This is a genomic window from Streptomyces sp. BHT-5-2, from assembly GCF_019774615.1.
In the GTDB taxonomy this organism is placed as follows: domain Bacteria; phylum Actinomycetota; class Actinomycetes; order Streptomycetales; family Streptomycetaceae; genus Streptomyces.
In genome coordinates, this window is sequence record NZ_CP081497.1 from 512,305 (window position 1) to 740,451 (window position 228,147).

Here is a 228,147-nt window from a genome sequence, read left to right on the forward strand (position 1 = left end):
GTACGGGACGAAGCCGGTGCCCCCGGTCAGCGCACGGGCGGCCTGCTGCGCCGCGTCGAGCAGAGACAGGCCCGGCACATGGTCGTTCGTGGGGTTGACGACCGTGGGGTGGTCCGGAGCCACCCGCAGCAGCCATCGTCCCGGCCGTCCGGTGGGGGAGAGGAGCACGTCGCTCTCGTCGGCGCTGCCGGTCAACTCGGCCGGAACGGGGGCGGGGAGCGGGCCGGGGAGGCGGCGGGCCGTGATCCGTTCGCCGCGGATCCGGCGGTAGACGGCCGGTGCGGTCACGCTCACGTGGGAGTGCCCGGTCGCGACGATGCGGCCGCCGGTGCGGAAGGTCATGCCGAAGCGGCTGCCGGCCAGCGCACCGGCCCGCATTCGCGTCTGGCTGCACACGACATCGATGGTCACCGGTGTCGGGCCGCTCCCGGTGACGCGGTGTTCGGGGTCGGTGGTGTAGACGATGTCATTGAGGATGAAGTGATGGCCGAGAGGAACACTGAATTCCGTGTGGGATACCAGCAGCCCGGCCTGCCGGATTGTCTCGCCGGCGAGAATCGGGTGATGCCGGCCCCGGTTCGGGGTGAAGTAGGGGTGATTGTGCGGCCACTGGGCGATCACCGAGAAATGATCGTTTCCCAGCCGCCGCCAGGATGTGATCAAGATGTCTTCGCCCATGGGTCGATGGACGAATTCGTGGGGGACCGGGGCGGTCGCGTCCGACCCCCGCCGGTCGTCGGCCGGGGACTCCTGGACCTGCTGCGTCCAGCGTCGGTTCGTGGCTGGAACCGTGCGGCTGGCCTGCAACGTGTCGCTCATGACAGCCCCTATACGTCTCTATGGGAGAGCTCCGGACACGGTTAAGATACGTACCATCCGGTTTTCTTTTCAATGCCGGTGTGAAGGCGCGGGGGATTCGCCGATCTGGAGGAAACTTGAGCTCCGGCAATTTGCTGGGAAAGCTTGAGCCTTTGAGAGACGGGAGGCGATCTGTGGCACGTCAGGACCGCGCGATCAGGACGCGACGAGTGATCCTGGAAGTCGCCGCGGCGGTTTTCGACGAACAGGGTTTCGATCGCGCGACCATCGCCGAGATTCTCTCGCGGGCCGGCGTGACGAAGGGCGCCCTGTATTTCCACTTCCCCTCCAAGGAAGAGCTCGCGCTCGCCGTGTTGCACGAGCAGGTGCTCGACATCGCGGTCCGGCCCCAGCAGATCAAGCTGCAGGAGTTCGTGGACGCGGGGCAGATCCTGGCGTACCGCCTGCGGCACGACCCGATCCAGCGCGGTGCCGCCCGTCTCGCCATCGAGCAGGGCTCCAACCACCTCGACCGCAGGGAGTCGATGACGGCCTGGACCGGCTTCGTCGAAGGCATGCTGAAGGAGTCCAAGGCGCGGGGCGAGATCCTGGAGAGCGTCAACGTACGGGACGCCGCCGAGCTGTTCGTCGGCGCCTTCGCCGGCCTCCAGATGATGTCCAAGGCGTTCACCGACCAGAACGACGTCAGCCATCGGCTGACCGTCTTCTTCGAGCACACCCTGCCCACCATCGCCGTCCCGGCCGTCCTCACCAAGCTCAGGATCGACCCGGACCGGGGGGCCCGGCTCGACGCGGAACTCCGGGAGGGCGCGGTCCGGGAGGGCGGGGAGAGCGCCGCCGAGACAGGGGTGGCCTTCGAGGGCGCGGTGCCGTGACGAGGGCCCGTGGAACCCCTCGGTGCACCGGAGCGGCCGGACGGTAGATCCCTTCGTGCGTGGATACGCCGTTTCCGTCCCCGGCGCGGACGGGGTGAACGCGCTTCGGGCTTGACCCTCCCTTGATCCCTCGTCCGGCTGATTGTCAGTGGCGTGCGGTTCACTGGAAGCAGTGTCCGGAACGATGCTGCGGGAGGGGCGATGGGCGGGGCGGTGGGTCCGAAGGGATGGGCCGCGTACGAGAGTTGGCGCAGGTGGGGATCGGGTGCGGTGGGAGTGGTCGAGATCACCGCCCGAGGTTCGAGATCGGGGCGCATGGCCTGGAATAGGCCCCCGCACTGACACGTTCGTCATGCACGTATCAAGGGGTCATTCCTCCCCGCGCAGCGTGCGCCGCCGCGCACGGCGCCCCCCTCCGCTCACTCCTGCCCCCCTGGAGGCCGTACGCATGACCCGGACGATGACGGACCAACTCCCCGTGAGGACGACGGATTCCGCCGCCACGCCACCGCTGCCCCGGCCTCCCGAGGGCGGCCACCGCAGACCGCGCGCCGGCATCGTCCCCGTCCTCGCCTTCGCCGGCATCGTCGTCGCGGTGATGCAGACGCTGCTCGTGCCGGTCATCAAGGACCTGCCGACCCTCCTCGGCACCGCGCCCAGCAACGCCACCTGGGTCATGACCGCCACCCTCCTCGCCGGTGCCGTCGCCACCCCCATCATGGGCCGCCTCGGCGACCTCCACGGCAAGCGGCGGATGCTGCTGGCCAGCCTCGGCATCATGGTCGTCGGCTCGCTGATCTGCGGTTTCACCAGCCAGCTGATCGTCATGATCGTCGGTCGGGCGCTGCAGGGCTTCGCGATGGGCGCGATACCCCTCGGCATCGGTCTGATGCGCGACGCACTGCCCAGGGAGCGGCTCGGCTCGGCCATGGCCCTGATGAGCTCCTCGATAGGCGTCGGCGGCGGACTCGCGCTGCCCTTCGCCGCCCTGGTCGCCCAACACACCGACTGGCACGCGCTGTTCTTCACCTCCGCCGCGCTGGGGGTGCTGTCGATGCTGCTCACGCTGCTCGTCGTCCCGGAGAGCTCGGTGCGGGCGCCCGGCCGCTTCGACGTCGCAGGCGCCCTGGGGCTGTCCGCCGGCCTCGTCGCCCTGCTGCTGCCGATCACCAAGGGCAGCGACTGGGGCTGGGGATCGCCCCTCGTGCTCGGCCTGTTCGGGGCGGCGGCGGTGATCCTGGTGCTGTGGGGCCTGATGGAGCTGCGGATCGCCGACCCGCTGGTCGATCTGCGCACCAGCGCGCGGCGCGAGGTGCTGCTCACCAACCTCGCCTCCATCACGGTCGGGGTGGCGTTCTACGCCATCTCGCTGGTGCTGCCGCAGCTGCTCCAACTGCCCACGTCGACCGGGTACGGCCTCGGCCGGTCGATGGTGGTGGCCGGGCTCTGCGTGGCGCCGCTGGGGCTGACGATGATGTTCGTCGCGCCGGTGTACGCGCGGATCGCCGCTCGCCGCGGCCCCAAGACCTCGTTGCTGCTGGGCATGCTGGTCATCGGGATCGGCTACGGCGGCGGGCTCGGCCTGATGCAGGCCCCCTGGCAGACCGTCATCATCGCGGTGGTGGTCGGCGCCGGCATCGGCCTGGCGTACTCCTCGCTCCCGGCGCTGATCGTCGGCGCCGTCGACCCGTCCGAGACCGGCGCGGCCAACGGGCTGAACACCCTGATGCGGTCGATCGGCACCTCCGTGTCCAGCGCCGTGATCGGCATGGTGCTGGCCCATATGTCCGAGCCGCTGGGGCCGGTCGAGGTGCCTACGATGGCCGGGTTCCGGGTCTCGTTCCTGATCGCCACCGCCGCCGTCGCCCTCGGCGTGCTGGTGGCGGCCTTCCTGCCGTCCCAACGGAAGGCGCCCCCGGCGCGGGAGACAACGGCGGGACAGGAGCCGTCGGCGGCGCGGCACGCGCGAGGTGAGGGGCAGGGCGCCGCGGCCGACGGGACAACCGGTCAGGCCACCGCCACCGACGCCGCCATCCCGGCCCTGCCGGACGCCCCTGCCGCAGCGGGATTCCGCGGGCGGGTCGTGGACGCCGCCGGCGAACCGGTGCCGGGCGCCACGGTCACGCTGATCGACCGGCACGGCCGCCAGGCCGGTGTCACCACGGCCGCCGCCGACGGCGGCTACGCGCTCGCCGTCCCGGCCGCCGGCACCTACGTCCTCACCGGCGCCGCCCCCGGCCACACCCCGCGGGCCGTCTCGGCCACCTGCGCCGGTGCGGCCACGGTGGCCGAGGCGCGGCTCGTCCTGACGCCCGCCGGCAGCCGCCTGGCCGGCACCCTGCGCGGTGGCCCGGACGGGACGGCGCTGGCCGACGCGAGCGTCGTGGTCACCGACGCCCACGGCGACGTGGTGACCCGCACGACGACCGACGCCGACGGACGCTGGAAGACAGCCCGGCTGCCGGACGGCGACTTCACCCTCGTCCTCAGCGCTCCCGGGCACCAACCGGAGGCCCGTTCGGTCCAGTTGACCGGCGGGGGAGGGGCTGCGGGGCGGAGGGCCGAGGGACTGCACGAGGTGCGGTTGCGACCCACCGCCACCGTGCGCGGTACGGTCCGCGGTCCGGACGGCCGCCCGCTGGCCGAGGCCGCCGTGACCCTGCTGGAGGACGGAACGGTCACCGGCCACATGGTCACCGGACCGGACGGCGCCTATGCCTTCCCGGACTTGACGGGCCGTCAATACACCCTGTCGGTGGCCGGCTATCCGCCGCACGCGGCACCGATATCCCTGACGAGGGGCGCGGACGCACGACTGGATCTCGACCTGGCCCAGCCGGGCGGGGGCACGGGGCGCTGAGCGGCCCGCCCGACGCTCCGACACCGCGACACCCCTCATCCCCCCGACGCGCCACCCCGCTCCGTCAGCAACGGCCCGCGCGTCTCCGCCAGTTCCGACGGGAGGAGCGTGCTCGCGGTGTCGGCGTCGCCGGCGGCCACCGCGTCGACGAGGACGGCATGGCGGGCGTCGCCGTGGTGGGGATCGTCGTCGCGCAGGCCGAGCAGTGGAACGAGGACGATCAGCCCCTGGCGCAGGGCAGGGGCGAACTGGCCGAAAAGGTCGGTCAGTACGGGATTGTGAGCGGCGTCCACCAGCGCCGTGCGCAGGGCGATGTCCGCGTCGACGAAGGCCGCGTCGTCGGCGCCGTCCGCCGCCGCTCCAGGGCCGCGCGCCCCGGCACCCCTGCGCCGGCGACCTGGTCCACACCGCGTTCTCCGGCACCCACCAGGACGCCATCAGCAAGGGCCTCGCCCATCACGCCCGGCGCGCGGCCGAGTTGGGCGTCCCCGAGACCGAGGCGCCCTGGGACGTGCCGTACCTGCCCGTCGACCCGGCCGACCTCGGCCGCGGCTACGAGGCGGTCATCCGCGTCAACAGCCAGTCCGGCAAGGGCGGGATCGCCCACCTCCTGCAGACCCACCGCGGCCTGGACCTGCCCGCCGGCCTGCGGCCGGACTTCTCCCGCACCGTGCCGCGCGCGACCGACGACAGCGGGCAGGAGCTCACCCCGAAGGAGCTGTGGGAGTCGTTCCGCGCCAGCTATCTCGACCCGGGCGCGGACGGTCCGCTGACCCTCGGTGCCCGGAGCATCGGCGAGCCGTCACCGGGCGAGCACCTGGTCCGCTGCGGACTGGGCGCGGAGGAGAGCCTGCGGACGTACGAGGGGCGGGCAACGGCCCGCTGGCCGCGTTCGCCGACGCCCTGGCAGCGGCCGGCCACCGGGTGGACATCACCGCCTACGCCGAACACGCCACCGCCACCGGGCCGGACAGCGCAGCCGTCGCCTACGTCCGCTGCCGGATCGGCCGGGACACCTACTGGGGCGCGGGCCAGGACACCTCCGTGCGGACCGCGTCGGTGCGGGCCGTGCCGGCGGCGGTCAACCGGGCGGCGCGGCGGTGGCGCCCCCGGATCCGCCCGGCCGCCCGCCGCTCCGCAGCACCGGCGGGCGGCCGGGCAACCCCACCGCACAACGGCCGAAAATCGCCGCTGGCGTGCAACCACTGGGTCAACAGAAGCGTCTCCGTTACGCCCGATGGTGGGATTTCGGTCGAGTGCGGGCCCCCGATCCGACCCCGGAGCGCAACGGCTTCCCCTGCATCGACGCCCGGGGAACGGCCCTGCGCACGTACCAGGGGCATGGGCCCGGGGCCTGGGACATCCGGGGCGGAAGCAGCCTTCCGGGGCCGGTGGGCAGGACGGCTGAAACGGCCGAACCTCGTAGTGCCGCGTCCGCAACCGCGGAGATTTCTGCGAGCCTGGGCGGCACACCGGAGTTCCGGCTGGTCACACAGGCCGCCGGGGCAGCGTCGCACCGGGCGCGCGGCCTCGTTAGCGGGGTGTTAGTGCCTCGTTAGCGGACCGGCAGTGCCCGGGAGCACGCTGGAAGAGCAACGGACGGACCGTACGCACCCACCTATACGAGGGTACCCACCTACCAGACGAGGGGGACTCATGTCGCTCACCACCAAGACCCTCGGCCGCGGCCGCCGGGTCGCCGCCGGATCGCTCATCGCCGTCACGGCGCTGACGCTCTCCGCCTGCCAGAACGGCACGGACAGCGCCTCGTCGTCCCACTCCTCGTCGGCCGCCGCGCCCGCCACCTCCGGCGCCAACGGCGCGCCGTCGAACGGTGGCGGCGGCCCGCAGTCGGCGGGGAACGCCCCGCGGCCGTCCGGCGTCGCCAAGCCCTCCGCCGGCCGTTCCGGCGTGCCCAACGCCAGTCAGGCCAACCCCTCGACCATGACCGCCTCGGACCGCTGCACCGCGGACAACATGTCGCTGCGCCTGGGCCGCACCGACATCGGCGCGGGCAACATCCGGGTGCCGCTGGTCTTCACCAACAAGGGCAAGAAGGCGTGCTCGCTGCGCGGCTTCCCCGGTGTCTCGCTGATCCAGCGCGACGGCTCGGCGGTCGGCACGCCCGCCTCCCGCGAGGGCGCGGGCGGCGGCAGCGTGCGGCTGCAGCCCGGACAGAGCGCGCACGCCGTGCTGCACACCGTCAACGAGGGCGTCTCCGACATCCCGTGCTGGAAGAACTCGCAGATCGTCTTCGTCTACCCGCCCGGCTCCAAGGAGTCGATGACCACCAACAGCGGCGGGCTGCGGGTGTGCGGCGGCACCTTCACCGTCACCACCGTGGAGACCGGGGTGCCGTCCTGACGGCAGACCCTCCTCCGGCCAAGGGGCCGTTCCGGTGCTGGTGCGTCACCGGAACGGCCCCGGTCGGCTCTCCCCGCCTCCCCGGCGGTGTTACGAAGGTGGACGGACGCCCTGCCGAACGCCTCGGCTGCCCACCTCCCCGAGGAGGCCCCACCCCATGGATGCCGCACCCGCCACCGCGACCGGGGGCTCGTCGTCGCCCGCCGCGAAGGACGAAGAGCCCCCGATCCACGTCCTCTGGATCAATGCCGGTCTGAGCTGCGACGGCGACTCGGTGGCGCTGACCGCAGCGACCCAGCCGAGCATCGAGGAGATCGCGCTCAGCGTGCTCCCGGGCCTGCCCAAGGTCCAGGTCCACTGGCCGCTCATCGACTTCGAATGCGGCCCGGTGCAGGGTGCCGACACCTTCATCGAGTGGTTCTTCAAGGGCGAACGCGGCGAGATCGACCCGTTCGTGCTGGTCGTCGAGGGGTCCGTCCCCAACGAGGCGATCAAGCCCGAGGGTTACTGGTGCGGCTTCGGCGACGACCCGGCCACCGGGCAGCCGATCACCACCAGCGAGTGGATCGACCGGCTGGCGCCCAAGGCACTGGCCGTCGTCGCCATCGGCACCTGTGCCACCTACGGAGGCATCCACGCCATGGCCGGCAACCCCACCGGTGCCATGGGCGTGCCCGACTACCTGGGCTGGGACTGGAAGTCCAAGGCGGGCATCCCGATCGTGTGCGTCCCGGGCTGCCCGATCAAGCCGGACAACTTCGCCGAGACGCTGGTCTATCTGCTCTACCAGGCGGCCGGCGCGGCCCCGATGATCCCGCTGGACGAGCAGCTGCGGCCCACCTGGCTCTTCGGCGAGACCGTGCACGAGGGCTGCGACCGGGCCGGCTACTTCGAACAGGGCGAGTTCGCCACCGCTTACGACTCGCCCACGTGTCTGGTGAAGGTCGGTTGCTGGGGTCCCGTGGTCAAATGCAATGTGCCCAAGCGGGGCTGGATGGACGGCATCGGCGGCTGTCCGAACGTCGGCGGGATCTGCATCGCCTGCACCATGCCCGGCTTCCCCGACAAGTTCATGCCGTTCATGGACGAGCCGCCGGGCGCCAAGCTCTCCAGCACCGCCAGTTCCGCGTACGGCACCGTCGTCCGCCGACTGCGCGACATCACGGCCCGCACCGTCGACCACGAACCCCGGTGGCGGCACCGCGGCGAGAAGCTGACCACCGGCTACCGCCGCCCCTGGTGACCGCCCCGCTCCCTGACGCACCGTCAGATCTCCTCTCCGGCACGCGAAGAAGGGCACGGCACAGACAATGGCAGCGAAGACCAAGACGGCCGGGGGCGGCAACGGTCTGACGGAGATGTCCTGGGACCCGATCACCCGGATCGTGGGCAGTCTGGGCATCCACACCAAGATCGACTTCAAGCAGAAGCGGGTCGCCGAGTGCTACAGCACCTCGTCCGTCTTCCGCGGCTACAGCGTCTTCATGCGCGGCAAGGACCCGCGCGACGCCCACTTCATCACCAGTCGGATCTGCGGTATCTGCGGCGACAACCACGCCACCTGCTCCGTCTACACCCAGAACATGGCCTACGGGGTGAAGCCCCCGCACCTCGGCGAGTGGATCATCAACCTCGGCGAGTCCGCGGAGTACATGTTCGACCACAACATCTTCCAGGAGAACCTGGTCGGGGTCGACTACTGCGAGAAGATGGTCCGCGAGACCAACCCGGGCGTCTGGGAACTGGCGCAGCGCACCGAGGCCCCGCACGCCGGCGAGCACGGCTACCGCACCATCGCCGACATCATGACCTCCCTCAACCCCATCGAGGGCGAGTTCTACCGCGAGGCGCTCCAGGTCAGCCGCTACACCCGGGAGATGTTCTGTCTCATGGAGGGCCGCCATGTGCACCCCTCCACGCTCTACCCGGGCGGCGTCGGCACCGTCGCCAGCGTCCAGCTCTTCACCGACTACCTGAGCCGGCTGATGCGCTACGTGGAGTTCATGAAGCGCGTGGTGCCGCTCCACGACGACCTCTTCGACTTCTTCTACGAGGCGCTGCCCGGATACGAGGAGGTCGGCCGACGGCGGGTGCTGCTCGGCTGCTGGGGCGCCCTCAACGACCCCGAGCACTGCGACTTCACCTACCGCAACATGACGGACTGGGGCCGGCGGATGTTCGTCACCCCGGGCGTCATCGTCGACGGCAAGCTCGTCACCAACGACCTCACCGAGATCAACCTCGGCATCCGCATCCTGCTCGGCAGCTCCTACTACCAGGACTGGGAGGGCCAGGAGAAGTTCGTCACCCACGACCCGCTCGGCAACCCCGTCGACGCCCGCCACCCCTGGAACCAGCACACCATCCCCGCCCCGCAGAAGCGGGACTTCGACGACAAGTACAGCTGGGTGATGTCGCCGCGCTGGTTCGACGGCAAGGAGCACCTGGCCCTGGACACCGGCGGCGGGCCGATCGCCCGCCTGTGGTCCACCGCCCTCTCCGGCCTCGTGGACACCCCCTACGTCAAGGCCACCGGCAACAGCGTCGTCATCGACCTGCCGCGCAGCATGACCCGGCCCGAGGCCCGCTTCGAGTGGAAGATCCCGAAGTGGAGCAACGCCCTGGAACGCAACCGCGCCCGCACCTACTTCCAGGCGTACGCGGCGGCCATGGCGTTGCACTTCGCCGAGCAGGGACTGGAGGAGGTCCGCGCCGGACGCACCCAGACCTGGGAGAAGTTCGAGGTGCCCGACGAGTCCATCGGCTGCGGCTTCACCGAGGCGGTGCGCGGCGTCCTCTCGCACCACATGGTCATCCGCGACGGGAAGATCGCCAACTACCACCCGTACCCGCCGACCCCGTGGAACGCCAGCACCCGCGACTCCTACGGCACCCCCGGCCCCTACGAGGACGCCGTCCAGAACACCCCGATCTTCGAGGAGAACACCCCGGAGAACTTCAAGGGCATCGACATCATGCGGGCGGTGCGCAGCTTCGACCCGTGCCTGCCCTGCGGCGTCCACATGTACGGCGGCGGCCGGACCCTGAAAACCCTGCACGTCCCCACCGGGCTGAGCGGGCTGGCCGGATGACCGCCCCGGCCACCGCCCCCGACGCCGAGCTGACCGGCCGCCGGGTCGAGGAACTGCTGGCCCGGCTCACCGAGCACGGCGACGCCGCGACCGCCGCGGCCGCCGAGGAACTCGTCCGGGTCCTGATGGACTTCTACGGCGCGGGACTGACCCGCATCATGCACCTGGTCGAACGGCGCACCGGTGCCGACGGGCCGCGCCCGGCACTGCTGGGCGACCCGCTGGTCGGCAGCCTGCTGGTGCTGCACGACCTGCACCCGGAGGACGCCGCCACCCGCATCGGCCGGGCCCTGGCGAGCGTCCGGGCCCAGGACGCGGTCGAGATCGCGGAGTTCGCGCCGGAGACCGGGGCGCTGCGGCTGCGGGAGACCGGGTCCGGGGGCTGTTGCGGCGGCGGTGCCACCGACCGGCCCGCCGTCGAGGGTGCGCTGTCGTGCTTCGTACCGGAGGTGACCTCGGTCGAGTGGGAGGCGTACCGCGCCGCGCCGGCGCCGCCGCTGCTGCAGATCGCCCGCCGCCCGCCGACCGCCGCCACGGCCCCGTGAGCGCCCGGCCGACCGCCGCCCACCGCGGCCTGCGCCGCTTCCGGGCCCCCGCGCCCCCGCCGCCCGAACGCTGCGAACTGTGCGGTACCGAACTCGTCGGCCGGCACCGGCACCTGGTCGACACCAGGAACCGCGGCCTGGCCTGCGCCTGCCCGCCCTGCGCGCTGCTCTTCGAGCGGCCCGGTGCCGGCGCCGGACAGTTCCGCACCGTCCCCGACCGCTGTCTGACCGACCCCGGCCACCGCCTCGACGAAGCGATCTGGGACCGGCTGCGGATCCCCGTCGGCGTCGCCTTCCTGCTGGACAACTCCGCGCTCGGCCGGGTGGTGGCGCTCTACCCCAGCCCGGCCGGCGCCACCGAGAGCGAACTCGACCCGGCCGCCTGGCAGTCCGTCCGCGACGCCACCCGCCTGGCCGGGCTGCTCGCCCCCGACGTCGAGGCCCTGCTGCTGCACCGCGACGACGGCCGCACCGACTGCCACCTCATCCCGGTCGACCTCGCCTACGAACTCACCGGCCGGCTGCGGCTGTTGTGGCGCGGCTTCGACGGCGGCGCCGAAGCGCGCGCCGCCCTCGCGGACTTCTTCACCGAGATCGCCCGCCGCGCCCGGGAACCCCGGGAGGAGGCCCACCGTCCGTGACCGAGCTGTCCTTCGTCTGCACCGGCGTCCGCGCCGACCGCTACGCCGCCGCCCCCACCCTCCTGTTCCGCCTGCGGATCACCGCCGCGGCACAGACCCGGGTGCACGCCCTGGCCCTCCGCTGCCAACTGCGCATCGAACCGGCCCGGCGCGACTACGACCCCGAGGAGGCCGCCGCACTGGCCGACCTCTTCGGCGCCCGGTCCCGCTGGGGCAGCACCCTCAAACCCCTGCAGTTCGCCCAGGTCTCCCTCGTCGTCCCCGGCTTCACCGGCGAGACCGAGGTGGACCTGCCGGTGCCGTGCAGCTACGACCTGGAGGTGGCCGCCGGCCGCTACCTCCACGCGCTGCGCGACGGCGAGGTGCCGCTGCTGCTGCTCTTCTCCGGCACCGTCTTCGCCGGCCCGGGCGGCTTCCAGGTCTTCCCGGTGCCCTGGCACAAGGAGGCCGAGTGCCGGCTCCCGACCGCCGTGTGGCGGGAGATGACCGACACCCACTTCCCCGGCTGCGGCTGGCTGAGGCTCCCGCGGGAGACCCTGGACGCCCTGCTGGCGTTCCGCTCCCGGCACGCCCTGCCGTCCTGGGAGGCCACCGTCCGGGCGCTGCTGACCGCCGCGGACGGCGCCGGACCCGCCACCCGGGGCTTCCCCGCCGTCGCCCGCCCCACCACCGAGAGGACCGCACCGTGACGACGCCCGCGCCCACCGACACCCTGACGGAACGGTTCGCCGCCGCCCGGCAGGTCGCGGACGCCGTGCTCTTCGAGGGCTATGTCCTCTACCCCTACCGGGCCTCGGCCGCCAAGAACCGGCTGCGCTGGCAGTTCGGCGTCCTCGTCCCGCCCCGCTGGGGCGCCGACCGCGCCGAGCACTCCCACCAGCGCACCGAATGCCTCATGGAGCCCCGCTCCGGCGCCCGGCTCACCGCCGAACTGCGGTTCCTGCGCACCCAGCGCCGGACCGTCCAACGCCTCGGCCCCGACGGGGAGTTCACGAACGCAGCGGAACTGGAACTGCCCGACCGGGTGCTGGTCCCCTGGGACGAGGGCACCGAGGAGCGCTGCCCGGTCGACGTCCCCGTGGCCGAGCTCGCGGGTGACGGCGTCACCGTCCCGTTCACCCGGCCCGCCGGCGAGGAGACCGAACCGGTGCACGACGCGGACGGGCGGCCGGTGGGCCGGCTGGTGCGCCGCCGCGAGGAGATCAACGGCGTGCTCCGGCTGACCGCGCGGGAGATCGACGGCCCGTACGCGGTGCTCAAACTGACCGCGACGGTGGAGAACACCAGCACCTGGCCCCCGGACCCGGCGGCCGCCGACCGGGACGCGGCCCTGCCCCGCTCACTGGTCGCCGCCCACCTCCTCCTCGGCCTGAGCGCCGGCCGCTTCCTGTCCCCGACCGACCCGCCCGAATGGGCCCGGGGCGCGGTCGCCGACTGCGCCAACGAGCACACCTGGCCGGTGCTGGCCGGCCCGCCCGGCAGCGCCGACGTGATGCTGTCCGCCCCGATCATCCTGGAGGACCACCCCGCCGTCGCCCCGGAGAGCCCCGGCGCCCTCTACGACGCCCTGGAGATCGACGAGATCCTCGCCCTGCGCACCGCCACTCTCACCGACCGGGAGAAACGCGAGGCCCGCGGCACCGACCCGCGGGCCGCGGAGGTGATCGACCTCGCCGACGGGATGCCGCCCGAAGTCCTGGAGCGGCTGCACGGCGCCGTACGGGCCCTGCGCGAGGTCACCGGCCCGGACCCGGCACCGGCCCGCCCGGACACCCCCTGGTGGGACCCGGGCGGCGACCGCGACGTGGACCCGCTGACCGACCGGATCACCCTCGACGGCCGCTCGGTCGGCGCCGGCAGCCGGGTGGCCCTCCGCCCCGGCCGCCGCCGCACCGACGCCCAGGACCTCTTCCTGCACGGACGCACCGCCGTGGTCGAGGCCGTGCTGCACGACGTCGACGGCGGGGTGCACCTCGCCGTCACCGTCGAGGGCGACCCGGGCGCCGACATCCGGCGCGAACAGGGCCGCTTCCTCTACTTCCAACCCGACGAACTCGCGCCCCTGGAGGACGAGTGAGCAGCCAGCCGTCCGGCCGCACTGTGTCCCTCCCGCCCGGCCCCGCAGTGTCTCTCCCACCCGGCCCCGCAGTGTCTCTCCCACCCGGCCCCACCCTGATTGCCGGCGTCGGCAACGTCTTCCTCGGTGACGACGGCTTCGGCGTCGAGACCGTTCGCGTGCTCGGGGAGCACCCCCTGCCCGACGGCGTGGAACTGGTCGACGCCGGCGTCCGCGGCGTCCACCTCGCCCACCGGATGCTGGACGGCTATGCGGCGGTGCTGCTGGTGGACGCCGCGGCGCGCGGCGGCGAGCCCGGCTCGCTCTACCTCCTCGACGCCACCGACCCCGCCGACGCCGCCGCCCGCCCCGGCAGCACGCCGATCGACGCCCACCACATGACCCCGGACGCCGTCCTGGCGCTGCTGGACACGCTCAGCGCCGGCACCGGAGCCCACCGCCCGGAACGCGTCCTGGTCGTCGGCTGCGAACCCGCCGACACCACCGAGGGCATGGGCCTGAGCGCACCCGTCGCCGCCGCCGTCGACGAGGCCGTCCGGCTCGTGCTGCGGCTGGTCGGCGCGGACGAACCCGAGCCGGCCGCCGCCGGCCCGCCCCCCGCCACCAGTGAGAGGAATGCGACACCATGCTGAAGTTCGTCCTCGGCGGCGCCCTGGCCGCCGCCCTCGCCCTCGCCCTGCGCAACCTGCCCGACCTCAAGCGCTATCTGCGGATGCGTTCCATGTGACGCGCCGCCCCACGGGCGGCCAAGGGCGGCGGGCGCGCTGCACCGAACGGTGTACGCCGCCGCGCCGCCCCGGCGAGGCACCCCGGACGCCCCGGTGCCGCGCCGTCTAATGAAGCCAGCGGCAACCGGTCGTCACACCCGAGAGAGACGGACCGATGCACGAGATGTCCATCGCGCTGGCGGTCGTCGACCAGGTGGAGAGCGCGGTCCGGCCGGCCGGCGCGACCGCGGTCCGCAGCGTCCGCCTGGAGATCGGCGAACTGGCCGGCGTGGTCCCCGACGCCCTGGCCTTCTCCTTCCAACTCGCCTGCGAGGGAACGGTGCTGGCCGGTGCCGAGCTGCTCACCGAACCCATCCAGGCCCGCGCCCGCTGTGGATCCTGCGACGACACCTGGCCGACCGGCATGCCGCCGTGCCTGAGCTGCCCCGGGTGCGGCGGGGCGGGCGTCGAGCTGCTCTCCGGCCGCGAACTGCGGATCGCTGACGTCAGCTGGCACGACGACGCCCCGGTACCCACACCGACGCACGAGGAGCGCTGATCCCATGTGCCGTGTTCTTGACCTGCAGCAGGCGGTGCTCGCCAAGAACGACGCCTGCGCCCACACCCTGCGCGAGGAGCTGGCGGCCCGCGGCACCGCGGTCGTCAACCTGCTCTCCAGCCCCGGCAGCGGCAAGACCGCCCTGCTGGAACGGGAGTTGACACTGGCACGGGAGCGCGGAGTGCCGGTCGCGGCGCTCACCGCCGACCTGGCCACCGAGAACGACGCGGTGCGGCTGGGCCGCTCCGGAGTCCCCGTCAAACAGGTGCTCACCGACGGGCTGTGCCACCTGGAGGCCGAGATGCTCGGCGGGCACCTGGACGGCTGGCTCCCCACCGACACCCGGCTGCTGTTCGTCGAGAACGTCGGGAACCTCGTCTGCCCGGCCTCCTACGACCTGGGGGAGACCCTGCGGGTGGTGCTCGCCTCGGTGACCGAAGGCGAGGACAAACCGCTGAAGTACCCCACCGCGTTCGGACTGGCCCACCTGGTCCTGATCACCAAGTCCGACATCGCCGCGGCGGTGGACTTCGACGAGGCGGCGTTCCGCGGCAACGTGGAACGGGTCAACCCCGGCGCCGAGGTCGTCCGCACTTCGGTCCGCGGCCGCGAGGGCATCGGCGCGCTGCTGGACCGGGCGCTGGCGGCCCGGGAGAGCGGGCCGGCCCACATCCCGGTGATGACCCGTCAGTCGCACCACGTCCACGACGGCCCGGCGCACCGGGCCGGCGACCGCGGCACGGTGGGGTCGAGCCGCTCATGACCGGCGGGCAGCCCGGTGCCGGCGCCGCTGCGCACGCCGACGAGGCGCCGACCGCCGCCGCGGTGGGCACCGACCGCCGTGCAACGGCCCCCGGGCCGGACGGCGTCCGCCGCCGGATCACCGTCCGCGGCATCGTCCAGGGCGTGGGCTTCCGCCCGTTCGTCCACGGCCTCGCCACGGAGTCGGGCCTGTCCGGCCATGTCAGCAACACCGGCGAGGGCGTGGTCACCGAGGTCGAGGGGCCGCCCGCGGCGCTGCGCCGCTTCGAGACGCGGCTGAGTGCCGAGGCGCCGCCGCTGGCGGTCGTGGAGACGGTGGACGGCGAGGACATCCCGGTCGCCGGCGGCACCGGCTTCACCATCCTGCCCTCCCGCACCGGCGGCCCCGCCCGTACCCTGGTCGCCCCGGACGCCGCCACCTGCGACGCCTGCCTGGCCGAGCTGACCGACCCCGCGGACCGCCGCCACCGCCACCCCTTCGTCACCTGCACGCACTGCGGACCGCGCTTCACCATCGTCCGCGCACTGCCCTACGACCGCGCGCAGACCACCATGGCCGGCTTCCCGATGTGCCGGCGCTGCGCGGCCGAGTACGCCGACCCGGCCGACCGGCGGTTCCACACCCAGCCCGTCGCCTGCCACGACTGCGGGCCCCGGCTGAGCCTGCTGGCCCACCACCCGGACGCGCCCGGCGGTCCGCCGCGTCCGGTGCCCGGCGACCCGGTGGACGGCGCCCGACGGCTGCTCGCCGCGGGCGCGGTCGTCGCCGTCAAGGGGCTCGGCGGCTACCACCTGGTGTGCGACGCCGGCGACGACCGCGCGGTCGCCGAACTGCGCCGCCGCAAGGCCCGCGGCGACCGGCCTTTCGCCCTGATGGCCCGTCGACTGGACGACGTGGCGGGGCTGGTGGAGCTCGGCCCGGCGGAGCGGGCGCTGCTCACCGGGCCGGTGCGGCCGATCGTGCTGTTGCGCCGGCGGCCCGGTGGACCCGGGCCCGGGGCACCCACCGTCTCCGAGGCCGTCGCCCCCGGCTGCCCCGACCTGGGGATGATGCTGCCCTACACCCCGGTGCACCACCTGCTGCTCGGCCTGCCCGGCGACCCCGAGGGGCCCCGGCTGCTGGTGATGACCAGCGGCAACGTGTCCGGCGAACCGCTCGTCACCGACGACGCGGACGCCCTTACGCGCCTGGCGCGCCTGGCGGACGCCTGGCTCGCCCACGACCGGGCGATCGAGGTCCCCTGCGACGACTCGGTGGTCCGGGTCAGCGACGGCGAACCGCTGTACGTGCGGCGCTCGCGCGGCTGCGCCCCCTACCCGGTGCCGCTGCCGGTGCCGGTGCGGCCCGCGCTGGCCACCGGCGGCGACCTGAAGACCGTGCTGTGCCTGGGGGAGGGGCGCCGGGCCTGGCTGTCGGCGCACATCGGCGACATGGACGACCTGGCCACCCAGCTGGCGTTCGAGCGGGCCGGCGGGCATCTGGAGACCATCACCGGGGTCCGGCCGCGGCTGCTCGCCACCGACCGGCACCCCGGCTACCGCACCGGCCAGTGGGCCCGCCGGCACACCCGCGGCCGGCCGCTGGTCCGGGTCCAGCACCACCACGCGCATATCGCCGCCGCCATGGCCGAACACGGCTTGGACGGCCGGCAGCCGGTGATCGGCGTCGCCTTCGACGGCACCGGCTACGGCGACGACGGCGCCATCTGGGGCGGCGAGGTCCTCCTCGCCGACTACGCCGGCTACCGCCGCTTCGCCCACCTCGGCTACGTCCCGCTGCCCGGTGGCGACACCTCCGTCCGCCGCCCCTACCGGATGGCCCTGGCCCACCTGCACGCCGCGGGCCTTCCCTGGACCCCCGAGCTGCCTCCGGTCGCCGCCTGCCCGCCCGACGAACTCCGGCTGCTGGCACGGCAGTTGGACCGCGATCTCAACTGCGCACCGACCTCCAGCATGGGTCGGCTCTTCGACGCGGTCTCCTCGCTCGCCGGGATCTGCCACCACGCCGGCTACGAGGCCCAGGCCGCCGCCGCACTGGAGGCCGCCGCCCGCGCCGCCGGCGCCGGCCACGGGCCCGGCTACGCCTTCGGGCTGCGCACCGACGCCCCGGCCGCCGGCGGCGCGCTGGTCGCCGACCCCGCACCCGTGCTGGCCGCGGCGGTCGAGGACGTCCGCGCCGGCGCCCGCCCGGAACGGGTCGCGACCCGCTTCCACACCGCGGTCGCCGGGCTGGTGCGGCGGGTGTGCGGACTGGCCCGGGAGCGCACCGGCCTGTCCACCGTCGCGCTGACCGGCGGGGTCTTCGTCAACACCCTGCTGGCCGAGGCCGCCGCCCGGACGCTGCGCGAGGACGGCTTCACCGTGCTGCGGCACCGCCTGGTCCCGCCCAACGACGGCGGACTGGCCCTCGGTCAGCTGCTGGTCGCGGCGCGGCGGCGCGGCGCCTGACCCCCGTGCCCATCCGCATCCACATCCGTATGCATCCGTAGCCGTACGACGAGGAGGAGCCATGTGCCTGGCGGTGCCCGGCAAAGTGATGGAGATCGAGGAACGGGACGGCACCCGGATGGCCACCGTCGACTTCGGCGGGGTGGTCAAGGAGGTGTGCCTGGAATATCTGCCGGACCTCGCGGTCGGCGAGTACGCGATCGTCCACGTGGGCTTCGCGCTGCAGCGGCTCGACGAGGAGTCGGCCCGCCGGACCCTGGCCCTCTTCGAGGAACTCGGGCTGCTCCAGGAGGAGTTCGGCGACCCGTGGGAAGCGGCCGCCGACCAGGATCGACCGCAGGCACAGGAGGCCCGGCAGTGAAGTACCTCGAGGAGTTCCAGAACCCGGAGCTGGCCCGCCGGCTGCTGGACGACATCCGCGCCACGGTGACCCGGCCGTGGGCGCTGATGGAGGTCTGCGGCGGCCAGACGCACAGCATCATCCGGCACGGCATCGACCAACTCCTGCCCGAAGAGGTCGAGTTGATCCACGGTCCGGGCTGCCCGGTGTGCGTCACGCCGCTGGCGGTCATCGACCAGGCGCTGGAGATCGCCTCCCGCCCGGAGGTGATCTTCTGCTCGTTCGGCGACATGCTGCGGGTCCCCGGAACCGACCGTGACCTGTTCCGGGTGCGCGGCGAGGGCGGCGACGTCCGGGTGGTCTACTCCCCGCTGGACGCGCTGAAGATCGCCCAGCAGAACCCGGACCGCGAGGTGGTGTTCTTCGGCATCGGCTTCGAGACCACCGCCCCGCCGAACGCCATGACGGTCCATCAGGCGCGCAGGCTGGGCATCCGCAACTTCAGCATGCTGGTCTCGCACGTCCGGGTACCGCCCGCGATCGAGGCGATCATGACCTCGCCGAGCTGCCGGGTCCAGGCGTTCCTGGCCGCCGGCCACGTGTGCAGCGTGATGGGCCTCGACGAGTACCCGGCGCTGGCCGACCGCTTCGGGGTGCCGATCGTCGTCACCGGCTTCGAACCGCTGGACATCCTGGAGGGCATCCGCCGCGCCGTCCGCCAGCTGGAGCGCGGCGAGCACACCGTCGACAACGCCTACCCGCGCGCCGTCCGCGCCGCCGGCAACCCCGCCGCCCGGGCCATGCTGGCCGACGTCTTCGAGGTCGCCGACCGGGCCTGGCGGGGCATCGGCACCATCCCCGCCAGCGGCTGGCGGCTCTCCGACCGCTACCGCGACCACGACGCCGAACACCGCTTCTCGGTCGAGGGCATCGCCACCCGCGAACCCGCCGCCTGCCGCAGCGGCGAGGTCCTGCAGGGGCTGATCAAGCCCCACGAGTGCGAGGCGTTCGGCACCACCTGCACCCCGCGCACCCCGCTCGGCGCCACCATGGTCTCCACCGAGGGCGCCTGCGCCGCCTACTACCTGTACCGCCGGCTCGGCAACGCGCCGACCCCCTTGGAGGCGACCCCCGTTGTCTGACACCACCTCCCCGACCCCCACCACCGCACAGGGCCCCCGTGGCCTGCCCACCGTCGACATCTCCGGCTGGACCTGCCCCGCCCCGCTGCGCGAGACCCCCCGCGTCGTGATGGGCCACGGCGGGGGCGGGGTGCTCTCCGCCGAACTCGTCCAGCAGATCTTCGTGCCGGCCTTCGGCGGCGAACTCCTCGCCCAGCTCGGCGACTCCGCGGTCTTCTCGCTCGGCGGGCAGCGCCTGGCGTTCTCCACCGACTCCTACGTCGTCCGGCCGCTGTTCTTCCCCGGCGGCAGCATCGGCGACCTCGCCGTCAACGGCACGGTCAACGACCTCGCCATGAGCGGCGCCCGGGCCGCCTACCTCTCCTGCGGCTTCATCCTGGAGGAGGGCGTGGAGATGCCGGTGGTCGCCGGGGTCGCCGACGCGATGGGCGCCGCCGCCCGGGCCGCCGGAGTGGAGGTGGCCACCGGCGACACCAAGGTCGTCGAGGCCGGCCGCGGCGACGGCGTCTACCTCAACACCGCCGGCATCGGCGTGATCCCGCCCGGCGTCGATCTGCGGCCGCAGCGGGTGGTGCCCGGCGACGTGGTGATCGTCAGCGGCGACATCGGTGTGCACGGCGTGGCCATCATGAGCGTCCGCGAGGGCCTGGAGTTCGGCGTGGAGATCGAGAGCGACTGCGCGGCGCTGGGCGGCCTCGTCCAGACGATGCTCGCGGTCACCCCCGACCTGCACGTGCTGCGCGACCCCACCCGCGGCGGGCTGGCCGCCGCGCTCAACGAGATCGCCACCGCCTCCGCCACCGGCGTGGTCGTCGACGAGCGCGCCGTGCCCGTCCCCCCGGTCGTCGCCAACGCCTGCGCGATCCTCGGCCTCGACCCGATGTACGTCGCCAACGAGGGCAAGCTGGTGGCGTTCGTCCCCCGCGAGCACGCCGACGCCGTGCTGCACGCGATGCGCGCGCACCCGCTGGGCGCCGGGGCCGCGGTGATCGGCGAGGCGGTCGCCGCCCACCCCGGCATGGTGGTGGCCCGCACCACGCTCGGCGGTACGCGGGTGGTCGATCTGCCGATGGGCGAGCAGCTGCCCCGCATCTGCTGAGCCGGCCGCCGGGGCCCGGGCGCGCGGCCGCCGCCGACCGGTGGCGTCCGGACCCCTGACCTCTCGGCCCGGCGCCGCTACGGTGCGCACATGAGTCGCTTGACGATCGCGGTGCACCATGTGCGGGCGGCGCTGGGCGGGGCGCGGCGGCTGGGCATCGACACCGTGCCGCTGCTCCAGGGTGCGGGGATCCCGCCGCTGCTGCTCGCCGACGACCGGGCCCGGGTCACCGGGGAGCAGTTCGCCCGCCTGATCCGGGCCCTGCACCGGGCCACCGACGACGAGTTCCTGGGCCTGGGCCCGACCCCGAGCCGCCGCGGCACCTTCGCCATGATGTGCCAGACCTGCCTGGGCTGCCCGGACCTCGGCGCCGCCCTGGACCGTGCCACGCGCTTCTACCGGCTCTTCCCCGGCGGCCCCGACCTGGCCGTGACGGCCGCCCCGGACGACGGGCTCGCCGTTCTCACCGTCCGCAGCGAGCTGCACCGGCACGACGAGGCCGCCTTCGTCGCCGCCTGTCTGCTGCTCATCTGGCACCGGCTCGCCGGCTGGCTGATCGGCCGCCGGATCCCGCTGCACTGGGTGCGGTTCGCCCACCCGGCCCCCGCGCACGCCGACGAGTACCCCGCCCTGTTCGGCTGCCCGGTCCGCTTCGGCGCCCCGCACACCGCGGCCGGCTGGGACGCCCACTGGCTCACCGCGCCCGTCGTCCGGGACCAGCCCGCGCTGGCCGCGCTGTTACGACACGCCCCCGCCGACCTGCTGGCCCGCCGCGACTACGGCACCACCGTCGCCGAGCAGGTGCGCCGCGCCCTCGCCCAGGCGCTGCGGGCCCCGGCGCCGGCCCGGCTGCCGGAAGCCGCCGAGATCGCCGCCCGGCTGGCGGTCAGCCCGGCCACCCTGCGGCGCCGGCTGCGCGCCGAGGGCACCTCGTACCAGCGGCTCAAGGACGCGGTGCGCCGGGACGCGGCGCTCGCCGCACTGGTCGCCGGGCAGGAGCCGATCGCCGCGCTCGCCGCCCGGATGGGCTTCTCCGAGGACACCGCCTTCCACCGCGCCTTCCGCCGCTGGACGGGCACCACGCCCGGCGCCTACCGGCTGGCCGGCACCGCCCCGCCGCCCGTCGGGCACCCGCCGGCCGTCCCGCGCGGCCAGCAAAGCTGAGCGTTCCGGTCAGCGTCCGCGCCACCCGGCGGTCACTACGGTCGGCCCGACCACCCCTGCCCACAGGTCAGTTGGGAGAGCCGCATGCACCTTCGCGCCACCGCCCTGGGCACCGCCGCCGCGCTGGCCCTGTCGCTCGGCACCGCCGGCGCCGCCACCGCGGGCCCGCCGCCGGCCGCGGCCGGCCGCCCCGGCGACATCGTCACCGCCACCCCCACCGCCTTCCACCCGCTGCCCGGTCAGCCGACCGGCACCCGGGCCTGGCACCTCACCTACCGCTCCACCACCGCCAAGGGGACGCCCAACACCGTCTCCGGCACCGTCATCGTGCCCGACGACGGCCGCACCGGCCCCCGCCCGCTCGTCACCTACGCCGTCGGCACCGTCGGTCTCGCCGACTCCTGCGCCCCCTCGGCCGGCTTCCCCAAGGGCACCACCATGGAGGCCAACCTCATCCAGCAACTCACCGCCCGCGGCTGGGCGGTGGCGGTCACCGACTACGAGGGACTGGGCACCCCCGGCGACCACACCTACACCGTCGGACGCGCCGAGGGACAGGCCGTCCTGGACGCCGCCCGGGCCGCCGAACGACTCCCCGAAGCGGCCGCCGCGGGCGTCACCGCGGACTCCCCGGTCGGCATCATGGGCTACTCCCAGGGCGGCCAGGCCACCAGCTGGGCCGCCGAACTCCACCACAGCTACGCCCCCGAACTCAAGGTCAGGGGCACCGCCACCGGCGGCGTACCGGCCGACCTGCGCAAGGTCGCGGACGCCAACAACGGCAACGTCGGCGCCGGGCTGATCCTGATGGCCGCCATCGGGCAGAACGCCGCCTTCCCCGAACTGCGGCTGGACGAGTACCTCAACGACCGCGGCCGGTACTACGTCTCCTACCTGCGCGAGCACTGCGTCGTCGCCGACGTCGCCGCCGGGCTCTTCAAGCGGATCTCCGACGTGACCGTCCGCAACCCGCTGGACCAGCCCGACTGGCAGGCCCGGCTGCGGGAGTCCACGCTCGGCACCCGCGCCCCGGACGCGCCCGTGTACCTCTACCACGGCACCGCCGACGAGCTGATCCCGTACGCCGTCGGCCGGCGGCTGCGCGCCGACTGGTGCGCCCGGGGCGCCCGCGTCCAGTGGTCCTCGATCCCGCTCGGCGAGCACGTCCTCGGCGCGATCGTCGGCGCCACCCCGGCCGCCGAGTGGCTCGCCGCCCGCTTCGCCGGCCGGCCGGCACCCGGCAACTGCGGCTGAACGCAGGGAGGTTGACACCTCTGGCCCGCGCCTCCGCCCCGCGGCGGCGCGGGCCAGAGCATGCGCGCGCCTTGGTATGGACATGTTCGTGCGGCCGCCCGTAAGGTGACCTGGTCCAGACCACCGGCCCCCTCCGGGGCGCGGCGGCCCCACCCGCCGCCCGCGTGTCAACACGCCGCTCTCGTACGGAACTTCCCCCCCCACAGCGGCCGCCCCGCCCGTCCGGGGGGCCGGCCGCGCGAAGGAGTCACCGCCATGAGATCCCGCCTCGCCGCCCTGCTGGGCGCAAGCACCCTGGCCGCCGGCCTCGCCCTCGTCGTCCCGGCGGTGCCCGCGGCGGCCACGCCGGACTGCGCCTCCTGTGCCGCCCCGGCCCGTGCCGGCTTCCGCGCGGAGGGATTCGTCGTCAGCCAGGCGCAGTTCGAGCAGATGTTCCCGAACCGGAACCCGTTCTACACCTATGACGGCCTGGTCGCGGCGCTGAGCGCCTACCCGGAGTTCGCCAACACCGGCAGCGACACCGTCAGGCGCCAGGAGGCCGCGGCCTTCCTGGCCAACGTGGGCCACGAGACCGGCGGCCTGGTCTACGTCGTGGAACAGGACACCGGCAACTACCCGCACTACTGCGACGCCACCCGGCCCTACGGGTGCCCGGCCGGCCAGGCCGCCTACTACGGCCGCGGCCCCCTCCAGCTCAGCTGGAACTTCAACTACAAGGCCGCCGGCGACGCGTTGGGCATCGACCTGCTCGACAACCCGTACCTGGTGGAGCGGGACGCCGCCGTCGCCTGGAAGAGCGCGCTCTGGTACTGGAACACCCAGACCGGTCCCGGCACCATGACCCCGCACAACGCCATGGTCGGCGGCGCCGGCTTCGGGGAGACCATCCGCAGCATCAACGGCTCCCTGGAGTGCAACGGCGGCAACCCCGGCCAGGTGCAGGACCGGATCGACAACTACCAGCGCTTCGTCCGGATCCTCGGCACCACACCGGGGGACCACCTGAGCTGCTGAACCGCCGGCGGACGGCGTCCTAGCGGGCGGTGTCCCGCATCAGCCGGGAGCCGAACCAGTCCTCCTCGTCGCGGACGCCGGGCGGGACGAAGAAGTAGCCGCCGCCCTCGGGGGTGACGAAGCGGGAAAGCGGCTCGTGCCGCAGCCGGCGCTGCACGGTGGCGAACTGCCGCTGGACGTTCTGCTGGTAGCCGCAGAAGACCAGCCCGAGGTTCATCCGTCCCTGCCCGTCGTATCCCCGGTCGTAGTTGTAACTCCGACGCAGGAAGCGGGAGTTGTCGGAGTGCGGGGTGCGCGGGTTGGCGAGGCGGATGTGCGAGTCGAGCGGGACAATCCGACCGTCGGGGTCGTCACGGTAGTCCGGCGCCTCGTCCTCCCGATCGCCACCCAGGGGCGCGCCGCTGGCCTTGCGCCGGCCGAAGATCTTCTCCTGGCGCTCCACCGGCACGTCGTCCCAGGCGTCGCCGTGGAAGCGGATCAGCCGCAGCACCTGGTAGCTGCCGCCCTCGGCCCAGTCCGGCTCGCCGCACGGCGGGGTGACCCAGATCAGCCGGTCCATCTCGGCGCCCGAGGCGGTGTCGGGGTTGACGATGCCGTCCTTGAAGCCGAGGAAGTTCCGCGGCGACCCCGAGGGCCGGGACGGGTTCATGAACGCGTCCATCCGCCACCGCGGCCGGATCATCCCGTGCGTCGCCCGGCCCAGGTCGCGCAGGACGTGCACGATCGCGTCCGGGTGCTCCGCGCAGACCTGGACCGACAGGTCGCCGTGGCAGCGCGTCGGGTCCAGCCGGTCGTCGGGGAACGCCGGCATCGCCTTCAGATGCCGCGGCTTGTGCCCGGCCAGTCCGAACCGGTCGTCGAAGAGGGACGCCCCCAGGCCCACCGTGACGCTCAGCGAGTCCGGGGTCGGCGGCTCCGAGGCCGTCCGTTCGTCCCTCGGCTTCACCCCCGCCGACAGCATCCGGGACCGGTCGGTCAGCCGCTGCAACAGCCGGATCAGGTCCGCCCGGTCCTGCACCAGCACGTCGAACGCGGCGAAGCCGGCGAACAGCTGCTGCGGGGTGAGGATGCCGGCCTGGTGGCGGCCGTGGAACGGCACCCGGTCCGGCGGCAGGTGCCGGCCCTCCGCGGACGGGCCCGGGGAGTTCTCTGCCGCCCGGCCCGCCGGGACGGCCGCCGCGGTGCCGGCGCTCAGCCCGGTGCCGGCCGCCGCCCCCGCGACCCCCGCCGCGTACTTGAGGAACCCCCGGCGCCCGCCGCCCTGCGCCGGGCCCGTCTCGTCGCCGGTCCGCTCAGATCTCATCGCCCAGCCATCCCCACTGCGGCCTCGGCCGCCGCTGTCCGTGCCCCTCTTTTGCGCGAGATCCTTGCCGCCCGCCCGGCGCCGCCCGGGAACAACACGGCCGGACCCGTCGAAATCACGCCTGGGGAGGCCGCCCGGCCGCCGAACGGCGCAGGCCGCCGCGCCGCCGCCGCCGGCCGCTCCTAGCGTCGGCCGTGTGACCCGCCCGCCCGAGGAACCCGCTGCCGAGGAGCCGCTGCGCATCGTGCGGGGCAGTGCCGAGCCCGAGGAGCTGGCCGCGCTCACCGTCGTCCTGTGCGGCCGGCTCGCGCAGGCGCGCGCACTCGCCGACAGCAACCACGGGGGGAGCGGCGCCGACGGGCTCACCAAGCTCCAGCTGCGCAACCACAGTGCTCACGCCGCGTGCTGGGCGGGCTGCTGGACCTGCGGATGACGGCGCCCGGCGCACGGGCCGGGCGCTGCTCGATGCCGCACGCACGGGTGTGCGGCCGCGGATCGGGGGCAGGCGGTGGGCAGCAACGACCGTGAGGAGCAGCCGTATGACCTTGCCGTGGCGGGAGGACGAGAGCTGGCGCCGCCGCTATCCGCAGCCCGGCCCCGACTGGACCGGCGGGATGCCGCAGGGCACCACCGAGCCGCTGACACCGATGGGGCGGATCGAGCAGTACGGGCGGATGGGCGGCGCCCTGCGGGGCGGCTGGGTGGCGCCCTGGCAGCGGAAGGTGATCACCGCGTTCGTGGTGGGCGCGGTGGCGGTCGCGGTGGTCGCGGCCGGGCTGATCGCCTTCGGGTGAGGCGCTACGCGTCCGGGCCGGGGGTCCGGCCCGCTCGCGGGGCCCAGCGCGCCGCGAGCAGGGCCGCGGCCAGGAACCCGGCGGCCGCGAGCAGCGCGGAGGAGTGGATCCCCGGCACCAGCCCGCCGGCCGTCAGCGTGCCGAAGACCGCCACACCGAGGACGCTGCCCAGTTGGCGGGCGGCGTTGAAGACCGCGGCCGCCGCACCGCCGCGTTCGCCGGGGGCGGACTCCATCACCGCCGCGGTGGCGGCCGGCATGGTCAGCGCGGTCCCGAAGCCGGCGGCGGCCATCGGCCCGACCAGCGCGGGATAGGGCGTAGCGGGCCCCGCGCACAGCCAGCCGGCCAGGCCCGCCGCCCCGACGACCAGGCCCACCACCATCGGCGGTCGCGGTCCTGTCCGGGCCGTGACGCGTCCGGCCAGTGCGGAGCCGGCCGCGAGCAGGCTCACGGCGGGCAGCAGCGCGAAGCCGGTGCGCAGCGCACTGTAGTGGTGGACCTGCTGGAAGTAGAGCGGGGCGAGGAACAGCAGCCCGTAGAAGCCGGTGTTGAGCAGGACGCCGACGACCGTGGAGGCGGTGAAGGCCCGGCTGCGGAAGAGGCCGAGCGGCAGCATCGGCGCGGGCGCGCGGTGCTCCAGGAGCAGGAACGCGGCCAGGCCGAGCAGGGCGACGGCGAACGCGCCGAGGACCAGAGCCCGGTGCCGGCCCGGCGCCCCGGCCTCGATGCAGCCGGCCGCCAGCGCCGCCACGCTCACCGCCGCGGCCGCCTGGGCCGGGATGTCCAGCCCGTGGCGGCGCGGCCCGGCGGGGGAGCGCTGCACATGACGGAGCGTCAGCGCGAGCGCGGCCAGCCCGGTCGGCAGGTTCACCAGGAACACCGCGCGCCAGCCGAACGCGGCGACCAGCACCCCGCCGAGCACCGGCCCGGCCCCCGCGGCCAGCCCGGCGACCGAGCCCCAGACGCCGAACGCCCGGGCGCGGGCGGCCGGTTGCGGATAGGCGGCCCGCAGCAGCGACAGCGACGCGGGCACCAGCAGCGCCGCGCCGACGCCCTGCACCAGTCGGGCCAGGACCAGCACCGCGACCGACGGGGCCAGCGCGCACCCGGCCGAGGCCGCCGTGAACACCGTCAGCCCGGCCAGGAACACCGTCCGCCCGCAGAACCGGTCGGCCAGCCCGCCGCAGAACAGCAGCAGCCCGGCGAAGACCAGCGTGTAGCCGTCCATCGTCCACTGCAGGCCGGTCACGCCGGCGCCCAGCGCGCGACCCAGGTCGGGCAGGGCGACGGTGACCACGGTGACGTCGAGGATGACCAGGAAGTAGCCCAGGCACACGGCCACCAGGGGCAGCGGCGAGGCCCGTGCGGTGCGCGGCGGCGAGCCCGCCGGGGCGGCGGGGGCGGAAGGGGCGGTGGGTGCTGAGGTGTTGGGCGTCGACATGCGGTCAGTGTCGGGCCGGATCGTTGCGGCGCCCGGCGAAACGTTCTGGCCATAGGGGCCGCTCCGCGCTCGGGTGCCCGCGGGCCGCGCGGGGACGTTTCGCCGGCGGGCGAAGCGTTCCCGGCGTACGGTCGCGGTATGAACGTCCGGACGGAGTTCGAGGCCCGCACCGAGACCGATGTGGCCGAGGTGGCCGCGGCGATCGGCGACCCCTCCCGCGCGAAGGTGCTGCTCGCCCTCGCCGGGGGCGGCGCGCTGCCCGCCAGTGCCCTGGCCGCCGAGGCCGGCGTCGGCAACTCCACCATCAGCGCCCATCTGGCCAGGCTCCGTGAGGCACGGCTGCTCACCGTCGAACTCGACGGCCGGCACCGCTACTACCGGCTCGCCACCCCCGACGTCGCCCGCGCCCTGGAGCAGCTCGCGCTGATCGCCCGGCCGCTGCCGGTGCGCTCCCTGAACGCCGACACCCGCGCCCGGGCCCTGCTGCGCGCCCGCCTCTGCTACGACCACCTGGCCGGCCGCCTCGGCGTCGCCCTGATGGACGCCCTGCTCGCCGACGGGTTCCTCCGGCCCGAGCAGGACGATGCCGCCTCCGCCCGGACCTCCTACCTCCTGACCCCGCGCGGACACCGCGAACTGACCGCCCTCGGCGTGGAGTTGGAGCGACTGCCGCGCCGCCGCTCCGCGGTCCGCTACTGCGTCGACTGGGCCGAGCGCCGCCACCACCTCGCCGGCGCGCTCGGCGGCGCGGTCACCGCCCGGCTGTTCGCCCTGGACTGGCTGCGCAACGGCCGCTACCGGCGGGTCGTCCGGCTCACCGACGCCGGACGCACGGGCCTCGCCGAGACCTTCGGCCTCACCCCCGACCAGCTCGGCTAGGGCCTGGCCACACTCTTCACATTGCCGCAACATTCGGCCTCCCTCCGGCGCGAACCCGTCGAGTAGGGTCCTGACCAGCGCAGACAGCGAGTCGAGGAGGCCGTTCCGTGGCGGAGCGACAGAGGGCGGACGAGCCCGCCGGGGACGCCGCGTCCGAAGTGCGGGCGCAGGAGCGCCGGTTGCGGCGCGACCTGGGGTTCTGGGGGCTGACCGGGATCGGTTTCTCCAACATCGTCGGCTCCGGCTGGCTGTTCGCCGCGATGTACGCCGCGCAGACCGCCGGCCCGGCCTCGCTGCTGTCCTGGGTGGGCGCGGGCCTGCTCTGCGGGCTGGTCGCCCTGGTCATGATCGAGCTGGGCGCGTCCCGGCCGGAGGGCGGCGGCACCGTCCGCTGGCCGCTGCTGGCCAACGGCCGACTGGTCGGCACCCTCGTCGGCTGGTCGACCCTGCTGTCCGTGGGCGGCACCGCCGCCGAGATCAGCGCGATCATGCAGTACACCGCGCACTACGTCCCGGGGCTCTACAACGGCCACACCCTCACCCTCGCCGGGCTCGGCCTGGCCGCCGGGCTCAGCGTGCTGCTGACCGCGCTGAACTGGTTCGCGGTGCGGATGTTCGCGCGGATGAACAACCTGATCTCGATCTTCAAGATCGCGGTCCCGATCGTCACCGTCCTCGCGCTGCTGGCCTCCGGCTGGCACTCCGGCCGGCTCACCGACCACGGCGGCTTCGCCCCGTACGGCTATGTGGCCTGCCTGACCGCGCTGGCCGGCGGCGGCATCGTCTACTCCGTCAACGGCTTCCAGGCCGCGCTGGACTTCTCCGCCGAGACCCGCAAGCCCCGCCGCACCCTCCCCTGGGCCGTCCTGGCCGGTATCGGCCTGGCCCTGCTGATGTACCTGGCGCTCCAGGTCGCCTACCTCTTCACCGTCCCCGAGCACCTGCTCGGCGGCGGCTGGAAGGGCGTCTCCTTCGACTCCCCCTTCGGGCAGCTGGCGCTGATCCTCAACCTGCACTGGCTCTCCAGCCTGCTCTACGCCGACGCGGTGCTCTCGCCCGGCGGTTCGGCCTACGTCGGCGTGGCGATCGACGCCCGGCACACCTACGCGCTGGCCAAGAACGGCACCATCCCGCGCTACTTCATGAAGGTCGACGAGGGCTCCGGAATGCCGCGCCGGGCACTGGTGATCAACCTTGTGGTGATCGTGCTGTTCCTGCTGCCGTTCGGCGGCTGGCAGGACATCGTGAGCGTGATGGGCGACATGTACCTGCTGATCTACGCCGCGTCCGCGGTCGCCGTCGCGGTCTTCCGTACCGGGGCGGGCGGCGGGACCGCCGGCTGGGTCCGCGGCCTGCGCTGGATCGCCCCGCTGAGCTTCGTGGTGGCCAGCGAGTTCGTCTACTGGTCGGGCTGGCACGACCTGCGGCTGGCACTGCCGCTGGTCCTCGCCGGACTGCTGCTGTTCCTGGGGATGCGGCGACCCACCGCCCGGGCCGCGGAGAGCGACGGCGCCGGCCCGCGCCGCCCGCTCGCGGCCGAACTCCGCACCGGCGCCTGGCTGGTGGTCTATCTGCTCGCGCTGATCGCACTGTCCTGGCTGGGCACCTTCAAGGGCTCCGGGCACCTGCCCGCCCCTTACGACTCGCTCGCCGTGGCCGCCGTCGCGCTGGCGGTCTTCTTCTGGGCGGTGCGTTCCGGCGTCGGCCATCTGACCGCGGCCCGGCAGCCGGCCGGCTGAGCCGCGCCCGGCGGCCGTCAAGCGGATGCCGGACCCCCGAAATATGATGGGCCCATGCTTCGGCGTCGTCCCCCGCGGGCGGCGAGCGCCGACGATCTGCTCACCACGCTCGGGCGGCTGACCGCCCAGGCGCGGGAAGGCGCGGAGCTCCAGCGGGCCAGAGTGGAGCTGGCCGAGGTCCTGCAGCGCGAGATGCTGCCGAGCGCCCTGCCGGAGCTGCCCGGTCTGCGCACCGCCGCCACCTACGCCCCCGCCCGGCACGGCCTCGCCATCGGGGGCGACTGGTACGACGGGTTCCCGCTGCCGGACGGGTCGCTGGCCTTCTCCGTCGGCGACGTCCAGGGCCACGACGTCGAGGCGGCCGCGTTCATGGGGCAGATCCGGATCGGGCTGCGGGCCGTCGCCGCCCACGCCGCCGACCCCGGCGAGGTCCTCAGCCGCGCCAACGACCTGCTGCTGTCCATCGACTGCGAACTCTTCGCGACCTGCACCTTCGTCCGCTTCGACCCGCGGACCTGGGAGCTGACCAGCGCCCGCGCCGGACACGTCCCCGGCGTCCGGGCCACCACCGACCGGCACTGGGAGGTGGTGGAGGACCCCGGTGGCATCCCGCTCGGTGTGCTGCCCGGGCAGCGGTATCCGGTCACCCGTCGGCGGCTCACCGTGGCGGGTGCGTTCGTGCTGCTCACCGACGGGGTGATCGAGGGCCCGTCGTTCCCCATCGAGGCCGGGCTGGCGCAGGTGGCCCGGCTCGTCACCGCCAAGGCCGGGGACCCGCCGGCCGAGATCGCCGGCGCGGTGATGTGCGTGGCCGAGCTGACCGGCCACACCGACGACGCCGCGGTGATCGTGCTGAGCCACGACGCGACACGGCGCGGGGCCGGGTGAAGCGCGGGCCGGCAGCGCGTGTCGCGTCCGGCGGCCGGCCGGTGGCATTGTCTGATGGCAGATGTGGTGCGCACCGGGGAAATCCGTAGGCCGGCGGCGGCAGTCCTGGGGAACCTCGTGCTCGCCGGCGTCTACTACGGGGCCGCGAAGGTCGGTCTGCTGGAGCAGGTGGTGGTCGCGGGCGCGGTGGTCACCCCGCTGTGGCCGCCCACGGGCATCGCGCTGAGCTGCCTGCTCCTGCTGGGCCTGTGGCTGTGGCCGGGCATCGCGCTCGGCACCGTACTGGTCATCTGGACGCTCACCAGGCCGGACCTGGCGGGCTTCGGCGTGGTCGCGGGCAACACCCTCGCGCCGGTCTGCGCCTGCCTGATGCTCCGGCGGGTCGGCTTCCGCACCGAACTGGACCGGCTGCGCGACGGCGTCGCCCTGGTCGCCCTCGGCGCGTTCGCCGCGATGGTGATCAGCGCGACGCTGGGCAGCGGCACCCAGGTGCTGACCGGGGCGCTGCCCACCGGCGGCTTCTGGCGGACCTGGGCGGCCTGGTGGGTGGGCGACGCGATGGGCGTCCTGGTGGTCGCCCCGCTGCTGCTCGCCTGCCGGACGCTCCGGCCGCTGCGGGACATGCCGCTGTACCGGTGGGCCGAGGCGGCGGCGGTGCTGGCGGCCGCCGTCGTGATCTCGCTGGTGAGCACCCGCTCGTCGCTGTCGCTGCTGTTCCTGGTCTTCCCGGTGATCGTGTGGGCGGCGCTGCGGTTCCAGCTGGTGGGGGCGGCGCCCTGTGTCCTGGTGATGTCGGTGTTCGCGATCAGCGCGGCGACCGGCCGGTACGGCCCGTTCGCCGGGCAGAGCCTGCTGGAGTCGATGGTCAACCTCCAGGCCCTCAACGCCTCCGCCGCCCTCACCGCGCTGCTGCTCTCGGCGATCGTCACCGAGCAGAACACCATCCGCCGGAAGATCGAGCAGGTCTGCCGGGAGCTGGCCGAGGTGGTGGACCGACTGGCGCCGGGGGAGAGCCGGCGCCGCTGGCCGCCCGAGCACTGACGGCCCGCCCGGTCAATCGCCCAGCAGCTCGCCCAGGTCGTAGCCGACCGGCTCCTCCAACTGCGCGTAGGTGCAGCTCTCCGGTGTGCGGTCGGGCCGCCAGCGGCGGAACTGCGCGGTGTGCCGGAACCGGCTGCCCTCCATGTGGTCGTAGCCCACCTCGCACACCAGCTCCGGGCGGAGCGGCACCCACGACAGGTCCTTGCCGCCGCTCCAGCGGCTCGGCCCGCCCGGCATCCGGCGGGCCGCGTGCGCCGCCTCGTCGGCCCAGTCGCCCCAGGGATGGCCGGTGGTCTCCTCGGCGGACATCCGCAGCGGCGCCAGCTCCGCCACCAGGGCGCGCCGCCGCGCCATCGGGAACGAGGCGCACACCCCGACGTGCTGGAGCCGCCCCGCCGCGTCGTGCAGCCCGAGCAGCAGCGAGCCGACCACCGGCCCGCTCTTGTGCAGCCGGTAGCCGGCGACCACGCAGTCGGCGGTACGGGCGTGCTTGACCTTGTACATCACACGTTCGCCCGGCCGGTACGGCAGATCGAGCGGCTTGGCGACCACCCCGTCCAGCCCGGCCCCCTCGAACTGCGCGAACCACCGCTGCGCCAGCTCCCGGTCGGTGGTGGCCGGCGCCGTGTGCACCGGTGGCCGGGCCGGCCTCAGCGCCTCCACCAGGGCCTCCCGCCGGGCGGTCTGCGGCTCGCCCAACAGCGAAGCGGAGTCCAGCGCCAGCAGGTCGAAGGCGATCAGCGAGGCGGGGGTGCGGGCGGCCAGCGTCCGCACCCGGGAGTCGGCCGGGTGGATCCGCTCCAGCAGCTCCTCGAAGTGCAGCCGGCCGTCGTGCGCGATGACGATCTCGCCGTCCAGCACGCAGCGCGGCGGCAGTTGGGCCCGTGCCGCCGCCAGCACCTCGGGGAAGTAGCGGCTGAGCGACTTGGTGGTGCGGCTGGCGATCTCGACCTCGTCGCCGTCCCGGAACACGATGACGCGGAAGCCGTCCCACTTGGCCTCGTACTGCATGCCTTCGGGGATCTTCGTCACCGGCTTGGCGAGCATGGGGGAGACCGGGGGCATCACGGGCAGGTCCATGTCCCCGATCCTGCGGGCCGCCGTCCGTTCCCGCGCGCCGGGCCCGGCCGGCCCACCGCCGGCCCGCCCGGCGCGCGGGGTCCCCCGGCGGAACCTAGCGTGGAGGCATGGCCGGAGCCCGAGCTGTGGAGCTGGACGTCGCCGGGCGCACGGTGCGCGTCTCGAACCCGGACAAGACGTACTACCCCGAGCGCGGGTTCACCAAGTTGGACGTCGCCCAGTACTACCTCGCCGTCGCGGACGGGGTGTTGCGCGGCCTGCGCGACCGGCCGACGACCATGCAGCGGTTCCCCGACGGCGTCGAGGGCGAGTTCTTCTACCAGAAGCGGGCGCCCAAGGGACTGCCGGACTGGCTGCCCACCGCCCGGATCACCTTCCCCAGCGGGCGGTTCGCGGACGAGATGTGCCCCACCGAACCCGCCGCCGTGGTCTGGGCGGCCAACCTCGGCTGCCTGACCTTCCACCCCTGGCCGGTCCGCCGCTCCGACACCGAGCACCCCGACGAGCTGCGCATCGACCTCGACCCGCAGCCCGGCACCGGCTTCGCCGACGCCGTCGCGGTCGCCCACGAACTGCGCGCGCTGCTGGCCGAGCACGGGCTGCGCGGCTGGCCGAAGACCTCCGGCGGCCGCGGCGTGCACGTCTATGTGCCGATCCGCCCGCACTGGACGTTCACCGAGGTCAGACGGGCCGCGATCGCCGTGGCGCGGACGCTGGAACGGCGGCTTCCGCAGCAGGTGACGGCCGCCTGGTGGAAGGAGCAGCGCGGCGAGAAGGTGTTCGTGGACTACAACCAGATGGCCCGCGACCGCACCATCGCCTCGCCCTACTCGCTGCGCGCCCGCCCCCGGGCGACCGTCTCCACCCCGCTGCGCTGGGAGGAGCTGTCCGCCGTCGAGCCCGAGGACTTCGACCTGCGCACCGTGCCGCCGCGGTTCGCCGAACTCGGCGACCTGCATGCCGACATGGCCGACCACGCCTTCGGACTGGAGTCCCTGCTGGAGCTCGCCGACCGGTACGCCGCACAGGAGGGGCTGGGCGATCTGCCGTATCCGCCGGACCACCCGAAGATGCCCGGCGAGCCCACCCGGGTCCAGCCCAGTCGGGCCCGCAAGCACTGAGGGCGCTGCCTCTATCGGCGCAAATGCGGGGGCCGTTGGAGTGGCCGTCCGCCGTGCCCGCGAGGAACCCGTCGCCGCGCGGTACCCATCGTCTTGTCCGATATCCTGCCAAATGGGAGAAATGCATGCGTAAGTACATAGGACGTTCCCTGGCCGCCGCGGCACTCGCCGCCGCGACGGTCGTCCCGGCAGCCGGTATGGCCCAGGCCGCACCTCAGGGCCAGACGGTCGCGGCGAGTGGTGACCACGGTCGTGGTCACCACGGTCGCTATCACCACCGTCACCACTGGGACGACGACTGCGGCTTCGGCTTCGGCCGATTCGGCAATGAGGGCCGCTTCGGCCACGAGGGTCGCGAGGGCCACCACGGCCGCGGCCACTTCGGGCGGGAGGGCTGCGAGCGCCACGAAGACATCGGGCTCCTCGGACGTATTCTCCGTAGCCTGCTCGGTTGGCTGATCTGACCGCAAGCAGCCCGGCGGGCCGCCGCAGTTGTGCACTGCGGCGGCCCGCCTTCGTCGGTCCGGGGCGCCGGACCGGCCGGCCGGATCAGGCCGTGGCGCCCGGCTCCTCGGCGCGGCGCCGGAGTTCCTTCTTGTCCGGCTTGCCCGCGTCGGTCAGCGGCAGCGCCTCGGCGAAGGAGATCCGAGCCGGCTCGTACATCGAGCCGCGGACCTCGCGCACCATCGCGCACAGCTGCTCCGCGTCGACGTCGGCGCCGGGGGCCCGCACCACCGTCGCGTGCACCCGCTCCATCCGGTCCGCGTCGCGGACGCCGTAGACGGCGCTCTGGAGTACCTGCGGGTGCGAGTTCAGCAGGTCCTCCAGCTCGGTGGTGTACACATGGCCGCCGACCACGACGATCATGTCCTTGATCCGGTCGACGATGGTGAGGTAGCCCTCCTCGTCGACGAAGCCGACGTCACCGGTGTGCAGCCAACCGTCCCGCAGCACCTCGGCGGTGAGCTCCGGCTGCTTCCAGTAGCCCTGCATGATCATGCTGGAGCGGACGCAGATCTCGCCGTGCTCGCCGGGCGGCAGGTCGCGTCCGGACTCGTCGCGGACCGCCACCTCGACGTCGGGCAGCACCTTGCCGGCCGAGCGCAGCCGGTCGGGGCGCGCGGGGTCGTGGTCGTCCTGGGTGAGCAGGCTGATGCCGCCCGCCTCGTTCTGCCCGTAGAACTGGAGCAGCACGGGCCCGAACGCCCGCACCGCGTCGACCAGCCGGGCCGGCGACGCCTGGCACCCGCCATAGGTCAGCGTGCGCAGGCTGGAGGTGTCGGTGCGCGGCCGGTCGGGGTGGTCCATCAACTGGTAGAGCAGCGGGGGCAGTAGGAAGAGGGTCGTGATCCGCTCGCGTTCGATGGCGGCGAGCGCCTCCGCGGGATCGAAGTCGTCGAGCAGGACGACCGTGCCGCCCCAGCGCAGGACGGCGTCGGCCACGTGGCCCGCCGCGTGTGCGAGGGTGGTGCACACCAACTGCCGGTGCTTCACGTCGTCGTACTCCGGGAGCGCCCCGCTGAACGACCGCGCCTGCTCGAAGGTGGTGCAGATGCCCTTGGGGTGGCCGGTGGTGCCGCCGGTGTGCCGGATGGTGCAGATGTCGTCCGGGCGGGCGTCGGTCGCGAGCGGCTCGTCGCTCCGGCCGGCCGCCAGTTCCAGCAGGTCGGTACCCAACTTGGCGGGCCCCAGCACCAGGACGTCAGGGACGGGTGCCAACTCGACCAGTTCCGCGGCCCGTTCGGCCAGTCGCGGGTCGACGATCAGGGCGCGGGTCTCGACGTCGCGGACGATCGCGGCCTGGGAGTCGGCGGAGAGCTTGTTGTAGAGGTGGTTCACCCGCGCGCCGACGAGGTTGGCGGCGTAGCGGGCGGCGATGGTCTCGGGGAGGTTGCCGCTCAGCAGCGTGACGGTGGTGCCGCGCCCGACGCCCCGTTCGCGCAGTGCGCGGGCCATCCTCAGGACCAGTGCGCGGAACTCGCCGGCGGTGACCCGCCGGCCCTGGTGGACCAGGGCCTCGTGGCCCGGGTCGCGGTTAAGTGCATCGAGGTTCTCCTCCACATATGTGCGGAACGGCTGGTCGGATATCGGCATCGAGCGCTTCCTCCTGTACCCCGGCGGCGTACGGGGGTACGCCGGGGCGCGAAAATCCTCATTGGTTGCCTCTAGCAACTAATGCAGGGTAGTCCCAGGAGATCGACATCTCCAAGTCGGGTGCCCGCGCACAGGCGTTGTCCGGCCACCGCAAGTCGATCAATATCGTCAACCAGGTCGCCCGGTCGGGGGACAGCGGCCCATAATGCTCCCTCCGGCGCGGTCCCCGCCCCTGGTGGACCCTGCTCTGCCTGCGGGTCCGTCCGGTGTCGAGAGATGATGGAGGGCAGCGGCAGCACGGCACGACCTGGCCGTGCACGGAGCGCCACGGCTGTCGGTCTCGGAGACCGGCGGAAGGAGTGCCTGCATGGGTGCGACCGACGCGTTCCCGGAGAGTGCTGCCCAGTCCGGGGCCGGGCCGACCCACCCCGGCGGCCTGCTGGACGTACTGGGCGTGGCCGCCGTCATGCTCGACGCCAAGGGCCGGATCACGCTGTGGAGCCCCCAGGCCGAGGAACTCTTCGGCTGGGCCGCGGAGGAGGCGCTCGGCCGGTCCGCCGTCCGGCTGCTGGTCCCCCCGGAGCACGTCGAGCTCGTCCTGCGGCTGTTCGCCGAGGTGATGTCCGGCGGTGAGAGCTGGGCCGGGGTCTTCCCCGTCCGGCACAAGGACGGCAGCACCCGACTGGTCGAATTCCGCAACATGCGTCTCCAGGACAAGAACGGTGCCGCCTACGCCCTGGGCATCGCCACCGACCAGGCCGTGCTGCGCGAGGTGGAGCGGGACCTGGCGCTGTCGGTGCGGCTGGTGGCCCAGTCGCCGATCGGGCTGGCGGTGCTCGACGCCGATCTGCGGTTCGTGATGGTCAACCCGGCGCTGGAGCGGATCAACGACCTCCCCGCCGAGCAGCACATCGGCCGGCACGTCCGGGACGCCCTGTCCTTCCTGGAGACCGACGCGATCGAGGAGCGGATGCGCTCGGTGCTGGCCACCGGCCGGCCGCTGCTCGACGAGTTCTCCGTCGGCCCCACCGCCACCCACCCCGAAGCCGACCAGGCGTGGTCGGTCTCGTACTACCGGCTGGAGGACGCCAACGGCCGGGTGCTGGGCGTGGCGACCTCGGTCGTGGACGTCACCGAGCAGCACCGGGCCGCGACCGAGGCGGCCCGCGCCCGGCGCCGGCTGGCGGTCATCGCGGACGCCTCGGCGACCGTCGGCACCACCCTCGACGTCGGCCGCACCGCGCAGGAGTTGGCCGACGTCATCGTGCCGGAGCTCGCCGACCTGGCCGCCGTCGACGTCCTCGACGCCGTCCTGGACGGCCGCCGCCCCGGTGCCCGCGGCGGCCCGGCCCGATTCCGGGCGCTGGCGGTCGCGGCGGCCGGGGACACGCCCGCCGTCGGCGCCGCCGACCCCACCGGGCAGCTCGCCGCCTACGAGACCGAGCGGCTGATCACGGCCTGTGTCACCGAGGCCCGGCCGGTGCTGGTCGGCGAGGTGGGCCCCGAGGAGCGCCGGCACATCGCCGCCGACGCGCAGGGCGCGGAGCTGCTGCGGGAGGCCGGGCTGCACTCCTATCTGGCGGTGCCGCTGATCGCCCGCGGCGAGGTGCTGGGCGCGCTGTCGCTCTACCGCACGGACAACCCGGTGCCCTTCGACGAGGACGACGCGGTGCTCGCCGTCGAGTTGGCCGCCCGGGCGGCGGTCTGCATCGACAACGCCCGCTCCTACCAGAGCGAGCGGCGCACCGCGCTCACCCTCCAGCGGCACCTGATGAACCACCGGCCGCCGCGGCCCACCACGATGGACATCGCCTACCGCTACCAGCCCGCGCAGGCGGCCAGCGAGGTGGGCGGCGACTGGTTCGACGTCATCCCGGTCGCCGGCGACAAGACCGCGCTGGTCGTCGGCGACGTCATGGGCAGCGGCATCAACGCGGCAGCCACCATGGGCCAGTTGCGCACCACCACCCGCGCGCTGGCCGACCTCGACCTCGCGCCCGCCGAGGTGCTCGACCACCTCGACCACATCGCCGGCGGCCTCGACCCGGCCTTCGCGACCTGCCTCTACGCCGTTCACGACCCGCACCGGCAGGAGTGCCGGATCGCCGTCGCGGGCCACCTCCCGCCGGTCGTGGTGCGGCCCGGCGGGCCGCCGAAACTGCTGGACCTGCCGACCGGCGCACCGCTCGGCGTCGGCGGCGTGGCCTTCGAGCAGACCACCGTCCCGCTGCGGGCCGGCGACCAACTCGTGCTCTACACCGATGGCCTGATCGAGACCCGCGACCAGGCCATCGACACCCGCCTCGACCTCCTCCTGGGGCTGCTCGCCGAGCCCGAGCGTCCGCTGGAGGAACTCTGCGACCGCCTCCTGGGCGAGTTGCGGCACGGCAACGACCATGACGACGTGGCGCTGCTGATCGCCCGCATCCGGGAGTTCGACGGCTGATTCCCGCCCGGTGGCGGGGCGCCGTGCGAAAGTCGCCGCGCCGCCCCGCCGATGAATCCGCAGCCCGCCAAACCTCCCGCGGAATCCGCGTAGAACGCGCCTGGGCGGCATGGATAACGGCCGTCGAAGCGGCAGAGGCTACGGATTTCGTTGTCTCACGCTCTTAACGAACCCTTGACGAGAGTGTCCGACGGAGGTTGTATTCCGGTCACCGAAGCGGCCCCGCAGTGCATCTGGTGCGACCGCTCGCGGCACTCGTCCCCGTGGCGGTGCCGCCCCTCCTGCCCTCCAGCACCGATGGGACCCGGATGACCGATATGCCCACCACGCCAGTTGCCACCGCCGTCCCGGCACCGGAGACCCGGACCGCGACACCGGCGGACAGCCCCCAACTCACCCGGTCGATCGGTGTGGTCGGCGGCACCCTGCTCACCCTGTCCTGCCTGACCCCGGCGTCCTCGCTGTTCGTCATCGTGCCGGACTCGTTCGCCAGCCTGGGCACCGGCACGGCACTGACCATCGCCATCGCGGCGGTGCTGTGCGTGGGGGTGGCCTTCACCTACTCCGAGCTGGGCACCCTGATCCCCAGCTCCGGCGGCGAGTACGCCATGGTCGGCACCCTGATGGGCCGGCTCGCGGGCTGGCTGGTCTTCGTGCTCTCGCTGATCGTCGTCATGATCGTGCCGCCCATCATCGCCCTGGGCACCGCCGACTACTTGGCCCCCATCGTGCACCTGGACAAGCAGCCGACCGCCGCCGCGGTGATGCTGCTGGCGACCGCCATGGGCCTGCTCGACCTGCGCGCCAACGCCTGGATCACCGGCATCTTCCTGGTGCTGGAGGTGATCGCCGCGGCCGTCGTGGCGTTCCTCGGCTTCAGCCACACCCACCGCTCCGCGGCCACCCTGATCCACCCGGTCATGGACGCCGGACACGGCACCACTACCGCGGTCACCGGCGGGCTGATCGTCACCGGACTGGCCACCGCGCTCTTCATCCTCCAGGGCTTCTCCACCGCGGTGTACCTCGCCGAGGAGATGGAGAACCCGCGGCGCAACGTCTCCCGCACCGTGCTGTGGACGCTGGCCATCGGCGCCGCCGTGGTCCTCGTCCCCGTCGTCGCCATCACCCTCGGCGCCCCCGACCTGAAGACCCTCGGCGCGGGCGACGTCGCCGGCATGGTCCAGGGCTGGAGCAACTCCGCCGTCGGCACCTTCGTCAGCCTCTGCATCGCCCTGGCGATCGTCAACGCGGCGATCGTGATGGTGATCCAGAACTCCCGGGTGGTCTTCTCCTCGGCCCGCGACGCGGCCTGGCCCACCCCGGTCAACCGGATCTTCTCGCACGTCGGCAAGCGCTTCGGCTCACCCTGGGCGGCCACCCTCGCGGTCGGCGTCCCCGGTGCCGCGCTGTGCTTCGTCACCCTCGACACCCTCAACGAGGTCACCGGCGTGGCCGTCGCCGGCATGTACGTCTTCGTCGCGCTGGGCGCGCTGGTCTCCCGCCGCGGCGCGCACAAGCACCGGCTCGCCTGGCGGATGCCGCTGTGGCCGGTGGTCCCCGCGCTGATCGTCCTCGTCCTGGTCTGGGTGCTGTGCCAGCAGAGCGCCAGGAGCCTGCTGATCACCGGCGCGCTGGTCGCGGCGGCCGCCGTCTACTGGGCCCTCTACCTCCGCCCGCGGCAGGACAGCCACTGGGTCATCTCGGTCCCCGAGGACGAACTGGCGGCCGCCGAACCGGCCCGTTCGTAGGGCGGGCCCTCCGGGTCAGCGGCGGACCCGGACGTCGCGCCCGCTCACCGGCCGTCCGGCCGGGCCAGCGCGAGCGCGTCCAACAGCAGACACACGTGGTCGACGGCGTCCCGCCCGGCGGGGCCGTCGGCCACGTCCGTGTCGTCCAGCAGCCCGGCGGTGGCGTGCAGCAGCGCCGGCAGCCCCGTGGCCTCCGGCGCCGGACCGGACTCCGCGAGGGCGGCGCGGATCTGCTCGCCGGAGAGCGGCAGCCCGGTCTCCAGGAAGCGGAACAGCGCGACCGCGGTCCTGCGGTCCGCGTCGTCCGGCCGCCATGCCCCGCGCGCAAGGTGGTCGATGAGCACCGCCGCGCGGGCACGGATCTCCTCTGCTGGAACATGCATGCCCACGAACGTCTCATACGCGCCCGGCGGCCCCCGGAGCGGCCCCCGCCGCCCGCCGAGCGCCCCCACGCCCCACCCGACTCCCGAGTAAGCACCGCTGACCAGGCACATTGTGCGGCGCCCCGGACGCGCCCGGCAGATCGGCGGTCGGTCCGCAACCGTTCCGGGCTGTGGGAAGAGTTACATGCACACGGCCGGGGAGTGCACAGCCGTAGCCGGGAAACATACCGACAGGTTTTACTGGCGCTGCCGTGGCGCATGCTCTCCGGCACCGCTGCGCTGCGCAGTACGCGGCTCGCCCACCGTATGCGGGAGGTGTAGAAAGAGGACATGGCCGGACGCTACGGCCGCCCGCGTTCGGTTCTGAGGATGCGAACTGTCGCTGGCCAGGTCTTTCTCCTGCAAGTGGCGATCGTCGTCTTGCTCGTCGCCGCCGCCATCGCGGCGCTGGTGCTGCAGTCCGGGACCGACTCGGAACGGGAGGCCCGGAACCGCTCGGTCGCCGTGGCCCAGACCTTCGCGAACGCCCCCGGCATCGAAGCGGCCCTCAAGAGCCCCGACCCCACCGCCGTGCTCCAGCCGCGCGCGCAAGCCGCCCGCAGGACCTCCGAGGTCGACTTCGTCGTCGTCATGAACACCCACGGCATCCGCTACACCCACCCGCTCACCAACCGCATAGGCAAGAAGTTCGTCGGCACCATCGGGCCCGCGCTGGCCGGCGGAGTGGTCACCGAGAAGATCACCGGCACCATCGGCCCCCTCGTCCAGGCCGTGGTGCCCGTCTTCGGTCACGACGGAAAGGTCGTCGGCCTGGTCTCGGCCGGCGTCACCCTCAGCAAGGTCAGCGGCGTCGTCGACGACCAGTTCCCGCTGCTGTTCGGGTCCGCGGCCGGCGTACTGCTGCTCACCACCGGCGGCACCGCCCTGGTCAGCCGCCGGCTGCGGCGCCAGACCCACGGGCTGGGACCGGCGGAGATGACGCGGATGTACGAGCACCACGACGCGGTGCTGCACGCCGTCCGGGAAGGCGTGATCATCGTGCGCGGCGACGGCCGGCTGGTGCTCGCCAACGACGAGGCCCGGCGGCTGCTCGCCCTCCCCTCCGACGTCGAGGGCCGCCGGGTCGCCGAGCTGGGACTCGATCCGGACACCGCGGCGCTGCTGGAGTCCGGCCGGGTCGTCACCGACGAGGTGCACCCGGTGGGGGAGCGGCTGCTCGCGGTCAACCAGCGCTCCACGGAACGGGCTGGCGGCCCGCCCGGCAGCGTCACCACCCTCCGCGACACCACCGAGCTCCGGGCCCTGACCGGCCGCGCCGACATCGCCCGCGGCCGGCTGAAACTCCTCTACGACGCCGGCGCCGAGATCGGCACCACCCTCGACGTGGTGCGCACCTGTGAGGAGCTGGCCCGCTTCGGCGCCGAGCGGTTCAGCGACATCGTCACCGTCGACCTGGCCGTCTCCGTACTCGACGGCGAGGAACCCGAGGCCGCCGGGCCGGCCATAGAGATGCGCCGCACCGCCGTCGCCGGCCAGGTGCCCGCCGGGTCGCTCCACCCGGTCGGCCAGCCAATGCGGTTCGCGCCCGTCACCGCGCTCGGCAGCCGGCTGCCGTCCGGCGAACCGGTCCTGGAGGCCGACCTGGCCGCGTTCTCCGGCTGGCAGCGGCAGGACCCCCAGCGCGCCCGGAGGATCGTCGCCAGTGGCATCCACTCGCTGATCGCCGTCCCGCTGCGGGCCCGCGGCGTCGTCCTCGGCGTGGTCCTCTTCTGGCGCTCGCGCACCCCCGATCCGTTCGACGAGGAGGACCTCTCGCTCGCCGAGGAACTGGTCGCGCGGGCCGCGGTGAGCATCGACAACGCCCGCCGCTACACCCGCGAACACACCATGGCGGTCACCCTCCAGCGCAGCCTGCTGCCGCGCGCCCTGCCCGACCAGAACGCCGTCGAGGCCGCCTTCCGCTACCTGCCCGCGCACGCCGGACTCGGCGGGCTGGGCGGTGTCGGCGGCGACTGGTTCGACATCATCCCGCTGCCCGGCGCCCGGGTCGCGCTGGTCGTCGGCGACGTCGTCGGGCACGGCCTGCACGCCGCCGCCACCATGGGCCGGCTGCGCACCGCGATCCACAACTTCGCCAACCTCGACGTCCCGCCCGACGAGCTGCTGTGGCACCTCGACGAGCTGGTCACCCGCATCGACCAGGACGAGGGCGCGGGCGGCGGCGGTGACGGCAACAAGGCCCCGGTCACCGGCGCCACCTGCCTCTACGCCATCTACGACCCGGTCACCGGCGCCTGCACCATGGCGCGCGCCGGGCACGTCCAGCCGCTGGTGCTGCGGCCGGACGGCAGCGCGGAGTTCGCCGAGGTGCCCGGCGGGCCGCCGCTCGGCCTCGGCGGCATGCCCTTCGAAACCTGTCGGCTGGAACTCCCCGAGGGCAGCCGCCTGGTGCTCTACACCGACGGGCTCGTCGAGGACCGCGAGCGCGACATCGACACCGGGATGGCGCTGCTCCGCCACACCCTGGCCGGTCACCCCGGACGGACCCCGGAACAGACCTGCGAGGCGGCGCTCGACGCGCTGCTGCCGGACCGCCCGGCCGACGACATCGCCCTGCTGGTCGCCCGCACCCGGTGCCTGGACGCCGGGTGCGTCGCCGAGTGGGAGGTCGCCGCCGACCCGTCCGCGGTCGCGCCGGTGCGCGCCGCGGCGGTCCGCAAACTGGCCGAATGGGGGCTTGCCGAGGAGGCGTTCACCACTGAGCTGATCCTCAGCGAGCTGGTCACCAATGCCATCCGGTACGCCGTCGGCCCGATCCGCGTCCGGCTGATCCACGACCGCTCGCTGATCTGCGAGGTCGCCGACCACAGCAGCACCTCCCCGCACCTGCGGCACGCCGCCACCACCGACGAGGGCGGCCGCGGCCTCTTCCTGATCGCGCAGATGGCCGAGCGGTGGGGCACCCGCTACACCGGCGACGGCAAGGTGATCTGGACCGAACAGGCCCTGCCCGACACGCGCCGGAGGCCGGAGGAGTCCGTGCGGCACGGCTCCTGACCTCGCAACTGCCGCCTGCTACCCTCCCGTTGCATGATCCCCGCGCCTTCGCGCGGCGGTAAACGGCAGCACGCGAAGGGGGAGGGTGCCGTCATGGCCCAGGGGGCGATACCGGCCAAGCGCTGGGTCTATGTCATCCCGGTCGCCGCGATCATGTACATGCTGGCGTACCTCGACCGCAACAACGTCTCCGTCGTCCTCCCCTACATGCACGGCGACCTGGCCCTCTCCAACGCCGACAAGGGCCTGGCCGGCGGCATCTTCTTCCTCGGCTACGTCTTCCTGCAGATCCCCGCGGCGGTCCTCGCCCAGCGCTGGAGTGCCCGGAAGACCGTCCTGATCCTGATGGTCGCCTGGGGGCTGTCCGCGGTCCTCTCCGGCCTGGTGCAGACCCGGGTCCAGTTCTACGCCGCACGGTTCGTGCTGGGCTTCTTCGAGGGCGGCGTCTGGCCGGCCGTCCTCATCCTGCTGGCCTCGTGGTTCCCGCTGCGCGAGCGCGCCCGCGCCAACGCCCTGTGGATGGCCTGCCTGCCGCTGTCGTCGGTGCTGATGGCGCCGCTGTCGGGCTGGATGCTGGACCACGCGAACTGGCGCTGGGTGCTCGTCCTCCAGGGGGTGCCGCCGCTGCTGTGGGCGGTGGTCTGGTGGTTCGCCGTCGCCGACCACCCCGCGCGGGCCCGCTGGATCTCCGCCGCCGAGGCCGACCACCTGGCCCGGGCGATCGCCGCCGACGAGGCCGCCAAGTCCCCGGCGGGCGGCGGCTCCTACCTCGCCGCGGTCCGCCAGCGCTCCGTCCTGGTCCTCATCGGCGTCTACTTCTTCTGGATCACCGGCTTCTACGGTTTCAGCCTGTGGCTGCCGTCGGTCATCAAGGAGCTGACCCACGACGGCTCCGCCACCGAGGTCGGGCTGCTGACCGCGGTCCCGTTCACCGTCGCACTGGTGGTGATGATCGCCAACGCCGCCTGGTCGGACCGCACCGGCCGCCGGCGACAGGCCGTCGCCGTCCCCCTGGCCGTGGGCATCGTCGCCCTCCTGCTGGGCCAGGCGGTGCACGGCACGCTGCCGCGCATGCTGCTGCTGTGCGTCACGGCCGCCGCGGTCTACGCGCCCTACGGCCCCTTCTGGGCGATCCCCGGCCAGCTGCTCCGCTTCGAGGTGGTGGCGGTCGCGATGGGTCTGGTCAACGCGCTGGGCAACCTCGGCGGATTCGCCGGCCCGTACCTCGTCGGCTGGCTCACCGACACCACCGGGACCAGCCTGACCGGCTTCGCGGTGCTCGCCGCCTTCCTGGCGGTGGCGGTCCTCCTGGTGATGGTCGGCCTGCGACCGGGGCCGTCGTCGCCTGACGACGGCCCCGCCGGAGCCGCCCCGGGAGCCGTGACCGGCTCGGCCGACTCCGGCAACTCTGCGGCGGAAAGCCGGAGTTGACGGCGGGACGGTCGCGTCCGCCCCTTGCGTCCCGCGGCGCGGTCAGGCGGCGTTCGTGGGCCGGTGCGGGGGGATCTCCGGGAGGGCGTGCAGTGCCAGCAGGGCGCGTACGAACCCCTTCCGGTCGGCGGCCGGGAGGCGGGCGAGCAGTTCCTCCTCGCCGCGCCGGATGTCCGCCTGGACGGCGTCCCGCAGCCGCCGCCCCTCGGGGGTGAGGGAGACCAGCCGGACCCGGCGGTCCCCGGGGTCGGGGCGACGCTGGATCAGCCCGCGGGTCTCCAGGTCGTCCAGGACCGGGATGATCCGGGTCCGGTCGGCCCGGATGGCGTCGGCCAGCGCGGCCTGGGTGCGGATCGGGGTCTCGTCCAGGCGCAGTAGCACCGAGTAGCCCCACATCGCCAGCCCGTGCGCGTCGAGGACCGGCCGCTCGGCGTCCACCAGCGCGCGGCAGAGCGGGACCAGCATCGCGGCCAGGTCGGGGCGGGCTGCCGGCCGCCCTCCGGTCGGAGTGCCGTCCCTGGTCGCCGCGTTCTCTGCCATCTCTGCCATGGGCAGGAAAATACCCCTTGACAGATCATGTGCACGCGCAGATCGTAAGCAAATGCACATAGATTCGGGTACGAGTACGAGTACGGGGACAGCTGCGGGTACGGATGGAGGCGCCGACCGGAAAAGGAGCACGGCGGTGGGGGCGGCGGGGCATGCGGATCTGGACCTGCTGCGGCGGCTCGACGCCCGCGCGGTGCGCAGTAGCGTGGCGCTGGTGGAACGGCTCGACGCCGGGGACCTCGGCCGGCCCACGCCCTGCGCGGGCTGGGATCTGGCCGCCCTGCTCGGTCATCTGACGGCCCAGCACCGCGGGTTCGCGGCCGCCGCGCTCGGGCACGGGCAGGACCTGGCGCACTGGGCGGTCCGGCCGGTCGGCGGCGACGTCCCGGCCGTGGTGGCCGACCACCGCGCCGCCGCCGACGAGGTGATCGCGGCCTTCACGGCCGTGGACGCCCCCGACCGCCCCTTCGCCCTCCCGGAGTTCACGACCGAGCGGACTGTTCCCGCGATCCAGGCCATCGGCTTCCACCTGATCGACTACGTCGTCCACGCCTGGGACCTCGCCCGCACGCTGGGCCTGTCCTACGACCCGGACCCCGAACTCCTCGACGCGGCGCTGCCGATCGCCCTGGCCGTCCCCGACGGCGCGGCCCGGCGCGCCCCCGGCAGCTCCTTCCGGCCCGGCCTGCCGGTGGCCGAGGGTGCCGGGTCGCTGGACCGGATCCTGGCGATGCTGGGTCGTGCGCCGGACTGGCGGGCGCCGGCACGCTGATGCCGCGGGAGCGGCGCCGGTGTGCCGCCGGAGCCCGTGCGGCCGTGGAGGAGTGGCGCGCGCAGGCCGGCGGCCTCGCCGGCAGCTGACGGCGGGATTGTGGTCCGCTGCGCGGGGCTGTTGGGTGCGGTGACGGGCCTGCGGGGGTGGTGTGTCGGACTGCTGCGCTTTACGTCCGACACACCACCCCCTCCGGCCCGTCCCCTCCCGTGAGTGGTCATAAAGACGGTGGGTGGGGGCTGAGCCGGCTGGTCCGCCCACGGTCGCTTGTTGAGGGCTGACGGTCACCCGTTGAGGGACGGCCGCCCCTCAGTCCAGAGCCCGCAGGAGCCCAGCAACCGTTGCCCCGTCTATGGGTTTTCATGACCACCCACGGGAGGTGACGGGCCTCCGGGGCAGGGGGTGTGTCCGGACTGCTGCGCTTTACGTCCGGACACACCCCCTGCCCCGGAGGCCCGTCACCGCACCCAACAGCCCCGCGCAGCGGACCGGCCCTGCGCAGCGGACCAACAACGCCCGCGAAGCGGGCCGGAAACGCCCCGCGCAGCGGACCGGCCCCGCGCAGCGGAACGGCAACGCCCGCGAAGCGGGGGGGGGTGCCCCTATGGGTTTCGTCAACCCGTGGGGGCTGGTTGGGGTTGGTAGAAGGTGCCGTCGCGGAGCATGGCGAAGAGCACGTCGGCTCGTCGTCTGGCGAGGCAGAGGAGGGCTTGGGTGTGGTGTTTTCCCTGGGCGATCTTCTTGTCGTAGTAGGCCCTGGAGACGGGGTCGGCCAGGGCGGCGAACGCGGAGAGGAAGAAGGCGCGTTTGAGCTGTTTGTTTCCTCTGCGCGATGGCTGTTCGCCGCGGATGGAGGACCCGGAACTGCGGGTTGCCGGGGCGAGGCCGGCGTAGGCGGCGAGGTGGGCGGCGCTGGGGAAGCTGCTGGCGTCGCCGATGTCGATGAGGATGCGTGCTCCGGTCCTGACGCCGATCCCCGGCATGGACGTCAGGACCTTGGAAAGAGGGTGAGCCTCCAGCAGTTCCTCGATCCTTGTGGCGAGGAGTTTGCGCTGGTCAAGTACCGACTGGAGCGAGCTGGCGAGGCTGGGGACGATCAATGCGGCCGCGGCCGTGCCTGGCACGACCACTGTCTGCTCGTCCAGGGCGGTGAAGATGTCATCGACGAGCCGTTCCGCCATCCGTGGTGCCTTTGGGCGGATCAGGTTCACCAGCCGACGCCGTCCGGCCTTGCGGACCTGGGCCGGCGAACCGCACTGGTCGAGCAGCTTGAGCACGGCTGGGTGCTGCATTCGCGGTCCCAGTACCCGTTCCAGCGACGGGTGGATCTGTGTCAGCAGTCCCCGCAGTCTGTTGCTGATGCGGGTGGCTTCGCCGGCCAGGTCGTCGTCGAAACCCACGATCATTTCCAGCTCGGCTACTGCCTCGTCGGCAAGCTCGACGGCCCGCAGAGTGTGCGGCATCGACCGGGCCGCGTCCGCGATGATGAAGGCGTCGCGGGCGTCGGTTTTGGCTTCACCGGGGTAGAGGTCGGCGATCCGCCGCATCGTCAGGCCCGGCAGGTAAGCCACGGGGCAGTCCATGTCGCGGGCCACGGCCAGCGGCAGGGCGCCGATGGAGGCGGGCTGGTCGACGACCACGAGCACGGTGCCGTGCTTGGCTTTCAGCTTGGCGAACACGTCGCGGAGCTTGGGTTCGCTGTTGGGCAGCCGCTTGTCGAAGGCCTTCCTTCCGGCCGGAGTGACGGCGGTGGCGTGGTGTTCGCTCTTGCCGACGTCCAGGCCGAGGAAGGCGCCGATCTCACTGACGTCGATCACGTGCGTCCTCTGGTCGTTCCCGCCCGGCCGTCCCACGGCACCGATCGCCACATCCACATTACGAAGAGCCTCCCGACCTGCGGACAAGCCGGTGGTCATGCCCCTAATCAGCGGTCTGTCGATGCCTCCGGAGCCGGTGACACCACCCCCCAGGCCATACGTTCGACAGGGGGAGAAAGTCATGCCAACTCCGAAGGCCGGGCGCCCCATTGCGGGGCCACCAAGAAGGTAATGGGGAGGTCTCCCCGGAGAGCCACGGGGCGTCCGGGCGGGGTGTGTTCATCCGTGGTCCTCGTCCGGCAGCGGGCGCCGCAGGACGTAGCCGCCGACCGTCACCGCCACCGCGATGACGCACCCGGCGAAGGCCAGCCCGGCGCCCCGCAGCCCCAGCACCGTGGTGAGTGCGCCGACGCCCACCACCGGCAGCGAGATACCGAGATAGGCGACGAGGAAGAAGGCCGAGAGGGTGCCGCCGCGGTGCTCCGGCGGGGCCGCGGCGCTCACCGCGGTGAGCCCGGCGCGGAACGCCAGGCCCTGGCCGGTGCCGCCGCAGAGCGCGCCGGCGACCAGTACCGGCAGCGATCCCGCGGCCAGCGATCCGGCGACCAGCAGCAGCCCCAGCACCAGGAACAGACAGCCGGCCGGCAGGGCGGTGCGCACGCCGAACCGGCCGGTCAGGGCCTGGCCGAGCGTCGAGCCCACGAAGACGGTGCAGACGACCGCCCCGGAGACCGCGAGATCGTGCTCGTCGAGGGTCTGCGCGACGAAGGTCGGCGCGATCGAGGTGAACAGGCCGAGCAGGGCGAAGCCGGCGAACGCGGCGACGGCGGCGGGGGCGAACACCCCGCGGACGGCCGGCGGCACCCGGACGCCGCGGGGCCGCGGCGAGCGCGGCCGGTGCGGGGCCGTGACGGTCTCCGGCAGCCGCCAGGTCACCACCGTGGCCAGGGCCAGCAGAAGCAGATGGACGAGGAAGGGGAGGGCCAGCGGCCGGGGCGCGTACTGGGCGAGCAGGCCGGACAGGAGCGGGCCGCAGCCCAGGCCGCCCATGTTGGCGGCGGTGGCGGCGAAGCCGGCCCGGGACTCCCGGCCGGGGCGGGCCAGTTCGAGGACGGCGGCGGTGGCGGCGCCGCTGAACAGCCCGGCGGCGAAACCGGACAGCAGCCTCCCGAGCAGCAGCAGCGGCAGCCCGCCCGCCAGCAGGAAGCACAGGGCGCTCGCCGCGGACAGTCCCAGCGCGGTGAACAGCACCGGGCGCCGGCCGGTCACGTCGGAGACGTTGCCCGCGCCGAACAGGACCGCGATCACCCCGAGGGCGTAGGTGGCGAAGACCACCGTCACCATCAGCTCGGAGAAGCCCAGTTGGTGGCGGTAGAGCCCGTAGAGCGGGGTGGGCAGGGTCGTCCCCGCCATGCCGATCGCGAAGACGGCCGCCGCGGCGGGGCTGCCGGGGCGGCGGCGCCGGCCGGTGCGCACGGTCATGGCGTCAACGTAGGCGGCGGTACCCGGCCGGGCCGGGAGGCGGTGCCCCGCGCGTGGCGGGGCACCGCTCCGACCGGGTCAGCGCCGGGGCGCGTTGGCGGCGGTGACGTTGACCGCCGCCCAGGCGCGGTCGACGGTCCGGTACGCGGTGCTGCCCGCGCCGTAGAGGTCCTTGGCGGCCTGGAGGGTGGCGGTGCGGGCGCCGTGGAAGTCGGTCGTGGAGACCATGTACCGGGTGAGCGCCCGGTAGAAGATCGCGACGGCCTTGTCCCGGCCGATGCCGGTCACCTTGGCGCCGTCGTAGGTGGGGGAGTCGTAGGCGACCCCGCCGATGGTCTTGCGGCCGCTGCCCTCGGCCAGCAGGTAGAAGGCGTGCGAGGAGACCCCGGAGCCGGCGTGCACCTCGGTGTCGTAGGTGTCCTTCGACCAGTAGTCGACGGCCCCTTCGAGCTTGTCCAGGGACGGCTTGTCCAGGCGTCGCAGGAACTTCTGGGACAGGCCGAGCTTCTCGCCGATGAGGTAGTTCGGCGGGTTCTTCGGGTTGTTCGCGGCGAACTCCACGGCGCTGCCGAAGATGTCGGCCAGGGACTCGTTGAGCGCGCCCGGTTCGCCGTACTGGCGGCCCTCGCCATCGACGCGGGTGGGCTGGAGGTTGGCGGTGGCGTCGACCACGCCGTGGGTCAGCTCGTGGCCGGTGACGTCCAGGACGACCAGCGGCTTGCCGAACAGCTTGCCGTCCCCGTCGCCGTAGAGCATGCAGCCGCAGTCCGAGGACCAGAAGGCGTTGCCGACGTTGTTGCCGAAGTGGACCAGGGCGTGTGCGCCGGCGCCGTCGTTCCTGATGCCCTTGCGGCCGAAGGTCTTCTTGTAGAAGTCCAGGGTGCTGGTGATGCCGAACTGCGCGTCGACCGCGGCGGTGGCCCGGTCGGCGGTGCTGCCGGTGCCCCAGCGGTTGGTGCCGCTGGTCAGGGGCTTGCCGCCGGCGAACTTGTCGAGCTCCTTGCCGCCCGCGTCGCGGGTCTCGGTGTTGCCGCGGGTGCTGTCCCGGAGGACGTAGGAGTTCTTGGCGGTCTGCGTGGTGGACAGCGGCACCGTGCCGACGAAGAGGGAGGCGCCGGTGCCGGTCGCCGGGGCCGGGTAGTGGCCGGCGGCGGGCCGGTGCGGGGCGGGCGGGGTGGCGGTCGCCGCGGTGCCGGGGGTGAGGTGCTCGCCGCGCTGCCGCAGCTTGTGCACGACGGACGGCGACAGGAACGGCTCGGCGACCGGGACGTTGCTGAGGACCTGGCCGGTGGTGGCGTCGACGACGACGGTCCGGGCGCCGCCGGCCTCGTCGGTGCGGCTGCCCTCGACCTGCACTTCGTAGGCCAGGGCGCTCCGGCCGTCGCGGGCGTCGACGACGAGGCGGGGCTCGCCGGCCGTGCCCTGCGCCGCCGAGGCGGCCTTGGCGGCGGCCTGACGGCCCGACAGCTTCGGGTCCGTGGTGGGCGGCTCGACCTGGTGGCGGGCGGCCCGGGTCACGCCCTGGTACGAGGAGTCCGCGCCGAGGTGGACGACGAGGTCGCCGCCGAGCACCGGCATACCATGCTGGGTCCGGACGAACCGCACATGCCGGCTGCCGTCGGGGTCGACCAGGGTGTCGGTGGCCTTGAGGGTGTCCTGTGCGCCGACGCCGGTGGTGGCCGAGTGGGCGTAGGCGGCGGCGCGGGCCGCGTCCACGATCGAGGGGGTGGTGGCGGCCGAGGGGGTGCCGGGGGAGGAGGCGGGGGCCGCGACGGCGGAGCCGGCGGCGAGGGTGGCGGCCGTGGTCACGGCCAGGGCTATCGCCAGGTGGCGGCTGCGTATGTGGGGTCTACGCACAGTTTGCGTCCTTATGTGCTGTGAGCGGCGGACTGCGTCAACCGCCCGTACACGCGGTGGCGTTGCGCACCGCGGGGGCCGACCGGCCCCGCACCGACCCTGGTCTGCCTGGCATGGGCATGTAAAGAGAAATGATCAAATTTCCGTGCCAAGTAGCCAAAAATTGACAATTGATCAGCTTTGGGTAGTCGGAAGATGACCAATCGTGTTTCGAGGGGAAAGACTCACAAGGTGGCGGCGAGGTTGCCCCGTTGTGCATCCCGCCCGCCGGCGCGCCTCTTCGCCTACGGGCGCGCGTCCGTGCCTACCGGTGCCGCTTCCCGATCAGGTCGAAACCGTGTTCCCGCGCGGGGAACGCCAGGTCCTCGTCGAGGGACATGCTGAGGGTGCCCGGTTCGGCCCAGTACGCGTAGTTGAGCGACTTCTTCAGGGTCGCGAGGACGCTCGCCTCCTCTTTCATGACCTTGCTGCGGCAGGTGCGTCGCGTCGTGAGCGCCGCGTCGTCGAAGTAGAGGTGGGTGCCGGCGAAGGTCACCTTGGCGGTGAGGTCGTTGCAGCCCAGCTTTCCGCTCACCGAGCCGTCGTCGTGGAAGTCGAGGAACATCTCGTCGCCGGCGGTGAATTCGGGGCCGTGCTCGTCGTGGAAGGTGGTGTCGACCAGCTGCCACCTGATCCCGAAGAAGTCGTCCCCCCTGGCCTGGGCGAGCTGGATGTCATCGCCCTGCCCGTTCTTGACATGCAGTTCGAGCGGGTAGCCGTCGGTCTGCTTGGTGGCGAGCGAGAGCTCTCCGTCGAAGGCGGCCCGTACCTTCTTCTCGAAGTCCGCCAGCGCCGGTGCCCCGGCCACGTCGTCCGGACGGCACGGGCCGGGTCCGTCCGTCGGCGGGGCGGGAGAGTGGGAGGGGGCGGGGAGCGGGGCCACCTCCTCGCCCAGTGTCAGGTGCGTCGCCGTCACCTCGGCCTTCCGGCGGAACGGCGTACACCCGTAACTCCCCGACGCCGTACCGTCGTTGCCCAGGGCGATCCACCCCCGGGCCTCGGACGGCAGGTCCTCCGCACGGCCGCCGACCTCGAACTTCCGGATCGCCCAGACCCCGCCCGCCAGGAGCCCGCCGGCGCCCGCGGGCCGCGGCCCGGCCGATGACGGGGAAGCCGAGGCTCCGCCGCCCTGCGCCCCGGGTGCGGCGGGCGCGCCGTCGCATGCGGACAGCGCGAGAAGTGCCGTCACCCCGGCGGCCAGGGCGCGGAGGGGGACTCTTCGAGGTGTGGGCATGGGGAGGGAGACGCGAGATCACCGAGCGTGGTTCCGGAGCCGGGTCGAGATGCGGGCGGCCCGCGGCGTGCCGACGGCCGGGCGGCGGATGCCGTCCCGGCCGGAAGGGGCGAGGGTGTCGGCCCTAACCGGTGCGGAAGAGCTCCTCCAGGGAGGCGTGGGCCTTCTCGCCGCCGCGGACGGCCTCGACGACGGCCTGGTGGAAGGCGCGGCTGTCCGACTCGGAGTGGCAGGGCACCGGGCTGCCGACCATGGTGTACCAGTCCGAGGAGCCGGTGTACTGGACGGCGACGTGCGCCTCGTCCTCCGACCACGTGGTGTGAATGGTGAGGTCGCCCTGCATCGGGCCGATCTCCTCGGTCTGCACCGCGCCGGGGCGGGCGTGGATCCCCACCGTGGTCCAGGATGCCCAGGTCATGTCGTTCCCCTCGGTCACAAGGGCTCCGGCCGGCGGCCGGGCGCGGTGTTTCAAGTCTGGCACTCGACGTGCGGCGGCGCACCGCATCGACGGGCCGACACGTCTCCCCCGCATACTGTCACCATCCTCGCCACCCGGCGCTCACCCGCTCGTCACCCCATCGTCACGCAGAGTGCCGGCCGGTCGGTCCGTGGCAGCCGTCGACACGGGTTCCTCGGCGCGGCCGGCAGCAGTCCGGCCTCGCCGAGGAACCCGTGGAAGGTGTCCGGGTATGCGTCGAGGCGCACGGGGACGTCGGCGGCCCGCGGGCCGGCCGTTGCCGCCCGGCGAACCCGGCGAGGCGGTGGTCGGCGTCGGCGCCCCCGACGAGCGGCTGGGCGAGGTCGGGGTGGCGTTCGTCGTGCCCGCGGGCGGTAGCCCGCCCGCCCCCGGGGAACTGATCGAGTGGGCCCGCGCACGGCTGGCCAACTCAAGGTGCCCCGGCGCTACCACCTCGTAGCGGAACCGCCGCGCAACGCCGGCGGCAAGGTCCGCAAGGGCGAACTGTGCCGGACGGCCAGGGACCAAGGGAGGAACGGCGGATGAGACCGACCGACGAGCAGGAGGAACTGCGGGCGGCGGTACGGAAGTTGTTGGCCAGGCGTCCCGGACCGGACGCCTGGGGGCCGCTCACCGGGCAGATCGGTGCGGCCGGACTGGCGGTGCCGGAGGAAAACGGCGGGGCCGGCTGCGGTCCGCTCGAGGTCCATGTGGTGATGGAGGAGTTGGGCCGCGCGCTGGCCCCCGTGCCGTACCTCGGGTCCGCGGTGCTGACCACCCGGGCCCTGCTCGACTGCGGCGAGGCCGCACTGCTCCCGGCGCTCGTCGAGGGGACCGCGGTGGGCGCACTGGCCTGGGCCGAGAACGGCTCCTGGGAGCCGGCCGCGGTCCGCGCCGCGGCCTGCCGGGGCCCGGCCGGCGGCTGGCGGCTGACCGGTGTCAAGGAACACGTCCTGGACGGCGCGGACGCCGGCCTGCTGGTGGTGGCCGCCAGGACCGACGCCGGGGTCTCGCTCTTCGAGGTCCCGGTGGACGGGCCCGGCGTCCGCCGGGAGCGGATGGTGCCGGTGGACGCCACCCGCCCCCAGGCACGCGTGGTGCTGCAGGGTGCCGCGGGCCGGCTGCTGGGCGCGGACGGGGGCGGTGACCGGGTGCTGTCCCGGGTGCGGGACCTGGGGTGCCTGGCGCTCGCCGCCGAACAGGTCGGCGCGGCCGGACGCTGCCTGGAACTGACCGTCGCCCACGCCCGCGAACGGGTCCAGTTCGGCCGTCCCATCGGGTCCTTCCAGGCCGTCAAGCACCGGCTGGCGGACGCCTATGTGCAGGTGGAGGCCGCGCGGTCGATCGCGTTGGGCGCCGCGCACGCCGCCGCGACGGGCGCACCGGACCTGCCCCGCTTCGCCGCGGCCGCCAAGTCGGCCTGCTCGGAGGCGTTCTCGGCGGTGGCCGGGGAGATGATCCAGCTGCACGGCGGGATCGGTATCACCTGGGAGCACGACGCACACCGCTACTTCAAACGAGCGCACGGAAGCGCACAGCTCCTCGGGACACCGGCCGAACACCGACGGCGGCTGGCCGATGAGCTGGGATTGACGTCACGTCAAGTCGCTTGAGGTGTAAGTGTTTTAGGTCGGTCGGCCGAGCTTCGACCCCGTGCCCCGGAGGTGATCCGGAGGTGCGGGGCCGCGGCGTCCGTCTGGTGTTTCGTCTGGTGTCCGGGCGGAGTGCGGTGGCGGGCTATTCGGCCAGGACCCGGGCCCGGCACTCGGCGGGGGTGCCCCAGGCGTCCCGCAGGGGGCGGGCCTTGCGGATCCAGAGGGAGAGGTCCGGCTCGTCGGTGTAGCCGACCGCGCCGTGCAGTTGGAGGGCGGTGCGTGCGGCGGCGTAGCCCGCCTCGCCGGCCGCCGCCTTCGCCGCCGCGGCCTCCGCACCGGCCGACGGGGCGTCCGCGGCCAGCGCCAGGGCCGCCGCGTAGACCAGCGGCTGGGCGAACTCCAGCCCGATCAGGGTGTCCGCCAGCCGGTGCTTGACCGCCTGGAAGGAGCCGATCGCCCGCCCGAACTGGGTGCGCTGTCCGACGTGGTCGACGGTGCCGGCCAGCAGGGCCCGGCCCAGACCGAGCGCCTGGGCGGCGGTGAGCAGCCGGGCGAGGTCGGTGGCGTGGCGGGCGGCCGCGGTGACCGCCGGGCCGCGGGCCAGGACGGTGCCGCCCAGCGGGCGGGCGAGCCGCCGGGCCGGATCGAGGGCGGGCTGGACCGGGCCGTGGGTCCCGGTGCGGCACACCGTGTCGTCCCGGACGACCAGTACGGTGTCGGTGGCGTCGGCGTCCAGGGCGAACGGGGCGCCGTCCGGGCACAGGCCGACGAGCGCGTCCCCGGCGGCGATCCGGGGCAGCCAGGCGGTGGCCGCCTCGGCATCGCCCATCCGGTGCAGGAAGGCCGCCGCGGCGGCGGTCTCGACCAACGGGCCCGGAACCGCGTGCCGCCCCAACTCTATGAAGGCGACGGTGAGTTCGAGGGGGAGCGGGCCCAAGCCGCCGTGCTCCTCGGGGACCGCGAGGGCGAACACCCCGGCCTCCGCGAGCCGGGCCCACAGGTCGCGGCCCGGCTTGTGGTCCCCGGCGGCCCAGGACCGGACGGCGGCCGGGGTGCCGGACGCGCCCAGCAGGGCGTCCAGCGTACGGGCGAAGTCCCGTTGCTCGTCGGTCAGCAGGAAGCGCATCGACGGTTCCCTTCCCGCGGCGCGGGCCGCGCCGTGCCGCCCCGGTGCGTGCAGGTGCTCATCCCCTGGCCTCCTTCGGCAGCCCGAGCAGCCGCTCGGCGATGATGTTGCGCTGGATCTCGTTGGTGCCGGCGTAGACGGGGCCGGCGAGGGAGAAGGTCCAGCCGTCGGCCCAACCGCCGTGCGCGGGCGCCTCGTCGGCGTCGTCGGCGAGCGCGCCGTAGGGGCCGAGCAGGTCCAGCGCGGTCTCGTGGAGGGCGATGTCCAGCTCCGACCAGAAGACCTTGTTGAGGCTGGACTCGGCGCCCAGGGAGCTTCCCTCGGCGAGCCGGGAGGCGTTGGCGTAGGTGAACAACTGGTAGGCGCGGGCGCCGATCACCGCGTCGGCGACCCGGTCGCGCAGTGCGGTGTCGGCCGGGTCGGCGGTCTCCCGCCACAGTGCGGTGAGCCGCTCGGCGGCGGCGCTGAAGCGGCCGGGGCTGCGCAGGGTCAGCCCGCGTTCGTTGCCCGCGGTGCTCATCGCCACCCGCCAGCCCTGGCCGGGCTCGCCGATGACGTCCGTGTCGGGGACGAAGACGTCGTCGAGGAACAGCTCGGCGAAGGCGGGCTTGCCGTCCAGTCGGCCGATCGGACGCACCGTCACCCCGGGTGCGTCCAGCGGGAACATCAGGTACGTCAGGCCCTGGTGCGGGCGCGGGGTGTCGGGTTGGCTGCGGAACAGGCCGAACGCGCGGTCGGCGAAGGCGGCCCGGGACGACCAGGTCTTCTGGCCGCGCAAGTGCCAGCCGCCGGCGGTGCGTACCGCCGTCGCACGCAGCGACGCCAGGTCGGAGCCGGCCTCCGGCTCGGACCATGCCTGGGCCCAGACGACCTCGCCGGTCGCCATCGGGCCGAGCACGCGGGCGCACTGCTCCGGGGTGCCGTGTTCGAAGAGGGTGGGGGCGAGGAGGTTGATGCCGTTCTGGCCGACCCGGCCGGGGGCGCCCGCGGCGTAGTACTCCTCCTCGAAGATCAGCCACTGGAAGAGGGAGGCGTCCCGGCCGCCGTACTCGGCCGGCCAGGAGACCACCGACCAGCGGTCCGCGGCGAGTTCGGCCTCCCAGTCACGGTGGGCGGCGAAGCCCGCTCGGGTCTCCAGCGACGGCAGCGGCCTCGCGGGGACGTGCGCGGCGAGCCAGGCACGGGCCTCGTCCCGGAACGCGGCGTCGGCAGCGCTTGCGTCCAGGTCCATCAGGAACCGGCCTCCTTCATCTTGCCGAGGTCCATCCCGCCGAGCGGGTCCCGGGCGGTCTCGGCATTGTGCGCGTGTGCGAGGTGGTGCAGGCCGAAGACCGAGTCCAGGCCGGTGTGCAGGCCCTGGAGGTCCTCGGCCTGGTTGACGGCGCGCTTGGTCAGGGCCAGGCCCATCCGCGGCATCTCGGCGATGTGCTCCGCCAACTCCCGTGTGCGATCGGTGAGTTCGTCGCGCGGCACGATGCGGTTGACCATGCCCAGTTCGTAGGCCCGTCGCGCCGGCATGCGGTCGCCGGTGTAGAGGAACTCCTTGGCGATCCGCGGCGGCATCACCCACGGGTGGGCGAAGTACTCCACGCCGGGGATGCCCATCCGGACGACCGGGTCGGCGAAGAAGGCGTCGTCGGCGGCGACGATCAGATCGCAGATCCAGGCGAGCATCAACCCGCCCGCCACGCAGGCCCCTTGGACCGCGGCGATCACCGGTTTGGGCAGCTCCCGCCAGCGGCGGCACATCCCCAGGTAGACCTCGGACTCGCGGGCGTAGCGGCTCTCCGCGCCGGCCTTGTCCGAGTGGTCCCACCACAGTCCGGCCCTGCGGCCCGCGGGGAGATGGGCGTCCCGGCCGGGGCTGCCGATGTCGTGGCCCGCGGAGAAGTGCCGTCCCGCGCCGGCCAGCACCACGACCTTGACCTCGTCGTCGTCCGCGGCGCGGTAGAAGGCGCGGTCCAGGGCGTAGGTCATCGCGGAGTTCTGGGCGTTGCGGTACTCCGGGCGGTTCATCGTGACGGTGGCGACCGGGCCCTGCCGGGCGTAGCGCACCACGGGCGTCTCCTCGCCGGCGGTCATCGGCGACCTCCTTCCCTAACAAGTGTTTGGTAGGTTAACGTACGGCCATGAGCAGCGTCGAGGCCCCCACCACCGTCGAGAGCTTCCGCACCGAGATCCGCGGCTGGCTGCGGGCCAACCTCACCGGGGAGTTCGCGGCCCTGCGCGGCCGCGGCGGCCCCGGCCGGGAGCACGAGGCGTTCGCCGAACGCCTGGCCTGGGAGCGGCACCTGGCGGCCGCGGGCTGGACCTGCGTCGGCTGGCCCGTCGAGTACGGCGGGCGCGGCGCGTCCCTGGAACAACAGGTCGCCTTCCACGAGGAGTACGCGCTCGCCGACGCCCCCGCCCGGGTCAACCACATCGGCGAGCAGCTGCTCGGCCCCACCCTGATCGCCTTCGGCACCGAGGAACAGCGGGCCCGCTTCCTGCCGGAGATCGCCGCCGTACGGGAACTGTGGTGCCAGGGCTACAGCGAGCCGGACGCCGGCTCCGACCTGGCGAACGTACGGACCCGGGCGGCCCTGGACGCGGCGCGCGGCGACTGGGTCGTCGACGGCCAGAAGATCTGGACCTCGCTCGCCCGGGAGTCCCAGTGGTGCTTCGTCGTCGCCCGCACCGAACCGGGCTCCGCCCGCCACCGCGGCCTCTCCTGTCTCCTCGTCCCGCTCGACCAGCCCGGCGTCGACATCCGGCCGATCACCCAGCTCACCGGCACGGCCGAGTTCAACGAGGTGTTCTTCGACGGTGCCCGCGCACCGCATGTGGTCGGCGCGCCCGGCGACGGCTGGCGGGTCGCGATGGCCACCCTGGGCTTCGAACGCGGGGTCTCCACCCTCGGCCAACAGGTCGGATTCCGGCGGGAGTTGGAAGCGCTGATGGACCTGGCCCGGCGGAACGGGGCGGCGGCCGACCCGCTGATCCGCGACCGGCTCGCCCGGGCCTGGATCGGCCTTGCGACCATCCGCTGCAACGCCCTGCGGATGCTGGAGGGCGTCGCCGCCGGCGCCCCCGGCCCCGAGGCGTCCATCGGGAAGATCTACTGGGCGACCTGGCACCGCGAGCTGGGCGAACTCGCCATGGACGTCTGCGGTGCCGGCGGCATGCTCGCCGCCGGCGAACCCTACGACCTCGACGACTGGCAGCGGCTCTTCCTCTTCTCCCGCGCCGACACCCTCTACGCGGGCTCCAACGAGATCCAGCGGAACATCATCGCCGAGCGGGTGCTCGGCCTTCCCAAGGAGGCGAGGGCATGACCGACGCAGCCGAGGCGCGGGGGCGGGGACGGCAGGCCGCGCCGTCGTACGTGCCCGGTCACGATCTGCTCGCCGGGCGCACCGCGGTGATCACCGCCGCCGCCGGCGCCGGGATCGGCGGGGCCACCGCCCGGCGTTTCCTGGAGGAGGGCGCCCGGATCGTCGTCGGGGACGCGCACGCCCGGCGGCTGGCCGGGAGCACGGCTGCGCTGGCCGAGGAGTTCGGCGCCGACCGGGTCGCCGGACTGCCGTGCGACGTGACCGACGAGGCGCAGGTGACGGCGCTGTACGCGCTCGCCGAGGAGCGGCACGGCCGGCTCGACATCGTGGTCAACAACGCCGGGCTCGGCGGCACCGCCGACCTCGTCGAGATGACCGACGGCCAGTGGGCGAAGGTCATCGACGTCACCCTCAACGGCACCTTCCGCTGCACCCGGGCCGCGCTGCGCCGGATGAAGGCATCGGGCGCCGGCGGCGTGATCGTCAACAACGCCTCCGTGGTGGGCTGGCGCGCCCAGCGCGGCCAGGCCCACTACGCCGCCGCCAAGGCCGGGGTGATGGCGCTGACCCGCTGCGCCGCGATCGAGGCCGCCGCGTACGGGGTGCGGGTCAACGCGGTCTCGCCCAGCCTGGCCATGCACCCGCACCTGGTGAAGGTCACCACCCCCGAGCTGCTGGCCGAGCTGACCGAGAAGGAGGCGTTCGGCCGCTACGCCGAGCCCTGGGAGGTGGCCAACGTGATCGTCTTCCTGGCCGGCGACTACGCCTCGTACATGACCGGGGAGACCGTGTCGGTCAGCTCGCAGCATGCCTGAGGAGCGGCGCGGCGAACTCCTGGACACCGCGGCGGAGGTGTTCGCCGCGCAGGGCTACAACGCGACCACCGTCCGCCAGATCGCGGACGCGGCCGGGATGCTCGCGGGCAGCCTCTACTACCACTTCGATTCCAAGGAGGCGATGGTCGACGAGATCCTCACCGCCTTCCTGGACGAGCTGTGGGCCGGTTACGACGCGGTGCTGGCGGCCGGCCACGGGCCGCGGGAGACCATCGAGGCGCTGGTCACCGAGTCGTTCCGGGAGATCGACCGGCACCGCGCCGCGGTCGCGATCTACCAGAAGGAGGCCCGGCACCTCGCCGACCGGCATCCCCGTTTCGGCTACCTCGCCGACGCCCGGCGCCGGTTCGCGGGTGTCTGGCTCGGGGCGCTGGAGCGCGGCGTGGCCGAGGGTGTCTTCCGCGCCGATCTCGACATCCGGCTGGCCTACCGCTTCCTGCGCGACACCGTCTGGGTCGCCGCGAGCTGGTACCGCCCGGGAGCACGGCACGGCCCCGAGGAGGTCGCCCGCCAGTACCTCTCGATGGTGCTGGACGGCATCGCCTTGCGGGACTGACCGGCCCATCCGCAGAATCTGACCAAGGACCGAGGAGCTCACCATGTCCGAGGCGTACATCGTCGATGCCGTCCGCACCCCGGTGGGGAAGAAGGGCGGCGGGCTGTCCGCCGTCCACCCGGCCGACCTGGGCGCACATGTGCTGACCGCCCTGATGGCGCGCACCGGGATCGATCCGGCCGCGGTGGAGGACGTCGTCCTCGGCTGTCTGGACACCGTCGGGCCGCAGGCCGGGGACATCGCCCGGACCTGCTGGCTGGCCGCCGGGCTGCCGGAGGAGGTGCCCGGTGTCACCGTCGACCGGCAGTGCGGCTCCTCGCAGCAGGCGCTGCACTTCGCCGCCCAGGCGGTGCTCTCCGGCACCCAGGACCTGGTCGTGGCGGGCGGGGTGCAGAACATGTCGCAGATCCCGATCGCCTTCGCCAGCCGCCGGGCCGCCGAGCCCCTGGGGCTCACCCAGGGCCCCTTCGCCGGCTCCGTGGGCTGGCGGGCCCGCTACGGCGACCAGCCGGTCGACCAGTTCCATGGTGCCGAGCTGATCGCCACCAAGTGGGACATCTCCCGCCGGGACATGGAGGAGTTCGCGCTCCGCTCCCACCGCCGGGCGGTCCGGGCCGTCGACGAGGGCCGCTTCGACCGGGAGATCGTCCCGTACGGCGGGATCACCGCGGACGAGGGGCCGCGCCGGAACACCTCGCTGGAGAAGATGGCCGCGCTGGCGCCGGTGGTGGCGGGCGGCCGGCTGACCGCCGCGGTCTCCTCACAGGTCTCCGACGGGGCCGCCGCGATGCTGCTGGCCTCCGAGCGGGCGGTGGCCGAGCACGGGCTGACGCCGCGCGCCCGGATCCACCACCTCTCGGTCCGCGGCGAGGACCCGATCCGGATGTTGTCCGCCCCCATCCCCGCCACCGCCCACGCACTGAAGAAGGCCGGGATGACCCTGGACGAGATCGATCTGGTCGAGATCAACGAGGCGTTCGCGCCGGTGGTGCTGGCCTGGCTGAAGGAGACCGGCGCCGATCCGGAGCGGGTCAACGTCAACGGCGGGGCCATCGCCCTCGGCCATCCGCTGGGCGCCACCGGTGTCCGGCTGATGGCCACGCTGCTGAACGAACTGGAGCGCACCGGCGGCCGGTTCGGCCTGCAGACCATGTGCGAGGGCGGCGGCCAGGCCAACGTCACCATCATCGAGCGTCTCTGAGCAGCCGTCTGACGGAACGTCAGCGCTCATTCGCCCGGCCGCCCCCGGGCCCGGATCACTGCGGCAGCCGTGCGCGGATCCGGGCCGTCGTCCGGGCGTCCACGCCCAGTCCGGCGGAGACATGGCGCGAGATGCTGCCGTAGTCGCGGTGCAGACGGTCGAGTCCGGCCGCCAGGTAGTCGGCGCGCACCTCCTGGAGCGGGATCAGCGGATCCGGGTTCTGCATCAGCCCCGCAGCCGGTCGCCGTCGGCGATCCGGGTCGGCATCGAGCCGGACGCGGCGCGGTCGGCGCGGTTGGTGACGAATGCCGGGTGCATGTCGAGCGGTACGGCCGGCCCGGGCGCAGCCGCCTGCCGTCCTCGGTCCGGTAGCCGCCCAGATCACGGCAGTTGACCGCGCCGTGCAGCGGGGCGTGGCGGTCGGGCGGCGGGGTGCGCGGCCGGGGGTGCGGGCCGGTGCCGGCCCGCACCCGGGGAGGTTTAGCGGGGCAGGCCCGCCAGGGTCCGGTGCGCCTCGGTCATGATCCGGTCGACCAGGTCGGCGCACGACGGCAGGTCCTCGATCACCCCGGCGACCTGCCCGGAGGCCATCACGCCGAGGTCGGTGCGGCCGTCCACCATCGACGCCTTCAGCAGCATCGGGGTGTTGGCCGCCAACAGCACTTGACTCCACGTCAGATCCTTGCCGTGCTTCATCGCCAGCCCGTCGCGGACCATCCCGGCCCAGCCCAGACCGGACAGCTTCCGGAACGACGCGGCGTGCCGCACCGCCCTGACCAGCGCCGCCGCCCGACCGGACCGCTCCAGCGCCCGGACCAGCTCGCTGCGCAGCATCCGGTGCGGCAGCCCGTCCACCTTGGTGGTGACGACGACATCGGCGACCGCGGCCGCCAGATAGTGGTCCTGTACGGCCGCCGGCACGGTGCTGTCCGAGGTCAGCAGGAAGCGGGTGCCCATGGCGATCCCGGCCGCGCCGTAGGCCAGCGCGGCCACCAGCCCCCGGCCGTCGAAGAACCCGCCCGCGGCGATCACCGGGATGTCGACGGCGTCCACCACCTGCGGCAGCAGCACGGTGGTGGCGACGCTCCCGGTGTGGCCGCCGCCCTCGCCGCCCTGGACGACGACCGCGTCGGCGCCCCAGGCGGCGACCTTCTCGGCGTGCCGCCGGGCCCCGACGGACGGGATCACCACCACCCCGGCGTCCTTGAGCCGGGCGATCAGCTCCCGCGAGGGCGCCAGTGCGAACGAGGCGACCTTGACGCCCTCGTCGACGACGATCCGCACCCGCTCGGCCGCATCGCCGGCATCCGCCCGCAGATTGACTCCGAACGGCCGGTCCGTACGGGACCGCACCTCGCGGACCGCCGCCCGCAGCTGGTCGGGTGTCATGGTGGCGGAGGCCAGAATGCCCAGCGCGCCGGCCTCGGCGGCGGCGGACACCAGGCGGGGGCCGGCCACCCAGCCCATCCCGGTCTGCACGATCGGATGCCGCACTCCGGTCAGCTCGGTCAGCGGGGTGCGCAGCAGCGGGGTGCCCCCGGCGGCCGGGGTGCGGTCGTCGGTCCGGGCGGCGTCGGCGCTCACGACGGCACCTCGCGGTCGCGCAGGCCCTGCGGGTCGATCACCTCGCGGATCAACCGCAGCTCCTCGGCGGTGGGTTCGCGGGTGCACGGGACCTCGTCGGCGCGGGCCAGCGGGAAGCCGGTGGCGTCCTGCACCTCCTCGGCGGTGACGCCCGGGTGCAGCGAGACCAGCCGCATGGTGTGGTCGGGGGTGGCGAAGTCGAAGACGCCGAGGTTGCTGACCACCCGCGGGATGCGGTGGTAACGGGTGGCGGACGGACCGGCCGCGGCCGCGCGGTCGTAGCCCACCCCGCACACCATGTCGACCCGCTCGACGAAGACCCGCCGGGAGTGCCTGGGAACCCAGTAACTCGTCGGGTTGTTCAGGGTGTTGACGGGTGCGCCGCGCACGCCGAGCAGCTGCCGGGCGGGCCGCTCCCAGTCACCGATGCAGGAGATGTTCTGGTTGCCGAAGCGGTCGAGCTGACTGGCGCCCATCATCACATGCCGCCGGCCGCCGGTGACCATGGCCAGATGCCGGCGGTAGGGCAGCCAGCCCTCGGTCCGTCCGTCCAGGCCGACCAGCAGTGCCTCGCCGTCGGTGAGCAGCAGATCGGGGGAGAAGGTGCGCTTGGCGAGCCGCGCGCCGAGGGCCGGTACGGTGCCCATCGGACTGGCGAGCACCTCCCCGACGTCGCGCCAGGCATCGGCGCAGGCGAGCACGCAGTATTCGGCGCGGCTGGTCATCGCATCTCCTCGTGCCAGGTCCGGACGGCCGACTGGTAGCTCTTCTCGTCCCCGTGCAGGAACCGCGCGGCGAACTCCGGCCAGGGCGTGGTCGCATAGAGCTTCTGGAACGCCTCGTCGCGGTCGTAGTCCGGGACGCACGAGGTGAAGTGCGCGCCGCGCGGCGTCTCCACCACGCCGGTCACGGTATGCCGCTCGACCAGGAGGCTCTGCGGGACGGGGGCCGCCCCGAAGCCGTCCACCAGCTCCTCGCACGAGACGTACGCGCTCTGTGCCGCCTCGCAGAACAGGTCGTCGAAGTACGGGTCCGGGCCCAGGTACTGGCCGTTGCCGAGCCGGTCGGCGCGGTTGACGTGGACCAGCGCCGCGTCCAGCCGCAGCGCCGGCATCGCGACGAAGGTCTCCCCGTCCTCGTACGGCGAGGTGACCGTCCGCAGCCCGGGGTTGACCCGCATCACGTCCGAGCCCAGACCGGCCCGGACCGGCAGGAACGGCAGCCGGTCGGCGGCGGCCCGCAACCCCCACATGAACATCGCCTCGTCGATCTCGCCCAGTTCGAACCCGCCCGCCTCGCGGGCCGCCCGGAAGTGCGGTTCCAGCGGGATCGAGTCGAGGGTGACGAACGCGGTGACCAGTTTGCGGATCCGCCCGGCGGCGGCCAGCAGCCCCACGTCCGGGCCGCCGTAGGAGACCACGGTCAGATCGGTGACGTCGGAGCGGAGCAGCGCCCGCACCAGCGCCATCGGCTTGCGGCGGGAGCCCCAGCCGCCGATGCCCAGGGTCATCCCGCTGCGCAGCCGGGCGACGACGTCCTCGGGGGTCATGGTCTTGTCGGTCACGATCGCTCCTCCCCGCCGTCCCCGGCGTTCCGGCTCCCGAAGGTGTCGCGGACCCGGTCCGCGACCCCGCTGAGATTGGCCTCGAAGGTGAAGCCCTGCTCGAAGCGGTAGCTGCGGCGTACGTCGACCGGGTCGACACCGTTGATGGCGGCCTTGGCCAGCCGCAGCAGGGAACCGTCCTTGCGGGCGATCTCCCGCGCCAACTCCACCGCCGCGGCCGTCAGTTCACCGCGCGGTACGACCTTCCAGACCGAGCCGTGCGCATGCAGCTCCCGCGCGGTGGCGGTCCGCGAGGTGTAGTACAGCGCCCGCATCAGGTGCTGGGGGACCAGCCGGGCCAGATGGGTGGCGGCGCCGAGCGCGCCGCGGTCCAGCTCCGGCAGGCCGAAGGTGGCGTCGTCGCTCGCCACGATCGCGTCCGCGTTGCCCACCAGGCCGATCCCGCCGCCCAGGCAGAAGCCGTGTACGGCGGCGACCACCGGCACCTCGCACTCGTAGACCGCGGCGAACGCCTCGGCGCAGCCGCGGTTGGCGCCGATCAGCGCCCCGTGGCCGCCGGCCGCGGTGTCCCGCTGCATCTCCTTGATGTCGACGCCGGCGTTGAACCCGCGGCCCGCGGCGGTGAGTACCACACAGCGGGCGCCCGGGTCGCGGCCGGCGGTCCGTACCGCGTCGGCCAGGTCGTACCAGCCCTGTACGGGAAGGGCGTTGACCGGGGGGAAGTCCACGGTGACGACCGTTACGCCCCGGTCGGGTGCGGAGGTGGAGACACCCATGAGCAGATCAGCTACCTTTCCACCAAGCGTTTGTTAGGTAGCGAAGTTAGCAGCGGATCGCCCGCCGCGGGAGGTACCAGTTGTCCCTGAACCTCGATCTGACCGGACGGGTCGCCGTCGTCACCGGCGGCACCCGGGGCGTCGGCGCCGGTATCGCCCGCGCCTTCCTCCAGGCCGGCGCGGAGGTCGTCGTCTGCGCCCGCCGCCCCCCGGACACCCCGGTCACCACCGACGGTCGCACCGCCCGCTACCACCTCCTCGACCTGCGCGAACCCGACGGCGTCCGGGACTTCCTCCAAGCCGTCGCGACCGACCACGGCCGCCTGGACTGCCTGGTCAACAACGCCGGCGGCACCCCCTACCGACTGCTGAACGAGACCGCCGCGCAACGCCACGCCCGTGTCGTCGAACTCAATCTGATCGTCCCGATGACCGCCTCGCTCGCCGCCTACGAGGTGATGCGCGGCCAGCCGGACGGCGGCTCGGTGATCATGATCGGCAGCGTCAGCGGCACCCGGCCCTCGCCCGGCACCGCCGCCTACGGCGCCGCCAAGGCCGGCCTGGACAACCTCGCCCGCTCGATGGCCGTCGAATGGGCGCCGCACGTCCGCGTCAACACCGTCGTCCTCGGCATGGTGCGCACCGAACTGACCGCCCTCCACTACGGGGACGAGGACGGCGTCGCCGCGGTCGGCGCCACCGTCCCGCTCGGCCGGCTCGCCGAACCCGCCGAGATCGGCGACGCCTGCGTCTTCCTCGCCTCCGGCCGCGCCGGCTACGTCAGCGGCGCCAGCCTGCTCGTCCACGGCGGCGGGGAACGCCCCGCCTTCCTCGACGCCGCCACCGTCAACCACCCCAAGGAGTCGTGAGATGACCGGAATCTGCACCGGACGCGTCGCCGCCGTCACCGGCGCCGGCCGGGGCCTGGGCCGCGCCCACGCCCTCGCGCTGGCCGCCGAGGGAGCGGCCGTCGTCGTCAACGACCTCGGCGTGGCGGCCGACGGCGCGGGCACCTCCGCCGGGCCCGCCCGGCAGGTCGTCGAGGAGATCCGGACACACGGCGGCCGGGCCGTCGCACACACCGGCGACATCACCACCGACGACGGCGCCCGCTCCCTCGTCACCACCGCCCTGGACGCCTTCGGCCGCCTGGACGCGCTGGTCAACAACGCCGGCTTCCTGCGCGACCGGATGCTGGTCAACCTCACCGAGGACGACTGGGACGCCGTGCTGCGAGTCCACCTCAAGGGCCATTTCCTGCCCCTCAAGCACGCCGCCGCACACTGGCGGGCCGAGACCAAGGCCGGGCGGACGCCCGACGCCCGGGTCGTCAACACCAGCTCCGGCGCCGGCCTGCTGGGCAGCGTCGGCCAGGTCAACTACTCGGCTGCCAAGGCCGGCATCCTCGGCCTGACCCTCGTCGCCGCCGCCGAACTGGCCCGCTACGGCGTCCAGGTCAACGCCCTCGCCCCGGCGGCCCGCACCCGGATGACGGAACGCACCTTCGCCTCGACGATGGCCGCCCCCGGGGCGGGCGTCTTCGACGCCATGGCCCCGGAGAACGTCTCCCCGCTCGTCGTCTGGCTCACCGCCGTGGACAGCGCCGGCGTCACCGGCCGCGTCTTCGAGGCGGAGGGGGGACGCATCACGGTGATGGAAGGGTGGCGCCCCGGCCCGACCGCGGACAAGCGCGCCCGCTTGACCCCGGCCGAGGCGGGCGAGGCGGCCCGCGAGTTGCTTGCAGCGGCGGGTCCGATCCGGTCGGTGTATGGCGCCGGTTGCGCCTGACGGCGCGTTTTCCGGCCCGCTTCGCGGGCGTTGCCGTTCCGCTGCGCGGGGCGTTTCCGGCCCGCTTCGCGGGCGTTGTTGGTCCGCTGCGCGGTGCTGTTGGGTGCGGTGACGGGCCTCCGGGGCAGGGGTGTGCCGGACTGCTGCGCTTTACGTCCGGCACACCCCTGCCCCTCCGACCCGTCCCCTCCCGTGGGTGGTCATGAAAACCCGTAGGCGGGGCTCCGGTTGTCGGGTCCCTGCGGGCTCTGGACTGATGGGCGGCGTGCATCTACGACTGACCGTCAGCCGTCAACAGGTGACCGTCAGGGGACCACTGGGACTGGCCCCCACCCACCGTCTTTATGACCACTCACGGGAGGGGACGGGCCGGAGGGGGTGGTGTGTCGGACGTAAAGCGCAGCAGTCCGACACACCACCCCCGCAGGCCCGGCACCGCACCCAACAGCCCCGCGCAGCGGCAACGCAACGCCCGCGAAGCGGGCCGGAAACGCCCCGCGCAGCGGACCGGCCCCGCGCAGCGGCAAACCAATGTCCGCGAAGCGGGCCCGGAACAGCCCCGCGCAGCGGCACGGCGGGGAACCCGACAACGTACGACGAGGCCCGCGCCGCCAGGCGCCTACGGCGGGAACGCCGACAACGTGCGGGCGAACCCGCCCAGCGGCCCCGGTGGCCAGGCCATCAGGACGGGGGAGGGGCGCCCGGGGGCGACCGTTCGGCGGGCGGTGCCGCCGGTTTCGCCGGGGCCCGGCGAGACGGTGTCCGGCCCGGACGAGAGAACGACCGCACAGCCGGCCGCGGCCAATGCCGCGGCGGCCAGCGTGGTGGCGAGGAAGGGAGCGAAGCGGCGCACCGTCTCACCGTGCGGGAGGTCCGCCGGGTGGCCAAGCGACGCGCCGGGGTGTCACGCGGAAGAACGACAGCGGCGGACCCTCCTGTACGACCGTGCCGGGCGGCCCGGGCGGGCCGCGGTTAGCGTCGGGGCGGGGTCCGGCGAGGGAGAGGTGGGCGCGTGGCCATCTGGGCGGCCGTGCTGTTCGCGGTGCTCGCGGCGGCGAGCAACGCGCTGTCCACGGTTTTGCAGCGACGTGCCGCGCGCACCGTGCCGGTCTCCGGCCGGCTGCGGATCGGGTTGATCGCCGATCTGCTGCACCGCGTGGCGTGGCTCGTCGGGATGCTGATGGTGCTGCCGGCCGCCGCGTTCCAGGCGCTGGCGCTGCTGAACGGGCCGCTGTCGGTGGTCCAGCCGCTGTTTGTGCTGGAGCTGCCGCTGGCCCTGCTGATGGCGCGGGCGCTGCTGGGCGGGCGGGTCTCCCGGCGCGGCTGGGCCGGGGTGGGGCTGCTGGTCGTCGGGTTGGGAACCGCGCTGGCCGCCGCCGCGCCCACCGCCGGGCGCCACCACGCCCCGTTGAGCCGCTGGATTCCCGCGCTGATCGTGTGCTTCTCGGTGATCGCCGCGGCGGTCGGCGCCGGGCTGCGGCGCGGGGCCGGCAGTGTCCGTGCCGCCAGTTTCGGCGCGGCGACCGCGATCGGCTACGCGCTCACCGCCGCCCTGCTCAAGGACGCCACGCATGCCTGGGCGAGCGGCGGCCCGGCCGATTTCTTCACCTCCTGGCAGACCTATGGTTTCGCGCTGACCGGGGTCCTGGCGCTGTTCATGATGGAGAACGCCATGCAGTCCGGCCCGTTGACCGCGTCTCAGCCGGTGCTCACTCTTGGTGACGCGCTGATCAGCCTGTCGCTGGGGGTGACGCTGTTCGACGAGCGGGTCCGGGCCGGGTGGTGGCTGCTGCCCGAGGCACTGGGTGTCGGCATGGTCCTGTGGGGCGCGGTCCTGATGTCCCGGGTCTCGCTCGCCCGGGATCTGGCGACGGGTCAGACCGGTGAGCGGCTGGAGCGGCCCGTGGGACGGCGGAGCGGGCGCAGGTCGTAGGCCCCGGGGGCCGGGTGTCAGCCCGTGTACGCGGGGGCGACCGCCGAGGTCATCAGGTGGCGGGCGGTGCCGGAGCCGTCGGCGGGGACGGTCCACAGGTCCGAGCCGTAGTCGCCGGGCATCGCGTAGACCAGGGTGCCGTTGCCGGACCAGAGTGCCTGGTCGTCGATGTTGCGGTGCTCGGCGGTGGCGGTCTCCTCCATGGTGGCGAGGTCGAGGACGTAGAGCCGCCAGGGGGCGTCCGGGGAGGCGCCGGGGACGCGCTTCTTGTAGGCGATCCGGGTGCCGTCGGGGGAGAGCGAGGGGCATTCGACGTTGGTGTGGAGGGTGGTGAGGGTGCGGGTGGTGCGGTCGCCGCGGACGAGGTAGGTGCGGCCGCCGGTGGCGAGGGTGGCGTAGAAGCGGGTGTCGTCGGCGAAGGTGACGCCCCAGATGTTGATGTCGGAGGCGTGGTAGGGGCGGCCGTCCTTGGTGACGGCGTACTGCTCCAGGTTGTCGTCCAGCGCCCAGGTGCGGGTGTCGGCGATCGCCGTGCGGGTGGAGAAGGCGGTGCCGGCGTACGAGTCGCCGCTGACGAAGACGGTCCAGGCGACCAGGTGGCCGGAGGGGGAGACCCGGGACCGGGTCGGGATGCCGGGCGCCGGGAAGCTGTGGCGGACACGGAGGCGGGAGTCGAGCACGACCGCCCGGTAGGTGTCGGTGAGCGCGCCGCGTTCGGCCTGGAGGCAGATGCCGGTGCCGGCGGCGGCGTGGAAGCGCAGGCACTTCACGCCGGAGGCGGTGCGCGGCGCGTCGGGCTGTCCGGCCGGGACCGCGGCGATTTCGTCGCGGTGCGGGCCCCAGGCGAGGTTGCGGACCAGCAACTGCCGTGCTCCGGACGGGCGGAGGGTGACGTCGCCGGTGCGGACGGGCGGGCCGTCGGCCTGCTGCCGGTCGCGCACGGCGGACCGGTCGGCGGCCCGCAGCACCGCCGCGGTGCCGACCGTCGCCAGCAGCACCACCGCGAACAGCAGCACGGCCAGACGGGTCCTGCGGTTCATCGGGGCGCTCCCTGGGGGGTGTTGTGGGGGTCGTCGCGGTCGGTGCGGCCGGTGTCCGGGGTGTCGGTGGTCCGGAGCAGTCGTGCGGCGACGAGTGCGGCGGCGGCCAGGGCCACGGCGGCCACCGCCAGTGCGGCCCGGCCGTCCCAGAAGCTCCAGGCCGCGCCGAACGCCAGCGAGCAGACGAACCGGGCCAGCGCCTGGCCGGTCCCCACCAGGGCCTGCCCGGCGCCCAGGTGCGCGGCCGGGACCGCGCCGGCGGTGGCGGCGGCCAGCACCCCGTCGGTGGCCGCGTAGAAGGCGCCGTGCAGGGCGAGCACCGTGACGACGGTGGCCGGGCCGCGCAGCGGGGAGAGCACCAGGGCGTAGGCCGGCAGCAGCGCGGCGTGGCCGGCCAGGAAGAGCCGGCGGCGCCCGATGCGGTCGGCGAGCGCGCCCAGCGGCACGGCGAGCAGGAGAAAGGCCGCCGAGGTGCCGAGCGGCAGCAGTGGGAACAGGCCGGCGGGGACGCCCAGTCGGCGCTGGAGGAGGAGGTAGAGGAAGGCGTCGCTGACGGTGGTGAGGCCCAGGAGCGCGGCGCACAGCGTCAGCCGGCGCAGTGCGGGGCGGCGCAGCAGGGCCAGGGAGTCGCGCAGGGTGGGGCGCGGGGCGGGGGGAGTCGATGCGGTGCCCGTGCCCGTGCCTGTGGCTGTGGCCGGAGTGGCGGTGCCGGGTCTTGAGGGGACGAAGAGCACCAGGACCAGGACGCCGAGTGCGGCCACGCAGGCGCTCACGGTGAACACCGCGTCGTAGCCGTCGACCGCGACCCGCAGCACCGCGAACGCCACCAGCGGCCCGAGCAGCGCGCCCGCGGTGTCCATGGCGCGGTGCACGCCGAACGCCCGGCCGCGGTGTTCGGGCCGGGTGGCCAGCGAGATCATCGCGTCCCGGGGCGCGGTGCGCAGGCCCTTGCCGGCGCGGTCGGCGGCCAGCACGGCACTGATCGCCGGCAGTCCCCGGGCGAGCAGCAGCAGCGGTTTGCACACCGCCGACAGGCCGTAGCCGATGCCGGCCACCACCTTGTGCCGGCGTCCGCCGCCGTCGGCGAGATGGCCGCCGGCGAGCCGGACCAGCGCCCCCACGCCGTTGTTGATGCCGTCCAGCAGGCCGAAGCCGAGCGGGGACAGGCCGAGGGCGGTGACGACGTACAGCGGCAGCACCGCGGTGATCATCTCCGCGGAGACGTCGGTGATCAGGCTGACCGCGCCGAGCGCCAGCACCGTGCCGGGCACCGCGGGCCGCCGCCCCGGGCGGGTGCTGCCCGGGGCGGCGGTCGAGGACGTGGTGCTGTTGCGGGAGTCCGCGAGGTACACGGGCGTCAGTTCCAGATGCCGGTGATGTCGGAGGCCGAGGCGGCGTTGCCGGCGTGGTCGGTCAACCCGGCGAGGTCCTCCAGGGTGCGCAGGACGTTGTAGTGGTTGTAGCTGGTGTCGCTGGAGCTGCCCGGCGCCACGTGCGCGCCGTAGAACAGCGTCGGTATGCGGTTGCCGGCCAGGCGGTTGTCCTCGTCGAAGGTGACGGCGAGGATGCTGTTGTGGGTCTTGGCCCACTCCGCGTAGCCGCTGAGGTTGTCCTTCGTCCAGGTGTCGCCGGTGCCCACCGAGCAGTCGTGCATGTCGTTGCAGAGGTCCGGGATGACGAAGGACACCTTCGGCAGGGTGCTGTAGTCGGACGGGAACTGGTCCATCGTCTTGGCGGTGGACGCCGGCACGTTGGAGAAGCCGAACCACGGGTTGTGCTTCTGCGCGTAGTCCCCGCTGCTGCACGTCGTCGAACCCTGGCTCGGCAGGCCCTCGTTGTAGCTCGCCCAGGTCTTGCCGGCGGCCAGCAGCTCGGAGCCGAGGTTGGGCGCGGACATCGAGCCGACGGGTACGCAACTGTCGTCGGTGCGGCCCTGGTTGGAGCCGGAGAACACCATGTAGTAGTTCGGCTCGCTGGGGTGGGTGAGGGCGAACGACTGGGTGAGGACGGCGCCGCCGGCCTTGAGGGAGTTCAGGTACGGCGCGCTGGAGCTCCCGACCACCTGGTCGTAGGCGTGGTTCTCCAGCATCACCACGACCACGTGGTCGGGGGAGGGGAGCCCGGTGGCCTGCGCCGACGCGGTGGAGCCGGTGCCGGCCCACAGCGCGAACGAGGTGGTGGCGAGGGCCGCTGCGCCGGCCAGCGCGGTGAGGGAGCGCCGGTTGCGCTTGCGCGCCTTGACTGCGGTCATGACTGTCCTCCGGACAGGAGTGACGAGCGGATGGGGGGAGAGGGGCGCGGTAACCCTAGAAGCGACCGGATGGACTCGGCCGCGTCCACCGGATGAAGAACAGACGAACGAATGGCCCCGGGGGCCGGGCGGTTCAGGCCGGGGGGCGCGGTGCCGCCGGGGTGTCGCCGTGTACCGCGTGCAGGTACAGCAGCAGCGTGTCGAGGGTGAAGTACGCGCTGTAGGAGATGTCCGGGGTGTCGCCGCCGGTGTGGTAGCCGCCGATCACACCGATGACGGCATAGCCGCCCAAGTCCCGTACCAGGAACGGCCCTCCGGAGGTGCCGCCGATGTAGCCGGCGCAGGGGATCTCCAGGAAGTCCCCGGGGGCGGCCGGGTCCGTGCTGGTGTAGCGATGGGTGGACGAGGAGCAGTCGAGCGGCTCCGGGTAGCGGGCGTCGCTGCTGCCGGGGTAGCCGATGAGGCGGACGTCCGAGTGGTTGTACCCGGGGTAGGGCAGGAGGTCGAAGCCGCCGGTGATCTGCTGGACCTGTGCGCCGTCCTCGCGGGGGCCGACCCGGACGACCGCGTAGTCCCAGCGGGCGCCGCCGTCCGTCCCGAGGTCGTAGTAGTGCTGGTCGAGGTAGATCCGCTCGACGGGGTAGATGCCGTGCGGCTTGAGCCCGTCGTGGTACTGCGGCACGAACGAGAGGTACTTCTTCGGGTCGGGGGAGAGCAGGCAGTGGCCCGCGGTGAGGACGAGGTTCCGGTGCGGGCTGCGGATCACCGTGCCGCCGCAGAACCGGCCGGTGTTGCCGCCGTCCGTCCAGAAGAACGTCCCCACCTGGGGCAGGCCCTGGAAGGGGTGACTGGGCGGGACCGGCGCGGCCGCCGGACGGGCCTTCGTGCTCTTCGTCGCCTTGTCCCCCTTCTCCACCACGGGTTCGGCGGCCTCCATGCGCCGCGCGGTCCAGTACGCGTCGACGCCGGAGGCCGGGTCTTCGGGCGTCGCGGCGGCGTGTGCGGGCGGTGCGGGCGCCGCGAGCAGGGCCAGGACGAGCACCAACAGGGCGGCCAGCGGCGCGGCGGCCGATCTGCCGCGGGTGGCGAGGGGTCTGCCCATGGACGGGTTCCTTTCGAAAGGAGGAGAGGCCCGCTGGTCCGGCGCCGGACCAGCGGGCCGGCGCCGACATGGTCGTACGGCGGGAGGCGGCTGGCCAGAGGCGGCGTCAGCGGTTGCCGTCCGTTTGCCGTTCCGTGACGTCGAGTTCCGCCAGAATGCGCTCGCGGTCCTCGTCCAGGGCCGGGATCCGGTCCATCCGGGGCTCCCGGCCGGCGACGGTGACCGGCGGCAGCAGGGCGTCCAGCGGGCCGACGGGGGAGTCCACGGTGCGCCAGCGGTCCCGGGCGGCGAGCTGCGGATGCGCGGTGAACTCCGCGACGTCCCGCAGCCGGGCGTGGGCGATCCGCGCGCCGGACAGCCGCCGTTCGATCTCCTCGGCCGGCAGCCGCGCGAAGCGTTCCTCGATCCGCTGCCGCAGCTCCTCCCGGTGCGCGACCCGGGCGGAGTTCCGGTCGAAGCGCGGATCGGCCGCCAGCGACGGGAGTTCCAGCACCTGCGCGCAGAACGCGGCCCACTCCCGCTCGTTCTGGACGCCGAGGAAGACCCGCCCGCCGTCCGCCGCGCGGTAGGGCCCGTACGGGGCGATGGCGGCGTGTTCGGCGCCGGAGCGGGGCGGGGTGGTGCCGCCGTAGCGGGTGAAGTAGGCCGGGTAGCCCATCCATTCGCCCAGTGCCTCCAGCATCGACACCTCGAAGGCGCCGCCCCGGCCGGTGCGCTCGCGCTCGTAGAGGGCGGTGAGGATCCCGGTGTAGGCGTACATCCCGGCGGCGATGTCGGCCACCGGGATGCCGATCTTGGCCGGTTCCGGCGGGGTGCCGGTCAGCGACATCGCCCCGGCCTCGCACTGCACCAGCAGGTCGTACGCCTTGGCGTGCGCGTACGGGCCGCCGGTGCCGTAGCCGGAGATGCCGCACACCACGAGCCGGGGGTGGGCCGCCACCAGCTTCCCGGCGTCCAGGCCCAGCCGCTCGGCGGCCCCGGGCGCGAGGTTCTGCACGAAGACGTCGGCCCGGGCGAGCAGCCGGCGCAGCACCGCGGCGTCGTCGGCGCGCTTGACGTCCAGCGCGATCGACTCCTTGTTGCGGTTGAGCCAGACGAAGTGACTGGACATGCCGCGCACCGTCTCGTCGTAGCCGCGGGCGAAGTCGCCGGTCCCGGGGCGCTCGACCTTGATCACCCGGGCGCCCAGGTCGGCGAGTTGGCGGGTGGCGAAGGGCGCCGCGACCGCCTGTTCGAGCGCGACCACGGTGATGCCGTCCAGAGGGAGCATAAGCGGACCTTTCCAGAAGAGACGGGGCGGAGCCGGGCGAGAGGGGTACCTATGTGCCCGTGGATCCGTACCGATGGATCCACGGATCCGGCAGGATCCCGCGGAACCCCCACGACCCGCAGGAGTCACCATGACAGCCGACCGGCACGGGCACGCCATGACCGACACCGGCACCGAGGCCCTCGGCCACTACGAACAGGCCCTGGACGACCTGCTGTTCTTCCGTCCCCGCATCGAGGAGACCGCACGGTCGCTGCTGACCGCCGCGCCCCGCTCCCCGATGGGCCACGCCCTCGTCGCGTATCTGGGCGTGCTGGGCACCGAGGAGGCGTACGCGGCGGCCGCCCGCGACATCTTCGCCGCCTTCAGCGCCGGTCTCGACGCCGACCGCCTCACCCCGCGCGAGCGGATGCACCTGGCCGCCGGAGAGGCGTGGCTGGCCGGCGACCTCCGCACCGCCGGCCGGATCCTCGGCGAGATCACCGTCGCCCACCCGCGCGATCTGCTGGCCCTCTTCGCCGGCCACCACCACGACTTCCTCACCGGCGACGCGCTGCGGCTGCGCGACCGGATCGGCGGCGCGCTGGACGCCTGGGACGAGGACGACCCGCACTACGGCCCGCTGCTCGGCATGTACACCTTCGGCCTGGAGGAGAACGGCCACTACGAACACGCCGAACAGACCGGCCTGTCCGCCCTGGAGCGGCGTCCGCGGGACGTCTGGGCCATCCACGCCGTGGCGCACACCTACGAGATGCGCGGCCGCTTCGGCGACGGCACCCGCTTCCTGGACGCCCGCACCGACGCCTGGTCCGACGGCACCCTGCTCACCGTCCACAACTGGTGGCACTACGCCCTCTTCGCCATGGAGGCCGGCGACACCGCCCGCGTCCTGGAGGTCTACGACGCCGCGGTGCACCACGGCGACTCCCCGGACGTGGCGATGGAACTCATCGACGCGGCCGCGCTGTTGTGGCGTCTGCACCTCGCCGGGGAGGTCCAGGACGACCGCTGGGCCGCGGTCGCCGACGCCTGGGAGCGCCGTGACGACGGCCCGCACTACGCCTTCAACGACGCCCACGCGGTGATGGCGTACGTCGGCGCGGGCCGCCTGGAACGGGCCGAGCGGCTCGTCCGGGACCGCGAGCGGTGGCTGGCGCGGACCCCGGCCGGCCCGGCGCCCGCCAACCGCGCGATGACCGCCGACGTCGGCCTGCCCGTCTGCCGGGCGCTGCTCGCCTACGGCCGCAAGGACTTCGCCGGTGCCGTCGGGCTGCTGCTGCCGATCCGCCACCGCCTGAGCGACTTCGGCGGCAGCCATGCCCAGCGCGACGCGGTCCAACGCACCCTGGTCGAGGCCGCGCTGCGGGCCGGCCACCACGACCTGGCCCGCACCCTGCTCAGCGAACGCAGCCGGCTGCGGCCGGTCTGCCCCTACAACTGGTCGGCCAAGGCCCGCCTGGAGGAGCAGGCCGGGGCGCCGGAGCGGGCGGCGGCGGCCCGGGCGCGGGCCGCGGCGCAGGCGGCCGGCGCCGCGCTCGCCGGGTGAGCCGGGCCGGGCAGCTCAGCCCAGCAGCTGCTCCGCCCAGATGATCTTGCCGTCGGTGGTGTAGCGGGTGCCCCAGCGGTGGGTGAACTGGGAGATCAGGAACAGCCCCCGGCCGCCCTCGTCGGTCGTCCGCGGATGCCGCAGGTACGGGGAGGTGCTGGAGCCGTCGCGCACCTCGCAGATCAGGGTGTGCTCCAGGATCAGCCGCAGCAGGATCGGCCCCGACCCGTACCGGATCGCGTTGGTGACCAGTTCGCTGACCACCAGCTCGGTGGTGAACTCCAGGCCCGGCAGCTGCCATTCGGTGAGCTGCCGGGCGGCCATCTCGCGGGCCCGGCCCACCACGGCCGGGTCGGCGGCCAGTTCCCAGGAGGCGAAGCGGTCCTGGGCCAGGCCGCGGGTCCGGGCCAGCAGCAGGGTGACGTCGTCGTGCTGACGTGGCGGGACGAGTGCGTCGAGCACCGACCGGCCCAGCGCGTCGAGGGAGTCGCCCGGCGCGGACAGCGCACGCAGCAGCCGCTCCCCGGCCGGTGCGCCCGCGTCGGCCAGCAGCCCGTCGGTGTACAGCGCGAGCAGGCTGTCCTCCTTCACCGTCACCTCCAGGGCCTCGAACGGCAGCCCGCTGACGCCCAGTTGGGGGCCGACCGGCAGCTCGGCGAAGGCGGCGGTGCCGTCGGGGGCGACGATGACCGGCGGCGGGTGCCCGGCGCTGGCCATGGTGAAGCAGCGGCCGACCGGGTCGTAGACCGCGTACAGGCAGCTGGTGCCCACCGCGCCGGCGTCGGCCTGGCCGCCCTCCTCCGACACCCGGCCGACCAGGTCGTCGAGGTGCGCGAGGAGTTCCTCCGGGCGCAGGTCGAGCGCGGCGAGGGTCTGTACGGCGGTGCGCAGCCGGCCCATCGTGGCGATCGCGCCGATGCCGTGCCCGCGGACCTCGCCCACCACCAGCGCCAGCCGGGCACCGGACAGCGGGATCACGTCGAACCAGTCGCCGCCCACGCCGGCCAGTTCGTCGGCGGGCCGGTAGCTGGTGGCCAGGGACAGCGCGCTGTGCTCGGCGACGTCCTGGGGCAGCAGGCTGCGCTGGAGGGTGAGGGCCGCCTCGCGTTCGCGGGTGTAGCGGCGGGCGTTGTCCAGGCAGATCGCGGCCCGGGCCACGAACTCCTCGGCCAGCCGCTGGTCGTCCGGGCCGAACGCTTCGCGGCGCCGGCCGCGGAAGAAGCTGGTGACGCCCATCGTCGTGCCGCGCGCCCGGATCGGCACCACCATCGCGGTGTGCAGGCCCTGCTCCCGCAGGGCGCGCCGGCGGCCGCCGGGGACGTCCGCGGCCCACTCCACCCCGTGCGGGTCCAGCCATTCCAGCCGCCACGACTTGCCGTCGACCAGCGCCCGTATGGGCGGGGACCAGGCGTGGTACGACGCCAGGTCGCCGACGGCGACGACCGCTTCGGGGGCGCCGGGCCGGGCGGACTGCTGGCCGCCGCGGCGCAGCGCGACCCGGTCCGCGTCGCCGGGCGGGCCGGTGAGCGGGTCGCCGCCCCGGATCACCGAGTCCAGCAGGTCCACGGTGACGAAGTCGGCGAGGTCCGGCACCGCGACGTCCGCCAGCTCCTGCGCGGTGTGCAGCACGTCCAGGGACCGGCCGATGGCGGTCCCGGCCCGGTCCAGCAGGGTCAGCCGCCGGCGGTTGCGGTACCGCTCGGTGATGTCGATGACGGTGTAACACACGCCGAGGGGGCGGCCGTTGCCGTTGTCGAGCCGGACGAAGGACATCGCGTGGGCGCGTTCGTGGCCGGGTTCGGACCGCGGGCGGCCGATGTGCTCGTAGCCCAGGATCGGTTCGCCGCTCTCCAGGACGCGCCGCATCTGCGCCTCCAGCGCCTCGGCGTCCAGGCCCGGCTGGATGTCGGCCAGCCGCCGGCCGATCCGGTCCTGCGCCGGGCCGCCGCCGAACCGCTCCAGTGCGAGGTTGGACCAGACGAACCGCAGGTCGGTGTCGACCACGGCCATTCCGACCGGCGTCTGCATCAGCAGCTTCTCCAGTACCGCCCGGCTCATCTCCCAACCCGGGAACGAGGACGCCTCGGCGGCCACCACCAGCCAGTGCGCGGTGCCCTCGCCGTCGGTCACCCGGGCCAGCTGCACCATGACGTCGACGGGTGCGCCGTCCTTGCGGCGGGCGGTGAGCGTCCCGCTCCAGCCGCCGTGCGCCCGGCACTCGGCGGCGAGCCCGGACAGCCGCGCGGCGTCGCCCGGCACCAGCAGCGTGGCGGCGGCCCGCCCCACCACGTCGGCGGCGGGGTGGCCGAGGAGCCGTACGGCGCCGTCCGGCCAGCCCTCCACGCGTCCCCGGGCGTCGCACAGCACCAGGGCGGCGTCGGCGATGTCGAGCGGCGCCGCCCGCCGCCCGCCGTGGCCGTGCTCCTCGAAGTCCACCATCTCAGCCGTTCCGTCTCTGCCGGACGATCTGAACCAATGCCTTATATGTGGTATTTACCCCATCTGAGGGTACTGGCCCCGGGGCTTTCGGACCGCCCAGCCGCCCCGTTCACAGCCCGGCGCGCTCCCGGGCCCGGGTGAGCAGGGCGACCAGCATCTCCGGGGTGAGCCGGCCGGTGAAGGTGTTGCGCTGGCTCGGGTGGTAGCAGCCGAGGAGCCGCAGCTCCCCGCGTCCCGGCCCGGCCGGCAGCACCGCCTCGGCGCCGTGGCCGAACGCCGGACGGGGCCGCGGCAGCGACCAGCCCGCCGCGCCGAGCGCCGGCCACAGCGCCTGCCAGGCGAAGGCGCCCAGCGCCACCACCGCCCGCAGCCCCGGCGCCAGCAGCTCCAGCTCGGCCGCCAGCCAGGGCCGGCAGGTGTCCCGCTCGGCAGGGGTAGGCCGGTTCTGCGGTGGCGCGCAGTGCACCGGTGCGGTGACCCGCACCCCGTACAGTTCCAGCCCGTCGCCCCGGTGCGTGGCGGTCGGCTGCGAGGCCAGGCCCACCGCGTGCAGCCCCGCGAACAGGAAGTCCCCGGAGGCGTCGCCGGTGAACATCCGGCCGGTGCGGTTGCCGCCGTGCGCGGCCGGGGCCAGCCCCACCACCGCCAGCGCGGCGTCCGGCGGGCCGAACCCCGGCACCGGCCGCGCCCAGTACTCCCAGTCCCGGAACGCCGCCCGGCGCTCCCGCCCGACCCGCTCCCGCCAGGCCACCAGCCGGGGGCAGGCCCGGCACTCCGCCACCGCGGCGTCCAGCGCCGGCAGCCCGCCGCAGCGCGGCGCCGCACGCGCCGGATACCCCCGGTCCTCCGTGCCCGGCGGTCCACCGTTCGGCTCCCGGACCATGCCGGCCCCTCCTCTCCGCGCGCCGGTCCCGGGCGCGCCGCTTCCCGGTACGGCGGATCATGCCGCACCGCCCGGTCCGTCGTGCGTCGGGGCGAGCAGCAGCAGCGCCACGTCGTCCAGCCGTTCCGTGCGGGCGCCGCGCCGGGTCAGGACGGCGTCGGCCAGCGCGCCGGGGTCCGGGCTCCGCGCCGCGGCCAGATCGGCGGCCAGGGCCGCCACCCCCTCCTCCAGGTCGCCGCCGGGCCGCTCGACCAGCCCGTCGGTGTAGAGCGCCAGCACCGCCCCGGGGGGTAGCGGGAGGGGGCTGGCCGCGAAACGGGTGTCGGGCGCGACGCCCAGCAGCAGCCCGGGCGGCACCCGCAGCACCTCGGCGTGCCCGTCGGGGTGGCGCAGCACCGGCGGCGGATGGCCGGCGCTGGCCAGGCACGCCTGGTGGGTGCGCAGGTCCAGGTGGACGTAGAGACAGCTGGTGAACAGCTCCGGGTCCAGGTCGGCGAGCAGCCGGTTGGTGCGGTTCAGTACCTCGTCGGGGGCCGCGCCGGCCGCCGCGAACGCGTGCACGGCGGTACGGGCCTGGCCCATCAGGGCGGCGGCCGCCGCGTTGTGCCCCTGGACGTCGCCGATCACCGCGGCCACCCGGTGCGCGTCGAGCCGGATCAGGTCGTAGAAGTCGCCGCCGATGTCCATCCCGCGGGTGGAGGGCAGATAGCGGGCGGCGACCGACAGGCCCGGGACCGGCGGCAGCCGGTGCGGCAGCAGTCCCGCCTGCAGGTCGTGCGCCAGCTGCTGCTTGGTGTCGTAGAGGCTGGCCCGGTCCAGTGCCTGGGCCATCAGCCCGGCCAACGACGTCAGCACCTGCCGCTCCTGGGGGCTGAAGGTCCGCGGATGCCGGTAGGCCAGCACACAGCAGCCGACCGGGCGGCCGGAGACGATCAGCGGCAGCACCGCCCGGGCCGCCATCCCGGTCAGCGCCGCCAGCCCCGGGAAGCGGGCCTCGGTCTCCTCCACGGAGCCGAGGAAGCTCGGCTCGCCGGTGGCCAGGGCAGCCACGGTGGGGGAGTTCGCGCTGGTCAGCGGCAGACCCTCGAACGCCTCCACGACCTCCTGGGCGTAGCCGTGCTGGCCGATGGTCCGCAGCCGGCCCGCCTCCGCGGCGTACATCAGCATGGCCTGGGCGCCGAAGGCCGGCACGATCTGCTCGGCGAACAGGTCGGTGACGTCCTTGACGCCCACCGCCTCGGTGAGCGCCGCGGCGAGGTGCAGCACGTGGTACATCTGCGCGGCCCGCAGCGGCATGACCTCCGTGGGCCAGTGCGCCTCCGGGTCGGTCTCCCCGCCCGTGTCGCTGATCCACACGCTCACCCCGCGGCCGTCCGGGAACAGCCGGAACGTCAGCCTGTGCCCCGGCGCCCGGCAGGCGGTGAACGCTGCCGGGCGGCGGCTCATCACCGCCGCCCGGCAGCGGTCCTCGAAGACCGGGCCGGCCAGCCACGGCAGCACGTCCCAGGGGCGGGCGCCGCGCAGCGCGGCCGCGTCCACGCCCAGCAGCGCCGCCGCGCCGGTGCTGAGCATGGTGACCCGTCCCTCCATGTCGAGCCCGCAGCCGCCGCCCGGGAGCCGTTCGACGTAGTCGACGGTGGCCAGCGCCTCGGCCGGGTCGACGGCTCGGGCCGGGGGTTTGTGCACCACCAGCGGCGCGTCCGGCGGGCCCGGTGTGGGCAGCAGCGCCGCCAGCCGCCGGCAGGCGCGCTCGAACGCGGTGCGCTCGGCCTCCGACAGCTCCGCCGGGTGCCCGGCCGGCCACAGCAGCACCACCGCGCCCCGGCAGCCGGTCCCGTCGTCCAGCGGTGCCGCGCCCAGCGCGAAGTCGTAGGGCAGGGCCACCGCAGTCCGGGGGAAGTCCCGGGCCAGCTGTCGGTGGCCGGCCGCCCACACCAGGCGCTGCCGGCGGGCCGCCACCGCGACCGGGATGGGGGCCGCCAGCGCGATCCGCTGCCAGGGGTCCAGCACCGGGGTCGGGATGCCGCTCAGCGCCGTCAGCCGCAGCACCGGCGCGTCGGGCGCCAGCTCGTAGACCATGATCGAGGTGGCGCCGGTCTCCGCCATCGTCCGCAGCAGTTCCTGACCCAGCGGAGCCTCACCATTCCCACCGGTCGTCATGGCACACCTGCCCAGAGCCGCGGCACAGTGCCGACGTTACGCCGCCGGGCCGCCGGTGGCAGTTCCGGTCGCCGGCGCCACCCGGTGCGGTGGGGCGGCCGTGGGCCCAGGGGGCCGTGCGGCGGCGCAGCGTGGGGGCCAGGGCCAGCTGGCCCACCGCGGCCAGCAGGCTCAGCGCCGCACAGCTCAGCTGTCGCGGCCGTCCAGCCGGTGGCCGATCAGCGGCTGGACGGCGAGGACGACGATGCCGTTGACGGCCAGCACCGTGCCGTAGGCGCGCTGGACATGCCGGTGGCCTTCATCGCCAGCGGCAGGGTGGCGAACGCCTGCTGGAAGAGCACGGCGTAGAGCACGACGAGGCCGGCGAAGGCCGGCATCGCCCGGTCACGCAGGACGGTGCGCAAGCCGCCGGCGGTCCGCTCCTGGGCGGCCGGCTGCGCCTTCACCGACCGGGACGCCCGGGGGACGGCCGAACCGCCCGCCTGAACAAGCCCGTTCCGCAGCCGGCGCATCCTCACTCCGGCCCCGCCGCCTCGGCTTCTCCGTCACCGGGCGGGGCGAAGTCCTCCGCCACCAGCGCGGCGAGATCCTGGAACGCCTGGTAGGTCCGGGACCGCATCCGGGAGAGGCTGATCCCGTCCTTGCCGTCGTACTCCCGGTCGTCGAGGCGCGAGTCGTAGGGGACCAGGACCAGTCCGCCGGGGTGGTCGCCGAACCGTTCCAGGATCCGTTCGTCCCACAGCGGGCGGTCCGGGCCGCGGAGGTCGGTGACGGCCAGGATCGCCCGGTCCGCGAGCGCCGCGTAGCCGCGGTTCCGCAGGTCCGCCAGCAACTGCCCGGCCCGGTCCAGGTCCGTCCCGATCCGCCGCGCCACCACGATCAGCCGGCTGCTCAGGGCGAGCACGGTGTCCGGGAGCGGCTCGCTGCGCAGCGCGGCCCGGTCCGCGAGGACGACCGGGAAGTGCCGGCCGAGCAGGTCCAGCGTCCGCCGGTACTCCACTTCGTACGCGACCGCGGAGGTGGTCCCGCGGAAGGGCCGGAGCAGCGCCCGCAGTCCCGACGGCCCGTTGACGGTGAAGGGCAGCACCTCCTCGTACTCCAGGATCGTGGGCAGCGCGGACAGCAGGTCGGAGCGCGCCTCCGGGTAGCCATCGAGATGCAGTCGGCGGTCCAGCGCGCCGACCCCGTGGCCCGCGTCCAGCGCGATCACCCCGCCGCCCCGGGCATCCGCCAGCAGCGCCCCCAGAGCGACCGTGACGGTGGGCCGGCCGACAGCGCTGTCCACGCCCACGACCGTGGTCCGGTGGCAGTACGTCAGCGGTGTGCGGATCGCCGCCAGCTTCCGCTCGTCGGCGTCCCGCTCCGCCAGGCGGAACAGGAAGCGGCGGCGGACCATCGGCCGCGCCGAGCGCAGGGCTTCCGCCCACCGTGCCTGGGACTGCGGGTCCAGCGGGAGCGGCACCGTGCCGTCGGATGCGTCGGGCGCGGCGTCCTCTGCCGCGGGGGCGGGCGGAGCGGCGGTACCGGCGCCCGAGCCGCGGTCGTCCCGTAGTTCCGCCGCCATCGGCACGTACCGGGCGAAGCACTCGGCGACCTGACCGGCCGTCGGGCGCGCGGCCGGGTCCTCGGACAGGCAGTCGAGGACGATCTCCCGCAGCGGGCGCCAGGTGTCCCCCTGCCACAGCGCCATGTCCCCGCCGCCCGCGGTGAGCGGCGCGCGGTGCTTGTCGCCGAGCCGGCGCAGGATCTCCCCGAGGGACCGGACGTTGTCCGCCATGGTGGGCACCGCCTCGGCGCCCCGGGCCCGGAACTCCCCGTCCACGACGCACCGCCCCAGGCCGGTCAGCATCAGCGTGCGCCCGACGACGTGCACCGACCGCTCCGTCAACTCCGGCAGCACCAGGCCCTGCAGATGGCACAGGCGCACCGCGGCCGCCAGATGCCAGCCGTAGGCGATCGACAGCAGGGTGTCGCGCCGCAGCCGGGAGCCGTGCTCCGGCCGCAGCAGCGCGCCCAACTGCGGTGGCGGCCCGGCATCCGGATCGTCCGACGGGGCGTAGATCCGCATCGCGAGATAGGGCGGCTCGCCGTCCGGATCGGCCTCCAGCAGCCACGGTGCGTACTGCCCGCCCAGGCGGCGCAGCGCGACCGCCTCCGTGGCCAGCAGTGCCCGTGCCTCGTCGGGCGGCACATCGGGCCGGACGACGCGGAGCGCGGCCTCCTCTCCGCGTGCGTTCCGCCCCAGGTAGACGACGGAACGGGTGCCGAGCCGGCGGCCGTGCAGGGTGTACCGGCCGAGCCGGCGCGGATCGCGGGCGGAGAGTGGCCGCCAGCCGTCCGGGCCCACCGGCTCCGTGCCGTCGTCCTCCTCCGGCACCGTGGCGAACGAGGCGCCCAGTCGGGCCATCAGCCGCCGCTCCACCGAGGAGAACGCCCGGGAGCCGGCCGGCAGTCGGTCCATCCCGTCGGGGTGGGCGAGCCAGGCGGGGAAGTCGGGGGAGCGGCCGGCGAGCTGGTTCAGCCGGTGGCCGATCTCCCGCCCGGTGCGCAGGAGTTCCGGGGTCGCGACGGCGTCCAGCAGCGCGGACCTGACCGCGTCGGGGAAGTCGAAGATCCGGTGCTGGTCCCGCAGCGGACCGGCCACCGGCGCCGGCGCCGGCCGCATCAGCCCGCCGAGGAACACCTCCGCCAGATGGGCGGTGTCCGCCTCCACCGCGCGCTGCACCAGCCGCATCACCGGCACCGAGGCCGGGGAGACCGCCGCGAGGTGGGCGGCGAGGCGGTACGCCTCCGGGGAGGCCGCGGCCCGGAACCGGCGGACGCCGTCCGTGCCGTCCTCCGCCGGTGGCCCGGCCGCCCGGCCCACCGGGCCCTCCAGCAGCGGCAGTTCCATCGTCCCGCCGGCCGAGGCCAGCAGCCGCGCCCAGGCGGCGACGGGCCCCGCGGAGCTCTCCAGAACCGGCACCGGGAGTCCCGGGAACGGCGCCAACTCGGCAGGGAGCACCGGGTCGTTGATGCTCCACGACGCCCCGGCGGCGCCGCGCCGGCGGGTCGTCACCAGCCAGCGGCCGGCCCGGATGCCCGAGCCCTGCCACAGCCGCGGCGGCAGCGCGTGCAGTACCGCCACCGGGCCCTGGGCCGACCAGCGCGCCAGCAGCCGGTGCAGCCGACCGTCCCGCCAGGCCGCGCCCATCCCGTCGCTGAGCAGCAGCACCAGGGTCCGGCCCGACGGGTCGGCGAGCACCGACGGCGACAGCGTGCCGGCGTCCGGGTCGAACGGGCGGCCCCGCAGCACCGGGGCGTCCGGGCCGCGGGTGTCCAGCCCGTGCACCCGGACCGTGCGGAACGCGCCGACCCGCTGCATCATCCCCCGCCACTCGACCGCCAGCCGGCGCCACAGCAGCATCGACACCCCGTCGTCCACCAGCAGCACCAGGTCCAGCCAGCGCTCCTGGCCGGGGCGCAGCACCACGTCCGGGAGCCCGCTCTCGGCCAGGGCCGCGGCCGTCGCGGCCTCGTCGAACTCCTGGAAGCGGGTGGTGGCCCGGCGCTGCCGCAGCGGGCGCAGCGCCCGGCCGATGCGCAGCTCACCGGCGAGCGCCTTGGCCTCCGGGGCGCGCACCGGCAGCGCGGCACCGCTCGGAGCGGGCGGCGGAGCCTTGCGGACCGTCCGGCGGCGGGGCGCGGCGGGTGCCGGCGCGGCGTGCAGATCACCGCCCAGCCGGTCCAGTGGGAGGATGTCGCGCGGGGCGCCCTCCGGGGCGTCCGCGGCCCGCGGCGGCGCCAACTGGGCCGCGGGCGGCGGGGGTTCGTTCGCCGCCCCCGCGGCGGCCCGGGGCGCGGTCGGGCCCAGGGCGCGGGCGACCGGCGCGCTGTCCTGCCCGGCGGGCAAGTGGGTGGCCAGCCACAGCGCGTCGAGCAGCGCATGCCGGTCCAGCTCGACGCCGGCCGCGGCGAACACCGCCCGCGCCGCACCGATCCGCCCGGCCCGCCCGCCGTCACCGGCCCGCTCGCCGGCCTGCGCCCCGCCCCCCTCCGCCGCCATCGCTCAGACGGTCCCGCCGAGTTGGTGCAGCACCGCGTCCAACAGCCCCTCGGCATCGAGGTCGACGCCGCCGGTGCGCAGGAACACCGCGTTCAGCAGCTGGTCGGTGGCGAGCTCGTCGCGGCCGCGGCGCCGGAGGAACTCCCGCAGCACCTCGTCCACCCCCGTGAGCGACTCGTCCCCGAGGTGCGCCGCCACGATGGCCCGCAGCCGCTCCTCGTCGGGGGTGGGCAGGTCCAGCCGGACACAGCGGCGCAGGAACGCCGGTGGGAAGTCCCGCTCCCCGTTGCTGGTGATCACCACCACCGGGAACTCGGTGCACAGCACCTTCCCGCGCTCCACCCGCACCGGGTCGTTGGAGTCCGCCGGCAGCACCTCCACCACCGACTGCGCCTCCGGCAGCCGGGCCAGCTCCGGGATCTCGAAGACGCCCTCCTCGAACACCGTCAGCAGGTCGTTGGGCAGATCGACGTCGCCCTTGTCCAGCTCGTCGACGAGCAGCACCCGCGGGCGGGGGCCCGGCACCAGGGCGGTGCCCAGCGGCCCGAGGCGGACGAAGCTCCCGATGGACGGCTCGACCTCGCCCCGGTCGCGGCTGAGCGTGGTCTCCCGCAGCCGGCCGATGGCGTCGTAGCGGTACAGCGCGTCCTGCACGCCGGACCGGCTGTTCACCGGCCAGCGCAGCACCTCGCCGAGATCCAGCTCGTGCGCGACGGCCCGGGCCAGCGAGGACTTGCCGGTGCCGGCCGGCCCGGTGACCAGCAGTGGCCGCCGCAGGTGCAGCGCGGCGTTGACCACGTCGGCGTGCTCCGGGGCGATCAGATACGGCAGCGGGCCGGCGCCGCCCCGCCGGGGGCCGAACCGGCGCCAGGGCGGGGCGGGCGGCAGGACGGCCCGGTGCCGGGTGCCGTCGCCCTTGAACAGCCGCCAGTCGGCGGTGGGTTCGGGAATCACGGTGCCTCCGTCGGTTCGGACAGCTGGAGTTCGGGCAGCGCACGGTCCGGGTCGGCCCAGGCCAGGACCGGTCTGCCGGTGTGGTCGGAGGGGTGGTGCAGGGTCTTGGCACGGTAGGAGCGGACCTGCTCGGGCAGGGCCCGGGCCGGTGCGCCCGCCACCTGCCGGACGGCCGGCGAGGCGTCCTGCGCCGCGGCGCGGTCCCACAGCACCACCGGCACCCCCATCGCCAGGCACACCTGGACCACTTCCCGTCGCACCGGTGCCGGCACCTCCACCGACACCCGGGCGGCATCGCGGCGCTCCAGCAGCATGCCGTAGACCTCGCGCACCTGGGTCGCACCGGTCAGCCGCAGCGGGGCGGCGGACTCCAGACGGTCCCAGCGGTGGCGCCAGTCGGAGAGGAAACGCTCGTTGCGGCGCAGGAGTTCCGGACAGTGCACCACCAGCGCGTACTCCGCGCCGAGGACGCCGGGGACCAGCTCGCCCGGCTCGGTGAACTCCCACTCGTCCACCGGTATCTCCAGTCCGTCGCGGTCCACCAGCACCTCGACGACCGGACGGCCGGCGTCCGGATCCGTCCGGCACAGCCGGGCCAGCTCCCGCAGCACCTCCCGCGCGGCCTCCGCCGCGGTGCGGTCGCGGTCGGGCCCGGTGTCCGTGCGGTGCAGCCCGCCCCCCGTCCCGTCGTCGCACCACAGTCGCAGCCGGAAGGCGTCCGCGCCCACCGTCGCCAGATGCACCAGCAGGCGCGGTGGGGCACCACGGCGCGCCCGGCCGCGCGCCCACTCCTCGGCGTCCGCCCGGCGCTCCCGCAGCGAACCCGTGGGGATCCCGAGCCGGGCGGCCACCCCGTCCGCCCACAGCCGCAGCCGGGCCCGCTCCGGGGCCGGGCACAGCACCGCGACGAACTCCACCGCCCGCAGCAGGCCCGGCACCCGCTGTTCCGACGGGCCGGAACGGCTGTCGCCGGTCAACTGCTCCAAGTAGCCCAGGAGTTCACCGTCCGGGACCGTCCCGTGCGGCAGGCCGGCGGCCATCGGCAGCGCGGCCCGGACGGCCTCCGGCAGCTGCTCGGCGACCGGGCCGGGCACCGCGTCCAGCAGCGACCGCAGCCGCTCGTGCTCCCGCGGCGACAGCAGCCGCGGCACCGGGGACAGCCGGCCCGCCTTGAGCAGCGACTCGACCGCCGCCGGATCCCGGGAGCGCAGCGCCTCGGTCAGCGCCGCCAGCGCCCGCTCCTCGGTCACCAGCACCCGCGCGAACTCCTCCGTCGTCGGCGCCGGCGGCCGCGCCGGGTGGCTCAGCCCGCAGCGCTCGGCGACCGCCCGGGCGAACTCGCCCCGGGAGACCGGGGTGGGGAAGACGCCGGCGAGCAGATCCGCCAGCACCCCCTCCGCCGGATCCGCCGGAGCGCCGTCCGGCTCCGACCGGGCCAGCAGCGCCCCGGCGCCGGCGGCCCGCAGTTCGTCCTCGATCCGCTGCCAGGGGATGCCCCAGCTGCGCCGGGTGGGATGCCCCGCCTCGTAGGGCAGCGGACGGCCCGTCACCGGGTCCAGGGGCGGCAGGAGGGCGGCCGCGACCAGCCCCACCACCGCGTCCTCGGCGTCCGACCACAGCGGCCCGCCGCTGTAGCCGGGCCCGATGGCCATCCCGGACAGGGCCCCGTCCAGATAGCCCACCCGGCCGTCGCAGGACCGCACCCGGACCTCCGCGAACGTCCCCCCGTGCGCGCTGCCGTGCCAGGCGCGGACCGCCTGCCCGACGCACATCGCCCGGAACTCCGGCACCGGCGCCCCCGCCGGCCGCTGCCCGGGGGAGGGCTCCGCCAGGCTGAAGCGGAGCACCGCGAGGTCGCCCGCCCACTCCAACTCGCCCGGCCCGGGCGGCCCTTCGCCGCCGTCGAGCCGCCGGGGCGGCAGCCAGTGGATCACCCGCGCCTCACCGGTCACCTGCCCGGCGGGGCCGCGCAGCCGCACCTCCAGCACGGCGTCGTCCGGCCGCGCGGCCTCGAACGCCCCCTTGCCCAGGGCGTCGTTGACGACATGGGCGCAGGTCAGCAGGTGATCCCGGGTCAGCACCACACCGGCCCCGGCGGACCGGCCGTCGGCCGCGCGCAGGACGGAGACCACGCGGTGGCGGGGGTCCGCCGACCCGCCGGTGTCGGCCCCGCCGCCCGGCCCCCGCTCACGGAACCAGCCCATCACCGGGCCTGCTGCGGCCGCCAGGTAGCCGTGATCGTCAAGGACGCCTGCCCGTTGGCGCCGACGATGCCCAGCTTCAGGTCCTGGCCGACCTGCACCCCGAACTGCACCGACATCTCGTCCGGCGGCTGCTCGGAGGCGGTGATCGCGTCATGGATCTCCTGGAGCAGCGGCCCCAGCGGCCGGAGCGTGGTGCGCAGCGCCGCCACCGCGGTCGCCGCGGCCCGCTCACCGCCACGGGCCACCGGCACCGCCGGCCCCATCCCGTCCGGCAGGTCGACCGGCGCACCGCCGTTCGGCCCGGGCGCGGGGGCGCCCGCCGGCGCGGCCGTCTGCGGCGCGCCGTGCGCCGGAGCGAGCTCCAGACGGACGGAAGTCCCATCGGCGAGCGAGAGTTCAGAGTGATTCGGCACGCCCCCATTGTGCCGACCACCGGCGATCATGACAGCGGAATGCCCGGATCTCCGCCCGCATCCCGCGACCCGCGGCGCACCACTGCGCGGTCGACGCGGCACCGTCCGTGACGATTCCCGCAGGTTCCAAAGCGCCCGGCCCGCCCGCCGGGCACGCCCCCGCCACCGCCTCGACCGTCGCCCGGTCACCGCCGGTTTGGCGCAGCCGCCCGCCGCTACGTAAAGTTCCGCCGAAGCTCGAACAGGCAGTCCCGAGGGTCCCGAGAACGGAACGCCCGGCCTGGAGAGACCGAACGATCCAGGAAAGCGGCAGCGGCGATGACGGTGACCGAAGAAGGCCGGGCCGAGAGCACGGGAATCGACGCGGAGCGGATGGCGATCTGCCTGAGCGTCCTCGAAGAGCTGGACGAGCTGCCGGTGGACCACCCCGACGCGATCACCATACGACGGGCCACCGCCGGCGTCTTCCGCGAGGTCAAGCGCCGCCGCAGGCAGGAGCGCCGGGCCGCCAAGACCGCCCACGACAAGGCCGTCACCGAGGCCACCGCCACCGGTGCCGCCGACCGGATCGACGACGAGACCATGGGCCGCGCCCTGACCACCTCGGTGACCACCGAGATCGCCGGCTTCCTGGAGCGACCCCGCTCCTGCTACGTCTGCAAGGACCGGTACGTCGAGGTCGACGCCTTCTACCACCAGCTGTGCCCCTCCTGCGCCCGGGAGAACCGGGCGCGCCGGGAGGCCCGTACCGACCTCACGGGGCGGCGGGCGCTGCTCACCGGCGGCCGCGCCAAGATCGGTATGTATATCGCGCTCCGGCTGCTGCGGGACGGCGCGCACACCACGATCACGACCCGTTTCCCCAACGACGCGGTCCGGCGCTTCACGGCGATGCCGGACAGCGCGGAGTGGCTGCATCGGCTGAAGATCGTCGGGATCGACCTCCGGGACCCCTCGCAGGTCCTCTCGCTCGCCGAGACGGTCAGCGCCGAGGGCCCGCTGGACATCCTGATCAACAACGCCGCGCAGACCGTCCGCCGCTCGCCCGAGGCGTACGCCAAGCTGGTGGAGGCCGAGTCCGCGCCGCTGCCCGCCGGCGAGCTGCCCGCGTCCGTCGTCCTCGGCCACTTCGGCAGCGGCACGCCCGCGCTGCCCGCCGCGGTCCCCGGCGGACCGGCCGGACTGACCGCCGAGAACCTCACCGCCCTGGCCCTGACCAGCGGCTCCGCCTCGCCCGCCCGGATCGAGGCGGGCACCGCGATCGACGCCGGCGGCCTGGTGCCCGACCTGCACGCGACCAACAGCTGGATCCACAAGGTGGACGAGGTCGACCCGGTCGAGCTGCTGGAGGTCCAGCTCTGCAACATGACCGCGCCGTTCCTGCTGGTCAGCAAGTTGCGCCCGGCGCTGGCCGGTTCCCCGGCCCGGCGCAAGTACGTGGTCAACGTCTCCGCCATGGAGGGCCAGTTCAGCCGCGGTTACAAGGGCGCCGGTCACCCGCACACCAACATGGCCAAGGCCGCGCTCAACATGCTCACCCGCACCAGCGCCCGGGAGATGCTGGAGACCGACGGCATCCTGATGACCGCGGTCGACACCGGCTGGATCACCGACGAGCGCCCGCACCCGGAGAAGATGCGGCTGGCCGACGAGGGCTTCCACGCCCCGCTCGACCTGGTGGACGGCGCGGCCCGGGTCTACGACCCGATCGTCCGCGGTGAACAGGGCGAGGACCTGCACGGCTGCTTCCTGAAGGACTACGCCCCGTCCCCGTGGTGAGCCGCGGCGGAGGCGCGCCGGAGCCCGCCGGCTCCGGCGTCATCGGCGGCGAACGGGAGATGATCGTCCGCGCCGTACCCTGGTGACGTGACCACGACCCCTTCCGGCTCCGGCCCCGTGCCGGACTCCGACGACGTACGCCGTATCGCGCTCGCCCTCCCGCAGACCGCGGAGAAGCAGGCGTGGGGCATGCCCACCTTCCGGGTCGCCGGGAAGATGTTCATCACCGTGCCCGACGACGAGACCTCGTTCGCGGTGCGGTGCCCCGTGCACGAGCGCGGCGAACTGATCGCGGCGGAGCCGGAGAAGTTCTGGGTGCCGCCGCACGAGGCCGGTTCGAACTGGGTCCGGGTGCGCCTGGCCGCCCTGGAGGACCTCGACGAACTCCGCGACATCCTGCTCGACTCCTGGAAGCAGGCGGCCCCCGCCGACCTCGTCGCGGCCTACCTCACGACGGGCTGAAGTCCGCGTCGGGCAGCAGCACGGCCGCCCCCTGAACCTTGTCGCCCGCCAGGTCGGCGAGTGCCTCGGGCGCCCGGCCGAGCGGATACGGCGTGGTCGTGACCCGGATGCCGATCCGTGCCGCGGTCGCCAGGAACTCCCGCCCGTCGCGTCGGGTGTTCGCCGTCACGCTGCACAGGTTCCGCTCGTAGAAGAGGTGCTCCTCGTAGGTGAGCGGCGGGATGTCGGTGAGGTGGATGCCGGCGACGGCGAGCGTCCCGGACCGGTCCAGCGCCGCCAGCGCCACCGGCACCAGTTCGCCCACCGGCGCGAAGAGGATCGCGGAGTCGAGCGGTTCGGGCGGGCGGTCATAGGCGCCGCCGGCGGACACCGCGCCCAGTTCGCGGGCCAGTTCACGGGCGCGCACGGAACGGGTCAGCACATGCACCCGGGCTCCTTCGGCCACCGCGACCTGTGCCGCCAGATGTGCCGAACCCCCGAAGCCGTAGATGCCGAGCCGCCCGCCCGGTGGCAGTGCGCACCGGCGCAGCGCCCGGTAGCCGATGATCCCGGCGCAGAGCAGGGGGGCCAGCGTCACCGGGTCCGCCGCTTCCGGCAGGTGATAGGCGTAGTCCGCCGGCAGCAGCGTCAGGTCCGCGAAGCCGCCGTCCGCGTCCCACCCGGTGTACCGGGAGGCGGGGCAGAGGTTCTCGGCCCCGGCCCGGCAGTACCGGCACTCCCCGCAGGTGGCCCGCAGCCAGGCCCCGCCGACGCGGTCACCGGCCCGGAACTCCGTCACCGCCGGACCCGCGGCAGCCACCCGGCCCACGATCTCGTGTCCCGGTACGGTCGCCGGCCGGTGCGGTGGAAGATCACCCTCAGCGAGATGCAGATCCGTACGACAGACACCGCAAGCCTCCACCTTCACCAGCAGGTCCCCGGGGCCCGGCTCCGGAACGGGCCGGCGCACCGCAGCGAGCGGCCCAGAGGCGATCGGCCCCGGCCGCTCGACGGCCCACCCGGAGAGCGTCCCCGAGTGCCCGGCGCGCGTCATGTCCCCAGCGTCCCGCCCGCCCGTCACCGGGGCAAACGCTGCCCCGGACGGCCTGGCTCGTTCCCGGACCATCAACTTCTACAGTGATGTAGATTTTCGGTCCGTACGCAACGGTGGTCGTCACCGGCGCGTCCTTGGAGGGCGAGGCCCCGCGGCGGCCGCCGCGGCCGACGACACCCGTACCCGACGACCGAGGAAAGGATGTCCCGTGGGCATCATCAGCTGGATCGTGCTCGGGCTCCTGGCCGGGGCGATAGCCAAGTTCCTGCTTCCCGGGCGCGATCCGGGCGGACTGGTGGGCACCACACTCATCGGCATCGCCGGTTCGTTCATCGGCGGCTGGCTGTCGGCGAAGTTCCTGCACCGCCCGATCGCGCACAACTTCTTCGACCTCGCGACCTGGGTCGCGGCGGTCGCCGGCGCCCTGGTCCTGCTCATCGTCTACCGGCTGTTGTTCGGCAATTCCCGGGACTGAGCGGGTGCCCGGCCCGGCGGCCGGCAGCGACGTCCGTCCCGGTATGTCGGCTCCGTCCGCGAAGCGGCCCGAGGATTCGCCGGCCGAAGCCGGAACTGCGGTGCCGGCGCATCCGTTTCCAGTGGAGACCGACATATGGGGAATCAGATGAGTGTGAATTTGAGCAAGGGCCAGAAGGTCAGCCTGAGCAAGGCCGACGGCGGTGCGCTGAGCGTGGTCCGGATGGGCCTGGGCTGGCAGGCCGCGCGCCGCAAGGGCTTTCTCGCCCGGCTCACCGCCCGGGAGATCGACCTCGACGCCTCGGCGGTGCTCTTCGCCGGCCAGCAGCCCGTCGACGTCGTCTTCTTCAACCACCTGGTCAGCGACGACGGTTCGGTGCGGCACACCGGCGACAACCTCGTCGGCGGCGCCGGCCAGGGCGGTGACGACGAGTCGATCCTGGTCGACCTGTCGCGGGTGCCGGTCCACGTCGACCAGATCTTCTTCACCGTCAACTCCTTCACCGGCCAGACCTTCCAGGAGGTGGAGAACGCCTTCTGCCGCCTGCTGGACGAGACGAACGGCCAGGAACTGGCCCGCTACACCCTCTCGGGCGGCGGTACGCACACCGCCCAGGTCATGGCCAAGGTCTTCCGGTCGGACGGCGGTTGGGAGATGGCGGCCCTCGGCACGCCCGCCCAGGGCCGTACGTTCGAGGATCTGATGCCCGCCATCGCCGCGCATCTGTGAGCGGGCGCCGCCCGCGCCGCCGGGGGAGCCGTCCCCCGGCGGCGCGGGTCAGGGCGCACCGGGGGCCGTCGGCCCGGAGAAGCCCGGCCGGCCGAAGCCCGGGGAGCCGAAGCCGGGGTCGTCGTCGGCTGCCGGCCGGGACGGGCCCGTGCCGCCGGCCGCCCCGGCCTGCAGGGGCAGCGCGGGCAGCCCGCTGTCCATGCTGTTCATGGCGTCCTCCTCGCCCGCCGCGGCATCGAGCCGCCCCAGCAGGAACGGCATGACCCCTCGTTCCAGCAGGGCCAGTTGCCAGGCTTCGTGGGCCCGCACGACCTCCGGAGCGGCCTGGGCCGGGGAGTCGGCGCCGGTCGTGCGGTTGCGCGCGGCCGTCACCACCAGCCAGCCCAGCCCCGTCAGGCCCGCCAGGCAGGCGACCGCGGCGGACGTCCAGCCCGCCGTGACCAGTTCGTCGGCCAGTTGGGACGGCTCGGCCACCGCCCGCAGTCCGAAGCCGATGGCGAGGAAGACGGCCGCCGCGATGGCGGCCAGGCCCGGCACCAGCACGCCCAGCGCGGGCAGTACCCCGCCGCTCCGGGACCCCGTCCCGGCGGGCGGGGGCACCGGCAGGGTGCCGTCGGCCGCGGCGGCGCGCAGCCGGGTCAGTTCGCGGTGTTCGGCCGCCGCCGTGGCGGTGAGCGCGTCGCGCGCCCGGAGCGCCGCACTGCGCAACTGCTCGGCGGTGAACGGCCCGGCCGTCCGCGCCAGCGCCGCCCTGATCTCCGGGGAGCTCAGGGCCTGGTCCACGGTGCGCTCGAATGCGGCGGTGTCCGGATCCTGTAAGCGGTCGTTCTGGTGCACGTGTCTTCCCCGATGGGTAGAGAGCCGAGGTTGCCCGACGGTCCGGTCCGGTGCGCGGCCGCGCCGGCGGACGGCGACCGGATCTGGCCACCCTCCGGGCAACGCGGCGCGCTTCTTGATGGTTCCCTTATTGCGCAATCCCTAAAGTGTTGTTCATGGGCGGGGTGAGCGTGGAGCGGTGCGGGCGCAGGGCGCGCCGCCCGGCCGCGCGTACGGCTCAGTGAGCGGCGCCCGGGCCGGCCTCCTGTTCGGTGCGGACCGCGGACGGATGCCCGGAGTTGACGCCGCCGGGCGCCGCGTGGATCGTGCGCGGCGCCTCCGCCGGGTTCTGTGCCGGCTCCTGCGGGGCGGCGGCGTAGGCGGTGGTGGGCGGTGTCGCGTCGTCGCCCTTCATCGCCTTGGCCTCGCTCTTGAGGATGCGCAGCGACTTGCCCAGCGCGCGGGCGGTGTCCGGCAGCTTCTTGGAGCCGAACAGGAGAATCACCACGAGTGCCACGATCAGCAGATGCCAGGGTTCCAGTCCGTTGCGCAGCATCGCTGCCACCCTTCTCTCGTTGTCACCACGGTCGGAATTCACGGCCGCGGTCGCACAGACCCGGCCGTGAATATCACTTGCTACATTGCGCAACTGTATAACCCTGTGCGCGGGAGATCCCTCCGCCGTCAGGGGAGCGCACGGACGAGGGTGCACACGTGACACGCAGCGACACCGCAGGCGCCGCACACGACGGCGGGGACGGACCCGCCGGGGAAAGGGGGCGCCCGGTCGGCAGGGTCCGGGCGACGGCCGCGGCACTCGTCTCGGCCCTGGTGCTGCTGGTCGCCGGAGCCGGCTGGCTCTACCTCCGGCTCAACGGCGACATCACCACCTTCGGCGAGGACGGCCTCAGCCGCGACCGGCCCGCCGCCGGCGGCGGCACCAACGTCCTGGTGATCGGCTCCGACTCGCGTGCCGGCCGCAACCGCCGGCTGGGCGGCGGCGAGGGCGACGTGGGCCGCTCCGACACCGCGTTCCTGCTGCACGTCTACGGCGACGGCCGGCACGCCCTCGCGGTCTCCTTCCCCCGGGACGCCCTCGTGCAGATCCCGCCCTGCCGGCTGCCGGACGGCCGGTGGACCCCGCAGCGGCCCGCCGCCATGTTCAACTCCGCCTTCACCGTGGGCCGCACGGCCAACGGCAACCCCGCCTGCACCCAGAACACCGTGGAGCGGCTGACCGGACTGCGGGTGGACCACACCGTCGTCGTCGACTTCGCCGGCTTCGCCGCGCTCACCACCGCGGTCGGCGGGGTGTCCGTCTGCCTGCCCCAGGACGTCTACGAGGGCGACCTCGACCCGCACCGGGCGGTCCGCGGCCGGCTGGTCTTCCCCCGCGGCCCGCAGACCGTCTCCGGGCAGCGGGCGCTGGACTACGTCCGCCTCCGGCACGGCCTCGGGGACGGCTCGGACATCGGGCGGATCAAGCGCCAGCAGGCGTTCACCGCCGCGCTCATCAAGAAGGTCCGGGCCCGGGGCATGAACCCCTCCGCGCTGTTCCCGCTGGCCCGGGCGGCCACCGCCGCGATGACCGTCGACCCCGGACTGGGCTCGGCGGACCGCCTCCTCGCCTTCGCGCTGTCGATGAAGGACGTCGATCTGCACAACACCAAGTTCCTGACGCTGCCCTGGCGCTACCAGGGCGCCCGGGTCGCGGTCGTCCACCCGGACGCCGACCGGCTGTGGTCCGCACTGCGCGCCGACCGTCCCGTGGACGGTGCCGCCGCCCGCCCCGGAGCGAAGGACGACGGCAAGGCCGGGCTGCCCGCCCCGGCGCCGCAGGCCCCGCCGTCCACGGGCGGCGTCGGCATCGCGGTCTACAACGGCACCACCGCCCCCGGGCTCGCCGCGCACGCCGCCGCCGAACTGCGGGCGGTCGGCTTCAACGTCACCCGCACCGACACCGCCGCCACCCAGCAGCACACCGCCACCGTCATCGCCTACGGCGCAGGGCAGCAGGGTCCGGCCCGGACCGTCGCCCGCTACTTCCCCGGCGCGGTCCTCCAGCAGACCACCGCCCCCGGCGTCACGCTCATCCTCGGCCGGGACTACGCCGACGGGCCCGCGCTCGGCGCCGGCGCCCCGGCCGAACGCGCGGCCGGCGCCGCACGCTCCGCCGCCGACGACCCCTGTTCCGATCTCTCGTACGGTTGACCCGGCGCCTTTCGCGGCGGTCACCGGCATTGAAACGTTACAAATCGCCCATGTCACCTAAATCTCTACGAAGTTGAGGAGACCAGTCCCATGTCAGCCCTTCGCCGGCCCTCGCCCGGCGCACTGCCGAGAGTTCTCCCCGGCGCTCTGCCCCGACTGCTGACCGGCTTCCTGCTGGCGGCCCTGGTGCTGCTCGCCGGGGCGGCGGTCCTGCCGCAGCCCGCGCACGCCGCCGGCAGCGGCCTGGACACCGTCGCCGAGTCCCTGAAGAAGAGCCCGGTGTACGTCGACCCGCGGGTCCGCGACCAGCTCCCGGACGCCGACCGCGACGCTCTGGCGCGGAAGATACGCGACGCCGGCAAGCCGGTCTTCGTCGCCGTCCTGCCGGACGCCCCCGAGTTCCCCCGGACCACCCTGATGCGCAACCTGCGCACCAAGGTCGGCATCACCGGCGTCTACGCCGTCCACATCGGCGCCGGCGGCTTCAACGCCGGAGCCGACCGACAGGTCCTCCCGCACAACGCGGTCTACAACCTCAAGACCGCCGCCCAGGATTCCCACCGCGGCGACACCAAGGGCATGGTCACCGACTTCGCCCAGCAGGCCGCCGCGCAGGCCCGCGGCGAGGCCCCCTCCTCCTGGGCCGAGGGTGACGGCGGTGACGGCGGCTCCGCCACCGGGCTGCTCGTCGGCGGCGCCGTGGTGGTGGCCGGCGGTGTGGGCGGCTACGCCCTCCTCCGCCGGGCCAGGAAGCGTCGCGAGGAGCGCGAGCGCGCCGAGCTGGAGGCGCTGCGGGTGGTCGTCGACGAGGACATCACCGCCTTCGGCGAGGAACTGGACCGCCTCGACTTCAACCCGTCCGAGCCCGGCGCCACCGACGCCATGCGCACCGACTACACCGGCGCCCTGGACGCCTACGACCTCGCCAAGACGCGGATGGCCGAGGCCCGCCGCCCCGAGGACGTCCGCCCGGTGACCGAGGCCCTTCAGGACGGCCGGTTCGCCCTGGCCACCCTGGCCGCCCGCCGCACCGGCGCCCCGCTGCCCGAGCGCCGGCTGCCCTGCTTCTTCGACCCGCGGCACGGCCCCTCCACCACGGACGTGCAGTGGGCCCCGCCCGGCGGTGCCCCGCGCCCGGTCCCGGCGTGCGCCGCCGACGCCACCCGCGTGGCCGACGGCCTGGAGCCGATGACCCGCACCGTCCGGACCGCGGGCGGCCCGCAGCCCTACTGGGACGCCGGACCGGCCTACTCCCCGTGGGCCGGCGGCTACTTCGGCGGCGGCAGCGTGCTCACCGCCATGGTCGCCGGGACCGTGCTCGGCTCGGTGCTCAGCGCCCCGTCCGCGTTCGCCGACTCGCCGTCGTTCTTCAACGGCCCCGAGGGCGGTACGGAGTCCGGCGCCGACTTCAACCCCGCGGACTTCGGGGGCGGCTTCGGCGACGGCGGCGGCTTCGACGGCGGAGGGTTCGACGGCGGCGACTGGTGAGCCGCCCGCCCGGTCAGCGGTCCTGACCACCCACGAGGGCGTGTTCGGCGGAGCGTTCCGGCGCTCCGGCGGGCACGCCCTCGCCGCTCTCCCGGCGCGCGTACCGCGCCCGCGCGAACGCCAGCGCCGCCCCGTAGAGCGTCAGGACCACCGCGAGCAGCAGGTAGTACAGCGCCGGCGGTGCCGACATGGCCAGCAGCGGCGCCAGCGGCGACACCGGCAGCAGCAGACCGACCACCGCCAGCCCGGTCACCGCCAGCGGGACCGGCCCCAGCCCGCGCCCCTCGGCGGTCCGCCGCCCCGTGCGCAGCAGCAGCATCACCAGCCCCTGGGTGAGCAGGTTCTCGGTGAACCACCCGGCGTGGAACATCGTCGGGCTGTCCGTGCCCGGCGTGGCATGGGCGACGAACGCCAGCACCCCGAAGGTCGCCAGGTCCGCCGCGGCGTTGATCAGGCCGAAGGCGGTGATGAAGCGCAGGAAGACCCGCGGTCGCAGTACCGCCGGCCGGCGTGCCGCGCCCCGGGCCGGCCGGTCGTGGGCGAGCGAGAACTGCGCCGCGTCGAAGCAGAGGTTCTGCACCAGGACCTGCGCCGGAAGCATCGGCAGGAACGGCAGCAGCAGCCCGGCGGCCAGCATCGCGATCACGTTGCCGAGGTTGGACGACAGCGTGATCCGCAGATAGGTCGCGATGCTGCCACTGGCGTGCCGGCCGGTGGTGATCGCCCGCTCGATCGAGGTCAGGTCCTTGTCGGCCAGCACCACGTCGGCGCCCTCCCGGGCCACCGGCACCGCGCCGCGCGGGCAGATCCCGACGTCCGCCGCGTGCAGCGCCGGCAGGTCGTTGACCCCGTCGCCCAGGAACCCGGTGGTGTGCCCGGCGGCCCGCAGTGCCGTGACGATCCGGGCCTTGTCCTGCGCGGTGCAGCGCGCCACGACCGTCGCCCCACGGACCGCCTCGGCCAGCGCCGGCCCGTCCAGCCCGGCGAGCCGGCCGGCGGTGAGCACCTCGCCCGGCGCCAGCCCGAGGTCCCGGCACGCCCGCGCCGCGGTGCCCGGGTGGTCGCCGGTGAGCACCTTCACCGCCACCTCGCGCTCGGTCAGCACCCGCAGGGCGTCCGCCGCCGACGGCGCCAGCGCGTCGCCGAGCGCCACGAAGCCGAGGAAGGTCAGGCCCCGCACGTCCGCGTCGGTGTGGTCGCCGAGCCGGGGCCGGCGGTCGCCGCGGGCCACCGCCAGCAGTCGCACCCCGCCGTCCGCCTCCTCGGCGGCGTGCCGCAGCAGCCGCTCCCGCCCCGACTCGTCCAGCGCGGTCTCCCGCCCGCCGGACCGCAGCCGCCCGCACCGGGCCAGCACGTCCTCCACCGCGCCCTTGACGACGAGGGTGTGGGCGCCGTGCCGCCCCGGGCGGCGGATCACCGCCGTGGACATCCGCACCCCCGGGTCGAACGGCAGCGCGGCGACCCCCTCGTACTCCAGCGGGTCGGTGCCCTGCTCGTCCGCCGCCGCCAGCACCGCCTCGTCCAGTGCGTCCGGCACCGGCAGCTCGGCCAGCTCGATCGTCCAGAAGGCGTTGACCGCCGCCCAGTGCAGCACCTCCGGATCGGGCGCGCCGTCCGGTCCGGAGGACCGCACCACGACCGGCCGGTCCTGGGTCAGGGTCCCGGTCTTGTCCAGGCACAGCACGTCGATCGCGCCGAGGTCGTGCAGTGCGGGCAGCCGCTTGACGATCACCCCGCTGGTCCGGGCCAGCTGCGCGGCGCCCCGGGCCAGCGCGGTGGTCACGATCACCGGCAGCATCTCCGGCGTCAGCCCGACCGCCACGGCCACCGCGAACGGCAGCGTCTCCAGCCCCCGCCCGCGCAGCGCGGCATTGGCCATCAGCACCAGCGGCGGCGTCAGCAGCATGAAGCGGATCAGCGTCCAGGCGATGCCGTGCACCGACCGGTCGAAGGCGGTCTCGCCGCGCCGTCGGGCCCGTCCGCGGTACGCGGCGGAGAACCGGGTGTCCGCGCCGGTCGCCACCACCAGGCCGGTGCCGCTCCCGGTCGCCACGCTGCTGCCCTGGAAGCACATGTGCGGCGGCTCGGACGCGTCCGGGTCCGCGGGGGCGTCCAGCGCCTGCTTGGGCACCGGCGCGGACTCCCCGGTCAGCGCCGCCTGATGCACCGTCAGCCCGGTGGCGCGCAACAGCCGGACATCCGCCGGGACGAGATCCCCGGGGCCCAGCCGCACCACGTCGCCGACCACCAACTGATCGACCGGTAGCTCCCGCAGCCCCCGTCGCGCGTCCGCGCCGGCCCGGCGCTGCACCGTCGCGGTGGTCGCCACCAGCTCCCGCAGCGCCGCCATCGCCCGCCCGGCCTGGTGCTCACCGCCGGACCGCAGCGCACAGCTGACCAGCACCAGCGTCATGATCACCAAGGCCGTGCCCCACGACGCGACCGCCGCCGACACCAGTCCCAGGCACAGCAGCACCGTCGTGAACGGGTCCCGCAGGGCGCCCAGGAATCGCCGCTGCCAGGACACCGGACGCCACGACGGCACGGTGTTCTCGCCGAAGCGGGCCAGCCGCTCCTCGGCCTGCGCCTCTGTCAGCCCGCGCGGACCGCTGTCCAGCCACCGCATCAGCTGCATCGTCGGCAGGGCCGTCAGCGCCGCCGGCTCCACCGCCCCGGGCCCGTCCGCCGGCCCCGCCGCGTCCGCGCGCACCGCTCCGGCGTCCGCGGGTACCCCTCCGGGACCCGGCGCCGCGGTGATCTCAGGCACCGAGCCCACGCAGGCGGGCCGGTGCCACGCCCTCGCCGCGGGCGGCGAGATGGACGACCAGGGTCTGCATCATCGCGACGGTGTCCGGGTCGTCGACGACGTAGACGACCCGGCGGCCCTCGCGGCGGGAGCGGACCAGGCCGGCGAGCTTGAGTTTGGACAGGTGCTGGCTGACGGCGGGCAGGGCGCCGCCGACGCGTTCGGCGAGTCCGCTGACGTCGCTCTCGCCCTGGGCCAGCGCCCAGACGATGTGCAGCCGTGGGGGAGAGGCCAGCAGCCCGAACAGCGCGGCCGCCTCGCCCAGCACCGCGGCGGACGGGTCGCCCGCCGCGGCCTCCCCCTCGATGCCCCTCACCACTGCCGCACTCCGTCCCCCGGGGTAGCCCGTTGCCTCCGGAACGCCCAGTCTAGGGCGTGTCCGACGGGCCTTGACCCGATCCGCCGGCAGGCCGAAACTCCGTGCCGAACAGGCGCGCGCGAGTGCCGGGGCGGCCCGCGGCCCCCATGATGGGCGCCGGGGACCGACGCGGCCCCGCCCCCCATGGGCGCCCACCCCACCCCGCGAGGTCTGCGCATGGAAGAGAGCCGGTCCCTGCCCGACAGCCGGGCGGTCCGGACGGCACGGGCAACCGTCCCCGCCCGCCTCGGTCCGCCCGCCGGGACGCGCCCGGCAGCGCGCCCGCGGCCCGGGCCGGCCGCCACCGGCGCGGCGTTCACCCTGCTCCAGCTGCTCCTGGTCGTCCCCGGCACCGGCCTGGGATGGGACGAGACGGTCTACGTCAGCCAGGTCGCCCGCGACGTGCCGGCCGCCTTCTTCAGCGCGCCCCGGGCCCGCGGCATCACCTACCTGATCGCCCCGGTCACCGAGCTGACCTCCTCCACCACCGCCCTGCGGATCGCCCTCGCGGTCCTCTCCGGCGCCGGCCTCTGGGCCGCACTGCGGGTCTGGCGGCCGCTGCTCCCCACCCGGGTACTGGCGCTGGCCGGCGCCCTCTTCGCCACCTTGTGGATCACCCTCTACTACGGCCCCCAGGCGATGCCCAATCTCTGGGCCGCCTACGGAGTGCTCGCCGCCACCGGCTGCTTCCTGCGCGCGGTCCGGGACCGTGCGGACCGCCGGGCGCTCGTCGGGCTGCCGGCGGCCGTCGCGGTGGTGGCGCTGATGCGCCCGCCGGACGCCGGGTGGCTGATGCTGGTGCCGGCCGCGGCGGCCCTGGTGGTGCCCCGGTGGCGGCGCCCCGCCCTGGTACCGCTGATGGCCGGCGGGTTCCTGCTGGGCGCCGCGGACTGGATCGTCGAGGCGTACACCCGCTACGGAGGACTGGCCGCGCGGCTGCACCGGGCCGCCGAGATCCAGGGCGGCATCGGCTGGCACCCGGCCCTGGACGACCAGATCCGCAGCCTGGACGGGCGCGGGCTGTGCCGGCCCTGCGACGTGCCCTGGACCCATCCCTTCACCGCCGTGTGGTTCCTCGCGCTGCCGCTGCTGACCGCCGTCGGCGTCCGGGCCGCGGTCCGCGCCGGCCGCCCGGCCACCGCGCTGCTGCCGGCCGCCGTGGCGGTGGCGACCGCGGCGCCGTACCTCTTCCTCATCGACTACGCGGCGCCCCGCTTCCTGCTCCCCGCCTACGCGCTGCTGGCCCTGCCGGTGGCCGACGGCCTGTGCCGACCGGCCGTGTCCGGGCGCCGGCCGCGCCCGCGCACCACCGCCCTGCTCGCCGTGGCGCTCGCCGCCCACCTGGCCGTCCAGTTCGCGGTGCTGACCGGGGACACCGCCCGCAACCGCCATATGCGCCGGGACTTCACGGCCGCCGCCGACGCCCTGCACGCGCTCGGGGTCCGGCCGCCCTGCGCGCTCACCGGCGACCACGCCGTCCAGCTCGCCTACTACGCCGGCTGCGCCTCACGGCAGACCGCCGGCCCGGATGCCTCCGCCACCCCGGAGCAGCTTCGCGTCGAGGCCGACCGGCACCCGGTGGCGGTGCTCGTCCCGCCGTCCGCCGCCCCGCCCATCCTCGCCCGCGGCTGGCGGCACGTGGCCCTGGCCGACACCGGCACCTTCCGCGGCTACCGTGCCTACCTCCCGCCTGCACCGCACGCCGACGCCGCCCCGGCAGCGGCCGCCCGGTGACGGCGCCGCGCATGCCGGTGAACGCCCGTCCCCCCAGAATTCATCCGCTCTCCGCCCACCGGTAAGGACCGTGGGCTTCCGCAGCGTGTTTGATCGACATGCGGGGAGCCCCCACCGGTCACCGCGTCAGCTCTCCGCACCAGCAGCAGTTCCGGAAGTGGGCACATGAGCGCGATCAGCACCGGCCACGCCGAGCGTGCGCGGCGGCTGCGCGCCGCCGAGGACGCCGCCGAGCGGATCGGCACCACCCTGGACGCCCACACCACCTGCGCCGAACTCGCCCGCTTCGTCTGCGGTGTGCTGTGCGACGCGGCCGCGGTGGAACTGCTGCCGCAGGAGGCCGTCGACGCGGCGCCGGGCGGGGCCGAGGCGGACGCCGGCCCCGACGGGGCGGAGGTCTCGCCGGCCGCCCTCCACCGGGTCGCCGCCGAGGGCCGCACCCGCCTCCTGGAACCGCGTGGCGCCACCGCCTCCGCCCCGGTGTCGATCCCGCTGCTGGCGCACGGCCGGCTGCACGGCGTCCTGCGCGCCGCCCGCGCCGGCGGCGGCTTCAGCGCGCACGAGACCGCCACCCTCCACCACGCGGCTCGGCTGGCGGCCGTCCACCTCGCCCACGCCCAACGGCACGCCGCCGCCCGGCGCACCGCCCTGGACCTCCAGCGCGCCCTCCTGGCCGAGCCCGGCCGGCCGCACCCCAACCTGGAGCTGGCCACCCGCCATCTGCCGGCCGAGAGCGGCGCCCTGGTCGGCGGCGACTGGTGCGAGACGGTACGGCTGCACTTCGGGCGGACCCTGCTGGTCATGGGCGATGTGATGGGGCACGGCCTGGAGGCCGCCGTCGAGATGAACGCCTACCGCTCCGGCCTGCGCGAGGTCGCCGCCGCGGAGCTGCCGCCCCACCGGGTGCTGCGCCAGCTCGACACCGTGGTGGCCCGCGACGACCGCCGCCGCCCGGCGACCTGCCTGCTGGCCCAGCTCGACCCGGCCCGCGGGATCGCCTCGTTCGCCAGCGCCGGCCACCTCCCGCCGGTCGTCTTCGGCGCCGACGGCACCGCCCGGCTGCTCCCGGTGACCGCCGGACCCCCGCTGGGCACCGGCGCCGGCGGCTACGAACCGGTCACCCGCACCCTCACCCCCGACGACACCCTGCTGATGTTCACCGACGGCCTGGTCGAGCGGCGCGGCGAGGACATCGACGCCTCCCTGGCCAGGCTCGCCCGGATGCGGCTGCCGGCCGGCGCCGGTGTGGCCGAGGCCCTCGACGAGGTACTGCGGCACCTGGGCGGCCGGCCCGCCGAGGACGATGTGGCGGTGCTGGCGGCGCGGATCCGCCGCCGCTGAGCGGGCAGCGCCACCCTCGGCGCCGTCACCGGCAGCGCTACGGCGTCGGGGCGTCCGGGCCGGACTCCGGCGGCCGGGTGATCGCGATCATCGCGACGTCGTCGCCCAGGTTGCCGTCCGCGAACCGCAGCAGATCGTCGTGCAGCCGCCGGACCAGCGCGGCCGGGTCCGGTTCGTTCCAGTGCGTCAGCCGGTCGGTCAGCGGATAGAACGTCCCCGAGCGGTCCCGGGTCTCGATCACGCCGTCGGTGTAGAGCAGCAGCACCTCGCCCGGTGCGAAGGCGAAGGACTCGACCTTGTAGTCGCCCTCCGCCGGGGCGGTCAGCCCCAGCGGCACCGCCGGCTCGGCGACCTCCAGCGACCGGACCCGTCCCGCGCGCAGCAGCAGCGGCGGCGGGTGCCCGCAATTGATCATCTCGATGGCCGGGCCGTCCTCGTGCACGTCCATGACCAGGGCGGTGATGAAGGCCTCCGGGTCCTCCTCGGGGGCGTGCGCCTGGTTCCAGAACACCGAGTTGCCCAGGTGCGCGACGGCCGCCGGCAGCGGGAGGTTCTGGTAGGCCGAGCCCCGGAACGCCCCGACCAGCGCCGCGGCCTCCCCGATCGCGGCCAGGCCCTTGCCGCGGACGTCCCCGATCACCAGCCGGGCCCCGCCGGGCAGCGGCACCGCCCCGTAGAGGTCGCCGCCGATCTCGGCCTCCGCCTCCGCCGAGATGTACGCCGACTCGATGCGCAGCCGCCCGATCCGGTGCGGCAGCGGCCACAGCAGCACCTGCTGGGCCGCCACCGCCACCGACCGCACCCGGCTCAGCTGCCGCTGGTGCCGGTCCCGGGCGTAACGGAAGACCGTGACCAGCACCGAGAGCACGAACAGCGCGGCGATCTGCGCCTCGTGGTTCGCGGTCGTCAGCCCGCCGTGCAGATGGCCGATGAGGATCTGGGCGGCCACGGCCAGGGCGCCGACGGCCGCGGTGCTGCGGGCCCCGGCGAACGCGGCGGTCAGCGCCGGGGCGGCCACCAGGAACGGGCCCAGGTGGATGGTGGTGGGCGAGTTGAGGTCCAGTGCGGTGACCGCCGCGATCAGCACGAGCGGAAGGGCGATCAGCCCGCGGCTCAGCCGCCAGGGCCGGCCGCTGCGGGAGGAACCGCGCCGGACGCGCATACCTCCTCTTTACACCTGTGGCGGCCCGTCCGCCCACAGGCCGCCGCAGGTGCGGGATCAGAGCGTGACGGCCTTCGTCGCGTCCGCGTAGTGGGCGCCACGCGGGGTGACGACGGCCGCCTCGATCACGACGCGCTGCTTCTTGTGGAACACCGAGCCGGGCTTGGGGTGCAGGACCAGCCGGACGATGTGGTTGCGGGCGTCGCAGCTCAGCTTCTTGTTGGCGAGCGTCCCGGTGGCCACGGCCTTGTGGTGGCCCTTGGCGACCAGGCTGGTGGCGGTCGCGGCCAGGTGCACGGTCGACCCCGGGTCGCAGGAGTAGGTCAGCTCGGCGGTGACGGCCGCTGGGCGCCCGGCGCCGAGCGCGACCTTGCCGACGGCCACCGAGTTGGCCTTGGCGAAGGCCGGGGAGGCCAGGGCCCCGACGGCGCCGGCGGCGAGCAGCAGGGCCGTGGCGGTGGTGCCGGCGATCCGGCGGACGGGACGGTTGGGCTTCACTGAGGTTCACTCCACGGGTGTGGTGCGCGCCCGGTCGGGTGCGCGGACGGTTTGCCTGTCGTCCGGAGTGAGGGCGATTCCCGTCGCGAGGTTGCCGGTTGGGCCCGGGAGGTTCCGGAGGCCCGGGTTCCGGCGGCCGGCGGCCCCGGTGGGGCGGGGGAGCCCCACCGGGGCCGCCCGGCCCGGCCGCGCGTCCGCTCAGACGCGCGGCGGCAGCTGCGCCGGCCGGCCCGACCCGCGCGTCATGCGGTAGCCGCCGATGCCCGCCAGCGCCGCCAGCACACCGCCCACCGCGGTCCACACCCAGCGGTCCGACCACCGGCCCGAGGACCAGCCGCCGTCCGGCGCACCGTCCGCGGCCGGCTGCTCCGCCGAGCTGCTCGGCTGCGGCTCGGGCGAGGCGGTACCCGCGCCCGCCACCAGCGGGGCCGACAGCCGGCCGTCCACGGCCCGGGCGCCGCCCACGTCGGTCGCGGACGCCTTGACCTCCGCCTGGACCGGCTGCCCCAGATCCTCCTGGGGCAGGTCGACGACGGTCAGCCGGACGTAATAGTTGCCCGGCAGCGGGTCGTTCGACCACTGCTCCGCCCAGCCGCGCACCGTGCGCAGCGCACAGGACAGCTCGACCGACCCGGCGTCCTGCGCCGCCGTCCTGGTCGTCGCGCCGTAGCGGCACGCCTGCCGGCGCCGCAGCCCGTCGTAGACGTCCAGCTGCCAGGTTGCCGTGCCGTGCCGCGCGGACTGCGGCACCGTCACCTTGGCGTCGACGGTGACCTGCTGCCCGACGTCGGCCGGCAGTACCCAGTACAGGTAGTCGCCGGTGGAGGCACTGGCGGTGGCCCGCTGGTCCAGGGCGATCGGGGTGGAGGTACGGAACGACGTACCGGCCTCCGTCGGGCCCTTGGCGGCATCCCCGTCACCGGTACTGGCACTGGGACTCGGGCTCGGGCTGTCGGCCACGGCCGCGCCGGCCCCCGCCACACCGCCGGCGAACACCAGCGCCGCCGCGCTCGCCAGCAGCCCCGCAGCCCGCGCCGCACGGGCCGTCATGTCGCGTAGGTTCCGCATCAGTTGGTCCTCCAGACGGTGATGCGCCAACGGGAGATCCAGCCCCAGACCAGGCCGCCCACCAGACCGGCGAGCGCCAGGGCGGCCAGCAGCCACCAGCCCCGGCCGAGGCCGAAGGAGGCCACGTCGGAGGCGTCGTGCGGCCCGTCGACGACGTCGACGGCCAGCTCCACCGGCAGGCCGGGCTCGGTCTTGACCGAGGGCGCCGCGGAGAAGGAGTTGCTGACCTGGAGGCAGACCGTCTCGGGCGCCTCGTCCGAGGAACCGCCCTTGGCCTTGGCGTAGCGCAGCCCGGTCGAGATGACGTCGGTCCGCCCGTCACCGGCCTCCGCGCCGCGGACGATCTCCCGGCCGTGCACGGTCGAGGCCCGCAGCAGCACCCCGTAGTCGTTGTCGACCGCGCGGTCCGCGCCGATACTCACCGCGGCGCGCAGCTCCTGGCCCGGCTTGACGTCGACCCGGTACCAGCGGTGCTCGGCGAACTTCTCCCGGTCGCTGTAGAGACCCGGCTTGAGCGTCGGCGCCTTGTCGCACTGCGCGGCGCCCTGTGTCGTCACCGGAGTGGCCGTCTTCCGGGCCGTGCGGTTCACCAACTGGTGCACCCGGTCCCGCAGTTGGGCGGTGTGCTGCACCGAGGTGTACGTCCCGCCGGTGGCCTCGGCGATACAGCTCAGCTGACGGCGGGTCTTGGCGTCCGGCAGCAGGCCGAGGGTGTCCACGGTGAGGTGGATGCCCTGGGCGGCGATGTCCCGGGCCACCTGGCAGGGGTCCAGCGGCTGGCAGGTGTCCTCGCCGTCGGTGATCAGGACGATCCGGCGCTGGCCGTCGCCGCCCTTGAGGTCCTGGGCGGCGGCCTGTAGGGCCGGACCGATCGGCGTCCAGCCGGTGGGCACGAGCGTGGCCACCGCGGTCTTGGCCTCGGTCCGGTCCAGCGGCCCGACCGGGTAGAGCAGCTTGGTGTCCGTGCAGCCGACCGTGCGGTCGTTGCCGGGGTAGTTGGCACCGAGCGTCCGTATCCCGAGCTGGACGTCCTTCGGCACGGCGTCCAGCACCTCGTTGAACGCCTGCTTCGCCGCGGCCATCCGGCTCTGCCCGTCGATGTCCCGGGCCCGCATCGAACCGCTGACGTCGAGGGTCAGCTCCACCTTGGGGGCGGCCGGCTTCGTGGGTTCGCCGGCCGACGCCGGCGTGGGTGACAGCGCCATCGCCATCGCGGCGAGCAGCCCGCACACCCCGGCCGCCAGCCTTCTTCTGGTGATCCGTCTGGTGATCGTCGTGGTGATCATCGCCGGATCGTATGGAGTAAATCGGCCCGACTCCAAAACGACCCTGACGGAGGGTCGCAAACGCCGCGTAGCGGGAGCGGCCGCCCGGAACCCCTCCCTCCTCCTCCACCCGGCCGGACGGGGAGCATCTTGGCGCGTCCACCCATGTCGCCCGGCGCCGGAACGCGATAGGAATTCTTGGCAACCCGCGGGTAACCCCGCGGGCCCCAGGAGCCGTGAGCACTCGCGGACCAGCGACAGAACGGAGACGCAGCCGATGCCGTCCACGCCCCAGCACTTCGGCGACTTCCAGCAACAGATCTACGCCGACGGCCTGCGCGGCGAACTGCCCGAGCTGCCGGTGACCTTCGCCGACCTGGAGGCGGGCGCGGAGGCGGTCCTCCCGGCGCAGGTCTGGTCGTACGTGGCCGGCGGCGCGGGCGACGAGCACACCCAGCGGGCCAACGCCGCCGCCTTCGCACGCTGGGGGCTGATGCCGCGGATGATGGTCGACGCCGCCCGACGGGACCTGTCGGTCCAGCTGTTCGGCCGGACGCTGCCGTCGCCGCTGATGATGGCGCCGGTCGGGGTGCTCGGCCTGTGCACCCGGGACGGACACGGCGATCGGGCCGCCGCACGGGCCGCGGCCCGCACCGGCGTCCCGATGATCGCCTCGACCTTCTCCGCCGACCCGATGGAGGACGTCGCCGCCGAGTTCGGCGACACCCCCGGCTTCTTCCAGCTCTACACCCCGACCGACCGGGAACTCGCCGAGAGCCTGGTCCGCCGCGCCGAGGCGGCCGGCTTCCAGGGCATCGTCGTCACCCTGGACACCTGGACCCTCGGCTGGCGCCCGCGCGACCTCGCGCTGGCCAACTCCCCGCAGCTGCGCGGCCACTGCCTGGCCAACTACACCTCCGACCCGGTTTTCCGCTCCCGCCTCCGCAAGCCGCCGGAGGAGGACCCGGCCGCCGCCGTCGCCCTCTACGCCAGTGTCTTCGGCAACCCGTTGACCTGGGACGACCTGCCCTGGCTGCGGTCGCTGACCGAGCTGCCGCTGCTCCTCAAGGGCCTTGGCCACCCCGAGGACGTCCGCCGGGCCAGGGACGGCGGCGTGGACGGCGTCTACTGCTCCAACCACGGCGGCCGGCAGGCCAACGGCGGCCTGCCCGCGCTGGACGCGCTGCCCGGCGTGGTGTCCGCCGCCGACGGGCTGCCGGTGCTCTTCGACTCCGGGGTGCGCACCGGCACCGACGTGGTCAAGGCGCTCGCCCTCGGCGCCACCGCGGTCGGCGTCGGCCGCCCCTACACCTACGGGCTGGCGCTCGGCGGCACCGACGGCGTGGAGCACGTCCTGCGCTCGCTGCTCGCCGAGGCCGACCTGCTGATGGCCGTCGACGGCTATCCGACCCTGGACTCCCTCGTACCGGACGCCCTGGTGCGCCTCTGAAGCACCGCCGTCGCCGGCCGCTCCCGCCACCCCGGGTCGTCAAGTCCGGTGCGGGCGGCGGCGGGTGGGCGTAAAGGCCGCCGGGAGCGGGAAGTGGTTAACGGCGAACCGTGCGGGTCGCGTTCGCACACATGTCGAAGGGGGTCTCTTGGCGGCTGCTGTGCCATCGTCTCGGGAGCCGCTGTCTCTGACAGCGCTGTTTCTGGAACCGCGCCTGGACGTGCGGCCGGCGTCGCTGCTGGGCTCGGGGGAGTTCCTCCGCTCGCTCGTCGACGCCCTGGGCTCGCCGCTGAACGTACTGCTGCCCGACCAGATCGCCGAGAACGCCGCGCGGTTCCGCGCCGCGTACGGCACCCACCGGCTCGGCGGCCAGGTCTTCTTCGCCCACAAGGCGAACCGCTCCAGCGCCCTGCTGCGCCGGCTCGCGGCGACGGACACGGCCGTCGACGTCGCGTCCCTGGGCGAGCTTCAGCACGCCCTCGGCGCCGGCTTCGCCCCGGACCGGATCATGGCGACCGGGCCGAAGAACCGTGAGTTCCTGTGGCTCGCCGCCCGGGTCGGGGCCGCCGTCAACGCCGACTCCGCGGCCGAACTGGACGAACTGGCGGCCCTGATCCGCGCCCACCGACTCGCCCGCACACGCGTACTGCTGCGGCTGTCCGCCTTCGACGGGCCGGGGGTCAGGGTGCTGACCAGACCCAGCCGCTTCGGCACCCCGGCGGGGGAGCTGGACGCCCTGCTGAAGACCGTCGAGCGGCACGCCGACGTCCTGGAGCTGACCGGCGTCGGCTACCACCTCGACACCACCAGCCCCGAGGAGAAGGCCCGCGCCCTGGAGGGCTGCGTCCGGGCCATGGACGTCTGCCGGAGCCGGGGCCTTCGGCCGCGGGCGGTGGACATCGGCGGCGGCTTCGGCGTCAACTACCTCGCCCACGCGGAGGAGTGGGAGCACTACACCTCCGAACTCGCCGCCGCCGTGCTCGGCCGCCGCCCTCCGCTCACCTGGCGCGGCCACGGCTACGGGCTCCGCAACGACGCCGGCACCCTGCGCGGCGCGCTCGGCCTCTACCCCGCCCACCGTCCCGTCGCCGGCGCCCGCTACCTCGACGAACTCCTGGCGCTGCCCGCCCCTTCGTTCGGCGGCTGCACCCTGGCCACCCTCCTGCTGGAGAACCTCTACGACCTCTACACCGAGCCGGGCCGGGCGCTGGTCGACCAGTGCGGTCTGGTGCTCGCCCGGGTGCTGGAGGTGCGCCGCACGGACAGCGGGGAGCCGCTGGTGCGGCTGGCGATGAAGGCCGACGACGCGGGGCTGGAGGAGCACGGGGTGCTGATGGACCCGGTCCTGCTCGGGCGGGACGGCACCCGAGCCCTGCCGGGCGACGGCCCCGCGGCGGGCGTCTACCTCGCGGGCAGCCTGTGCCTGGAGGCGGACCTGATCACCCGCCGGATGGTGTTCCTGCCCCGGCTGCCCCGCACCGGCGAGCTGCTGGCGTTCGTCAACACCGCCGGCTACTGCATGGACTTCCAGACCAGCCGCGCGCAGCACCAGCCCGTCGCGCGCAGCGTCGCCGCCTGGCAGGAGGACGGTTCCTGGCGCTGGTGCCTCGACGAGCAGTACTGGCCGATCACACGTCCAGGGGGAGAGCCATGAGGTACGACAGCATCACCGAGGCCATCGGGAACACCCCGCTGGTGCGGATCGATCCGGCCGTGCACGGTCTGCGCCACATCGACCTGTACGCCAAGCTGGAACTGCTCAACCCCTTCGGTTCGGTGAAGGACCGGGCCGCCTGGAACATGGCCCGGCCGGGCCTGGCGGCCGCCGCGGAGCACGGCAGCCAGGTCGTGGAACTCTCCAGCGGCAACACCGCCAAGGCGCTGGCGGTCATCGCCGGCATGCACGGGCTCCCGTTCAAGAGCGTGACGAACCGGATGCGGATCCCCGAGATCAAGGACCTGCTCCTGCTGCTGGGTGCCGACATCGAGGAACTCCCCGGCCAGAGCGAGTGCCTGGACCCGACCAACACCGAGGACCCGCTCACCCTCTTCCACCGTGAGCTGTCCGAGCCGGGCAGCAGCTACCTCCACACCGACCAGTACTTCAACCCCCGCAACACCGAGGCCCACGCCGCCGGCACCGGCCCGGAGATCGTCAAGGACCTCGACGGGCGGGCCCCGGACTGGTTCGTCGCCTGCGTCGGCACCGCCGGCTCGTCCACCGGCGTGGCCCGGGTGCTGCGCGAGCACGACCCCCGGGTACGGGTGGTCGGACTGGTCGCCGCCAAGTCCGACTTCATCCCCGGCATCCGCACCCTGGACGAGGTCCACGAGGTCGGCCTCTTCGACCCGGCGACCTACGACACGGTGGAGTCGGTCGGCTCCGACGAGGCCATCGAGGGCATGCTGACCCTGGCCCGCCGCTGCGGCATCCTGGCCGGCCCGACCGGAGGCGCCGCGTACTACGGCACGGTGCGACATCTCCGTTCCATAGACGAACAGTTGACGGCAGATCAGGAAAATCAGGCAACTCGGGAGGATCGGTCCGACGGGGCCGACGGTGACACCGGGCCCCGGCGGTCGGCGGTCTTCATCGTCTGCGACCGGATCGAGAGCTACCTCAGCTACACCAAGCGCCGCCGCCCCGACCTGTTCCGTCTGCCGCCCCGCCGGAACGACCCCGCCGACCTGACGGCCGCCGAGGTCGCCGCCGCCCCCGCCGTCGACGTCCCGGACGCCCGGAAGTGGATCGAGCGGGACCGGCCGCTCGTGGTCGACCTGCGCAGCCCGTTCGCGTACGCCGCCCTGCACATCGAGGGGTCGATCAACATCGTGGACGAGCTCTTCGACGAACTGGTCCGGGGCGGGCTGCCGTTCAGCACCCGGCAGCCGGTGCTGCTGGTCTGTCCGGTCGGCGAGCAGTCCGCGCGCTACGCCGCGCTGCTGACCCGGATGGGCCATCCCGACGTCCGCAGCCTCGGCGGAGGCGTCATCGCCTGGCGGGACGCCGGCGCGCCGCTGGTCCGGGACTGACCGCGGTGGCACCGATCACCGCGGCCGGCCAGGGCGCCGCGCTCTTCACGGAGCTGGGACCGTGGCAGCGCGCGCTGCGCGCCCAGTTCCCGATCGTCACCGCGAACCCCGAGCTGGCGTACCTGGACAGCGCCGCCACCGGGCAGAAGCCACAGGCCGTACTGGACGCCGTCCAGGCCCAGTTGACGACCGCGCACGCCAACGCCGGCCGCGGTTCCTACCCCTGGGCCAACGCCTCCACCGCCCTGGTGGCCGGCGTCCGCGACCGGATCAGGGCCTTCCTCGGCGACCCGGAACCGGAGCGCTCGGCGGTCCACTTCACCAGCGGGACGACCGAGGGCCTGCGGCTGGTCGCCCGGGACTGGCTGCCGGAACTCCTCGCCGACGGGGACGAGATCGTCGTCCCGTTCGCCGACCACGAGGCCAATCTGGCCCCGTGGCTGGAGGCGCAGCGGCTGCTGGAGCGGCAGGGTGTGCGGATCCGGACGCGCGCGATGCCGTACCAGGACTCGTCCGGGGACTACGACACCGAGGCACTGGCCCGGCTCGTCGGGCCCCGCACCCGGTTCGTGGCCGCCACCCACGTCCACCACGTCTACGGCGGCAACATGAACGTCCACCTCGTCCGGCAGGCGGTCGGCCCGGACGTGCCGATCTGTCTGGACGCCGCCCAGAGCGTGGGTCATCTGCCGTTCTCGGTCGCCGAACTCGACGTGGACTTCGTGGTGTTCTCCGGCCACAAGGCGCTGGCGCTGCCCGGCTCCGGGGCGGTCTGGGCCCGCCAGGCGCGCGGCCCGGAGCTGCGGCCCGGCGGCTGGCAGGGCAGCCCCAACACCACCGGGATCGCCGGCCTTTCGGCCGCGCTGGACTGGCTGGAGGCCGCCGGCACCGAGCGGATCGGCCGCTGGACGGTCGCGCTGGCCGCCCGTTTGTCCGACGGGCTGCGCCGGCTGGACGAATACGAGGTCCTGGGCTGCCAGCGCAGCCTGGCGCTCGACGCGCCGGTCCAGCAGCGCTGCGGGATCGTCACCTTCCGGCACCGCGGCATCGGCGCCGCCGACCTCGGCTTCATCCTGTTCAGCCATGGCTTCATGGTGCGCACGGACGGCCACTGCCAGGCGGGTGCGGGGGAGCGGAGCAGTTCGGTGCGGGTCAGTCTGCACGTCTACAACACCCCCGAGGAGATCGATCGGTTGCTCGCCGTGCTCGCTTCCCTGACATGAGTGCCGTTCCGCGTCCGTTCCGTGCCGCGGAGTGCGCGTTCCCTGCCGGCCGGTGCCTCTCCGGAGTGAAAGGAGGGCCCTATGGCTAATGGAAACCGTTTCCACCTGTAGCCTCGTGGGCGACGTGCGGCGCAGGCGGAAACGGCAGGGGTGGTGCGACCAGATGGGGCTGAGTATGGCCGTCGCGGAGTGGTGGGTGGAGCGCTGGGAGCGGCAGCAACGGCGTTATGCCGTCGACCGCGAGGAGCGGTTCACGGTGATCGCCGATGTCGTCGAGTATGTGACGGCCGGTCAGCGGCGGCCGCTGGTGGTCGATCTCGGCTGCGGCCCGGGCTCGCTCGCCGCCCGGCTCGCGGACCGGCTGCCGCGCGCCGAGGTCGTGGGGGTGGACATGGACCCGCTGCTGCTCGAACTCGCCCGCACCCACCACTCGTCGGCCGCCCGCTATGTGGACGCGACGATCGGTGCGGACGGCTGGACCGAGGCGCTGGCGCTGGGCCGCCCGCTCGACGCCGCGGTCTCCACCACCGCGCTGCACTGCCTCCCCGAGCCGGTGCTGCGCCGCACCTACGCCCAACTCGCAGCCCTGCTGCGGCCCGGCGGCGTCCTCGTCAACGGCGACCACCTCCCGCAGCCGGGGGCCCTCCCCGGTGCACTCGCCGCCCATGTCGGGCGCCGGCGCGCGGAGCGGCAGCGGGACGGCGACCACGAGGACTGGGAGTCCTGGTGGGCGGCGGTGGCGGCGGAGCCGGAGTTGGCCGAGCCGCTGGCCGAGCGGGGCCGCCGGCTCGGCGGCCCCGCCGCCTGCGCGGACAACGGCCTGTCCGTCGCCGACCACACCGCACTGCTGCACACCGCCGGTTTCGCGCATGCCGTCCCGGTCTGGCAGTTCGGCGACAGTTGCGTACTGGTCGCGATCCGCTAGGCCCTGTCGTCGGCCGGAACGGCCCCGGGGGTGTCCTTGCCGGTCGACGCGAGGTAGCCGATGAGCAGGGCGATGGGCACGGTCAGGGCGAGGGTGACCGGCCCGGTGCCCCAGTCGAGGCCGCCGCGGGTGGCCGGGACGCCCATCCAGTCGGCGAACGACGCCCCGAGCGGCCGGGTCAGGATGTAGGCGCCCCAGAACGCGGCGACCGCGTTCAGCCCGAGGAACCGCCCCGCGAGCGGAGGCACCAGGATGAGCGCACCGAAGACGATGCCCGAGGTCAGATACCCCAGGCCCAGGGTGCCCGCGGTGAGGTCGCCGGCCGCGGTGCCCAGGGCGAAGGTGGTGAGCACCGTGGCCCAGTAGAAGGTCTCCCGGCGGCGGGTGCGGACGGTGTGCAGGGAGAGCGTGCCCTCGGAGGCGTACCAGGCGATCAGGACGGCGGCCAGCGACACCGCGAAGGCGAGGGTGGAGACCACGTAGGGGATCCCGATGATGACGTGGACGACGTCGGCGGCCATCGTCCCGAAGACGCTGACCATGACGATCGCCGACCAGTAGATGCCGGCCCGATAGCGGGTCGAGCGGAACTGCGCGGTCAGCAGGATCGCGAACCCCGCGAATCCCAGGGCGCCGGCGGGGATCGGCCCGAGCGTCCGGCCCAGGTAGTCCGAGGCGGTCTCACCCATGCCGGTGGTGAGGATCTTCACCACCCAGAACAGCGCTGTGACCTGGGGGACCTTGCTCCGCGCCGGGGTGGCGCAGGGTGGCTGCTCCGGGGCCCGGGGTGCCGCCACCGCCGTGCTCTCCGGCTGTCCGATCGTCATGTTCCGCCCTTCCGGCGCGCGGTGCGCCCGCTTCCGACCCATGAATGTCTACAGGACTGTAGACGGTCATGGCGGGCGGGAGGTTCACCCCTCCCGCAGGCGGATCCCCGAGGGCGACCGGGCCGGCCGCGGCCGCCGCCCGACGGGACGGTGAAGGCACGGGAAACTCTTGGTTTCCAGGTCGTCGGAAGGATGTTCGGGGGTGCCGGGTCTGCCTAGCATGTGCGGCGGGAGGGGCCGCGGGTCCTTCCCGCCTGCCACCACCGTTCCATGCGCCCCAGGAGGACCCGTGCCACGAGCCGGCCTGCAAAGGCTGCGGTCGCCGCGCGTCTGGGGTCCCGGCAGCGCCGTGATCGTGGCCGGAGCGGTCGCCGCGGTCGCACTGACCGCCGGCGCGGGACCGGACTCCGACGCCGCCGCCGACGGCCTGCCGCACACCACCATCGAGATCTCCCCGGGCGAGTGCGGCCGCGGCTGGCAGCACCCCCGCGCCGGCGTGCAGGTCTTCGACCTCCACAACAGCTCCAGCGGCGCCGCCGAGGTCTACCTCCGCGGCGCCGGCGGCGGACCGGTCCACGGCGAGGTGGAGGGCATCGGCCCCGGCACCACCCGTCAGATGCAGGTCCGCCTCGGCCCCGGTGCGTACGCCTTCACCTGCCTGCCCGACGACGCCGACGCGACCACGGGGCCCACCGTCCGCATCTCCGGCGGCGGCCGCGGCGGACCGGCCGCCGCGCCGGTAACCCAACACGACCTGATCGAGCCGGCGATCGACTACCAGAAGTGGGTCGCCGGCGGCCTCGACGACCTCGTCCGCAGGACCGACGCCCTGCGCGCGGCCGTCGCCGACGGCGACCTCCCGGCCGCCCGCGACGCCTGGCTGCCCGCCCATCTGACCTACGAGCGACTGGGCGCCGCCTACGGCGAGTTCGGCGACGCGGACCAGAAGATCAACGGGACCACCGCCGGGCTCGCGGGCGGCGTCCACGACCCCGGGTTCACCGGCTTCCACCGCGTCGAACAGGGCCTGTGGCACGGCGAGTCCGCGGCCGCGCTGCGCGCCCCGGCCGACGCGCTCGACGCGGCGGTGCGCGCCCTGCGCGACGAGTGGGCGCAGGCCCGGATGGACCCGGCGGCGCTCGGCCTGCGGGCACACGAGATCCTGGAGAACACCGCGCAGTTCGAGCTGACCGGCCGCACCGACTACGGCAGCGGCAGCAACCTCGCCACCGCCCGCGCCAACCTCGACGGCACCCGCGCGGTGCTCGCCCGCCTGCGCCCCCTGCTCGTCACCCGCTACCCCGAACTCCCGCGGCTCGACGGCGCGTTGGACCGCACCGGGAAACTCCTCGACGGCTTCCGGCGGAACGGCCGCTGGACCCCGCTCGACGCCCTGAGCCGCACCGAACGGGAGCGGACCGACGCGGCGGTGGGCGACCTGGTGGAGCGGCTGGCCTCGGTGGCCACCCTGTGCGATCCGCGGAGGACGGTGTGAACGACGCCATGCACGGTGGCAGTGGCAGTAGCAGTAGCAGTAGCAGCGGCAGTGGCCGGGGCGGCAGCGGTGGGGGCACCGAGGGCACCCGGCGGAGCGGCGTCGCCCGGCGGGGGTTCCTGCGCGGCGCGGCACTGGCCGGCGCCGGAGGACTCGTGGCCGGCGGAGCCGCGCCCGCCCGGACCTCCTACGCCGACGGCGCCGGCCTGCCGGGCGCCCCCGCGCCCGCGGCGCCCTTCCACGGCCCGCACCAGGCCGCCGTCCTCACCGCGCCCCGCCGGGTCACCGCGTTCGTCGCCTTCGACGTCACCGCCGAGGGCCGACAGGACCTCGCCGACCTGCTGCGCACCCTCACCGAACGGGCCCGCTTCCTCACCGGCGGCGGCGTCCCGGACCCGCTCGGCATCACCGGCCCGCCCGCCGACTCCGGCATCCTCGGCCCCCAACTCCCGCCCGGCGCCCTGTCGGTCACCGTCGGCGTCGGCGCGGCGCTCTTCGACGACCGGTTCGGGCTGCGCGCCCGCGCGCCCCGCCGCCTGACCGCCATGCCCGCCTTCCCCGACGACGACCTCCAGGCCGACTGGTGCCACGGTGACCTGAGCCTCCAACTCTGCGCCGACGACACCGACACGGTGCTGCACGCGCTGCGCGACCTCACCCGCCACACCCGCGGCGCCCTGCAGGTCCGTTGGCGGCTGGACGGCTTCGCCAGTCCGCCGCGCCCCACCGGCACCCCCCGCAACCTCTTCGGCTTCAAGGACGGCACCGCCAACCCCGACCCCGGCTCGGCCCGCGAGATGCGGGACCTGGTCTGGGTCGGCAGGGGTGCGGGCGAGCCGGACTGGACAGTCGGCGGCAGCTACCAGGTCGTCCGTCTGATCCGGATGCTGGTGGAGTTCTGGGACCGGGTCTCGCTGACCGAGCAGGAGCGGATGTTCGGCCGCGCCCGGGAGACCGGCGCCCCCCTCGACGGCAACGACGAGCACGACACCCCCGACTACCCCGACGACCCCAAGGGCGATGTCATCCCCCTGGACAGCCACATCCGCAAGGCCAACCCGCGTACCACGGACACCGCCGACCAGCGCCTGCTGCGCCGCGCCTACAACTACGACCGCGGCATGGACGCCAACGGCAACCTCGACATGGGCCTGCTCTTCTGCTGCTACCAGCAGGACCTGGCCCGGCAGTTCGAGACCGTCCAGCGCCGGCTCGCGGGCGAGCCGCTGACCGACTACGTCAAACCCTTCGGCGGCGGCTACTTCTTCGCGCTGCCGGGCGTACGGGACCGCTCCGACTGGTACGGCCGGGCCCTCCTGGCGCGGTAGGGCGTGCCGGCTGACAGGCTGCCCGCCGCTCACGTACAACAGAAGGAAACCGGGGCGCCGTCGGCCCCAAGAGTCAACAGGCGGTCAAGCTTTGCCCTGGGATACCTGACCCGGTGTTCACCTACGCGCCATCATGTTTCTGCCCCGACGCCGTCCGCCCGGCAGAGCATCCGGCCGTACGGAGCAACCGCAACCCGCCCGGAGGATGAGAACGAGATGGCCATCAGGGGAAAGACCCACGTGATACGGACCTTGGGGGCCGTCACCGGAGCCGTTGCGCTCGCCGCACTGGGCGGCGGCGCACCCGCCCTGGCCGCCGGCGGCCCGCACCCCGGCCACACCGGCACGGCCACCCCGATCAAGCACGTGGTCGTCATCTTCGACGAGAACATCTCGTTCGACCACTACTTCGCCACCTACCCCAAGGCCGCGAACACGGACGGGACGAAGTTCACCCCGTCCCCGAGGACCCCGCGCGACATCGACAACCTGCGCACCGCCGGGCTGCTGAAGCACAACCCGAACCAGTACCTCCCCAAGCGGCTCACCCCGCAGCAGGCCGTGACCTGCGACCAGAACCACGAGTACGGCCCCGAGCAGTACGCCTACAACGCCGGCAAGGCCGACAAGTTCGTCCAGAACACCGACTCCGGCAAGTGCTCCGGCGGCCTCTTCGGCGAGCCCGGCCTGGTGATGGACTACTACGACGGCAACACCGTCACCGGCCTGTGGAACTACGCCCAGCACTACGCCCTCAACGACCGCTCCTTCGGCTCGGTCTACGGCCCCTCCAGCCCGGGCGCGATCAACCTGGCCTCCGGCCAGACCCACGGCGTGATCTCCACCGACCCCGCCTCCAGCACCGAGAACCCCAAGCAGACCGACAAGCCGGACGCCTCCGTCGTCCAGTCGCCCGACGCCAAGGGCGTCGGCACGATGATCGACGACCCGGACCCGGCCTACGACGACTGCTCCGACAAGGACCACACCGGCAAGAGCGCGCTCGCCGCGATGCAGGGCCGCAACATCGGCGACCTGCTCAACGCCCGCAACGTCAGCTGGGGCTGGTTCCAGGGCGGCTTCCGGCCCAGCACCGCCTGGGACGGCCGGCAGGGCCACCACGCCCTGTGCCGCGGCACCACGCACGCCAACGTCGGCGGCGCGCGGGTCGTCGACTACAACCCGCACCACGCCCCGTTCCAGTACTACAGGTCCACGGCCAACCCGCACCACCTGCCGCCCAAGAGCGTCGACGAGATCGGCCACGCCGGCCAGGCCAACCACAACTACGACCTGACCGACTTCGACGCCGCACTGCGCGCCGGCAAGCTGCCCGCCGTCAGCTTCCTGAAGGCTCCCGGCTACCAGGACGGCCACGCCGGCAACTCGGACCCGATCGACGAACAGCACTTCCTCGTCGACCAGATCAACCGCATCCAGCAGGCGCCCCAGTGGAAGGACACCGCCGTGGTCGTCGCCTACGACGACTCCGACGGCTGGTACGACCACGCCTTCGCCAAGCCGCGCAACGGCTCCAAGGACACCGCCACCGGCTCCGACGGCAAGTCCACCGACGGCCCCGCCTGCCAGTCCGGCCCCGCGGCCGCGGGCGGCTACCAGGACCGCTGCGGCCCTGGCACCCGTCAGCCGCTGCTGGTCATCTCCCCGTACAGCAGGACCAACCACATCGACCACACCGCCACCGAGCAGACCTCGATCATCAAGTTCGTCGAGGACAACTGGCACCTCGGCCGGATCGGTGACGCGTCCTTCGACGCCCGGGCCGGCTCGCTGAGCGGGATGTTCGACTTCCGGCACCCCAACGGCAAGCAGGTGCTGCTGAACGCCGACGGCTCGGTCAAGTCCGTCGGCCCGATCCGCCCGGTCGCGCCGGTCCGGACCAGCATCACCCCCGGCCCCATGCAGAACACCGCCGCCGTCGACGACGGCTCGGGCTTCCCCGTCCTGCCCGTCGGCATCGCGGCGGCCGCCGTCGCGGCCGGCGCCACCGGCACCTTCTTCGCCCTCCGGCGCCGCAAGGAGCAGGGCACGGCCTGAACCGGCCGAACCCCGGGCCCGCGCCCACCGCGCCCGGCCGGACCACCGCACACCGAGGCGGCCCGGCCGGGCGCGGCCATGTCCCAACCGCCCGGGCACGCCGCCCCGCGGTCCGCCCGCACAGGGACGGCGCGCTCCGCTCCGACGGCGGGGACTTCCTCGGCGCGGAGAAGATCGTCGACCGGTTCGACCCGCACCCCGGGGACGGCAGCCGACTGACGATCGGCCCTCTCCGCCTCGACCTGGGAGGCGGCAGCGGCACCCTCGGCTACCGGCGGGAGCAGTGGATCGTCCGCCCCGGCACCCGCTGCTGCGTCCACGGCGGCGCCGGCGGCCGCCGCTCACAACCCCTGCGCGGGCCAGTCCAGCAGCCGGGCGCCGATCACGGCGGTGTGCAGCGTGTACCGGTGCACCGGATCGGCCGGATCGGCGCCGGTGAGCTGGTGCACCCGCGCCAGCCGGTAGGTCAGCGCCCGGACGCTCAGCGACAGCCGACGGGCCGCCTCCGCCGCCACACAGCCCGCGTCGAAGTACACCGCCAGCGTCTCCAGCAGCGGCCCGGCCCCGCCCCGGGCCTCCCGCAGCGGCCCCAGGGTGCTGCGCACCAGATCGGCCATGGCCTGCCGGTCCCGGGTCAGCACGGGATAGACCAGCAGGTCGGCGGCGTGCAGCACGGGCCCTTCCAGACCCATCCGCTCGGCCAGCTGCAACGCGTTGAGCGCCTCCTCGTAGGACTGGACGATGCCCCCGGCCCCGCCGTGCGTCCGGCCCACCGCCACCAGTCCACCGTCGGTCGCCGCGTGCGCCTCCCGCGCGAAGCAGGCCAGCACCGCCGCCGGATCGCCCGGGGCTATGCAGATCAGTCGGCCCTCCTTCGTGGTCAGCAGCATCTGCCGGTCCCCGAACCGCCCCACCAGCGCCTGCTGCACCCGCCGGGCCACCGGGTCGGCCTCCGCGTACGCCACCGAACCCTCGGCCACCGCGACCGCATACGCATGGGACAGCCGCAGCCCGAAACGTTCCGCCCGCTCCGCCAGCCGGCCCAGGTCACTGCCCCCGTACAGCAGGTCGTCGATGAACTCCCGGCGCGCGGCCTCCTCCTGCCGCACCGCGAGGTGCTGCGCCCGTTCGTAGCCGCCGGCCAGCGCGTCCACCGCCTGCGACAGTGCCGCCAGCACGCTGTCGGCCGGCGCCGAGGCGGACCGCGGCCAGGACTCCCGGGCCACCGCGAGATGCGCATTGACCAGGGCCCGCAGACTGTGCCCCGCCTCGGCGGCCCGTTCCCCGGCGGCGCGCCGGGCCCGGAGCTCCTCGCGATCGAGCCGCCGCCCGGTGCGCGCGACATCCGCGAGAACCCCCGCATACCCGGCCACGAATTCCTCGGGCAGCTCCCGCCCCATCACGCGTCCCTCACCCCTCGGTGTGCTCCTCTTGACTTCCTCTTGACGCTTTCTTAACACACAAGGGGCACGCCGGGCATCGCGCCAAGACGCCACGGCCACCACCGGCAACGCCAGCCCCGATCGACGCCGGGTAGCGCGCGAGTTCCTGTGCGGGGAGTCGCGGTGGGTGGCATTGATTCGGTCGGGGTGATATTTATCTGTGTAGATAAAACTCATCGTGGGGGCGAGCAGCATGGCGCAGACGGAGCGGACGTTCACCAACGCGGCGCGCAGGGCGCAGATCGTGGCGGCGGCGATCGAGACGATCGCCGAACTCGGCTATGCCAAGGCGTCGTTCGCCAGGATCACCGCGCGGGCCGGACTGAGCAGCCCGCGCATGATCTCGTACCACTTCGCCGACAAGGACGATCTGATGCACCAGATCGTGCGCGAGGTGTTCACGGCCGGGGCGGAGTTCATCGGTGTCCGCATGGCGGCCGAGGAGACGGCTGCGGGCCGGCTGCGGGCCTATGTGGAGGCCAACCTGCAGTTCCTGCGCGAGCATCCGCGGGAGATGGCGGCGCTCACCGAGATCGGACCGCATGTGCGTGACGCCGACGGTCGGCCGTACACCTCGCAGAGCGCACAGGAACCGAGTGTGCGGGGACTGGAGGAGCTGCTGTCGGCAGGCCAACGCGGCGGGGAGTTCCGGGACTTCGATGTCCGTTCCATGGCCGTGATGATCCGGGGTGCCGTCGACGCCGCCGCCCGGCGGCTGCGCGGTGAGCCCGGCCTGGACTTCGACACCTATGCCCGCGAGGTGGCCACCGCGTTCGCGCTGGCCACCCGATCCGGATGAGCCCTGAGCCGTTGGCCCCTCGTGCGCCGGCCTTTCCATCCCAGGAACCAACACTCTCAGGAGGGCTGTGTTGTGACAGGCAGTTCCAGTTCAGGTAGTGCAGGCGGTTCAGTTCGCCCGGGCGGTTCGGTCCGCTCGGGCAGTTCGGATGGTTCGGACGGCTCGGACGCGCAGCGTTCCGGGGGGAGGGGAGCCGGCTTACGACGCGTGCTGCTGGTCCATGTGGGCATTCCGCTCGGCCTCTTCTACGGGCTGCGCTGGTTGGGGGCGAACCAGTTCCTCGCACTGCTGGCCGGTGCTGTGATCCCGGTGGCCGGCGCCGTCCGCGGCCTCGTCGCCGAGCGCCGGATCGGCGGGTTGCAGCTCTTCATGCTCGGCACGATGGGGCTGACCGTCGCGATGTCGTCCGTCACCGGCAGCCCGCGGCTGCTGCTGATCCGCAACGGCTGGGGAATGGCCGCGATGGGCGGGTGGATGCTGTGCACCCTGCCGTTCCGGAGGCCGTTCCTCTACGAGGCGACCAGGATCGTCGTGGACGAGGACAAGCAACGGACCCTGGCGGCCAATTGGGAGCGCTATCCGGCGTTTCGCCGGATGCTGTGGATCTGCAGCGCGTTCTGGGGTGTTGCCTGCCTGGTCGACAGCGCGGCGCGGGTCGTGATGGCGATGTGCCTGCCGGTCGACCTGGTGCCGGTTCTCGACGAGGTGCTGTTGGGGGTGACGGTGTTGGCGATCCTGGCCTTTCAGCGGTTCTTCGGGCGCGCGTATCTGCGCCGCAACGGGCTGCGCAGCCGCGGCCTGGTGATCACGCCTCTCGCCGGCCCGGGATCATCGACATGACGGTTCGTCAGGCGGTCGGCCACGGCCAGGTTGCCCTGATCACCGGCGACGCGTCGGGGATCGGCGCCGCCACCGCCCGACGGCTGGCCGGCCACGGGCGGCGCGTGGCCGTCGCGGACATCGACACGCGCACCGTCGAGGAATCCGGCCGACTGGACGCGGTCGTGCTCAACGCCGCGATCACGGGCCGCTGCGGACTGGACGACTTCACATGGCCGGAGATCCCACTCGTATCCGCAGGCGCGGCGGCCGGCCGCGGTGGTGCCCCAGGGCCCAACAGTGCCCGGTCGCCTTTCGGTACGTGACGCGGTTCAGGCCGTCCGTTGCGACCAGTCGAGCAGTCGGGAGGAGAACTCCGGCAGGGCGGTGAGGTGTTGGGCGACGCGCTGCTCGGCCGTCTGCCGGTCGGGGGAGCCGGCGGGTGCGACGCGGAACGGACCGGGGCGCAGGTCCCCGCCTCGGTCGCGGTAGCCGTCGGGGCCGGGCGGGGCGAACCATGCCCCGCCCGGCCCCGACAGCCCGTCTGACGAAAGAGCCGGCCGGTCAGTCGGTCATGCGGCCAGTCAGCCGGTCGGTCAGTGACGTCTCAGTCAGTGACGTCGATCCGGCCGTTGCTCGCCGCCGGGGACCCCGGCTCGGGAATGGACCCCGGGCCCGTATCCGCGCCCGAAGCCGTCGTCCCGGTCACGGCGCCGCCGGTCACCCGCTTCAGGAGGCCGGCCAGATCGACCCCGGAGACCGATCCGAGGAGTTCCACCCCTTGGGCGACGTTGTTGGCGACCGTACGGGGCAGCTGCCCGGCACCGTCGGTGGAGATCACGGTCAGCTTGTCGACGGCGCCCAGCGGTTCGGACGCCTTGGCGACGACCTGGGGGAGGACCTCGACCAGCATCTGGAGCACGGCCGCGTCGCCGTAGCGGGCGAAGGCGTCGGCCTTCTTGTGCATCGCATCGGCCTCCGCGGTGCCCTTGGAGGCGAGTGCGGCGGCCTCCGACTCGCCCTCCAGCCGCACGGCTTCGGCGAGCGCGGCACGGCGCAGCTTCTCGCCCTCACCGGTCAACCGGGCGCGTTCGGCGTCCGCCTCGGCCTCCTTGACCTGGGCGATCCGACGGGCCTCGGCCTCCTGCTCGGCCTGGTACCGGGCGGCGTCCGCGGGCTTGCGGACCTTGGTGTCCAACTCCCGGTCCGTAAGGGCCGCCTGGCGTTCGGCGACCTTCTCCTGCTCGGAGAGGACTTCCTGCCGCCGTGCGGCCTCGGCGAGCGGACCCGCGGCGTTCGCCTTGGCGGACGCGGCCTCGGTCTCGACGCGGATCTCGGCCTGCCTGAGGTAGAGCGTCCGCTCCGCGACCGCGATCTCCTCGGCGGCCTTGAGCCTGGCCTGCTCCGAGACCCGCTGTGCGTTCGCCTCCGCGATGTCCGCCTCCTGGCGCGCCCGCGCGGCCTCCGGCCGGCCCAGGTCCTCCAGGTACGAGCCCTCGGTGGTGATGTCCTGGATCTGGAACGCGTCCAGGATCAGGCCCTGCCCGGACAGGCTGGCCTCCGCCTCCTCGGCGACCTGCCCGGCGAACGCGGCCCGGTCGCGGATGATGTCCTCGACCGCCATCCGGCCGACGATCGCCCGCAGCGCGCCGGACAGCACTTCCTGGGTGAACCCGACGATGCCGTCCTGCTGTTGGAGGAAGCGCTGTGCCGCGGCCCGAATCGCGTCCTCGCTGCCGCCGACCTTCACGATCGCGACGCCGTCGAGGTTGGCCTTCACCCCGCGCAGGGTCACCGCGCCGCGCACCGCCACCGGCAGATGCCGGCTGGACAGGTCCAGGGAGAAGCGCTGCTGGACGAACGGGACCACGAAGACGCCGCCACCGACGACGACCTTCTGGCCGCTGTTGTCGACGCTGACCTGGCCGGTCTCCGGATCGGTGGACTTCTTGCCGCGGCGGCCGGTGATGATGAACGCCTCGTTGGGCCCGGCGACCTTGTAGCGCGTGATCACCACGAGGGCGAGCAGCACGACGAGGACGACGGCGCCTGTGACGGCGACAATGACTGAACTCATGAAGAATCCCCCCTGCCTTCCTGGGGGTAGGCAGATCAAGGTGATGGTGTGTGTGACCGGCCCGGCGGCGGGGCGCGCCGGGTCCGGGAGAACGGGGGCGGGTGCGGGCCCGCATCGGCGGACGCGGCCGGCCGCCCCCGCTCAGCGTTCGACGGGACGGACCGCCACCGACGTGGACGAGAGCGAGGACTCGACCCAGACCTCCGCACCTTGGGCGATCGGGGCGCCGCTCCTGGCCGCCAGCTTCACGGGATGCCCGGCCTGCCGCAGCAGCACCTCGCCGTAACCGTCGGCGGGGATCGCGGTGACCACCGATCCGGCGGTGCCCACCAGGTCTTCGCGGCGCGGTGCCGGGGTGCTCCGGTCGCGCATCAGCGCCCGGCTGAAGCGCCAGGTGGCGCCCCCGGCCGCGGTGCCCGCGGCCAGCCCGGCGACGACGGCCGGCCCGGCACCGAGTGCGGTGCCGCCCCACACGATCGCGCCGGCGAACCCGAACATCGACAGGAACCCGGCGATGACCGGCAGGGACAACAGTCCGTCGAAGAGCCCGTCCAGCACCCCGCCGAACAGCCCCTCCAGTACCCCGTCGAAGATCAGCGACAGCAGGAGGACGACGATCCCGCCGATGCCGAGACCAAGAAACCAGGCCATGCACAGCCCTCCCGCACTCGCTCATTCCGCTCGAACGGGGACGATCGTCACACGCGGTCGGGCCGCCGCACATTGCCGCATCCCGGCAATCTTTACGCGCTCTTGATGTGCAGCACCGTGCCCCCGACCTGCGGCGACGGCCCTTCTCCGGGTTCTGCCGACTCCTTCCGCCGGCGACCTCTGTTCCCTCCCGGTTCTCGTCACGCCCCCGTGCCCCCTGCTCGTGCTGTCCCCTTGCCGTCCTCTTTCCGCGGTCTTTCCGTGGTCTCTCCACGCACCCCTTGACTCTGGACAAAACGGGAGGAAACTGGTGTGTAACCAGACAACCGGAGAGCCGCACCGACAGCAAAGACGTTTGTTGGCAGGAGACCCTTGACGTGGCTCTGGCCAGGCCCCCGGAAGCCCCGCGAACCGGAGCCTCGGCGACGACTGAGGTAGATGGTGGCGATGCGGACTCCCGGGGACTGTGTTGTCCGGGGGTCGCGTTGTCTCCGGGGGTGTGTTGTGGGAGGGGGCTGAGTTGCCCCGTTTTGGCCCGGGTTCTCCCGGGCCTTTTTCGTGTCCGGCCTCGGGGCGGTGTCGAGGTGGGTGTCGAGGTGGGCGGGTGCGCCGGGGTGGGGCGCTCCGGTGGGGTGGGAGTAAGGCCCGTACCAGGGGCCGTTGTCGCCCCGTGGCGACGTGACTACAGCGATGTAGACATCTTCGGACCGGCTGACTAAGGTATGCCTTCGCTAACTGAGGTAAGACATACCGGCGCGGTTGCGCGGGCCGGAGAGGACGACTATGTGGGACGACGCGTTTCCGAGCTTCCTGATCGGATTGAGAGAAGGGCTGGAAGCCGGACTCATCGTTTCGATCCTCGTCGCCACCCTCGTCCGGGCCGGGGCCAAGTCCCGTCTCCCGCAGGTGTGGACCGGTGTGCTGGCGGCGATAGCCGTGGCGATGAGCTTCGGCGCGGTCCTCACCTTCACCGCCGCCTCGCTCTCGGCCACCGCACAGGAGGCCTTCGGCGGCACGCTGAGCGTCATCGCGGTCGCGTTCGTCACCGCGATGGTGTTCTGGATGCGCCGCTCCGCGCGCAGCCTCTCCGGTGAGATCAAGGAGAAGGTCACCGGGGCGCTCGCCATGGGTGCGGGCATGCTGGTCGTCACCTCCTTCCTGGCCGTGGGGCGCGAGGGGTTGGAGACCGCGCTGTTCCTGTGGACCACGGCGCGGGCGGCGGGGGAGTCCGCCGGGCCGATGGTCGGCGCCGGGGTCGGACTGGTCATCGCGGCGGGACTCTGCTGGGGCCTGTACCGCCGGGTGCTCAAGATCAACCTCACCAAGTTCTTCACCGCGACCGGTGCCGTGCTCATCGTCATCGCCGCCGGTGTCCTGGGATACGGCCTGCGGGACCTCCAGGAGGGCGGGGTCCTGCCCGGCAAGACCGCGTTCGCCTTCGACCTCAGCCAGAGCATCGACCCGAGCGCCTGGTACACGACCCTGGTCCAGGGCGTCTTCAACCTCATGCCGGCCATGACCTGGCTGCAGCTCGTCGGGTATGCCGGCTACCTCGTCGTCGTGATGGCGCTGTTCGTCCGCGGCGTGCGGAGCGGCGCCAAGCCGGCGGCGGCGCCGCGGGCGGCGGAGGGGAAGCCGGCGGCCGAGCAGGCCGTTGCCGACAGGGTCGTTGACGAGAAGGCGGAGGCGGAGAAGGCCGTCGACGCCGAGGCTGCGTCGGCCGTGAAGAGCGAGGCGCCGGCGGACGGGGAGGCGCCCGAGGCGGGTGCGGAGGCGAAGCCCGAGTCCCCGGAACAGTCGGCAGAAGAACCCCCGTCGGAGTCGGAGCCGGCTCCGGAGCCCGTGTCGGCCGGTGGGGGCCGGAAGCGGCCCGCGTGGCTGCTGCCGGTCGCCGTGGTCGCGGTGCCCGCCGTCGTCGCGGGTGGGATCGTCGCCTTCGGCAAGGCCAAGCCGGCCGGGGCGCCCACCATCGCGGTGTCCGAGACCGAGTGCGGCAAGGGCTTCACCGCGCCCGAGCCCGGGCGGCAGACCTTCCAGATGCAGAACACCGGCGACAAGACCTCCGAGGTGTACCTCGTCGACCCCGCGACCAACGCGGTCTACGGCGAGATCGAGGGCCTGGCCCCCGGTACCACCCGCGACCTGGTCGCCACCATCGCCGGCGGCTCGTACGCCTGGCGCTGCGTCCCCACCGGCGGCAAGCCGGTCACCTCGGCCGCCGTGCGGGTCAGCGGCGGGGGCGGCACCAAGGCCGTCGTGCCGGTCGCGGAGGCGGACCTCGCCGGACCGCTGCGCGCCTACAAGCAGTACGTCGACCGGGGGCTGGCCACGCTGACCGACCAGACCCAGCAGCTGAGCGACGACCTCGCCGGCGGCGACCTGGACAGCGCGCGGACGGACTGGCTCACCGCACACCGCACCTACTCCTCGCTCGGCGCCGCCTACGGCACGTTCGAGGACTTCGACAAGAAGATCAACGGGCGGGCCGACGGACTCCCGGGCGGCGTGCACGACAAGGACTTCTCCGGTTTCCACCGGATCGAGTACGGGCTGTGGCACGGCGCCTCCGCGGACGAGCTGAGCGGCCCGGCGCGGCAGCTGCACGACGAGGTGGTGGGACTGCGCAAGGCGTTCCCCACCCAGGACTTCGACCCCGGTGACCTGCCGCTGCGCACCCACGAGATCCTGGAGAACACCCTCCAGTTCGAGCTGACCGGCGACACCGACGAGGGCAGCGGGACCAACCTGGCCACCGCCGACGCCAACCTCGCCGGCACCCGCGAGCTCCTCGACGTCCTGCACCAGCTGATCGTCAAGCGCGATCCGCAGCTGCTGACGTCCATCCAGGGCGACATCGACCGGCTGCAGCAGCAGCTCGACGCCGCGCACCACGACGGCACCTGGACGCCGGTCGAGAAGCTCGACGCGGCCGCCCGTCAGCGGCTGAACGGCGTCACCGGCCGGCTGCTGGAGCATCTCGCGCCGGTGCCGGACCTCCTGGAGATCCGCAAGTCCGCCTGACCCGCCGGGAGAAGGGACGCCCGGACGTCCGCGCGCACTCCGCCGGACGCACCGGGCGCCCGCCCGACGGCCCCGTACGACCACCAGCCCCGTCCACGTCGACAACGCCGCACCACCCCAAGCACGCTCCGAAGGGAACCACGAGATGTCCGCCGAAACGCCCGGTCCGCAGGGCCGCTGTCCCGCCGACCGGCGCTCGTTCGTGAAGACCGCGCTGGGCGCCGGCGCGGCCGGTGCGGTGCTGGCCGGCGGCGGCTTCGCGCTGAGCCAGGGCACCACCGGTACGGCCCGGGCCGCCGACACCGCCGACGCCGGGAAGGTGCCGTTCCACGGCGCCCACCAGGCGGGCATCCTCACCGCGCAGCCCACCGCCGCCGCCTTCGTCTCGCTCAACGTCATCGCGGAGAACCGCAGGGAACTCACCGACCTGCTGCGGACGATCACCGAACGCGCCCGCTTCCTGACCGCCGGCGGTGCCCCGCAGGACCTCGGCGTCGGCGCCCCGCCGTCCGACAACGGCATCCTCGGGCCGGTGGTCCCCGCCGACGCGCTGACCGTCACCGTCGGCGTGGGCGCCTCGCTCTTCGACGACCGCTATGGTCTCGCCAAGGTCAAGCCGCGCAAGCTCGGCCCGATGCGGACCTTCCCCAACGACAATCTCCAGGCCGCCGAGTGCCATGGCGACCTCTCGCTGCAGATCTGCGGCGAGCGCCAGGACACCGTGCTGCACGCGCTGCGCGACATCGCCCGGCACACCCGCGGCGGGATGCAGATCAAGTGGCGCGTCGACGGCTTCCAGAACGCGCCCCGGCCCAGCGGTGCCCAGCGCAACCTGCTCGGCTTCAAGGACGGGATAGCCAACCCCGACGTGAGGTCCGGGCGGGAGATGGACCGGCTGGTGTGGGTCGGCGACGGCCACGGCGAGCCCGCCTGGGCCACCGGCGGCAGCTATCAGGTCATCCGGATCATCCGGATGCTGGTGGAGTTCTGGGACCGGGTCTCGCTGGCCGAGCAGGAGAAGATGTTCGGCCGCCGCAAGGACACCGGAGCCCCGCTGGACGGCGCCAACGAGTCCGATGTGCCCGCGTACCACAAGGACCCGCACGGCACCGCGATACCGCTCGACTCCCACATCCGGCTCGCCAACCCGCGGACCGCCGGGACCGACGACTCCCGCATCCTGCGCCGCGGCTACAACTACGATCGGGGCGTCGACAGCGTCGGCAACCTGGACATGGGACTGGTCTTCTGCTGCTACCAGCAGGACGTCCTGCGGCAGTTCGAGGCCACCCAGGAGCGGCTGATCGACGAGCCGCTGGTGGACTACATATCGCCGACCGGCGGCGGCTACTTCTTCGCGCTGCCGGGCGTGCGGGACGCCTCGGACTGGCTCGGCCGGAGCATGCTGGCCGCCGCCTGACAGACCCGCTGCCCGACGTCCGCCGCCGACCCTCAGATCCGCAGGGTCAGCGGCGGATGCGCGCCGTTGAGGTAGTGGTCGCCGATGGCCCGGAGGCTGTGCGCGGACGAGCGGTGCGCGGTCAGGACGCGGGCGTTGCGCCAGAACCGGTCGAAGCCCGGGTCGCCGCCGGCGGCGTCGGCGGTGGCCGTCAGCTCCAGGATGCGGGTGGTGATCTGGAGCGCGGACTGGCCGGTGACGGCCTCGGCCGCGGCCACCAGCACCGCGATGTCGGCACACTCGTCGACGCCCAGCCCCTGACCCATCAGCAGGCCCCGGGCCAGCGCCTCGGTGGCCGGTTCCACGACGGCCGCGGCGGTGTGCGCGGCGGCGACCAACTCGCCGTACGCCAGCAGCAGATAGGGGTCGCCGCCCGGCAGCTCCGGATACGGGTCCGGGGCGGCCTCCGCAGGCTCCCAGGTGCGCGAGGCGGCGCGGTTGAGGTCGCGGGCCTCGGCGAGCGCGCCCTCGGCGATGCCCAGCGCCACCTGGACGAGCGCCAGCCGCAGCGTCAGTGGGTCCAACGCGGCGTACGGGGCGAGGTGCTGCTCGTCGTGGGAGACGGTGCCGAGGATCTGCTCGGGCGGCACCGGCACGGCGTCGAAGGCGACGGTGCCGGCCCCGGTCAGCCGCTGGCCCAGGCGGTCGTGGGCCGGGTCGGTGGTGACGCCGGGGTGGGCCGGGTCGACCAGCGCGATCAGCCGGTCGCCGGTGCGGGTGCAGACGCCGCCGACGATCAGGCGGTCGGCGACGGTCACCCCGGCCGCGAACGACCGCCGGCCGTGCAGGAGATGACCGGAACCGTCCGGGGCGAGGGTGAGGTCGCGGCCGGCGCCCGGGGCGGGCGGCTCGGCGTCGGCCGTCGGGTGCCCGGTGTCGCCGGCCAGCAGCCACTGCTCCTCGGCCACCCGGCGTTCCAGCGCGTCCGCCTGCTGCGGGGTGCCGAAGAAGCGGGTGCTCCAGGAGAGCGTGTAGTGGCGGGCGAGGAGTTCGCCGATGGAGCCGTCGGCCGCCGCGATCTCGCGGATGACGGCGCCGGCGGTGCGCCAGTCGCTGCCGCCGCGGAGCGGTCCCGGCGGGGTCAGCAGCGCCGGCAGACCGGCCTCGCGCAGCCGTGCCAACTCGTCGAAGGGCGGCTTGCCGGCCCGGTCGCGGCTGACCGCGTCCACGGCGAGGTCGTCGGCGAGTTCACGGGTGACGCGGTGCCAGATCTCGTGCTCCGCCGGGGGCTCGGCCTGCGGGGCGGCGGGGCGTGCTGCGGACCTCTTCGGCATGGCGCCGTTCACCGTCCTCGTCGAATCGGAACCGGGCTGGGGAGCCGGGCTGGAGAACCGGGAGCGGGGGCTGCCCGGGGCACTTCCCTAGTTTTCCCACTGGATTGGTAGGGAAAGCGAGGAGGGCATGATGATGCGTTCTTAACTCGGCTCCGGGCAAGGGGTGTTCGAGGGGTGGACGGATCGGGGTCGGATTCCGGACGCCGGGGCCTCCGTCGCAGGTCGGGTGGGTGTCCGAGGGGCGGACGGGAGCGTGCCCGCTACGGATTCGTCCAGGAGGCCGGGTCCTCGGTCAGCGCCGACACCCGGCGGGGGAGCGCGGCCGAGGCCACATCGGCCAGCGAGACACCGTCGAGGATCTGACGGACGTTGGCCCGCAGCGCCACCCACAGCGGCAGCAGGGACTCCGCCGGTCCGGTGTACGACAACTCCGGCGGCCGCACACCCCGTACGGAGACCAGCGGACCGTCCACCACCCGGATCACATCGGCGATACTGATCTCCTCGGGGGCCTTGGCCAGGCGGTAACCGCCGTTGCCGCCGCGCTGGCTGAGCACCAGACCGCCCCGCCGCATGTCGCCCAGGATGCCTTCGAGGAACTTGTGCGGAATGTCCTGGGCGTCGGCGATCGCCTCGGCCTTGAGCGGCCCCCCGTCCCGGGCGTACGCGAGTTGCAGCGCGGCGCGCACCGCGTAATCCGCTCTGGCTGAAATCCGCATACCGGCATTATCCCCGAGCAGGTGGCGCGGGCCGCGCCGCACGGGGCACACGCCATCCGCTCACCGCCGAACCGCGCCGGCGCACCACCCTTGACGCCGCCCGGCACCACCCCGACACTCGAGGGCGGGAACCCTAGCGAACAGGTGGGAATCCATGGGGCGCACGGAGCGGAACGTCGACCGCGCGGGACGCGCGGACCGGCCGCTGCCCCTCCTCACCTCCCGCCGCCACATCGACCTGCTGCGCGTCTGCAGCGCCGCATAGTCCGCCGCGGCGCACGCGGCGCGGCGCCGGTTCCCCTGACGCGGCGCCCCGTTCGCGGCCCGGACCGTCCTCCTCGCCGCACCGCGCGGACCCGCCCGGACCCGTTCACGTCCATCCGCGTCCGTCCCCATCCGTACCCATCCGCAGGCGACCGCCGACCGGCGCCCGCCCGTACGCCCACACCGGACCTCGCACCCAGGGACTTCCATGACCTCCGCACCCGTCACCCCCATCGCCACGACCTCCGCGTCCGCGGCACCCTCCGCGCCGGCCTTCCGGGGGCGCATCGGCTCCGACATGCGCAGCGGCCACTACCCCGTCCCGCACCGCTACCGCCTCTTTCTGTCCCCGTCCTGTCCGCACTGTCTGGGCCTCGCCGTCACCCACAGCCTGCTCGACCTCGGCGACACCCTCCCGGTGACCCTGCTGCCCGCCGTCCCCGACACCCCCGACGGCGGTTACGCGGCGCTGCGCCCCCGCTACGAGGCCGGCGCGCACCAGTACCGTGGCCCGGCCGCCGCCCCGGTGCTCGGCGACGAGTGGACCGGACGGATCGTCAGCAACCACGCCCCCGACATCCTGCGCGACCTGGCCGAGCGCTTCGGTGCCCGTGGCCCCGCCCTCTACCCGGCCCACGCCCGGGGCGCGATCGACGCGCTGGCCCACCGCTGCGAACAGGACCTCACCCAGGCCGCCCAGCGCGCCGGCGGACTCGGCAGCGACCACCCCGGCTACGAGGCCGCCCTGGACACCCTGCTCGGCACGCTCGCCTCGCTGGAACGGCGCCTGGCGGACCACCCCTATCTGCTCGGGGACGAACTCACCCTCGCCGATGTGCAGTTGTGGGTGAACCTGGTCCAGCTCGACACCGTCCACCGCTGGCACCTCGACGCCGCGGCCGTCCACCGCATCGCCGGCCACCGCCGCCTGTGGGCCCATGCCCGGCGCCTGGCCGCCCGGCCCGCCTTCGGCCGCCACCTCGACCTGGACGCCATCGCCCGCCGCCACCACGCCCGCTGCCGGGGCCGGGAGTCCGCCGGTGCGGCCGTGCAGATCGTCGACTGGACGACGGCCCACACCCCGGACGCCGCGGACGCTTTGGGCCTTCCGGGTCGGACCAGCACGCAGAGTTCGCGCTGACCGGACGGCCGGCGGGCGCTCGGGACCACCGCCTCACGCCGCCACCCGCAACGGCAGTGCCTTCAGCCCGTGGATGAAGTTGGACACCAGCCGCTGCGGTGGCCCGGCGACCGACACGGTGGGCAGCAGTGCGCCGAACTCCTCGTGGAGCACCCGTAGTTGGAGCCGGGCCAGGTGTGCGCCCAGGCAGACGTGCGGACCGTCGCCGAACGAGACATGGGGGTTCGGGGTGCGGGCGAGATCCAGCCGGCCGGGCTCGGCGAAGACCCGCTCGTCGTAGTTGGCCGAGCCGTGGAAGACCACGACCTTGTCGCCGGCGCGGATCCGGTGGCCGGCCAGCTCGGTGTCGACCGCGGCGGTCCGGCGGAAGCTCAGCACCGGCGGATGCCAGCGCAGCAGCTCCTCCACCGCCGGACCGACCGCGACCGCACCGGTGCGCAGCGCGGCGTAGGCGTCCGGGTGCCGGGCCAGCGCCAGCAGCCCACCGGGAGCGGCGCTGCGGACGGTGTCGTTGCCCGCGACCGTCAGCAGGAAGAAGAACATCTCCAGCTCGGGCACGGCGAGTTCGGGGTCGGCGGCGAGCGCGGTCAGCACGTCGTCGCCCGGGTGCCGCCGCTTGTGCGCGGCCAGTTCGCGGGCGTACCCGAACATGTCCTGGAGCAGCGCGGGGGAGCGGGGGTCGACCGGCCGGCCGTCCGCCCCGGTCGCCGCCGGACCGGCCTCGTCCGGGTCCTGGTAGCCGATGACCCGTCGGGTCCAGTGCAGCATCAGCCCGCGGTCGGTGGGCGGAACGCCCAGCAGATCGGCGAGGTTGAGCAGCGCGTAGTCGTCGGTGACCGCGCCGACCACGTCGCACACCCCGTCGCCGGACCGTGCGGTGCGCACCGCCGCGGTCAGCAGCGCGCGGGCCCGCTCCCGTACGGCGGTCTCGAAGCGGTCCACCCGGCGCGGGGTGAAGGCGCGGCTGACCAGTCGGCGCAACCGGCCGTGGTCCGGGAGGTCCTGATTGAGCATCATCCGCCGGATGAACGGCAGATCGGCGGGGTCGGGATCGCGGATCTGGGTGGCGCCCAGGTGGGAGGAGAAGGTCCGGGCGTCCTTCAGCACCCGTACGACGTCCCGGTGCCGGGTCACCGCCCAGAAGCCGGGACCGGCCGGCCAGCCGAGCACCTCCGGCTCGGCCTGCCAGGCCACCGGGCGGTGGTCGCGCAGCAGCCGGTAGGCGTCGTGCGGCAGTCCGTCGGCGTACCGGCGGGGGTCGAAGACGTCGGGCACGGCGGGTGCGGCGGGTCGGTCGGGGGTGGCAGGCCCGTCGGGGCCGTTGTGGGTGTCCGCGCCGTCCCTCTCGCCGCTCCGGCCGGTCACCGGGCCGCCGATCCGTCGAAAGGAAACCACACGCCCTCCGCCTCTCTTCTCTTCCGGTCTTCCGGCTGCGCGCCGGGGCGGACAGCGCCGTCCGCCCGGTGGGACGACCACGGCCCACCCTGGCCGCCCCCGCACCACCCCGCAAGAGCGCCGCGCGACGTGCCCGGGCAGCCGGCGGGCGGGTCAGAGCGCGCCGGGCCGGAGGAGCCCCGCCTCATGGGCGAGGAGGGCGGCCTGCACGCGGTTGTCCAGGCCGAGGCGGGTGAGGATGCGGTTGACGCGGCTTTTCACGGTGGGTTGGGACAGGCCGAGGTCCTCGCCGATCTGGAGGTTGGAGCGGCCCCGGGCGACGAGGACCAGCACCTCCAGTTCGCGGGCGGTGAGGGCGTCGAGCAGCCGGGCGGCGGCGTCGTGCCGAGGCGGGGCGCCGGGCAGCAGGCCCGCGGGCAGTGCCGTGAAGGCGCCGATCAGCCGGTGGGTGACGCTGGGGGCGAGCATCGCCTCTCCCTCGGCCACCACCCGCAGGGCGTGGGCGAGTTGGTCCGGCGGGCTGTTCTTGAGCAGGAATCCGCCGGCCCCGGCCCGCAGTGCGGCGTGCACGTACTCGTCCAGGTCGAAGGTGGTCAGGACCAGGACACGGGGCGGCGGGCCGGGGTGCGGCCAGTCGGCGTGCAGCCGGCGGGTGGCCTCGACGCCGTTCATGCCGGGCATCCGGACGTCCATCACCACCACGTCCGGCCGCAGCTCGGTGGCGAGCGCGACCGCCTCCGTGCCGTCGGCGGCGGCCCCGACGACCTCGAAGTCCGGGCGGCGGTCGATGACCGCCCGCAGCGCGTCCCGGACCATCTCCTGGTCGTCGGCGAGCAGCACACGGATCGTCATACCCGGGCCTCCAGGGGAAGGGTGGCGGACAGCTGCCAGCCGGCGCCGTGCGGGAGCGCGCCGGTGCGCACCGTGCCGCCGAACGCCGCGACGCGTTCCCGGATCCCGAGCAGCCCCCGGCCGGAGCCGGGCGGCGGCCGGTGCCCGGTGGCGGGCGGCCCGTTCTCCACGGCGACGGTCAGCGTCGTCCCGTCGCGGTGCAGCGCGACCCGGACGTCCGTGGGGCCGGCGTGCTTGAGGACGTTGGTGAGTGCCTCCTGGACGATGCGGTAGGCCGAGATCTGGAGCGCGGGCGGCAGCTCGCCGAGGGCCTCGTCCAGCTGCGCGGTCACCCGGCAGCCGGCCGCCTCGGCGGCGGCGACGAGTCGGTCGAGGTGGCGGAGGGAGGGTTCCGGCGCCGGCCCGGCGTCCCCGTCCCGTTCGTCGCCCGCCGTCAGCAGGCCCAGGATGCGGCGCATCTCGACCAGGGCGGTGTCGGCGGTGTCCGCGATCCGCGCCAGGCCCCGCCGGCCGCCCCGCGGGTCGTCCTGCACCACCTCCTCGGCGGCACGTGCCTGGAGGGCGATGGCGCTCACATGGTGGGCGACCACGTCATGGAGGTCGCGGGCGATCCGGGCCCGCTCGGCGACCACCGCCTGGCGGGCGTTGATCTCCCGCTCCGCACGCAGCCGCTCGTTGGCCTCCCGCAGCCGGTCCGCCTGGCGCACGATCCGCCGCCGCCCGTAGCCCACGAGCCAGGCGGCGCCGTAGAAGGCGACGAAGGTGGTGGCGGTGATCGGCTCCAACGAACCGGGCTGCGGCGGCCCGGTCCGGCCGGTCAGCAGATCGGTCGTCACCGCCGTCAGCAGCGACAGCACCGTCCAGGGCAGACCGGCCGGCAGCGGCATGTACCGGGCCACCGCGTAGACGGCGAAGACCAGCAGGAACGGGCCGGGGATCTTGCCCGGCACCGGGTCGATCACCTCGAAGGCGACGAACGCGGCGGTCATGGCGCACAGCACGGCGCGCGGCCGGCGGCGGCGCCACAGCAACGGGACCGTCTGGAGGCCCCAGAGCAGCACGCCGCCCGGCCGCGGCGCCGGCTCGTGGCCCAGCAGTGTCAGCACGTCGAACGCGGTCAGCCCGGCGCCGAGCGCCAGATCGGTGAGCCAGGGCCGCCGGTCGGCGAGCCGGCGCCGGGTGCCGCGCGGGGCGGCTGTGGGGTGGGTGTTCGTGTCCATGACTGGTGGCAAGGCTAGCCACCCTCTCCGGCCCGGGTGATCGTGCCGGAGGAGGGCATCGACCGGGCGTCGGCGCAACCCTGGTTGCGCGGGCCGGCGGCGGATCGGCATCCAGGACGACGCCGGGCCCGCCCCTGCCTTCCTAGCGTCGTGACCTGACCGGACAGCGCCGCCCGTGGCGCCTCCCGAAGGGACCGACGAACCACGTGATCACCACCAGCACCCTGAACACCGCCGGGCCGACGGCCCGCACCGATACCCGCACCCCGGCGGCCCGCGCCCGCTGGGCCTGGCTGGCGCTGGGCACCGCGGCCCACCTCCTCGCCGTCGGCGGTCGCTGGGACATCGCCGCCGCGGCCTGGCTCTTCCCCGTCCTGCTGCTGCGCTTCGCCCGCACCGGCCGTGCCTGGTCCGGCGCCCTGTGGCTGTGGGCGGCCAACACCGCCGCGGCGGTCTTCTGGCTCGTCGAGTCGGCTCTGCTCAGCCCCGTCGCCCTGGCCGGGGCGGCTGCGCTCGCCGCGCTGCTGACCCTGCCGTACCTCCTCGACCGGCTGCTGGCGAGCCGGCTGCGGCCCTGGGCGGCACTGATGGTCTTCCCCGCGGCGGTGGCCGGGACGGAGTTCCTGATCACCCTGCTCTCCCCGTTCGGCACTGCCTACGGCTCGCTGGCGGTCACCCAGGACGGCATGCTGCCGCTCCTCCAGGTCGTCTCGGTCACCGGCTCCTACGGGATCGGCTTCCTCATCGCCTGGTGTGCCGCGGTCGCCAACCTCGCCTGGGAGGCGGCCTCCTGGCGCGCCGCGCGGCGCGCCGTCCTCACCTGCGCCGCGGTGCTGCTGGCCGTCGTCCTCGCCGGCGGCGCCCGCCTGGCCTTCCTGCCGCCGGACGGGCCGACGGTGCGGATCGCCGGGGTCACCGCCGACGCGGCCGCGCTCCGTGCCCAGAAGGCGGCATACGCCCAGGTCGCCGGCGGGCGCGCGGCGATCGCCACCGCCCCGCCGGCGAGCCTCCGACCGGCGCTGCGCGGGGTGCTCGACAGCCTGCTGGCCGCCACCCGCCGCGAGGCCGCGGCCGGCGCCGAGATCGTGGTCTGGCCCGAGCAGGGGGTGCGGGTGCCGGCCGCCGACGAGCCCGCGGCCATCGCGGCGGCCCGGGAGGCGGCCCGCCGTTCCCGGATCTACCTGGAGATCGGCGTCGGTGTCCACACCGCCCAGCCACCGGCCTACGGCCGCAACGAGACGCTGCTCATCGACCCCCGCGGCACCGTGCGCTGGACCTACCAGAAGGCCCACCCCATCCCCGGCTCGGAGACCTTCACCCCCGGCGACGGCCGGGTGCCGGTCGTCGCCACCCCGTACGGCCGGCTGGCCAACGTCATCTGCTACGACGCCGACTTCCCCGACATGATGCGGGTCCCCGCCGACATCATGCTGGTGCCCTCCCACGACTGGCGGGAATACGGGGGCGCGCACACCCGCAAGTCCGCCCTCCGCGCCGTCGAGGCCGGCTACGCGCTGTTCCGCCAGGACGCCGAGGGCGTGACGACCGCCTACGACGACCAGGGCCGGGTGCTGGCCACCACGGACTACTTCGGCACCGACCGGCAGGCCACCGTGGCCTACGTCCCGGTGCACGGCACCACCACGGTCTACGACCGGATCGGCGACACCTTCGCCTGGCTGTGCCTGGCGGCCGTCGGGGCCCTGGTGGTGGTCGGCGCGGCGACCGGGCGACGGGCGGCGAAGCGCGCCACCCTGGCGCAGTGAGACGAACAACTCCCCTTGAAGTCAGGCTGGTTGATCGTCCTGCCGGCCCGGCGACCGCCCGGCCGCCGCCACCTCGGCGGGGCGCAGCAGCCGGTCGCCGACCCGGAAGCCCCGGCGGACGATCTCGGCGCACACCGTGTGTTCGCCCGCGGCGCCCCGGGCGGCCGGGCCGGCGCGCTCGGGCGGGGTGTAGGCCACCGCCTCGTGGACGTTCGGGTCGAAGGGCTCGCCCGTGGTCCCGAAGGAGGTGAGGCCCAGCGACGCCAGCTCTGCCTCCAGAAGTTCGGCGACGCGCCGGAAGCCGCCGGTCAGCTCGCCCTGCGCGGTGGCCTCGGCGATCGCGTCGAGGACCGGAAGCAGTCGTTCCAGCACATTGCCCACGGCGATCTGGCCGACCGCCAGCCGGTCGCGGTGCACCCGCCGCCGGTAGTTGTCGAACTCGGCCTTCAGCCGCTGGAGATCGGTCGTGCGCTCCCGCAGCTGTGCGGCGAGCCGTTCGGCGTCGGGCGCCCCGGCGGCCGTACGGGCGGCGCCGGCGGATGCGGTGCGGCGCCGCGCGGGGTGCGTCGGGGCGCGGGCCGGCTCCGGGGCCGGCCGCACCGGGTCCGACTCCGGCCGCGGCGGCGGGGTCGGCGCCGGCTCCGGCCCGGTTCGGCCGACGAGCGCGAGCGGCGGGCGGGAGCGCCGACCGACATCGGTCGGACGGTTCATCGTCCGCCTCCTTCCCGCTTCTCGTCGTCGACGATCTCGGCGTCGACGACGTCGTCCTCGGCCTTGGCCTGCTGGCCGCCGGCCTGCGCGCCCTCGGCGCCGGCCGCGCCCTGGGCGGCCTGGGCGTCGGCGTACATGGCCTGCCCCAGCTTCTGCGAGACGGCCGCGACCTTCTCCGAGGCACTGCGGATCGCCGCACCGTCCTCGCCCTTGAGCTTCTCCTTCAGCTCGCCGACGGCGGTCTCGACCTCGGTCCTGACCTCGGCGGGCACCTTGTCCTCGTTGTCCTTGAGGAACTTCTCGGTCTGGTAGACCAGCTGCTCGCCCTGGTTGCGGGTCTCGGCCGCCTCCCGTTTGCGGCGGTCCTCCTCGGCGTACTGCTCGGCGTCCCGCACCATCCGGTCGATGTCGTCCTTCGGCAGCGAGGAGCCGCCGGTGACGGTCATCTTCTGCTCCTTGCCGGTGCCCAGGTCCTTGGCGGTCACATGCATGATGCCGTTGGCGTCGATGTCGAAGGAGACCTCGATCTGCGGGATGCCGCGCGGGGCCGGCGGCAGGCCCGTCAGCTGGAACATCCCGAGCTTCTTGTTGTACGCCGCGATCTCCCGTTCGCCCTGGAAGACCTGGATCTGCACGGACGGCTGGTTGTCCTCGGCCGTGGTGAAGATCTCCGAGCGCTTGGTCGGGATCGTGGTGTTGCGCTCGATCAGCTTGGTCATGATGCCGCCCTTGGTCTCGATGCCCAGGGACAGCGGGGTGACGTCCAGCAGCAGGATGTCCTTGACCTCGCCCTTGAGGACACCGGCCTGGAGCGCGGCCCCGATGGCGACGACCTCGTCGGGGTTGACGCCCTTGTGCGGGTCCTTGCCGGTCAGCTGCTTGACCAGCTCGGTCACCGCGGGCATCCGCGTCGAACCGCCCACCAGGATCACGTGGTTGACGTCGGCGACCTTGATTCCGGCGTCGTCGACCGCGTTGTGGAACGGTGCCTTGCAGCGCTCCAGCAGGTCCGCGGTCAGCTGCTCGAACTGGGCGCGGGTGAGCTTCTCGTCCAGGTGCAGCGGCCCCTCGGGCGAGGCGCTCAGATACGGCAGGTTGACCGTGGTCTCGCTGGCCGCCGACAGCTCGATCTTGGCCTTCTCCGCTGCCTCGCGCAGCCGCTGGGTGGCCATCTTGTCCAGCGCCAGGTCGATGCCGTACGCGTTCTTGAACTGCTTGGTCAGATGGTCGACGATCCGCTGATCCCAGTCGTCGCCGCCCAGGTGCGTGTCGCCGTTGGTGGCCTTCACCTCGACGACGCCCTCGCCGATCTCCAGCAGCGAGACGTCGAAGGTGCCGCCGCCGAGGTCGAAGACCAGGATCGTCTGGTCGTTCTCCTTGTCCAGGCCGTAGGCCAGTGCGGCGGCGGTCGGCTCGTTGACGATCCGCAGCACCTTCAGGCCCGCGATCTCGCCGGCCTCCTTCGTGGCGGTGCGCTGTGCGTCGTTGAAGTAGGCGGGCACGGTGACGACCGCGTCGGTGACCTCCTCGCCGAGGTAGTTCTCGGCGTCCCGCTTCAGTTTCTGGAGCACCCGCGCGGAGATCTCCTGGGCGGTGTAGTGCTTGCCGTCGATGTCGCCGCTCTCGGGGAAGCGCCACCGGGCGTCGCCCATGTGCCGCTTGACCGAGCGGCAGGTGCGGTCGACGTTGGTCACGGCCTGGCGCTTGGCGATCTCGCCGACCAGGACGTCCCCGCCCTTGGCGAAGGCGACCACCGAGGGGGTGGTCCGTGCGCCCTCGGCGTTGGCGATGACCATCGGCTCACCGCCCTCCAGCACGCTGACCACCGAATTCGTCGTCCCGAGGTCGATACCGACTGCTCGTGCCATGGTCTCCTCCTGGTCTCGCGGCCCGATCCGGGGCGATGACGCGCGCCGGGTACCGCCCCGGCCGGGACGGCGCCCGGCCGCGCCTCTCGCAACGCCTCTCACCTGCTGGTATGGCGCCCGAGTCGGCTACACCATCTGCATAGAACCTGCCCCGACAGCTGTCAAGATGCACCTTTTGCCGCCAATGTTCCCCGGCCTGGCTGCGGACCGCGGCCGGACCTGCGGAAACCGGGGCGCCGGCCGGAGCGCTGCCTCGCGCTGTTCCCCTTCCGCCTTCCCGCACCCGATACGCCGCACGCCCGGCCGGGGACCCCTCCCCCATGACCCTCCACCTCGGCACCTCCGGCTGGCAGTACCGGCACTGGCGCGGCGTCCTCTACCCGCCCGACGTCCCGCAGCGGCGCTGGCTGGAGGAGTACGCCCGGCACTTCGCCACCGTCGAGAGCAACGCCGCCTTCTACCGTCTGCCCGAGGCCAGGACCTTCGCCGACTGGCGGGACCGCACGCCGGGCGACTTCGTCATGGCCGTCAAGGCCAGCCGCTACCTCACCCACATCAAACGCCTCCGCGACCCCCAGGAGCCCGTCCGCCGCCTGATGACCCGCGCCGCGCACCTCCGCCCCCGGCTCGGCCCCGTACTGCTCCAACTGCCACCCACCCTGCACGCCGACGCCGGACTCCTGGACGCCTGCCTGGACTGCTTCCCCGCCGGCACCCGGGTCGCCGTCGAACCCCGCCACGACTCCTGGTGGACCGACGCCGTCCGCGCCGTACTGGAGCGCCGCGGCGCCGCACTGTGCTGGGCCGACCGCGGGTCCCGCCCCGTCACGCCCCTGTGGCGGACGGCCGACTGGGGATACCTCCGCTTCCACGAAGGCCGCGCCGAGCCCTGGCCGCGCTACGGGCGACAGGCCCTGCACACCTGGCTGCGGCGGATCGCCGACACCTGGCCCGACCGCGCCGACGTCTACGCCTACTTCAACAACGACCCCGGCGGAGCCGCCGTCCTCGACGCCACCCGCTTCGCCCACGAGGCGACCGCGGCGGGCCGCAACGTGACCCGTACACCGCACCTGCACTAGCCGGCCACCGAACGGGCAGTGATACCCCCTGGCCCGTCCACCCGACCACCGAGAGGACCGTATGCCCCCGTCCGCGCCCCCACCCCTCCGCCTGGGCGTCTTCACCCGCCTCGTGGACGACGCCCCGCCCGCCGAGCTGTACACCCGCGCACTGGAACTCCTCACCACGGCCGAGGAACTGGGCTTCGCCACCGGATGGGTCGCCCAGCACCACGCCCGCCAGGACGGCGGCCTGCCCTCGCCCCTGGTCTTCCTCGCCGCCGCCGCGGCGCGCACCCGGCGGCTCCGGCTCGGCACCGGCATCATCACCCTGCCCCTGGAGGCCCCGCTGCGGCTCGCCGAGGACGCCGCCGTCCTCGACGTGCTCAGCGGCGGCCGCCTGGAACTCGGCTTCGGCACCGGGGGAGGCCGGACCGCCTTCGCGCTCTTCGGGCGCTCCGTCGAGGAGCGCCGCGCGGTCTATGCCGAGCATCTGCGGGCGGTCCGCGACGCCCTGTCCGGCGCGGAGCCGGTGCCCGGCGGGCCGCAGCTGTTCCCCCCGGCCCCCGGCCTGATCGACCGGCTGTGGGAGGCCACCTTCAGCGTGGAAGGCGCGGTCCGCGTGGCCGAGCACGGCAGCGGACTGCTGCTCGCCCGCACCTCCTTCAGCCCCGTCCCGGACGGCCGCCCCGCCCCACCCCTCGCCCTGCTCGGCGACGTCCAACTTCCCCTCGCGCAAGCATATTTGGAGAACTGGAAGCACCCCGACACCGCACCCCGCATCGGACTGTCCCGCTCCGTGTACGTCGCCCCGACCCGCGCCGAGGCGCACGAGGACGCCGAGGCCGGATTCGCCCGCCTCCTCGCACAGGGCCGCCCGGCAGAGGCGCGCGCCGCCCGCAACGACACCTGTGCCGGCACCCCGGACGAGGTGCTCACCGCCCTGCGCGCCGACCGTGTCCTCCCCCTCGCCACCGACCTGATCCTCCAGGTCCACCCCGTAGACCCCGCCCCCGACCGCACCCTGCGCTCCTTCCGCCTCTTCGCGGACGAGGTCGCTCCCGGACTGCGGTGACCCCGTGGGCAGATGGCCCGCGGATGCCGCCCACCCCATTACCTTCTTGGTGGCCCCGCAATGGGGCGCCCGGCCTTCGGAGTTGGCATGACTTTCTCCCCCTGTCGAACGTATGGCCTGGGGGGTGGTGTCACCGGCTCCGGAGGCATCGACAGACCGCTGATTAGGGGCATGACCACCGGCTTGTCCGCAGGTCGGGAGGCTCTTCGTAATGTGGATGTGGCGATCGGTGCCGTGGGACGGCCGGGCGGGAACGACCAGAGGACGCACGTGATCGACGTCAGTGAGATCGGCGCCTTCCTCGGCCTGGACGTCGGCAAGAGCGAACACCACGCCACCGCCGTCACTCCGGCCGGAAGGAAGGCCTTCGACAAGCGGCTGCCCAACAGCGAACCCAAGCTCCGCGACGTGTTCGCCAAGCTGAAAGCCAAGCACGGCACCGTGCTCGTGGTCGTCGACCAGCCCGCCTCCATCGGCGCCCTGCCGCTGGCCGTGGCCCGCGACATGGACTGCCCCGTGGCTTACCTGCCGGGCCTGACGATGCGGCGGATCGCCGACCTCTACCCCGGTGAAGCCAAAACCGACGCCCGCGACGCCTTCATCATCGCGGACGCGGCCCGGTCGATGCCGCACACTCTGCGGGCCGTCGAGCTTGCCGACGAGGCAGTAGCCGAGCTGGAAATGATCGTGGGTTTCGACGACGACCTGGCCGGCGAAGCCACCCGCATCAGCAACAGACTGCGGGGACTGCTGACACAGATCCACCCGTCGCTGGAACGGGTACTGGGACCGCGAATGCAGCACCCAGCCGTGCTCAAGCTGCTCGACCAGTGCGGTTCGCCGGCCCAGGTCCGCAAGGCCGGACGGCGTCGGCTGGTGAACCTGATCCGCCCAAAGGCACCACGGATGGCGGAACGGCTCGTCGATGACATCTTCACCGCCCTGGACGAGCAGACAGTGGTCGTGCCAGGCACGGCCGCGGCCGCATTGATCGTCCCCAGCCTCGCCAGCTCGCTCCAGTCGGTACTTGACCAGCGCAAACTCCTCGCCACAAGGATCGAGGAACTGCTGGAGGCTCACCCTCTTTCCAAGGTCCTGACGTCCATGCCGGGGATCGGCGTCAGGACCGGAGCACGCATCCTCATCGACATCGGCGACGCCAGCAGCTTCCCCAGCGCCGCCCACCTCGCCGCCTACGCCGGCCTCGCCCCGGCAACCCGCAGTTCCGGGTCCTCCATCCGCGGCGAACAGCCATCGCGCAGAGGAAACAAACAGCTCAAACGCGCCTTCTTCCTCTCCGCGTTCGCCGCCCTGGCCGACCCCGTCTCCAGGGCCTACTACGACAAGAAGATCGCCCAGGGAAAACACCACACCCAAGCCCTCCTCTGCCTCGCCAGACGACGAGCCGACGTGCTCTTCGCCATGCTCCGCGACGGCACCTTCTACCAACCCCAACCAGCCCCCACGGGTTGACGAAACCCATAGGGGCACCCCCCCGCTCGAAAAGCCTTTCGCCTCGCGAGCCGCGCGCTGATACGTTGCCGACGTGGCGAAACTCAACCAGATCATCGCCGTGGAGAAGGGCGTCAAGTCCAAGGCCCACCAGGACCTGACGTCCACTCACCACGGTCTCCAGAAGCCGGCGTTGCTGGCCGGCATCTCCCGCACCTACCAGCCCAAGGACGAGGAGGGCGAGCAGCTGCCGCCCGAGTCCACCCGGGTGCAGGTGCACGCCGAGGACGTGCTGCGGGAGACCGCCCGCGCGCTGACCCGGCTGTTCGACGTGACCGCCACCAAGGACTGGGCCAACTGCGCGGCGCGGGCCGACGTCACGGTGGACGGGCGGACGCTGCTCCGTGAGGTGCCGGTGTCGTATCTGCTGTTCCTGGAGAAGCAGTTGACCGACGTCAACGCCTTCGTCCGGAAGCTGCCGGTGCTGGACGCCTCCGAGTCGTGGGTGCAGGACCCCTCCACGGACGCCTGGAAGACCGAGCCGGTCCGTACGGTGCGGACGAAGAAGGTGCCCCGCAACCACGTCAAGGCGGAGGCCACCGAGAAGCACCCGGCACAGGTCGACGTCTACTACGAGGACGTGCCGGTCGGCTACTGGACGACCGTGAAGTTCTCCGGCGCGCTGCCCGCGAAGCGGGTGAACGAACTGCTGGACCGCGTCGAGAAGCTCCAGCAGGCGGTGAAGTTCGCCCGCGAGGAGGCGAACGGGACCGAGGTCACCGACCAGCGGGTGGGCGAGGTCGTCTTCGGCTACCTCTTCGGGTAGCGTCTACAACTCCCCGGACGCCGCAGTGCGACCGGGGTGCGCGAGGAGCGCAAGCTGACACTGAAGTTCGTCGTGACCAACGCGGTTCCAGTGGAGGTTCGAGTCCTCCCCGCGGCCTTGCGGGCCGCGGTGGCCCAACTCGGCAGAGGCAGACCGCGATCAATCTCAGACTCTCGCTCCAGTCTCAGCATTCGCCATCCATCGCCGGATCGACCGGGCCGGGCCCCGGTCGTCGGATGCCGGTTCAAGTCCGGCCCGTGCAGCTCGATGCGCGGTAGTTCAAAGGCAGAACACGACGACGTGATGACTGACCCGTGCCCTCAAGTGGGCCGGCGTGTGCAGTGGGGTGGCATCCAAGGGCTCGGGGGCAGGCTACGCCCCCGGGCCCGCTCCCGTTTCCCGGGCCGGGACGCGGCGGCCGACAGTGAGACGGCGGGCCGCCCCAGGGGTGGCCCGCCGTCTCGTCAGCTCGCGGGCCTGCGCGGGTGTCAGTCGATCTGGAGCTCGCCCATCGCGCTCCAGCCGTCCGCGTCCTTGATCGTGGTGCTCACGATGTCGGGGGTGCGGCGCAGCAGCGGGCGCATGGCCTCCAGGCCGGCGCGGAAGTGGTCGGAGTTGACATGGGCCTCGCCCGCGTCGTCCTTGAACGCCTCGACCAGGACGTAGGTGTTCGGGTCCGCAAGGTCGCGCGACCACTCGAACCAGAGGTTGCCCGGCTCCTCGCGGGTGGCGCGGGTGAAGGCGCCGACCTTCTCGGGCCACTCCTCGGCGCATTCGGGCTTCACGGGAAACTTCACAACGATAAAGATCATTCGTGTACCCTACACCATTCGTCTCATCTCTCGCATTTCGCCCCTCGGTCGCGGCCAAGTGAGGGCTCCGCGCGGCGTGTTACCGGTGGGTAATTTGGCTGATCATGATCTCGTCCGGGGCGGTCGCGACGTCCTACGCTCCCGATCACCGCACCGGACGGACGCCATCGTGGCGCCGCGGTCAGACCCCCTGGAGCAGCGATGGCGCGATCCCGCCGTACCTCAGGCAACCCCGTAGGCCGACGACGAAGGGCGTCGGTCTCCTTGTGCGCGGGGGTGGTTGCCGCCGCCCTGGCAGTGGCCGTGCCCGGCGGCACCGCGATGGCCGCGGCCCCGGACCGGCCCGCGTCCGCCACCCCGGCCGCCGTCCGCGCGTCCGCCGCCCCCGCGTTCCGGCTCGTCGAGATCCCGTTGAAGGACGGCACCGTCCTCAAGGCCGATGTGTTCACCCCGGCCGCCGGCACCCCGGGCGCCGACCGCAACGGCCGCTACCCGCTGGTCGTCCAGCCGGCCAGTTGGGGGCAGAACGACCTGGAGTACGTGGCCCAGGGCCGCAAGCTCGCCGCCGACGGCTATGTCGCCGTGACGTACACGGTGCGCGGCTTCTGGGGCTCGGGCGGACAGATCGACGTCGCGGGCCCCAAGGACGTGGGCGACATCTCCGCGGTCATCGACTGGTCCCTGGCCCACACCCCGGCCGACCCCGACCGCGTCGGCATGGTGGGGCTCTCCCTGGGCGGCGGCCTGACGCTGATGGGCGCGGCCTTCGACCCGCGGGTCAAGGCGGTGGCCTCGCTCAGCGGCTGGGCGGACCTGACCGACGCGCTGTACAGCGGGCAGACCCGGCACCTCCAGGCCGCCGGGCTGCTGGCCGCCGTCCAGACGCCGACCGGCCGTCGCAGCCCCGAGTTCGCCCGGACGCTGTCGGACCTCTACGCCGACCGCGACATGCCCCGCGTCATCCAGTGGGCGCACACCAGGTCCCCGGCCACCTACGTGGACCGCATCAACGCCCACGGCACCGCCGTCTTCCTCGCCAACGCCTGGGGCGACAGCATCTTCAACCCGGGCCAGATGACCTCCTTCTACCGGCGGCTGACCGTGCCCAAGCGGCTGGAACTGCGGCCCGGGGACCACGCGACCCAGGAACTGACCAGTCTGCTCGGGCTGCCGAACGCCACATGGACGAGCGCCCGGCAGTGGCTCGACCACTACCTGAAGGGCTCCGGCAGCTCCGGCGGGGCGCGCCAGGGGGTGGAGCTGGAGGTCCGGTCGGGCGGTGAGCACGAGAACTACCAGAACTGGCGGGCCGTCGGTTCCCGGACCGAGCGGCTGCGGCTGGGCCGTCCCGACTCCCACGGCGTCGGAACGCTCGGGGCGGCGGGCGAGGCGGGCTGGTCGCGGCGGGTGGCCGGCGGCATCGACTCGGGCGCCGACGGCGGCATCGCCGAACTGTCCGGGACGCTCGACCAGGTGATCGGCCTGCCGCCCATGGTCGTCGTCCCGCTGCTGCCGCGCAGCTCCGCCGCGATCTGGCAGTCGGCGCCGTACGCGCAGGGTCTCCGGCTCCGCGGTGCCGCGCGGCTGCACACGACCGTCACCGCGTCCACGCCGAAGGGCAGCGCCTTCGCCTACCTCTACGACGTGAACGCGCTGGGCGTGGGCAAGTTGATCTCGCACGCCCCGCAGAGCTGGTCCGGTCGGCAGCCGGGGCACGCGTTCCCGCTCGACGTCACGCTCTTCCCCACCGCGTACGACCTGCCGGCCGGGCACCGGCTCGCGCTGGTGCTGGACACCGCGGACCCGCTGTACGGCGGCAGCACCCCTCGGGGGAGCAGCGTGGCGTTCGGCTCGCCGGCGGACGGTCCGGCCGAGCTGGCGCTGCCGGTGCGCTGACGGCCCCGGGCCGTTCGTCCGCGGCGGCCCGGGCCGTTCGACCCCCGTGCGGTGCCCACCGGCCCACTGGCCGGGCGCCGCGCGGACGCGCAGGCTCGATAGCGCGGGGCGAGCGTCCCGCGCATCGGACGCGTTGGGGAAGAGTCATGGAGCCGGAGATCGTCACCGTCGGGCTCGACGGCTCGGCGGAGTCCCTGGCGGCGGCGCACTGGGCCGCCGACGAGGCGCACCGGCGGGGCGCCGTGCTGCGGTTGCTGCACGCCTGGATCATGTTGGCCGCCCAGGCGCCGGACACCGCGCCCGAGCGGGACCAGAACGTCTGCGCCCGCCAGGTCGTCCGCGCGGCGACGGCCGCGGTGCGGGCCCGTCATCCGCAGCTGCCGATCATCGAGGACCTGGTGGGCGACGAGCCGGAGCCGGCGCTGCTGCGGGCCTCGGCGGAGTCCCGGCTGCTCGTCCTGGGTTCGCGGGCCCTGTCGGCGTGGAAGAGCTTCGTCCTCGGTGATGTCAGCCTGAGCGTGGTGGCCCGGGCCGCGGGCCCGGTGGTCCTGGTGCGGGCCGGTGAGCCGGAGCCGGCGGAGCGCGCCGAGCGTGCCGAGCCGGCGGACTCGGCCGCGCCGGGGGCCGCCGCACCGCGGGTCGTGGCAGGGGTCGGGCTCGGCGGGCCGGCCGAGCGGCTGCTGGAGTTCGCCTTCGAGTCGGCGGCCGTCCGCGGGGTCCTGCTCCAGGTGGTGCACGGCCGCCCGTTCCCCGTCCAGGTCTACACGCCGTGGGGCGTGGACCTGGACGCGGCGGGCGAGGTGACCGCGGCGGCCGAGCACGAACTGGCCGAGGCACTGCGCCCGTGGAGCGCCCGCTTTCCCGGCGTCCTGGTGCAGCGGACCGTGCTGACGGACAGCCCGGCCCGGGCGGTCGTCGAGGCCGCCTCGGGGGCCGGCCTCCTGGTCGTCGGCCGGCGCCACCACCACCGGCTGCCGGCACCCCGGATCGGCGCTGTCGCCCATGCCGCCATCCACCATGTGACCTGCCCGGTTGCCGTGGTGCCGGATGACTAGGGACGTTCCTCGGCGGGCCGCGGCCGCACCGGATCGTTGCATTCCGCCGGCGGCGTACGCCGTTCGGGGGCGCGACGCGGGATCATGAGGACAGGACTCCGGCCGCACCCGGCCGGGGTCGGCGGAACCAGCACATCCGGAGGTAGTGGCCCGTCATGAGGCACCGCAGAGTGGCCGATCTGATGACCCCCAACGCCGTCACCGTCCAACGGGGCACCCAGTTCCGGGAGATCGCGCGGCTGCTCGACGAGTACGACATCACCGCAGTGCCGGTCGTCGACGACGACGGGCGGCCGGTGGGGGTGGTGTCCGAAGCCGATCTGCTGCGCCGGCAGCTCTCCAAGGCCGGCGCCGCCAACGCCGAGGCGATCATGACCAGTCCGGCCGTGGTGGCACGGCCGGAGTGGAGCGTGGTCGAGGCGGCCCGGACGATGGAACAGCGCCGGGTCAAGCGGCTGCCGGTGGTCGACGACGGCGGCCGGCTCATCGGGGTGATCAGCCGCAGCGACCTGGTCCAGCTCTTCCTGCGGCGGGACCGGGCGATCCAGGAGGAGATCCTGGAGGAGGTGCTGACCCGCACGCTCGGGGTCGCGCCGTCCGCGGTCACCGTCGATGTCGCCGACGGCACCGTGACGCTCACCGGCACGCTGGAGCGCCGGAGCCTGGTGCCGATCGCGGTCCGGCTCTGCGAGAGCGTGGACGGGGTGATCGAGGTGATCGACCGGCTCACCTACGAGCGGGACGACGCCGCCGGCGCATCGGGCGGTGCCGCCGTCTTCCCCGGGCAGCCCGCGCCCGAAGCGGGCTGACGGGGACGGCCGTCCGGTGCCCCGGACGGCCCACCGGACCGGGCGCCCACCGGATGCCGGAGGTGTACTTGACACACAGCGCACCGTACGGACAGCGAGGTCGGCCGCCGGTCGCCGCCGGCGGCCCGTGAACGAGGGGAGCGGGCCCGTGTCGTCATCGGATGCCACTGCCCTTCCGGCCCGGCCCGACCGGATCTTCGACCGCACCGACGAGTGGACCGACCTCGTCGGCTTCGCCCGCGATCCCCGTCCGGGCGCCACCCTCGCGCTGGTCTCCGGGCAGCGCCGCCAGGGCAAGACGTTCCTGCTGGAGGCGGTGAGCCAGGCCACCGGCGGCTTCTACTTCGACGGGCAGGCGGCCGCCGAGGCGGAGTCCCTGCGGCGGCTGGCCGAGCGGCTGGCCGCCCACACCGGAGCGGCCCGGCCGCCGCACTGGGGCAGCTGGGACGACGCGATGGAGGCGCTGCTCGCGCTGGGCGACGAGCGGCCGGCGCCGGTGATCGTCGACGACTTCCCCGAGCTGGTCGGGCACAGCCCCGCACTGCCGTCGGTGCTGCACTGCGCCTTCGTCCGGATGCACGAGCAGCGCCCGCACAACCGCACCCGGCTGATCCTCAGCGGCGCCAGCCCCGCCGTCATCCGCCGGCTCTTCGCCGGCTCGTCGTCGCTGCACCGCCTGGCCTCCCTGGAGCTGGCCGTGCGGCCCTTCGGCTTCCGGAAGGCGGCCCGCTTCTGGGGCATCCGGTCGCCCCGGCTCGCGGTGCAGGTGCACGCCGTCGTCGGCGGCACCCCCGCCTACCGCGGCGACCTGGTCCGCGACGACGCGCCGGCCGGCCCGGACGACTTCGACGCCTGGGTGTGCCGGACGGTGCTCAATCCGCGGGTGCCGCTGTTCTGGGAGGCCCGCCACCTGCTGGAGCAGGAGGGCGACTACGCCGACCGCGCCCTGTCCCACTCGGTGCTGGTCGCGATCGCCGGCGGCCGCTCCACCCCCGGCGGGATCGCCGACCGCCTGGGGGCCTCGCTGCACGACATCTCGCACGTCCTGGCCGTGATGCGGAACCACGGGCTGCTGCACGGCGAAGCCGACGCGTTCCGGCCGGGCCTGACCCGCTACCGCATCGCCGAACCGCTGCTGGCCTTCGAGCACGCCGTCGCCTGGCCCCACCGGGCCGCCCTGGAGCAGGAGGACGCGGCCGCCGTCTGGCGCCGGATCCGCCCGGACTTCGACGCCTCGGTGGCCGCGCCGCACTTCGCCCAGCTCTGCCGGGACTGGGCCACCCGGTACGCCGCCTGGGACACCTTCGGCGGGGAGGCCGCCACAGCGGTCCGCGGCACCGTCCCCGATCCGGAGGGGAACGGCCGGCTCGACGCGGAGGTGGTCGTCCGCGGCACGGCCGACGGGCGGCCGGGAGTGCTGCTGTCGGTCGGGGTGGCCTGCTGGAACGAGGTCATGGACGCCCCGCACCTGGCCCGGCTGCGCCGCATCCTCGCCCTGCTCGCCGCGTCCGGCGAGGACACCGGCCAGACCGTGCCGGCCTGCTACGGCGGCGTCGGCTTCGGCCCGGAGCTGCGGGCCGCGGAGGCCAAGGGCGAGGTCCTGCTGATCGGCATCGACCGGCTCTACCACGGCGAATGACCGGCCCCAACTGATGCCCCGTCAGTCACGGTCCGGCTCGTCCGACTCGCGCCGCCGCGCCCGGCATGGCCAGCATGGAGGGAGCGGAGGCGTTCCGCTGCCCGTACGGGGAGGTGATCCGTGATGAATCTGCCGATGCGCCACCGGCCCGGCGGCCCGTGGGAGCACGGGCCGGGCCGGCGGCCCCGGCCGATGGCCGAGGTCCAGGAGCTCTTCGACCGGATGAGCCAGCTGCTGGAGTCCGCCGCGTTTCCCGCGTTCCCCGCGTTCCCCGCGTCCCCGGCCGAGGCGGTGGCCTTCACCCCGCCCGCCGACCTGCACGAGACCGACGAGGCGTATGTGGTCGAGTGCGAACTGCCCGGAATCACCCGCCAGGACATCGACGTCGAGGTCGGCGAGCACGAGGTGAGCATCTCCGGCGAGTTCCGGGCCGCCGAGCGGGAGGGCGCACCGCGCCACCGCGGGCGCCCCACCGGGGCGTTCGAGTACCGCGCGCTGCTGCCGGTGGACGTCAAGGCCGACGAGGTGACCGCCGGGCTCTCGGACGGTGTCCTCACGGTGACGATCCCCAAGGCGCAGGCCGCCAGGCCGCGCCACGTCGAGATCCAGGGCTGAACCGCCGGGACGCACCGCGGCCTTGCGGCGGCCGGCGCCGGCTCCTCGTGCGGACCGCGGCCGCGTACGCACACTGGAAGCAGGCGGGGCGTGCGTCCCCGAAGGGCGGGCGCGCAGAGTCACGTCAGTGCAGGGAAGGGTGAGCGGCGATGCAGGCGCACAAGGGAGACGTACTGCGCATCACCGGACGCGCGGTGGGCAGCCCGGAGCACCGGGCCACGGTGGTCGAGGTGCTCGGACGCAACGGCGAACCCCCGTACCGGGTGCGCTACGAGGACGGCCACGAGTCGGAGATCTTCCCCGGACCGGGCTGTGTCACCGAATCCGTCGCCGGGGCGCGCCCGGCGCGGACCGACGCGCCCCGGCACAGGGTGTAGTCCCCATGGGACGCAAAGCGGCGGCTCGCCGGCACCGCGCGACGCCCGCCGGATCGGGACAGGCCGGCCGCACCGACCGGACGGGCCGCGGCCAGAAGCCGCGGGGCCAGGCCGACGGCCCGCCGCGGGCCGACGAACTCCCCGGCGGCCGGCTGCCGCCGCACCAGGAGCCGAAGCCGAAGCGCCCGGTCCGGACGATCCGGGTGCCCCGCCTGTTCGGCTGACCCCGCGGCCCGGCCCGCGAAGTCGCCGGGCCGCAGAGCGGCGCGCAGCATGGAACCGGGCCCGAAAGCGGGCCCCGCGGGACCAGGCACACATCAGCCGAGCGCCCCGCGAACACCGTCGAGGCGCGGAGGTGACCGCGATGAACATGCCCGTGCGACACCGGCCCGGCAGCTTCCTGGAACAGGTTCTACCGGCCTGGGGCGAGCCCATCGCGTCGGAGTTCGACGACCTCTACGAGCGGATGGGCCGCCTGCTCGAAGCCGCCGGCGGCGGCACCGCGCTCGCCGAGCGGAGCCAGTGGGCGCCGCTGGCGGACCTGCACGAGACCGCCGACGCCTACATCGTCGAGGCCGAACTGCCCGGGGTGAAACGCGACGACGTCGACGTCGAGATCGGCAACCGAGAGCTGCGCATCACCGGCGAGTACAAGGAGTGCGGGCACGAGGGCGTACTGCGCCGCACCACCCGCCGCACCGGCCGCTTCGCGTTCCGTTCGGCGCTGCCCGTCGACGTCCGGACCGACGAGGTCACGGCGAACCTGACGGACGGCGTGCTGACCGTGACCATCCCCAAGGCGGAGGCCACCACGCCCCGGCACATCGAGATCACCGACTGACCCGTGACGGCCCGCGGCGCCGGGCCGCCCGGATCGTTCTCCGGAGGCCGCGGACCCGCGGACCCCCTCGACAAGCCCCCGTCGTTGTCGCCGCCCGCCGGCGCCGTCCCGGCCGCGATTGACATGCAGCCAGGTGGCTGCCTATCGTTTTTCATGCAGCCGCACGGCTGCATGACAGGGGCGGGAAAGGAAAAGGCGGGCGTGGACGAGGTCTTCAGGGCGTTGGCCGACCCGGGGCGCCGGAGGCTGCTGGACAGCCTCAACGCCCGCAACGGGCAGACGCTGCGGGAGCTGTGCGCGGAGCTGGACATGGCGCGGCAGTCGGTCAGCAAGCACCTGGCCGTCCTGGAGGCGGCCAACCTGATCACCACGCTCCGCCGCGGGCGGGAGAAGCTGCACTACCTCAACGCCGAGCCGATCAACGCCCTCGCCGACCGCTGGATCAGCCGCTACGACCGCGAGCGGGCGCGCGCCCTCGCCGACCTCAAACACGCACTGGAGACACCCCCCATGGACAGCGACGCGTTCGTCTACACCACCTACATCCGGACCACGCCGGAACGGCTCTGGCAGGCTCTCACCGACCCCGCGTTCACCCGCCGCTACTGGGGCGCGGAGTTCGCCACCGACTGGCGGACCGGCTCGACCATGGCCTGGACCGAGCGCGGAGCCACCGTCACCGACCCCGAACAGGTCGTCCTGGAGTCCGCCCCGCACCGGCGACTGTCGTACACCTGGCACACCTTCACCCCCGAGTGGGCCGCGAGCGTCGGCGTCGCCGACGACGTCCTGGCCGCGCTCGCGGCCGAGCCGCGCTCGAAGGTGACCTTCGAGATCGAGCCGCTCGGCGAGATGGTCAAGCTCACCGTGGTGCACGACGGATTCGCGCCCGGCTCCACCGCCCGCGGCATGATCCAGCACGGCTGGCCGGCACTGCTGTCCAACCTCAAGACCCTGCTGGAGACGGGCGAACTGCTTCCGGAGCCGGAGCCGGAGCCGGAGCCCGCGTCCGGTGCGGGGCGGGCCTAGCCGCCGGCGCGCCCGCGCCCGCCGCCTCCTCCGTGTCCTCCGCCGCCTCGTCCCCGCCCGGCCACAGGACCTGCGCGCCGGCCAGCAGCTCGGCGATCACCTCGTCGAGGTCCAACCGACGCTCCACCGCGTGCAGTTGGGGCAGCGTGGCCCGGGTGCTCACCCGGGGCGGGGCGAGCAGCCGGCAGCAGTCCTCGTCGGGCAGCACGGAGACGTCCGCCGTGCCGATGGCCCGCGCCTCGTCGATGATCTCCTGCTTCTCCCAGCCGACCAGCGGCCGGACGACGGGCAGCCCGGCGGCCTCGTCCACCGCGGCGAGGTTCGCCAGCGTCTGGCTGGCCACCTGCCCCAGGCTGTCCCCGGTCACCAGCGCCTGCGCCCGGATCCGGCCGGCCAGCACCGAGGCGGCCCGGACCATCAGCCGCCGCTGGGCCACCACCTGCAGCCTGCCCGCCCCGGCCACCGCCAACTGCCGCTGTGCCCGCCCCAGGGCGATGACGTACAGCCGCCCCGGCGGCTGGTAGCGGTTGAGCTCCCGGGCGAGCGCGTACGCCTTGTACGCCGACGACGCGTTGGTGTACGGGGCGCCCGTGAAGTGCACGAAGTCGCAGGCCAGGCCGCGGCGCATGGCACGGTAGGCGGCCACCGGCGAGTCGAAGCCGCCGGACAGCAGCACCAGGGCGCGGCCGCTCGCCCCGACCGGCAACCCGCCCTGTCCCGGATGGCGGGCCCAGGACAGATAGGTCTCCCGGTGGTCGATCTCGATCGCCAGCCGGACGCCCGGGTGGGAGAGGTCGACCGGCAACCCGTCCCACGCCTCCTGGACCCGCGCCCCGACATACGCCTCCAGCTGTGTCGAGGTCATCGGGAACGACTTGTCCCGGCGCCGGACCCGGACCGCGAAACTCGCCACCGGCCGCTCCGATGCCACCGCGCCCAGCGTCCGCACCGCCGCCGCGGTGATCGCGGCCACGTCGCTGGGCACCCGGATCGCCGGCTCGACGGAGTTGAAACCGATCACCCGCCGGGCCCGCTCGACCAGGACCTCCTGCGGCACCTGCCCGCCCAGCACGGTGACGTTCTGCGCGGTCTTGATCCACGTCGAGCCGCCCACGCCGCGCAGCGCGAGCCGGAGGTTGTCGTGCAGCCGCTCGGTGAACAGCCGGCGGTTGCGCCCCTTGAGGAAGATCTCGCCGTGCTTGAGCAGGACGCAGGAGCGGTACGGGCCGGGCGTCCCGGTGGGGGGATTGCGTGGTGCGCCGGACACAACTCTCCTTCGTGCGTCGGTGTGCGGCCCGGGGCGCGGCCCACCGGCTCCCCGCCCGGCGGACCTGCCGCATCTCCAGGGTAGACACCCGGGCGCCCCGGGCCGTCGTACGGCGTCGCCGGCTCTCAGCCCACCCGCGCGGCACGGTGCCGGCCGGCGAGCGCCCGGGCGGCGAGTTCGAAGCGGAGGGCGCACTCGTGCCGTCCCGGGCCCGGCCGGGCCGCGGCGATGGCCGGCTCGAACGCCCGCTGCAGGGCGACCACCAGATCGTCGTGCTTGCCGGCGAAGTAGGCGAGATTGCGCCGCCACTCGCGGTGCCGCGCCGGGGAGACCGGCTCCCGGTGCAGGTGGTACGCGCCGGCCTCGGGCGCGTAGCGCAGCCGCAGACCGCCCCTGGTCAGTCGGTAGCCCAGCTCGGAGTCCTCCAACCCCCAGCCGACGAACGCCTCGTCGAAGCCGCCGGCGGCCACCAGATGGCGCCGCCGCACCGACGCGTTGCACGCCCACAGGTAGTGCCAGGCGGTCTCCAGGTCGGCCAGCTCGCAGCCGAACGCCTCCAGCACCGGCTCCCGTTCGTCGCCCCGCACCACCGGCGGCAGGGCCTCGAAGCTGAACTCGTACCGCAGCCGCTCCCGGTCCACCGGCCCGTCCGCCAACTGGAACCGCCGGCCGACGACCACCGCCCCGTCGTCCCCGGCATGGGCCCGGGCGTGCTCGGCGAGGAACGTCGGCGCCACCACCTGGTCCGCGTCGAGCAGCACCACGAGATCGCCGGCCGCCCGCGCCAGCCCGAGGTTGCGGGCCCGGGCCCGGCCGGACGCGGGGGAGCGCGGCGCGTACACATAGCGGAGGTCCAGGTCGGACGGGAGGCCGGCGACCATCCGGTCCGTGCCGTCGGCCGAGCCGTCGTCCACCACTATCACCTCGGACGAGTGCTGTGCTTCGAGCGTCTGACGGGCCAGGGACAGCAGGCACAGCTCCAGTACGTCCCGGGCGCGGTAGGCGGGGATGACGACACTGATCCTCATGCTCCGACGGGCCTCATCTCGGTGGGCGACAGCCTGGTGAAGAACCTGCGCGGCCGGTGCCCACCCGGAGTCACGGCGCTGCCCACGGCGTTGGACGGACCCGGGGGTGCGCTGGTGTCTCGGGGAGCGCGGCGTGCTGCGGGTGAGGGGCGGTGGGGGTGACGCGGAACGGCCCGGGAAGTCAAGCACCGCGTCAAGGCAAGGGTCAACGCCACCCTTTCGTACCGGAATTGACCACCTTGACGCGCCTCACTCGCTGCGGTAGCGGCCGCTCGCCGGCACCCGTGGGGACGTTGGGGCGCGGACGGAGTCCTGAGGCATGCGCGCGCGGCCCCGGCCGCCCGGTGCGGACGCCGGTCCGGACCGGGCACCGTGCCGTCCCGGGCTCCCGCAGCCCGAACGGCGCAGCGGAATCCGGCCCGAACACGGCCGAGATGGTGCCGCCCACGGGTGGGACGGACCGCGGCACCGATGCCGTCGCGGGAGCTACCGGCGGCGCTCCACCCGCCGCTCGTCCCACACCGCTTCCGGCGTCTCCCGGACCCTGCCGTCCTGCCCGAAGACCAGATAACGGTCGAAGGAGCGGGCGAACCAGCGGTCGTGGGTGACCACCAGCGCCGTGCCCTCGTACGCCTCCAGGCCCTTCTGCAGCGCCTCGGCCGACTCCAGGTCGAGGTTGTCCGTCGGCTCGTCCAGCAGCAGCGCGGTCGCCCCGCCGATCTCCAGCAGCAGGATCTGGAACCGCGCCTGCTGCCCGCCGGACAGCTTCTCGAAGGGCTTGTCCCCGTGCTGGTCGAGCTCGTAGCGGCGCAGCGCGCTCATCGCCGGCCCCCGGCTGCGCGCATGTTCGGCCCACAGGATCTCGACGAGCGTGCGCCGCATCAGCTCCGGCCGGGCATGGGTCTGTGCGAAGTGCCCCGGCACCACCCGGGCGCCCAGCTTCCACTGCCCGCCGTGTGCGACGTCCTCACCGGCCAGCAGCCGCAGGAAGTGCGACTTCCCCGAGCCGTTGGATCCCAGCACCGCGACCCGTTCGCCGTAGAAGACCTCCAGGTCGAACGGCTTCATCAGCCCCGTCAGCTCCAACTGCCGGCAGGTCACCGCCCGGACGCCGGTGCGGCCGCCCGTCAGCCGCATGGTGATCTTCTGCGGGCGCGGCGGCTCGGGCGGCGGGCCGATCTCCTCGAACTTCTGCAACCGGGTCTGCGCCGCGTGGTACCGCGAGGCCATCTCGTCGCTGCGCTTGGCGTACTGCCGCATGTCCGCCACCAGCCGCTTGAGCTGAGCGTGCTTCTCGTCCCAACGCCGCCGCAGCTCCTCGAACCGCTCGAACCGCTCGGCCCGCGCCTCGTGGTACGTCGCGAAACCGCCGCCGTGCACCCACACGTCGCTGCCCGCCGCACCGGGCTCCACGCTCACGATCCGCTGCGCCGCCCGCGCCAGCAGTTCCCGGTCGTGGGAGACGAACAGCACCGTCTTGCGGGTCTCCCGCAGCTGCTCCTCCAGCCACTGCTTGCCGGGCACGTCGAGGTAGTTGTCCGGCTCGTCGAGCAGCAGCACCTCGTCCGGGCCGCGCAGCAGCGCCTCCAGCACCAGCCGCTTCTGCTCGCCGCCGGAGAGCGTCCGCACCGCCCGCCACTGCGCCTTCTCGTACGGGATCCCGAGCGCGGACATCGTGCACATGTCCCACACCGTCTCGGCCTCGTACCCGCGGGCCTCCGCCCAGTCGCTCAGTGCCTGGGCGTACTGCAGCTGCGCGGCCTCGTCGTCCCGCTCCATGATGGCCGTCTCGGCGTCGTCGACGGCGTGCGCCGCGTGCCGGATTCGCTCCGGCGCCACCGCCACCAGCAGATCCCGGACCGTCCGCTCGTCCCGCACCGAGCCGACGAACTGGGGCATCACCCCCAGCCCGCCGCTGACCGTCACCGACCCTCCGTGCGGCCTCAACTCGCCCGAGATCAGCCGCAACAGCGTGGTCTTGCCCGCACCGTTGGCCCCGACGAGCGCGGCCACCGCCCCCTCGCCCACCCGGAAGGAGGCGTCGTCGAGCAGCACCCGCCCGTCCGGAAGGTAGTACTCCACGTGCGCGACTTCTACATGCCCCATAAACCGGCCCAAACTTAAGAACGCTGAAGAAAACCGAGAAAACCGAAAACATTCCACCGAAACACCGCGCGCGAACACCAGGCGAAGCGACGGCGCGCGACGGCCGGCATCCCCGCAGGCGTGATCACATTCCGCTTCGGCACTGTATCGGAACGGGAATCCGCACACCGAACGGCGAACTCCGGCCGTACTCTCCCCCGTACGACGCCCGGGGCCAAGCGGATTTCCCGCCCGTGACGGATTCCGGCCGCCGCCCTTGGGACCGACGGCCCGAGGAAGCGCCCGGCGCACCCTCACCCGCCGTCGGCCGTCGGCTTCTCCCAGACCGACACATGCCGACGGCTCTCGCCGGTGAACGCCTCGCCCGACCACCCGGCCCAGCGCTCGCGCAGCCGCAGCCCGGCCAGCCGCGCCATCAGATCGAGTTCCGCCGGCCAGACGTACCGGAACGGGATCGACCGGTAGCTGCCGCGCCCGTCGACGACGTCGACGTAGTTCGAGCTCATCGCCTGGGTGGCGACGTCATAGAGGTCGAACGCCCAACGGGTCGGACTGATCCCGAACGGCACGGCGTGCGCTCCCGGCGGGAGCTTCCGCAGCTCGGGGACCGTCACCTCGACGACGAAGCAGCCCCCCGGTGCGAGGTGTGCCGCGGCATTGCGGAAGCAGTCGACCTGCGCCTCCTGGGACGTCAGATTCATGACGGTGTTGAAGACCAGGTAGGCGAGCGAGAACGTCCCGTCCACCCGTGTGGTGGCGAAGTCGCCGATCGTCACGCCGATGCCGTCGCCGCCCGGCTTGGCCCGCAGCCGGTCGACCATCGCCCGGGACAGGTCGATGCCGTGGACCGGCACACCGCGGCGCGCCAGCGGCAGCGCGATCCGGCCCGTCCCGATGCCCAGCTCCAGCGCCCGCCCGCGCCCGGCGAGCCGGACCAGGAAATCGACCACCGGATCCACAACTCCCGCGGCGAACATCTCCGCTGACGTCTCGTCATACGTCGTCGCGACATCCTGCCCGAAGTATCCGTCCGCATCGACATCGACCATGCCCGGACCGTACCGCGCAGGACGCCCGGCCCGCCCGGCATTTTTCGCGCGGGCCCTCCTGCCTGGGCCACGGCCCGGCCCGGGGCCGAGGCGCATCGGGGTCAGTGCGGCACGGCCTCGCACAGCGCGGCGGCGACCGCGACCTCGGTGCCGGCCAGTCCGACCGAGCTGAAGACCGTGAGCTCGTCGTCGGCCGTACGGGCCGAGGCCGCGCCGGCGAGCACGGCGCCGAGGGGGACGAGCCGGTCGATCGGGAAGAGCTGCGGTTCGGGGAAGCCGGCCGACTGGGCGACGGAGTCGGTCAGGACGGTGCCGGCCCGCTCGGCCAGGGAGGCGGGCACCTCGCGCCGGGCAACGGACTTGGGGCCGAGGGTCGACAGATGGGTGCCCGGAGCCAGCCAGTCGGCATCCAGGACCGGAGTGGGGCTGCCGGTGGCCACGATCACCACGTCCCGGTCGGCGACCGCGTCCCGCACCGCGGTCACCGCCCTTGCCGCCACGCCGAGTTCGGCGGCGGCCCGGCGCGCGAAGGCCGCGGCGCGCTCCTGACGGCGGGCCACCACGACGGCCTCCGTCACCTCCCGCACCGCGCACAGGGCCCACAGCTGCGCCCATGCCTGTGGCCCCGCCCCCACCAGCCCGACGCGGACCGGTCCGGGCCGGGCCGCGGCATCCACCGCCACGGCGCCGATCGCCCCGGTCCGCCGCGGGCCCAGCTCGTCGCCGTGCACCACGGCCCGCAGCCGGCCGTCCTCCGTGCCCCAGACGGCGACCAACTGCTCGGCGCCGACGAGGGTGTCGTAGCAGCGGAAGCCGAACAGCCCGCGGGTGCGCAGCCGGCCCGCGGTGATCACCAGATCGCCGTCCCCGAGCCCGGCCCGGGCCCGGGGCGGCGCGTCCAGCGTGCCGTGATGGGCGGCCAGCAGCGCCTCGCGCACGGCGCGGACCGCCGTCGCGGCGTCCAGACGGGCGCGGACATCGTCGTCGTCGAGCAGCAGCACGGGCACCGGCACGTTCCCTTCGGTGGGCGGGACCCGGGCGGATCCCTGGTCGGGGACCACTGTGCCGGTCCGGTGCCGTGCGCCGCATCCGTCGTGCGGCCGCCGCCCGCCGGCGGCGGCCGCGGGATCAGGCGCCGGCCGCGACCACGTCGGTGGCGTCCACCGCACGGCGCAGGGCGCCAGCGAGCCGCACGGCGTCACCGACCGCCCACACATGGACGAAGAACAGGCGGGGTTCGTCCGTCAGGCCGTGGTTGTGCAGCTCGACGAGCTTGGCGTCGGCCTTCCGCAGCGCCCGCAGGACGTCCTGGACCTCGTCGGCGACCATGCAGCAGTCCGCGCTGACCGCGGCCCGACCGTCGCCCAGCGGCTGGAAGTTGAAGGCGCTGGTCGAGCCCAGACCCGGCGGCAGCACCAGCCTGCCGTCGGTGATCTTCTCCCGGCGGACGAAGATGCACTTGTAGATCCCGTCGTCCACGGACCCCTTGGCGCGCATCGCCTCGTCGATCCCGTCGGTGTCCAGATCGACGTCGTCGTCCGCGTCGGACTCCTTCGCGAGCGGGGTGCCGGTGCCGTCGAACGCCTTGCGGATACCGCGCGCCAGCGTCTCCGGGTCGTGGCCGTGCCCGTGCACATGGACCCACCAGATGTCCGGCTGCTGGGAGAGCAGGTGCTTGTGCAGCGCGGTCACGGCGAGGTGGTGCTTCTGCAACGTGTCGACGAAGCCCTGGAGTTCGTCCTCGGTCACCACCACGTCGCCCATCAGCAGGGTGCTGTCGTCGGCGTAGCGGACGAAGGAGACGTGCGAGCCCAGTGCGAGGGACGGCTTTACGTGGATGCGATGCGAGGCCACCTTGAGGTCCCGTCGGGGGAGCCCGGTGTGGTACATCACCTTGCGCTTCATGTCGCCGGTCCTGCCCATCGTCCTGGCGACCGATTTCCAGTGGGAGAGAGTGCTCTCGACCGGTTCGATCAGCTTCCGCGCGGCCGGCGCGAGCGCCTCGCCGGACTCGCCGGGCAGGGCGGCCGGACGGGCCCGCGCCGGAGTGGGCGCCGCGGCCAGCAGCGGGGCGAAGGCCGCCGCGGCCAGTACGCGCCGCCGAGGAGAACCCGCTCGCGGGTCGGGGGTCTGCTGTCGGTCTCCAGCCATGACGTGAATACCTCCACGGTGACCTCCATCAGGAGGAGTTGGATGCATCCCCGAACTGACGGCCCGTCACCCCGCGGTTGCGGGCCAGCTGGGCTAAGCGGTCATCGTGATGGGTGAGGGAGCGGGGCCGGACGGCCGGTCCCGTTGACGCCTCCGGCGCCCGAGCCCCGCCGACCGCCCGCGCGGGCCCGCCTGCCCCCCTCGCCGGGCGACCCCCGCCGCCGGACAGCAAGAGCGCGCCCCGCTCTGCTTCGGCAGGGCGGGGCGCTTGGTCGTTCAGTTGGTGGCGGGGGCGGCGGCGGGGGTGGTGTGCGTGTGTACGGAGTTCGCCCAGGCGGCGAGCAGCTGCTCGTACTCGGCTTGTTCCTCCGGCAACAGGGCCCGACCGGCGCGCGCGGCCATGAACTCGCGTATCCGCTCGTTGGCCTCGGAGTGTGGAACGCTCGTGGTCGCCATGGTCCGAATTCTACGTCCGTGCGGTGACAACCGGCTTGATCACGGCACATATGAGGTGCCGGGGATGCCCCTCGGCTCGCCGCTCTCCCGGTTCCTCCGCTTGCGGGACCGCCCTGGGTGGCGTCCGGCCGCAGATGGCCCGTAGCACCGGCGCACGTTGGAGTGACATGGCCGTTTGCCGGAGGGGGTCCGGGGAGTCGGGGGAAGGATGGCGGTGGTTCTGCCGATATGTCGCCTTGATGAATGGAGGTCCCTCATGAAGCGCCTGACTGTTCTCGCTACCGCAGTAGCGGCCTCAGCGCTGATCGTCCTCGGAGCCGGCACCGCCCATGCCGACGGACCCAATTCCGGCTCCGCCCGGATCGGAACCGCCCCGATCACCGAAGGTATCCAAAGAGTGGTGAGCGGGGCCTTCCTTATCGACGACTGAGATCCTGCGCAGGGGCGAGCCCCTTGGATGCGGTGCGACGCCTCCGTTCAGGCCCGTTCGAGGGCGAGAGCGGGGGCGCGGCTGTGTGCGGGCCCGTCCCGGCGTGGCCGAGCCGTCAGGTCGAAGGGCGGCCCGTGTCAGGCGTCGGTCGGGTGGCGGGGTTCGCGCCACATGGTCCACAGCGTCGGGCCGTTCTCCGGGAGTTGCATCTTCTCCCGGACGGTGAAGCCGAAGTGTTCGTAGACGGGCAGGTTCGACGGCTTGGAGGACTCCAGGTAGGTGGGCAGGCCCGTGGCGTCCGCCTTGGCCAGGCCCGAGCGGAGCAGGGCGGCTCCGTGGCCCTGGCCCTGGGCGGCCGGGTCGGCGCCGATCACCGCCAGGGACCAGTGGGGTTCCTGGGGTGCGTAGTCGGCGGCCGTCAGGGCCGCCTGCGCGAAGAGGGCGGCCCGGTCCCCGAGGATGCTTTCGAGTTCGTGGATGGTTTCCGCGTCGGGAACGGCCTTGTCCTGAGCCTCCGGCGGCACCCAGAACGCGGCGGCCGCGTCGGTGCGTTCGCACACGCCGTGGCGGACGTACTGGCGGGTGAAGAGCGTGGCGAAGTAGCGGCCGAGTCCTGCCTCGCGTGCGGTGCTCTCGGGGAAGCACCAGCGCATCATCGGGTCGTCGTCGAAGGCGAGCGCCAGGGCGCGGCTGACCAGGGGAGCGTCGTCGACCGTCGCCGTCTTTGGGGTGTTTGGCATCGACATACCGGTCATTGTGTACGGCGGCTGTTTCCGGTGGTGCGGTGGGGGCGGTTGAGGAGTCGGGCCAACCGGCCGGGCCAACCGGGAGAATCCGGCGTGGGGTTGTGGCCGTCGCATGGACAGCGCCTCGGCCCCGCGTGAGCAGGGGCGAGGCGCTGTGGTGGTCAGTTCGTGGGCCGGCGGCTGTGTATCGCGTCGGTCCAAGCGGCGAGCAGTTGCTCGTACTCGGTTTGCTCTTCGGGCCATAGTGGCCGACCGACACGGGCGGCCATGAATGCGCGTATACGCTCGTTGGCCTCGGCGGTGGCGTCTGGGACGCATGTGGGCGCCATGCCGAAGATGATATTCCGCTGGATGGTCTGAGGCTATTACCGCGTTTGGGTGATACTGGCAAGCTCTGCCCTTGATGTCACGGAGGCATTCGATCCGGGCGCCGGGGCAAGGGGCGGAGCCGGGGTGGTCGTTGATCAGTCGGGCGACTCGGCGAGGCGGCGGAGCAGCGGCTCGACCTCGGCCAGTTTGCGGATCTCGTCCGGACGGAGTGCGGTGAGGCGACGGGCCAGGTCCTGTGCCTCACCGCGGGCGAGGTCCGTCAGTGCCGTGGTGCCGCGTTCGGTGAGCAGGATCCGGCTGGCGCGCCGGTCCTTGGGGTCGGCCTCGCGGCGCACCAGGCCGGCCGACTCCAGGCCCAGGACCGCGGCGGTGGCGGTCGGTTGGGAGCAGGGCACCCACTGCGCGATCTCCCCGATGCGGGACGGGCCGCGCTGGTTGAGCAGCGCCAGCACGGCGACATGGGTCAGCTGGATGCTGCCCGCCGTGGCGGACCTGCGCAGGCTCCGGGTGAGCCGGTGCAGTGAGATCACCAGCTGGAGCGCCGCGTCGTCGCCGATGGTCATCGTCCACCCATCCCTCGGTACCGCACCGGGTCCGCCGTGGATCCCCTGCTCAGGGGTCGCCGTGGATCAAGCGAGCGTAATGGTGGGGGAGTACATCTCCAACCACAGGGCCAGATCCAGTGTCCGTTCGAGGCCGCGCCGTGATGCCTGGGTGATCTGCGGTGCCTCATGGTGCGCCGCACGTCGCAGCCAGTCACGGTCGACGAGGTCGAAGACCTGGTGCGAGGGGCGCGCCAGCAGGTCCTTGGCGTGCCGCTGGAGAGCGACGGCGTACTGCGGGTCCTGGGTGGACGGGTACGGGCTCTTCACCCGGTCGTACACCGACCTGGGCAGCAGATCGGCGGTGGCCTCGCGCAGCAGGCTCTTCTCCCGGCCGTCGAAGGACTTCAGGGACCACGGGGCGTTGTAGACGTACTCGACCAGGCGGTGGTCGCAGAACGGGACCCGGACCTCCAGTCCGACGGCCATGCTCGCCCGGTCCTTGCGGTCCAGCAGGATCCGGACGAATCGGGTCAGGTGGAGATAGCAGATCTTCCGCATCCGGAACTCGAAGTCGCTCTCCCCGTCGAGCCGTTCGACGTCCTTGACGGCGCGGTCGTAGCCGTCCTGGACGTAGGAGCGCAGGTCGAGGGCGCCGGTGAGGTCCGAGGTGAGGACCGTGTCGCCGTTGCCCACGTTCCCGGCGTACCGGACGAGCCAGGGGAAGGTGTCGGCCTTGCGGGCCTCCTCGTCGAAGAACTGCTTGTACCCGCCGAAGACCTCGTCCGCCGACTCGCCGGACAGCGCCACCGTCGAGTGCTCGCGGATCGCCTTGAACAGCAGGTAGAGGGAGGCGTCCATGTCGCCCAGGCCCATCGGCAGGTCGCGGGCCCGCAGCATCTTGGCGCGGACGTCGGGGTCGGCCAGGGCGGCGGAGTCCAGCACGATGTCCTGGTGCTCGGTGCCCGCGGCCCAGGCCACGTCGTGCACGAAGGGGGTGTCGGGGGTGGCGCGCAGGTCGTCGGCGACGAAGTTCTCGGTCTGGCCGACGAAGTCGACGGCGAAGCTGCGCACCGTCTCGCCCACGTCGGCCAGCTGACGGGCCGCCAGGGCGGTCATCGCGGAGGAGTCCAGTCCGCCGGAGAGCAGGGTGCAGCGCGGGACGTCGGAGACCAGCTGGCGGCGGACGATGTCGTCGAGCAGGGTCCGGACGTGGCCGATCGACGTCTCCTGGTCGTCGTGGTGCGCGCGGGTGCGCAGCGACCAGTAGACGTGCCGGCGCACCCCGTCGGCGTCGACGGTGACCACGCTGCCCGGCTCTACCTCGAACATGCCGTCCCACACGGCGTGTCCGGGCGTCTTGATGAAGGCGAACAGCTCGCGCAGGCCGTCCAGGCCCACCCGCCGTTCGGCGAGCGGGTTGGCGAGGATCGCCTTGGGCTCGGAGCCGAACAGCACGCCGTCGGCGGTGGGGTAGTAGTAGAACGGCTTGATGCCCATCCGGTCGCGGACCATCACCAGCCGCCGGCGCTGCTCGTCCCAGACGGCGAACGCGAACATGCCGTTGAGGTGTTCGGCGACCGCCTCGCCCCACTCCAGGTAGCCGTGCAGCACGACCTCGGTGTCGGAGTCGGTGGTGAAGCGGTGGCCGCGGCCCGCCAGTTCGCTGCGCAGTTCGCCGAAGTTGTAGGTCTCGCCGGAGTAGACGATGACGACCTCGGTGCCGTCCGGCCGCTCGACGGTCATGGGCTGACGTCCGCCGGGCAGGTCGATGATGGCGAGGCGACGGTGGCCCAGCGCGGCCGGGCCGCGTACCCAGGTGCCGCGGTCGTCGGGGCCGCGGCAGGACATCGTCTCGGTCATCGCGTCCACGGTCTTCTGCTCGGAACGCAGATCGCGGTCGAAGGAAATCCAGCCGGTGATGCCGCACATGCCGTGTCCTCCTGCTCCGAACCCTGGGGTCCGCGGGGGCAGGGGGCGCCGGAGGCATCGCTGCGGCCGCGGGCCGGGAGGGGCGGGCAGGGCCGGTCGGCCGGCTGCCCGGGCCGCTCCACCAGAGTCAGTTGTATCGAGCACCTATGTAATGAGGGTGTGCCCGAAGTGCCGGCCGCGTCAACCGGGGCGGATCGCGGAGGAGGAGTGCGCGGGGCCGTGCCGCGGCGGTCGGCGATCGTGCGGGCGGCCGCGCCGAGCTGCGGGTTCGCTGCCGGGGAGGGGAGCGGACGGCCCGCGCGGGGGCCGGGCCGGGCCGCGGGAACGAGGGAAAGGTTTTACCCCGAGTGGCGGGGCGGGCCGTGCGCCGCGTCCCCGCCCGGGTCAGATGTTCTTCCGCCCCGCCCGGCCGGTCACCGGCACGTCCAGGGCGCGGGCGATACCCACCACACCCTCGTCGAGCCGTTGTAGATGCCGCAGCACACGGAAGGTGACGGTGTGCGACGGGGGCACCGGGGAGTCGCCGGCGTCCAGCAGCGAGGCGATGCTGGCGCCCGCCTCCACCTCGCCGTCCGCGGGCCGGTCCTGCACCCGTGCGGAGATCAGCTCGATGTTGCTCGCGATGCGCCGGCCGACGCGGCCCAGCCGCGGATCGGCCGCCACCGACCGGCTGGCCGGCAGGAGCTCGGCGGTCGCCGCCAGCGAGCGTGCGTGGTAGGCGCAGGTCTCCAGCAGCGCCACCAGATAGCGCGCGGTCTGGCGGCGGACCCGCAGCGGGGTGATGGGGTGGACCAGCGGCTGGGTGGAGTCGCGCAGGTCGTTCAGCGCGGTGTCCAGGTCACGGGCCAGGGTCAGCAGGTCCACCGCGGGACCGCCGGACAGCTGTGCCACGGCTGCCGAGACCGCCTCGCGCAGCCGGTCCAGCACCGCGCCCAGGTGCTCGTCGGTGCGCCGGTCGGTGTGTACCGGCAGGACCACCGCCGCGGCGATGATCCCGCAGGCCGCGCCCAGCGCCGTCTCCTCGATCCGCAGCACCAGCGTCGCGACGCTGTAGGTGTTGAGGAGGGTGTAGAGCAGGCCCAGCATCGCGGTGACGAAGAAGGACATCAGCGCGTACGACAGCGGCGCGGTGAAGAAACCCCCGAAGACGCAGAGCAGCACCAGGACGAACGCCGTCCAGGTGTGGTTGCCCACCAGCCCGGCCAGCGCCACACCCGCGATCACGCCGAGCACCGTGCCCACCAGCCGGCGGTAGCCCTTGACCAGCACCTCGCCGGTGGACGCGGTGTTGAGGAACACCACCCAGCAGGTCAGCACCGCCCAGTACCAGCGCTGGGTGGACAGGAACTCGCCGCCGACGATGGCCAGCGCGGAACCGACCGCGACCTGGAACGCCGCCCGGGTGGTGGGCCGTTGCAGGCCGGTGTGCTCGTCCTCCTCGGCCTCCTCCGCGCCGACGATCGCCAGGTCCTCGGCGTCGAACTCCTCCCGCGAGCGGGTGGTGGCGGAGGTGTCGTCGGACTCGTCCTGCGGCCCGTCCAGCGCCAGCCGCAGACCGAGTACCGCGCGGGCGGCCTCGCCGAGCGCACGGAAGGCGTCCTGGACGGCGCCCGAGCCGCGCGGCAGGTTGTCCTCGTCGCGGTAGCCCAGCAGGCGGTTGCGGACGTGTGCCACCGCGGTGCCGCGGTCGCCGGGCGCCCGGGCCACCAGCAGGGCCAGCGCGTCCAGGTCCCGGCGGAGGGTCGCCACCGCGCCGCCCTCGGACTGCATGCGGTTGGCGGTGGCCGGGACCGGGGCGTGCGGCAGGTGCAGGGTGAGGGTGTCGGTGCGCTCCGCGCTGCGCGCGTTGAGCAGCGTCATGCCCAGGCGTTCGGCGGCGATCTCGGCGTCCGCGACGCGGCGTTGGAGCAGTGCCGCGGTGGCCGCGTCGCGGGTGCCCTCCTCCAGCCGGCCCTGGATCATCAGCGCCGTCTCGTGCAGCCGCGCGGTGTGCCGCCGCAGGTCGTCGAGGACGCCGTCGATCTCCTCGGGCCCGGCGTCCACCACCTCCCGGTGGGTGGCCACCAGTTGTGCCATCCGGGCCCGGAACGCCTCCCGCAGCCGGGCCAGGGTCCGTTCGGGGGTGTCGGGGAAGACGGCGAACCGCGCCACCGCGCTGCATCCGAACGCGACCGCCAGGGTCAGGAACAGCTCCGGCAGCGTCGCCACGGTGGCGTGCACGAACAGCGAGACGAAGTAGACCTGGAAGCCGATCAGCCCCAGCGCCGTCCCGCGGTCGCCGAACCGGCGGGCGTAGGCGGCACCGAAGATCAGGGCGATGAAGAACAGGTCGCCGGCGATGATCCGGCTGTGCAGCAGCGCCCCCAGCGACACCGCGGCCAGTGCGACCGGCAGGCCCAGCGCGAGGGTGACCGCCTGGCCGCGCACCTCCTTCTCCCGGATGGCGAAGGTCGCGACCATCGCCGCCATCGCGCCCGCGACGAGCAGCGTCACACCGGTGCCGAGCAGCGCCAGGACGACGAGGGTCAGCACGATCGCCCCCACCGTCCGCAGCCCGGCCATCAGTCGCAGCAGTCCCGGGTCGGATGCCGCGAAGCGGTTCCAGGTGCCCGTAACGGTCCGTCGTATAGCTGCCTTCACCGTGCCGTCCGCTCCCCAATCTCGGCATCGGCCGAGGTCACGTGCCTCGGCCGGGCGCCCTTAGCATCGCACGAGGGCTGCCGGAACGGCCGGTGAGTGTGCCGTCAGGCAGCGCCTTCGTATGCGGCGCCCGCGACCGCGAGGTCCTCCCAGGCCATCCCGACGCTCTTGAAGAGGCGGGGGCGTTCCGGGGCCGCGGCGGCCGCCCCGGTGGCCAGGCCGGCGAGCGTCACCAGTGCCTCCCGGTCCAGCCGGCCGCTCTCCAGCTCCGGGATGAGGTCGCCGGCCTCGCGGGCCGCGGCGGACCGGGACTCGACCACGACCGTGCTGCGCAGGACGGTCGTGGTGTCCACCTCGCGGCTGCCGCGCTCGTGGGAGCCGACCGCGGTCACGGTGGCGTGCGGTGGGAGCAGGGCGCCGTCGAACAGTGGGGTGCGGGCGGTGGTGCAGCAGGCGACGAGGTCGGCGTCGGCGACGGCGGACGGCTCGCCGGCCTCGACGGTGAGCCCGGTGTCCCGGCGGGCCTCGGTGACGAAGCGCTCGACGTTGGCGGGGGTGCGTCCCACCACCGTGACATGGGTGAGCGGCCGCACGGTGCGCAGCGCGTCCAGGTGGCCGCGGGCCTGCGGGCCGGTGCCGAACAGCACCAGGCGGCCCGCCTCGGGGACGGCGAGCAGATCGGCGGCGAGCGCGGAGACGGCGGAGGTGCGCACGGTGGTCAGCGCGATGCCGTCGAGCAGCGCGAGCGGGGCGAGGGTGGGGGCGTCGAAGAGGAGGTACTGGCCCTGGACGCGGGGGAGTCCGGCGTCGGGGTTGCCCGGGGCGACGGTGGCGACCTTGACGCCCGCGTACCGGCTGCGGTGAGCGGGCATCAGCAGCAGCTGGCCGTGTTCGACGGGCACGATGGTGCGCGGCGGATCGGCCTCGGGGTCGGGGCCGTCGCGCAGCGCGGCGCGGAGGGCGTCGACGGCGGCGGCCATCGGGAGGGCGCGCAGCAGGGCGGTCTCGTCGATGGTCCGGGGCAGGTGGGGGACCGGGGGTGTGGCGCTCATACCGCCGAGTCTGCCCCGGTCGTCCGCCGGGATGTGTGATCTTGGACGCATCGGACGCGCGGGGCGGGGATGGGGAGGAGCGATCGGTCGGAGCGCTCCTCCCCACGTGCGGTCAGCAGGCGCCCAGGTCCTGCCAGACACCCGAGCCGCCGGTGGACGGCGCCTCGCCCTGGGTCCACCAGCGGGCCTTCCAGGTGTGGCCCTGGTACGAGACGGTGTCACCGCCCACGTAGACCGTCCCGGCGGTGTAGGGACCGGCCGCGCAACTGCCGCCCGGGGGTGTGGTGGGCGGCGTCGTCGGAGGTGTGGTGGGCGGTGTGGCACCGGCGAACCGCACCGAGTACTTGGTGAAGTCCCAGGCACCCTGCGGGACGCTGCTACAGGTCCCGGAGGTGCGGCCGTTGTTGTCCGGCGGGGTGCACTGGCGGTCGCGGTTGACGGACCAGTTGGTCAGGCGCGCCATGTGGTGGGAGGTGGCGAAGTCCAGCACGGTCTGGAAGTCGGCCTGGGTGAAGAACTCCCCCGAGTCGCTGCGGCCGTTCATCTGCGAGATGCCCTCGTGGGCGTAGGCGGTGGCCTCGTCCCAGCCGAAGGTGGAGCGCAGGACGGCGTTGAAGTTGGTCAGTGCGGAGGTCTGGGCGGCGGCGCCGTTGAAACCGCCGTCGAACGGCATGATGGAGAAGTTGTCCGGGGTGAAGGACTGGGACTTGGCCTCGTTGAGCATCTGCTTGCCGAACCATCCGGTGCCGTCGGCCGTCCCGGCGGTGGTGACGGAGAGATAGATGCCCGGGTTCTTCTGCTGGAGGATCTTGGCGGCGCCGATCTCGTTGTGGATCGCCGCGGAGTTCTCGTACTCCGGCTCCTCCAGGTCGAAGTCGAGTGCCTTGAGGCCGTACTTGTCGACGACCTGCTGGTAGGCGGCGGCGGTCGCCTCGGGGGTGCCGCACGCCTGCCCGAGCTTGGTGCCGTTGTAGCCGCCGACGGACGCGGAGACGTCGCCGCCCTTCGCGCGGATCGCGGAGATCACCCCGGCCACCGCGGTGTCCGACGCCACCGGGTGGAGGCCGTCCCAGGTCGGCGAACAGCCGCCGCCGTCGGGCGCGAGAACGAAGGCGAGCTGGAACGCCTTGAGGCCGGTGGCGTCCATCACCGCGCCGGCGTCCGGCGGGTCGTTGTCGAGCGGCATGAGGTAGGGCGCCGCCGCGTACCAGTTGCTGCCCAGGGCCTTCGGGGCCGGGGCCGGGGTGGCCGATCGCGGGGCTGCGCGGTCGCCGGTGGCGAGCGCCGTGCCGGCGAGGCCGAGCGCGAGCGCGGTCGCCGCGACACCGGCGGCGAGGGTTCTGAGGTGACGAGGGGGCACTTGACCTCCACGAGCCGACAGGAGAGGGGGGTGGTCCAGACCAATCGATCACAGCGTGGACCTTGGCCGTGGGCACGTCAACACTTTGGACTGGACCAGTACGCGAAGTCCCGCCGGGACGGGGCGGGCGGGTCGCCGAGGTGGCGTGCCGTGCCCCGCCCGCGCCGGACGGCCGTCGGCCCGGCGATCACCTAGACTCGCGAAAATGGCCAAGTACTTCGACGTCCACCCGGACAACCCCCAGCGCCGCACCATCACCACGGTCGCCGACGCCGTCCGCTCCGGCGGGCTCATCGCCTACCCGACCGACTCCTGCTTCGCCCTGGGGTGCCGACTGGGCAGCCGCGACGGCATCGACCGCATCCGCTCGATCCGCGCCCTCGACGACCGCCACCACTTCACCCTGGTGTGCCAGAACTTCTCGCAGCTGGGCCAGTTCGTACAGATCGACAACGACGTGTTCCGCGCGATCAAGGCGGCGACCCCCGGCCGCTACACCTTCATCCTCCCGGCGACGAAGGAGGTCCCGCGCCAGCTCCTGCACCCGAAGAAGAAGACCGTCGGCGTCCGGATCCCCGACCACGCCGTCACCCAGGCACTCCTGGAGGAGCTGGGCGAACCGCTGCTCTCCAGCACCCTGCTGCTGCCCGACGAGGACGAGCCGCTGACCCAGGGCTGGGAGATCAAGGAGCGCCTCGACCACGTCGTGGACGCGGTGGTCGACTCCGGCGACTGCGGCACCGAGCCCACCACCGTCGTCGACTTCTCGGGCGACGGCGTGGAGATCGTACGGCGCGGCGCCGGGGACCCGTCGCGGTTCGAGTGAGGGGCGGCGGAACGATGACCGGAACACGGAACGGTGCGATAGCCGTCCTCGCCACCGCGCTGGCCCTGCAGGCAGGCGTGGCAGCGGCGGCACCGGCCCAGGCGGCCCCGGCGGCGGCGAGCGCCCCCGCCGCGGCCCCGGCCACCGCACTGCGGATCACCGAGGGCCAGGTCGGCGAGGTCGGGCCCGGCGGCACGCTGGTCTACCCCGCGGTGACCAGCTGCCTGACGATCACCGTCCGCCTGGCCGACGGTGGAAAGATCGGCGCGCACGCCAGTCTGTTCCAGGTGCCCGGGGAATACCGGTCCGACCGGATCCTCGGCGCGGTCGGGCAGCGGATCGGGACGCGGGCGGTCCGCGCGGTGGAGGTCCGGGGCGCGGTCGGTGCCTGGCATCCCGGCTACTTCACCAGGGCGATCGAGAGCTACCCGGACGGTGCGCAGATCCCGGTGCCCACCGCCCCCGATCCCGACGGCCTGGCCCGCGCGGTGGCGGACGGGCTGGGCCAGCCGCGCGCCAAGGTCACCGTCCAGGACCTCCCCGACGGGGACCAGACGGTGGAGTGAAGCGCCGAGGCGAACACTTCTTGAACGCGGCAGGAACGAGGCGCCCCGCTCGGCCGGCGGGGCGCAACGGACATCAACTGCCCTTATTCGTATGTAACTTGACGGAGGCTCGGCTGAGGCGGGGCGAACTCCGGCCGGCCTCTTGACGCACCCTTCAGGAAGCTGAAGCATGCGACGGCGGGAGTGCGCTCCCCGCCCCCCACGTCTTCACTTCCTGAATCAGGAGGGTCGCTCATGACCCCTGCCTCCAAGGAACCCCCCACTCCCCAACGCCCCACCGCAGGGCGCCCCGCCGTCGGCCGCCGGACCGTTCTCGGCGCCGCCGTCGCGGCCGCCTCGGCGTCCGCCGCGCTCGGCCTGTCCCGTACCGCCTGCGCCGCCCCGCCAAGCCGGACCCCGCGTGGTGACCTGCCGGGCGGCGGTGACCTCGGCCCCAACGTCCTGATCTTCGACCCGTCCACCCCGGGCATCCAGGACCGACTGGACGAGGTGTTCAAGCGCCAGGAGAAGGCCCAGTTCGGCGCCGGGCGCCACGCCCTGCTGTTCGAACCGGGCGCCTACCACGGCCTCAACGCCCAGCTCGGCTTCTACACCTCGATAGCCGGCCTGGGACTGTCGCCCGACGACACCACCATCAACGGCGATGTCACCGTCGACGCCGGCTGGTTCAACGGCAACGCCACACAGAACTTCTGGCGCTCCGCCGAGAACCTCGCCCTCGTCCCGGTCAGCGGCACCAACCGCTGGGCCGTCGCCCAGGCCGCGCCGTTCCGCCGGATGCACGTCCGCGGCGGCCTCGACCTCGCGCCCGCAGGCGACGGCTGGGCCAGCGGAGGCTACCTCGCCGACTGCCGGATCGACGGGACGGTGGAGCCGCGCTCCCAGCAGCAGTGGTACGCCCGGGACAGCGCGGTCGGCGGCTGGTCCAACGGTGTGTGGAACATGGTCTTCTCGGGCGTCGAGGGCGCCCCCGGCCAGACCTTCCCCAACCCGCCCTACACCGTCCTCGACACCACCCCCGTCTCCCGCGAAAAGCCCTTCCTCCACCTCGACGGTGCCGAACTCCGGGTATTCCTGCCGGAGTTGAGAACGGGTGCCCGTGGTGTCACCTGGGGCAAGGGCACCCCGCGCGGCACCTCGCTGCCGCTGTCGAACTTCTATGTCGCCAAGCCAGGCGTCTCCGCCGCCACCCTCAACCAGGCACTCGCCCAGGGCCTCCACCTGCTCCTCACGCCGGGCATCTACCACCTCGACCAGCCGATCCGGGTGACCGCGCCGCACACCGTCGTCCTCGGCCTCGGCTACGCCACCCTCATCCCCGACAACGGTGTCACCGCCCTGAAGACCGCCGACGTCGACGGCATCAGACTGGCCGGACTGCTCATCGACGCCGGACCGGTCAACTCCGCCACCCTCCTCGAAATCGGCCCGGCCGGCGCCTCGGCGGACCACTCCGCCGACCCGACCACCGTCCAGGACGTCTTCCTGCGCATCGGCGGCGCGGGCCCCGGCAAGGCCACCACCGGCATCGTCGTCAACAGCCGGCACACCCTCGTCGACCACACCTGGGTCTGGCGCGCCGACCACGGCGACGGCGTCGGCTGGGAGACCAACCGCGCCGACTACGGCATCCGCGTCAACGGCGACGACGTGCTGGCCACCGGCCTGTTCGTGGAGCACTTCAACAAGTACGACGTGCAGTGGTACGGGCAGCGCGGCCGCACCGTCTTCCTGCAGAACGAGAAGGCGTACGACGCCCCCGACCAGGCAGCCGTCCAGGACGGCGACACCAAGGGCTACGCCGCCTACAAGGTCGCCGACTCGGTCACCAGCCACGAGGCATGGGGCCTCGGCAGCTATTGCTACTACGACGTCGATCCCGGCATCGTCCAGCACCACGGCTTCGCCGCCCCCGACGCGCCCGGGGTGAGGTTCCACGACCTGCTGGTCGTCTCGCTCGGCGGCAAGGGCCAGTTCGAGCACGTCATCAACGAGACCGGCGCGCCGACCGCGGGCAGCTCGACCGTCCCCTCGACCGTGGTGTCGTACCCCTGAGCCATGCCTGGGTCATGCCTGGGCGTTCAGTCGACCTCGTAGCCGAAGTCGTAGGGGAAGGACGGCTCACCGGCCCGGCAGACATAGCTGCCCGACCCGCTCAGCCCGGCCAGTTCGCCGGTCGCCGATCCGGGCACGACCTCGAACGTGCCGTGCACCGTGCCGTCGGCGGCGAAGCCGCCGCGCTCCGCGACGACGAAGGTGCCCGCCCGCCCGTCCAGCCGCCCGGTCAGCAGTTGCAGGCCGGTGAACGTCCCGGTCTTGTCCGAGGTGTAGACGATGGTGTATTCGCAGCTCGTACGGGCGGCCTCGATGCCGCCGGCGAAGGCGTTGACGACGGAGGCGCGGGCCAGGCGCGGGCTCGCGGTGTCCGAACCGACCGGGTGCTCCTCCCAGTCGGCGTAGCTGATCCGGCCGGTGGTCTGCGTGGGCATGGGTGTCCTTCCGGTCCGCCGCACGGCTGGTGCGGCTGCGTTGTGATCCCATCCTGACCGCAGTACCTGACATCTGCTGTCAGGTACTGCGGGACAATCGCGCCATGCGCGCCGACCGACTCCTCGCTCTGCTCCTGCTGCTCCAGAACCGCGGCCGGATGACCGCCGGCGAACTCGCCGCGGAACTGGAGGTGTCGGTCCGTACGGTCTACCGCGACATCGAGGCGCTCGGCGCGTCCGGCGTCCCGGTCCGCACCGACCGCGGGCCCGACGGCGGCTACCGCCTGATGGACGGGTACCGCACCCGGCTGACCGGGCTCACCGACGCCGAGGCCGGCGCGCTCTTCCTCGCCGGGGCCCCCGGCCCGGCCCGCGACCTGGGGCTGGGCGCGGTGCTGGCCACCGCGCAACTGAAGGTGCAGGCGGCGCTGCCGGCCGAACTGGCCGAGCGGACCCGGCGGATCCAGGACCGCTTCCACCTCGACGCCCCGGCCTGGTTCCGGGACGCCGACCCGGTCGACCACCTGGCGCCGATCGCCCGGGCGGTGTGGGAGCAGCGGGTGCTGCGCACCCACTACCGGCGCTGGCGCGGCGAGGTCCACCGGGAGCTGCGTCCGCTCGGCATCGTCCTCAAGGGCGGCATCTGGTACCTGGTGGCGCAGGTCGACGAGGCGGTGCGGACGTACCGGATCGCGCGGTTCCTGGCCGTGGACCTCACGGACGAGGGTTTCGCCCGCCCGGCCGGCTTCGATCTGGCGGCCTACTGGGCCGCGTCCGCCCGGCGCCTGGAGTCCACGCTGCACCAGGAGACGGCGCGGCTGCGGATCTCCTCGCGGGCCCGCAAACTCCTGCCGATGTTCTACGGGGCCGCGGGCCGGCGGGCCTTGGCGGAGGCCGGGGAGCCGGACGCGGACGGCTGGACGGAGGTCGAGCTGCCGGTCGAGGGGCCGGCCGTGGCCGTCGGCGATCTGCTCCGGCTGGGGGCGGAGGCGGAGGTGCTCGGCCCGCCCGCCCTGCGCCGGGCCGTCGCGGAGGCGGTGGCCGGCCTTGCCGACCGGTACGGGGCGACGGCCGCGGCGCGGGAGTGACCGGTTCAGTGCACCGTGGCGCGGGCGGCGGCGTACGCCGCGCGGACCCGCCGGCCGGGAGCGGGGTCGGCGGGGGCGGGGACCTCGCGGGCCACCGGGCGCGGCCAGGGCGGCGGTTCGGCGGCGCCGGACAGCGCCCAGGCGGCCTGGCGGGCGGCGCCGAGGGCGACGTACTCCTCGGGTTCGGGCACGGTGACCGGGACGCCGAAGATCTCGGCGGCGATCTCGCCGACCATCGGTGCCCGGGCCGCCCCGCCGATGACCAGGACCCGTCGGGCCTCGACGCCCTGGTCCCGCAGGCGGTCCAGGGCGTCGGCCATGTTGCACAGCATGCCTTCGACGGCCGCGCGGGCGAAGTTGGCGGGCACCATGTTTTCCTTGCGCAGGCCCATCAGACTGCCGGCGGCGTCGGGGAGGTTGGGGGTGCGCTCGCCGCCGAGGTAGGGGAGGAGCACCAGCCCGCCGGCGCCGGACGTGGCCGTACGGGCCAGGCGGTCGAGTTCGTCGAGGCCGACGTCGAGCATCCGGGCGGTGGAGCTGAGGACCCGCGCGGCGTTGAGGGTGCACACCAGGGGCAGGAAGCGGCCGGTGGCGTCGGCGAATCCGGCGACGGCGCCGGAGGGGTCGCCGGTGGGGTGCGTGGAGCGGGCGAACGCGGTGCCGCTGGTGCCCAGGGAGATCACCACGTCACCCGGTTCGATGCCCAGCCCCAGGGCCGCCCCCATGTTGTCGCCGGTCCCCGCCGCCACCAGGGCGCCCTGCGCGGTACGCCCGGCCGCCTCCGACGGGCCCAGGACCCGGGGGAGTTGGGGGGTACGGCCGCCGAAGGCGAGGGACAGCAGGTCGTGGCGGTAGGCGCCGTCCGCCGGGGACCAGTAGCCGGTGCCCGAGGCGTCGCCGCGGTCGGTGACCGGATCGACGCGTGCCTCCGGCCCGCCGCACAGCCGCCAGGTCAGCCAGTCGTGCGGCAGCAGCACCCGCGCGGTGCGGTCCGCGTGCTCCGGCTCGTGCTCGGCCAGCCAGCGCAGCTTGGCGACGGTGAGCGCGGCGACCGGCACCGTGCCGACCGCCTCGGCCCACTTCTCCGGCCCGCCCAACTCCTCGACGAGGTCCGCGGCCGCGCGCGCCGAGCGGGTGTCGTTCCACAGCAGGGCGTCGCGCACCGGTCGCCCGGCCGCGTCCAGTGCCACCAGCCCGTGCTGCTGTCCTGCCACGGCGACGGCGTCCACGTCCGCCAGCAGGCCGTCGCCGGCTTCGCGGAGCGCCCGCCACCAGGCCGCGGGCGCGACCTCGGTGCCGTCGGGGTGGGCGGCGCGGCCCCGGCGGAGGACCTCCCCGGTGTCGGCGTCACAGACGACGACCTTGCAGGACTGGGTGGAGGAGTCCACCCCGGCAACGGTGGGCATGGCGGGAGTCGCTTCCGTGCAACTGGACGGGAATATAAGGGAGTTCAGCTCTGCGGAAGGAGCTGGATCTTGCGGCCGGAGCCCTCGCGGAAGGTCTGCAGGGCGGCACCGAAGTCGTCCAGGGGATAGCGGTGGGTGATCATCGTGTCGGCGTCGACGATGCCCTTCGCCATGAGGTCCACGGCCCGCCCGAAGCTGTGCAGCACGGCCATCGACCCGACGATGGTGATCTCGTCGTTGTAGACCCGGAACGGGGAGAAGGACGCCTTGGCCGCGGACGGCGCGACGCCGAACTGCTGGAAGGTGCCCCCGCGGCGGACCCGGCCGAGCCCGTCCTCGATGACGGGGATCGCGCCGGTGCAGTCGATGACCGTCTCCCAGCCCTGCGGGCGGTCCAGCTCCGCGGCGCTGACCGCGGTGGCGTCCGCGCCGAGCCGCTCGGCGACCCGCAGCCGGTCGGTGTTGAGGTCCACGACGGACAGCGACGCCGCGCCGGCGGCCCGGGCCAGCTGAAGCATCATCAGGCCCATGGTGCCGGCGCCGTAGACGAGGTAGTGGTCGCCGAGCCGGCGCGGCAGCACGTCGAAGCCGCGCACCGCGCACGACAGCGGCTCGATCAGCGTGCCCTGGGTGACCTCGATGTTCTCCGGCAGCCGGTAGCAGTTGGCGGCGGGCACCTTGACGTACTCGGCCATCGCGCCGTCCACGGTGTCGCCGATCGCGCCCCAGTTCTCGCAGAGGTTGCCGCGGCCGTTCGCGCAGAAGTGGCAGGCGCCGCAGAACAGCGACGGGTCCACGGCCACCTGTTCCCCGGTGCGCACACCGGTCACGCCCGCACCCAGCGCGACGACCTCGCCGGTGAACTCGTGGCCCGGCACGATCGGGTAGGGGGTGGGTGCGAACTCGCCGTCGACTATGTGCGCATCGGTGCCGCAGATGCCGACGGCGGCGGGGGCGACGATGACCTCGCCCGGGCCGGGCGTGGGGTCGGCGACGGTGGTGACCTCGTAGTGACCAGGGGTGTGAATGACGACGGCGCGCAAGGCTTCGAGCCTTTCTCGGGGGGAGAGGGGGAGGGAGAGCAGTGGGGGAGGAGTGGGGGTGAGGCGCCGAGGGGCGGTCGGCTCAGGTGCGGGGGTGGTCCACGGTCCGGACCTCGACACCGAGGTCCCGGACGGCCCGGAGCTCGTCCTCCGGCGCCGCCGAGTCGGTGACCATCAGGTCGTAGCCGCCGGCATCGCCGTACGGGTAGGTCGCGGTGCGGCCGAACTTGCTGTGGTCCACGGCGAGGACGGCACGGTCGGCCGCCTGGAGGTAGGCGTGTTTGGACTCGGCGTAGGCGCGGACCGGGTGGTACAGCCGGGCGTCGTGGATCGAGGTCGCGGTGACGAAGGCCACGGTGGCGCGGAGGTCCTGGAGCTGGCGGCGGGCCTGCGGGCCGGCGCACGACTCGAAGTCCTCGTAGTAGCGGTCGCCGAGCAGCGTCACCTCGGCCGGTGAGCCGGCCAGGAGGGCGGTGACCCGCAGCGAGTTGGTGATCACGCGGAGCCCGGCGACGGCGGTGAGCCTGCGGGCCAGCGGGAAGAGGGTGGAGCCGCAGTCGATCAGCACCGTGTCGCCGGGCGAGACCTCGGACGCCAGGGCGTCCGCGAGCGCCTCCTTGATCTCGTCGTTGGCGTGCTCCCGGAAGCGCAGCGCGCTTTCCATGGTGAGGTCGGGGAAGGCCGTCGCCACGCCGCGTCCCTTGCGCAGCAGCTGCCGCTCGTGGAGGTTGTCGAGATCGCGGTGCATGGTCATCACGCTGACGCGCATCCGCTCGGCCAGCGCGGCGATACGGATCTCACCGCGCTGCGCGACCAGGCGCAGCACCGCCTGCCGGCGCTCCTCCACCTCGGCCTCGGAGCCACGACTCGCTCGCATCGCGGGCACCCCCTTCTTCTCTCGCCCGGCGTCGGTCACCGGGCGCGCTCACCCTAGAACATCACACACTTTATGTGAAGCTCTTGAAATTCCGTGAGGGATTGTTCAGCCTGATGGCCATGTCCGGCCGTATGGCCCGGCCCTCAGGAGGTTCCGCAGTGTCGCGCACGCCACAATCCGCCCCACCGTCGTCCCACGCCGCCCTCTTCGGGCTCCCCAAGGTCCTGCTATGGGGATATGTCGGCGTCCTGCTCTTCATGATCGGCGACGGTGTGGAGACCAGTTACCTGCCCGCCTACCTCAAGGGCGACCTCGGCTTCACCGAGTCGAGCGTCGGCATCGTCTTCACCGTGTACGGCGTCACCGCCGCGGTGGGCGCCTTCCTGGCCGGTGGACTCTCCGACCTGTGGGGGCCGCGTCGCGTGATGATGCTGGGCGCCACGTGCTGGGCGGTCTGTCACGCACTCCTGCTCGCGGTCGCCATTCCCCTCCACTCCTACGCCCTGATCCTCCTCACCTACGGCCTGCGCGGATTCGGCTATCCGCTCTTCGCCTACGGATTCATGGTCTGGATCATGGCGAGCGCCCCGGAGCGCCAACTCGGCAAGGCCCTGGGCTGGTTCTGGTTCTGCTTCACCATGGGCTACCCGGTCCTCGGCTCCACCCTGGTCTCGTTCCTCAAGCCCTCGATCGGCTTCTACCACTCCCTGTGGATCTCCCTCGTGATGATCACCGCGGGCGCCCTGGTGGTGCTGTTCCTGGTGCGCGACCGCGCCGGATTCCAGGGGCTGGCCAAGGGAACCGAACGCGTCGGCCTGCCGCGTACCTTCCTGGGCTGCTTCACCGTCATGTTCGCCGAGCCGCGGGTCGGCATGGGAGCCGTGGTCCGCCTCGTCAACACCACCTCGCAGTTCGGCGTGTGGGTCTTCGTCCCGCTCTTCCTCGTCGACCGGATCGGCTTCAGCGGACAGGAGTGGGCCTCGCTGCTCATCGTGATGATGGTCAGCAACCTCGCCTGCGTCGTCCTCTTCGGTGCGCTCGGCGACAAATGGAGCCGACGCAAGACCGTCGCCTGGCTCGGCGGTGTGGTGTCGGCGCTCGCCTGCCTGGCGCTGTACTACGTGCCCACGGCCGCGGGCCACGACTACCCGCTGGTCGCGGTCGCCGTCGGCGCGCTGGGTGTCGGCATGGCCGGCTACGTCCCCCTGCCGCCCCTCATGACCGCCCAGGCTCCGGAGCGCAAGGGGCAGATCATGTCGGCGTACACGCTGGGCGCCGGCGCCAGCATGGCGTTCGGCCCGCTGATCGGCACCGTCTTCATCGGCTCGCTCGGCATCGGCGGAGTCCTGGGGATCTACGCCGCCCTGCACCTGCTCAGCGCGGTCCTGGTGCTCTGCATGAAGACTCCCGAGCGGCCCGGGAAGGCTGTCGCGGTCCGCGACGGCGAGGCCGTCGCCGCGGGAACGCATTGATCGTCGGCTCCGACGCCAGACACCGACGAGCCTGGATGATGCACCGTCAACTCTCCGTGTGGTGGTTGCGGGGCCCCTTCCGGGCGTCGGGGGGTGAGAGCCGGGGCGTGCCGCCGGCTGCCGGAACCGGTACCGACGCCCGCCCCGGCCGCGTCCTCAACTCGCCGACGGGCCGGCCCGCTTCGAGCGGGCCCGGGGCCGCGCCTGATGGCCCATCACATCGCTCAGATCTGGCCGATCAGTCCCGTGCGCAGTCGGCCCAGGATGCGGGCGAGCAACCGCGAGACGTGCATCTGCGAGACGCCGAGCTCCTCGCCGATCTCGGATTGCGTCTTCTCGTGGACGAACCGCAGGGTGAGGATGCGGCGGTCCCGCCGGTCCAGCTTCCGAACCAGGGGCGTGAGCGCCTGGAGGTCCTCGGCGAGCTGGAGTCGCGGGTCCTCGTCGCCGAGGGCGTCGGCGAGGCTGCGGGCCGACTCGTCCTCGGCCGGATCGGTGGGCTGGTCCAGCGAACCGGCGGTGTAGCCGTTGCCGGCGATCAGGCCGTCGATCACCTCTTCCTCGCCCAGGCCGAGGTGTTCGGCCAGCTCGGCGACGGTCGGCTCCCGGTCCAGGCGGGCGAACAGGCGCTCCTTGGCCTGGGCGATCTCGATCCGCAGCTCCTGCAGCCGCCGCGGCACATGCACCGCCCAGGTGGCGTCCCGGAAGAAGCGCTTGATCTCGCCCACGATGTAGGGCACCGCGAAGGTCGTGAACTCGACCTCGCGGGACAGGTCGAAACGGTCGATCGCCTTGATCAGCCCGATGGTGCCGACCTGGACGATGTCCTCCATCTCCGTCGGGTCGCCGCCGCGGTTGCGGAACCGGGCGGCGGCGTAGCGGACGAGGGAGAGGTTCATCTCGACCAGTGTGTTGCGTACGTACTGGTACGCGTGGGTGCCCTCCTCCAGCTCCGCGAGTCGCTGGAAGAACGACCGGGACAGGACCTTGGCGTCCTTCGGCGCGACCTTGGACGCGTCCGCGAGATACGGCAGCCCGCCGGTGCCGGAGCCCACGGTCCGATGGGTCCGGCCGTGCCGCGTCCCGGTGTGCGTGGAAACTGCCGTCGTCATGACTGCCCTCCCATAATTTGGATCATGGTCTGGTAAGGCCCGTCTGCCCTTGGTTCCGGTGGTGAAACATCCACCCCACCTTTTTTGCCATCCCGGATCTTGACGGTAGGTCAGGCGTGTGGTGCGACGGTGCGGCGCCCTCCCGGCGGGCAGCCGGCTTCACCCCGACGTCCCGATGCACCGGTCGAGCTGGTCCAGGACGTGCGGCCAGGCATCCCGGTGGCGGTCGCGTGCCGCCTCGCCGGCGAACCCGGCATGGGTCAGTCGCAGCCGCGTCCCGGTGCCCTCGGCGGCCAGGGCGACCGTGACCACGGTCTCCGCGCCCTCGGTGCCACCCGCGCCGGTGACCCACGTCAGCTCGACCATCCGCTCCGGATCGAGCCGCAGGAAACGGCCGTAGTGCGGGTGTCGGGAACCCTGGTGCTCCGTCTCGAAGAAGAACGCCGTGTTCACCCGGCCCGGCATCAGTACCGAGCCGGGGGCCGCGAACCAGCGGTCGAACTGCTCGGTCCAGGCCCGGTACAGCGCGGCGGGCGTCCCGCTCATCAGCCGCTCGACGGAAAGCCGGTGCGGACGGGAGGAGAGGTCGGGTGGCCGGATCGGTTCCCGGGGCGTCGTCGAGCCGTCGTCCGTTGTCATGGGGGTTCCCTCTCTGCGGGTCTCTGCGTCCTCTTTGCGGCTTCTCTGCGCGGCGGAATCCGGAAAAGCGACAGGGAGTGGGCCATCTTGCATGGGCGAAGAAGTTCGCAAGGGGATTTGTGGTGCATATCGTGACATGGGTTGGCTGGGGGTGCCGGGAGGTCGATTCCGGCCCGGGCCGCGGCAGCTGAACGTTCGCTGAACAATGGGCGGCCCATGGATCCCGGGTGCACGTCCGGCCATCTGGCACGACGACCGGTGAGTTCCACCAGGGAGGATCGTCCATGGCCAGCACCACCTCAGCGGGGAGCGCGCCCTCGGCGGAGGAGGCGTTCCCGGCGGGGAACGCCTCCTCGAGGGGAGACGTGTCCGCGGCGGCGAGTCAGGCGTCGGAGGGGCGCACGGGCGGCGGTCGGCGGTTCGGCCGGATCGTTTCGGCGCGGTCGGACCCGTCGGCACGGCCGGCGTACGTCAGACCCGTGCTGTGGGCGATCCTCGCGGTGGCGGCCGTGCTGTTCGCCTGGGACATCCAGCACAGCGTGTTCCACACGTTCTACGCGGAGACCGCGCGCAGCATGGCGGAGAGCTGGCACGGCTTCCTCTTCGGCGCCTTCGACCCCGGCGCTTCGATCACCATCGACAAGCTGCCCGGCTTCCTGTGGCCGCAGGCGCTCTCCGCGCGGATCTTCGGCTTCCACCCGTGGGCGCTGACCCTGCCGCAGGTGATCGAGGGCGTGCTCAGCGTCGCCGTCCTGTACCGCGCGGTCCGCCGCTGGGCGGGGGAGAGCGCGGCGCTGCTGGCGGCGGGCGCGTTCGCCCTCACACCGGCGGTCGCCGGGCTGTTCCGTACCGCGGTCGAGGACCCGGCGTTCACCCTGTGCGTCCTGCTGGCCGCCGACGCCACGCTGCGTGCGGCCCGAGGGGCGCGACTGCGTCCGCTGCTTGCCGCCGGTGCCTGGGTGGGGCTGGGCTTCCAGGCCAAGATGCTGGAGTCCTGGGCGGTCCTCCCGGCGCTCGGCCTGCTGTATGTGCTCGCCGCCCCGACGGGCCTCCGGCGGCGGCTGGCGCATCTGTCGGCGGCGGGTGCGATGTGCCTGGCGGTCTCGGCGTCCTGGGTGCTGCTGGTGACGTTCACTCCCGCCCAGGACCGGCCGTACATCGACGGGACGACCGACAACTCGGCGGTCAGCCAGGTCGTCGGCTACAACTTCCTCAACCGCTTCTCCGACCTCCACATAGCCGCGAAGGACACCGGAAGCGTCGCCGTGTCGACCATGGCCGGGACCTCGGCGGCGCCGCCGACCGGGCACTCCCGGCCCGGCCTCGCGCAGTGGGCCAAGATGTTCGCCCCGTCGCTGGTCTCGCAGATCGGCTGGCTGTATCCGGCCGCGGCACTGGCGGCGGTGTGCGGGGTGGTGTGGCGGCGCGGCCGGCCGCGAACGGATCCGCTGCGGGCCGGCTTCGTGTTGTGGGGGGTGTGGCTGGTCACCTACTTCCTGGTGTTCAGCGGCGGGGCGATCGGCGGCCACACGTACTACATGGGGGTGGTGGCCATCCCGTTGGCGGCGCTGTTCGGCGGCGGGACGGTGCAGTTCTGGCGGGCCTGGCTGCGCGGCCGCCGGGCCCGGTCGTGGGCGTTGCCGACGGTCGTGGGGGGCACGGTCGTCTGGTCGGCGGCGATCGCAGCGCTGTTCCCGGACTACCTGCCGTGGCTGGCGCCGGCCGCGGTCGCCCTGGGCGCCGGCGCGCTGGTGCTACTGGCCGGTGCCCGTCGGGGGTTCCGCGCCCGCCGGGAAGGCGCCGCCCGCTCGATCCGCACGGACGCCTCGCCCGCCCGGCGCCGGACGGCCGTACTGGGCCTTGCCACCGCCCTCGTGGCGATGCTCCTGCCGTCCGCCGCCTGGGCCTCGTCGGTCCTCGACCCGACGTACGGGCACTCCGGCATGGGCTCGACCGGCCCGGTGGCCATCCGGCGCCACAGCGCACCCCACGGAGACGCGTCCCACCCGGCCGCGTCGCTCCCGGAGCCCGCCCGACGGACCACCGCCCCCCACCCGGCCGACGACACCTCGCTGACCCCCGCGCAGCGCCGGCTCCTCGCCTACACCCGGGCCCACCGGGACGGCGCCGCCTACCTCTTCGCCACCACCAGCTGGCGCACCGCCTCCCCCTACATCCTGTACACCGGTGCCGCGGTGCTCCCGATGGGCGGCTTCACCGGTACCGCACCCACGCCGACCATGTCCGGATTCCGCCACCTCGTCGCCACCGGGCAGCTGCGGTACGTCGTACTCGGCGGCCCTGGGACCGGTCCCGGCCGCGCCGTCGCCTCCTGGGCGCGCGCCCACTGCGACCGGGTGCCGGGCCAGGCACACCGGCTCTACCGCTGCACGCCGAAGTCCGCCGCCGGCCACTGACCGGGGACGGGCACCGGCGGAGCCGGCCGCGGCTCACCCCGCGGCCGGCGTACCGCCCACCAGCGAGGCCACATAAGCCGGTTGCCCGTCCACCAGCAGATGGCCGACGCCCGAGGCGACCTCCAGGTCCGTGCCGAGCGCGGTACGCACCGCGGGCCGGAGCCGTCGCGGCGGCAGGAAGACATCGTGCGCGCCGGCGGCCCCGCGACGCCCACCGCCGGGTCAGGGTTGCGTCAACGTCGGCGCATGGTCGCACGGTTTGCGGTGGTGTGCGGTGACGATGCTCGCAGGACTCGGCGGAGAAGTTCACTCGCCGGCCGGTGACAGAGCGCGGGAGTAGTTCCGTGCGGTGCCGGCCGGCGTGGTCGTGTTGCAGAAGGGAAGTATGCGATGGGGCGGGGGAGCGAGGGGCCCGCGGCGGTGGGCAGGCCACCGCGTGCCGGCAGACTCAAGGTGTTTCTCGGGGCCGCACCCGGCGTCGGCAAGACCTACCGGATGCTCGACGAGGGCCGGCGCCGCACCGCGCGGGGCACGGACGTGGTGGTGGCATTCGCCGAATGCCACGGCCGCCCGGCCACCGAGGCGATGCTCGCCGGGCTGACCGTGCTGCCGCGTGCCGTCCGCGCCCACCGCGGCACGGAGTTCGCCGAACTCGACCTGGACCTGGTGCTGGAGCGCCGCCCCGAGGTGGTGCTCATCGACGAACTCGCCCACACCAACGCCCCGGGCTGCCGGCACACCAAGCGCTGGCAGGACATCGAGGAACTGCTCGGCGCCGGCATCGACGTGGTCGCCACGCTCAACATCCAGCACCTGGAATCCCTCACCGACGTCGTCGAGAAGATCACCGGGGTGCCGCAGTACGAGACCGTGCCCGACGAAGTGGTCCGCCGCGCCGACCAGATCGAGCTGGTCGACCTGCCGGCCGAGGGCCTGCGGCGCCGCATGGCGCACGGCAACATCTACCCGCCGGAGAAGGTCGACGCCGCGCTGTCGCACTACTTCCGGCTCGGAAACCTCAGCGCGCTGCGGGAGTTGGCGCTGCTGTGGGTCGCCGGCCGGGTGGACGAGGCGCTGCGCAAGTACCGGCACGAGCACGACATCGGCCCGGTGTGGGAGACCCGCGAGCGGGTGGTGGTGGCCCTCTCCGGCGGACCCGAGGGCACCACGCTGATCCGCCGCGCCGCCCGGATCGTGAACCGGTCCTCCGCCGGCGACCTCCTGGCCGTGCACATCACCCGCAGCGACGGCCTGGCCGGCTCCTCGCCCGCCGTGCTGGCCGACCAGCGGCGACTCACCGAGAGCCTCGGCGGCACCCACCACGCGGTGGTCGGCGACGACGTCCCCGCCGCCCTGCTGGACTTCGCCCGCGCCCAGAACGCCACCCAGCTCGTCGTCGGCGCCAGCCGCCGCGGCCGGCTGGGGCGGCTGCTGGCCCCGCGCGGTGTGGGGGAGACCGTCGTCGAACTCTCCGGAGACATCGACGTGCACACCGTCGGTCACGAATACGCCGGCCAGGGCCGCATCTGGGTCGCCCCCGGCAGCGGCCTGCCGCGCACCCGCCGGGTCGCCGGACCGATCGCCGGCCTGGTGCTGCCCGTGCTGCTCACCCTCGTACTGCGTGGCGTCTCCGCCCCGCTGTCGCTCAACCTCACCAGCGAGGCGCTGCTCCTCCTGCTGACCGTACTGGGCGTGGCCTGCATCGGCGGTGTGGTCTCCGCGCTGCTCGCCTCGATCACCACCTCGCTGCTGCTCAACTACTGCTTCATCCCGCCCATCGGCCAGTTCACCTTCGCCGAGGCCAACATCGTCGTCGCCCAGGCCGCGTTCACCACCGTCGCGGTCACCGTCGCCGCCATCGTCGACCGCTCGCTGCGCCTGGGCCGGCGCGCCGCCCGGGCGACCGCGGAGGCCGAGACACTGTCCTCGCTGGCCGCCGGCATCCTGCGCGGGGACCGGGCCGTGCCGGACCTGCTGGAACGCACCCGCGAGACCTTCGGCATGGAGCACATCGAGCTACGGGCGCGCGGGGACGCGCCGGAGCCGTGGCAGTCGACGGAGGAGCGGGCGGCCGCGGGGACCGCCCGAGCCGCCCAGGCCGTGGGCACCGGCGGCGAACCGGGCGCCGACCACCGGACCGAGGTCGCGATAGGGGACGACAGCGTGCTGGTGCTGACCGGGCGCCGCCTGCCGGCCTCCGAGCACCGCGTGCTCACCGCCTTCGCCGCGCATCTGACCGCGGCCGTCGAACGCGCCCGGCTCGCCGAGGCCGCCGCCGAGATCGAACCGGTCAAGGCCGCCAACCGGATGCGGACCGCACTGCTGGCCGCGGTGGGCCACGACCTGCGCACCCCACTGGCCGGCAGCTGGGCCGCCATCAGCTCGCTGCGCAGCCGCGAGGTGGACTTCTCGCCCGAGGACCGCGAGGAACTCCTCGCCACCGCGGAGGAATCGCTGGCCAAGCTCAGCCGCCTGGTCGACAACCTCCTGGACATGAGCAGGCTCCAGGCGGGCGCGCTGACCCTGCACCTGGAGCCCGTCGCCCTCACCGACGTGCTCCCCGCCGCCCTGGACACCCTCCCCGGCTCGCCCCCGCAGGCACCCGGACGCGTTCTCGCCCAGGGTCTGGACATCGCCCCCGACGTGCTCGCCGATCCGCCACTGCTGGAACGCGTCATCGCCAACCTGGTCTCCAACGCGGTACGCCACTCGCCCGCCGGCCACCCGGTCACGATCGGTGCCAGCGCCCTCGCCGACCGCGTCGAGGTGCGGATCACCGACCGCGGGCCGGGCCTCCAACTCCCCGACCGGGAGCGGGCGTTCGAGCCCTTCCAGCGACTCGGCGACACCGACAACACCACCGGCCTCGGCCTGGGACTGGCACTGTCCCGCGGCCTGACGGAGGCGATGGGCGGCACGCTCACCCCGGAGGAGACCCCCGGCGGCGGCCTCACCATGGTCGTCGCCCTGCCGGCCGCCCCACCGACCCGGCTGCGGGGACGAGCCTCCGCCCGTTGACGCGGCCACCGGCCGTGCAGCCACCGGCTACGCGGCCACCGCCTCGACGATCGAGGCGAAGGTGGGCGTGGACAGGATCCGGGTGCGGCGCAGACCGGCGCGGGAGAACAGCCCGTCCAGTTCCCTCGGGCCGCGTTCCCGGCCGGTCACCAGCGTCATCATCGCCACGTCCAGCGCCTTGCCCGGGTGGGGACCGTTGCCCGGCTCGGGCACGGAGTCCACGACCAGCACCCTGCCGCCCGGCGCCAGGCCGCGCCGGCAGGCACTCAGGATGCGGACGGCGGCCTCGTCGTCCCAGTCGTGCAGGACGTGCTTGAGCACATAGACGTCGCCGCCGTCCGGTACGGCGGCGAAGAAGTCGCCCGGCTCGGCGCGCCACCGGCCGGACAGCCCGGGCGCGTCCAGGACGTGGTCCTCCAGGGCGGGTGCCTGGTCGACCAGCACCCCCGACAGCCCCGGATGACGCAGCAGGACCTGGCGCAGCAACCCGCCCCGCCCACCGCCGACATCGACCACCGTGCCCTGGTCCGGGAACGGATAGGCCCCGGCCACCAGGTCGTCCATCGGCTCGGAGAACGCCGCCATGCCCGCGTCGAAGAGCTGCCGGGCTCTGCTGTCGCCCTGGAGGTACTCGAAGAACGGTGCGCCGAAGACCTGGGGGAAGCCCGGTGCGCCGGTGCGTATCGTGTCGTCCAACGCCCCCGACGAGCGGACGAAGATGTCGTCGGTGAGCATCAGCACCGCGTCCCGTAGCGAACCGGGCACCTTGGTGCGCAGGAACTGCGCGGCCGGCGTCAGATGGAAGGCGCCGTGATCGTCCTCGCTGAAAACGTCGCGGGAGGCGAGATAGCGCAGGCAGCGCCGCAGGAAGACGCGGTCGGTGCCGGTGAGCCGGGCGAGTTCGGTGGCGGTGCGGGGGCCGCCGGCCAGATGGTCGGCGATGTGGTGCAGGGCGGCGGTCCGTAACGCCGCGGAATACAGATGGCCCAGCGCCTGCTCGATCAGATGCGCCGCCCCCGCGTTCGCCGCGGCGTCGGTCAGGTCCAGGTGGTCGGTCGGGTCGGGGGTGTTCACCGTCAGCCTCCGGGCAGATGGTCGGCGAGTCGGGCGGGTGCCCCTCACTCTTGCCGCGTCCTCCCGTTCCCGGCACCGCCCAGGTGTGGATCTTCGTCTCGGCCTTCCGGCCTAGGGCTTCCCGACGTGCCGGCCCGGGGACGTGGTGGCAGACCGGTGGTCACTCGGCGGCGTCAGGAACGGCAGAACCGCCCCCGTCAGCAACGGGGATTCGAGAATGGCGCAGTGCGGGGCACCCGGCAAGACGGCCGGTCGCACCGCGCACCGCGGAACCACCCCACGTCCCGGCAGACCCGGTCGCCTCAGCCGGTGAAGCCTCCGTCCCGCAGGAGCGTGTCGATACGGGCGCGGTGTGCCCGCTCCCAGTCGTCGAGGGTCTCGTCGGCCTCCTCGGCCAACTTGGCCCGGGCGGCCCGGAGGACCTCCTCCTGCCGGTCACGGGGCACGACCACGACCCCCTCCTCGTCCGCGACGACGACGTCCCCGGCGGAGACGTCCACACCGCCGCACCGCACATCGACGTTGAGCGGTGCCACGGCCTTCTTGCCGCCCGGAATCGGGATCACCCCACGGGCGAAGACGGGGAAGCCCAGCGCCCGCACCTCGGCGAGGTCGCGGATCAGCCCGTCGGCCACGAACGCGGCGACTCCCCGGCGTTGGGCCACGGCACAGACATTGCCGCCGGCGAGCGCGTGGTCCAGATCGCCGGACTCCACGACGATGACCGCGCCCGGTTCCGCGCGGTGGATGGCCGCATGCAGCATGAGGTTGTCGCCGGGTGGGCAGCGCACGGTGAACGCCGGCCCGGCGACCCGCGGCACCGCGGGCCACAGCGGCCGGATGCCGATGTCCATGACCTGCCCGCGGCCCAGCACGTCCGCGAGGGTGGTCGGCGAGATCTCCCGGAAAGCGGAGCTCGCGGGGGCGGGGGTGCCTGGGGCGGCGTTGTCGTGCATGGTCCTCCTCCGTTCGGGCGGGCTGCCGCCGCGCACGGTAGCACCGGGACGCGACGGGCCCATCTGGCCGTCTTCCGGCCGGTGTTGGTGAGCGGCATGGGGACCGCCCACGGCCTCCGCCAACGCTTCCTCGACCGCCTTGTCGAGTTCCGCGCGCAGCGGTGTGCACTGGCGGACCGGATCGGCCTTGGGACAGGTCAGCAGGTGTTCGAGGAGGCGCCGGGCGGCCTGTAGGTGGGCGGTCCGGTCCCTGATCGCCGCGATGGAGGCGGTCAGCACCTCCCGGCCGGAGCGGCGGTCGTCGGCCGGACCGTCACCGATCAGCGTGGCGGTGTCGGCCAGGCTGACCAGGCCGCGGTGGTGCAGCCGTTGGACGAGGGCGAGCCGGCGGAGCTCGGCGCGGCCGTAGTAGCGCACGTTCCCTCGGCGCCCGGCTGCCGGGAGCAGCCCGAGGTCGTCGTAGTAACGCAGCGTCGACACCGGCAGACCGAAGCCGTGGGCGGCCTGACTGATCGAGTAGCGCGCGTCGTCTGCCCTGTCTGCGTCCACATGACTTCGGTCTGCGTCTCCCATGCCCTCGTCTCCCATGTCCTCATCTCCCACGCCTTCGTCTTCCGCGTCTTCATCGCCCACGTCTTCATCTTGCGCTCAAGTCGGCTTGAGCGGGGAGGGTTGGCGGCAGCGATCGCCGATTGCCGGTCGCCGACCGCTGATCACCGAGAAGCGTCGCGGCGCGATACGTCGCGCTGCGATGACGTAGTGCTGCGATGACGTAGCGAAAGGAGCGTGCCATAAGTGGGAGTCGGGACGTGGGGCCGGTGGATGTGCCGGTGTTGGTGGTGGGGGCGGGGCCCGTGGGGCTCTCGACGGGGATGTTCCTCGCGCACTGGGGCGTCCGCCCGCTGGTCGTCGACAAGCGGCCGGACGCGATGGCGGCGGTGCCGCGGGCGAGTACCAGTCTGCGCACCCTGGAGCTGTTCCGGTCGGTTGGCCTGGAGCCCGCGCTGGAACGGGAGGGCTGGGAGGGCGGCCTGCCGATGCGCACCGTGTTCAAGGAGAGCGGACTGGGCGCGACGCTGCACCGCGGGAGCCTGCCGCCACGGCACGCCGCGCTGGTGGAGAACTGCAGCCCGGTACCGCCACGCCGCGTCCTGACGCATGATCAGGTGCAGCGGATCGCCTATGAGGAGCTGTGCCGGCTGGGCGGTGAAGTCCGGTTCGGTGTGAGGCTGGTGGGGCTCACCGTCGACGACGACCTCGTGCGCGCGCGGCTCGTCGACGTCGCCACCGGCGACGAGCGGGAGGTCACTGCCCGCTATCTCATCGGCGCGGACGGGGCGAACAGCGAGATCCGCGGCCGACTGGGCATCACCATGCCCGACCGCACCCCCATCGGACACCTCAACACCGCCTTCTACCGAGCCGATCTCGGGCCCGTGCAGCGTGACTGGGGGACGCACGTCTGTTTCGTCCGCAACGACGCGGTGTACGCCACCCTGATGTCGAAGAACGGCCGTGACCAGTGGGCCTCGCACATCCTGGACCATCCGGGCAAGCCGCAGGACGGCCCGTGCGAGCTGTCCGAGGACGCGACGCTGGCCCTGCTGCGTGCTGCCATCGGCGACGCCACGATCCCGATCGAGCTCCAGGCCGTCAACGCCTGGGAGGCCGCCATCGGCATGGCCTCCGCCTTCCGGCGAGGCCGGGCCTTCCTGGCCGGGGACGCCGCCCATGTGCAGAGTTCGGCCGGCGGCCTCGGCATGAACACCGGCATCCAGGACGGCCACAACCTCGCCTGGAAGCTCGCCGCAGTGCTGCGCGGCCGGTGCGTGCCGACCCTCCTGGACAGCTACGAAACCGAACGCCGGGCCGCCGTCCGGGCATCCCTGACCGTCTCCCGGAATCTGCTCCAGGGCTACCAGTCACTGGACGGCGACCCCAACGCCCTCTACGAGAAGCTCGCCGTCGACTATCTGCGGGGCATGATGTTCTACGGCTATCCGTCGTACGGCGCCGGTGACGACGGGCCCTGGCCGGACCCGCTGGACGACGTCGTCCACATCGGCCACCGTTTCCCCCATCGCTGGGTCAACTCCCCTTCCGGTCGACGGATTTCCGCCCTGGACCTGATCGGCTCGCGCTGGACGCTGTTCACGGCCGGGGGCGAACTCCCGCGCTGGCGGGCGGCGGCCGCCGCCTCCCTGGGCACGACCGGCCACGCCGTCCACGAACTCGACGCACCACGGGTCGCCGAACTCGCCATCGGCGACGACGCCGTGCTGGTACGCCCCGACGGGTTCGTGGCCTGGCGCGGTACCACGGAGGAGTCCCTCCGGGCCGCGCTGCGGGGGTGGAGGTAGCCGCCGCCCCCATGTCACGCGCGGTAGCCGAGCAGCCCCATCATGCCGCTCTCACCGTGGTAGGCGTTGTGACAGTGCATCAGCCACTGACCCGGGTTGTCCGCGTCGAAATCGCAGGCGACCGTCGCGCCGGGGAGGACGATCACGGTGTCCTTGCGGGGGCCGCTCCTGCCGAGTTGGAAGGTGTGCCCGTGGAGATGCATGGGGTGCCACATATCGGTGGTGTTGCGGAACTCCAGGCGCACCCGCTGACCACTGCGCACGGTGTAGGGATGGGCGTCCGCGTCGTTCATGTCGAACCGCCTGCCGTCGAGCCCCCAGTCGTACCTGGTCATACCGCCGGTCAGCGCGATGCGGTGGGTGACGTCGGGCTGACGGGCCTTCAGCCGGACGCCGTCGGCGGGCCGCAAGGCGGTCGCGGTGGGAATCCGGCCGTTGAGTTCCTCGGGCCGGACGGTGGCGGACGGGGCACCGCCGGAACCGGTGCGCACCAGCGCCAGGCCGGCCGCCCCCTTCCCCTCGGCCAGGGCGACGAGCGGGAAGACGCCGTCGCCCAGCGTCACCAGGGCGTCGTAGCGCTCGCCGGGACCGAGCAGCAGGGCGTCGGCCGGCTCATGGGCGACGGGGTAGCCGTCGGTGTGGGTCACGGTCATCCGGTGGCCGCCGAGGGCGACCCGGAAGGCGGTGTCCCCGCCGGCGTTGATGATCCGCAGTCGCAGTCTCCGGCCGGGCTTGCCCTGGTAGGTCTCCGGCGCGTCCGGGACCCGGCCGTTGACGAGGAAGTGCGGGTACTTCACATCGCCCGCGTCACCGCCCAGGAGCCGGCTGGACGCGCCCATCAACATGAACGGGTCGTCCATGTCCATGCCTGCGCCCGTGCCTGGCGTCCCTGTCGTCCCTTCCGTCCCCGCGGTCCCGTCCATGCCCGGCATCGCCTCCATGCCCTGCATACCGTCCTGGCCGCCGTGTGCGTTCCCCTTCCCGCTCCCGCCGTGGGACGGGGAGTCGTGATCCATGCCTCGTTGGAGGGCGGCGAGCGCCTGTTCCGGGGTGCCGGTGACGCCGTCCAGCCAGTCGTCGAGCACGACGACCCACTCGTCGTCGTACCGCAGCGGCTCGTGCGGGTCCTCGACGATCAGCGGGCCGTACAGACCACGGTCCAGCTGTACGCCGACGTGCGGATGGAACCAGTAGGTCCCGGGAGTCTCGGCGACGAAGCGGTATCCGAAGGACCCGCCGGCCGCCACCGCCCGCTGGGTGACGGGCGGTACCCCGTCCATGTCGTTGCGCAGGGCCAGGCCGTGCCAGTGGACGGAGGTGCTCTGCGGCAGGTGGTTGGCGAGGTCGGCGACGAGCGTGTCGCCCGCGGTGAGCCGGATCTCCCTGCCCGGCAGCCGACCGTCGAAGCTCCAGGTCCGTACCGTCTTGCCGGCACCCAGGTCGATGGGTCCGGCGGTCGCGGTCAGCTTGACCCGGTGTTCCCGGCCGGAGCGGTGGCGCTGCTGCTCGGCGGCTGCCACCACCGGGTCGGACGGGCTGAGCAGGGCGGAGCCGGAAGGCTGGTGCGGCTTGCCCGCGGAGCCCGGGGTGTCGCCGGAACAGGCCGAGAGCAGGCCGGCGCCGGCCGCGCCCAGGCCCGCCAGCAGGACGGAACGTCGGTGGATCGTGTTCATGGAGTTGTGTCCTTACGCAGGGGTGTCCGGCGCGGCCTGCGCGCGTGCAGCCAGGCAGTGCAAGGCCACGCGAGGCGATGCGCTGCGGGTGGTGCGCAGCGCTCTTGCGCCGTGGGGAAAGGCCGGGATGGGGGTGAGTGGTCGGCCTACATGCGAAGGACGGAGAGGGATGCCGGATCGGGTGGCGAGGGCCCGGGGGCCGGGACGGGGCCGGGCACGGACGGGGCCGTGTGGTGGGGCGCGCGGGCATGCCCCAGCAGTGCCGGTGGTGGGACCAACTGCTCGGACCGTACGTCGTACGACGAGCAGCAATGGGCCCCACCGTCGTGACCGTGCCCGGACCGGGCTTGGCCGGACTGGACGGGCCCGGACTCGGCGTGGCCGGTGTGGGCGAGGCCGGGAGGGGCGTGACCGGTGTGCTGGGCGAGGTGGGTGCGCCGGGTGTGGTGGGAGTCCGACTGGTCCGCGGCCTCCTGGACGATCGACGTCCGCGGCATCGACGCCATCGCCATCGACGTCGGCACGGCGTCACCGGGGAGGCTGTGATGGCCGACCACCGAAATGATCAGCCAGAGGAAGGCGAGCAGCGCCACCGGCCGGCGGACGCCCCGTACAGCAGGGTGCGGCACTGTCGTTCCCTCCCTTCGCCACGGACAGCGGGGCCACCTCACGCTCGGGCCACCACAAGCGTGGCCCTGACGCTCGACGATACCCCCTGGGGCTATGGGAGCTGCGACCGCGTCCCCGGTCAGCCCCTCGGTGCCGTCCGTTCGTAGATGGCCCCGCCCGGTGCGAACCACCCGGCCTTCTTCCGCACGGCCGGGCTCGGGTCGTTGGCGTGGGACGTCTGCAGGGCCGCCGTCGCGCGGGCGTCGGAGTGGGCGAACTTGCCCACGAGCTCGGCGGCCATGGCCCGCACATGCGCGTCCGGATCCGAGGCCAGGTGGTCCAGCGCGGGTGCGAGGACCAGGCCGGCGCCCGGTGCGCAGCTGTCGCCCTTGCACCGGTCGCACGCCAGGGCATGGAAGGCGGCGATCCGGACCCGGGCGTCGGGGTCGTCGGCCATGGCGATGAGCCCGTCCATGGAATCGGTGTCGACCAGGTGGTCCAGGAGGCGGCAGCACCCTTCGCGGACGGCCGGATCCGCGTCCCGGAGCCCGGCGCGGATGGCGGGCAGCGCGGGTCGTCCGCGTCGCAGCAGTGCATGGTAGGCCGCGACGGTGCGCTGTGGGTCACCCAGGCACGAGACAAGGGCCGCGTCATCGGCCCTGGCGAAACCAAGCATGCCGCCAGTCTCCGCTCGCGCGGAACGCTCCGGCAACGCGTTTTCGAGGCGGCGAAATCCTCCGAACTGCCGGTATCGAACTGTTAGTTTGCGTCCGTGGATCTCTTCTCACGCTCATGGACGGCGTTGCGCACGGCGGTCGCCGAGCTTCCGGACGAGGACTTCGCGCGGCCGTCGGGATGTGCCGGCTGGTTGGTGCGGGACCTGGTGTGCCACCTGGTCATCGATGCCCAGGACGTCCTGATCACTCTCGTGACCCCCGCCGCGGGCGAACCGACGCACAACGCGGTCACGTACTGGAACCTCTCCGAAACGCCGCCGACCGGTGACGACCCCCTCGACGCGCTGATCGTCCGGCTCGCCGCCGCGTACGAGGAGCCGCGGCTGCTGAAGTTCCATCTCGACGATGTCGGCTCGGCCGCGGGGCGCGCCGCCGCACTCGCCGACCCCGAACTCAGGGTCGGCACCCAGGACATGGTCCTCACCGCGGGTGACTACCTCTCCGCGTACGTCCTGGAGTGGACGCTGCACCACCTCGACCTGATCGCGCACCTCCCGGGCGCGGCGGAACCACCCGCCGAGTGCCTGGCCCGGTCACGCGCGATGCTGGAACGGATCGCCGAGGCGACGTTCCCCGCGTCGTGGTCCGACAAGGACGTCCTGCTGGTCGGCACCGGCCGCCGCGCCCCGACCGACGTGGAGACGGCCGAACTGGGCGAAGCGGACGGACCGGCCGGCAGGCTCCCACTCGTCCTCGGCTGACAGTCGGTGTCCGGATTCGGCCACTCTCCCTGGCTCCGGCGGACGGTGTGCCGCGATCTGCCACCATGAGGCGGCCCGATCGCGATGGTGAGAGGAGTGGCCCGGTGAGCACAGCTTCCCTCAGTTCGGCCGTGATGACCCACCCGGTACGCGAGGAGCAGGCCGCGGCGCTCGCCGCCCGGCTGGGGCTCGGGGGACTGGCGCTCGATCCGGACCCGGACGGGCCGCCGTCCGCCCTGCGGACCGCGCTGGTGGCCTGGGCGGCGCGGACAGAGGGCGCCGGGCACCACCTGGTCGTACAGGACGACGTGGCCGCGCCGCCGGAGCTGCTGGAGTTGGTGGCCGGATCGGTCGCGCGGTTTCCGGACGAGGCGTTGATCTTCTACACCAACTGGCACGCCCGCAACGGAGCCGCGGCCCGGCTGGCGGCGCTGGCGGGGGCGGGGTGGGTGCGCGCGGTGCCGGAGGAGTTCGCGCCGACCCTGGCCATCTGCCTGCCGGTGCGCATGGTGGACGCGTTCCGGTCGTTCGCCGCGGAGACCGCCGAGCGGCATGACGACGAGGTGATGGCGGCGTTCCTGCGCGCCGAGGGGCGATCGGGGCTGCTGGCGGTGCCGAGCGTGGTCGAGCACATCGGCACCAGCAGCATCAACGGGCATGCCGCACAGGGGATCCGGTTGGCGGTGTGCCCCGTGGGGGCGGCGGAGGCGCGTCCGCTGCTGGCGCGCGGCTGGGTGCTGGAGGAGCTGGAGTGGCTGCCGTACATGCGGTACGGCGAGGGGTATTTGCGGCCGGTGGGGCATGAGCGCGACGCCGATCCCCGGCGGCATCTGCGGTGGACCGAGGCGTTGCCGGACACCGGACTGACGGAGGGGCAGGTTTGGGAGGTGGTTCGGCGGCACCGGTCCGAGGAGGCCGCGGCGGCGGTGGGGCGGTTGTTCGGCGCCGCGTTCGCGGACGAACTGTGGATCCACTGCCTGCTGTTGGGACGGCAGGCGGAGGACGCCGCGCGGCGGCACGCGGTACAGCGGGCGGCGGCCGGGCCGGCGGGGGCGGTCGGGGCCCGGGTCCGGGCCGCCGCCCTTTCGACGGTCGGCCCGGCCGGGCTGCCGCCCGAGCGGCGGCCCGAGGTGGTCCCGGACCGTGCCGCGCTGATGGCGGCGTACGCGGAGAGCGCGGTGGCGTGCGGCGGACTGTTGCTGGAGCCGGCGGCGAGCGCTATGCGGCGGCGCGTACGTCGTGGGTGATCCAGACGCACGGTTCCCAGTAGGCGCCGCGGTCGTGGGTGCGGTCGATGTCGAGGAGGGCGAGGCCGCCGGGGAAGACGTAGCGGCCGTCGTCGGGGAAGGCCATCCCGGTCCAGGCTTCCCATTCGGCGACGGTGCCGGTGATGCGGGACGACTCCGCCACCGCCGCGGCGATGGTGCCGCCCTGGCGGACCTGGGTGCGGATCCAGGGGTCGAACGGGGCGCCGTCGGGACGGGTCCAGGCCGCGTAGCGGTCGATGGGGACGAGCGGGTAGCGGTCCTTCCAGGTGGGGCGGACGGGGACGATGACATGGGAGAGGCCCGCGGCGCGGGCCATCGCGGCCATGTGCGCCAGGAGCCGGGCGGAGTGTCCCCTGCCCTGGTGGGCGGGGGCGATCTCGATGCCCAGGGCGCACAGGGCGTTGGGTGCCGTCCCGGTGTCGTGGTCCTGGAAGGCCGCCTCGATGGAGGCGTCGAGGCCGGTGCCGAGGCCCTCGGGGGTGCCGTCCCAGGCGCGGGGGAGGGTGCGGCCGGCACCTAGGACGGTGTCCGCGGCGGTGTCGTACAGGAGGAACTGGTGGTCCGGGAAATCGGTGAACAGGCGGTTCCAGAAACCGGTGTTGATGTCACCGTGCAGGTTGTACTCCGGGACCACTCCGGCGAATTCCGTGGTGAGCCGGTCCCACAATTCCGGACGTCGGGTGTGGTGGACGAACTGGAGGGTCATACGGACTTCTCCCGGTGCGGTGCGGCCGGCTTCTCCGCCGCCCAGACGATGACGAGCGGGATTCCGTCCCAGGCGGCCCGGGCGGCGTCCGGGATCGCCTCCTCGTATCCACCGGGTGCCAGCCGGCCGTTGAAGACCGGTTCGTGGCATTCCCGTACGGTCAGTCCGGCTGCGTGGAACGCGGCGAGATAGCGGCCGGGCAGATGGACGTGGTTGCGGACGAAGGCCAGTTGGTCCGTGTCGCGTACGAAGACGCACTGTCCCTGGAGGGAGATGACGAACGGGTGCAGGTCGGAGAGGATGATCCGGCCGCCGGGGCGGAGCACCCGGGCCAGTTCCGCGATTCCGCTGGAAACGTCGGGGAGATGGGTCATGGCCAGGGAGCAGACGGCGAGATCGATGCTCTCGTCGTCGATCGGGAGGTTTTCCAGGTATCCCGGCCGGAATTTCGCGTCGGGCACTTTGCGGCGGGCCTGCGCCAGCATTTCCGGTGACTGGTCGACGCCGATGGTGCGATATCCGCGGGCGGCCAGCGCGGCCGTCTGCCGGCCGGTGCCGCAGGCCGCGTCCAGCGCGGTGCCCACCGGGCCGCGGTCCATCAGCGCGTGCACCACCGGCTCCTCGACCTCGATGAACGAGCTGGGCAGCGAGTCGTAGCGGGCCGCCCAGGAGGCGTAGCCGGCCGCCGCGTCCAGCTCGTCGACCGCCGCCCCGCCGTCCGGCAGCGGCCCGCCCTCGCCCGTCACGAACGCGCGGATCTCCTCCGTCCGGGCCTTGAGGAAGTCCTCGTCGGCGTCCAAGGCGTGCCGCAGTAGCGCCAACCCTTCGATGCCCAACATGAGTTCGCGTACCCGGAATTCCCTGTCCATGGCTTGTGGCCTCCGTTGGCTGGAATTTCTGTTGTCGGCCGACCGGCCGCACTTCTATCGTGGCGCGGGTGATCGAGGGATATATGGAACGTGAGAGCGTGCCGGTCGGTCGGCTTCTCGGATTTCATGTCTCGACGGACGCCGAGGAATTCCGGGTCCGCTTCTACCGCTTGGGGAAGGAGCTTTCCTTCGTGGCGGAGTCCGGCCCCTACCCGGGCGTTCCGGCCGCCCCGCCACCCCATCCGGACGGCGTCCCGGAGCATGCCTCGCCCGCGGTGGACTGGAATTGGCCGCCGTATCAGTACGTCGTTCCCGACGACTGGCGACCGGGAATCTATCTCGCCCAGTTCGTCGAGGAGCAGCGGGACTTCGGAGCACAGCGGGACGTCGACGAACAGCGGGACGTCGAGCGGGCCGAGCACCGCGCCCGGAGCGTGCCCCTGCTCGACGACGCGCACATCGAGGGTTTCGAGCGGGAGTTCTTCGTCGTACGGCCCCGCCGGGCCGGTGCGACCGGGGCCCGCATCCTGTACAAGAAATCGACCTACACCCGGCACGCGTACAACCGCGCAGACCGGGCCGACGTCCAGCGGGCCGCCAGCCTCTACGACAACCCGGTCCACCGGCCGGCCGGTCCGGACGGGCCGTGCGGCCACCGGCTCAGCCTGCACCGCCCCGGCGGGGTCATCGATCTCGCCTACTGGGACGCGCCGTTCATCGCCTGGCTGGAGCGCGGCGGCTACCTCGTCGAGTACTGCACCGACCTCGATCTGCACGAGGACCCCGGGCTGCTGTCCTCCTACCGGCTGCTGCTCAGCGTGGGCCACGACGAGTACTGGAGCGCGGCGATGCGCGACCACGTCGCGGACTTCGTCCGGGGCGGCGGGAACGTGGCGTTCCTGAGCGCCAACACCTGCTGGTGGCGGGTCCATCCGGTGGACGCCAACAGCGCGTTCGTCTCCGACACCGACCACCACGTCGGCGAGGAGTACCCGCACCTGCCGGCGACCGACCAGTGGTGGCCGGCCCCGCCGGACGGCGTCGGCGAGCCGGAGAACGCCCTGACCGGCGTCAGCTTCCGCAACGGCGGGATGTGGCCGGGCGAGTGGCCCGGCGACCGGCCGCGCGAGGGCTATCGCGTCCAGCACGCCGACCACTGGGTGTACGAGGGCACCGGGCTGCGGGACGGCTCCGACGGCGGGCCGGCCGACGCCCTGGGCGCGGGCACGCCGCTGATCGGCTACGAGTGCGATGGCGCGGCCTTCGCCCGGGACGCGGACGGCGTGGCGTACGCGACCGGGGTGGACGGCACGCCGGAGTCCTTCCTCATCTTGGGGATCTACCTCCTGGATCCGGTGCACGAAGACTTCCACCACCTGAAATGGGGGCACTGGAACTGCCCGGTGCGCGAAGCGGCGATCACCGGTCCGCGCGCCGCCACCATGGGGCTCTACACCGCCGGCGGCACGGTGTTCACCGCCGGCACCACCGACTGGCCGGTGGTCTGCGGCCGGGAACTCGACGCCGGCGTGGTACGGGTGACCCGCAACGTCCTGGACCGGCTCTCCGGCGCCGGCCCGGCTACACCAGAGCGCTGAGCGCGGTCAGCGAGGCGATCCGCGCGGCCCCGTCCGGCAGCGGCGGGGCCGCGCCCGCCACCACCCGGTCCGGGCGCCGCAGATGCACCGCCCGCATCCCGTACGCCAGCGGTCCGGCGACATCCGGCTCCCACATGTCGCCGACGAACAGCGCCTGTTCGGGGCGCAGCCCGCACTCCGCCAGCACGGTCCGGTAGATGAGGGGGTGCGGTTTGCGGGCGCCGGCGCGGGCCGAGGTGACGGCCACGTCGACCAGCCCGGCCAGTCCGACGTCCTCGACGGCGCGGTCCAGGTCCCAGAACCAGTTGGAGCAGACCGCCACCGTCAACCCCCGGGCGCGCAGTGCGGCGAGCGCGGCCGGGACGTCGTCGAAGAGCGCCAGGCGCAGGTCCTTCATCGCCCGGTCGAGGTCGGCGGCCAGCGGACCGGCCGCCGGCTCGGGGACGCCGCAGGCCAGCGCCCGCCGTCGCAGCCGGTCCAACTCCCAGGCCCGGTAGGTCCGTTCGCTGGTGGAGTGGGCGGCGTGCTGCTCGCCTTCCCGCGGTCCGACGGCCCACTGGTCGCCCCACCTGTCGGCGGCCTCGGCCAGGCCCCGGCGGAGGAAGAGCGACCGGTGACTGGGCGGCAGCGGGTCCACCAGCCGCACCAGCGTGCCGTAGAAGTCGAGGATCACGCCCCGGACGGCGGTGTCCCGGCGGGGTGCGGACTGGCCGGGCACCGGGCTCAGTACCGTCCGTGACGGTGCGGGAAGTAGTCCTCCAGGCTCCCGTCCCGTTCGATGTCGACGGTGGCGCAGTGCAGTCCGCCGCCGAACGGCCCCACCGCGCGGAACGGCACCGGCACGATCTCGAAGCCGTATCCGGACAGCTGCTCGGCGAGCGCCACCTCCTTCTCCTCGATGCACAGGGTGTCGGGGTCGAGGTTGAGCATGTTCCCGGCCAGCCACGGGCTGCAGAAGGAGAGCTTGGGCGGATGTTCCCAACTGGCGGGCTGCACCGCCTCGATGATCTCCCAGTCGTTGCGCCGGAAGAACTCCATCAGCTCGACATCGGCCAGTCGCTCACCGCAGTGCAGCACCAGTCCGGGGCGCAGCGGCACCCAGGTGGCGTCGATGTGCAGCGGGTGGGTGTTGGTGGACGTCACCGCGTGCACCCGGTGGTCGGGGAAGTGGCGCTGGAGCCACTGATGACCGCTGCGGTTGGTGACGAACGACAGCTGGACGAAGAGGTCCTTGCCGAAGCGGGCGATGTCGGCCGCGTCGAACAGCGGCTCCTCCTCGGTCAGTACGAGGTCGTAGTCCCGCACCCGCGCCAACTGCACCTCCGTGGGCAGGGAGTTGTAGGTGTCCCAGAACCCGGGATGGTAGGAGGCGTCGGTGAGCCGGGGCTTGGGGGCCGCCTCCCAGCGCATCCGCGGATCGGCCCGGAAGATCTCCTGGAGCAGCGGTCGGTAGCAGAGGTACTCGAACCAGCGGCTGCGGTACGACATGGTCGCTTCGAGGATCTCGTTGCCGACGGTCAGCAGCAGATCCCGCGGCGGCATGCAGCCGGACATGGTCTCCTGCGTCCAGTCCGGGGTGCCGACCCGCTGGGCGAAGTCGACGGGGGTGGGGCGGTCGACGCGGATGCCGCGGCGGCGCAGCAGCTCGGCGAAGTTGTCCAGTTGCTCGTTCGCCTCGGCGGTCATGTCGGCCGGCATCGGGCCGTAGGTGCCCAGCGGGAACCCGTCTTCGGGGAAGTCGCGCCGGATCGCGGGCTCCGGCGCCTGCACCACCGCGTTGTCGGCCCGTCCGACGACGACGTGCCGCAGGGGATCCCAGCCGTTCCAGGAGTTGACCTTCACCGGGCGGGTGGCCGGATCTGCGGCCGTCGTGCCGTACTCGGTCACGTGCAAACCCTTCGATAGGGGACGTGGGAGACACCCGAGCAAAACTGAGGCAGCGGGGGCGGCACCGTCAAGAGCCGATCATCGGCACAGCACGCCTTTTGCGTCAAAACAGCACCGACTTTTCCGCACCGAAGCGAAGATCGGAATACCGCCCGGCCTGCCCGACGACCGTTCATGGATTATCCGGGTACGCACTTCCGGCCGTCGGAATTTCTGGCCGGAACACTTCCCCGAGGTGGAGAGATCGGATGCCGGGGGTAGGTACAGCCGGTTCCGACAACCCGACGGAGGAGATCATGGCCGAGCGCATCTCCCGTTTGGCGGCGGGCCTGGGGGCGATGGCCCTGCTGGGCGCGGTGGCCGGCTGCGGCGCCGGCGAACCGGTCGACGCCGCGCACCGTACGGGGGAGCTCACGGTCTGGCTGACCGTGGACGCCCAGGAGAGCTGGCCGGATCTGGTGGCCGAGGTCAACAAGCGCTTCCGGCGGACCCATCCCCGGATGAAGGTCACCGTGCAGTACCAGCAGTGGACCACGAAGAATCAGAAGATCGACGCCGCGCTCGCCGGGCAGAAAGTCCCCGACGTGGTCGAAATGGGCAACAGCGAGACCACCAATTACATTGTCAACGGCGCCTTCGCCACCGTCGATCCCAAGAAGTTCGACCACTCCGCGGAATGGCTCCCGGCCCTCCGCGACGCCTGCCGGAACGGCGGCAAGACGTACTGCGTGCCCTATTACGTCGGCGCCCGGGTCGGCATCTACCGCACCGATCTCCTCGCCCGGGTCGGCGTCGATCACGCCCCGCGCAGCTATCCCGAACTCCGGGCCGACCTCGACAAACTGAAGGCCGGGTTCGGCACCGCCGACAAGAATTTCTCGGCGTTCTACATGCCCGGCCGCTATTGGTACGCGGCCATGGCGTTCGTCAAGGACGCCGGCGGTGAGATAGCCGTGCAGGACAAGGACGGCCGCTGGCACGGCGCGCTCTCCGCAGCCCGCTCCGTCGCCGGCCTCACCGCCTGGAAGGACCTCCTCGACGCCTACTACACCGGCGACCGCTCCAAGGACAACGGCGACGAACCCGCGGTCGTCGGCCAGGGCAGGGTCGGCATGTTCTACGGCAACACCTGGGAGGCCGCGGCCGCCGCCGACAGCCGCTCCGGCGGTGACCCGGCGCTGCGCGGCAAGTTCGCCACCTTCGCCTTCCCCGGCCCCTCCGGCCGGCTCCTGCCGCCGTTCCTGGGCGGCTCCACCCTCGCCGTCCCCGCCAAGTCCGCGAACCAGGACCCGGCCCAGGAGTGGATCCGGCTGTTCACCGACCGCACCTCGCAGCGCCGCCTGATCGCCGCGGACACCCTGCCCAACAACACCGCCCAGCTGAAGGAGGTGGCCGCCGGCGGCGTCAACGGCCCCGCCGCCCGGGCCGCCGGACGCGGCTGGGTCACCCCGCTCGCCCCCGGCTGGGGCGCCGTCGAGAAGTCCAACGTCCTCCAGGAGACGCTCCAGGACATCGCGACCGGAAAACAGTCGGTCCGGGACGCCGCGCGGGCCGCGGACCGCCGCATCGACGCCGTGATCAACGAGCGCTGACGCCGATGGGGACCGTGGACCTGCCCGGGCGGTCGCGCGCCGTCCGCCCGCCGCACCGGCCGGCCCGCCCCCGGCGCGGCCTCCGCCGGCGGGCACTGCCGTATCTGCTGATCGCCCCGACGGTGCTCGCCCTGGCCGCGGTCCTCGGATACCCGCTCGTCGACCTGCTGGTGCTGTCCTTCCAGGACATGACCCGGCGCGAACTGTTCTCCGGGGCCGCACCGCCCTACGCCGGGCTCGCCAACTACCGCTCGATCCTCTCCGACGACTTCTTCTGGACCGTCGTCGGCCGCACCGCCCTGTTCACCGCGGTCTGCGTCGCGGCCACCATGGCCCTCTCGCTCCTGGTGGCACTACTGATGCGACGGGTGGCCCCCTGGGTGCGGACGACGATGACCGGTGTCCTGGTCGCCGTCTGGGCCATGCCCGTCATGGTGGCGGCGTCCGTCTTCCGCTGGCTCTCGGACGCCGACTACGGCGTCGTCAACTGGCTCCTGGGGCTGCTGCCGGGCCTGGACTTCAGCAAGCACAACTGGTTCGAGAACCCCTGGCAGGGCTTCGCCGTCATCACCGGCGTGGTGGTCTGGGGCGCCGTCCCGTTCGCCGCACTGACCCTCCAGGCCGCGCTCGCCCAGGTCCCCGCCGAACTGGAGGAGGCGGCGCTGGTCGACGGCGCCCGCCCCCGCCAGCTGTTCCGGTACGTCACCTGGCCGGTGATCAAACCGACCGCCGTCCTGGTCACCTCGCTCAGCGCCATCTGGGACTTCGGGGTGTTCAACCAGATCTGGCTGATGCGCGGCGGCCAGCCGGAGAAGGACTACTACCTGCTCGGCGTCTACTCGTTCACCGAGTCCTTCGCCGTCAACCGCTACAGCGCCGGCGCCGCCATCGCCGTCCTCACCGTCCTGATGCTGCTGGCCGGCGCGGTCGTCTACGTCCGCCAGCTCGTCCACCTGGGAGCGGCCGAGTGACCACCGCCCGTACCACCGGGACCGCGCCCGGCCGCCGCCGGCGCCGCGCCGCGGCGAACGCCCTCGGCCTCGCCTTCGCTGCGCTGATGGGCTTCCCGCTCTACTGGATGCTGCTCACCGCCTTCCGCCCGGCCACCGAGATCCACGCCGACCCGCCGCACTTCTGGCCCGACCACCTGACGCTGGAGCACTTCCGGCGGGCCGTGGGCACCCCGACCTTCTGGGCCAACGCCCGCTCCAGCGTCCTGATCGGCGTCGGCACCGTCCTGGTCTCCCTGCTGATCGGGACCCTGGCGGCCTTCGCCCTGGCCCGCTTCTCCTTCGCCGGCCGGCGGGCCCTCGTCCTGATCGTCCTCGGTGTCCAGATGATCCCGCTGGCCGGCCTGATCATCCCCGTCTACCTGCTGCTCAGCGACGCCGGACTGACCGACAGCCTGCCCGGCGTGATCCTCACCTACCTCGTCTTCATGCTGCCGTTCACGGTCTGGCTGCTGCGCGGCTTCATCGCCGCCGTCCCGGTCGAACTGGAGGAGGCCGCGATGACCGACGGCTGCACCCGCCTGGGCGCCTTCCGCCGGGTCGTGCTGCCGCTGCTCGCCCCGGGCCTGGTCGCCACCTCGATCTACGCCCTGGTGCAGGCGTGGAACGAGTACGTCCTCGCCTATGTCCTGCTGTCCAGCAACGACAAGCAGACCCTCAGCATCTGGCTGCTGTCCTTCCAGACCAGCTTCGGCACCGACTACGGCGGACTGATGGCCGGAGCCACCCTCACCGCGCTCCCGGTCGCGGTCTTCTTCGCCCTCGTCCAGCGCCGGATCGGCGCGGGCCTGGCCGCCGGAGCGGTCAAAGGGTGAGCCGCCGAAGACAGGCGGACCGACTTCCGCCGGATACGGAACCTCCGACCCTGCAGGAGAACACGTGACGTTCGACCGTCTCGACCTGGTGTCCAAGCTGTACCAGCCGTCCGGCTGGCCGCGGATCCTCGAAGCCGCCACCGGGACGCACTCCAGCGGTCCCCTGGTCGTGGACCTGGACCCGACGACCTTCTGCGACCTGGCCTGCCCCGAATGCATCAGCGGCAAGCTGCTCAACCAGGGCCGCTTCACCCCTGAACGGTTGGCCGAACTGGCCGGCGAACTCGTGGAGATGGAGGTCCGCGCGGTGGTCCTGATAGGCGGCGGGGAACCCCTCGCCCACCGGGGCACCCGCCAGGTCCTGCGCGTCCTCGGCGAGGCCGGCATCGCGATCGGCGTGGTCACCAACGGCACCCTGATCAAACAGAACCTGGCCGAACTCGCCGCCTACGCCTCCTGGGTGCGGGTGTCCGTGGACGCCGGCACCAGCGACACCTACCGGCGCTTCCGCCCCGACCGCCGGGGCCGCAGCGTCTTCGACAAGGTCATCGCCAACATGCGGCTGCTGGCCGAGGCCAAACAGGGCGCCCTGGGCTACTCGTTCCTCGTCATGACCCGGCAGGAGCCCGACGGCAGCGTCGTGAGCAACCACCACGAGGTCCTGCGGGCCGCCGAACTCGCCCACGAGATCGGCTGCGACTACTTCGAGACCAAGGCGATGTTCGACGACGGCCACCACGTCGTCCAGGTGTCCGACGCGATCCTGGCCTCCGTGGAGGAGCAGCTCGACAAGGCCGCCGTCCTGGCGGGCGACGGCTTCGAGATCGTCGACTCCTCGACCCTGACCTCGCTGCGCAACCGCGTCGGGCCCGTCCAGGAGAAGGACTACCACCGCTGCCGGATCGCCGAACTGCGGACCCTGGTGACCCCGTCGGGGGTGTACGTCTGCTCGTACCACCGGGGCAACGCCGGGGCCCGGATCGGGGACGCGGTGACCGAGCGCCTCCCCGACATCTGGCGGACCTCGGACCGCGGCATCGTGGACCCCGGCCGGGACTGCCGCTTCCACTGCGCCCGCCACCGCTCCAACCTCGAACTCGACCGGATCGCGGACGGAACGGCGGCGGGCACGCTGCCCGCACCGGAACCCGGCACGGACTACGACCCGTTCATCTAGGGACGGGCGCGGGGCACCCCGCCCACGAGCCAGGGCACCCGCCTACGTGGCCGGCGCCGCCGCGATCTCCGGTGCCAGGCCCGCCGCGGCCCGGGCCGGGATCACCCGCACCCGGGGGTGCACCGGGCCGAGCGCCCGCCGCAGCCGCGCCACCACCTCGGCCTGCTCGGCGGCCGGACAGACGCCGACCAGCGCCCCGCCGCCACCGGCCCCGCTCAGCTTCAGCGGCAGGCCGGTGGTGCGCAGGGCCAGCGACCGCAGCTCCTCCAGCAGCGGTGTGGACATGCCCTGGAAGTCCCGCATCGCGCGGTGCGCCTCGCTCATCGCCGCCCCGAGGGCACCCAGGTCCCGGCCGTGCACGGCCTCCCACGCAGCGGCTGAGGCATCGTCGGCCCGCTCCCGGTACGCGGCCAACCGGGCGTCCCCGGCGGCCAGTTGCGCACGGACGGTACGGATGTGGTCGCTGGTGTCCTTCCTGGTCGCCGAGTCCAGCACCACCACGGCCCACTCCTCGGGGAAGTCGGCCCGGTGCCGGATCTCCGGCAGACCGGTGGTCCGCCCGTCGAGCAGCAGCAGCCCGCCCGCGATGACCGCGAGATGGTCCATGCCCCCGCCGTTGAAGATCGAGAACTCGAACTCGTACGCCCACTGCGCCAGCGTCCGCGCGGAAACCGGCCGGCTCCCCGCGCCCCCGGCCGCCGGCACCGCGGCCTCGGTGAAGGCCCGGAACAGCCCCACGATCAGCGCGGTCGACGACGACAGGCCACTGGCCGCCGGTGCGTCGCTGCGCGCGGTCACGGCCGGCGGCCGCGGGCCGAGCCCGGGCAGCCGCCGGCGCAGGAACGCCCACACCTCGCCGGCCCAGGCGCCGGCACCCCCGTCCGGCACCGCGTCTGCGGCCGGCCGGGCACCCGGCGGCCGCACCGTGACCGAGGTCGTCAGATCCAGCGCCAGGCTGACCGAACTGCCGCCCAGCCAGTCCAGATCCTCCCCGGACAGGCAGGCCCGGCACGGCACCACCGCCTGCCCCGCCGCCCGCCCGGCGCCGCGCGGCACCGCCGTCCCGTCCTCCGCTCCGGACACCGTCGTCGCTCCGCTCATCGGGCCTGGAACCTTCCGGTCGAGCCGAACTCCCGGAACATCTCCAGGACCACGGCGGTGGGCGGATGCAACGGCCGTGGCGGGTCCGCGAGTTCGCGGAAGCCCGCCCGGGTCACCTCGTCGCGGCCGGGAGTGAGCTCGCCGGACCAGCGGCGGGCCACGAAGCACAGCGCGAAGCAGTGGGTGATGTCACCGTTGGGATAGGTCAGGGTGTGGACCGCGGGGTCGGACAGCGTGCCGAACGCCTCCAGGTCCTCCCGCTCGACGTGCAGCCCGGTCTCCTCCGCCAGCTCCCGCCGGGCCGTCCCGGCGAAGTCGCTGCCCTCCTCGCACGCCCCGGCCGGCAGCTCCCAGACCCCGTTGTCCGCGCGCTGCTGGAACAGCCCCCGCCCGGCCGCGTCCAGCAGCAGGACCTGCGCACCGGGCACCAGCAGCGGCCGGTTGCCCACCTGCTGCCGCAGCTCCCAGAGGTACGAGCCGACATAACTCACCTGAATGTCACCTTTCGCGCCGCCATACCCATATGTGTGGAGGCAGGCTGTCATGCCGCGGGCTCGCCGGTCAGCCAACCCGGCATCGCGTGTGGGGTGTCGGTCAGCCAGCGGACATACCGCTCCACGCCCGCCCGGACATCGATCCGCGGCCGCCAGCGCAGCAGTTCACCGCACTGGTCGGTGGCCGCGAACCCGCCCAGCGGGTCGCCCTCCGGCAGGGGAGTGGTCACGAAGTGCGCCCGCGGGAAATGACGGGCAATCAGCTGACCGACCTCACGCACCGAAGTCGGGACGCCCGTACCGACGTTGACGGTCGCCCCGGCCATGCCCTCCTCCACCAGCGCCAGCGCGGTGGCCGCCGCGACGTCCTCCACGTGGACGAGGTCGCGCACCTGCACCCCGCCCCCGTTGAGCCGCATCGGGCGGCCCAGCCGGGCCTGCATCGACAGCCAGGCGACCATCCACGAGTGGCTGCCCGGCTTGGGGACCTGCGGATCGCCGTACACCGAGAAGTACCGCAGCACCGCGTACTCGGGTGTCTGCGGACCGCTCAGCAGCAGCCGGGTCTGGTGCTCCGCCCACAGTTTGGAGTTGGCGTACACCGACACCGGCAGCAACCGCTGGTCCTCGCGGAAGACCTGCGGCCCCCGTACGGACGGATCGCCGTTCCCGTACACCGCCGCCGACGACACCAGCACCAGCCGGCGCACCTCGGAGGCCGCGACCTCCTCCAGCACCACCTGGGTCCCCTGGACGTTCGCCCGGAAGGCGATGTCCGGCCGGCGGGTGCACGCGGCCACATCGGCATAGGCCGCGGCGTGCACCACATAGTCGGCCCCGGCGAGTACCTTGCGCACCGCTTCGCGGTCGCAGACGTCCCCGACCACCAGATCCGCCCCGAGGCTCTCGACCCCGAACAGCGCCAGATGCACCGCCTCCGGATAGGCGTCCAGCCGGTCCAGCAACGTCACCTCGGCGCCCGCCCGGCGTAACAGCGCCACCAATCGGCTGCCCACCAGGCCGGCTCCGCCGGTCACCACCACCCGGGAATCCCGGAGTTTCTCCAGCCGCGCCTCCACCGATTCCCCGAAGACGCCGGCCGCCGCACCCTCCGGGCCGGCGTCACCATTACCGTGTGCATTGCCGTGCCTCCCGGCGCTGCTGTTTCCGTTCACCGTTCCGGGCATGGGTACCTCTCTTCCACATAACGCACAGGCCGGCCCGGTGTGGGCCGGCGGTCAGCATGTCCGCCGCCGATTCATGGTGGCCAGAGCGCCATTTCGGCAGTCTTGCGGGCCGCGTACGGACCGCCGTACTGTCCGGATTCACGTGCCGGCCCGGCACGGCACGCCGCAAAAGACCGGAGGGCCGGCGTCCTTGCCCTTAACTGAAAGCGGAGAACCGGAGGAATTGATGACGCGTTATCGGTTGAGCGGGGCCGTGATGACCCACCCCAAACGCCGGGCCGCCGCGGAACGGCTGGCCCGCTCCGCTCCGCCCGGCGCCCTGCACGTCGTCATGGACCCGGACCCGGCCGGCAAACCGTCCGTATTGCGGACCGCGCTGTGCGCCTGGGAGTCGATCGAGGACGGCGCCACCCATCAACTCGTCGTCCAGGACGACATGATCCTCTCCGATACCTTCTTCGAACGCGCCCGGGCGGCGATTGCCGAGATGCCCGACGCCGCTCTCGCGCTTTTCGCACTCTGGGACTCCCGCAACGGCGCCGCCGTGCGTTTCGGCGCCATGACCGGCGCCCGCTGGGTCGGCGCGGTCAACGAGTACTTTCCCTGTGTCGCCATCATTCTGCCCAGGGAAGTCGCCGCGGGATTCGCGGATTTCGGCCGACGCCACCTTGACAGCTGGCCCGACGACATCCTGATGAACCACTACTTACGCGCGCACGGAATCCCGGCATACGTTTCGGTGCCCAGCCTCGCCGAACACGAGGACCACGGCAGCATCTCCGGCAATGCCTTCCGCGGACCGCGCCGTTCGGTGTGCTTTCTCCCGCAGGACGTTCCCGGACGCGAAGGCGCCCGGCTGACCGGGCTGCGGGTGCTGCCGTTCTTCAAACAGGGCGTCGCGCAGTGCGCGGTACGCGTGGACGAACCCGGCACCGGACACGGCCCGCGCCCGGCCCACGGCTCCGGCCCCGGCCGCTGGCTGCACCTCGACTGCGAGCAATATCTGGAGGGCACCGGCGTCCGCATCGGAAGGCGCCAACCGGCCATCGTGCGAATGGCCGAAGCCACCACTCCCGAGGCGGCCAGGGGCGCCTGGCTGACCGCCTTCACGATGGGATTCGTCCAGCAGACGGACGACCTCCGCTGCGATCCGCCGGCCGACGACCCCGGCGACGACCGGCGCCCGGCCCCCGCACCGGACCCCGCCGTGCTCGCCGAGGCCCTCGCCACCATCGGCCCCGGCGGCATCAGTTACGCCCAGCCGGAGCAGCGGATCGCCGAACAGCGCGACGAACTGGCCCGCATCACCCGGGCCGGCCTGGAAGCCGGCCGCGAGGCCGCCGCCCCCACGCGCCCGCCCCGCCGGTCCCGCACCGCCCCCACCGCCTCCACCGACAACCACCCGCCCGCCCCCTGCCCCGTCGCCGTCCTCGGCGCCGACGCCCCCCTCGCCGAACACCTCGTCCGCGGCCTGACGGACGCCGGACACCAGGTCACCCCGCTCACCCGGCCACCGGCCACCCGCCCCACCCACGCCCTCCTCGACCTGACCCCCCTCGCCCACCCATCCGCCTCTCCCACCCTCGCCCTCTCCCTCCAACTCCCCACCACCGCAACCCCGTTCACCCTCCGCCTGGGCGACCTCTACGGCCCCGGCTGCCCCCACGACTCGCGCATCGGCCGCCTGGTCTGGGACGCCCTGCGCAGCTACCCCCTGACGCTCGACGACCCCGCCGAGACCCTGCGCCCGCTGCACACCCGCGACCTCGTCGCCGCCCTGTCGACGCTGCTCCGCACACCGCCCGCCGAGCCGGTGTCAGGACTGGCGGACGCCCCCGTCGCCGCCACCGACCTGGCGGCGGCCATCCGCACCGCCGTCCGCCCCGTCCCGCTCGCACCACTCCCACCAGGGCCCGTTTCCCGCCGCCCTCCGCAGACCGACGCCTGGCCCCCGCCCCCACCCGGCTGGAAACCCGTCACGGACCTCCACCACGGACTCCACACCCACGCCCAGTGGCTCGCCTACGAAGGCATCCATCTCGCCTTGGACATGTGAACTCCGTTACAGATAAGGAGTATTGAAGCGATCGGGAGGGTGGTGGGGACCGGACCGCTCCCCACCACCCGCACCATCACACCGCCACGGTCACCGGTTGCCGTACCGCAATCGCGTTGAGCCGGATCGCGCACCGCGCGACATCGTCCACCGTGAGCACACCGGCCCGCTCCGCGTTCAGGTCGATCGTCACGTTCACACAGAACGCCAGGGCGTGGACGAACCCCCCGGTCTCCTCGTCCTCCAGCGCGAACAGCAGGTTGTAGTAGTAGCTCGTACGGTCCGGCGCGTCACCGTGGAAGGAGAGGTGGGTGCCCTCCTGACCGGCCAGGCCGACGAAGACGTCGGTGAGTGCGGCCTCCGTCCGCTCCCAGAAGGCGGGGTTGCCGAACGGCTGGACCAGTGCCTGGCGGACGGCCTCCCGGAGCGACATCACCATCACGCCGACGGGCGCGGTCTCCTGGAGTCCCCAACCCCGGACGATCTTCATCGTGGAACCGTCCGGAATGGCGCTCGCGGCCCGACTGATCTCACCGAAGTCGAAGTCGACGGTGGCCGGCGCGATCGCGTACTGGAACGTGTCGGCCAGGGCCCGTGCCTGTTCCAGGGCGGCGGGACGCACCGCGAAGACCGTCTTGAAGGTCGTCTTCGCGGCGGCGTGCTGGTCGGACATGACTGCTCCTCACATGCGGGAAACCTGTCGCGCCGACCGGCAAGTATGCCCCCGCCTCTCACCGTCCCCGCCACCGCCCTACCCCGAAGCCGCCAGACCGCCCACGCCGTCCGTGTCGCCGGCGTCGTCCGCCTCGCCGGTGCGAGCGACCTCCGCGGCACGCCGCAACCCCGGCGTGAGTGCCCCCACCACCGCAACGGCCATCACACACAACACCCCACCACTCGCCAACGCCACCACCCCCGACGTCGCATCGGCCACCACGCCGCCCCGCATATTGCCCAGATCCGGGCCGGCCTGCCCGACGATCTGCTCGGCCGCACCGACGCGTCCCAGCAGCTCGTTCGGGGTGTGCGACTGGACGAGGGTGTTGCGGGACACCACGGAGACGGTGTCGGCCGCGCCCGCCACGACCAGACAGGCCAGCACTGCCCAACGACCCGGCGCGAGCCCGCAGAGCGCCAACGCCAGCCCCCAGACGGCCGATCCGCCGAGCATCACCGCACCTGGCCGCGGGAGCCGGGTGAACGTCCCGGAGAAGAGGGACGCCCCGATACCGCCGACCGCGATCGCGGACAGAAACAGGCCGAGCGTGCGCGGACCGCCCCCGAACCGCTCGGCGTTGAGCAGCGGGAACAGGCTGATCGGCATCGACAGCACGGTGGTCGCCAGATCCGTCAGCAGCGCCCCGCGAACGACCGGCGTGCGGACGAGGAAGACCAGCCCCTCCTGGACACCCCTCAGCCCGGAACGGGCCGCCACCGCCCCCTTCGCGGCCATCGGCGGCAGCCCGAGCGCCCCGTACAACGCCCCGCCGAAGCCCACCGCGTCGATCGCGTAACAGGCGCCCACCCCCAGCCCGCCCAGCACCACACCGGCCAGCGCCGGCCCGACCGACATCGCGCCCTGGAAGGAGATCCGCCGCAGCGCCAGCCCGGCCGCCAACTGCTCCCGGGGCAGCAGCGCCGGAAGGAACGTCTTCGACGCCGGCCCGCCGCCCGCCACACAGCAGGATTGCAGGGCCACCAGCAGCAGCACCCCCGCCACCGGCACACCGCCGACGAACCCCTGCACCGCGAGCACCCCCGAACACGCCGCCTGCCCGGCCGTCATCGCCACGTAGAACCTCCGCCGCTCCACCCGGTCGACGACCGCCCCCGCGAACAGCCCGAGCGCGATCAGCGGCACGGCTTGGGCAAGGGCGACCGCACCGGTCCAGGTCGTGCTGTGCGTCATCCGCCACACCTGGAACATCACGGCGACGACCGTCATCTGACTGCCGAACGCGGACAGCGTCTGCCCACCCCACAAACGCCGGAAGGCCGGCGAGGAACGCAGCGGGGCGACGTCGATCAGCGCGCGCCTCATCCCCGTCATTCCCATGCGGGATCCGCCGCGAGCTTCTCCGCGATCCGGTCGTGGAAGCTCCTACGCTCCAGTGCCTGCTCGATGTCGGCCACGACCCGGCTGAGCGGATACGGCACTTCGGCCTCGATCTCGGCGAGCGCGGCCTCGGTGGCCCGCCACTCCGCCGCCAGCCGCCCGATGACGTTCCGGGCCTGCTCGGTGAGCGTCACCTGCTTGCTGCGTGCGTCCGGACCGGCCGCGGTCTCGACCCAGCCGGCCGCCCGCATCGCCGCCACCTTCTGACTGAGCGCGGAGTGCGTACGGCCGAACGACTCGGCCAGCGCCTTGATCGTCATCGGCCCGCACGCGTGCAGTCGCAGCAGCTCCGGCGCAAAGCTCGGCCTGAGCCCCTCGATCCGCCGCTCCGAGTAGAGACGCGCGATATCGGCGTCCATGCGCTCCTGAAGCACCCGCAGCGGCCGCCAGAGACTCTCCCGGCTGGGATCGTCCTTCTTTCCCTTGTTCTCCTCACCCATCCCCACAATGTAACAGCACTTACATAAGTGCTGTTACATCTTCGAGGCTGTTGCCGCAACCGCCACTGCTGTCGCTGTCGCTGTCGCTGTTGCCGTCACGGTCGCCGTCACGCCTTGATCCGCGCGAGCCGGAGAACGGCCGCCAGGCCGCGGGACGAGCCGGGCGCGGCGCCCGTGGGCAGGACGTAGGAACGCAGTCCGGCGCCGACCGCCCCGCCGTCCTTCGCCGGGTGGTCGCCCACCATCAGCGTCGCGGCCGGCTCGACACCGAGGTCGTCACAGGCGCGGTGGAACAGCACCGGATCCGGCTTTTCGGTGCCGTGTTCGTAGGAGTGCACCCAGGAGCCGAAGAACCGGTCCAGTCCGTGATGGGCGAAGGTGCGACGCAGGTCCCACCCGACATCGCTGACGATGCCCAGCGCAGTGCCGCGCGGATTCTGTCCGCGTACGAGCGGATCTGGAAAAGCGTCCCGGAGAAGTCGAACAGGACGGCCCGGACCGGGACTTCGGGCTCAGGGCCCGGCGTCGAAGGTGAGGGCGTGGTGACGTCGACACGGAGCGGGCCCTCAGGGCCGCAGACGGGGAGACGATGCATCCGGCCTTTCTACCGCAGGCCGCCACCCTCCTCGTTCAGGCATCCTGTTCAGGCAACCGGCGGCAGGCGCCCTGCGTCAGGCATCAACCATGATCTCGAAATGGGCCGGGGGTGCGCCCGCCGCCGTGACGGTGAACGTTGCCGTGCCGGCCGCGTCGCCTGCCGTGAGCGGAGGGCTCTCCGCGTAACCCTGCGGGTCGGTGAGGACGGTGACGGCCTGCCGTCGGCCCTCGAACAGCGCCTGCTGGCTCATCGAGTCCCAGGCGAAGGTCACCGGGAGCTCCGCCACCGGTTTGCGGTCCTGGTCGTCCAGCACCCGGGCCTTCAGCCGGTGGGAGAAGGTCTTGTGGTGTTCGGCGTGCTGTCCCGTTCCGCCGGCGGGCTGGATGGTGTAGTGCGTCCGGCCGTGGCCCGCTTCCGTGCTCATACCGTCTCCTGCTCCTGGTCCTGCTGGTGCTCCTCGACTGGCTGCTGCCTGGCTGATCGACCGGCCGACTGACCGGCTCCTGGTGTCTGCGCGTCGTAGGGCGCTACCAGTAGTGGCGCCGTCCGCCGACCGCGTGCCCCACCGCGCCGAGCAGCCACAGAACCGCGCCGATGACGAGGAGGATGATGCCGATCGTCCACAGGATGGCAATGCCGGTGAGAAAACCGATGATGAGCAAGATGATGCCGAGAACGACCACGACGTGCTCCGATCTCGTTCCAGTGTTCCCTTTCACTGTGTGCCCCGGTCGGAGCAACGGCAACTCCTGTCGGAAGGGACCCGGAGAGCAAGAGAAGGCCAGGTCACGAGCCTGGTCGGGGCGGTTCGGGCGGGGGCCTCTGCCGGGTCGCCGGGGGCTCCGTGCGGACCCGTGGTACGCGGGCGGCCTCGGGCGAGGCGGCGTCCAGCAGCCGGGCGGCCGCCACCCTGGCCCGGTTCCCCGGCATCGCCATCAGGACAGTCGATGCCCGCACAACGGACCGCACCCTCAGGTGCCTGCCGGGTGCCTTCGGGGGAATACCGGCCGGTCGCGTTCGGCGCCCGCCCGGCGGTGATACCGGTCATTGCAGGGCCCTTGGCAGGAGGGCCCAGGGAGGCCCGCGGGCGGGAGGAGGTGGCGGCGCAAGGTGCCGAACCGAGCCCGCCGGGACCGTCCCACCCGCCGACCGCGGGACACCGATTCCGCGGTGCCGTGGGCCGTCCCGCGTCGGAGGCGGTGGCCTGCCGGGCGACCACCCGGCGGGCCACCGCGCCCACGGCCGCGCGAGGCCGTCGCCGTGCCCCGGCCCCTGCGGCTGGCCGCCGCGTACGGGTGGCGGCTGCTGGTCGTCGGCGCCGCCGTGTACGTCGTGTTCATCGCGCTCGGACGGTTCCACCTGGTCACCCTGGCGGTGTTCCTGGCCCTGGTGCTCACCGCCCTCCTGGAACCGCTGACGAAGCTGCTGGACCGGTGGCTGCCGCGCTCCGCGGCGGTCACCACCGGTCTACTGGTCGGGGCCGTGCTCCTGTTGGGCGTACTGAGCCTGATCGGGGCCAACGTGGCCAGCGAGTGGCCCGGCCTGCGCGAAGTGTTCACGGGCGGCATCGCGAGGATCGAGCGATGGCTCGAAGGCCCGCCGTTCCACCTTCAGCACGGTTCCCTCGCCCACCTCCAGAGCTGGATCTCCCACTTCGTCTCCAGCAACCGCGCCAACCTGATCAACACCGCGGTGAGCGGGGTCGGCCGGCTCGCGGAGGTCCTGACGGTGGCGGTGCTGGCCGTGTTCTGCTCGATCTTCTTCCTGCACTCCGGCGGCGGGATGTGGCTCTGGTTCGGCAACCAGCTCCCCGAACGGGGACGCCGCTGGACGGGCACCGCCGGACGCGCGGCCTGGGCGACGTTCACCGGCTACACCCGGGGCATCGTGGTGATCGCCGCGACCAACGCCGTCCTGGTCGGCCTGGCCCTCTTCGGGTTGGGCGTCCCGCTGGTGCTGCCCCTCGCGGTACTGGAGTTCTTCGCCGCCTTCGTCCCGCTCATCGGCTCGCCGGTGGCCCTGGCGGTGGCCGCGGTGGTGGCCCTGGCCGCCAAGGGCCCCTTGGTGGCGCTGCTCGTCATCCTGCTCATCGTGGTCATCGGCCAGCTCGAAGGACATGTCCTGCATCCCGTGGTGATGAGCCGTGCGGTGCGGTTGCACCCGATGGTGGTGGCGCTGGCGGTGGTCTGCGGCGGCGTCACGGCCGGGGTGCTCGGCGCGGTGGTCGCGGTGCCGCTGGTGTCGGTGGTGTGGTCGGTGTACGGGGCGCTGCACAGATAGCGGCCGCGCCCTGGAACGGGACCGCGACGGCGCCTCGGCTGCTTTTCGCCCGCTTCGCCGAGGTGCCGCTGTTCTGGCGCCCGGACCTGTCCGTCCGGGCGGAGTCCGTCGCCGACATCCCGGACTACGACCAGGACAACCCGCAGGCCCGTGCCCGCGAGGGCGAATGGTTCCGCCCGGCGAGCACAAGGCGTTCGAGACGTATATGTCCCGTCGGTGAGGGGCGGCAAGGCCGTCCCGTGGGCGTGGGACCAGGCCCCGAGGCCCTCCGTCAGACTCCCGTTCGTTCGTCCGGTTCCGGTTCCGATTCCGGTTTCCGTTGTGGTGCTGGCGCGGTGGAGATCGGTGTCGTTCGGCGTGCCAGCAGCCAACGACCCGTCACGCCGGCGACCAGCAGACCGCCGACCATGGTGACCAGGGACAGGCCGGGGCCGGAGATCCAGTGCACATGAGTGGCGCGGGCGGCGAGTTCGACGGCGAGTGCCAGGGCGACGCCGGGCAGGGCGAGCAGCGCCGGCCGGGTGCGGCCGAGGTCGTCCTCGGCCAGGGAGCCGAGCACGCCGACGCCGAGGGCCAGGGCCCAGACACCCAGTGCCTGGGCATCGGCTCGGCCGACCGCCCAGGGAACGAAGTCCCCCCAGAAGCGGGGGGCGGCGAGCAGCCCGGCCCCGATGCCGAACCACGCCGAGCCCAGTACGGCCAGGAACGGCTTCGACCAGCCCGGCAGCGGTACCGCCCGCCGCCCCGGCCGCCGAGCCGGCTTGAGGTACTGCCGGACCAGACACAGCAGCGCACAGAGTGCGAGCAGTCCCAGCACGGCGACCCAGCCCAGGCTGAACAGGACGAGGAAGAGCGATCCGCCGCGGACCGCGTGGAGTTCTCCACCGTTGCGGATGCTGACGGCGAAGAGCCCGACGAGGACGATGACGAGTGGCAGGACGAGCGTCCGGACCTCCTCCCAGGCACGCGCCCGGCCGACGGCGAACAGCCCGGGCGTCACGCCGAGCATGGCCGCGCCGATCAGCCCCGGACTGAGGGGCTCGGGTGACTGCCAGGCGCCGAAGGTGTGTCCGGTGAGGTTGACGAGGGCGAGCACGCCGCCGGTGAGGAGGCTGACCACTGCCACGGTGGACGCCAACATCGTTGTACCGACGGCGAGTTCGCGTCCAACTGGTGGCGGCGTCGGCGTCGGCGTGGACGTCGGTGCCGGCGCCGGTATCGGAGCTGTGGTCGTGGCTTCGGTAGCCGGGGTCTCCGCTGACCTGGTCATCTGCGCTCCGCCTTCGGGCCGTTGGTGCCGTTGGTGCCGCGATACCGCTGTTGCCGTGACCGATCGATCGTTCGCCGGGCGACCGGCCGGCTCAGTTCACCGGCGTCCGGTCCCGCTCCGGGTTATGCGGGTCCCGTTCCGGATCCCGCTCCGGTTCGGGACGAGGGGTGGCCGCAGTCAGCCGCTCCCGCTTGCGCAGTTCGCGTCCGAACATCATCCGCAGGCTGACGATCGCGGTCGCCGTGAAGGCCAACATCCCGCAGCCGATGGCGACGCTCGCGGTCAGCGCCGTCCGAGGGTCGAGCCCCGTGAAGTGCTCGAACAGCAGCGCCGCGGCGGCGGAGAACGGGGGAGCCAGGCACAGCGCGGCCAGATGCAGTCGCCACTCCTCACGCGCCCAGCTCCTGCCGGCCCGGCCCGCCCGTCGTTGGCATACGAACATGGTGACGTAGGCGGCGGCGAACGGGACCAGGTAGGCGACCAGCAGGCGGAAGCCCGTGGCGCCCCATCCCAGAGAGGACTTGGCGATCCATACGAGTCCCGTCACGCCGGCCACCTGCGCCACGGCGAGCACCGGCATCGGCACCCACGTGCCCCGCACCCCCGGCGCCGTGTCCCGCTTGTCCATCGTGCGGGAGGCGAGCAGCGCTCCGAACGTGACGACCGCACCGAGGTGCATGATCGCGACCCGGTTGACGTCCTCCATGGAGAGGCCGGGCAGGATCACCGGCAGCGCGCCCCATGCCAGGCGCAGCAGCGGCGCGCTCATCAGGTAGGCGTAGCACAGCAACATCCACCGTTGATGCAGGTCGGGGAAGGCGCCGACGGCGGCGAGGATGCCGAACGTGACGCTCAGCACGGTGCCGACGAGGAGGGTGGCGAGCACGATCCAGAACGCCGGCCCGCTGAACGCGTCGCGCGGCGCGGTCCGCGCCAGGTAGAGCGCGGCGCCCGCCATCGAGGCGTACACCGTCAGCGCGTACACCACGCCGAGTACGCGGTGCAGCCGGATGCGCCGGCGGATCGCCGAGAGCAACTGCGCAGGCCCGAGCAGCATCAGCACGCCGCCCAGCACCGAATGGAAGATCATCGCGGCCAGGCTGCGGCCGTACGGTCCGATGCGGGTGGCGAGGGCGTCGGCGACATAGCGCGGCGACACCGCCCGGCCCAGCAGCCATTCGCCGAGGGCGGGCGCGCCCCGGTGCGCGTACGGCCACAGTTCGGTCATCGCGATCGGCGCGTACCCCACGCAGACGACGACCACGGCGATGGTGGCCGTGCGGCGCCAGGTGGCCCCCCTTGGACGGTTCATACCGACTCCCCTGGATCGCGGTGCTGCCCCGGCTGTCCGGCCCGGCGTCCGGCGTGCCCGGTGATAGTCCTAAGTGGATGGTCCTAACTGGACTGTCGAGAAGGTAGGGGTGGTCCGGGCCGTGGGTCAATGGTCCGTACGCCGTCTCCGGAACATATCGAGGCCGGGCAAGGGGAGTTGGCCGGAATCTGCCGAAGTTCGCATGGGGAAAGGCCCGATGGCGGCACGGGCGGATGGGGGTTGGGCGGTTCCCTGGTTCCGTGGTCGACGGGATGGGCGGATGGATGGACGGACGGACGGATGGATGTGGGTGTGGGAGTCGGGTGGCTTGCTCCCGCCTACTCCCCGCGCTGCTCCACCCACTGCCAGAAATCGATCATCATCTGCTCGTAACGGATGCCGAACTCCAGCGCCTCGCGCTGTCCCCGCGTCAGCAACTCGCCCACGCCCTCGGCGAGTTCCTCGTACTCGGCGAGCGTACGGCGGTGTTCGTCCAGCTGCACGGGGGAGTGGACCTCCGGTCGCCCGCCGAACCACAGCTTGAGGATGTTGCGCTCCCGCGCCTCGACCGGGAGGAACGTCGAGTCGGCGAGCCACTCCTCCAACGCCGCCCTGCCCGCGGCGGTGAGTTTCAGCAGCCGCCGGTTGCGACCGCCTGCCTGGCGGGATTCCGACAACAGGCCCGCCGCGACGAGCCGGTCGCACTGCGCGTAGACCTGCGCATGCGGCATCGACCAGAACGGCGCCACCGTGCGACCGGCCTCCACCTTGACGTCGTACGGACTGGCCTCGCCCAACTGGTCGATGAAGCCGAGCACGAGGAACGACGACGTGGTCAGGCGGGGGTCGGTCCCACGGGAATCAGCCATGCCGTGACCGTATCGCGACGAGGGGTCGGTGGAAGACGGCCCCGGGGGCCACGAACACCGGAACGACCCCGGGGCGGCCCAAGAGCGCGGCCGCGTTGCGCGGCCTCAGCCGGACACCCGCCGGCGCCCCCGCGGCGTCCGGCCCGTGTACCAGACCGCCGCGACCACCACCGCGCAGCCCACGGCCTGGGTCAGGGTCGGGCGTTCACCGATCGCCACACCCAACCCGAAGGCCATCACCGGCTGGAGCAGCAGCAGCGCGGCCCCGACGTTCGGTGCCAGTCGCGGTAGCGCCGCGGTGATCAGGAGCCAGGCGAGCACCTGCCCGACGAAGGCGAGGGCGATCAGCCAACCCCAGGCCGGCCAGCCCGGATTCAGATCGATTCCGGTCCACAGACCGCCCATCACCGCGGCCGCCGCCGCGGCCGCCGCGGTCGAGACGCACACCGGAGTGATGGTGTGCTCCCGTCCGCCGCCCAGTCGCATCAGGAACAGATATCCCGCATACGCCACCCCCGACGCGGTTCCGAACGTCACCCCGGCGACCGGATCGCTGCCGGACTGCGCGTGCCCGAGCGCTCCGCTCGCCAGCGCCACCCCCGCAAGCATCAGTGGTGCCATCAACAGGAACCGTCCCGTCAGCCGCGTCCCGGAGATCAGTCGGGCGAGTAACGGGAAGACCACGACCTGGACGTTGAGCAGCACCGTGGTCACCGACGCGCCGACGTTGAGGACGGCGGCCGCCCAGAACACCATGTCCACGCCGAGCAGCACCCCGGCCCCGATGTCCATCAGTCCGTAGCGCAACGGCCGCGCACCGACCCGCCGCAACTCCCGCCAGGCAAGCGGGACCAGCACGAACAGCGCCAACGCGCAGCGCAGAAAGGCCCCCGTCCCGGCGTCCGTCCCGGAGAGCTTCATGAAGATGGCCGAGGCGGAGATGCACGCCGATCCCGCGAGGGCCAGTACGGCCGGACGCCCCGCCTGGGCGGAGAGCGGGCCGGGACGCCGGCGCGGACCCGGCTCCGTATCCACCGCCCCCGCGCCCAGGCCCGTCGCGTGCTCTCCCGGCGTGATCGACTTGCTTCCGCGCGTCACAAAACCCATGCAACTCACTGTGCCTGGCCGGACCATAAACAAAAAGCAATGATTCAAGCCTGGTAATCGGTAGCATTCCTAAGGTGTTCAGCATCGACCGGCTCCGCGCGCTGGCCGCCGTCGCTGCCCACGGATCGATCGCCCGGGCCGCCCGCACCCTGCACATGACGCCCTCCGCGGTCTCCCAGCAACTGGCCAAGCTGGAACGCGAAGCCGGCCATGCCCTCCTCCAACCGCACGGCCGCAGCGTCCGCCTGACCCACGCCGGCCGCGTCCTGGCCGCGCATGCCGACCTCCTGATCTCCCAACTCGTCGCAGCCCAGGCGGATTTGGCGGACCTCGGGAACGAGGTGCTGGGCCCCCTCCGGATCGGCGGCGTCGGCAGTGCGGTACGCACCCTGCTGCCCGACGCGCTCGCCGCCCTCACCGCCGAGCACCCCCGGCTCACCCCCACCGTCGTCGACGGTGAGGCGATCCACCTGCTGCCCCGTCTCGTCCACGGCGAACTGGACCTCCTCCTCGTCGAGAGCTGGACCACCCGCCCCCTCGCCGTCCCCGAGGGCATCACCCTTCGCACCGTCATCAGCGAAGAGGTCTACGTCGCCCTCGCCGAGAACCATCCGCTCGCCGACCACACCGCCGTCGACCTCACCTCCCCAACCGACCTCGCCGCCCTCACCGGCACCGCCTGGGCCTGCTGCCCACCCGGCACCGAGGCGTACGAGGCCCTTGTCCAGACGCTCCGCACCCGAGGCATCGAGCCCGACATCCGCTATCTCCTCACCGACCACCTCACCCAACTCGCCCTGGTCGCCCGGAATTTGGCGGCCTGTCTCACGCCCGACATGTCCCGGTGCCCCACCCCGCCCGGCGTGCGTTTCCTCCCCACCCGCCCGGCTCTCCGCCGCGACATCCGCGCCGCCTGGCCCACCCGAGCACAGAGCCCACCGGTCCGCGCCTGCCTGGACGCGGTCGCAGTCGCCGACGGCGACGGGTGACCGGCCCCCACCGGCCTCGGCCCTACGGCCGACCAGCCACCCGACGCCATTCAGCCGTCGCCCGTCACCCGTCGCCGCTCACCGGTTACGCCTCCCGGGCCACCCTCTCCTCCCACGGGATCCGGTGGAAGTGCAGCGCCCGGAACATCTCCTCGGGCGCCGGGAGCGCCCCCGTGGGTGCCTCGCTCTTGCCCGCCTTGACCTTGTTGACGGCCGCGGCGTTCAGGCCGATCGCCTCCACGCGCGGGCGCCGCAGTGCTTCGTAGGCGGCGAACGCCTCGCCGTGCGTGGGGAGATCGCGCAGACAGCGGGCCAGTTCGACCGCGCTCTCCATGGCCAGTGAGGCGCCCTGCCCGGAGCTGGAGGAGGGCGCGTGCACGGCGTCGCCCACCAGCACCATCCGTCCGCGGTGCCAGCGCGGTACGGACGGCATCCGCTCCATCTGGCCGACCGCCATCAGCGAGTCCGGGTCGGTGTGCCGGAGCATCCACTCGCCCGGGACATGGCCGGCGTACAGGTCGCGCAGCTTGTCCAGCCACTCGGCGCCGGACACCCGCGCCAGTTCCCGCCGGCTCGGCGGGACGTCCGCGGGCAGTCCGCCGAACCAGATCAGCCGCCCGTCCGGACCTCGCCAGTAGCCCATGAAGGCCCGGCCGAACGTGAAGTACATCGTGCCTGGTTCGCACTCGATCTCGATCTCGCTGTCCGGAGCCGCGTAGCCGCCGAAGCTCAGCACTCCGCCGTACTCGGGCGCGGGCGCCTGGGGATCGATCACCGTGCGGACGGTGGAGCGGATGCCGTCGGCGCCGATCAGCAGGTCGGCGGTGGCGGAGGTGCCGTCCGCGAAGTGGGCGGTGACGCCGTCGGCCGTCTCCTCGGCGCCGACCAGTCGCTTTCCGTACGTGAACGGGATGCCCTCGGCCAGTGCGTGATCGGTCAGGGCCCGGAACAGGCGGTCGCGCGGCATGGTCATCGTGGCCGGGAGTTCGGGGAAGCCGTCGAAGCGGGTGAGGTGGTTCCCCGCGCCGTCCGCCATCACCGAACCGGGGACCGGCTGTCCCACCGCCCGCACCGCCGCGTCGGCGCCGACCGTCGCCAGTGCCGCCAGTCCGTTCGGCGCCAGGCCCAGCCAGGCGCCGATCCCGTCCGAGGCGGTCGGGTACGCCTCGTAGACCGTCGCCGCGATGCCTGCCTTGCGCAGCGCGAGCGCCGCGACCGGTCCGGCCACCCCGCCGCCGACGACGAGCGCCGTCCGCACCCCGGCGTCGTGCCCGCCGGGCCCGCCACGTCCATCGAGCCCACCACGCCCATCGAGCGCGCCGGAACCCCCGTTGTCGTCCATATCCCCTCCAGGGAGAACGCGTGAGTTGCTGTGGCGCTCATAGTTGCAAAGAAACTAGTCTCACTGCAACTAGTTCCGCTGGTGACTACCATGACCTGCATGAACGCCTCTGTGAAGAGCTCGCCGCTCGGCCTGACCGTTCTGGTGCTGCTGCACCACCGGCCGCTGCACCCGTACGGCATCCAGCAGTTGCTCAAGCAGTGGGGAAAGGAGCAGGTGGTCAACGTCGGCCAAAGGGCCGGGCTCTACCGCACCATCGAGCGGCTCCAGGCCGGCGGGCTGATCACCGTCCGGCACACCGAGCGCGATCAGCAGTACCCCGAGCGGACCGTCTACGAGGTCACCGACGAGGGGCGGGCGGTCACACGGGAGTGGCTGGAGCAGATGCTGTCGGTGCCCAAGGCGGAGTTCCCGGTCTTCCCGGTGGCACTGTCGAACATGCTGATGCTCGGCCCGGACGAGGTGGCGCCGATCCTGGAGCGGCGGCTGGAACGGATCGCGGCGCAGCGCACCGGGCTGGAGCGCCAGAACGCCGAAGTCCCGCCCGGACTCCCGCGCATCACGCTGATCGAGAACGAGTACCTGCTCGCCGTCCTCGGCGCCGAGGAGCGCTGGCTCCGCGGGGTGATCGGCGACCTGCGGGACGGCAGTCTGACCTGGTCGCCGGAGATGCTGGCGGCGTTCGCGGACGCGCCCCCGCCCTCCTCCGAATAAACGGGGCTCCGAAGAGACGGACCGCCGAACAACGGGGCGACACCACCCCGCGCCGTGGGCGAAGCGGCGGCGCGTGGGTGGTGGGCAGCGCGTCCGGTGCCGTCGTGCGCCCCTGGCCGCGCCGTTGGAGTCGTCGCCGGCATCGGGCAGGGTGCAGAGGTCCGTGATCGGCTCCGAAAGGATGCAGCATGACCTTGCGCAAGCCCACCGTAGGCGCGTCCCTGCTGACGGCGGCCGGACTGCTCGTCGGAGCCGCGCCCACCGTGACCGCCGCGCCGGCGAAGTACACGCATGCCGCCGCGGCGCTGCAGTTCCGAAAGGCCGGTGTCGCCTGGACCTCGTCCGGCCGGTGCAGCGACCGCAACAACCGCACCTGCACGTCCTTCGACCGGATCAACAGGTCCACCGTCGCGGGCGTGATCGCGTTCAAGCGGGCGAGCCGGTGCGCGGTGACCGTCACCGCCGGCACGGAGAAGGGGCACCGGTCCAGCAGGTACAGCCACTGGAACGGCTACAAGGTCGATGTCCGTGTGACCCCGTGCGTGGACGGGTACATCGCCGGCCACTTCCGTTATGCGGGCCGGCGGCCGGGCGATCAGGCGAAGACGTACAAGTCGCCTGCGGGCAACGTCTACGCACGCGAAGTCAGCCGGCGCGGCACCCACTGGG

200 protein-coding genes and 3 pseudogenes (2 of these 203 cut by a window edge) are annotated in these 228,147 nt (G+C 73.5%); 103 read left to right on the forward strand and 100 right to left on the reverse strand.

The window, feature by feature from the left end; genetic code table 11:
• Positions 1-819 carry the 5' portion of a ScbA/BarX family gamma-butyrolactone biosynthesis protein gene (locus tag K2224_RS30260; protein ID WP_260693562.1) on the reverse strand. Its footprint begins 171 nt before the window's first position, so only the first 819 of its 990 coding nucleotides appear in the window; it begins with the start codon at positions 817-819; its stop codon lies beyond the left edge, outside the window.
• A 173-nt stretch (positions 820-992) separates the two neighbouring features.
• On the opposite strand from K2224_RS30260, the gene K2224_RS30265 reads away from it, so the two are divergent.
• Together K2224_RS30265 and K2224_RS30270 are read left to right on the forward strand one after the other, a co-directional pair.
• Positions 993-1,694 carry a ScbR family autoregulator-binding transcription factor gene (locus K2224_RS30265; RefSeq protein WP_313904807.1) on the forward strand — a complete coding sequence of 234 codons (702 nt, stop codon included), beginning with the start codon at positions 993-995 and terminating at the stop codon, positions 1,692-1,694.
• 448 nt (positions 1,695-2,142) lie between these two features.
• Positions 2,143-4,554: an MFS transporter gene (locus K2224_RS30270; RefSeq protein WP_221910384.1), complete on the forward strand. Its 2,412-nt coding sequence runs from the start codon at positions 2,143-2,145 to the stop codon at positions 4,552-4,554.
• Between the two features lie 35 nt (positions 4,555-4,589).
• Here the strand turns inward: K2224_RS30270 and K2224_RS30275 are convergent, their stop codons facing one another.
• On the reverse strand, positions 4,590-4,868 hold the full coding sequence (locus K2224_RS30275; RefSeq protein ID WP_221912037.1) for an FCD domain-containing protein: 279 nt from the start codon (positions 4,866-4,868) through the stop codon (positions 4,590-4,592).
• On the opposite strand from K2224_RS30275, the pseudogene K2224_RS41775 reads away from it, so the two are divergent.
• From K2224_RS41775 to K2224_RS30365, 20 genes and pseudogenes are all read left to right on the forward strand, one after another.
• Positions 4,760-5,110 (forward strand): annotated as a pseudogene (locus K2224_RS41775) (hypothetical protein); the annotation flags it as partial. The gene K2224_RS30275 and the pseudogene K2224_RS41775 sit on opposite strands and share 109 nt — an antisense overlap.
• Positions 5,111-5,274: 164 nt before the next feature.
• A complete protein-coding gene (locus tag K2224_RS30280; RefSeq protein WP_399020426.1) occupies positions 5,275-6,102 on the forward strand; it encodes an alpha-isopropylmalate synthase regulatory domain-containing protein in 828 nt (275 codons plus the stop codon).
• A 108-nt stretch (positions 6,103-6,210) separates the two neighbouring features.
• Positions 6,211-6,918, forward strand: coding sequence for a DUF4232 domain-containing protein (locus K2224_RS30285; RefSeq protein WP_221910385.1), 708 nt, complete (start codon positions 6,211-6,213; stop codon positions 6,916-6,918).
• A gap of 157 nt (positions 6,919-7,075) precedes the next feature.
• Positions 7,076-8,161 (forward strand): hydrogenase expression protein HypE, encoded by a 1,086-nt coding sequence (locus tag K2224_RS30290; RefSeq protein ID WP_221910386.1) that lies wholly within the window; start codon positions 7,076-7,078, stop codon positions 8,159-8,161.
• 67 nt (positions 8,162-8,228) lie between these two features.
• A complete protein-coding gene (locus K2224_RS30295; protein ID WP_221910387.1) occupies positions 8,229-10,010 on the forward strand; it encodes a nickel-dependent hydrogenase large subunit in 1,782 nt (593 codons plus the stop codon).
• Positions 10,007-10,555, forward strand: coding sequence for a hypothetical protein (locus K2224_RS30300; RefSeq protein WP_221910388.1), 549 nt, complete (start codon positions 10,007-10,009; stop codon positions 10,553-10,555). The genes K2224_RS30295 and K2224_RS30300 overlap by 4 nt, the downstream gene beginning before the upstream one ends.
• Positions 10,552-11,196 carry a DUF5947 family protein gene (locus K2224_RS30305; RefSeq protein WP_221910389.1) on the forward strand — a complete coding sequence of 215 codons (645 nt, stop codon included), beginning with the start codon at positions 10,552-10,554 and terminating at the stop codon, positions 11,194-11,196. Before K2224_RS30300 ends, K2224_RS30305 begins: the two co-directional genes overlap by 4 nt.
• Positions 11,193-11,885: a DUF6084 family protein gene (locus tag K2224_RS30310; RefSeq protein WP_221910390.1), complete on the forward strand. Its 693-nt coding sequence runs from the start codon at positions 11,193-11,195 to the stop codon at positions 11,883-11,885. Before K2224_RS30305 ends, K2224_RS30310 begins: the two co-directional genes overlap by 4 nt.
• Positions 11,882-13,273: a hypothetical protein gene (locus K2224_RS30315; protein ID WP_221910391.1), complete on the forward strand. Its 1,392-nt coding sequence runs from the start codon at positions 11,882-11,884 to the stop codon at positions 13,271-13,273. Before K2224_RS30310 ends, K2224_RS30315 begins: the two co-directional genes overlap by 4 nt.
• A 71-nt stretch (positions 13,274-13,344) precedes the next feature.
• Complete coding sequence (locus tag K2224_RS30320; protein WP_260693564.1) at positions 13,345-13,905, forward strand: hydrogenase maturation protease; 561 nt, start codon at positions 13,345-13,347, stop codon at positions 13,903-13,905.
• A complete protein-coding gene (locus tag K2224_RS41780; protein WP_398204151.1) occupies positions 13,899-14,000 on the forward strand; it encodes a DUF6893 family small protein in 102 nt (33 codons plus the stop codon). Before K2224_RS30320 ends, K2224_RS41780 begins: the two co-directional genes overlap by 7 nt.
• A gap of 155 nt (positions 14,001-14,155) precedes the next feature.
• Positions 14,156-14,539: a hydrogenase maturation nickel metallochaperone HypA gene (locus K2224_RS30325; protein ID WP_221910393.1), complete on the forward strand. Its 384-nt coding sequence runs from the start codon at positions 14,156-14,158 to the stop codon at positions 14,537-14,539.
• A 4-nt stretch (positions 14,540-14,543) separates the two neighbouring features.
• Complete coding sequence (hypB, locus tag K2224_RS30330; RefSeq protein ID WP_221910394.1) at positions 14,544-15,302, forward strand: hydrogenase nickel incorporation protein HypB; 759 nt, start codon at positions 14,544-14,546, stop codon at positions 15,300-15,302.
• A complete protein-coding gene (gene hypF / locus K2224_RS30335) occupies positions 15,299-17,749 on the forward strand; it encodes a carbamoyltransferase HypF (RefSeq protein WP_260693565.1) in 2,451 nt (816 codons plus the stop codon). The genes hypB and hypF overlap by 4 nt, the downstream gene beginning before the upstream one ends.
• Before the next feature lie 61 nt (positions 17,750-17,810).
• A complete protein-coding gene (locus K2224_RS30340) occupies positions 17,811-18,110 on the forward strand; it encodes a HypC/HybG/HupF family hydrogenase formation chaperone (protein ID WP_221910395.1) in 300 nt (99 codons plus the stop codon).
• Positions 18,107-19,231, forward strand: coding sequence for a hydrogenase formation protein HypD (gene hypD / locus K2224_RS30345; protein WP_221910396.1), 1,125 nt, complete (start codon positions 18,107-18,109; stop codon positions 19,229-19,231). Before K2224_RS30340 ends, hypD begins: the two co-directional genes overlap by 4 nt.
• A complete protein-coding gene (hypE, locus tag K2224_RS30350; RefSeq protein ID WP_221910397.1) occupies positions 19,224-20,330 on the forward strand; it encodes a hydrogenase expression/formation protein HypE in 1,107 nt (368 codons plus the stop codon). The genes hypD and hypE overlap by 8 nt, the downstream gene beginning before the upstream one ends.
• A 90-nt stretch (positions 20,331-20,420) precedes the next feature.
• Entirely contained in the window at positions 20,421-21,494 is a 1,074-nt protein-coding gene (locus K2224_RS30355; protein ID WP_221910398.1) for an AraC family transcriptional regulator, read from the forward strand.
• Positions 21,495-21,578: 84 nt separating this feature from the next.
• Positions 21,579-22,748, forward strand: coding sequence for a lipase family protein (locus tag K2224_RS30360; RefSeq protein WP_221910399.1), 1,170 nt, complete (start codon positions 21,579-21,581; stop codon positions 22,746-22,748).
• A gap of 255 nt (positions 22,749-23,003) precedes the next feature.
• Positions 23,004-23,762, forward strand: coding sequence for a chitinase (locus K2224_RS30365; RefSeq protein WP_221910400.1), 759 nt, complete (start codon positions 23,004-23,006; stop codon positions 23,760-23,762).
• A gap of 19 nt (positions 23,763-23,781) precedes the next feature.
• On the opposite strand, the gene K2224_RS30370 is transcribed toward K2224_RS30365, so the two are convergent.
• Positions 23,782-25,065, reverse strand: a complete 1,284-nt coding sequence (locus tag K2224_RS30370) for a Dyp-type peroxidase (protein ID WP_221910401.1) — start codon at positions 25,063-25,065, stop codon at positions 23,782-23,784.
• Positions 25,066-25,261: 196 nt separating this feature from the next.
• On the opposite strand from K2224_RS30370, the gene K2224_RS30375 reads away from it, so the two are divergent.
• Complete coding sequence (locus tag K2224_RS30375; RefSeq protein WP_221910402.1) at positions 25,262-25,498, forward strand: acyl-CoA carboxylase subunit epsilon; 237 nt, start codon at positions 25,262-25,264, stop codon at positions 25,496-25,498.
• Positions 25,499-25,604: 106 nt separating this feature from the next.
• Positions 25,605-25,859 carry a hypothetical protein gene (locus K2224_RS30380; protein WP_221910403.1) on the forward strand — a complete coding sequence of 85 codons (255 nt, stop codon included), beginning with the start codon at positions 25,605-25,607 and terminating at the stop codon, positions 25,857-25,859.
• Between the two features lie 4 nt (positions 25,860-25,863).
• Here K2224_RS30380 and K2224_RS30385 read toward each other — a convergent pair whose 3' ends face one another.
• The gene (locus K2224_RS30385) at positions 25,864-27,300 is read right to left on the reverse strand and encodes an MFS transporter (RefSeq protein WP_221910404.1); all 1,437 of its coding nucleotides are present in this window, start codon (positions 27,298-27,300) and stop codon (positions 25,864-25,866) included.
• Positions 27,301-27,438: 138 nt separating this feature from the next.
• Between K2224_RS30385 and K2224_RS30390 the strand changes: the two genes are divergently transcribed.
• The 4 genes from K2224_RS30390 to K2224_RS30405 all read left to right on the forward strand — a co-directional run bounded on the left by K2224_RS30390 (position 27,439) and on the right by K2224_RS30405 (position 31,847).
• The gene (locus K2224_RS30390) at positions 27,439-28,179 is read left to right on the forward strand and encodes a helix-turn-helix transcriptional regulator (protein ID WP_221910405.1); all 741 of its coding nucleotides are present in this window, start codon (positions 27,439-27,441) and stop codon (positions 28,177-28,179) included.
• A 179-nt stretch (positions 28,180-28,358) separates the two neighbouring features.
• Complete coding sequence (locus K2224_RS30395) at positions 28,359-29,918, forward strand: APC family permease (protein WP_260693884.1); 1,560 nt, start codon at positions 28,359-28,361, stop codon at positions 29,916-29,918.
• Between the two features lie 54 nt (positions 29,919-29,972).
• Positions 29,973-30,806 (forward strand): PP2C family protein-serine/threonine phosphatase, encoded by an 834-nt coding sequence (locus K2224_RS30400; protein WP_221910406.1) that lies wholly within the window; start codon positions 29,973-29,975, stop codon positions 30,804-30,806.
• Positions 30,807-30,869: 63 nt separating this feature from the next.
• The gene (locus K2224_RS30405; protein ID WP_221912040.1) at positions 30,870-31,847 is read left to right on the forward strand and encodes an MASE1 domain-containing protein; all 978 of its coding nucleotides are present in this window, start codon (positions 30,870-30,872) and stop codon (positions 31,845-31,847) included.
• Between the two features lie 12 nt (positions 31,848-31,859).
• Here the strand turns inward: K2224_RS30405 and K2224_RS30410 are convergent, their stop codons facing one another.
• Positions 31,860-32,927, reverse strand: a complete 1,068-nt coding sequence (locus K2224_RS30410) for an ATP-dependent DNA ligase (RefSeq protein WP_221910407.1) — start codon at positions 32,925-32,927, stop codon at positions 31,860-31,862.
• A 107-nt stretch (positions 32,928-33,034) separates the two neighbouring features.
• On the opposite strand from K2224_RS30410, the gene ligD reads away from it, so the two are divergent.
• Together ligD and K2224_RS30420 are read left to right on the forward strand one after the other, a co-directional pair.
• Positions 33,035-34,048, forward strand: a complete 1,014-nt coding sequence (ligD, locus tag K2224_RS30415) for a non-homologous end-joining DNA ligase (RefSeq protein WP_221910408.1) — start codon at positions 33,035-33,037, stop codon at positions 34,046-34,048.
• 125 nt (positions 34,049-34,173) lie between these two features.
• Positions 34,174-34,512, forward strand: a complete 339-nt coding sequence (locus tag K2224_RS30420) for a hypothetical protein (RefSeq protein ID WP_221910409.1) — start codon at positions 34,174-34,176, stop codon at positions 34,510-34,512.
• Between the two features lie 85 nt (positions 34,513-34,597).
• Here K2224_RS30420 and K2224_RS30425 read toward each other — a convergent pair whose 3' ends face one another.
• On the reverse strand, positions 34,598-36,142 hold the full coding sequence (locus tag K2224_RS30425) for an AMP-binding protein (protein WP_221910410.1): 1,545 nt from the start codon (positions 36,140-36,142) through the stop codon (positions 34,598-34,600).
• Positions 36,143-36,509: 367 nt separating this feature from the next.
• On the opposite strand from K2224_RS30425, the gene K2224_RS30430 reads away from it, so the two are divergent.
• Positions 36,510-38,588, forward strand: a complete 2,079-nt coding sequence (locus tag K2224_RS30430) for a SpoIIE family protein phosphatase (protein ID WP_221910411.1) — start codon at positions 36,510-36,512, stop codon at positions 38,586-38,588.
• Positions 38,589-38,896: 308 nt separating this feature from the next.
• The gene (locus K2224_RS30435) at positions 38,897-40,339 is read left to right on the forward strand and encodes an APC family permease (protein WP_399020448.1); all 1,443 of its coding nucleotides are present in this window, start codon (positions 38,897-38,899) and stop codon (positions 40,337-40,339) included.
• 44 nt (positions 40,340-40,383) lie between these two features.
• Here the strand turns inward: K2224_RS30435 and K2224_RS30440 are convergent, their stop codons facing one another.
• Positions 40,384-40,722 (reverse strand): hypothetical protein, encoded by a 339-nt coding sequence (locus K2224_RS30440; RefSeq protein ID WP_221910412.1) that lies wholly within the window; start codon positions 40,720-40,722, stop codon positions 40,384-40,386.
• 330 nt (positions 40,723-41,052) lie between these two features.
• On the opposite strand from K2224_RS30440, the gene K2224_RS30445 reads away from it, so the two are divergent.
• Together K2224_RS30445 and K2224_RS30450 are read left to right on the forward strand one after the other, a co-directional pair.
• Complete coding sequence (locus K2224_RS30445) at positions 41,053-43,779, forward strand: SpoIIE family protein phosphatase/ATP-binding protein (RefSeq protein WP_221910413.1); 2,727 nt, start codon at positions 41,053-41,055, stop codon at positions 43,777-43,779.
• Between the two features lie 93 nt (positions 43,780-43,872).
• Positions 43,873-45,210 (forward strand): MFS transporter, encoded by a 1,338-nt coding sequence (locus K2224_RS30450; protein ID WP_221910414.1) that lies wholly within the window; start codon positions 43,873-43,875, stop codon positions 45,208-45,210.
• Between the two features lie 42 nt (positions 45,211-45,252).
• Here K2224_RS30450 and K2224_RS30455 read toward each other — a convergent pair whose 3' ends face one another.
• Complete coding sequence (locus tag K2224_RS30455; RefSeq protein ID WP_221912042.1) at positions 45,253-45,750, reverse strand: MarR family winged helix-turn-helix transcriptional regulator; 498 nt, start codon at positions 45,748-45,750, stop codon at positions 45,253-45,255.
• Positions 45,751-45,895: 145 nt separating this feature from the next.
• On the opposite strand from K2224_RS30455, the gene K2224_RS30460 reads away from it, so the two are divergent.
• Complete coding sequence (locus K2224_RS30460; protein ID WP_260693567.1) at positions 45,896-46,531, forward strand: TIGR03086 family metal-binding protein; 636 nt, start codon at positions 45,896-45,898, stop codon at positions 46,529-46,531.
• A gap of 614 nt (positions 46,532-47,145) precedes the next feature.
• On the opposite strand, the gene K2224_RS30465 is transcribed toward K2224_RS30460, so the two are convergent.
• From K2224_RS30465 to K2224_RS30485, 5 genes are all read right to left on the reverse strand, one after another.
• On the reverse strand, positions 47,146-48,348 hold the full coding sequence (locus K2224_RS30465; RefSeq protein WP_221909414.1) for an IS110 family transposase: 1,203 nt from the start codon (positions 48,346-48,348) through the stop codon (positions 47,146-47,148).
• 279 nt (positions 48,349-48,627) lie between these two features.
• Complete coding sequence (locus tag K2224_RS30470) at positions 48,628-49,830, reverse strand: MFS transporter (RefSeq protein ID WP_221910416.1); 1,203 nt, start codon at positions 49,828-49,830, stop codon at positions 48,628-48,630.
• A gap of 78 nt (positions 49,831-49,908) precedes the next feature.
• Positions 49,909-51,687, reverse strand: coding sequence for a M4 family metallopeptidase (locus K2224_RS30475; RefSeq protein WP_221910417.1), 1,779 nt, complete (start codon positions 51,685-51,687; stop codon positions 49,909-49,911).
• Between the two features lie 304 nt (positions 51,688-51,991).
• On the reverse strand, positions 51,992-52,960 hold the full coding sequence (locus tag K2224_RS30480) for an META domain-containing protein (RefSeq protein WP_221910418.1): 969 nt from the start codon (positions 52,958-52,960) through the stop codon (positions 51,992-51,994).
• A gap of 124 nt (positions 52,961-53,084) precedes the next feature.
• Positions 53,085-53,378 carry a hypothetical protein gene (locus K2224_RS30485; protein ID WP_221910419.1) on the reverse strand — a complete coding sequence of 98 codons (294 nt, stop codon included), beginning with the start codon at positions 53,376-53,378 and terminating at the stop codon, positions 53,085-53,087.
• Positions 53,379-53,649: 271 nt separating this feature from the next.
• Between K2224_RS30485 and K2224_RS40910 the strand changes: the two genes are divergently transcribed.
• Together K2224_RS40910 and K2224_RS30495 are read left to right on the forward strand one after the other, a co-directional pair.
• Positions 53,650-53,877, forward strand: coding sequence for an AMP-binding enzyme (locus K2224_RS40910; RefSeq protein ID WP_260693568.1), 228 nt, complete (start codon positions 53,650-53,652; stop codon positions 53,875-53,877).
• An 82-nt stretch (positions 53,878-53,959) separates the two neighbouring features.
• A complete protein-coding gene (locus K2224_RS30495; RefSeq protein ID WP_221910420.1) occupies positions 53,960-55,030 on the forward strand; it encodes an acyl-CoA dehydrogenase family protein in 1,071 nt (356 codons plus the stop codon).
• 124 nt (positions 55,031-55,154) lie between these two features.
• Here K2224_RS30495 and K2224_RS30500 read toward each other — a convergent pair whose 3' ends face one another.
• The 3 genes from K2224_RS30500 to K2224_RS30510 are packed head-to-tail and all read right to left on the reverse strand — an operon-like array spanning position 55,155 to position 58,220.
• Positions 55,155-56,138 (reverse strand): acyl-CoA dehydrogenase family protein, encoded by a 984-nt coding sequence (locus K2224_RS30500; RefSeq protein WP_221910421.1) that lies wholly within the window; start codon positions 56,136-56,138, stop codon positions 55,155-55,157.
• A 58-nt stretch (positions 56,139-56,196) separates the two neighbouring features.
• Complete coding sequence (locus K2224_RS30505) at positions 56,197-57,369, reverse strand: acyl-CoA dehydrogenase family protein (RefSeq protein WP_221910422.1); 1,173 nt, start codon at positions 57,367-57,369, stop codon at positions 56,197-56,199.
• A complete protein-coding gene (locus K2224_RS30510; RefSeq protein ID WP_221910423.1) occupies positions 57,369-58,220 on the reverse strand; it encodes an enoyl-CoA hydratase in 852 nt (283 codons plus the stop codon). The genes K2224_RS30505 and K2224_RS30510 overlap by 1 nt, the downstream gene beginning before the upstream one ends.
• Before the next feature lie 47 nt (positions 58,221-58,267).
• On the opposite strand from K2224_RS30510, the gene K2224_RS30515 reads away from it, so the two are divergent.
• The 4 genes from K2224_RS30515 to K2224_RS30530 are packed head-to-tail and all read left to right on the forward strand — an operon-like array spanning position 58,268 to position 62,045.
• Positions 58,268-59,452: an acyl-CoA dehydrogenase family protein gene (locus tag K2224_RS30515; protein ID WP_221910424.1), complete on the forward strand. Its 1,185-nt coding sequence runs from the start codon at positions 58,268-58,270 to the stop codon at positions 59,450-59,452.
• Complete coding sequence (locus tag K2224_RS30520) at positions 59,449-60,267, forward strand: SDR family oxidoreductase (RefSeq protein WP_221910425.1); 819 nt, start codon at positions 59,449-59,451, stop codon at positions 60,265-60,267. The genes K2224_RS30515 and K2224_RS30520 overlap by 4 nt, the downstream gene beginning before the upstream one ends.
• Positions 60,260-60,844: a TetR/AcrR family transcriptional regulator gene (locus tag K2224_RS30525; RefSeq protein WP_221910426.1), complete on the forward strand. Its 585-nt coding sequence runs from the start codon at positions 60,260-60,262 to the stop codon at positions 60,842-60,844. The genes K2224_RS30520 and K2224_RS30525 overlap by 8 nt, the downstream gene beginning before the upstream one ends.
• Before the next feature lie 43 nt (positions 60,845-60,887).
• Entirely contained in the window at positions 60,888-62,045 is a 1,158-nt protein-coding gene (locus K2224_RS30530; RefSeq protein WP_221910427.1) for an acetyl-CoA C-acetyltransferase, read from the forward strand.
• 55 nt (positions 62,046-62,100) lie between these two features.
• Here the strand turns inward: K2224_RS30530 and K2224_RS30535 are convergent, their stop codons facing one another.
• The 6 genes and pseudogenes from K2224_RS30535 to K2224_RS30560 all read right to left on the reverse strand — a co-directional run bounded on the left by K2224_RS30535 (position 62,101) and on the right by K2224_RS30560 (position 65,969).
• On the reverse strand, positions 62,101-62,271 hold the full coding sequence (locus K2224_RS30535; RefSeq protein ID WP_221910428.1) for a tyrosine-protein phosphatase: 171 nt from the start codon (positions 62,269-62,271) through the stop codon (positions 62,101-62,103).
• A 127-nt stretch (positions 62,272-62,398) separates the two neighbouring features.
• A pseudogene (locus K2224_RS41785) lies at positions 62,399-62,515 on the reverse strand (protein-tyrosine-phosphatase); the annotation flags it as partial.
• A 10-nt stretch (positions 62,516-62,525) separates the two neighbouring features.
• Positions 62,526-63,569: a nitronate monooxygenase family protein gene (locus tag K2224_RS30545; RefSeq protein WP_221912043.1), complete on the reverse strand. Its 1,044-nt coding sequence runs from the start codon at positions 63,567-63,569 to the stop codon at positions 62,526-62,528.
• Between the two features lie 56 nt (positions 63,570-63,625).
• On the reverse strand, positions 63,626-64,354 hold the full coding sequence (locus K2224_RS30550) for a CoA-transferase subunit beta (protein WP_221910429.1): 729 nt from the start codon (positions 64,352-64,354) through the stop codon (positions 63,626-63,628).
• Positions 64,351-65,193 carry a CoA transferase subunit A gene (locus tag K2224_RS30555; protein WP_221910430.1) on the reverse strand — a complete coding sequence of 281 codons (843 nt, stop codon included), beginning with the start codon at positions 65,191-65,193 and terminating at the stop codon, positions 64,351-64,353. The genes K2224_RS30550 and K2224_RS30555 overlap by 4 nt, the downstream gene beginning before the upstream one ends.
• Positions 65,190-65,969 carry an enoyl-CoA hydratase family protein gene (locus K2224_RS30560; RefSeq protein ID WP_221910431.1) on the reverse strand — a complete coding sequence of 260 codons (780 nt, stop codon included), beginning with the start codon at positions 65,967-65,969 and terminating at the stop codon, positions 65,190-65,192. Before K2224_RS30560 ends, K2224_RS30555 begins: the two co-directional genes overlap by 4 nt.
• Positions 65,970-66,049: 80 nt before the next feature.
• On the opposite strand from K2224_RS30560, the gene K2224_RS30565 reads away from it, so the two are divergent.
• Together K2224_RS30565 and K2224_RS30570 are read left to right on the forward strand one after the other, a co-directional pair.
• Positions 66,050-66,838 (forward strand): SDR family oxidoreductase, encoded by a 789-nt coding sequence (locus K2224_RS30565; RefSeq protein WP_221910432.1) that lies wholly within the window; start codon positions 66,050-66,052, stop codon positions 66,836-66,838.
• A gap of 1 nt (position 66,839) precedes the next feature.
• On the forward strand, positions 66,840-67,757 hold the full coding sequence (locus K2224_RS30570; protein WP_221910433.1) for an SDR family oxidoreductase: 918 nt from the start codon (positions 66,840-66,842) through the stop codon (positions 67,755-67,757).
• Between the two features lie 619 nt (positions 67,758-68,376).
• Here the strand turns inward: K2224_RS30570 and K2224_RS30575 are convergent.
• On the reverse strand, positions 68,377-68,610 hold the full coding sequence (locus tag K2224_RS30575) for a hypothetical protein (RefSeq protein ID WP_221910434.1): 234 nt from the start codon (positions 68,608-68,610) through the stop codon (positions 68,377-68,379).
• A 159-nt stretch (positions 68,611-68,769) separates the two neighbouring features.
• Here K2224_RS30575 and K2224_RS30580 point away from each other — a divergent pair, with 159 nt between their 5' ends.
• Complete coding sequence (locus K2224_RS30580; protein ID WP_221910435.1) at positions 68,770-69,690, forward strand: DMT family transporter; 921 nt, start codon at positions 68,770-68,772, stop codon at positions 69,688-69,690.
• A 17-nt stretch (positions 69,691-69,707) separates the two neighbouring features.
• On the opposite strand, the gene K2224_RS30585 is transcribed toward K2224_RS30580, so the two are convergent.
• The 5 genes from K2224_RS30585 to K2224_RS30605 all read right to left on the reverse strand — a co-directional run bounded on the left by K2224_RS30585 (position 69,708) and on the right by K2224_RS30605 (position 75,353).
• Positions 69,708-70,730: a TolB-like translocation protein gene (locus K2224_RS30585; protein WP_221910436.1), complete on the reverse strand. Its 1,023-nt coding sequence runs from the start codon at positions 70,728-70,730 to the stop codon at positions 69,708-69,710.
• Positions 70,727-72,082, reverse strand: coding sequence for an MFS transporter (locus K2224_RS30590; RefSeq protein WP_221910437.1), 1,356 nt, complete (start codon positions 72,080-72,082; stop codon positions 70,727-70,729). Before K2224_RS30590 ends, K2224_RS30585 begins: the two co-directional genes overlap by 4 nt.
• A gap of 5 nt (positions 72,083-72,087) precedes the next feature.
• Complete coding sequence (locus K2224_RS30595; RefSeq protein ID WP_221910438.1) at positions 72,088-72,981, reverse strand: alkaline phosphatase family protein; 894 nt, start codon at positions 72,979-72,981, stop codon at positions 72,088-72,090.
• A gap of 133 nt (positions 72,982-73,114) precedes the next feature.
• Positions 73,115-74,083 (reverse strand): serine protease, encoded by a 969-nt coding sequence (locus K2224_RS30600; RefSeq protein ID WP_221910439.1) that lies wholly within the window; start codon positions 74,081-74,083, stop codon positions 73,115-73,117.
• 106 nt (positions 74,084-74,189) lie between these two features.
• On the reverse strand, positions 74,190-75,353 hold the full coding sequence (locus tag K2224_RS30605) for a CaiB/BaiF CoA-transferase family protein (protein ID WP_221910440.1): 1,164 nt from the start codon (positions 75,351-75,353) through the stop codon (positions 74,190-74,192).
• A 130-nt stretch (positions 75,354-75,483) separates the two neighbouring features.
• Here K2224_RS30605 and K2224_RS30610 point away from each other — a divergent pair, with 130 nt between their 5' ends.
• Positions 75,484-76,902 (forward strand): tetratricopeptide repeat protein, encoded by a 1,419-nt coding sequence (locus tag K2224_RS30610; RefSeq protein WP_221910441.1) that lies wholly within the window; start codon positions 75,484-75,486, stop codon positions 76,900-76,902.
• 15 nt (positions 76,903-76,917) lie between these two features.
• Here K2224_RS30610 and K2224_RS30615 read toward each other — a convergent pair whose 3' ends face one another.
• From K2224_RS30615 to K2224_RS30650, 8 genes are all read right to left on the reverse strand, one after another.
• Positions 76,918-79,341 (reverse strand): SpoIIE family protein phosphatase, encoded by a 2,424-nt coding sequence (locus K2224_RS30615; RefSeq protein WP_221910442.1) that lies wholly within the window; start codon positions 79,339-79,341, stop codon positions 76,918-76,920.
• A gap of 109 nt (positions 79,342-79,450) precedes the next feature.
• Positions 79,451-80,224, reverse strand: a complete 774-nt coding sequence (locus K2224_RS30620) for a uracil-DNA glycosylase (RefSeq protein WP_221910443.1) — start codon at positions 80,222-80,224, stop codon at positions 79,451-79,453.
• Between the two features lie 57 nt (positions 80,225-80,281).
• On the reverse strand, positions 80,282-82,384 hold the full coding sequence (locus K2224_RS30625) for a SpoIIE family protein phosphatase (protein WP_221910444.1): 2,103 nt from the start codon (positions 82,382-82,384) through the stop codon (positions 80,282-80,284).
• A gap of 218 nt (positions 82,385-82,602) precedes the next feature.
• Positions 82,603-82,896 carry a hypothetical protein gene (locus K2224_RS30630; protein WP_221910445.1) on the reverse strand — a complete coding sequence of 98 codons (294 nt, stop codon included), beginning with the start codon at positions 82,894-82,896 and terminating at the stop codon, positions 82,603-82,605.
• Positions 82,897-82,898: 2 nt separating this feature from the next.
• Positions 82,899-86,429 (reverse strand): SAV_2336 N-terminal domain-related protein, encoded by a 3,531-nt coding sequence (locus K2224_RS30635; RefSeq protein WP_221910446.1) that lies wholly within the window; start codon positions 86,427-86,429, stop codon positions 82,899-82,901.
• A gap of 3 nt (positions 86,430-86,432) precedes the next feature.
• The gene (locus tag K2224_RS30640; protein WP_221910447.1) at positions 86,433-87,383 is read right to left on the reverse strand and encodes a MoxR family ATPase; all 951 of its coding nucleotides are present in this window, start codon (positions 87,381-87,383) and stop codon (positions 86,433-86,435) included.
• Positions 87,380-89,587, reverse strand: coding sequence for a trypsin-like peptidase domain-containing protein (locus tag K2224_RS30645; RefSeq protein WP_221910448.1), 2,208 nt, complete (start codon positions 89,585-89,587; stop codon positions 87,380-87,382). The genes K2224_RS30640 and K2224_RS30645 overlap by 4 nt, the downstream gene beginning before the upstream one ends.
• The gene (locus tag K2224_RS30650) at positions 89,587-90,000 is read right to left on the reverse strand and encodes a CU044_2847 family protein (RefSeq protein ID WP_221910449.1); all 414 of its coding nucleotides are present in this window, start codon (positions 89,998-90,000) and stop codon (positions 89,587-89,589) included. Before K2224_RS30650 ends, K2224_RS30645 begins: the two co-directional genes overlap by 1 nt.
• A 318-nt stretch (positions 90,001-90,318) precedes the next feature.
• Here K2224_RS30650 and K2224_RS30655 point away from each other — a divergent pair, with 318 nt between their 5' ends.
• Positions 90,319-91,779 (forward strand): SDR family NAD(P)-dependent oxidoreductase, encoded by a 1,461-nt coding sequence (locus K2224_RS30655; RefSeq protein ID WP_221910450.1) that lies wholly within the window; start codon positions 90,319-90,321, stop codon positions 91,777-91,779.
• An 87-nt stretch (positions 91,780-91,866) separates the two neighbouring features.
• The gene (locus K2224_RS30660; protein WP_399020479.1) at positions 91,867-92,241 is read left to right on the forward strand and encodes an MmcQ/YjbR family DNA-binding protein; all 375 of its coding nucleotides are present in this window, start codon (positions 91,867-91,869) and stop codon (positions 92,239-92,241) included.
• On the opposite strand, the gene K2224_RS30665 is transcribed toward K2224_RS30660, so the two are convergent.
• Positions 92,228-93,274, reverse strand: coding sequence for a zinc-dependent alcohol dehydrogenase family protein (locus K2224_RS30665; RefSeq protein WP_221910451.1), 1,047 nt, complete (start codon positions 93,272-93,274; stop codon positions 92,228-92,230). The genes K2224_RS30660 and K2224_RS30665 overlap by 14 nt on opposite strands.
• A gap of 208 nt (positions 93,275-93,482) precedes the next feature.
• Here K2224_RS30665 and K2224_RS30670 point away from each other — a divergent pair, with 208 nt between their 5' ends.
• Positions 93,483-93,749: a GlsB/YeaQ/YmgE family stress response membrane protein gene (locus K2224_RS30670; protein WP_221910452.1), complete on the forward strand. Its 267-nt coding sequence runs from the start codon at positions 93,483-93,485 to the stop codon at positions 93,747-93,749.
• A gap of 147 nt (positions 93,750-93,896) precedes the next feature.
• The gene (locus K2224_RS30675) at positions 93,897-94,478 is read left to right on the forward strand and encodes a TerD family protein (RefSeq protein ID WP_221910453.1); all 582 of its coding nucleotides are present in this window, start codon (positions 93,897-93,899) and stop codon (positions 94,476-94,478) included.
• Positions 94,479-94,526: 48 nt separating this feature from the next.
• Here K2224_RS30675 and K2224_RS30680 read toward each other — a convergent pair whose 3' ends face one another.
• Both K2224_RS30680 and tatA read right to left on the reverse strand, forming a co-directional pair.
• On the reverse strand, positions 94,527-95,315 hold the full coding sequence (locus tag K2224_RS30680) for a hypothetical protein (protein ID WP_221910454.1): 789 nt from the start codon (positions 95,313-95,315) through the stop codon (positions 94,527-94,529).
• A gap of 217 nt (positions 95,316-95,532) precedes the next feature.
• Entirely contained in the window at positions 95,533-95,850 is a 318-nt protein-coding gene (gene tatA / locus K2224_RS30685; RefSeq protein ID WP_221912045.1) for a Sec-independent protein translocase subunit TatA, read from the reverse strand.
• A gap of 158 nt (positions 95,851-96,008) precedes the next feature.
• Here tatA and K2224_RS30690 point away from each other — a divergent pair, with 158 nt between their 5' ends.
• Positions 96,009-97,505, forward strand: coding sequence for an LCP family protein (locus tag K2224_RS30690; RefSeq protein ID WP_221910455.1), 1,497 nt, complete (start codon positions 96,009-96,011; stop codon positions 97,503-97,505).
• A 90-nt stretch (positions 97,506-97,595) separates the two neighbouring features.
• A complete protein-coding gene (locus K2224_RS30695) occupies positions 97,596-98,993 on the forward strand; it encodes a hypothetical protein (protein ID WP_221910456.1) in 1,398 nt (465 codons plus the stop codon).
• A 13-nt stretch (positions 98,994-99,006) separates the two neighbouring features.
• Here the strand turns inward: K2224_RS30695 and mgtA are convergent, their stop codons facing one another.
• Positions 99,007-101,769: a magnesium-translocating P-type ATPase gene (gene mgtA, locus K2224_RS30700; RefSeq protein WP_221910457.1), complete on the reverse strand. Its 2,763-nt coding sequence runs from the start codon at positions 101,767-101,769 to the stop codon at positions 99,007-99,009.
• Positions 101,753-102,118: a metalloregulator ArsR/SmtB family transcription factor gene (locus tag K2224_RS30705; RefSeq protein ID WP_221910458.1), complete on the reverse strand. Its 366-nt coding sequence runs from the start codon at positions 102,116-102,118 to the stop codon at positions 101,753-101,755. Before K2224_RS30705 ends, mgtA begins: the two co-directional genes overlap by 17 nt.
• A 216-nt stretch (positions 102,119-102,334) precedes the next feature.
• On the opposite strand from K2224_RS30705, the gene K2224_RS30710 reads away from it, so the two are divergent.
• Together K2224_RS30710 and K2224_RS30715 are read left to right on the forward strand one after the other, a co-directional pair.
• Positions 102,335-103,891, forward strand: a complete 1,557-nt coding sequence (locus K2224_RS30710) for a hypothetical protein (RefSeq protein WP_221910459.1) — start codon at positions 102,335-102,337, stop codon at positions 103,889-103,891.
• Positions 103,892-104,056: 165 nt separating this feature from the next.
• A complete protein-coding gene (locus K2224_RS30715) occupies positions 104,057-105,232 on the forward strand; it encodes a PP2C family protein-serine/threonine phosphatase (protein WP_221910460.1) in 1,176 nt (391 codons plus the stop codon).
• A gap of 37 nt (positions 105,233-105,269) precedes the next feature.
• Here the strand turns inward: K2224_RS30715 and K2224_RS30720 are convergent, their stop codons facing one another.
• From K2224_RS30720 to K2224_RS30735, 4 genes are all read right to left on the reverse strand, one after another.
• Positions 105,270-106,394: a PP2C family protein-serine/threonine phosphatase gene (locus K2224_RS30720; protein ID WP_221910461.1), complete on the reverse strand. Its 1,125-nt coding sequence runs from the start codon at positions 106,392-106,394 to the stop codon at positions 105,270-105,272.
• A 57-nt stretch (positions 106,395-106,451) separates the two neighbouring features.
• The gene (locus K2224_RS30725) at positions 106,452-106,892 is read right to left on the reverse strand and encodes a hypothetical protein (protein WP_221910462.1); all 441 of its coding nucleotides are present in this window, start codon (positions 106,890-106,892) and stop codon (positions 106,452-106,454) included.
• 198 nt (positions 106,893-107,090) lie between these two features.
• Positions 107,091-107,960, reverse strand: a complete 870-nt coding sequence (locus tag K2224_RS30730; protein ID WP_221910463.1) for a hypothetical protein — start codon at positions 107,958-107,960, stop codon at positions 107,091-107,093.
• The gene (locus K2224_RS30735) at positions 107,960-109,246 is read right to left on the reverse strand and encodes a VWA domain-containing protein (protein ID WP_221910464.1); all 1,287 of its coding nucleotides are present in this window, start codon (positions 109,244-109,246) and stop codon (positions 107,960-107,962) included. Before K2224_RS30735 ends, K2224_RS30730 begins: the two co-directional genes overlap by 1 nt.
• 256 nt (positions 109,247-109,502) lie before the next feature.
• Between K2224_RS30735 and K2224_RS30740 the strand changes: the two genes are divergently transcribed.
• The 5 genes from K2224_RS30740 (at position 109,503) to K2224_RS30760 (ending at position 115,856) form a co-directional block, all read left to right on the forward strand.
• Positions 109,503-110,675, forward strand: a complete 1,173-nt coding sequence (locus K2224_RS30740; RefSeq protein WP_221910465.1) for an alpha-hydroxy-acid oxidizing protein — start codon at positions 109,503-109,505, stop codon at positions 110,673-110,675.
• 160 nt (positions 110,676-110,835) lie between these two features.
• Positions 110,836-112,329, forward strand: a complete 1,494-nt coding sequence (locus K2224_RS30745; RefSeq protein WP_221912046.1) for a Y4yA family PLP-dependent enzyme — start codon at positions 110,836-110,838, stop codon at positions 112,327-112,329.
• Positions 112,326-113,708 (forward strand): pyridoxal-phosphate dependent enzyme, encoded by a 1,383-nt coding sequence (locus tag K2224_RS30750; protein WP_221910466.1) that lies wholly within the window; start codon positions 112,326-112,328, stop codon positions 113,706-113,708. Before K2224_RS30745 ends, K2224_RS30750 begins: the two co-directional genes overlap by 4 nt.
• Positions 113,709-113,713: 5 nt before the next feature.
• The gene (locus tag K2224_RS30755; RefSeq protein ID WP_221910467.1) at positions 113,714-114,931 is read left to right on the forward strand and encodes an aminotransferase class V-fold PLP-dependent enzyme; all 1,218 of its coding nucleotides are present in this window, start codon (positions 113,714-113,716) and stop codon (positions 114,929-114,931) included.
• A 163-nt stretch (positions 114,932-115,094) separates the two neighbouring features.
• Positions 115,095-115,856, forward strand: a complete 762-nt coding sequence (locus tag K2224_RS30760; protein ID WP_221910468.1) for a trans-aconitate 2-methyltransferase — start codon at positions 115,095-115,097, stop codon at positions 115,854-115,856.
• On the opposite strand, the gene K2224_RS30765 is transcribed toward K2224_RS30760, so the two are convergent.
• Complete coding sequence (locus K2224_RS30765) at positions 115,853-116,683, reverse strand: hypothetical protein (protein ID WP_221910469.1); 831 nt, start codon at positions 116,681-116,683, stop codon at positions 115,853-115,855. The genes K2224_RS30760 and K2224_RS30765 overlap by 4 nt on opposite strands.
• A gap of 289 nt (positions 116,684-116,972) precedes the next feature.
• Here K2224_RS30765 and K2224_RS30770 point away from each other — a divergent pair, with 289 nt between their 5' ends.
• From K2224_RS30770 to K2224_RS30780, 3 genes are all read left to right on the forward strand, one after another.
• Positions 116,973-118,178 carry an EfeM/EfeO family lipoprotein gene (locus K2224_RS30770; protein ID WP_221910470.1) on the forward strand — a complete coding sequence of 402 codons (1,206 nt, stop codon included), beginning with the start codon at positions 116,973-116,975 and terminating at the stop codon, positions 118,176-118,178.
• On the forward strand, positions 118,175-119,506 hold the full coding sequence (gene efeB / locus K2224_RS30775) for an iron uptake transporter deferrochelatase/peroxidase subunit (RefSeq protein WP_221910471.1): 1,332 nt from the start codon (positions 118,175-118,177) through the stop codon (positions 119,504-119,506). Before K2224_RS30770 ends, efeB (K2224_RS30775) begins: the two co-directional genes overlap by 4 nt.
• Positions 119,507-119,722: 216 nt before the next feature.
• Positions 119,723-121,564: a phospholipase C gene (locus K2224_RS30780; protein ID WP_221910472.1), complete on the forward strand. Its 1,842-nt coding sequence runs from the start codon at positions 119,723-119,725 to the stop codon at positions 121,562-121,564.
• A gap of 341 nt (positions 121,565-121,905) precedes the next feature.
• Here the strand turns inward: K2224_RS30780 and K2224_RS30785 are convergent, their stop codons facing one another.
• Positions 121,906-122,967, reverse strand: coding sequence for a CdaR family transcriptional regulator (locus tag K2224_RS30785; RefSeq protein ID WP_221910473.1), 1,062 nt, complete (start codon positions 122,965-122,967; stop codon positions 121,906-121,908).
• 232 nt (positions 122,968-123,199) lie between these two features.
• Here K2224_RS30785 and K2224_RS30790 point away from each other — a divergent pair, with 232 nt between their 5' ends.
• The 3 genes from K2224_RS30790 (at position 123,200) to K2224_RS30800 (ending at position 124,950) form a co-directional block, all read left to right on the forward strand.
• Positions 123,200-123,805, forward strand: a complete 606-nt coding sequence (locus K2224_RS30790) for a TetR/AcrR family transcriptional regulator (RefSeq protein ID WP_221912047.1) — start codon at positions 123,200-123,202, stop codon at positions 123,803-123,805.
• Between the two features lie 207 nt (positions 123,806-124,012).
• Entirely contained in the window at positions 124,013-124,645 is a 633-nt protein-coding gene (locus K2224_RS30795) for a VC0807 family protein (RefSeq protein WP_221910474.1), read from the forward strand.
• Positions 124,642-124,950, forward strand: coding sequence for an SDR family NAD(P)-dependent oxidoreductase (locus K2224_RS30800; RefSeq protein WP_313904808.1), 309 nt, complete (start codon positions 124,642-124,644; stop codon positions 124,948-124,950). The genes K2224_RS30795 and K2224_RS30800 overlap by 4 nt, the downstream gene beginning before the upstream one ends.
• 281 nt (positions 124,951-125,231) lie before the next feature.
• Here the strand turns inward: K2224_RS30800 and K2224_RS30805 are convergent, their stop codons facing one another.
• On the reverse strand, positions 125,232-126,701 hold the full coding sequence (locus tag K2224_RS30805; RefSeq protein ID WP_221910475.1) for a flotillin family protein: 1,470 nt from the start codon (positions 126,699-126,701) through the stop codon (positions 125,232-125,234).
• Positions 126,702-126,842: 141 nt separating this feature from the next.
• A complete protein-coding gene (locus tag K2224_RS30810) occupies positions 126,843-127,352 on the reverse strand; it encodes a hypothetical protein (RefSeq protein ID WP_221910476.1) in 510 nt (169 codons plus the stop codon).
• Positions 127,353-128,135: 783 nt separating this feature from the next.
• Here K2224_RS30810 and efeU point away from each other — a divergent pair.
• On the forward strand, positions 128,136-130,373 hold the full coding sequence (gene efeU, locus K2224_RS30815) for an iron uptake transporter permease EfeU (RefSeq protein WP_221910477.1): 2,238 nt from the start codon (positions 128,136-128,138) through the stop codon (positions 130,371-130,373).
• A gap of 145 nt (positions 130,374-130,518) precedes the next feature.
• A complete protein-coding gene (efeB, locus tag K2224_RS30820) occupies positions 130,519-131,793 on the forward strand; it encodes an iron uptake transporter deferrochelatase/peroxidase subunit (RefSeq protein WP_221910478.1) in 1,275 nt (424 codons plus the stop codon).
• 32 nt (positions 131,794-131,825) lie between these two features.
• Here the strand turns inward: efeB (K2224_RS30820) and K2224_RS30825 are convergent, their stop codons facing one another.
• Together K2224_RS30825 and K2224_RS30830 are read right to left on the reverse strand one after the other, a co-directional pair.
• A complete protein-coding gene (locus K2224_RS30825; protein WP_221910479.1) occupies positions 131,826-133,106 on the reverse strand; it encodes an acyl-CoA dehydrogenase family protein in 1,281 nt (426 codons plus the stop codon).
• Positions 133,107-133,366: 260 nt separating this feature from the next.
• Complete coding sequence (locus tag K2224_RS30830) at positions 133,367-133,825, reverse strand: Rrf2 family transcriptional regulator (protein ID WP_221910480.1); 459 nt, start codon at positions 133,823-133,825, stop codon at positions 133,367-133,369.
• 154 nt (positions 133,826-133,979) lie between these two features.
• Here K2224_RS30830 and K2224_RS41460 point away from each other — a divergent pair, with 154 nt between their 5' ends.
• Both K2224_RS41460 and K2224_RS30835 read left to right on the forward strand, forming a co-directional pair.
• The gene (locus K2224_RS41460) at positions 133,980-134,090 is read left to right on the forward strand and encodes a putative leader peptide (RefSeq protein ID WP_313904809.1); all 111 of its coding nucleotides are present in this window, start codon (positions 133,980-133,982) and stop codon (positions 134,088-134,090) included.
• A gap of 207 nt (positions 134,091-134,297) precedes the next feature.
• Positions 134,298-135,230: a glutathione S-transferase C-terminal domain-containing protein gene (locus K2224_RS30835; RefSeq protein ID WP_221910481.1), complete on the forward strand. Its 933-nt coding sequence runs from the start codon at positions 134,298-134,300 to the stop codon at positions 135,228-135,230.
• 33 nt (positions 135,231-135,263) lie between these two features.
• Here the strand turns inward: K2224_RS30835 and K2224_RS30840 are convergent, their stop codons facing one another.
• The 3 genes from K2224_RS30840 to K2224_RS30850 form a co-directional block, all read right to left on the reverse strand.
• Positions 135,264-136,505 carry a cytochrome P450 gene (locus K2224_RS30840; protein WP_221912048.1) on the reverse strand — a complete coding sequence of 414 codons (1,242 nt, stop codon included), beginning with the start codon at positions 136,503-136,505 and terminating at the stop codon, positions 135,264-135,266.
• A gap of 273 nt (positions 136,506-136,778) precedes the next feature.
• Entirely contained in the window at positions 136,779-137,477 is a 699-nt protein-coding gene (locus K2224_RS30845) for a response regulator transcription factor (RefSeq protein WP_221910482.1), read from the reverse strand.
• On the reverse strand, positions 137,474-138,697 hold the full coding sequence (locus K2224_RS30850; RefSeq protein WP_221910483.1) for a sensor histidine kinase: 1,224 nt from the start codon (positions 138,695-138,697) through the stop codon (positions 137,474-137,476). The genes K2224_RS30845 and K2224_RS30850 overlap by 4 nt, the downstream gene beginning before the upstream one ends.
• A 206-nt stretch (positions 138,698-138,903) precedes the next feature.
• On the opposite strand from K2224_RS30850, the gene K2224_RS30855 reads away from it, so the two are divergent.
• Entirely contained in the window at positions 138,904-140,463 is a 1,560-nt protein-coding gene (locus K2224_RS30855) for a nitrilase-related carbon-nitrogen hydrolase (RefSeq protein ID WP_221910484.1), read from the forward strand.
• Positions 140,464-140,484: 21 nt separating this feature from the next.
• Here K2224_RS30855 and grpE read toward each other — a convergent pair whose 3' ends face one another.
• Complete coding sequence (gene grpE, locus K2224_RS30860) at positions 140,485-141,174, reverse strand: nucleotide exchange factor GrpE (RefSeq protein ID WP_221910485.1); 690 nt, start codon at positions 141,172-141,174, stop codon at positions 140,485-140,487.
• On the reverse strand, positions 141,171-143,042 hold the full coding sequence (gene dnaK, locus K2224_RS30865; protein ID WP_221910486.1) for a molecular chaperone DnaK: 1,872 nt from the start codon (positions 143,040-143,042) through the stop codon (positions 141,171-141,173). The genes grpE and dnaK overlap by 4 nt, the downstream gene beginning before the upstream one ends.
• Positions 143,043-143,362: 320 nt before the next feature.
• Here dnaK and K2224_RS30870 point away from each other — a divergent pair, with 320 nt between their 5' ends.
• From K2224_RS30870 to K2224_RS30885, 4 genes are all read left to right on the forward strand, one after another.
• On the forward strand, positions 143,363-144,124 hold the full coding sequence (locus K2224_RS30870; protein ID WP_221910487.1) for a DUF72 domain-containing protein: 762 nt from the start codon (positions 143,363-143,365) through the stop codon (positions 144,122-144,124).
• A gap of 61 nt (positions 144,125-144,185) precedes the next feature.
• Positions 144,186-145,178, forward strand: coding sequence for an LLM class flavin-dependent oxidoreductase (locus tag K2224_RS30875; protein ID WP_221910488.1), 993 nt, complete (start codon positions 144,186-144,188; stop codon positions 145,176-145,178).
• 270 nt (positions 145,179-145,448) lie between these two features.
• On the forward strand, positions 145,449-146,651 hold the full coding sequence (locus tag K2224_RS30880; protein WP_221909414.1) for an IS110 family transposase: 1,203 nt from the start codon (positions 145,449-145,451) through the stop codon (positions 146,649-146,651).
• Between the two features lie 73 nt (positions 146,652-146,724).
• A complete protein-coding gene (locus K2224_RS30885) occupies positions 146,725-147,456 on the forward strand; it encodes a hypothetical protein (protein ID WP_221910489.1) in 732 nt (243 codons plus the stop codon).
• Positions 147,457-147,944: 488 nt separating this feature from the next.
• Here the strand turns inward: K2224_RS30885 and K2224_RS30890 are convergent, their stop codons facing one another.
• On the reverse strand, positions 147,945-148,268 hold the full coding sequence (locus tag K2224_RS30890) for a putative quinol monooxygenase (protein ID WP_221910490.1): 324 nt from the start codon (positions 148,266-148,268) through the stop codon (positions 147,945-147,947).
• Positions 148,269-148,544: 276 nt separating this feature from the next.
• Between K2224_RS30890 and K2224_RS30895 the strand changes: the two genes are divergently transcribed.
• The 9 genes from K2224_RS30895 (at position 148,545) to K2224_RS30935 (ending at position 156,529) form a co-directional block, all read left to right on the forward strand.
• A complete protein-coding gene (locus tag K2224_RS30895; RefSeq protein WP_221910491.1) occupies positions 148,545-150,164 on the forward strand; it encodes a CocE/NonD family hydrolase in 1,620 nt (539 codons plus the stop codon).
• A gap of 146 nt (positions 150,165-150,310) precedes the next feature.
• Complete coding sequence (locus tag K2224_RS30900; RefSeq protein ID WP_221910492.1) at positions 150,311-151,219, forward strand: universal stress protein; 909 nt, start codon at positions 150,311-150,313, stop codon at positions 151,217-151,219.
• A 155-nt stretch (positions 151,220-151,374) separates the two neighbouring features.
• Positions 151,375-152,028 carry a CBS domain-containing protein gene (locus K2224_RS30905; RefSeq protein WP_221910493.1) on the forward strand — a complete coding sequence of 218 codons (654 nt, stop codon included), beginning with the start codon at positions 151,375-151,377 and terminating at the stop codon, positions 152,026-152,028.
• Between the two features lie 148 nt (positions 152,029-152,176).
• Positions 152,177-153,667 (forward strand): ATP-binding protein, encoded by a 1,491-nt coding sequence (locus K2224_RS30910; RefSeq protein WP_221910494.1) that lies wholly within the window; start codon positions 152,177-152,179, stop codon positions 153,665-153,667.
• A 123-nt stretch (positions 153,668-153,790) separates the two neighbouring features.
• Positions 153,791-154,282 (forward strand): Hsp20/alpha crystallin family protein, encoded by a 492-nt coding sequence (locus K2224_RS30915; RefSeq protein ID WP_221910495.1) that lies wholly within the window; start codon positions 153,791-153,793, stop codon positions 154,280-154,282.
• A 149-nt stretch (positions 154,283-154,431) separates the two neighbouring features.
• Positions 154,432-154,659, forward strand: a complete 228-nt coding sequence (locus K2224_RS30920) for a DUF1918 domain-containing protein (RefSeq protein ID WP_221910496.1) — start codon at positions 154,432-154,434, stop codon at positions 154,657-154,659.
• A gap of 5 nt (positions 154,660-154,664) precedes the next feature.
• Positions 154,665-154,883 (forward strand): hypothetical protein, encoded by a 219-nt coding sequence (locus K2224_RS30925; protein WP_221910497.1) that lies wholly within the window; start codon positions 154,665-154,667, stop codon positions 154,881-154,883.
• Between the two features lie 140 nt (positions 154,884-155,023).
• Entirely contained in the window at positions 155,024-155,500 is a 477-nt protein-coding gene (locus K2224_RS30930; RefSeq protein ID WP_221910498.1) for an Hsp20/alpha crystallin family protein, read from the forward strand.
• Between the two features lie 201 nt (positions 155,501-155,701).
• Positions 155,702-156,529: a metalloregulator ArsR/SmtB family transcription factor gene (locus tag K2224_RS30935; protein ID WP_221910499.1), complete on the forward strand. Its 828-nt coding sequence runs from the start codon at positions 155,702-155,704 to the stop codon at positions 156,527-156,529.
• On the opposite strand, the gene thiI is transcribed toward K2224_RS30935, so the two are convergent.
• The 7 genes from thiI to K2224_RS30970 all read right to left on the reverse strand — a co-directional run bounded on the left by thiI (position 156,447) and on the right by K2224_RS30970 (position 164,586).
• Positions 156,447-157,796 carry a tRNA uracil 4-sulfurtransferase ThiI gene (gene thiI / locus K2224_RS30940; RefSeq protein WP_221910500.1) on the reverse strand — a complete coding sequence of 450 codons (1,350 nt, stop codon included), beginning with the start codon at positions 157,794-157,796 and terminating at the stop codon, positions 156,447-156,449. The two genes, K2224_RS30935 and thiI, sit on opposite strands and share 83 nt — an antisense overlap.
• Before the next feature lie 125 nt (positions 157,797-157,921).
• A complete protein-coding gene (locus K2224_RS30945; protein WP_221910501.1) occupies positions 157,922-158,824 on the reverse strand; it encodes a glycosyltransferase family 2 protein in 903 nt (300 codons plus the stop codon).
• A gap of 486 nt (positions 158,825-159,310) precedes the next feature.
• Positions 159,311-160,930, reverse strand: coding sequence for an ABC-F family ATP-binding cassette domain-containing protein (locus K2224_RS30950; protein WP_221910502.1), 1,620 nt, complete (start codon positions 160,928-160,930; stop codon positions 159,311-159,313).
• A 293-nt stretch (positions 160,931-161,223) separates the two neighbouring features.
• Positions 161,224-161,979: a class I SAM-dependent methyltransferase gene (locus K2224_RS30955; protein WP_221910503.1), complete on the reverse strand. Its 756-nt coding sequence runs from the start codon at positions 161,977-161,979 to the stop codon at positions 161,224-161,226.
• A 101-nt stretch (positions 161,980-162,080) separates the two neighbouring features.
• The gene (locus K2224_RS30960) at positions 162,081-162,986 is read right to left on the reverse strand and encodes an ornithine cyclodeaminase family protein (protein WP_260693569.1); all 906 of its coding nucleotides are present in this window, start codon (positions 162,984-162,986) and stop codon (positions 162,081-162,083) included.
• Positions 162,987-163,107: 121 nt separating this feature from the next.
• Positions 163,108-164,130 (reverse strand): DUF1259 domain-containing protein, encoded by a 1,023-nt coding sequence (locus K2224_RS30965; protein ID WP_221910505.1) that lies wholly within the window; start codon positions 164,128-164,130, stop codon positions 163,108-163,110.
• Between the two features lie 276 nt (positions 164,131-164,406).
• Positions 164,407-164,586 carry a hypothetical protein gene (locus K2224_RS30970; RefSeq protein ID WP_221910506.1) on the reverse strand — a complete coding sequence of 60 codons (180 nt, stop codon included), beginning with the start codon at positions 164,584-164,586 and terminating at the stop codon, positions 164,407-164,409.
• A gap of 256 nt (positions 164,587-164,842) precedes the next feature.
• On the opposite strand from K2224_RS30970, the gene K2224_RS30975 reads away from it, so the two are divergent.
• The gene (locus tag K2224_RS30975; RefSeq protein WP_221910507.1) at positions 164,843-165,016 is read left to right on the forward strand and encodes a hypothetical protein; all 174 of its coding nucleotides are present in this window, start codon (positions 164,843-164,845) and stop codon (positions 165,014-165,016) included.
• A 137-nt stretch (positions 165,017-165,153) separates the two neighbouring features.
• On the opposite strand, the gene K2224_RS30980 is transcribed toward K2224_RS30975, so the two are convergent.
• From K2224_RS30980 to K2224_RS31005, 6 genes are all read right to left on the reverse strand, one after another.
• Entirely contained in the window at positions 165,154-165,762 is a 609-nt protein-coding gene (locus K2224_RS30980) for a GNAT family N-acetyltransferase (protein WP_221910508.1), read from the reverse strand.
• Between the two features lie 464 nt (positions 165,763-166,226).
• Entirely contained in the window at positions 166,227-166,655 is a 429-nt protein-coding gene (locus K2224_RS30985) for a MarR family winged helix-turn-helix transcriptional regulator (RefSeq protein ID WP_221910509.1), read from the reverse strand.
• A gap of 66 nt (positions 166,656-166,721) precedes the next feature.
• Positions 166,722-168,566, reverse strand: coding sequence for an asparagine synthase (glutamine-hydrolyzing) (gene asnB, locus K2224_RS30990; RefSeq protein ID WP_221910510.1), 1,845 nt, complete (start codon positions 168,564-168,566; stop codon positions 166,722-166,724).
• 384 nt (positions 168,567-168,950) lie between these two features.
• On the reverse strand, positions 168,951-171,128 hold the full coding sequence (locus tag K2224_RS30995) for an FUSC family protein (RefSeq protein WP_260693886.1): 2,178 nt from the start codon (positions 171,126-171,128) through the stop codon (positions 168,951-168,953).
• A 182-nt stretch (positions 171,129-171,310) separates the two neighbouring features.
• Complete coding sequence (locus tag K2224_RS31000) at positions 171,311-172,258, reverse strand: ornithine cyclodeaminase family protein (protein ID WP_221910512.1); 948 nt, start codon at positions 172,256-172,258, stop codon at positions 171,311-171,313.
• Positions 172,259-172,370: 112 nt separating this feature from the next.
• Positions 172,371-173,618, reverse strand: coding sequence for a chitinase (locus K2224_RS31005; protein ID WP_221910513.1), 1,248 nt, complete (start codon positions 173,616-173,618; stop codon positions 172,371-172,373).
• Positions 173,619-173,823: 205 nt separating this feature from the next.
• Between K2224_RS31005 and K2224_RS31010 the strand changes: the two genes are divergently transcribed.
• The 3 genes from K2224_RS31010 to K2224_RS31020 all read left to right on the forward strand — a co-directional run bounded on the left by K2224_RS31010 (position 173,824) and on the right by K2224_RS31020 (position 177,065).
• A complete protein-coding gene (locus K2224_RS31010; protein ID WP_221910514.1) occupies positions 173,824-174,444 on the forward strand; it encodes an L-threonylcarbamoyladenylate synthase in 621 nt (206 codons plus the stop codon).
• 14 nt (positions 174,445-174,458) lie between these two features.
• Positions 174,459-175,010, forward strand: coding sequence for a hypothetical protein (locus tag K2224_RS31015; protein ID WP_221910515.1), 552 nt, complete (start codon positions 174,459-174,461; stop codon positions 175,008-175,010).
• A gap of 234 nt (positions 175,011-175,244) precedes the next feature.
• On the forward strand, positions 175,245-177,065 hold the full coding sequence (locus tag K2224_RS31020) for a coagulation factor 5/8 type domain-containing protein (RefSeq protein WP_221910516.1): 1,821 nt from the start codon (positions 175,245-175,247) through the stop codon (positions 177,063-177,065).
• A 26-nt stretch (positions 177,066-177,091) separates the two neighbouring features.
• On the opposite strand, the gene K2224_RS31025 is transcribed toward K2224_RS31020, so the two are convergent.
• Positions 177,092-177,499 (reverse strand): DUF3224 domain-containing protein, encoded by a 408-nt coding sequence (locus K2224_RS31025; RefSeq protein ID WP_221910517.1) that lies wholly within the window; start codon positions 177,497-177,499, stop codon positions 177,092-177,094.
• Between the two features lie 104 nt (positions 177,500-177,603).
• On the opposite strand from K2224_RS31025, the gene K2224_RS31030 reads away from it, so the two are divergent.
• The gene (locus K2224_RS31030) at positions 177,604-178,587 is read left to right on the forward strand and encodes a YafY family protein (protein ID WP_221910518.1); all 984 of its coding nucleotides are present in this window, start codon (positions 177,604-177,606) and stop codon (positions 178,585-178,587) included.
• A gap of 5 nt (positions 178,588-178,592) precedes the next feature.
• Here K2224_RS31030 and xylB read toward each other — a convergent pair whose 3' ends face one another.
• From xylB to K2224_RS31045, 3 genes are all read right to left on the reverse strand, one after another.
• Positions 178,593-179,993 carry a xylulokinase gene (gene xylB, locus K2224_RS31035; protein WP_221910519.1) on the reverse strand — a complete coding sequence of 467 codons (1,401 nt, stop codon included), beginning with the start codon at positions 179,991-179,993 and terminating at the stop codon, positions 178,593-178,595.
• Positions 179,994-180,037: 44 nt separating this feature from the next.
• Positions 180,038-181,036: a zinc-dependent alcohol dehydrogenase family protein gene (locus K2224_RS31040; protein WP_221910520.1), complete on the reverse strand. Its 999-nt coding sequence runs from the start codon at positions 181,034-181,036 to the stop codon at positions 180,038-180,040.
• Positions 181,037-181,118: 82 nt separating this feature from the next.
• Entirely contained in the window at positions 181,119-181,913 is a 795-nt protein-coding gene (locus K2224_RS31045) for a DeoR/GlpR family DNA-binding transcription regulator (RefSeq protein ID WP_221910521.1), read from the reverse strand.
• 158 nt (positions 181,914-182,071) lie between these two features.
• Here K2224_RS31045 and K2224_RS31050 point away from each other — a divergent pair, with 158 nt between their 5' ends.
• Entirely contained in the window at positions 182,072-183,385 is a 1,314-nt protein-coding gene (locus K2224_RS31050; RefSeq protein ID WP_260693570.1) for an MFS transporter, read from the forward strand.
• 224 nt (positions 183,386-183,609) lie between these two features.
• Here the strand turns inward: K2224_RS31050 and K2224_RS31055 are convergent, their stop codons facing one another.
• Both K2224_RS31055 and K2224_RS31060 read right to left on the reverse strand, forming a co-directional pair.
• A complete protein-coding gene (locus tag K2224_RS31055) occupies positions 183,610-184,497 on the reverse strand; it encodes an RNA polymerase sigma factor SigF (RefSeq protein WP_221910522.1) in 888 nt (295 codons plus the stop codon).
• A 159-nt stretch (positions 184,498-184,656) separates the two neighbouring features.
• Positions 184,657-185,136 carry an SRPBCC domain-containing protein gene (locus K2224_RS31060; RefSeq protein ID WP_221910523.1) on the reverse strand — a complete coding sequence of 160 codons (480 nt, stop codon included), beginning with the start codon at positions 185,134-185,136 and terminating at the stop codon, positions 184,657-184,659.
• A 284-nt stretch (positions 185,137-185,420) separates the two neighbouring features.
• Here K2224_RS31060 and K2224_RS31065 point away from each other — a divergent pair, with 284 nt between their 5' ends.
• Positions 185,421-187,553, forward strand: coding sequence for a glycosyltransferase family 39 protein (locus K2224_RS31065; RefSeq protein ID WP_221910524.1), 2,133 nt, complete (start codon positions 185,421-185,423; stop codon positions 187,551-187,553).
• 390 nt (positions 187,554-187,943) lie between these two features.
• The gene (locus K2224_RS31070) at positions 187,944-190,571 is read left to right on the forward strand and encodes an ATP-binding protein (protein ID WP_221910525.1); all 2,628 of its coding nucleotides are present in this window, start codon (positions 187,944-187,946) and stop codon (positions 190,569-190,571) included.
• A gap of 27 nt (positions 190,572-190,598) precedes the next feature.
• Here the strand turns inward: K2224_RS31070 and K2224_RS31075 are convergent, their stop codons facing one another.
• From K2224_RS31075 to K2224_RS40920, 3 genes and pseudogenes are all read right to left on the reverse strand, one after another.
• On the reverse strand, positions 190,599-191,645 hold the full coding sequence (locus K2224_RS31075) for a methyltransferase (RefSeq protein ID WP_260693571.1): 1,047 nt from the start codon (positions 191,643-191,645) through the stop codon (positions 190,599-190,601).
• Between the two features lie 302 nt (positions 191,646-191,947).
• On the reverse strand, positions 191,948-192,601 hold the full coding sequence (locus tag K2224_RS40915; protein ID WP_260693887.1) for an RraA family protein: 654 nt from the start codon (positions 192,599-192,601) through the stop codon (positions 191,948-191,950).
• A gap of 360 nt (positions 192,602-192,961) precedes the next feature.
• Positions 192,962-193,189, reverse strand: a pseudogene (locus K2224_RS40920) (MerR family transcriptional regulator); the annotation flags it as partial.
• A 221-nt stretch (positions 193,190-193,410) separates the two neighbouring features.
• Here K2224_RS40920 and K2224_RS31085 point away from each other — a divergent pair.
• Positions 193,411-194,961 (forward strand): FAD-dependent monooxygenase, encoded by a 1,551-nt coding sequence (locus K2224_RS31085; RefSeq protein ID WP_260693572.1) that lies wholly within the window; start codon positions 193,411-193,413, stop codon positions 194,959-194,961.
• Between the two features lie 14 nt (positions 194,962-194,975).
• Here the strand turns inward: K2224_RS31085 and K2224_RS31090 are convergent, their stop codons facing one another.
• From K2224_RS31090 to K2224_RS31100, 3 genes are all read right to left on the reverse strand, one after another.
• Positions 194,976-196,634: a multicopper oxidase family protein gene (locus tag K2224_RS31090; protein WP_221910527.1), complete on the reverse strand. Its 1,659-nt coding sequence runs from the start codon at positions 196,632-196,634 to the stop codon at positions 194,976-194,978.
• A gap of 146 nt (positions 196,635-196,780) precedes the next feature.
• Positions 196,781-197,263 (reverse strand): hypothetical protein, encoded by a 483-nt coding sequence (locus K2224_RS31095; RefSeq protein ID WP_221910528.1) that lies wholly within the window; start codon positions 197,261-197,263, stop codon positions 196,781-196,783.
• 119 nt (positions 197,264-197,382) lie between these two features.
• Positions 197,383-197,919 (reverse strand): HEAT repeat domain-containing protein, encoded by a 537-nt coding sequence (locus K2224_RS31100; RefSeq protein ID WP_221910529.1) that lies wholly within the window; start codon positions 197,917-197,919, stop codon positions 197,383-197,385.
• 96 nt (positions 197,920-198,015) lie between these two features.
• Between K2224_RS31100 and K2224_RS31105 the strand changes: the two genes are divergently transcribed.
• Together K2224_RS31105 and K2224_RS31110 are read left to right on the forward strand one after the other, a co-directional pair.
• Positions 198,016-198,681 carry a maleylpyruvate isomerase N-terminal domain-containing protein gene (locus K2224_RS31105; protein WP_221910530.1) on the forward strand — a complete coding sequence of 222 codons (666 nt, stop codon included), beginning with the start codon at positions 198,016-198,018 and terminating at the stop codon, positions 198,679-198,681.
• A 104-nt stretch (positions 198,682-198,785) separates the two neighbouring features.
• On the forward strand, positions 198,786-199,928 hold the full coding sequence (locus tag K2224_RS31110) for a hypothetical protein (RefSeq protein ID WP_260693573.1): 1,143 nt from the start codon (positions 198,786-198,788) through the stop codon (positions 199,926-199,928).
• Here K2224_RS31110 and K2224_RS31115 read toward each other — a convergent pair.
• On the reverse strand, positions 199,900-200,655 hold the full coding sequence (locus tag K2224_RS31115; protein WP_221910531.1) for an N-acetyltransferase: 756 nt from the start codon (positions 200,653-200,655) through the stop codon (positions 199,900-199,902). The two genes, K2224_RS31110 and K2224_RS31115, sit on opposite strands and share 29 nt — an antisense overlap.
• Positions 200,652-201,524: a class I SAM-dependent methyltransferase gene (locus tag K2224_RS31120; RefSeq protein WP_221910532.1), complete on the reverse strand. Its 873-nt coding sequence runs from the start codon at positions 201,522-201,524 to the stop codon at positions 200,652-200,654. The genes K2224_RS31115 and K2224_RS31120 overlap by 4 nt, the downstream gene beginning before the upstream one ends.
• A 68-nt stretch (positions 201,525-201,592) precedes the next feature.
• Between K2224_RS31120 and K2224_RS31125 the strand changes: the two genes are divergently transcribed.
• Positions 201,593-203,122, forward strand: coding sequence for a N,N-dimethylformamidase beta subunit family domain-containing protein (locus K2224_RS31125; RefSeq protein ID WP_260693574.1), 1,530 nt, complete (start codon positions 201,593-201,595; stop codon positions 203,120-203,122).
• On the opposite strand, the gene K2224_RS31130 is transcribed toward K2224_RS31125, so the two are convergent.
• Positions 203,106-203,840: an HAD family hydrolase gene (locus K2224_RS31130; protein ID WP_221910533.1), complete on the reverse strand. Its 735-nt coding sequence runs from the start codon at positions 203,838-203,840 to the stop codon at positions 203,106-203,108. The two genes, K2224_RS31125 and K2224_RS31130, sit on opposite strands and share 17 nt — an antisense overlap.
• A 5-nt stretch (positions 203,841-203,845) precedes the next feature.
• The gene (locus K2224_RS31135) at positions 203,846-205,009 is read right to left on the reverse strand and encodes a serine/threonine protein kinase (RefSeq protein WP_221910534.1); all 1,164 of its coding nucleotides are present in this window, start codon (positions 205,007-205,009) and stop codon (positions 203,846-203,848) included.
• Between the two features lie 296 nt (positions 205,010-205,305).
• Here K2224_RS31135 and K2224_RS31140 point away from each other — a divergent pair, with 296 nt between their 5' ends.
• The 4 genes from K2224_RS31140 (at position 205,306) to K2224_RS31155 (ending at position 209,603) form a co-directional block, all read left to right on the forward strand.
• Complete coding sequence (locus K2224_RS31140; protein ID WP_221910535.1) at positions 205,306-206,601, forward strand: extracellular solute-binding protein; 1,296 nt, start codon at positions 205,306-205,308, stop codon at positions 206,599-206,601.
• A 5-nt stretch (positions 206,602-206,606) separates the two neighbouring features.
• Positions 206,607-207,572 carry a carbohydrate ABC transporter permease gene (locus K2224_RS31145; RefSeq protein WP_221910536.1) on the forward strand — a complete coding sequence of 322 codons (966 nt, stop codon included), beginning with the start codon at positions 206,607-206,609 and terminating at the stop codon, positions 207,570-207,572.
• Positions 207,569-208,426 carry a carbohydrate ABC transporter permease gene (locus K2224_RS31150; protein ID WP_221910537.1) on the forward strand — a complete coding sequence of 286 codons (858 nt, stop codon included), beginning with the start codon at positions 207,569-207,571 and terminating at the stop codon, positions 208,424-208,426. The genes K2224_RS31145 and K2224_RS31150 overlap by 4 nt, the downstream gene beginning before the upstream one ends.
• Positions 208,427-208,490: 64 nt before the next feature.
• Entirely contained in the window at positions 208,491-209,603 is a 1,113-nt protein-coding gene (locus K2224_RS31155) for a radical SAM protein (protein ID WP_221910538.1), read from the forward strand.
• 42 nt (positions 209,604-209,645) lie between these two features.
• Here K2224_RS31155 and K2224_RS31160 read toward each other — a convergent pair whose 3' ends face one another.
• From K2224_RS31160 to K2224_RS31170, 3 genes are read right to left on the reverse strand one after another with little or no spacing between them, the layout of a single operon-like run.
• On the reverse strand, positions 209,646-210,704 hold the full coding sequence (locus K2224_RS31160; RefSeq protein WP_221910539.1) for a mevalonate kinase: 1,059 nt from the start codon (positions 210,702-210,704) through the stop codon (positions 209,646-209,648).
• Positions 210,701-211,195, reverse strand: a complete 495-nt coding sequence (locus tag K2224_RS31165; RefSeq protein WP_221910540.1) for an NUDIX domain-containing protein — start codon at positions 211,193-211,195, stop codon at positions 210,701-210,703. The genes K2224_RS31160 and K2224_RS31165 overlap by 4 nt, the downstream gene beginning before the upstream one ends.
• A gap of 50 nt (positions 211,196-211,245) precedes the next feature.
• A complete protein-coding gene (locus K2224_RS31170; RefSeq protein WP_221910541.1) occupies positions 211,246-212,385 on the reverse strand; it encodes an NAD(P)-dependent oxidoreductase in 1,140 nt (379 codons plus the stop codon).
• Positions 212,386-212,641: 256 nt separating this feature from the next.
• Between K2224_RS31170 and K2224_RS41465 the strand changes: the two genes are divergently transcribed.
• On the forward strand, positions 212,642-214,441 hold the full coding sequence (locus K2224_RS41465) for a hypothetical protein (protein WP_221910542.1): 1,800 nt from the start codon (positions 212,642-212,644) through the stop codon (positions 214,439-214,441).
• Between the two features lie 76 nt (positions 214,442-214,517).
• Here K2224_RS41465 and K2224_RS31180 read toward each other — a convergent pair whose 3' ends face one another.
• From K2224_RS31180 to K2224_RS31205, 6 genes are all read right to left on the reverse strand, one after another.
• Positions 214,518-215,114: a Type-2Aa cytolytic delta-endotoxin gene (locus K2224_RS31180; RefSeq protein ID WP_221910543.1), complete on the reverse strand. Its 597-nt coding sequence runs from the start codon at positions 215,112-215,114 to the stop codon at positions 214,518-214,520.
• Between the two features lie 78 nt (positions 215,115-215,192).
• Positions 215,193-216,491, reverse strand: a complete 1,299-nt coding sequence (locus K2224_RS31185) for an MFS transporter (RefSeq protein WP_221910544.1) — start codon at positions 216,489-216,491, stop codon at positions 215,193-215,195.
• Positions 216,488-216,997 carry a MarR family winged helix-turn-helix transcriptional regulator gene (locus tag K2224_RS31190; RefSeq protein ID WP_221910545.1) on the reverse strand — a complete coding sequence of 170 codons (510 nt, stop codon included), beginning with the start codon at positions 216,995-216,997 and terminating at the stop codon, positions 216,488-216,490. Before K2224_RS31190 ends, K2224_RS31185 begins: the two co-directional genes overlap by 4 nt.
• A gap of 107 nt (positions 216,998-217,104) precedes the next feature.
• Positions 217,105-217,416 (reverse strand): HAD-IA family hydrolase, encoded by a 312-nt coding sequence (locus K2224_RS40930; protein WP_313904833.1) that lies wholly within the window; start codon positions 217,414-217,416, stop codon positions 217,105-217,107.
• 252 nt (positions 217,417-217,668) lie between these two features.
• Positions 217,669-218,019, reverse strand: coding sequence for an Ig domain-containing protein (locus tag K2224_RS31200; RefSeq protein ID WP_221910546.1), 351 nt, complete (start codon positions 218,017-218,019; stop codon positions 217,669-217,671).
• A gap of 103 nt (positions 218,020-218,122) precedes the next feature.
• Positions 218,123-218,278, reverse strand: a complete 156-nt coding sequence (locus tag K2224_RS31205; RefSeq protein ID WP_221910547.1) for a DUF6131 family protein — start codon at positions 218,276-218,278, stop codon at positions 218,123-218,125.
• Between the two features lie 577 nt (positions 218,279-218,855).
• On the opposite strand from K2224_RS31205, the gene K2224_RS31210 reads away from it, so the two are divergent.
• The gene (locus K2224_RS31210) at positions 218,856-219,875 is read left to right on the forward strand and encodes an AI-2E family transporter (protein ID WP_221910548.1); all 1,020 of its coding nucleotides are present in this window, start codon (positions 218,856-218,858) and stop codon (positions 219,873-219,875) included.
• Positions 219,876-220,146: 271 nt separating this feature from the next.
• Here the strand turns inward: K2224_RS31210 and K2224_RS31215 are convergent, their stop codons facing one another.
• From K2224_RS31215 to K2224_RS31230, 4 genes are all read right to left on the reverse strand, one after another.
• Positions 220,147-221,016 carry a hypothetical protein gene (locus K2224_RS31215; RefSeq protein WP_221910549.1) on the reverse strand — a complete coding sequence of 290 codons (870 nt, stop codon included), beginning with the start codon at positions 221,014-221,016 and terminating at the stop codon, positions 220,147-220,149.
• A gap of 220 nt (positions 221,017-221,236) precedes the next feature.
• Positions 221,237-222,457 carry a DUF2306 domain-containing protein gene (locus tag K2224_RS31220; protein ID WP_221910550.1) on the reverse strand — a complete coding sequence of 407 codons (1,221 nt, stop codon included), beginning with the start codon at positions 222,455-222,457 and terminating at the stop codon, positions 221,237-221,239.
• A 338-nt stretch (positions 222,458-222,795) separates the two neighbouring features.
• Positions 222,796-223,326, reverse strand: coding sequence for a PadR family transcriptional regulator (locus K2224_RS31225; RefSeq protein WP_221910551.1), 531 nt, complete (start codon positions 223,324-223,326; stop codon positions 222,796-222,798).
• A gap of 105 nt (positions 223,327-223,431) precedes the next feature.
• Positions 223,432-224,433 carry a DMT family transporter gene (locus tag K2224_RS31230; RefSeq protein ID WP_260693576.1) on the reverse strand — a complete coding sequence of 334 codons (1,002 nt, stop codon included), beginning with the start codon at positions 224,431-224,433 and terminating at the stop codon, positions 223,432-223,434.
• Positions 224,434-224,507: 74 nt separating this feature from the next.
• On the opposite strand from K2224_RS31230, the gene K2224_RS31235 reads away from it, so the two are divergent.
• Positions 224,508-225,422, forward strand: coding sequence for a LysR family transcriptional regulator (locus tag K2224_RS31235; RefSeq protein WP_221910552.1), 915 nt, complete (start codon positions 224,508-224,510; stop codon positions 225,420-225,422).
• An 85-nt stretch (positions 225,423-225,507) separates the two neighbouring features.
• Here the strand turns inward: K2224_RS31235 and K2224_RS31240 are convergent, their stop codons facing one another.
• Complete coding sequence (locus K2224_RS31240; RefSeq protein ID WP_221910553.1) at positions 225,508-226,764, reverse strand: FAD-dependent monooxygenase; 1,257 nt, start codon at positions 226,762-226,764, stop codon at positions 225,508-225,510.
• Positions 226,765-226,863: 99 nt separating this feature from the next.
• Between K2224_RS31240 and K2224_RS31245 the strand changes: the two genes are divergently transcribed.
• Entirely contained in the window at positions 226,864-227,478 is a 615-nt protein-coding gene (locus K2224_RS31245; protein WP_398192937.1) for a PadR family transcriptional regulator, read from the forward strand.
• Between the two features lie 188 nt (positions 227,479-227,666).
• Positions 227,667-228,147, forward strand: the 5' portion of a protein-coding gene (locus tag K2224_RS31250) for a hypothetical protein (RefSeq protein WP_221910555.1). It continues 29 nt past the right edge of the window; 481 of the gene's 510 nt are visible here — the first part of the coding sequence; the start codon lies at positions 227,667-227,669; its stop codon lies beyond the right edge, outside the window.

Excerpts from the sequence above, each read along its gene's own strand:
- K2224_RS30620 (WP_221910443.1), bottom strand. The coding sequence starts at position 80,224 with ATGGTCCGGGAGCCGAACGGTGGACCGCCGGGCACGGAGGACCGGGGG.
- K2224_RS30455 (WP_221912042.1), bottom strand. The coding sequence starts at position 45,750 with ATGGCAGAGAACGCGGCGACCAGGGACGGCACTCCGACCGGAGGGCGG.
- K2224_RS30850 (WP_221910483.1), bottom strand. The coding sequence starts at position 138,697 with ATGGACACGAACACCCACCCCACAGCCGCCCCGCGCGGCACCCGGCGC.
- K2224_RS30980 (WP_221910508.1), bottom strand. The coding sequence starts at position 165,762 with ATGTCGATGCCAAACACCCCAAAGACGGCGACGGTCGACGACGCTCCC.
- K2224_RS30450 (WP_221910414.1), top strand. The coding sequence starts at position 43,873 with ATGGCCCAGGGGGCGATACCGGCCAAGCGCTGGGTCTATGTCATCCCG.
- K2224_RS30915 (WP_221910495.1), top strand. The coding sequence starts at position 153,791 with ATGAATCTGCCGATGCGCCACCGGCCCGGCGGCCCGTGGGAGCACGGG.
- K2224_RS30825 (WP_221910479.1), bottom strand. The coding sequence starts at position 133,106 with ATGCCGAAGAGGTCCGCAGCACGCCCCGCCGCCCCGCAGGCCGAGCCC.
- K2224_RS31240 (WP_221910553.1), bottom strand. The coding sequence starts at position 226,764 with ATGGACGACAACGGGGGTTCCGGCGCGCTCGATGGGCGTGGTGGGCTC.
- tatA (WP_221912045.1), bottom strand. The coding sequence starts at position 95,850 with ATGCTGCGCAACGGACTGGAACCCTGGCATCTGCTGATCGTGGCACTC.
- K2224_RS31060 (WP_221910523.1), bottom strand. The coding sequence starts at position 185,136 with ATGACAACGGACGACGGCTCGACGACGCCCCGGGAACCGATCCGGCCA.
- grpE (WP_221910485.1), bottom strand. The coding sequence starts at position 141,174 with ATGAACCGTCCGACCGATGTCGGTCGGCGCTCCCGCCCGCCGCTCGCG.
- K2224_RS31070 (WP_221910525.1), top strand. The coding sequence starts at position 187,944 with ATGGGGCGGGGGAGCGAGGGGCCCGCGGCGGTGGGCAGGCCACCGCGT.
- K2224_RS30845 (WP_221910482.1), bottom strand. The coding sequence starts at position 137,477 with ATGACGATCCGTGTGCTGCTCGCCGACGACCAGGAGATGGTCCGGGAC.
- K2224_RS30930 (WP_221910498.1), top strand. The coding sequence starts at position 155,024 with ATGAACATGCCCGTGCGACACCGGCCCGGCAGCTTCCTGGAACAGGTT.
- K2224_RS30835 (WP_221910481.1), top strand. The coding sequence starts at position 134,298 with ATGACCTCCGCACCCGTCACCCCCATCGCCACGACCTCCGCGTCCGCG.
- K2224_RS30950 (WP_221910502.1), bottom strand. The coding sequence starts at position 160,930 with ATGGGGCATGTAGAAGTCGCGCACGTGGAGTACTACCTTCCGGACGGG.
- K2224_RS30515 (WP_221910424.1), top strand. The coding sequence starts at position 58,268 with ATGAGCAGCGTCGAGGCCCCCACCACCGTCGAGAGCTTCCGCACCGAG.
- K2224_RS31160 (WP_221910539.1), bottom strand. The coding sequence starts at position 210,704 with ATGAGCGGAGCGACGACGGTGTCCGGAGCGGAGGACGGGACGGCGGTG.
- K2224_RS30440 (WP_221910412.1), bottom strand. The coding sequence starts at position 40,722 with ATGCATGTTCCAGCAGAGGAGATCCGTGCCCGCGCGGCGGTGCTCATC.
- K2224_RS30635 (WP_221910446.1), bottom strand. The coding sequence starts at position 86,429 with ATGGCGGCGGAGGGGGGCGGGGCGCAGGCCGGCGAGCGGGCCGGTGAC.
- K2224_RS30550 (WP_221910429.1), bottom strand. The coding sequence starts at position 64,354 with ATGACCAGCCGCGCCGAATACTGCGTGCTCGCCTGCGCCGATGCCTGG.
- K2224_RS30485 (WP_221910419.1), bottom strand. The coding sequence starts at position 53,378 with ATGACCTGGGCATCCTGGACCACGGTGGGGATCCACGCCCGCCCCGGC.
- K2224_RS31230 (WP_260693576.1), bottom strand. The coding sequence starts at position 224,433 with ATGGGTTTTGTGACGCGCGGAAGCAAGTCGATCACGCCGGGAGAGCAC.
- K2224_RS31045 (WP_221910521.1), bottom strand. The coding sequence starts at position 181,913 with ATGCGAGCGAGTCGTGGCTCCGAGGCCGAGGTGGAGGAGCGCCGGCAG.
- K2224_RS31220 (WP_221910550.1), bottom strand. The coding sequence starts at position 222,457 with ATGAACCGTCCAAGGGGGGCCACCTGGCGCCGCACGGCCACCATCGCC.
- K2224_RS31030 (WP_221910518.1), top strand. The coding sequence starts at position 177,604 with ATGCGCGCCGACCGACTCCTCGCTCTGCTCCTGCTGCTCCAGAACCGC.
- hypF (WP_260693565.1), top strand. The coding sequence starts at position 15,299 with ATGACCGGCGGGCAGCCCGGTGCCGGCGCCGCTGCGCACGCCGACGAG.
- K2224_RS30520 (WP_221910425.1), top strand. The coding sequence starts at position 59,449 with ATGACCGACGCAGCCGAGGCGCGGGGGCGGGGACGGCAGGCCGCGCCG.
- K2224_RS30365 (WP_221910400.1), top strand. The coding sequence starts at position 23,004 with ATGAGATCCCGCCTCGCCGCCCTGCTGGGCGCAAGCACCCTGGCCGCC.
- K2224_RS30735 (WP_221910464.1), bottom strand. The coding sequence starts at position 109,246 with ATGATCACCACGACGATCACCAGACGGATCACCAGAAGAAGGCTGGCG.
- K2224_RS31170 (WP_221910541.1), bottom strand. The coding sequence starts at position 212,385 with ATGCCCGGAACGGTGAACGGAAACAGCAGCGCCGGGAGGCACGGCAAT.
- K2224_RS30390 (WP_221910405.1), top strand. The coding sequence starts at position 27,439 with ATGAACGTCCGGACGGAGTTCGAGGCCCGCACCGAGACCGATGTGGCC.
- K2224_RS41460 (WP_313904809.1), top strand. The coding sequence starts at position 133,980 with ATGGGGCGCACGGAGCGGAACGTCGACCGCGCGGGACGCGCGGACCGG.
- K2224_RS30445 (WP_221910413.1), top strand. The coding sequence starts at position 41,053 with ATGGCCGGACGCTACGGCCGCCCGCGTTCGGTTCTGAGGATGCGAACT.
- K2224_RS30905 (WP_221910493.1), top strand. The coding sequence starts at position 151,375 with ATGAGGCACCGCAGAGTGGCCGATCTGATGACCCCCAACGCCGTCACC.
- K2224_RS30750 (WP_221910466.1), top strand. The coding sequence starts at position 112,326 with ATGAGGTACGACAGCATCACCGAGGCCATCGGGAACACCCCGCTGGTG.
- K2224_RS31100 (WP_221910529.1), bottom strand. The coding sequence starts at position 197,919 with ATGCTTGGTTTCGCCAGGGCCGATGACGCGGCCCTTGTCTCGTGCCTG.
- K2224_RS30645 (WP_221910448.1), bottom strand. The coding sequence starts at position 89,587 with ATGGGCTGGTTCCGTGAGCGGGGGCCGGGCGGCGGGGCCGACACCGGC.
- hypB (WP_221910394.1), top strand. The coding sequence starts at position 14,544 with ATGTGCCGTGTTCTTGACCTGCAGCAGGCGGTGCTCGCCAAGAACGAC.
- K2224_RS30530 (WP_221910427.1), top strand. The coding sequence starts at position 60,888 with ATGTCCGAGGCGTACATCGTCGATGCCGTCCGCACCCCGGTGGGGAAG.
- K2224_RS30600 (WP_221910439.1), bottom strand. The coding sequence starts at position 74,083 with ATGGGCAGACCCCTCGCCACCCGCGGCAGATCGGCCGCCGCGCCGCTG.
- K2224_RS30560 (WP_221910431.1), bottom strand. The coding sequence starts at position 65,969 with ATGGGTGTCTCCACCTCCGCACCCGACCGGGGCGTAACGGTCGTCACC.
- K2224_RS30355 (WP_221910398.1), top strand. The coding sequence starts at position 20,421 with ATGAGTCGCTTGACGATCGCGGTGCACCATGTGCGGGCGGCGCTGGGC.
- K2224_RS30810 (WP_221910476.1), bottom strand. The coding sequence starts at position 127,352 with ATGGCCTGGTTTCTTGGTCTCGGCATCGGCGGGATCGTCGTCCTCCTG.
- K2224_RS30325 (WP_221910393.1), top strand. The coding sequence starts at position 14,156 with ATGCACGAGATGTCCATCGCGCTGGCGGTCGTCGACCAGGTGGAGAGC.
- K2224_RS30780 (WP_221910472.1), top strand. The coding sequence starts at position 119,723 with ATGGCCATCAGGGGAAAGACCCACGTGATACGGACCTTGGGGGCCGTC.
- K2224_RS30380 (WP_221910403.1), top strand. The coding sequence starts at position 25,605 with ATGACCTTGCCGTGGCGGGAGGACGAGAGCTGGCGCCGCCGCTATCCG.
- K2224_RS30995 (WP_260693886.1), bottom strand. The coding sequence starts at position 171,128 with ATGGCCGGGCTGCGGACGGTGGGGGCGATCGTGCTGACCCTCGTCGTC.
- K2224_RS40915 (WP_260693887.1), bottom strand. The coding sequence starts at position 192,601 with ATGCACGACAACGCCGCCCCAGGCACCCCCGCCCCCGCGAGCTCCGCT.
- K2224_RS30270 (WP_221910384.1), top strand. The coding sequence starts at position 2,143 with ATGACCCGGACGATGACGGACCAACTCCCCGTGAGGACGACGGATTCC.
- K2224_RS40910 (WP_260693568.1), top strand. The coding sequence starts at position 53,650 with ATGCGTCGAGGCGCACGGGGACGTCGGCGGCCCGCGGGCCGGCCGTTG.
- K2224_RS30665 (WP_221910451.1), bottom strand. The coding sequence starts at position 93,274 with ATGACGCGCGCCGGGCACTCGGGGACGCTCTCCGGGTGGGCCGTCGAG.
- K2224_RS31190 (WP_221910545.1), bottom strand. The coding sequence starts at position 216,997 with ATGGGTGAGGAGAACAAGGGAAAGAAGGACGATCCCAGCCGGGAGAGT.
- K2224_RS30525 (WP_221910426.1), top strand. The coding sequence starts at position 60,260 with ATGCCTGAGGAGCGGCGCGGCGAACTCCTGGACACCGCGGCGGAGGTG.
- K2224_RS30425 (WP_221910410.1), bottom strand. The coding sequence starts at position 36,142 with ATGCCGATATCCGACCAGCCGTTCCGCACATATGTGGAGGAGAACCTC.
- K2224_RS30500 (WP_221910421.1), bottom strand. The coding sequence starts at position 56,138 with ATGCGCTTCCTGCTGACCGACGAGCAACGGGACTTCGCCCGTACGCTG.
- K2224_RS30285 (WP_221910385.1), top strand. The coding sequence starts at position 6,211 with ATGTCGCTCACCACCAAGACCCTCGGCCGCGGCCGCCGGGTCGCCGCC.
- K2224_RS30920 (WP_221910496.1), top strand. The coding sequence starts at position 154,432 with ATGCAGGCGCACAAGGGAGACGTACTGCGCATCACCGGACGCGCGGTG.
- K2224_RS31020 (WP_221910516.1), top strand. The coding sequence starts at position 175,245 with ATGACCCCTGCCTCCAAGGAACCCCCCACTCCCCAACGCCCCACCGCA.
- K2224_RS31055 (WP_221910522.1), bottom strand. The coding sequence starts at position 184,497 with ATGACGACGGCAGTTTCCACGCACACCGGGACGCGGCACGGCCGGACC.
- K2224_RS30890 (WP_221910490.1), bottom strand. The coding sequence starts at position 148,268 with ATGATCTTTATCGTTGTGAAGTTTCCCGTGAAGCCCGAATGCGCCGAG.
- asnB (WP_221910510.1), bottom strand. The coding sequence starts at position 168,566 with ATGTGCGGCATCACCGGCTGGATTTCCTTCGACCGCGATCTGCGTTCC.
- K2224_RS30495 (WP_221910420.1), top strand. The coding sequence starts at position 53,960 with ATGAGACCGACCGACGAGCAGGAGGAACTGCGGGCGGCGGTACGGAAG.
- K2224_RS30505 (WP_221910422.1), bottom strand. The coding sequence starts at position 57,369 with ATGGACCTGGACGCAAGCGCTGCCGACGCCGCGTTCCGGGACGAGGCC.
- K2224_RS30625 (WP_221910444.1), bottom strand. The coding sequence starts at position 82,384 with ATGACGACCGGTGGGAATGGTGAGGCTCCGCTGGGTCAGGAACTGCTG.
- K2224_RS31090 (WP_221910527.1), bottom strand. The coding sequence starts at position 196,634 with ATGAACACGATCCACCGACGTTCCGTCCTGCTGGCGGGCCTGGGCGCG.
- K2224_RS30535 (WP_221910428.1), bottom strand. The coding sequence starts at position 62,271 with ATGCAGAACCCGGATCCGCTGATCCCGCTCCAGGAGGTGCGCGCCGAC.
- K2224_RS30570 (WP_221910433.1), top strand. The coding sequence starts at position 66,840 with ATGACCGGAATCTGCACCGGACGCGTCGCCGCCGTCACCGGCGCCGGC.
- K2224_RS30585 (WP_221910436.1), bottom strand. The coding sequence starts at position 70,730 with ATGAACCGCAGGACCCGTCTGGCCGTGCTGCTGTTCGCGGTGGTGCTG.
- K2224_RS30720 (WP_221910461.1), bottom strand. The coding sequence starts at position 106,394 with ATGCGCGTCCGGCGCGGTTCCTCCCGCAGCGGCCGGCCCTGGCGGCTG.
- K2224_RS31145 (WP_221910536.1), top strand. The coding sequence starts at position 206,607 with ATGGGGACCGTGGACCTGCCCGGGCGGTCGCGCGCCGTCCGCCCGCCG.
- K2224_RS31225 (WP_221910551.1), bottom strand. The coding sequence starts at position 223,326 with ATGGCTGATTCCCGTGGGACCGACCCCCGCCTGACCACGTCGTCGTTC.
- K2224_RS30290 (WP_221910386.1), top strand. The coding sequence starts at position 7,076 with ATGGATGCCGCACCCGCCACCGCGACCGGGGGCTCGTCGTCGCCCGCC.
- K2224_RS30630 (WP_221910445.1), bottom strand. The coding sequence starts at position 82,896 with ATGCGCCGGCTGCGGAACGGGCTTGTTCAGGCGGGCGGTTCGGCCGTC.
- K2224_RS30605 (WP_221910440.1), bottom strand. The coding sequence starts at position 75,353 with ATGCTCCCTCTGGACGGCATCACCGTGGTCGCGCTCGAACAGGCGGTC.
- K2224_RS30610 (WP_221910441.1), top strand. The coding sequence starts at position 75,484 with ATGACAGCCGACCGGCACGGGCACGCCATGACCGACACCGGCACCGAG.
- K2224_RS30595 (WP_221910438.1), bottom strand. The coding sequence starts at position 72,981 with ATGACCGCAGTCAAGGCGCGCAAGCGCAACCGGCGCTCCCTCACCGCG.
- K2224_RS30370 (WP_221910401.1), bottom strand. The coding sequence starts at position 25,065 with ATGAGATCTGAGCGGACCGGCGACGAGACGGGCCCGGCGCAGGGCGGC.
- K2224_RS30715 (WP_221910460.1), top strand. The coding sequence starts at position 104,057 with ATGAGCGCGATCAGCACCGGCCACGCCGAGCGTGCGCGGCGGCTGCGC.
- K2224_RS31115 (WP_221910531.1), bottom strand. The coding sequence starts at position 200,655 with ATGACCCTCCAGTTCGTCCACCACACCCGACGTCCGGAATTGTGGGAC.
- K2224_RS30420 (WP_221910409.1), top strand. The coding sequence starts at position 34,174 with ATGCGTAAGTACATAGGACGTTCCCTGGCCGCCGCGGCACTCGCCGCC.
- efeB (WP_221910478.1), top strand. The coding sequence starts at position 130,519 with ATGTCCGCCGAAACGCCCGGTCCGCAGGGCCGCTGTCCCGCCGACCGG.
- K2224_RS30435 (WP_399020448.1), top strand. The coding sequence starts at position 38,897 with ATGACCGATATGCCCACCACGCCAGTTGCCACCGCCGTCCCGGCACCG.
- K2224_RS31025 (WP_221910517.1), bottom strand. The coding sequence starts at position 177,499 with ATGCCCACGCAGACCACCGGCCGGATCAGCTACGCCGACTGGGAGGAG.
- K2224_RS31015 (WP_221910515.1), top strand. The coding sequence starts at position 174,459 with ATGACCGGAACACGGAACGGTGCGATAGCCGTCCTCGCCACCGCGCTG.
- K2224_RS30675 (WP_221910453.1), top strand. The coding sequence starts at position 93,897 with ATGAGTGTGAATTTGAGCAAGGGCCAGAAGGTCAGCCTGAGCAAGGCC.
- K2224_RS30805 (WP_221910475.1), bottom strand. The coding sequence starts at position 126,701 with ATGAGTTCAGTCATTGTCGCCGTCACAGGCGCCGTCGTCCTCGTCGTG.
- K2224_RS30430 (WP_221910411.1), top strand. The coding sequence starts at position 36,510 with ATGGGTGCGACCGACGCGTTCCCGGAGAGTGCTGCCCAGTCCGGGGCC.
- K2224_RS30470 (WP_221910416.1), bottom strand. The coding sequence starts at position 49,830 with ATGACCGTGCGCACCGGCCGGCGCCGCCGCCCCGGCAGCCCCGCCGCG.
- K2224_RS30510 (WP_221910423.1), bottom strand. The coding sequence starts at position 58,220 with ATGACCGCCGGCGAGGAGACGCCCGTGGTGCGCTACGCCCGGCAGGGC.
- K2224_RS41465 (WP_221910542.1), top strand. The coding sequence starts at position 212,642 with ATGACCCACCCCAAACGCCGGGCCGCCGCGGAACGGCTGGCCCGCTCC.
- ligD (WP_221910408.1), top strand. The coding sequence starts at position 33,035 with ATGGCCGGAGCCCGAGCTGTGGAGCTGGACGTCGCCGGGCGCACGGTG.
- K2224_RS30975 (WP_221910507.1), top strand. The coding sequence starts at position 164,843 with ATGAAGCGCCTGACTGTTCTCGCTACCGCAGTAGCGGCCTCAGCGCTG.
- K2224_RS41780 (WP_398204151.1), top strand. The coding sequence starts at position 13,899 with ATGCTGAAGTTCGTCCTCGGCGGCGCCCTGGCCGCCGCCCTCGCCCTC.
- K2224_RS30695 (WP_221910456.1), top strand. The coding sequence starts at position 97,596 with ATGTCAGCCCTTCGCCGGCCCTCGCCCGGCGCACTGCCGAGAGTTCTC.
- K2224_RS31140 (WP_221910535.1), top strand. The coding sequence starts at position 205,306 with ATGGCCGAGCGCATCTCCCGTTTGGCGGCGGGCCTGGGGGCGATGGCC.
- K2224_RS30955 (WP_221910503.1), bottom strand. The coding sequence starts at position 161,979 with ATGGTCGATGTCGATGCGGACGGATACTTCGGGCAGGATGTCGCGACG.
- K2224_RS30710 (WP_221910459.1), top strand. The coding sequence starts at position 102,335 with ATGGAAGAGAGCCGGTCCCTGCCCGACAGCCGGGCGGTCCGGACGGCA.
- K2224_RS31200 (WP_221910546.1), bottom strand. The coding sequence starts at position 218,019 with ATGAGCACGGAAGCGGGCCACGGCCGGACGCACTACACCATCCAGCCC.
- efeU (WP_221910477.1), top strand. The coding sequence starts at position 128,136 with ATGTGGGACGACGCGTTTCCGAGCTTCCTGATCGGATTGAGAGAAGGG.
- K2224_RS30615 (WP_221910442.1), bottom strand. The coding sequence starts at position 79,341 with ATGGTGGACTTCGAGGAGCACGGCCACGGCGGGCGGCGGGCGGCGCCG.
- xylB (WP_221910519.1), bottom strand. The coding sequence starts at position 179,993 with ATGCCCACCGTTGCCGGGGTGGACTCCTCCACCCAGTCCTGCAAGGTC.
- K2224_RS30900 (WP_221910492.1), top strand. The coding sequence starts at position 150,311 with ATGGAGCCGGAGATCGTCACCGTCGGGCTCGACGGCTCGGCGGAGTCC.
- dnaK (WP_221910486.1), bottom strand. The coding sequence starts at position 143,042 with ATGGCACGAGCAGTCGGTATCGACCTCGGGACGACGAATTCGGTGGTC.
- K2224_RS30830 (WP_221910480.1), bottom strand. The coding sequence starts at position 133,825 with ATGCGGATTTCAGCCAGAGCGGATTACGCGGTGCGCGCCGCGCTGCAA.
- K2224_RS30970 (WP_221910506.1), bottom strand. The coding sequence starts at position 164,586 with ATGGCGACCACGAGCGTTCCACACTCCGAGGCCAACGAGCGGATACGC.
- K2224_RS30295 (WP_221910387.1), top strand. The coding sequence starts at position 8,229 with ATGGCAGCGAAGACCAAGACGGCCGGGGGCGGCAACGGTCTGACGGAG.
- K2224_RS30400 (WP_221910406.1), top strand. The coding sequence starts at position 29,973 with ATGCTTCGGCGTCGTCCCCCGCGGGCGGCGAGCGCCGACGATCTGCTC.
- K2224_RS31245 (WP_398192937.1), top strand. The coding sequence starts at position 226,864 with ATGAACGCCTCTGTGAAGAGCTCGCCGCTCGGCCTGACCGTTCTGGTG.
- K2224_RS30760 (WP_221910468.1), top strand. The coding sequence starts at position 115,095 with ATGGGGCTGAGTATGGCCGTCGCGGAGTGGTGGGTGGAGCGCTGGGAG.
- K2224_RS30925 (WP_221910497.1), top strand. The coding sequence starts at position 154,665 with ATGGGACGCAAAGCGGCGGCTCGCCGGCACCGCGCGACGCCCGCCGGA.
- K2224_RS30340 (WP_221910395.1), top strand. The coding sequence starts at position 17,811 with ATGTGCCTGGCGGTGCCCGGCAAAGTGATGGAGATCGAGGAACGGGAC.
- K2224_RS30360 (WP_221910399.1), top strand. The coding sequence starts at position 21,579 with ATGCACCTTCGCGCCACCGCCCTGGGCACCGCCGCCGCGCTGGCCCTG.
- K2224_RS30730 (WP_221910463.1), bottom strand. The coding sequence starts at position 107,960 with ATGCGGAACCTACGCGACATGACGGCCCGTGCGGCGCGGGCTGCGGGG.
- K2224_RS31180 (WP_221910543.1), bottom strand. The coding sequence starts at position 215,114 with ATGTCCGACCAGCACGCCGCCGCGAAGACGACCTTCAAGACGGTCTTC.
- K2224_RS30480 (WP_221910418.1), bottom strand. The coding sequence starts at position 52,960 with ATGCCCACACCTCGAAGAGTCCCCCTCCGCGCCCTGGCCGCCGGGGTG.
- K2224_RS30300 (WP_221910388.1), top strand. The coding sequence starts at position 10,007 with ATGACCGCCCCGGCCACCGCCCCCGACGCCGAGCTGACCGGCCGCCGG.
- K2224_RS30870 (WP_221910487.1), top strand. The coding sequence starts at position 143,363 with ATGACCCTCCACCTCGGCACCTCCGGCTGGCAGTACCGGCACTGGCGC.
- K2224_RS30410 (WP_221910407.1), bottom strand. The coding sequence starts at position 32,927 with ATGGACCTGCCCGTGATGCCCCCGGTCTCCCCCATGCTCGCCAAGCCG.
- K2224_RS30790 (WP_221912047.1), top strand. The coding sequence starts at position 123,200 with ATGGCGCAGACGGAGCGGACGTTCACCAACGCGGCGCGCAGGGCGCAG.
- K2224_RS31215 (WP_221910549.1), bottom strand. The coding sequence starts at position 221,016 with ATGTTGGCGTCCACCGTGGCAGTGGTCAGCCTCCTCACCGGCGGCGTG.
- K2224_RS30655 (WP_221910450.1), top strand. The coding sequence starts at position 90,319 with ATGACGGTGACCGAAGAAGGCCGGGCCGAGAGCACGGGAATCGACGCG.
- K2224_RS31120 (WP_221910532.1), bottom strand. The coding sequence starts at position 201,524 with ATGGACAGGGAATTCCGGGTACGCGAACTCATGTTGGGCATCGAAGGG.
- K2224_RS30385 (WP_221910404.1), bottom strand. The coding sequence starts at position 27,300 with ATGTCGACGCCCAACACCTCAGCACCCACCGCCCCTTCCGCCCCCGCC.
- K2224_RS31000 (WP_221910512.1), bottom strand. The coding sequence starts at position 172,258 with ATGAGCGCCACACCCCCGGTCCCCCACCTGCCCCGGACCATCGACGAG.
- K2224_RS30945 (WP_221910501.1), bottom strand. The coding sequence starts at position 158,824 with ATGAGGATCAGTGTCGTCATCCCCGCCTACCGCGCCCGGGACGTACTG.
- K2224_RS30965 (WP_221910505.1), bottom strand. The coding sequence starts at position 164,130 with ATGGCTGGAGACCGACAGCAGACCCCCGACCCGCGAGCGGGTTCTCCT.
- K2224_RS31185 (WP_221910544.1), bottom strand. The coding sequence starts at position 216,491 with ATGACGGGGATGAGGCGCGCGCTGATCGACGTCGCCCCGCTGCGTTCC.
- K2224_RS30740 (WP_221910465.1), top strand. The coding sequence starts at position 109,503 with ATGCCGTCCACGCCCCAGCACTTCGGCGACTTCCAGCAACAGATCTAC.
- K2224_RS30800 (WP_313904808.1), top strand. The coding sequence starts at position 124,642 with ATGACGGTTCGTCAGGCGGTCGGCCACGGCCAGGTTGCCCTGATCACC.
- K2224_RS30765 (WP_221910469.1), bottom strand. The coding sequence starts at position 116,683 with ATGACGATCGGACAGCCGGAGAGCACGGCGGTGGCGGCACCCCGGGCC.
- K2224_RS31010 (WP_221910514.1), top strand. The coding sequence starts at position 173,824 with ATGGCCAAGTACTTCGACGTCCACCCGGACAACCCCCAGCGCCGCACC.
- K2224_RS30985 (WP_221910509.1), bottom strand. The coding sequence starts at position 166,655 with ATGACCATCGGCGACGACGCGGCGCTCCAGCTGGTGATCTCACTGCAC.
- K2224_RS30875 (WP_221910488.1), top strand. The coding sequence starts at position 144,186 with ATGCCCCCGTCCGCGCCCCCACCCCTCCGCCTGGGCGTCTTCACCCGC.
- K2224_RS31065 (WP_221910524.1), top strand. The coding sequence starts at position 185,421 with ATGGCCAGCACCACCTCAGCGGGGAGCGCGCCCTCGGCGGAGGAGGCG.